The following is a 230,686-nucleotide window of genomic DNA, read 5'->3' on the forward strand; positions in this document are numbered from 1 at the left end:
GGCTGACGCAGGCCTGGTGCACCGCGACGAGGGAGGTGGAGCAGGCCGTCGAGAGCGTCATGCTGGGGCCGGTCAGGCCGAGCCGGTGGGAGACCTGGGTGGCCGCGTAGTCCTTGTCGTTGAAGAGGGAGATCTGCCGGGCGAACGAGGCGAGCAGATCCGCCCGGGGCATCAGGTGGTGCATGGCGTAGCCGCTGCGGCCCACACCCATGAACACACCGACCGCCGACCGCTCCCCGCCGAGGCGGTGGCCGGAGTCCTCGATCGCCTCGACGGCCGTCTGCAGCAGGAGCCGCTGCTGCGGATCCATCAATTCGGCCTCGCGGTCGGTGAAACCGAAATAGCCCGGGTCGAACAGGTCGATCCGGTCGAGGATTCCGCCGGCCTTCACCAGATCGGAATTCCCGATGACCGCCGGATCTCCGTGCACGGCGAGCACGTCGTCATCGTCGAGGCGGGAGATCGATTCGGTACCGGCCACCAGATTCCGCCAGAATTCGGCGTAGTTGTCGGCACCCGGCACGCGCAGAGCGAGCCCAACGACGGCGATGTGTTCCATGCTCATCGACGACATCCGTTCACGTAGGAAGATGACAAGCACCCTAATGACGGCGACTGGAGTGCCCGTGAAGTCCGGCTGCCCGGTAATGCAGGGGCGGTGATCCGTCGAAAGACGGACGCCCCGGCGCTTCGTGGCACAGCGTCAGGGCGTCCGTGGGCGCGCCGGTCTCCCGGCCCGGGTCAGGGGTGCTCCGGGCCGCCGCGCAGGGAGAGCGGCCGCATGTCCGTCCAGTGTTCGTCGACCCACCGCAGGCACTCCTCCTGGGAGCCGGACGGCCCCGCGTCCCGCCAGCCCTCCGGGGCGGCCCGATCGGCGAACCAGATCGAGTACTGCTCCTCGTGGTTGACGACGACTCGGTACCGGGTGCCGCTCTCGTCCTCAGTCATGGTCCGTTCCTCCTCGGGTGTACATGTCCGCCAGCGATTGGCGGTTGTCCCAGTCCGGGTCGAAGGCCGACCGGAAGGCGTCCTCGTCCCAGGGCTCGCCGGCGAGCTCGGTCAGCCGGTGGACCAAGGTGCGGCAGAAGATCTCGTAGGTCCGCTCGTCCGCGGGGACCTCCGCCGTCCAGTCGCGCCGGCCGAAGACCTTGCCGAGCAGGGCCTCGTCCTGGTCGAAGGAGCGCGAGTCCAGGAACATCCCCTGGTTCCGGGCGTGGAAGCCATCCTGACGGTCGAGCAGCCCGACGAACTCCTCGGTGAGCCGGTCGGCGGACTCCAGCAGCCGGGCCAGCTTGCCCGCCAGCACCTGCTCGTCGCACTCGCAGTCCGTGCCGTGGGTGCGGCTGAAGTGGAGCAGGATCCGGTGGTCCTCCAGCGCGTCCGGCACGATCCGGTTGTAGTAGACCCGCTGCCGCAGGGCGAACCAGGCCGACCAGGCGTCGAAGGAGCCCCGGGAGAGGTAGTGGCCGGGGGAGTTGAGCAGCTTCTTGAACCGGCTGCGCATCCGGATGTGGAAGTGGTGCACCATGCCCGGCAGCTCGTGGGTGCGGCCGGCGCGGTCGGACTTGATGAACTCGCCGATCAGCTTGTTGTTCTCGGTGAACATCCAGGAGGAGGCGGCGAACATCGGGTCGAGCACGGTGCCGGCGCTCCCGGTCAGGAACCAGCGCTGCACCGAGAACTGCTCCTGGGCGAACCGCGAGAAGCTCCGCCGCGTCCCGAACGCCTCCGGACGCGGCTGCGGCCCGAGCACCTGGGCGATCGCCCGGTGCCCGCGGAGGAAGTCGAGCAACTCCTCGGCGGAGGCCACCGGAGGGCTGACGTGCCGCCGGTCGAAGGTGACGCCGATGCTGTACTGCGATTCGGTCAGCGGGATCAGCCAGATCCAGTAGCCCCGGTACATGAAGTACGCCGTCGAGGCACCGCGGCCCCAGTGCGGGACCCGGCCGCGCCACGGCTTGCTGCCGAGCTCGTCGAGCGACAGGCAGCCGTCGAAGCGGGCCCAGGCGGCGCCGATCGGGTTGCGGTCGTCCTCGGGCGCCAGCTCCAGCATGCGGGCGATCGGCGACTCCTCGCCGGCCGCGTCCACCAGCCACCTGCACCGGATGGTGCCGCCGGTGGTCCGCACCCGGTGGCCGCGCTCCCCGTCGAGCGAGATCGCGTCGTCCGGCACCTCGGTGCCCAGCAGGACGCGCACGCCCCGCCCGCGGTTCAGCTCGCACAGAGCCCGCTCGACCGCCGGCCGGTCGATCAGGTACGTCGGGATCGGGTGTGGAGTCCGCCCGCCGATCTCGGACATCCGGTCGATCGGCAGGTCCCGGTCGGGCGAGTCGAAGAAGTAGCGCAGGCCGGAGCTCACCAGGTGGTGTTTGCGCAGGTACGGGCCGAGCCGCAGCACGCGGTTCGCGTAGTTGGAGAACTCCTCCCCGGAGGGTTCGTCCATGCCCGGCCGGAACTCGGTGGCCCGGTCCACCACCACCACGTCCAGGTCGGGCTGCTCCAGGCTGAGTTGGCGGGCCAGCGAGCCACCGGCGATCCCTGCCCCGATGATCAGGACATCGCAGTCGAGGTCGGCCTCATCGCCCATCGGGCGTCCCGTCCAGTCCGAGCTCGGCCGCCAGTACCCGGGCGACGGTCTCGGCGTTGCGGGGGCCGAACACCGTGCCGTAGTCGCCGGGGAGCACCCGGGTGTCCAGCCCGCCCAGGGCCAGCTCGGTCCAGGCCAGGTCGGGACGGGCCGGGTCGATCCCCTCCCGGCGCTCCTGCGCGAGGAAGTAGAGGATCCTTCCCTGGTACGGGGCCGGCCGGTAGGCGTGCAGGGCCCGCACGTTGGTCCGGTACACCTTGAGGATCTCGTGCGCGTACGCGTCGTTCACCGCGGTCAGCCCCTCGGCCGACATCCGTTCGGCGAGCAGCGCCTCGGCCTCCGCCCCGGTCAGCGCGCCGTGCCGGTCCGGCGGCATCTGCCCCGGGCCGGGGGTGTCGAACAGCGCGAGCAGCCGGACGGCCTCGCCCTCGGCGCGCAGCCGCTGGGCCATCTCCAGGGCCACCAGACCACCGAAGGCCGCTCCGCCGAGCGCGTAGGGGCCCGCCGGCTGGACACCGCGCAGCTCCGCCAGGTAGCGCTCGGCGAGCTCCTCGACGGTGCCCAGCGGCTCGGCGCCGTCCCGCAGACCGGCGGCCTGGAAGCCGAGGACCGGCTGTGCCGCGGGCAGGCACCGGCTCAGCTCCCGGTAGAAGTACACGCTGCCGCCGACCGGGTGCAGCAGGAAGAGCGGCGGCCGGCCGGCCGCGCCCTCGCGGAGGGTGACCAGAGAGGCCCCGCGCTCCGCCCCGGCCCCGGCCCCGGCCGTCTCGACGAAGGCGGCCACGCCCGCCGCCGTGGGGGCGTCGAGCATGATCTGGTGCGGGAGGTCGACGCCGAGCTCCTCGGACACCCGGGCCGCCACCTGGAGGGCCATCAGGGAGTCGCCGCCCAGGTCGAAGAAGTCGTCCTCGACCCCGATCGGGCTGATCCCCAGCACCTCCTCCAGCACCCCCACCACCGACCGCTCGGCCGGCGTCCTCGGTACCACGTAGTCCGTGCTCACCGATTCCGGTCGGTCGTACATCGACGTCACAGCCGACTCCCTCACTGGTTGCCCGATTTTCGACCGCCAGGCTACGGATGCCGACTGAAATGCCCGTGAAATCTCGCTACCCCGAATGAAGTACGGCTTCGGGCCGTGGAGTCGGGGGAGACGGCGTCAGTCCGCCGTCAGCTCGCGGGCGAACTGGGCGGTGAACAGCCGGGCGTAGGGGCCGTCCGCGCCGATGAGTTCGCGGTGGTGCCCCTGTTCGACGATCCGGCCCTCCGCCATCACCAGGATGGTGTCGGCCTCGCGGATGGTGGAGAGCCGGTGCGCGATCACGAAGCTGGTGCGGCCCTCCCGCAGCGAGGTCAGGCCCCGCTGGACGAGCATCTCGGTGCGGGTGTCCACCGAGCTGGTGGCCTCGTCCAGGATGAGCAGGGCGGGGCGGAGCAGGAAGGCGCGGGCGATCGTCACCAGCTGCCGCTCGCCCGCGCTGAGGTTCGCGCCCTCCTCGTCCAGCACGGTGTCGTAGCCGTCGGGAAGGGTGCGGATGAACCGGTCCGCGTGGGTGGCCCGGGCGGCGGCGACGATCTCCGCGCGGGAGGCTCCGGGCATGCCGTAGGCGATGTTGTCGGCGATCGTCCCGGCGGACAGCCAGGTGTCCTGGAGCACCATCCCGATGCCGGAGCGCAACTCCTCCCGGCTCATCCGGCGGATGTCGGTGCCGTCCAGGGTGATGGTGCCGGCCGTGGTCTCGTGAAACCGCATCAGGAGGTTGACGAGGGTGGTCTTCCCGGCTCCGGTGGGGCCGACCACGGCGACGGTCCGGCCGGGTTCGACGGTCAGCGAGAGGTCCTCGATCACCGGCCGGCCCGGCTCGTAGCCGAACGAGACCCGTTCGAACGCGACCCGGCCGGCGATCCGGTCGGGCCGCTCGGGGGAGAGCGGATCCGGGCTCTGCTCCTCGGCGTCCAGCAACTCGAAGACCCGCTCGGCGGAGACCACCCCGGACTGGACGATGTTGGTCAGTGAGGCCATCTGGTTGATCAGGTTGTTGAAGGTGAGCGTGTAGCCGAGGAACGCCTGCAGCGCACCGATCGTCAGGGCGCCGGAGGACAGCTCCAGGCCGCCGAGGACGGCGACCAGCACGAAGTTGAGGTAGCCGAGGAAATCGACGGCCGGCCCGATGGATCCGGACAGGAACTGGGCGCGGTGGCCGGCCCGGTAGACGGCTTCGTTGCGCTCGGCGAACGCCTCGGCCGCCGACCGCGAATCCCCGTGGCTCTTCACCAGCTCGTGGCCGCTGTACGTCTCCTCGACGAAGGCGTTGAGCTCGCCGACGGCCTCCCCCTGGCGGACGGCCTGCGGCCGGGCCCGCCGGGCGAAGGACTTGGTGAGCAGGGCCGCCAGCGGGATCGTGCCCAGCGAGCAGAGCGTGAGCAGCGGCGACAGCCACAGCATGATCGCCAGGGCGCCGATCGCGAGCAGCAGGGAGTTGATCAGCCGGGTGAGGATCTGCCAGAGGGTGAGCGCGATGTTGTCGACGTCCGTGGTGACCCGGGAGAGCACCTCCCCCCGGGGTCGGCCGTCGAGGTAACTCAGCGGTAGCCGGGTGAGTTTGGTCTGGCAGGCCGACCGGAGCCGGTGGGCCGTGCGCTGCGAGGCGCGCTGGGCGAGCCGTCCGCGGGCGAGGCCGCAGAGCGAGGCAGCCAGCACCACACCGGTGGCGGCCAGCAGCATCGGGCCGATCCGGCCGGTGTCGGCCCCGGTCCGGCCGGGGGCGCCCGTCACGATCAGGTCGGTGACGTGGCCGAGCAGCCGGGGAAGGGTCACCGCCAGCGCGGCGCTCGCACCCGCGGCCAGCAGGGCGAGGGCGACCAGCCGGCGGTCCGGCCCCATCGTGCCCAGCAGCCGTGGTGCGGAGCGGCGGAAGGCCCGCGGCCCGCCCTCGCCGGGGCCGTTCACCACCCGGGCGGCGGTGTTGGCGGTGCTCACGCGGCCTCCTCCTCTACGAGTTGGGAGGAGACGATCTCCTGGTAGGTGGGGTTGTCGCGGAGCAGTTCGGCGTGGGTGCCGGCGCCGACCACCTGCCCCTCGTCGAGGACGAGGATCCGGTCCGCGTCGCGGATGGTGGACACCCGCTGGGCGACGATGACCACCGTCGCGTCTGCGGTCTCGGCGGCCAGGGCCTCCCGCACCGCCGCGTCGGTGGCCTGGTCCAGGGCCGAGAAGCAGTCGTCGAACAGGTAGACGTCCGGCCGGGCGGCCAGCGCGCGGGCGATGGCCAGCCGTTGCCGTTGGCCGCCGGAGAGGTTCCGGCCGCCCCGGGTGATCGGGTGGTCCAGGCCGCCGGGGAGTGCCTCGACGAACTCGCGGGCCTGCGCGATCTCCAGCGCCCGCCAGAGCCGGTCCTCGTCGGCCTCCGGGGCGCCGTGGCGGAGGTTGGCGCCGACCGTCCCCGAGAAGAGGTGGGGCTGCTGGGGTACGAGGCGCACGGCCCGGGTCAGCAGGGCCGGGTCCAGCTCGCGCACGTCCACCCCGCCGACCCGGGCGCTGCCGGAGTCGGCGTCGAACAGTCGGGGCACCAGCCGGAGCAGGGTCGACTTGCCGCTGCCGGTGGACCCGATGACGGCGGTGGTCTCGCCCGGGCGGGCGACCAGGTCGGCGCCGCGCAGCACGGGCAACTCGGCCCCCGGGTAGCGGAAGACCACCTCCCGGAGCTCCAGCAGCCCTCTCGACTCGAAGGCGCGGACCGGGTGCCGGGGCGGCCGGACGCTGGGCTCGGCGGCCAGCACCTCCTGGATGCGCTCGGCGCAGGTCCGCGCGCGGGGGGCGATCTGGAAGGCCGTGGTTGCCAGCAGCACGGCCTGCAGGATCTGCACCAGGTAGTTGAGCAGTGCCACCATCGAGCCGACCTGCATCGAGCCGGCCTGCACCCGGTGGCCGCCGAACCAGAGCACCGCGATGTTCGAGCACTCGATGATCAGCAGCACGCTCGGGTTCATGAACGCCTGGACCCGGCCGAGTCGGTACCCGACCTCCCGCAGCTCCGTGGTGGCCGCGCCGAACCGCTCGCCCTCCCGCCGGTCCTGGACGAACGCCCGGACCACCCGGACGCCGGCGATCTGCTCGCGCAGGGTGCGGTTGACCCGGTCGACCAGCTGCTGCTGGGAGGCGGAGAGCGGCGCCATCGCGCGCAGGATCAGGACGAAGGCGAGGACGAGGGTGGCCAGGCCGGCCAGGAGGAGCAGGGACATCGGGACGTCCTGGCGGAACGCCATCAGCACACCGCCGAGGCCCACGATCGGTGCCGTCACCATCATCGCGAGGGTCATCAGCACCAGCGACTGGACCTGCTGCACGTCGTTGGTGGTCCGGGTGAGCAGCGAGGACGTGCCGAAGCGCCCGACCTCCCGGAGCGACAGCTCCTGCACCCGGTGGAAGACGGCGGCCCGCAGGTCGCGCCCGAGCGCGGCGGCGGTCCGCGCGGCGAGGCGGAAGGCCGAGACCGCGCTCAGGACCTGGACGAGCGTGGCGGCCAGCATCACCGCGCCGACGCGCAGGACGTAGCCACCGTCACCCTTGGCCACGCCGCTGTCGACGATGTCGGCGTTGAGCGCCGGCAGCGTGAGCGCGGCGAAGGACTGGACGAGTTGGAGCGCGACGACCACCGCGACCCAGCCGCGGTAGGGGCGCAGGTAGGTGCTCAGGAGCCGACCCGGCACGACACCGTTCCTCTCATGGACATGCTCAACGAAGATGGTGCGTCCGCCACGCTAGCCCGAACGCCCTCCGGGAAGACGGCCGGGGGCGACCGCTCCAGTCCCGCTGCACCGCAGTGCAGCGGAATTCCACCGGGAATTCACTCGGGTACGACCGGTGCCGGAGCCGAAGGGCCGTGCTCAGCAGCGCTTCACTGGCCCGCAGCGGAATCTCACGGGTGCTTCAGCGGGCGTCGCTAGCCTGACCGGCAATGGCTGTCTTGAGGAGGGGTCAGGCCGTGTCGGAGCAGAATGTCGAACCCGTGGTGCACGATCTGGGGGGCCTGCTCCGGTGGCGTGCGGAGCACGACCCGGACGGTGTCACCTATGCCTTCCTCGACGGCTTCGCCGATCGAAAGAACTGGCACGAACGACGGCTGACCAATCGTGAACTCGAATTCCGGGCCCGGGCCCTCGCCGCGCGGATCCAGCGCCACGCGGGCCCTGGCGACCGGGTGCTGGTGCTGAACCAGCCGGGGCCGGACTACTTGGTCGGGATCTTCGGCAGCCTGCTGGCGGGCGCGGTCGTGGTGCCGGCCTACCCGCCGGAGGCCACCAGGCTCAACCGCGGCCTGGACCGGGTGCGGGCGATCGTCGCCGACGCGGCGCCGCGCTGCGTCCTGGTCGACGAACCGGCCGGGGTGTCGGGCAGCGCGCTGCGGGACGCCGCCCCGGGGGTGGAGTGGATCGTCTCGGCCACGGTCTCCCCCGAGTGGGCCGACTCCTGGACGGCGCCGCAGGCCGACGCCGGGGGCCTGGCCGCGCTGCAGTACACCTCGGGCTCGACCGGGCAGCCGAAGGGTGTGATGCTCTCGCACCGGAACCTGCTGGAGAACCTGCGGGCCGGGCGGGACGCCTACGGCATCGCCGGGCGGATGAACGGCGTGTTCTGGATCCCGCCCTACCACGACATGGGCCTCATCGGCGGAATCCTGATGGCGCTCTACTGCGGTGGCCGGGCCCACCTGATGGCGCCGTTCGCCTTCCTCCGCGACCCGCTGCGCTGGGTGCACGCGATGTCCCGCCACCGGGGGTACGTCAGCGCGGCGCCGAACTTCGGCTACGAGATGGCCGCCCGGGCCGCCGAGGCCGATCCGGAGGCGGTGCGCGGCCTGGACCTGAGCCACTGGCGGGTGGCGATCTCGGGTGCCGAGCCGGTGCACGCCGAGACGCTGGAGCGGTTCGCCCGGGCCTTCGCCCCGGCGGGCTTTCGCCGGGACGCCTTCCACCCCTCCTACGGGCTGGCGGAGAACACCCTGGTGGTGACCGCCCAGCCGGGCGGGGCGAGCCTGGCCCGGCTGGATCCGGCGGAGTTGGAGCGCCACCGGGTGCGCGAGGTGGCGGCGGGCAGTGCGGCCCGGACGGTCGTGGGCTGCGGTCCGAGCGCCGACCCCGGTCAGCGCGTCGAGGTCGTCGACCCGGCGCGGCGAACGCCCGTGCCGGCGGGCACCGTGGGCGAGATCTGGGTCGGCGGGCCCAGCGTGGCGCAGGGGTACTGGGGCAAGGAGCCGGAGACCGAGGCCGTCTTCCGGGCCCGGCTCGCCACGGGCGAGGGGCCGTTCCTGCGGACCGGTGACCTCGGATTCCTCGGGCCGGACGGCCTGTTCGTCACCGGTCGGATCAAGGACCTCATCGTGTTGCACGGGCGCAACCACTACCCGCACGACCTGGAGCGGACGGCGGAGGAGGCGCACCCCGCCGTCCGCAGCGGACGGTGCGTGGCCTTCCCGGTCGGCGGCGACCGCGGCGAGGAGCTGGTGCTGGCCCTGGAGGCGGCCGGGCGCCCTGCCCCGGAGCGGCAGCGGGAGATCGCCGCAGCGGTGCGGGAACGCGTGGGCGAGCAGCACGCGGTGGCCGTCCGGGAGGTCGTCCTGGTGCCGCGCGGCGGCATCCGGCGCACCTCCAGCGGGAAGCTGCAGCGCTCCGCCGTGCGCGCCGCCTACCTGTCCGGCGAGTACCCGCCCGAGGACCGGGCCCGGGCCGGCTACGAGGCGCCGCGCGACGAGGTCGAGCAGGCGGTGGCGGACGCCTGGAGCCGGGTGCTGGAGGTCGAGCGGGTGGGCCTGCGCGACCGGTTCTTCGAGCTCGGCGGCGACTCCTTGAAGGCCGCCCGGCTGCTGGCTGACCTCGACGGGAGGCTCGGGTACCGGCTGACGCTGGCCGACCTGGCGACCGTCCACACCGTGGCGGAGTGCGCCGCCCTGCTGCGCTCCGCCGCGCGCGCACCACGGCACGGGGGCGCGGACATCCAGGTGGACCTGGGCTGATGGCTGAGTACGGGGAGATGAGAGCGGCGATGGCCGAGGACGTCCGCAGGTTCGTGAGCGAGGCGCAGGAGCGGGGGATCCGGCTCTTCCTGGAGGACGGTCGGCTGCAGTGCCGGGGGCCGCAGGAGCTGCTGACCCCGGAGCTGCTCGCCCGGGTGCGGGAGCACCGGGAGGAGATCGTGGCGCAGCTGCTCCGGCCCGGCGGCCCGGAGCAGGCCGAGCTGCTCACCGCGGGCCAGCGCAGCCTGCTCCTGCACCAGCGGCTGACCCCGGACAGCGTGGCCTACAACCTGGCCCTGCTCTTCCGCGCCGAGGAGGCGCTGGACGCCGCGCGGCTGGACGCCGCCCTGCGCTCGGTGCTGGACCGTCACGCGATCCTGCGCACCGGCTACCACTGGCACGAGGGCGAGCCGAGGCCGCAGCTGCGCGAGGTGCCCGCCTCGGTGCTCCGGGTGGAGACCGCGGTGCCCGAGCGCGTGGCGGAGGTCGCCGAGGGGTTCGCCGACCTCCCGTTCGACCTGGCACGGGACCTGCCGCTGCGGGCAGCACTCCTGCGGACCGGCCCGGCGGACGAGCACCCGGTCGTGGTGCTGGTGCTGCACCACGTCGCGGCGGACCTGCGCTCCGTGGACGTGATCACCGAGGAGTGGCTCGCGGCCTACCGGGCCGACGCCCCGACGGCGCCGGGCGGCCCGGCGGCGGAGGAGTTCGCGCGGCAGGTACGGAGCGAGCAGCGGTGGCTGTCCGGCCCGGCGGCGGCCCGGAACCTGGAGTTCTGGCGCGGCGAGCTCGCCGACCTCCCCGAGGCCCGGCTGCCGTTCGACCGCCCGCGTCCGGCCCGGCAGACCTTCGCCGGCGGGCGCCTGACGCTGGCGCTGGAGCCCGCCCTCGGCGCCGCCCTCGGGCGGATCGCCAGGGCGGCCGACGCCACCCCGAACATGCTGTTCCTGTCCGCCCTCCAGGTGCTGCTGCACCGGCACACCGGAGCCGAGGACGTCGTGGTCGGCACGCCGGCCGCCAAGCGGTCGGAGCCCGGCACGCAGGACACCGTCGGCTTCTTCGCCGACCCGGTCGTGGTGCGCACCAGGCTCGGCGACGACCCGGGCTTCACCGCGCTGCTCGGACGGACCAGGCACACCCTGCTGACGGCGCTCGACCACCCGTACCCGTTCCCGCTGCTGGTCGAGCACCTCAACCCGGAGCGGGACCAGCGTCGTTCACCGTTCTTCCAGGTGATGTACGTCTGGCAGCAGGCGACGGCCGATCGCCCCGCGCTGCCGATCGAGCCGCTGGCCGGCTCCGGGCAGCGCGGCGCCCCCTACGACCTGGTGCTGGCGGTGCAGGAGACCGGGGGGCGCTACGTCTGCACCTGGACCTACAACCTCGACCTGTTCGAGCCGGCGACCGTGGCGCGGCTGGCCGAGGGCTTCCTGAGCCTGCTGGAGGCCGTCGCCGCCGATCCGGCCCGGCCGGTCTCGGCGCTGCCGGTGCTGTCGCCCGCCGCCGAACTGGCCCTGCGGGCGGAGGCGGCCGGCCCGGCCGTGGAGCCGACCGGGGTGTCCTGGCCCCACCAGTTCGCCGCTCAGGTGAGCCGGACCCCGGACGCGGTTGCGCTGGTCTGCGGCGAGCAGTCGCTGACCTACCGCGAGCTGGGCCGCCGGGTCGGGCTGCTGGCCGCCGCGCTGCGGGCGCGGGGCGTCGGCGCCGAGGTGCGCGTCGGCCTGTGCGCCGAGCGCTCGGTCGACCTGGTGGCGGCCGTGCTGGCCGTGGCCGAGGCCGGTGGGGCCTACGTGCCGTTGGACCCGGAGTACCCGGCCGAGCGCCTCGGCTACATGGCCGAGGACAGCGGGATGGCCCTGTGCCTGGTGGACCGGACCGGGGCGCGGGCCGTCCCCGGGTATTCGGGGGAGACCGTCACCCTGGAGGCGCTCGCCCGCGAGGGGGCCGCACGCGAGGCGGCCGCGCCGGAGGCCGTCCCGGCCGACGCGCTCGCCTACCTGCTCTACACCTCCGGGTCCACCGGCCGTCCGAAGGGGGTCATGGTCACCCGGCGCAACCTCGCCAACCTCTTCGCCGGGCTGGACCGCTCGGTGGGCGAGCGGACGGCCGGGCCGCAGCCGACCTGGCTCGCCGTGACGAGCGTCTGCTTCGACATCTCCGTCGTCGAACTGCTCTGGACCCTGTGCCGCGGCTACCGCGTGGTCGTGGAGACGGACCGCTTCTCCGCCCCCGCGCCGCAGGCCCCCTCGCGGCCGGTCGATCTCAGCCTGTTCTACTTCGCCGCGGACTCCGGCGAGCGCCGCGGGCGTGACGTCTACCGGATGCTGCTCGAAGGGGCGCGGTTCGCCGACGCCAACGGGCTGCGCGCGGTGTGGCTCCCCGAGCGGCACTTCCACGCCTTCGGCGGTGCCTTTCCCAACCCGGCCGTGCTGGCAAGCGCCGTCGCGGCGGTGACCGAGCGCGTCGCGCTGCGTGCGGGCAGCGTCGTGCTGCCCCTGCAGGACCCGCTGCGGGTCGCCGAGGAGTGGGCGGCCGTGGACAACCTCTCCGACGGGCGGGTCGGGCTCTCCTTCGCCTCCGGATGGCAGCCGGACGACTTCGTGCTGGCCCCGGACCGGTTCGCCGACCGCAGGGAGCGGATGTGGGCGGACGTCGAGACCGTGCGGAGCCTGTGGCGCGGGGCGACCGTGCGCCGGGTGAACGGGCTCGGCGCCGAGGTGGAGGTCGCCACGCTGCCCCGACCGGTCCAGGCCGAGCTGCCGGTCTGGGCCACCGCCGCCGGGAGCGAGGAGACCTTCCGTCAGGCGGGCGCGGCCGGGGCCAACCTGCTCACCCACCTGCTGGGGCAGAACGTGGCGGAGCTGGCCCGCAAGATCGAGGTCTACCGCGCGGCCCGCGCCGGGGCGGGGCACGACGAGGGCGTGGTGACGCTGATGCTGCACACCTTCGTCCACCCGGACCCGGAGGTGGCCCGGGAGGCGGTGCGGGAGCCCTTCAAGGACTACCTGCGCAGCTCGATCGACCTGATGCGGGGCCTGGCCAAGGGGCTGGGGCTCGACCCGGTGCGCCACCGGGAGCTGCTCGTCGAGCATGCGTACGAGCGCTTCGCGGGCAGCAGCGCGCTGTTCGGCACGCCGGAGCACTGCGCGGCCCTGGTCGGCGAGCTCTCCGGCGTGGGCGTGGACGAGATCGCCTGCCTGGTCGACTTCGGCGTGGACGACGACCTCGCGCTCTCGGCGCTGCCGCACCTGGTGGACCTCAAGCGGCTGCTCGAACCCGCTGGATCACCGGGCGTGGCGGCCTCCCTGGCCCGGCACGGGGTGACCCACCTCCAGTGCACCCCGGCCTACGCCCGGGTGCTGCTGGAGGGGGGCGCCGAGGGCCTGGGGCCGCTGCGCACGGTGCTGGTGGGCGGTGACGCCGTACCGCCGGACCTGGTGGAGGGGCTCCGCCGGGCCGGTGCCGAGCGGCTCTTCAACATGTACGGACCGACCGAGACCACCGTGTGGTCGGCGGTGCAGCCACTGGAGGTGGACGAGGCGGGGCGGGTCACCGTCGGTGGCCCCCTGGCCAACACCACCCTGCACGTGCTCGACCGCCGACTGCGGCCGGTGCCGCCCGGCGTGGCCGGCGAGCTCTTCATCGGCGGCGCGGGGGTGGCCCGCGGCTACTGGGGCCGGCCCGGGCTGACCGCCGAGCGGTTCCTGCCCGATCCCTTCTCGGACCTGGCGGGCGCCCGCATGTACCGCACCGGCGACCTGGTGCGGCCGCTCGGTGCCGGGCGGCTGGAGTTCCTCGGCCGGCTCGACCACCAGGTCAAGGTGCGCGGGTTCCGCATCGAGACGGGGGAGGTCGAGGCGGTGCTCGGCGCGCACCCGGGGGTGGCCGAGTGCGCCGTGGTCGCCCGGCAGACCCGGGACGGCGACGCTCTGCTGGTCGCCTTCCTCGTCCCCGGGCCCGGTGCCGGCTGGGACGAGCCCGGCCTGCGGACGTACGCCCGTGGCGCGCTGCCCGCTCACATGGTGCCCTCGCGGTTCGTCGAACTCCGCGGCCTGCCGCTGACCCTGAACGGCAAGACCGACCGCAAGGCCCTGGTGCGGCTCGCGGCCGAGGCGCCCACGGCGGCACCGGCCGAGTACGTGGCGCCGCGCAACCAGGTCGAGAGCTCGCTGCAGCTGATCTGGGCCGAACTGCTGGAACGCGACTCGGTGGGCGTGAACGAGAACTTCTTCGAGGTCGGCGGCCACTCCGTGCTCGCCGCCAGGTTGCACGCCCGCATCGGCGGCGCCGGTCTCGGCCCGATCGAACTCGTCGACATCTTCACCTACCCGACCATCGCCGCGCTGGCCGCCCGCCTGGGCTCGGACGGCAGCGCCGCCGGCCCCGAGCGCGAGCGGGCCGACGACCGGGCGAGCAAGCAGCGGGCCGCCGTCCGGCGGCAGCAGCGCAGGAGGCACAACCCGTGAGCGAGCACGACACCGAGGATCTTCAGCACATCGCGATCATCGGCATGACCGGCCGGTTCCCGGGCGCCGAGGACCCGGACCGCCTCTGGCGCAACATCGCGGACGGGGTCGAGTCCGTCACCCGGCCCACGGACGAGGAGCTGCTCGCCCTCGGCGTCTCGGAGGAGGAGCTCCGTGACCCCCGGTACGTCCGGGCGGCCTCGGTGCTCGACGGCCTGGACCGGTTCGACGCCGGCCTGTTCGGGCTGACGCCGATGGAGGCGGCCGTGCTCGACCCGCAGCACCGCATGCTGCTGGAGGGCACCCAGGCCCTGTTCGACAACGCCGGGTACGACCCGGAGCACCTGGACGCCACCACCGGGGTCTACGTCGGGGTCGGCTTCCCCTCCTACCTGGTCCGCAATCTGCTCGGCCACCCGGAGCTCGTCGAGCAGGTCGGGCTGCAGCGGATCTTCTTCGCCACCGACAAGGGCTTCGCCCCGACCCGGATCTCGCACAAGTTCGACCTCACCGGCCCGAGCGTCGGGGTCGACACGGCCTGCTCCACGTCTCTGGTCGCCGTGCACCAGGCGTGCCGGGCCCTGCTGGGCTACGAGTGCGACCTCGCCGTCGCCGGCGGCGCCGGCGCGGTGCTGCCCAACGGCGCCGGCTACCGGTACGAGGAGGGCGGCATCCACTCCCCGGACGGGCACTGCCGGGCCTTCGACGCGACCGCCGCCGGGACGCGGTTCGGCAGCGGGGTCGGCCTGGTGCTGCTCAAGCGGCTCTCCGAGGCGCTCGCCGACGGCGACCAGGTGCTCGCGGTCATCCGCGGCTCGGCGGTGAACAACGACGGCGCGGCGAAGGCCGGCTTCACCGCACCGAGCGCGGCCGGCCAGGCCGCCGTGATCGCCGAGGCGCTCGCCTTCGCCGAGGTCGCCCCGGACACCGTCGGCTACGTGGAGGCGCACGGCACCGGCACGGTGCTGGGCGATCCGATCGAACTCGCCGGTCTCGACCGGGCGTTCCGGGAGCAGACGGACCGTCGCCAGTACTGCGCCATCGGCTCGCTGAAGACCAACGTCGGCCACCTCGACGTGGCCGCGGGGGTGGCCGGGCTGATCAAGACGGTGCAGGCGCTGCGGCACCGCGAGCTCCCGCCGAGCCTCAACTTCGTGCGGCCCAACCCGGCGGTGGACTTCGCCCGCAGCCCGTTCTACGTGAACACCGAGCTGCGCCCCTGGCCCGCGCCCGAGGGGGCACCGCGGCGGGCCGGGGTCAGTTCGTTCGGCATCGGCGGGACGAACGCCCATGTGGTGGTGGAGGAGGCTCCCGAGCGAGCCGCCTCGGGGCCGTCCCGCCAGGAGCAGCTCGTCGTCCTGTCGGCGCGCTCGCCGGAGGGGCTGGACCGACTGGCCGCCGAGCTGGCCCAGGCGCTCCGGACGGACTCGCAGGCACCGCTGCCCGATCTCGCGTTCACGCTCAGCAGCGGCCGCCGGGCCCACCCGCACCGCCGCGCCTTCGTCTGTCGGGACCGGGCCGGCGCGATCGGGGCGCTGACCGGGCACGGCCCCTCGGCCCCGCTGTCCGGGCTCGCGGCGGACGCCCCCGGCGTCGCGTTCCTGATACCCGGTCAAGGAGCCCAGCAGCTGCGGATGCTGGCCGACCTCTTCGCCGGCGAGCCGGTCTTCCGCGAGGTGGTCGACCGGTGCGCCGAGCTCGCGGCCGGCCCGCTCGGGGTGGACCTGCGCCGGGTGATCTGGCCGTCGGCCGCCGAGGAGGAGCAGGCCCGGGAACGGCTGGACCGGACCTGGCTCACCCAGCCGGCCCTGTTCACCGTCTCGCTGGCCGTCGCCCGACTGTGGCAGGCGTGGGGCGTCCGCCCCTCGGTGCTGCTCGGGCACAGCCTCGGCGAGTACGTGGCGGCGACGCTGGCCGGCGTCTTCCGGCTGGAGGACGCGCTGGAGCTGGTCATCGAGCGCGCCAGGCTGATGGACGAGGTCCCCGGCGGGGCCATGCTGGCCGTCCCGTTGGACGAGCAGACACTGGCACCGCTGCTGGGCGAGTGCTCGCTGGCCGCGGTGAACGGCCCGCAGCAGTGCGTGGCCGCCGGCCCGCACCCGGCGGTCGCGGAGTTGGAACACCGGCTCTCGGCCCTGGGCGTCGAGCACCGCCGGCTGCGCACCTCGCACGCCTTCCACTCCGCCATGCTGGACGGGGTGGTGCAGCGCTTCGAGCAGTGCGTGGCCCGCTACCAGCTGGCCGAGCCGCAGCTGCCGGTGGTGTCCTGCCTGACCGGCCGGGTGCTCACGGCGGCGGAGATCCGCACACCGGCGTACTGGGCGCGGCAGCTCCGTGGCACCGTCCGCTTCGCCGAGGCCGTCCGCACGGCCGGCGAGTACGGGGCGGAGGTCTTCCTGGAGGTGGGCCCGGGGCGGACGCTCACCTCGATGATCCGTCGTAGCGGCGTGCCGACCGACCGGGCGATCGCCTCCGGGCGGGGCCGGCGCGAGGAGGGCACGGACCTCGGCGCCCTGCTCGCGGCCCTGGGCGCGTTGCACTGCGCCGGCGTGCCGGTGGACTGGGCGGGCTTCTGGGCCGGCCAGCGGCGCCACCGGGTGCCACTGCCCGGCTACCCGTTCGAGCGGGAGCGGCACTGGATCGACCCCGTCACCGTGCCCGCCACCGCCCCGGCGTCGCAGGACGGAGCCGGGCCGGTCGACGGCCGCCTCCGCCGCTGGGCCGCCACGCCGCTCGGGGAGCCCGCGGCTGCCCCGGGGCGGCCCGGCAGCTGGCTGGTCGTGGCCGGCGAGGAGCTCGGACCGGAGCTGGCCGACCGGCTGGCGAAGGAGGGCGCGAGCCTGGTCCGGGTGCGTCCCGGCACGGCCTTCGCCGAGCGGGACGGCGGCTACCTGCTCGACCCGGCGCGCCCCGAGGACGTGGCGGCGCTGCTGAGCGCCCTGCGGGCCCGGGGTCCGCTGCCGGAGCACATCGTGCTCGAATGCGGGCGCGGCCCGGCCTCGGCCGACGGGGCCGAGGTCTTCGACGGCCTGCGGCAGGCGGGCGTGTGGGTCGAGGAACTGCTCGCCCGCGCGGAGGGCGCGCAGCTCCGGCTGGCGCTCGTCGGGGACGGCCTGCTGGGGGTGGTCGAGGGTGACGAGCCGTCACCGGATCGGGCGACCCTGGCCGGTTTCGCCCGCGCGCTGGCGGCCGACCGCCCCGAACTGCGGGTGGTCTGCTGCGATGTGGACGGCGGGCCGGGGCCGGCCGCCGACGGGATCGTCCGGGAGCTCCTCGACGGCGCGCGCCGGCCGCTGGTCGCGTTCCGTGCGGGGGTGCGGTACACCGAGTCCCACGAGGAGCTGCCGGCCCCGAGCGGCGACCTCGGCCGGACCTACCTGCTCACCGAGGCGGGAGCCGAAGCCGCGCGGGTGCTCGCCCGGCAGCTGGCCGGGCAGCCCGGGGCCAGGCTCGCGCTGATGGACCGGCGGCCGCTGCCGCCGGAGGCCGGGTGGCCGGCCTGGCTGGACGGCACCACCGGGCCGGAGCTCGCGCTGGCCGCGGTGTCCGGGAGTGCGAGTGCCTTCGACCCGGGGCGCGAGGCGGCCGGGACAGCCGCGGTCGAACGGGAGCTCGCTGCCGCCGCCGGGGCCGGCTGGGACCGGGACGAGGCCGGCGAAGTCCTGAACCGGCTCTGCGGCAGCCATGTCTACCGGACCCTGCGGGACGCCGGCGTCGACCTGCGGGCCGGCGTGGTGCACCGGCGCACCGAGATCGCCGAACGCATGCGCCTGCGGCCGGCGTTCCGGAGGTTCCTCGATTTCTTCCTGCGCGTGCTGGATGAGGACGGGGTCGTCCGGTGCGCCGACGACCGGGTCGAGGTCCTGCGCGGGCCCGAGCAGGTCGAGCTGGTCGACTCGGCCTGGGCCACCACGCGACTGCCCGGCTTCGAACCGACGCTCTCCTTCCTCGACCACTGCGTGCGCCACTTCCCGGCCGCGCTCGGCGGCGAGACCGACCCGGTCGGGGTGCTCTTCCCGAACGGTGACCCGACGCGGCTGGAGCACGCCTTCCGCGCGCTGCTCGACGCCAGCAACTACCGCGTCTACGCCGAGCTGCTCGGGCAGGTGCTGGCCAAGCTCGCCGACTCGGTCGAGGGACGGCCCCTGCGCGTGCTCGAAGTCGGTGGCGGCAACGGGCAGTTGACCCGGATCGTCGGCCGGGCGCTGCACGGGCGCGAGGTCGAGTACTGCTTCACCGACCTCGGCGGCTCCTTCGTACGCCGGGCCCGGCGGTGGGCGGCGGGCTGCGGGTTCGCCCAGCTGGACTGCCAGGTCTTCGACATCACCGAGAGTCCGTCCGGGCAGGGCTTGGACCCGCACTCCTACGACGCCGTGATCGGCTTCGACGTGGTGCACGCGACGCCGCGGATCGCGCACACCGTCGAGAACCTGCGCGGGCTGCTCGCTCCGGACGGGCTGCTCTGCCTGGTCGAGGCCGTGGTCTCACTGCGCTGGGTCGAGCTGCTCTGGGGCCTCGCCGAAGGCTGGTGGCTGTTCGAGGACGAGGAGGTCCGCACCGGCTCGCCGCTGGTGCCGCTGGACACCTGGGACCGGGTGCTGCGGGAGCAGCCCTTCGCCGACGTGCTGTCCTTTCCCCGGGAGGACACGGCCCGGGGCCGCACCGACTACGGGCTGGTCCTGGCTCGACAGCAGCCGGTCGTCGACTCCCCGGAGCGAGCCGCGCACCTGGCCCGGCGCGCGGACGCGGTGCTGCGCGGCACCCGTGAGCGGATCGCGGAGCTTCGGGAGCTGGCGGCCCTGGGCGCGCAGGTGTGGCCGGTCCAGGCCGATCCGGCCTCGGCCGATCAGGTCGCCCGGGCCCTGGGCGGCGCCGTTGCCCGGTTCGGCCGGGTGGACGTCCTCGTCCACGGGCCGGACCTGCCGAGCGACGAGGACGCGACCGACTGGACGGCGGCCGACCTGCCGGCCCTGGCCGCGCCGCACCTCGCGGCGGCCCGGACGCTGCGGCAGGCCGCCGCGGCGGCCGGCGTCGGCAGGCTCGCCCTGCTCTCGCCCACGACCGATCTGACCGGCCGTCCGGGCGCCCTTCGGGCCGCGCTCGCCGGTGCCGTCTTCGACGCCGCCGCCGGCGGGGTGACCGTCTCGGTCCGCTGGAGCGCGGACGGCGACCCGGCCGCGCCGGCGGCGGCCCTGCACCGGCCGGGGCCGCGGATCCTGGCCGGGGCGGTGTCGGACCCCGGCGAGGCGGCGGCCTCGGGGCGGCCGACCCCGGGCGGAGCCGAGGCGGACGTCCAGGCCGAGGTCCTGGCCATCTTCCGGCAGCTGTTCGGCACCGAGGCGGTGGCGCCGGACGACGACTTCTACCGCCTCGGCGGCGACTCGCTGCTCGCCACCCAGGTGATCGCGCGGATCCGCCGGCGGTTCTCCGTCGAGCTGGCCGTCAAGGCGCTCTTCGACGCGCCGACGGTCGCCGGGCTGGCCCGGAAGGTGGTGGAGGCCAGGCAGGCGGAGGCGCACCCGGACGTCCCGCTGCTGCGGGTGCCGCGGCACGACCTGATGCCGCTCTCCTTCGGCCAGCAGTCCCTCTGGCTGGCGGAGCAGTTCCACGGCCCCAGCGCCACCTACAACATCCCCGGGGCGGTCCGCCTGGTCGGACGGCTGGCGCCGGAGCAGCTCCGGCGGGCGCTGCACGAGGTCATCCGGCGGCACGAAGTGCTCCGCACCACGGTCCACGCCGTGGACGGCGTACCGGTGCAGCGGGTGCACGAGGAGTTCGCGGTCGAGCTCCCGGTGCGCGAGGTCACAGAGGAGGAGATCGACGGGCTCGCCCAGGAGCACGCCCGCAGCGTGTTCGACCTGGAGCGGGGCCCGCTGATCCGGGTCGCCCTGCTCAGGGTGGGGGCGGAGGACCACGTCCTGCTCGTCAACATCCACCACGTCGTCTCCGACGGCTGGTCGCTGGGCGTGCTGGTCGAGGAGCTGGTGACGTTGTACTCCGCGTTCGTACGCGGCGCCCCGTCACCGCTGCCGCAGCTCGACCACCAGTACGCCGACTTCGCCGACTGGCAGCGGCGCTGGCTCGACGGGGCGGTCTTCGACGAGCAACTGGCCTACTGGCGGCGGAAGCTGGCCGGTGCACCGAAGCTGCTCGCGCTGCCGACGGACCGGCCGAGGCCGCAGACCCAGCGGATCCGCAACGCGGTGCACCGGTTCGTGCTCCCGGTGGAGCTGGGGGCCGAGCTCGGCGAGCTGGGCCGCACCGAGGGCGCCACTCTGTTCATGGTGCTGCTCACCGGGTTCAAGGTGCTGCTCGGACGGCTCGCCCGGACGGCCGACGTCTCGGTCGGGACCACCACGGCCAACCGGACCCGCGCCGTGTTCGAGCAGATGATCGGGATGTTCGTCAACAATCTGGTGCTCCGTACGGACCTCGACGGCGACCCCACGTTCCGGGAACTCCTGGCGCGGGTGCGGACGACCTCGGTGGACGCCTACGCGCACCAGGACCTCCCCTTCCTGACCCTCGTCGACGAGCTCCGGCAGGAGCGCAGCCCGGCCCACACGCCGCTGTTCCAGGTGCTGTTCCTGCTGCAGAAGCTCAACATCACCCTCGCCCTGCCCGGGCTCACCGCGCGGACCGTCGAAGTCGACGCGCTGCACACCAAGTTCGACCTGACCCTGTTCATGGAGGAGCAGGAGCAGGGCATCGTCGGCACCTTCATCTACAACGCGGAACTCTTCGACGCGACCACGATCGACCGGATGGCCACCGACCTGGCGCAGCTGCTGCACCAGGCCGCCGGGGCGCCGGACACCAGGATCGGCGAGCTGCGCGTGAAGAGCGACAGCGAGAGCGGAGCACGAGAGATGACCGAGCAGGACTCCCAGGCCACCAGGCTGCGGTCGCTCCGCAACGCCCGGCGCCGGTCGGTGGACATCGGCCGGATCAGCCCGGTCCGGACCGGCTTCCTGCCCGGGCTGCCGCAGGCGCCGCTGGTGCTGGAGCCGGCCGTGCCCGAGGTCGACCTCGCGGGCTGGCTGCGGATCAACCGCGAGGAGGTCGACGCGCAGCTGCACCGGCACGGGGCCGTGCTGCTCCGGGGTTTCCACCCGGGTTCGGTGGACCGGTTCGAGGAGGTGGCCTCGGCGGTCTGTCCGACGCTGTTCCGCGAGTACGGCGACCTCCCCCGCGAGGGCGGGTCGAACCGGATCTACAAGTCCACGCCGTACCCGGAAGACCGGTCGATCCTGTTCCACAACGAGAGCTCGCACCTGCACACCTGGCCGATGCGGCAGTTCTTCTCCTGCATCGTGGCGGCCCGGGCGGGCGGCGAGACGCCGATCGTGGACTGCCGGCGGGTGCTGAGCAGCCTGCGCCCGGAGCTGGCCGAGGAGTTCGCCCGGCGCAAGCTGCGCTACGTCCGCAACTTCATCGACGCGGTGGACGTGAGCTGGTCCAGGTTCTACGGCACGGAGGACCGCGCCGAGGTGGAGCGCAAGTGCGCCGAGGCGGGCGAGAGCTTCCGCTGGCTGCCCGACGGCACGCTGCGCACCTGGCGCGTCGCGGACGCCGTGCTGACGCACCCCCGCACCGGGGAGGCGGTCTTCTTCAACCAGCTCGCACTGCACCACCCCTCCTGCCTCGACCCCGACACCAGGCAGTCGCTGGAGGCCCTCTACGGCGAGGCCGGCCTGCCCCGGAACGTCCGCTGGGGAGACGGCGAGGCGATCCCCGACGAGGTGGTCGCGGAGGTCCGGGAGGTGATGGACCGTGAGGCGCTGGTCTTCGCCTGGCAGGAGGGCGACGTGCTCGTCACCGACAACATGCTGGTGGCCCACGCCCGCCGCCCCTTCGCCGGGCCGCGGAAGGTCGTGGTGGCGCTCGGCGACATGATGCGCGGCCCCCGGTCGGCCGCGGCCGACCACTGATCCGGACCCGGGCGGCAATCACCCCCATGGCTGACAATGGAGAGTCACACACGATGTACGACGCCGAGCTCGACACCACGGCGGAGGCCGGATTCCGCCTGTCCCCGCCGCAGCTGCTGGCTTGGCCGCACGCCGCCGGTCGGCGGGTGCAGGCCCGGATCCTCGTCGAGGGAGCGGTGGCGCCCGAGCGGCTGGAGCAGGCGCTGCGTCAGGTGGCGGAGCGTCACGAGTCGCTCCGCGCCCGCCTAGTCGAGGTGCCCGGGCTGTCCGTGCCGCTGCAGTCGGTGGCACCGGCCGCAGCCCTGGCCTGGCACCGGGAGCACCTGCCGGTCGAGGCGGCGGCGGCCCGGGCCGCGGTCGAGGCCGCCGCTGCGGCGGACCTGGCCGAGCCCTGGCCAGGAGCCGTGCGGGCGCGGCTGCTGCTCGGCGCGGACGGATCGGACGGGGCGGTGCTGCTGGTGACGGCGGACGGGCTGTTCGCCGACCGCAGGTCGCTGCTGGTGGTCCTGGCGGAGCTGGCCGCGATCCTCGGTGGCACCGGCCTGCCGGAGGAGCCGCTGCAGTACCTGGACGCGGCGGAGTGGCTCGGCGAGCAGCTCGCCACGGACGAGGCGCGGGCGCGGATGGACGCCTGGCTGGCCCGCGAGCTGGCCGTCGCCGGCGGGGTGGAGCCGGCCTCGGAGCCGGGCCCGGCGGGCGAGCCGGTGCTGGTGTCGGCGGAGCCGGAGCCGGCTCTGGTGGCGGCCCTGGACCGGACGGCCGCCGAGCTCGGGGCCGGGCCGGCCGCGGTGCTGCTCGGCGCCTGGCAGCTCCTGCTCGGCAGGTTGACCGGGCAGGAGGAGGTCGTCACCGCCGTCCGGGCCGACACTCGCGGCCTGGCCGAACTGGACGAGGTGGTCGGCCTGTTCGAGACGGGGGTGCCCGTGCTCGGCACCCTGTCCGGCGCCCTGCCGTTCGCCTCGCTGGTCCGCGACCTCGACCGGGCCCTCGCCGCCGTCCCGGCCGCCCAGTTCGCCTTCGACGGCGCGCGGGCCGCCGAGCCGCTCCCGTTCGGCTTCGCCTGCACCGAGCTGCCCGCCGGTCTGCCGGCCGGCGCCGGGCGGCTGACCGTGACGGACCTGTGCACCGGGCACGGCGGCTCGGCGCTGCACCTCGGTGTGGCGCGGCCGGCCGGCGGCCGGCTCCTGCTCTCGCTGGCCCGGGACGAGCAGCGGGTCTCCCACCGGCACGCACGGGTGCTGGCGGACCAGTACCTCTCGGTGCTGCGCGCGGTGGTCGCGCGGCCGCACGCCCGGCTCGGCGACCTCGGCCTGGCGCAGGACCCGGCGGTCGCCGGCTTCCCCGTGCTCCCGGCCGGCGCGCTCTCCCCGGCCGCCGGCCCCGCGCTGGCCCATCTGCGGTTCGAGCAGCGGGCGGCCGAGCGGCCCGAGGCGCTCGCCGTGGTCTGCGGAGAGCAGGAGCTGACCTACCGTGAGGCGGAGGCCCGGGCCAACCGGCTGGCGGCCGCGCTGCGGGCGCGCGGTGTCGGCCCGGACGCACCGGTCGCCCTGGTGCTGGAGCGCTCCGTCGACTACGTGGTCGGGCTGCTCGGCGTGCTCAAGGCCGGCGGAGCCTTCGTGCCGCTCGATCCCGGCCTGCCGGCCGCGCGGGCGCGCGCCGTGCTCGACGAGCTCCGGCCTGCGGTGCTGCTCACCCACCGCGGCCTGCTCGACCCCGAGGTGGCGGGGGCGGTGCCCGTGCTCGACCTGGACACGGCCCGGCTGGAGGACTGGCCCGACACTCCGGTCGAGTCGGCGGCCCGCCCCGAGCACACCGCCTACGTGATCTTCACCTCCGGCTCCACCGGCCGGCCCAAGGGCGTGGCCGTGCCGCACCGGGCGGTCTGCGCCTACCTGGACGGCGTGCTGCCCGTCCTGGACCTGCCCGAGGACGAGCTGCTGGGCACCCTGGCGACCCCGGCGGCCGACCTGGGCCACACCGCCGTCTTCGGCGCGCTGTGCACCGGACGCTCGCTGTTCCTCGCCGTGCCCGAGGAGGTGCTCGACGGCGCGGGCCTGGCCGCACGGTTCCGTGACCGGCCGCTCGGCCTGCTGAAGATCGTGCCCTCGCACCTGGCCGCGCTGCTCGACGCGCCCGGAGCGGAGGCGCTGCTGCCGTCCCGGTGCCTCGTGCTGGGCGGCGAGCCGCTCCCGACCGCGCTGCTTGAGCGGATCCGGGCGCTGCGCCCCGGGCTGCGCGTGGTCAACCACTACGGCCCGACGGAGGCCGCCGTCGGCGCGCTGGCCCACGAGGTGGCGGGGCCGGAGCGGGGCCCGGCCCCGATCGGCCGGCCGCTGGCCGGCTACCGCGCCTACCTGCTCGACGCCGGGCTCCGGCCCGTGCTCCGGGGGGCGGTCGGGGAGCTGTACCTCGCCGGGCCCGGTCTGGCCCGCGGCTACCAGGGCCGCCCCGGGGCCACCGCCGAGCGCTTCCTGCCCGATCCGTTCGCTGCGGAGCCCGGTGCCCGGATGTACCGCACCGGGGACCTCGTCCGGCTGCGCCCCGACGGCGCCGCGGTCTTCCTCGGCCGCACCGACCACCAGGTGAAGATCCGGGGACACCGGGTCGAGCTGGGCGAGATCGAGGCCGAGCTGCGCCGCGACGCCGACGTCGCGGACGCCGTGGTGGTGGCGGAGGCGGACGGCGCGCGCCTGACGGCCTTCGTGGTGGCGCGGCGCGGCCGCTCGGTGGACACCGAGGAGCTCCGGCAGGGGCTGCGGCTGCGGCTGCCGGAGTACCTGGTGCCCACCGCGATCGCCGCCCTGCCCGCCCTGCCGCTGAGCCCGAACGGGAAGGTGGACCGCCGGGCGCTGCCCACCGTCGACCAGGCCGCCTCCCGGACCGCGCGCTACGCCGCCCCCACGACGGAGACCGAGACCCTCCTGGCGGGCCTGTGGGCGGAGGTCCTCGGCTGCGAGCGGGTCGGCCGCGAGGACTCCTTCTTCCAGGAGCTGGGCGGCAATTCGCTCGACGCCACCCGCGTGGTGGCCCGCATCCGCGCGGCGACCGGCGTCGGCCTGCACGTCAGCGCCCTGTTCGAGGCCCCCACGGTGGCGCGCCTGGCGGCACTGGTCGACGGGTCGGCGGTGGACACCGGCGCCGGGGCGATCGTCCCGGTCGAGCGGACCGGCCCGATGCCGCTCTCCTACGCCCAGCGCCGGCTCTGGGTCCTCTCCGAGGTGGACGGGGTGCGGACGGCCTACCACATCCCGGCGGCCGTCCGGATCCGGGGCGAACTGGACGTCGACCTCCTGGTCGAGGCCCTACGCGAGGTGGTGCACCGGCACGAGGCGCTGCGTACGAACGTCGTCCTGGTCGACGGGACGCCCCGTCAGGTGGTCCGCGAACCCGGCGGGTTCGCCGTCCCCGTCCGGGAGACCGCCGAGGGGGAGGTGCCCGAGCGGGCCCGCGTCTTCGCGGCCCGGCCCTTCGACCTGGCACGGGACGAGCTGTTCCGGGCCGAGCTGCTGCGGGTCGGGCCCCGGGAGCACGTGCTGCTGCTCTGCCTCCACCACATCGTCTCCGACGGGTGGTCGACCGCGCTGCTGTGGCGCGAGGTGGTGACCCGATACGGCGACCGCCGCGCCGGACGCGTCCCGGCCCCGGCCCCGCTGCCGGTCCAGTACGCCGACTACGCGGTCTGGCAGAACGCCTGGCTGGACGAGGGCGGCACCGCCCCGCAACTGGATTACTGGACGGAGCAGTTGCGGGATCTGCCCGCCGCACTGGAGCTGCCGACCGACCGTCCGCGGCCCAAGGTCCAGGGCTACCACGGGGCTTCGGTCCCGATCGAGATCGGGGCCGAGACCCTCGCCGGGCTGCGCGCGCTCTCCCACGAGCGGCAGGCCAGCGTGTTCATGGTGCTGCTGGCCGCATTCAACGTGCTGCTGGCCCGGCACAGCGGCCAGCAGGACATCGCCGTGGGCACGCCGGTGGCGAACCGCACCCGGGCCGAGGTGGAGCACCTGATCGGCTGCTTCTTCAACACGCTGGTGATCCGGACCGACCTCTCCGGCGACCCGGAGTTCACCGAGCTGCTCGACCGGGTCCGCGCGGCGGTGCTGGCCGGCCAGGCGCACCAGGACCTGCCCTTCGAGCGGCTGGTGGAGGCGCTGAACCCGCCCCGGGACCCCGGCCGCTCCCCGCTCTTCCAGACCCTCTTCGTCTACCAGCCGGCCCCGGACGAGGGCCTGACGATGGACGGCCTCCGCCTTGACTCCCTGCCGATCGGTGGTGAGGTCGCCAAGTACGACCTCACCCTCGACCTGACCGAGCACGCGCACGGGGTGTCCGGGCGGATCGAGTACCGGACCGACCTGTTCGAGGCGGAGACCGTGCAGCGGCTCGGCCGGCAGTTCCTGGAGCTGCTCGGCTCCGTCCTGCGGACTCCGCGGGCGCGCACGGGCGAGCTGACCCTGCTGCCGGCGGCCGAGCGCGACCTGCTGCTGCACGGCTGGAACTCCGGGTACCTCGACCGGCCGGACGCCCCCTGGGCGGCCGACGCCTTCGAGGAGCGGGTGCGGCGCCACCCGGAGGCCACCGCGCTCGTCCACGGCGAGCGCCGCCTGAGCTACCGGGAGCTCGACCGGGCCGCGAACCGGCTGGCCCACGCCCTGCGGTCGGCCGGAGTCGCCGGCAACGGGCTGGTGGGCCTCTGGCTGGACCGCTCGGTGGAAACGGTCGTCGCCGTGCTCGCCGTGCTCAAGGCCGGCGCCGCCTACCTCCCGCTCGACCCCGACGCCCCGACGGCGCGCAACCGGGAGTTGATCGCGGACGCGCGCCTCGGCTTCGTGATCACGACCGGGGAGCGCTCGGCGGACCTGCCCTCCGAGGTGGTCGCCGTCGACCCCGTCCAGGAGACCGGCGAGGACTCCGCCCCGGCGCGCCGGAGCGATCCCGAGGACCTCGCCTACGTCATCCACACCTCGGGCTCGACCGGCCGCCCCAAGGGCGTCATGATCGGGCAGCGGAACCTGGCCGGCTTCTTCGCGGCCATGGACGAGCAGCTCGGCGGCGACCGGCCCGGCACCTGGCTGGCCGTCACCCGGTACACCTTCGACATCTCGGTGCTGGAACTGCTCTGGACCCTGACCCGGGGTTTCGAGGTCGTCCTCGCCGACGACGAGCTGGTGCTCAGCGAGGGGCGGCGCGGACCGCGGCCCCGGACGCCGGACTTCAGCCTGTTCTACTTCGCGAGCGACGCCGGGGACCGCGAGGCGGACAAGTACCGCCTGCTGCTGGAGGGCGCGAAGTGGGCCGACCGGCAGGGCTTCGCCGCCGTCTGGACCCCGGAGCGTCACTTCGGCACCTTCGGCGGCCTGTACCCGAACCCGGTGGTCACCTCGGCCGCCCTCGCCACCGCGACCAGCCGGATCGGCCTGCGCACCGGCAGCCTCGTCCTCCCGCTGCACGATCCGATCCGGGTGGCCGAGGACTGGGCGGTGGTCGACAACATCTCGGGCGGCCGGGTCGGGCTCTCGGTCGCCTCCGGGTGGCAGCCGCACGACTTCGCCCTCGCGCCGGGCAAGTTCGCGGACCGCAAGGAGGTCATGTTCCGCGACCTCGAGGTGGTCCGCCGACTGTGGCGCGGCGAGTCGGTGCGCACGGTCTCCGGCACCGGCGAGGAGATCGAGGTCCGCACCCTGCCGCGCCCGGTCCAGCCGGAGCTGCCCGTCTGGGTCACCGCGGCCGGCAACCCCGAGACCTTCCGCCGGGCGGGCGCCGTCGGCGCCAACCTCCTGACCCATCTGCTGGGCCAGTCGGTGGAGGACCTCGCGGAGTCCGTCCGGGTCTACCGCACCGCGCGGGCGGAGGCCGGGCACCCCGGCCCCGGCCACGTCACGCTGATGCTGCACACCTTCGTCTCCGGCGACGAGGAGGCCGTCCGCCGCACCGTGCGCGAGCCGTTCAAGAACTACCTGCGCCAGTCGGTGGACCTGGTCCGCCCGATCGCCCGGGACCGGGGTCTGGAGCTGGAGGACTTCGACGAGGGCGACCTCGACGCGCTCCTCGACCACGCCTTCCAGCGCTACTACGAGACCAGCGGGCTGTTCGGCACCCCCGAGGGCTGCGTGGCGATGGTGGACCGCCTGAGCGAGGTCGGTGTCGACGAGATCGCCTGCCTGGTGGACTTCGGCGTCCCCGCCGACGAGGTGCTCGCGGCGCTGCCCCAGCTGGCGGAGCTGCGCCGGCTGGCCGACTCGGCGCCCGACCGGGCGCCGCGGGACATCGCGGGGATGATCGAGCGGCACGGTGTCACCCACCTGCAGTGCACCCCCTCGCTGGCCGCCGTGCTGATCGCCGACGAGCAGGTGCGGGCCGCACTGGGCTCCCTCGACCGGATGCTGGTCGGCGGTGAGGCCCTGACGCCCGCCCTGGCCGAGCAGTTGGCGCAGGCGGTCGGCGGGCGCCTGCTGAACGTCTACGGGCCGACCGAGGCGACGATCTGGTCCACCGCCCATCCCGTGCACGAGGGCAGCCACTCGATCGGCCGTCCGCTCTCCAACACCAGGGCCTACGTCCTGGACGAGCGGGGGGCGCCGGTGCCGATCGGCGTGCCTGGCGAGCTCCACCTCGGCGGCACCGGTGTCGCGGCGGGCTACCTGCACCAGCCGGAGCTCACCGCGGAGCGCTTCCTCGCGGACCCCTTCGCCGCCGACCCGGCCGCCCGGATGTACCGCACCGGCGACCTGGTCCGCTACCGGTCGAACGGCGAGATCGAGTACCTCGGGCGCCGGGACGGGCAGGTGAAGATCCACGGCTTCCGGGTGGAGCCGGGGGAGATCGAGGCGGCGCTGGCCGCCGCACCGGGCGTCCGGCACGCGGCGGTGGTCGCGGCGGAGGACGGCCGGGGCGGACAACGGCTCATCGGCTACCTGGTCCTCGCCGGGCCGCTGGACGAGGAGGAGCTCCGCCGGCACCTGGAGGCCCGCCTGCCGCGCCACCTGGTCCCCGCCCAGTTCGTCGCCCTGGCGGCGATGCCGCTGCTGCCGAGCGGCAAGACCGATCGGCGGGCCCTGCCGGAGCCGCCGCCACTCCGGCGGCGCACGCCGTCGGCCACGGCGCCCGCGACGGCGACCGAGCGGAGCCTGGCCGGGATCTGGCGCGACCTGCTGCGCTGCGGGGAGATCGGGGTCGAGGACAACTTCTTCGACCTCGGTGGCGACTCGATCGTCGCCATCCAGATGGTCTCGCGCGCCCGGCAGGCGGGCATCGTGCTGACCGCACGGGACCTGTTCCAGCACCAGACGCTGGGCGAACTCGCCGCCGTGGCCCGGCAGGACGGCCGGATCACGGCCGAACAGGGCGTGCTGGTGGGCGAATCCGGGCTCGCCCCGATCCAGCACTGGTTCTTCGAGCAGCGGCTGGCCGACCAGCACCACTACAACCAGGCCGTGCTGGCGGACGTCCTGGCCGGCCCACTCGACCTGGCGCTGCTGGCCCGCGCGCGGGACGCTGTCCTGCGCCACCACGACGCCCTGCGCAACACCTTCCACCCCGACCCGACCGGGTGGATCCAGCGGACCGGCGCGCCGGAGCCGGTCACGGAGCCGATCGAGCACGTCGAGCTGGGCGCCCTGCCGCCGGCGGACTGGCCGGCCGAACTCGAAGCCGTCCAGAACCGCGCGCACCGCGCCCTGGACCTCGACCGCGGGCCGCTGCTGCGGATGGTCTCCGTCGGCTACGGCGGGCACCGGCCCGATCAGCTCTTCACCGTGATCCACCACACCGTGGTGGACGGCGTCTCCTGGCGGATCCTGCTGGAGGACCTGCAGCACGCCTACCGCCTGCTGCGGGACGGCCACCGGGTCGAGCTGCCCGCCAAGACCACCTCCTACCGGGAGTGGATCGCCAGGCTGGCGCAGGAGGCCGCCTCCGATCGGACGCTCGCCGAACTCGACTACTGGACAGAGCAGGTCGAGGGCCCGCACCCGGCCCACGCCCTGCCGCGCGACCGCGACGGCGGCAACACCGAGGCCGCCGCGCGCACCACCACCGCGGAGTTCACCACGGAGGAGACCGAGGCACTCCTGCACGAGGTGCCCCGCGCCCACCACGCCGACCTCCACGTCCTGCTGCTCTGCGCCCTGGCGGAGGCCTGTGCGCAGTGGACCGGTTCGAGTTCGCTGCTGCTGGACCTGGAGGGGCACGGGCGTGAGGAGCTCTTCGAGGACGTCGACCTCTCCCGCTCGGTGGGCTGGTTCACCGCCCTGTACCCGCTGCGCATCGACCTGCCGACCGACCCCGCGGAGCGGCCGGCCGCCGTCCGGGAGCAGGTGCGCCGCATCCCCCGCCGGGGGATCGGGCACGGTCTGCTGCGCCACCTGCACCCCGACGCCTCGGTCAGGTCCCGGCTCGCCGCCGGACACCGGCCCGAGATCGTCTTCAACTACCTGGGGCAGGCGGACGCCTCGCACCGCGACGGCGCCCTGCTCGCGTTGGCCACCGGCTCCGTGGGCGCGCCGCACGCGCCCGCCCAGACCCGGCGGCACCTGCTCAACGTCAACGGACTCGTCGCGGGCGGCCGCCTGCGGGTGGATTTCACCTTCAGCGAGGCCGTGCACGATCCGGCGACGATCCGCGACCTGGCCGACCGCTTCGGTGACCTGCTGCGCCGACGGGTGGCGGACTGCCGGGCGGGCCTGATCCGGCTCGCCCCGTCCGACTTCCCCGACGTGGAGCTGACCCAGGAGTCCCTGGACGACCTGCTCGGTGAGATCCGGGACCAGGAAGGAGAACCGGCGTGAGCCGACCTGACGACATCGAGGCGATCTACCCGCTCTCGCCGATGCAGCACGCCATGCTGCTCCGTTCGCAACTCGCCCCCGGCAGCGGGGTCTACCTGCTGCAGTTGTCCTTCGAGCTCGGTGGGGCCTTCGACGCGGACGCCTTCCGCCGGGCCTGGGAGCAGGTCACCGCGCGGCACGCCGCTCACCGGACCTGCTTCCTGCGGCTGGACCAGGAGCAGCCCTTGCAGGTGGTGCGCCGCACCGTGAGCCTGCCCTGGCGGGAGGAGGACTGGTCCGAGCTGCCCGCCGAGGAGCAGGAGGCCCGGTTCGCCGCCCTGCTGGAGCAGGACCGCGCCGAGGACTTCGTGCCCGCCCGGGCACCGCTGATGCGGTGCGTGCTGGTGCGCACCGCGCCGGACCGCCACCGCTTTCTGTGGACCCGGCACCACGCGATCTCCGACGGGTGGTCGATGCCGACCGTGCTGTCCGAGGTGGTGCGGTGCTACCGGGCGATCGGGGAGGGCCGCCCGCCGCAACTCGGCCCGGTGACCCAGTACCGCGACTACATCGCCTGGCTGCGGGCCCAGGACCAGGCCGGCACCGAGGAGTACTGGCGGCGCTCCCTCGCCGGGGTGGCCGGGCCGACCCTGCTGGGCGTCGGCCGGCCGCAGGCCGGCGGCACACCCGGCCGGGGCGCCGTCGGGAAGCGGCGGGTGCTGCTGAGCCGGGCGGACACCGACGCCCTGCTGGCAGCCGTCCGCCGGGAGCGGATCACGCTGAGCACCTACGTGCAGGCGGCCTGGGCGCTGCTGCTGCACGCCTACAGCGGCGAGCGGGAGGTCATGCTCGGCATGGTCTCCTCCGGCCGCCCGCCGGCGTTGGCCGGGATGGAGTCGGCCGTCGGCTGCTTCCTGAACACCCTGCCGGTCCGGGTCCGGGTGGACGAGGGGGCGCCGGTCACCGACTGGCTGCGGGCCCTGCAGAGCGCGCAGGTGGCGCGCGAGGAGCACGGTCACGTCCCGCTCGCGCAGATCCGCCGCTGGGCGGGGCTGCCGGGCGACCAGCCGCTGATGGAATCCCTGGTGGTCTTCGAGAACTTTCCGGGCGGCGAGGCCCTCGCCGCCCAGGGCGGGCCGCTCCGGGTGGAGAACGTCCGGATGGCGGAGCAGACCAGCTTCCCGCTCACGCTCACGGTCGCCCCCGGTGACCAGCTCTCGCTCCAACTCGGCTACGACCAGGACCGGTTCGAGGATCACGTGGTCGAGCGGGTGCTCGGGCACTACGAGGCCCTGCTCCGCTCGCTGGCCGCCCCGCCGGCCCGGGTCGGCGACCTGAACGCGGTCGGCCCCGCCGAGCTGGCCGCCCTGCTGGCCGAGTCCACAGGCCCGCAGATCGAGCCGCCGAGCGCGGGAGCGGGCGGTGTGCACCGCCTGTTCGAGGCGCAGGCGGCGGCGACCCCGGGGGCGACGGCCCTGGTCGTGGACGAGGAGCGGCGTTCGTACGCCGAGCTCGACGCCCGGGCGAACCGGATCGCGGCGCGGCTGCACCGGGCCGGCGTGCTGCCCGGGGCCTTCGTCGGGGTCTGCCTGGAGCGTACGGCCGACCTGCCCGCCGCCCTGCTGGCGGTGTGGAAGGCCGGGGCCGCCTACCTGCCCCTGGATCCGACCTACCCCGCCGCCCGGATCCGGCACGTCCTCGAGGACGCGGCGCCGGCCGTGGTCCTGGCCCAGGACTCGACCGGCGGGGTGCTGGCGGGCGCGGCTTGCCCCGTGCTGTCGCTCGACGCGCCCGAGGAGGAGCCCGCCGCGGACGGGTTCGCACCGGTGGACGCCGAGGCCGACGCGGTCGCCCTGACGATCTACACCTCGGGCTCGACCGGGACTCCCAAGGGCGTGCTGATCACCCACCGCAACGTCCGCGCCCTGCTGGCCTGGGCATCGGGCACCTACTCGGCCGAGGAGCTCTCGGGGACGCTGGCCTCGACCTCGGTCTGCTTCGACCTCTCCGTCTTCGAGCTCTTCCTGCCGCTCACCACCGGCGCCACCGTGATCCTGGCCCGGAACGCGCTGCTCCTGCCCTCGCTGCCGGCCCGCGAGGAGGTGACGCTGATCAACACCGTGCCCTCGGCGCTGGACACGCTGCTGCGGCTCGGCGCCCTGCCACCGCGCGTCGCGGTGGTCAATCTCGCGGGTGAACCGCTGCCCGGGGAACTCGTGGACCGGGCCTACCGGCAGCCGGGGCTGCGCAAGGTGTACAACCTGTACGGACCCTCGGAGGACACCGTCTACTCCACCTTCGCGCTGGTCCCGGCGGGCGGCGGCAAGCCCCTGATCGGCCGGCCGGTGGCCAATGCGCAGGCGTATGTCCTCGACCCTCGGCTGCGACCGGTGCCGACCGGTGTCGCAGGTGAGCTGTACCTCGGTGGTGACGGCGTCTCACGCGGCTACCACGACCGTCCGGCGCTCACCGCGAGCCGTTACCTGCCGGACCCGTTCGGCGGCCGCCCCGGCGCCCGGCTCTACCGCACGGGGGACCTCGTCCGCCGGCTCGCCGACGGTCGGCTGGAGTACCTCGGTCGGACCGACCACCAGGTGAAGCTGCGAGGCTTCCGGATCGAGCTGGGCGAGATCGAGGCCACCCTGCGGGCCCTCGGGGAGGTGCGCGAGGCCGTGGCGGCGGTGCACACCGACCCGCACGGCGGCAAGCGCCTGGTGGCGTACGTGGTGGCCGAGCCCGGGCAGCCGCTCGATCAGCCCGGCCTGACGCGTGCGCTGCGGGCCGTGCTGCCCGAGCACATGGTGCCCTCGGCCTTCGTCGGCATCGACGCGATCCCGCTCACGCCGAACGGGAAGGTCGACCGGGGGGCGCTGCGGCCCCCCGAGACCCTGGGGGCCAGGCGTCCGTACCGGGAGCCCGCGAGCGAGACCGAGCGGGCCGTCGCCGCCGTCTGGACGGCTGTGCTCGGGGTGTCGAGGCCCGGGGCGGACGACGCCTTCTTCGACCTCGGCGGCGACTCCCTGCTGCTGGCCCGCGTGTTCGGCGAACTGAAGGCCCGCTTCCCCGACGGCCTCCTGATGACCGACCTGTTCCGTTTCCCGACCATCGCCGAGCTCGCCCGCCACCTCGACGGCGGCGGCCGGCCCGGCTTCACCGACGTGCAGAGCCGGCTGGAGCGCCGCAGGGCGGCCCGGCAGGCGGCGCCGCCGGCTCGGGGCGGTGGCAGCGGGCGCTGAACCGTCCATTTCGGGGTGATATCGGAAGGCCGGTGGCGCCCGTTCGGTAAAGCCGGAGTAATCGGTGCCGAAAATCTCGGTCTCGTCCGTGGTGCAGAATGGCACCGATTGCTCCGGCAGAATTGCCATATTCGATTGTATTTCGTCCGGCGCGGTCCGTGTGCTGAATTCGTGATGAATCGCAGCTGTGCGGGTGTGAAGTCAGGCTGCCGAGGAGTGAACCCGGGCGGAAGGCCGACTGGAGGACATGTCAAGACATGATGCCAAGCATGGCTGCGGTGGCCATCAGCCCAGGTGAATGGCGATGCCTTCCCGGCCCAGCTCTTGACGAACGAGGTGGCCGGAGGGTGTGGCGCCGACCACGGGTGGCGCCGGTATGAGCAGACTGAATTGCACTTGACATGGATGGATCGGCCGGGTTGGATCGAGTTGACGGCAGGCAGTTCGAGTCCTGTCGATCAGATCGCGGCGCTGGGGGGAAGTGCGATGGTGGCGACGAACAATCACAGATTCTCGTGTTGCTTTCCGCTGCTGATCGATCTACGTTGTCCCTGGCGGATCTGACGCAGCTTCAAATGCTGTCCGCCATTGCTCCGGTGTATATCAGGCCCCCGGGAGCATCGCTTTTCTTTGACGTGCCGTAGGCATCATCCGGCGTGCCGTCCGCCGCCGAGAGTCGCCGACGAGTTCCCAGACTTCCACCACCGAGCCTTGGTGCCCGGCGCCCTCGAGGCGTCGCGCCGTGCCCTGTGGTGGGACATCCGGTCCCTGCGAGTCGCGGAGGGAGGTGTACAGCATGGAGAAGATCGACTTCGAGAACGTCGAGATCGCCGGCCTCGAGGACGAGGCGCTCGCCGACGTCGTCGGCGGCCACGCGGTGGTCGTCCCGGCCAACCTCAGCGCCTGAGTGGGCTGTTGAGGATAGACCGGGTCCCTGCGAGTCGCGGAGGGAGGTGTACAACATGATCGACTTCGAGAACATCGAGATCGCCGACCTCGAGGACGAGGCGCTCGCCGACGTCGTCGGCGGCCACGCGGTGGTCGTCCCGGCCAACCTCAGCGCCTGAGTGGGCCGTTGAGGACGGGGCGTGTCCCTGCGAGTCGCGGAGGGAGGTGTACAGCATGGAGAAGATCGACTTCGAGAACGTCGAGATCGCCGGCCTCGAGGACGAGGTGCTCGCCGACGTCGTCGGCGGCCACGCGGTGGTCGTCCCGGCCTGTGTGAGCTGCTGAACCCCTCAGTGGTGTTTCGAGGATGAGCTCCATCCCCACGAGTCGAGCAGGGAGGTGTACAACATGACCGAGTTCGAGAACATCGAGATCGCCGGCCTCGAGGACGAGGCGCTCGCCGACGTCGTCGGCGGCCACGCCCTGGCGGTGCAGCCCGCCATGAGCGTGGCTCCGTAAGGTGCGCTGACGGGACTCCTGGCATGGATCAGATGCCAGGAGTCCCCGTTCATGATAAGCCCGGGGGCGGGCTGGATCCGCTCGCCCCGCACCCCGCTCCAGCCCCGAGCCCGATGGAAACATCCCAGGTGAGCACGATGGACACGGTCGACGAAAGCAGTCACTCGAACCCCCGGCCGGGCACGGCGAGCAGGTTCCGGCAGCAGGCGCTCACGGCGCGCGGGGCGGTGCGCGAATACGGTCAGCAGGTGGCCGCCGGTCGCCTCGCCCGGCTCCCCTTCCGGCCGGCGGGGCACGGTGCGGAGGGCTCCCGCCGGGGCGGGCGGACTCCGTTGCGCCGCCCCCGGATCCCCGTCCGACTGCAGGCGCAGATCAGCGACTGCGGTGCCGCCTCGCTCTCCATGGTGCTGGCCCACCACGGTGTGGACGTCCCCGTGCAGGAGCTCCGGCAGGCGACCGACACCGGGCGGGACGGAGTGTCGGCGCGTCAGATCCTGCAGACCGCCCGCGGATACGGCTTCAACGCGCGCGGAGTCCGGGTCGGGCTGGGCGCGCTCCGCGACCTGCCCGCCGCCACGATCCTCTTCTGGGACTTCGCGCACTTCGTGGTGCTCGAAGGGGTGCGCGGCGACTTCGTCTACCTCGTGGATCCCGCGCTGGGGCGTCGCCGGCTGAGCCTGGAGGCGGCCGGGGAGTCGTTCACCGGGGTGGCCCTGCTGATCACGCCGGCCCTGGAGACGCGGCAGAACTGGAGCAGTCGGCGGGCCATGCGCCGGAGTGTCGGCTCCTGGCGCTACCTCTGGCACTTCTTCCCCGCCGGCTACCGCTGGCTCCCGTTCGTCCTCTGCTCCCTGCTGCTCATGCTCTTCAACCTGGGGATGCCGCTCGCCACCCGCGAGGTGGTGGACCGGGCGGCCCCGGGGCACCAGGTCGGGGTCGGCGCCCTCTGGTTGGCGATTCCGGTGCTCGCCGCCGCCTACTTCGGGCTGCAGCTGCTGCGGTCGCTGTCCTTCCTCGCCGTCCAGGCGGCGGTGGACGAGAACATCACCCTGGGCATCCTCGACCGGCTGTTCGCGCTGCCCTACGACTTCTTCGCCACCCGCAGCCCCGGCGACCTGCTGCAGCGGGTGCGGATCAGCTCGGCGATCCGTCAGGTCTTCTCGGTCTCCGCCTTCGCCGCGGTCTTTGACGGCATCCTCATCCTGGTCTACATGACGCTGCTGGTCCTGGTGGACACCACCCTGGCCCTGGTGGTGGTCGCGGTCGCGCTGCTGCAGGTGTCGCTCCTGGTGGCCACCTGGCGCAAGCAGGAGTACGCGAGCTCCGACGCACTGGAGGCCCGCTCCCGGGCCGAGTCCGAGCTGGTCGAGCTGCTGGACGGCATGGCGACGATCAAGTCGGCGGGGGTGGAGGGCGCCGTCGGCCACCGCTGGAGCCACTCCCTGGCCGAGGAGCTCAACGCCCGGCTCCGCAGCCGGCGCCTGCTCGCGCTGTCCTCGACGCTGAGCACGGCCCTGCAACTGGTGGCGCCACTGATCATCCTGGCGGTGGGGATGCAGCGGCTCTCCACGGGCGCGCTCACCCTGGGCGAGGTGCTGGGCTTCAGCGTGCTCGCCATGGGTCTGCTCGTCCCGCTGGCCAACTGCGTCCAGGTGGGCTTCCAAGTGGCCGGGATCGGAGCCGAGTTGAGCAAGCTGAGCGACATCATGGAGACGGCGCAGGAGAAGCGCGCCGGCGCCGTCGAGACGGGCACCGTGCACGGAGCCCTGGAGGTCCGGGACGTCTCCTTCGCCTACCAGGCGGGCCAGGGCGACGTGGTGAGCCGGGTCTCGTTCCGGGTGCCCGAAGGTAGTTTCACCACCATCCTCGGCGCGTCCGGATCCGGTAAGTCCTCCTGTGCACTCCTCCTCGCGGGGCTCCACCAGCCCACCGGCGGCGCCGTGCTGGTGGACGGCCGTGACCTCGCCGCCCTGGACACCCGCGACTTCCGGCAGTCCATCTCCTTCGTGAACCAGGACTCCCGACTCTTCTCCGGGGCGATCCGGGAGAACATCGGCTGGGGCGGCTCGGAGGTGACCGAGGCCGAGATCGTCGAAGCGGCGCGGCTGGCGGGGATCCACGAGGACATCGCCCGGATGCCGATGGGGTACGACACCCTGCTGGGCCCGGGCGGCGCCGGCGTGTCCGGCGGGCAGCGGCAACGGATCATCCTGGCCCGGGCATTGGTGCGCAAGCCGCGGATGCTGATCCTCGACGAGGCGACCAGCGCGCTCGACCCCGTCCTGGAAGCGCAGATCTTCGAGCGGCTCCGCACCTTGCCGATGACCCTCGTGGTGGTGGCCCACCGACTCACGGCCATCGAGTCGGCTGACCAGGTGGTCGTCCTGGAGGCAGGACGGCTCGTCCAGCTCGGGCCCCCGCGCGAACTCTCCGCCCAGGACGGCCCCTATCGGGCTCTGGCGAGCTGACCCGGCCCACCACCCGACGCACCCACAGACCAGCACCGTCACACCTCCGCAGCCTCCGGCAGCGGATCTCCACCGTGAAAGTGAGCGCCGTGTTCCCCTCTCCGCATGCGACCGCCAAGTCGTTCCGCTTCGAGTTGCTCGGCCCGATCCGTGCGTGGAGCGGCGGCCGCGAGGTCGATCTCGGCTCGGCCAGGCAGCGGGCGGTCCTGGCCCGGCTGCTGCTGGCGACCGGTCAGCCACACGCGATCTCCGACATCATCGAGGCGGTCTGGGGCGAGGAGCTGCCCGGCAATCCGCGGAACCTCGTGCACAAGTACGTGGGGGGTCTGCGCCGTGCCCTGGACCCAGAGGTCGGCGACGCCAGGGCCAGCGAACTGCTGCCGCTGATCGACAACGGCTACTCCCTGCTCGTCGACCGCGACCAGGTCGACCTCAACGTCTTCACCCAGACCGTCGCCGAGGGCGTGGCCCTGGTGGACATCGACCTGCCCACGGCACGCGAGCGTCTGGACACGGCGCTCGGCCTCTGGGGCGGTGAGGCGTTCGCCCCGCTCTCCACCGAGTTCTTCGACACCCAGCGCAGCCGCCTGATGGAGCGTCGGCTGTCGGCGCTGGAGGACCGGATCGGCATTGACATCGCACTCGGCCTGCACGCCCAGGCGACGGCGGAGCTGGTCAGCTTGCTGGTGGAGAACCCGCTGCGCGAGCACCTGGCGGCACTCCTGATGATCGCGTTCTACCGCTCCGGCCGTCAGGCCGACGCCCTCCGGGTGTTCCAGGACTGCCGCCGGAAGCTGAGCCACGAGCTTGCCATCGAGCCGGCCCAGGAGCTGCAGAGCATCCAGCTCCAGATCCTGGCGGGCGAGCCGATCCGGACGATCGCCCTGTCCTGCGGCCGCGCGGTGACCCCCGGCGTCCAGAACGGCCGGGGGCGCCGGCCCGCGAGCACGGACACCCCGAAGGGGACCACCCAGCCCGCGGTGACCGCACTGGAGCACTGTCACCTCAAGCCCGACCTGGGCGACTTCACCGCTCGGGACCGCGAGCTCACGCAGATCTGCACGATCCTCGCCGAACCGGCGGACGTCCCGCCCATCGTGGTGATCACCGGGAGCGCCGGCGCGGGCAAGAGCGCCCTGGCGGTGCACGTGGCGAACCTCGTACGGAGCCGATTCCCCGACGGCCAGTTCCATATCGACCTCCGGGGCATGTCGGCCCGGCCCGTGACACCGAGCCAGGCCCAGCACCGACTCCTGCGGATGCTCGGCATGGAGGAGGTCGACGACCTCCTGAGCGGTGACGAACTGAGCGAGGTGTACCGGTCGGGGCTCGGCAGCCGGACGCTCACCATCTTCGACGACGTCGCCGACGAGCGCCAGGTCCGTCCGCTGCTCGGGGCGGGCGCCACCCTGATCACCAGCCGCCGACGGCTCACCGGCCTGGAGGGGGCCCGGATGGTGGAGTTGGACGCGATGGCCGAAGACGACGCGCTGCGCATGCTGGGCGGGATCATCGGCCCCGAAAGGCTGTCCACCGACCCCGCGCAGGCCGTCCGGATCGGACGGCTCACCGGTGCGTTGCCGCTCGCGCTGCGCATCGCGGGCGCGCGCCTGCTGGCCCGGCCGCACTGGTCGTTGGGGCAATTCGCGGACCGGTTGGCCGACGACGGCCGTCGGCTGCGGGAGCTCGCGCACAACGACCTCGACATCCGGGTGAGCCTCGCTGCGACCTTCCACCGGCTGAGCCCCGACAGCGTGCGGGCGTTCCTCTTGCTGGGCCTGCACGGCGAGCAGTGCTTCTCGATGCGGCAGGCGTCCGCCCTCCTCGGCATCTCGGAAATCGACGCCGCCGACCTGGTCGAGGAGCTCGTGGACCTCCGGCTGGTCGATGCCCGTCGCACCGAGGGCAGCGGCGAGATCCGCTACCACCTGCCGGACCTCGTGCGTGACTTCGCCCGGGTCGAGGCGCAGGACCTCGACGCCGCGCCGTCCGGCAGCCCCCTCCAGCGGAGTTCCGTCGGGATCATCGACCTGCACCGTCACAGTGGCGCCGCAGCCTAGACGGCGTCACCAGGTGAGCCGCACGCCGCCCAGGTCGGCCGCGAAGGAGTCGAAGATGCGCCGTGCGGCCGGATCCGCCGCGAAGCGGGAGCCGAGCGCCAGCGTCACCCGGAGTGACTCGGTGCTGCCGAGGACCTTCAGCTCCGCTCCGCGCGAGCTGTACCGGGTGTCCGCCGGATAGCCGTTGGGGCGGGCGACGATGCCCCGGACGGATTTCTCGCCGGGATTCTGGTCGTTGTTGAAATAGCCCGTGGACAGCATCCAGCCACGAACCCCGTCCCGCTCCCTGAACGATTCGCTGACGGCCGAAGCCGTGGCATGGTCGACCTGGCGGTGCGCCGCGACTGACATCACCTCGTTGCGCACCTGCCGGATCATTTCGGCGATCCCGTCGGTGCGGCGCAAGGAGACCGGAAGGGAGACCGTGAACATTCCCGAGGTGTCGGATTCGCCGAACGTCCTGGCATCGACGGGCAGCCAGACATGGAGGTGATCCTCCGCGGTCTCGGCGAAAACCGCGTTCGCGAGCGCCGCAATGGCCACCTGGACCTCGGTGGCCCGGAAAGACTTCGCGTACGCGCGCAATTCGGACCGCTCGGCCCCCGTCACGGTGGCATGCGCTGCGGTGTACGAGGGCTGGTCATCACCAGGGAGCTCGGCCGGCCGGGGTGCGAACTGCCGGGGTGCGAACTGCCGGGCTTCGGAGATGCGCTGGTCCCAGAAGGCCCCGGACGCCTCGTGTGGACCGGCCGTGCCCCGCTCCGCCGCCTCGACGAAGCTTGCGGCCGGCGCCATGGTTTCGGCGCCCGGGCCGGTCGGCCCGTACTCGAAGGCGTGCCAGAGATCGCGGAGCACCAGCGCCGTCCCCCTGCCGTCCAGGGCGACGTGCGAGAACGACGCGAGGAAGGCGTGCAGACCAGGGGAGTGGCGCAGCAGGCGAAACCTGAAGGGATATCCGGCGGAGAGATCCCAGGGCTCGGCCAGGTCGCTCCGGTGCACCAGCTTCGCGTACCGGGTGAACTGCTCCTCCGAGCTGCTGCGCACCTGCTGGCAGCGGATCAGTGCAGCCCTGCCGGGCGCGGGGCGGGCCCACTGGACGGGGGGTCGGCCGTCCTCCTCCGACAGGCCGATCCGGAGGCAGTCGTGCCGCGCGACCGTGCTGTCGAGCGCCTCGATGAAGCGCTCGACATCGAGCTCCCCGTCGATCCGATAGGTGACCGAGAGGGAGGTGGAAACCTCCGGCGCCGATCGCGACCGGGCGTGGTGCGAAGCCTGCCCTGGAGTCAGCGGATATCTCTTCGCAGAGCCACCGGAGGATGTTTGCATGCCCTGCCTTCCGAAATCGAATCCTGAGTCATGATGAAACAGAATGCGCGCGACACGTGTCAAGGGATCACGACGGGCCGTTGGAAAAGGAACTCCGACTTCAGAATGGGGAGGTGTGAATTCATCGGGAATTCAGTTCGATCGGAAGGGTGATGTGCGGGGATCCGCCGATGGTGACACCGAGGGTGAGTGCGGCCCGGCGGGGGGATTGGTGCAGGTGGTGGGGTGGGTGGAAGGCTGGGGCGGGTGGACCAGACGATCACTGCCGCGCTGCGGCGCGGGGAAGAGCACCGGCGACGGTTCGAGGAGCGCTTCGCGGCGTACTTCGATGGGTTGACGGCGGCCGGGGAGCCGGACGGGGTGGCGTACGGGCGGTTCCCCGGGCGGGCCGTCGAGTTGCTGCGGGACATGGCGCTGCGCGGCGGGAAGCGGCTGCGGGTGGCGGTGCTGTGGGAGGCGGCCGGGCTGGTGGCCGGGGCGGAGGTGGTGGGGCTGGACGAGGCCGCGATCAGCATCGAGCTGCTGCAGGTGCACGGGCTGGTCCATGACGATCTGATCGACGGGTCGGCCCTGCGGCGCGGCGCGCCCTCCGTGCCGCAGGCGTACCGGGAGGAGTGGCCCGGGCGGCCCGGGCTGGCGGCTGGACTGGCCGTGCTGGCCGGGGACTTGGCGGCCTTCCTCTCGGTGCGGGTGCTGGTCGACTCCGGTCTGCCGGCCGACCTGGCGATGGCGATGGCGGCCGAGCAGACCGGGGCCGGGAGCGCGGGGGTGGTCGGGCAGTTCCTCGATCTGGAGCGGGATCTCGGGCCACTGCCCTCGGTCGAATTCCTTGATGCTGTCACCGAGTTCAAGTCCACTCGGTACTCGATCCTGGCTCCGCTGCGGCTCGGCCTGCTCGCCGCCGGGGTGGACCCGGCGGCGTACGGGGACGAACTGGGCAGCTATGCAAGCGCGTTGGGCATCGCCAACATGCTCCGGGACGACTGGCTCGACCTGTTCGGCGACCAGGCGGTGGCCGGCAAGTCGCTGGGCTCGGATCTGCGGGCCGGGCGCCGCAGCTACGTCCTCCGGGCCCTGCTGACGGCCGAGTTGGACGAGGACGAGCGGCGGGTGGTGACGGCCGCGCTGGGGGATCCCGAGGCCGGGGAGGAGGCGCTGGAGCGGGTGCGGGGCATCGCGCGGCGGCACGGGGTGGACCGCGCGGTGCAGGGGGAGGCCGAGCGGTACGCGGCCCGGGCGGCCGAGGTGGCCGCCGGCTGGGGGACGCGCTGGCGGGCCGAGGCCGTGGCCTTCTTCGCGTACCTGCCGGTCTGGACGGTGGCCCGCGACCACTGAGGCGGATAGGGCGGGGGCGGAGTCGGGAAGAGAGAGGGGAGGGGAGGGGAGGGGCGGGGGCGGGACCGGCGCAGGCCGGTGAGGTGCGGAGTCGATCGGCGGATTCCGGTCAGGCGGACGGGAGGTGGTCGGCGACGAGCTCGGCGAACTCCTCGGGGGAGAGGATCCGGATGCCCAGCGACTCGGCCTTGGCCCGCTTGGAGCCGGCCTTCTCGCCGGCCACCAGGAGGGTGGTGCGCTGGGAGACCGAGGAGGAGGACTTGCCGCCGGCCCGCTCCACGAGTTCGTTCACCTCGGTGCGGGAGAGGGCGGCGAGGGGGCCGGTCATCGAGCCGGTGACCACCACCGTCTCGCCGGTGAGCGGGCCGGCGAGCGGACCTGCGCCGACGGTCTCCCCGTCGCCCTCGGCCGCCACCGCTGCGGTGCGCTGCGGCTCGGCCACCTGGGTGCCGACGCCCTGGGCCGCCAGGCGGTCCAACAGCGGTGCCAGGGAGAGGAGTTCGGCGGAGATCAGGCGGGCCTTCTCGGGGCCGATGCCGTCGACCTCGGCGAGGGTGTCGGCGTCGGCGGCGCGGATGGCGGCCAGCGAACCGAAGTGGGCGGCGATCCGGCGGGACATCGTCCGGCCGGTGCCCCGGACGCCGAGGGCGCAGAACACCCGGTGCAGGGCCGCACCCCGGGCGGTCTCGATCGCGGCGAGCAGGTTGTCGGCGCTCACCTCGCCCATCCGGTCCAGGGTGAGCAGTTGCTCCTTGGTGAGGGTGAAGAGGTCGGCGAGATCGCTCACCAGGCCGCTCTCCACCAGCTGGACGGCGCGGGTGCCGCCAAGGCCCTCGATGTCGAGCTGGTCGCGGCCGGCCGCGTACCGCACCGAGGCCACGGCCTGGCAGGCCCGCCCCCGCACGCAGCGCCAGCGCTGCTCGGAGCTGTCGATCGCGTCCTCGCAGCGCGGGCAGGCCTCGGGGAAGACGATCTCGGTCTCGGCGCCGGTGCGCTGGTCGGCCAGCGGGGCCTCGACCCGGGGGATCACGTCGCCCGCGCGGTAGACGAAGACCTGGTCGCCGAGCATCAGGCCGCGCCGGGTGATGTCGGCCGGGTTGTGCAGGGTCGCGTAGGTGACGGTGACGCCGTCGATCACCACCGGCTCCAGCACGGCGCGCGGGGCGATGATGCCGGTGCGGCCCACGTTCCACTCCACCGCGAGCAGCCGGGTCACCTTGTGCTCGGCGGCGAGCTTGCGGGCCACCGCCCAGCGGGGCGCGCGCGAGCCGGAGCCGGCCGCCTGCTGGTCGGCTCCGGCGTCGGCCTTGACCACCACGCCGTCGATCCCGAACGGCAGGGCGCTGCGCAGCGCGGTGATCGCCGCGATCCGCTGCCCGACCTGCGCGAGGTCGGCGCAGCGCAGCGGGGCCGCCGGGGTGCCGGCGGCGGTGTGCGCGCCGAGCGCGGCCAGAGCTTCGAGCAGGGCGCTGTGGTCGAGGTGGTCGAGGCCGACGGCGCCGTAGGCGAAGAAGGTCAGCTCGATCCGGTACGGGCGGTCCTTGGCGCGCAGGGTGCCGGCCGCGCCGCTGCGCGGGTGGGCGAAGGGGGTGGCGCCGTGCTCGGTGCGGATCCGGTTGGCCTCGTCGAACTGGGCGGTGGTGAGCAGGACTTCGCCGCGCAGCTCGAGGTCGAGCGGCTCGGCGAGGGTGGCGGGCAGGCCGAGCACCGCCTCGGCGGCGTGCGTGATGTCCTCGCCGGCCAGGCCGTCGCCCCTGGTCAGCAGCTGCACCAACTGCCCGCCCTGGTAGCGGGCGGCGACGGCCAGGCCGTCCAGCTTGGGCTCCACGCACCAGGCGGCCACCGGCCGGCCGAGCCGGCGCTCCAGACCGGCCGCCCACTCGGCCAGCTCCTCGTCGGAGAACACGTTGTCCAGCGAGAGCATCGGCACCGAGTGCGGCACGTCGCCCTGGACGGAGCCGCCGGCCACCTTGCCGCTCGGTGACTCGGGCAGCACCTCGTCGGGGTGCTCCTGCTCGTACGCGAGAATGGCACGCAGCAGCGCGTCGTACTCGTCGTCGCCCAGGGGCGTGCTGCCATCGGTGTAGTACGCGGTGGCGGCCCGCACCGCGGAGCTGACCGCGGCGGCGTAGGCGGCGGGGGAGGGCAGGGGCGTGGTGTCCGTCGTCATGGCACCCATCCTCCCGAGCGGCACCGACAATCGGACGAAGGCAGTCCGCAGCAGGCAGTGGAAGGCGAGAGGCAGCAGGATGATCTTCATCGTGGTGAAGTTCCAGGTCAAGGCCGAGCACGTCGAGGAGTGGCCCGAGCGGGTGGCCGCGTTCACCGAGGCGACCCGGGCGGAGGCCGGGAACCTGTGGTTCGAGTGGTCGCGCAGCCTGGAGGAGCAGGACACCTACGTGCTGGTCGAGGCCTTCCGGGACGGCGCCGGGGAAGCGCACGTCAACTCCGACCACTTCCGGGCCGGGCTGGCGGCGATGCAGCCGCTGCTGCGCCGCACCCCCGAGATCGTGAGCACCACGATCGAGGGAGCGACGGGGTGGAGCGCGATGGGCGAGCTCGTCGTCGACTGACGGGCGGTGGCGGACCGGCCGCCGGGGGTCAGCTGGCGTGCGGGATGATCAGCGGCCAGGGCGGGCCGGCATCGCGGCCGGCGGCGGCGCGCAGCGGGTTGAGGGTGTGCCGGCGCTGGTCGCGCGGGGTGCTGGCCGAGTCGGCCCGGACGGCCTTGCGGAACCAGCTGGCTGAAGTACGCGAGCTGGTGCGGGAGTTGGGCAGGACGAGCCCCAACAGGTGGTCGATGGCGGTGTCGGAGAGCGGTTCCAGCGTGATGGTGGTGGCGTGCCGCCGCCCGCCGCCCCAGCCGGGCCGGCGGCCGAGCAGCTCCGGGCCGGCCGCCGCGACCACCAACAGCGGGATCGGACCGGAGAGTTCGGCGAAGTTGTCGGCGAGGTCGAGCAGGGCGTCCTCGGCGTTGTGCAGGTCGTCGATCACGATGACCAGCGGTTCGGCGATGGCGATCTCGGTGATCAGTCGGCACCAGCCTTCGGAGGCGGTCGGGGCGCCTTCGGCCGGCTCGGCGTCCTGGGCGTCATAAGCGTTTTCGGCGGCCGCGGGGTCGAGCAGTCGGAGGAGGCAGGGCAGCAGCCAGGCGGATTCGGCCGGGCAGACCAGTCGGTCGAGCGCCTCGGCGAGCTTGGTCCGGGCCGCGTCCGGCGAGTCGGCCGGGGTGATCCCGCAGTACGCCTTGAGCGTCTCGGCCTGCGTGGCCGCGACGCTGCCGTCGCCGGTGGCCGGAGCGCGGCTGACCAGTACCCGGACCGGCGTGGACCGGTCGGCGACCAGCCGCTCGAACTCGGCCAGGAAGGTGGTCTTGCCGATCCCCCGGTCGCCCAGGACGGTCACCAGGTGCGGCATCGAGCGGAGCCTGGTGCGGTCCAGAACGCCGCGCAGCAGCTCGAGTTCGAGCTCGCGCTCGACGGTGGGCAGGCCCTCCTGCGGACGCGCCCCGCGCCGGGGGCCGTGGATCGGCCAACCGGCGCCCTCCGCGTCCTCGAAGGCCGGACCGTCCCCGTAGGCGACCAGGGCGGAGGTCGCCCGGTAGGTGGCGTCGCAGGCCAGCAGCTCGCCCTCCTCGGCCAGGTCGAGCAGCTGCTGACAGCGGTCGAGCAGGCTGCCGGTGATCGAGACGGGCACCGTCGGGTCCTCCCGGTGGTAGCGCAGCAGGGCGTCCCCGGTGGCCACGGCCGCGTGGAACTCCGGCTGCTGCCCGGCCGGGGCGGAGTGGGCCAGCAGCCCGGCGGCGGCCCGGAAGCCGTCCCGGATCGCCATCGCGGCGAACACCGCGTCCTCGGCGTGGCCCTCGCCCTGGCGGCCCTTGAAGAGCGCGAGCGAGACCGAGCCGATCGAGGCCGCGACCACCCCGCCGAAGTGCCGGATGTGCTCCTGGATCATCCCGGACATCTCGTCGAGCAGCTCGTCGATGTCCGAGGGCGCGTCCTGGTGCAGCTCGACGTCCAGGATTGTGCGCATGATCAGCACGCTGACCTGCTCCCGCTCCGCCGTCGCCGGCCGCGGCCCGGCCCCGCTCGGGGCGGATGGCGACGGTGCGCCGGAGGGCGATAGCGGGAGCGAGGGCGCAGCGGCGGAGGAAGGAGCGGCGGAGGGCGTCGGGGCCGGGGTGACGGGGCGCGGGGGCGCGGCCTCGGTGGTCGGGGCCGCCGGTCGAGCGGGCCGGCGGAGCTCGACCGGGGCCGGGGCGGGCTCGGCGGCCTCCAGGTTGAGCGCCGGGTCGTGGTTGAGGATGGCCTGCTGGAGCGCCTGCAGCTCCCGGCTCGGCTCCAGGCCGAGCTCCTCCACCAGGGCCGTGCGCAGCCGGCTGTAGGCGTTCAGCGCGTCGGCCTGGCGCCCGCAGCGGTACAGCGCGAGCACCAGCTGCCCGTACGAGCGCTCGCGCAGCGTCGCGGTGGTGGCCGTGGCCTCCAGCTCGGGAAGGATCTCGTGGTGCCGTCCGCAGGCCAGCTCGGCCTCGAAGCAGTCCTCCACGGCGTCGAGCCGGGCGTTCTGGATGGTCGTCAGCTCCGGCCAGCAGACGCCGGTCTCGACCAGGTCGGCCAGCGCGGTGCCGCGCCAGAGCGCGAGGGCGTCCCGGAGTAACCGGGCCGCCTGTGCCGGGTCTCCGGCCGTCAACTTCGCCCGGCCCTCCTCCACCCGGCGCTGGTACCGGTGGAGGTCGATCGCCTCCGGGTCGACCTGGAGCCGGTAGCCGGGAGCCTGGGTCAGCAGGGCCGCCCGGCCGGATCCGGCCGGTTCGGGCGCCTGCCGGGACGGCTCGGACGGTGCGGCCGAGAGCAGCTGGCGCAGGCCCCAGACCGCGTTCTGCAGGATCTTGCGGGCGGAGGCCGGGGCGTCGTCGACCGGCCAGAGGGCGTTGAGCAACTGGCTGGTGGGCACCACGCGGTTGGGCTGGAGCAGCAGGAAGCCGAGGGTGGCCCGCTGCTTGACCCCGCCCAGCGCGACGGGGCCGGAGGTTTCCAGAATCTCCAGCGGACCCAGAACACGGAACTGCACTGATTCCCCCTAAGTCGAATTTCCCGGGGTATGACGAGCGGGTGGCGCGACCAGTGGCTTCCGGCCAGTTGATTCGTCTACCCCCTCTGCACGATGCCACCCGACAGACCCCAAGGTAAGTACTGACTTTTTGGTAACCACCTGGGAGATCCCTGGGTGCGGCTTCTGAGCGGTGTCGATGGCCTGATCTCGTCCTCGACGGGCAGGATTCCGCCAATGACCGTACGGCCGGATTCCGATTGGGGGGAGGTGGGTGCCGAAGCGCGGGAACGGAAAAGGCAGCCAGGCCCGGGGCGGCGGGGGTCCGCTCCGGGCCTGGCTGCTGTTCGGGGGGTGGGTCAGCGTGTCACTCGGCGCCCTTCGGGTGGCGGATGCCCTGGGCCTTGCTGGCCTTGACCAGCTTGGCCAGGCCGACCTGGTCGAGGGCCACGGTGGAGACGGCGTTGCCGTACTGGCCCGCGTCCACCTGCTGGGCCGCCCCGGCGATGCCGGGCAGCGCGACGTGGGTGATCCAGGCTTCGGCGAAGGGAAGCAGTGCCGCCGCCGGGATCTTCTCCGAGCCGACCAGGGCGAAGCCGTGCAGGGCGTCGTAGTCGAGCAGGCAGGCCACCGCCACCGGGCTCGCCGCCGCCGCCTCGGCCACGCCCGCCGCCTCCACCGCGCCCTGTGCGACGAGCGCGTACGCCTTGCCGGCGGAGCGGTTCCAGACGGTGGTCGGGTGGCCGGCCGCGACGAATGCGGCCGCCAGGGCGGTGCCCATCAGGCCGAGGCCGAGGACGGTTACGGGAGTGCGGTGTTCATCCGCCATGACAGTAATTCCTGGGGTAGACATTGCATTCGGCATATCGGCGAGTTCGGGTCGAAACTAGTGGCCGTCCGGAGTCGCGGCAAGTACTTACCTACAAGTCCGTGCCACGTCGGCCGGCGGGGATCCACGAGTCCACCGCCGGGTAACCGTCGGCTAACCACCGGGAGGAGGCCGGCAGATTACCGCTTCGTGACCGGGGCCGGGAATGATTCCGAGCGGGACTTTCGCGCATCGAGAGAACGGGAGCACCACCACCATGACCGACGCCTACGACTTCGCCATTCCGGACGACCCCGACCTGCAGAACGAGCTGTTCATCCGGGTCTTCAACGAGGGTGACGGGGCCGCCTTCGACTCGATGTACGCGCCCGACGCGATCTCCAACATGTCCGGGGTGGCGCTCACCGGGGCGGAGCGGACCGCCTTCTTCAAGGAATTCCTGGCCACCGGGCCGAAGATCCGCTCGCGGGTCAAGCAGACCTACACCACGGGCGACACCTCGCTGCTCATCGTGGACTACACCCTGGACATCCCGGGCCCCGAGGGGGTCCACACCGTGCAGGGCACCTGCACCGACGTGCTGTTCCGGGACGCGAACGGCAAGTGGACGATGGCCGTGGACCGGCCGGTCCCGACGGCCTGACGGGTCGTCGGCGGCGGCGCCGGCTCCGGGTGATCTCGCCCGGGGCCGGCGCCGCCGCATTTCCCTGTCCGGCCGCCGGTGAATCCCCGTCATTTCGGCGGTCTTTCCGGTGGGGGGAACGGGCGATTACCGCGCCGTGACCCGGCATTTGAGGGGTGGTGTGCCGGGCGCCTTAGGGTCTGCCTTGACTGCGTTCTCCGGGGAGGGTGAATGGAACCTGTGGCCGAGTACGTGAGGGTGGGGAAATCCGCGCGCGAGGTCGCCGAGCGGTCGGGCGGCGGCGATCCGGTGGAACTCCGACGGGTGGCGACCAACGCCGAGATGCTGCTGGCGATCTTCTCGCGGACCTCCGTGATCCGCCGGGCCGGAAGGAGCACCGAAGCATGAGCACGATCGGCGCCGATCTGGGGTCCGGTGAGGTGCGCAGCCTTCCGGACGCGCTGCGGCTGCGCAGCAGACTGCAGCCCGAGCAGACCGCCTACGTCTTCCTGCGCAACGGCGAGGAGCCGGCGGCGAGCCTGACCTACGGTCAGCTGGACCTGGCCGCCCGGGTACGGGCGGGCTACCTGGTGGCGGCCGGGCTCGCCGGGGGCAGTGTGGTGCTGCTCTACCCGTCCGGGCTGGAGTTCGTCCGGAGCCTGCTGGGCTGCATGTACGCGGGCGTGGCCGGTGCCCCGGTGCAGGTGCCGCGCCGCCGACAGGGGCTGGCCCGGCTGCGCCGGGTGGCGGACGACGCCGGGACCACCACGGTGCTGACCACCACGGCCGTCAAGCGCGAGCTGGAGGAGAACTTCGCCGACGCGCCCGAGCTCGCGGGGCTGACCCTGGTGGACACCACGCTGCTGCCGGTCACCCTGGCGCACGGGTGGTGCTACGTCAGCCCGCCGGCCGAGGGGGTGGCGCTGCTCCAGTACACCTCCGGCTCCACCGGGGACCCGAAGGGCGTGGTGATCACGCACGCCAACTTCGCCGCCAACGCCGCCGAGACGGACGAGCTCTGGCCCTGCGGCGAGGACGCCCGGGTGGTCTCCTGGCTGCCGCTCTTCCACGACATGGGCCTGCTGTTCGGCGTGGTGCTGCCGCTCTGGGCCGGGGTGCCGTCCTACCTGATGGAGCCGGAGGCGTTCATCCGCCGCCCGGCCCGCTGGCTGGAGGCCGTCTCCCGGTTCCGGGGCACCCACGCGGCGGCGCCCAGCTTCGCCTACGAGCTGTGCGTCCGGGCCGCCCGGGAGGGCGGGGTCGGCGCCGAGCTGGACCTGAGCAGCTGGCGGGTGGCGGCGAACGGTGCCGAGCCGGTGCGCCGGCAGACCGTCCAGGCCTTCGCCGAGGCCTTCGCGCCGCTGGGTTTCGCGGCCCGCGCGATGTGCCCGGGGTACGGGCTGGCGGAGAACACCCTCAAGGTCACCGGCAGCCCGCAGACCCGCGAGCCCGGGGTGCTCTGGCTGGCCGCCGAGGGCCTGCGCGAGGGGCGGGCCGAGCCCGTGGGCGAGACCGCGCCCGGCGCGGTGCCGCTGGTCAGCAGCGGGGTGACGGTGCCCGGCACGGTGGTGCGGATCGTCGATCCGGAGAGCCGCGTGGCCCGGCCGGACGGCCGGGTGGGCGAGATCTGGGTGGACGGCCCGTGCGTGGGCGCCGGCTACCGGGGCCGTCCCGAGGAGAGCGAGCTGACCTTCCGGGCCCGGATCGCGGGCGAGGAGACCGGGCGGTACCTGCGCACCGGTGACCTGGGCCTGTTGCACGAGGGCGAGCTGTACGTCACCGGTCGGCTCAAGGACGTGATCATCCGCCAGGGCCGCAACTACTACCCGCAGGATGTGGAGCTCTCGGCCGAGGGCGCGGTGCCGGGCCTGCACCCCAACTGCGCGGCGGCCTTCTCGGTCGAAGCGGACGGAGCTGACGGAACGGACGGAGCTGGCGGGCGGGAGCGGCTGGTGGTGCTGGTCGAGGCGGACGGCCGGGTGCTGAAGCAGCCGGGTCTGCGTGAGCTGCGCAAGCGGGTGCGGGACGCGATCTGGGAGAACCAGCGGCTGGAGGCCGACGAGATCGTGGTGCTCCGGCGCGGGGCGCTCTCCCGCACCTCCAGCGGCAAGGTGCAGCGGCGGCTCTGCCGGTCCCGTTACACCGGCGGGGAGTTGGCGCAGGCGATCGTCTCCGGTGGGGAGGAGTGATGGCGGCCGCACCGGCCCCGGCCGCCTTACGCGCCGCGCCGGCCGGCCCGGCGGGCTCCCGGATCCTCGGTGTCGGCGCCTACCGGCCGGCCCGGATCGTCGGCAACGAGGAGATCTGCACCCGGATCGACTCCGACGACGCCTGGATCCGCCAGCGTTCGGGCATCGCCACCCGGCACTTCGCCGGGCCGGGCGAGACGGTGGTCACCATGGCGGTGGAGGCCGGGCTCAAGGCGCTGGCCCAGGCGGGGGTGGCCCCCGCCCAGGTCGACCTGGTGCTGCTCGCCTCGATGTCCCACCTCGGCCGCGCCTCGGCGGCGGCCCCGGAGGTGGCCCACCTGCTGGGCGCCGGCCGGGCGGCGGCCACCGACCTGAGCGCCGCCTGCGCGGGGTTCTGCTATGCGCTGGGGGTGGCCGACTCGATGATCCGGGCCGGCGCGGCCCGGCACGTGGTGGTGGTCGGGGCCGAGAGGATGACCGACATCGTCGACCCCTACGACCGGGACACCGCCTTCATCTTCGGTGACGGCGCCGGTGCGGTGGTGCTCGGCCCCGCCGCGGTACCGGGCGTCGGGCCGGTGGTCTGGGGCACCGAGGGCGACCGGCATGGGCTGATCGCCCGCGACCGGTCCTGGCCGGAGGCCCGGGAGCGCCCCGACCCCTGGCCCACCCTGCGGATGGACGGCCCCCAGGTGTTCCGCTGGGCCATCGCCAAGGTGCCCGAGATCGGCGGCGCGGCGCTGGCCGCCGCCGGAGTCACCGCGGCCGATCTGGCCGCGTTCGTGCCGCACCAGGCCAACCTGAGGATCGTGGACACCTCGGCCCGCAGGCTCGGCCTGCCCGGGCACACCGCGGTGGCCCGCGACATCGTCCGCTCCGGCAACACCTCGGCCGCCTCCGTCCCGCTGGCCCTGGACGACCTGCTGGCCCGGGGTGAACTCCTTAGCGGCGGCCTGGCGTTGCTGGTGGGCTTCGGCGCCGGGCTGGCCTACGCCGCCCAGGTGGTGGCGCTGCCATGACCGTAACGAGCACAGCCAAGGGAGACACCATGCCTGGACACGGAGCCGGCACCACGGCCGAGCGGATCGCGGAGCTGACCCGTCGGCGGGCCGAATCCCGCGCGCCGGTGGACGAGGGAGCCGTCCGACGCCAGCACGAGAAGGGCAAGTTGACCGCTCGCGAGCGGATCGACGCGCTGCTCGACCCGGGCTCCTTCGTCGAGTTCGACGCGCTGGCCAGGCACCGCTGCCACAACCTCGGGATGGAGCGCCAACGGCCGCTCGGGGACGGCGTGGTGACCGGCTACGGCACCGTAGACGGCCGCCAGGTCTGCCTGTTCGCCCAGGACTTCACCGTCTTCGGCGGCAGTCTGGGCGAGGTGTACGGCGAGAAGATCATCAAGGTGATGGACTTCGCCACCCGCACCGGTACCCCGATCATCGGCATCAACGACTCCGGCGGCGCCCGGATCCAGGAGGGCGTGGTCTCGCTCGCCCTCTACGCCGAGCTGGTCAAGCGGCACGTGGAGGCCTCCGGGGTCGTCCCGCAGATCTCGCTGATGACCGGCCCGTGCGCCGGCGGGGCGGTCTACGCCCCCGCGATCACCGACTTCGTGGTGATGGTGGACGGCATCTCGCACATGTTCGTCACCGGCCCGGACGTGCTGCGCACCGTGACCGGCCAGGAGGTGGACCGCGAGGAGCTGGGCGGCGCGCTCAGCCACAACACCGTCTCCGGCAACGCGCACTACCTGGCCGCCGACGAGAAGGACGCCTTCGAGTACGTCCGCCTCCTGCTGGGCTACCTGCCCGCCAACAACATGGAGGACCCGCCGGTCTACCGCAGCGAGGCACCGGCCGGGCTGACCGAGAGCGACCTCGCCCTGGACACCCTCATCCCGGACGACCGCAACCGCCCGTACGACATGCTGCGGGTGCTGCACAGCGTGCTCGACGACGGCGAACTGCTCGAAGTGCAGCCGATGTTCGCGCGCAACATGATCTGCGGGTTCGGCCGGGTGGACGGGCGCAGCGTCGGCGTGGTGGCCAACCAGCCGATGCACCTGGCCGGGGTGATCGACATCGACGCGAGCGAGAAGGCGGCCCGGTTCATCCGGATGTGCGACGCCTTCCACGTGCCGGTGCTGACCTTCGTGGACGTGCCGGGCTTCATGCCCGGCCTCGACCAGGAGCAGGGCGGCATCATTCGGCGCGGCGCGAAGATGATCTACGCCTACGCGGAGGCCACCGTGCCGATGGTCACCGTGATCACCCGCAAGGCGTACGGTGGCGGCTACGGCGTGATGGGCTCCAAGCACCTGGGGATCGACGTCAACCTCGCCTGGCCGACGGCCGAGATCGCCGTGATGGGCGGCGACAGCGCGGTCAGCGTCCTGCACCGCAAGGCCCTGCGGGAGGCCGAGGACCCGGAGGCGGAGCGGGAGCGGCTGCGCACCGAGTACGAGCGGGCGCTCTGCAACCCCTACCTGGCGGCCGAGCGCGGCTACGTGGACGCGGTGATCCTGCCGCAGGAGACCCGCGCCCAGGTGGCCGGTGCGCTGCGGCTGCTCCGGGACAAGCGCAAGACCCGGCTGCCCCGCAAGCACGGGAACATCCCGCTGTGACGGCGCCGGGGGAGGGGGAGGTGGGTCTGCGAGTCACCCGCGGGTGCCCGACGGATGCCGAACTCGCGGCCGTGGTCGTCGCGTTGGCCGTGGTCGCGGGTGGTCAGGGCGCGGCCGGCCGAGGTGCGGCGGCCGGGGGCGGCGGAGTGCCGCGCTCGGACCGGAGCGAGCGGCTGCGGCGGGCGCCGGAGCTGCGCGGCCCGGGGGCCTGGCGCGCGAGCGGCTGGCGCTGAGCGTACGACGGTGCCCGGCCTGCCCCCTCGGGGACGGGCCGGGCACCGTCGTGTCGGTCAGGCGGGTTGGAGTGCGGTGCGGATCACCTTGGCGAGCTGCTCCACCGCGCCGTCGAGGTAGAAGTGGCCACCGCCGAACACCTCCAACTCGGCTGGAGCCGAGGTGAGTTCGAGCCAGCCGGCGGCGGCCTCGACCGGCACCACCGGGTCGGCGTCGCCGACCAGGGCGGTGAGCGGGCAGGGCAGCGGCGGCTGCGGCGTCCAGCGGTAGCCGCTGAGGGCCAGGTAGTCGGCACGCAGCACGGGCAGCACCAGGGCGAGCAGCTCCGGGTCATCGAACACGGCACCGCTGGTGCCGCCCAACAGGCGGATCCGGTCCAGCAGTTCGGTGTCGCCGCGGACCAGGTCGGCCGGGCCCGGACCGAGCGAGGGCGCGCTCCGGCCGGAGACGAAGAGCCGCACCGGGCCGGCCGCGGGGGCCTTCGCCGGTGGGGCCGTGAGCAGGCGGGCCGTCTCGTAGGCGACCAGCGCGCCCATGCTGTGGCCGAACAGGGCGTACGGCCGGGCGGGGGCGCGGCGCAGTTCGGCCGCGACCGCCTCGGCCATCCCGGTGAGGAGGGTGGCGGGCGGTTCGAGACGGCGGTCCTGGCGGCCCGGGTACTGGACGGCCAGCAGCTCGACCTCGGGGGCGAGCGCGCGGGCCAGCGGGACGAACGCGCTGGCCGCGCCGCCGGCATGCGGGAAGCAGATCAACCGGGGCACGTCCGGCAGTGGCGCGGCCAGCCTGCGGAGCCAGCCCCGGCCGTCGGCGGGTGGGGTGGTCATCGCGGCCCCTCAGCCCTGGAACAGCCGGTGCTCGTCCTGCCGGGCGAGCACCGCGCACAGGTCGCGCAGCGCCGTCTCCAACTGGTCGATCTCGGCCTGGGAGAGGTGGACGGAGGGCTCGAAGCGCAGCGTGTTCACGGCGCTCGCGGTCGGGAAGGTGCGGATCCGGTGCGCCCGCAGCAGGAAGCCGGAGAGCACGTAGCCGAAGACGCCGGACTGCGCGGCCTCCCGGATCCCGGCAGCGGTGGCGGCGGACTGGTCGCGGAACTCCAGCCCGATCATCAGGCCCCGCCCCCGGACGTCCGTGACCACCTCGGGGAACTCCCGGCGGAGCGCCTCGAACAGGGCCAGCAGCCGCTCGCCGCTGCGCTCCGCCAGCCGGTACGCGGCGCCGCCGTCGGCCTCCAGGAGCTCCAGCACCCGGAGCGCCAGCGCCGAGGAGAAGGTGTCCTTGGCGAAGGTCGAGCTGTGCAGCAGCTCGAACTCCTTGCGGTACCGGCCGGCCCGGATCAGGGTGGCGGAGGTCTTGGCGATGCCGCCGCCGAGGCCCTTGGCCAGGGTGATGTAGTCGGCTCGCAGGCCGAGGTGCGAGGCGGCGAAGAAGGCGCCGGTGCGGCCGAGGCCGCTCTGGATCTCGTCCACCACGATCGGGCAGTCGATCTCCGCGCAGACCTGCTCGATCTCTCGGGCGAACTCCTCGCTCACCGGCCGGATCCCGCCCTCGCCCTGGATCACCTCCAGCACGAAGGCGCAGAACAGCGGGAACTCGTGCTCGACCACCCGCACCGTGCCGTCCGCCACCGCCAGGCTCCGCGCGCTGACCCGCTCGGCCTCGACGATCTTGGCGAGTGCGCCGGGCTCGTTCAGCGGCACGAACCTGGCCGGGGCGGCCATCGCCGCGAAGGGTGTCCGGAAGGCGGCGTTGTAGGTCAGCTGGACGCTGGCCACCAGCTTGCCGTGGAAGGAGCCCTCCGGGGTCAGGAAGAGCGGCGCTCGGCCCGCCAACTCGGCGTTGTGCGCTGTCACTTCGGCGAGCAGCCGGTCGAACTCGGCCGGGTCGCCGGCCTGTCCGGCCGCCACCGCCGCGCGGGCCCGTTCGGTCTCGGCCTCGACAGTCTGGAACAGGGCCTGGACCCGGAGCACCCGGTCGAGCTCGGCGTGCTTGACCGCCACCTCCACCGACTCCGCGCCGCTGTTCGCGAAGACGGTGAAGTACGGCTCCGCCCCGGGGAATTCGCGCTGCAGGATGGTGTTCAGCGCGGCGCCCACCCGGCTCGCGTAGGGGTGCAGCGAGGCCTGGGCCAGGATCGGGGTGCCGTCCGCCAGCAACTGCTGCGCGGTGGCCACCAGCTCGGGGTGGTTGTGGCCGAGCACCAGCGCGCCGTAGCCGCCGGCGTAGTCGACCACCGGGATCTCCCGGCCGTCCCGGTCCCGGTACCAGAGGGTGTTGCCCTCGGCGCGGACGTACTCGACGTCGATCCCGAGCTGGGTCAGGAAACCGAGCATGTGCGGCTCCACCAGGTCGAGTTCGGGTGCGTCGGCTGCGGTCATGTCGGCCCTCCGGTGCTTGGTGGTGACGGTCGGGCCCGACCATATGCGCGGCCCGCCCCCCTCGCGGTCACGGGCCGGTAAGCGGGCGCCGCGTCCCTCGGGGCGGATCTCCGGTTACCTGGGGGTGACCACGGGTGACAGCTGCCCCGGTAGCGTCGCAGGTCATTGACCATGAATCAGTCTGATGGAGCGTCACATTTACTCCCGGAAGGATGACATGTCCGACATCAGTCGCTCCTCCCGGCTGGTCGACCTCGACCAGCCGACGGCCGCCGCCTCGCTGCGCGAGGTGATGGCGCGGTTCGCCACCGGGGTGGTCGTGCTCACGGTCGGCGGGGAGTCCGTCCACGGCATGACCGCCACCGCGTTCAGCTCGGTCTCCTTGGAGCCGCCGATGGTGCTCTGCTGCGTGGCCCACAGTGCGGTGATGCACCAGGCGGTCCGGTCCGCCGGGCACTTCGCGGTCTCCCTGCTCGGTGTCGACCAGGAGCCGCAGGCCCGGTACTTCGCCGACAAGCAACGCACCCTGGGCCCGGCCCAGTTCGCCACCGTCCGCACCACCGCCGGCGCCCGCACCGGCGCGCCGCTGCTGGACGGCGCGCTCGGCTGGCTGGAGTGCGAGCTGGTCGACTCGCACCTGGCCGGTGACCACACGATCTTCGTCGGCAGCGTGCTCGACTCCCGGCGCGGCCCCGCCCGGGAGGCCCTCCTCCACTACGAGGGCACCTTCCGGCCCGGAGCCCGGGAGGCGTCGGTGTAGCCGCCGGGCTCCCGAGACACGACCGCCGCCGGTCGGCCCGCTGCCACGGGCCGACCGGCGGCGGTCGTTCGGTACGGGCTCAGAGCAGGACCGGCAGCTCGCGGTGGCCGTTGGAGATGAAGGACTCCAGCCGGTCGAGCCGCTCGGCGGGGTGGGCGAGCCGGAGCCCGGGGAAGCGGTCGAACAGGGCCGAGACGGCGACGGTGGCCTCCAGCCGGGCCAGCGGCGCGCCGAGGCAGAAGTGCACGCCGTGACCGAAGGCCAGGTGGTCGCGGCGGGTGGCGCGGGTGAGGTCGAAGCGGTCGGCGCTCTCCCCGTGCACCTGAGGGTCGCGACCGGCGCCGCCGAAGGAGACCAGGATCGGGTCGCCCTTCGCGATCGTCACGTCATCCAGTGCGATGTCCTCGACGGCGAAGCGCAGCGGCATGCTGGCGACCGGCGACTCGTACCGAAGGCTCTCCTCCACCGCGTCCTCCCAGGTCGCGGCGGAGCTCCGGATCAGCCCGAGCTGCTCGGGGTGGGCGAGCAGGGCGGTGACGGTGTGGTCGATCAGGTTGACCGTGGTCTCGTGCCCGGCCGAGTACATCAGGAACACGGTGTCGATCAGCTCGCGCTCGGTCAGCCCGGAGCCGTCCTCGTCCCGGACCGCGACCAGATCGCTGGTCAGGTCCTCGCCGGGCCGCGCCCGCTTGCTCGCGATGAACTCGGCCGCGAAGGTGTACAGCGCGATCCCGTTGGCCTGCGCCTCCTCCTCCGAGAGCGAGGTCTGGAAGATCGCGTGCATCATCCGGAGCAGCTCCGGGCGGGACTCCTCGGGGATCCCGAGCAGCTCCGAGATCACCTGCACGGGCAGCGGGTAGGCGAATTCCGCTCGCAGGTCCACGGGGCCGTCGGCCGCGGTGCCGGCCAGCCGGTCCAGCAGCTCGCCGACGATCGCCTCGATCCTGGGCCGCAGCGCGGCCGTCCGGCGGGCGGTGAAGGCCCGGGCCACCAGCTTGCGCAGCCGGCTGTGCTCGGCTCCGTACGCCGTGATCATGTTCCGGTCCTGGACCCAGATGGCCAACGACCAGGACTTGGCCAGCTCGCCCTCGCCGTTCTCCCAGGCCGGCCAGTGCCGGTAGGAGTCCCGGGAGACCCGGTCGTCCGTCAGCAGCCGTTTGATCAGCTCCTGGTCGGTGACCGACCAGGCCCGTACCCCGCCGGGCAGCTCGACCAGGGTGGCCGGCCCCCTGGCGCGGAGCCGGGCGGCCTCCCCGTGGACGTCGCGCCCGGCCGGGTCGAGGACGTACGGGCAGGTTTCTTGCCTCATCGGGTGTCTCCCCTGGTGGGATCGGGAACTTATCGACCGACCATAGGAGGGCTTCGTCACTGGGTGTTCACGGGCCGGTCTTTCCACTCCACTGACCTCGGGGTAAGTACGAACCTCATGGTGCGTACTTGATCCACTCGGAAAGCTGGGGAATCCTGACGGCACAGCAGGAGAGTCCTTTGCATGAGGGCATGTCGCGCCTTCGGGCGGCCAGAGGGGATTTCATGAGCAAGTACGCGGGCAAGAAGGCCGTAATCATCGGTGGGACGATCGGAATGGGCCTCGCCACGGCCCAGGCCCTGGTGGACGGCGGCGCCGAGGTGCTGCTCACCGGTCGGAACGAGAAGAACCTGGACGCGGCACGGAACGAGCTCGGTCCGTCCGCGCACGTGGTGCGTTCCGACACCGCCGACCTGGGCGACATCGAGGCCCTCGGCGGCGTGGTCGAGGAGAAGTTCGGCGACTTCGACTTCCTCTTCGTCAACGCCGGCTACGCCCAGCTCGGCCCGTTCGGCCAGGTCACCGAGGAGTTCTTCGACCAGACCTTCAACGTCAACACCAAGGGCGCGTTCTTCACCGCGCAGCGGCTCGCCCCGCTGCTCAAGGACGGCGGCTCGATCGTCTTCACCACCTCGATCGCCAACGACTCGGGCAACCCGGGCATGGGCGTCTACTCGGCCTCCAAGGCCGCCGTCCGCTCGCTGACCAAGGTGATCGCGGCCGAGCTGCTGCCGCGGAACATCCGGGTCAACGCGGTGAGCCCGGGCTTCATCCACACCCCGACCGCCGGCATCACCGGTGCCTCGGCCGAGATGCTCGCCGCCTTCGAGGCGATCGGCGACCAGCTGACCCCGATGCGCCGGCACGGCTCCTCCGAGGAGGTCGCCCAGGCGGTGCTGTTCCTGGCCTTCGACGCCACCTTCACCACCGGTGAGGAGCTGAACGTGGACGGCGGCCTCGGCCAGCGGATCACCCGGCCGCAGCCGCCGCAGCAGTAGTCGCGGCCGTGTGACCGAACGCGGTGCTGCCCCCGGACTCCGTCGTCCGGGGGCAGCACCGCGTTCGGCCGCCGTTCCGTCCGAGTGGTGCGCTCCCATTCCCCGCCCATTCCCCGGTCATCGGCCGGTCATCGGTGTCGGACATTCCGCCGGATTCGCTGATGACCGGTGCGTGACTGACTCCTGGGCCGGTTCGGCGGAGCTTCCGGTACGTTGTGCCGAAAGTTCCGCGAACCGATGAATCGAGAGGGCGGACCATGACCTCGCAAACCGAATTCGAGAGCCTGCTGGATTCCGTCAGGGAAATCGTTCCGACGCTCCGCAAGAATGGCCTCGAAGCGGAGGAGCAGCGCTGGATACCGGACGAGAACATTGCTCTCCTGGAGAAGGCCGGCGTCCTGCGGATGGCCACCCCGCGCCGCTTCGGCGGGCTCGACCTGCCGGTCGCGCAGCAGGCGGCGGTGCTGGCCGAACTCGCCCGGGGCTGCGCCTCGACGAGCTGGGTGGCGAGCGTCTGGGTGTCGAGCGCCTGGATGGCGACCCTCTACCCGGAGCAGCTCCAGCAGGAGATCTTCACCTCGCCCTCGATCCGGATCTCCGGCGGCTTCACCCCGAGCGGGGTGCTCACCCCGGTCGAGGGCGGGTACGTGCTCAACGGCAGCTGGAAGTTCAACTCCGGCTGCCGGGGCGCGGACTGGAACATCGCCACCGCCGTGGTGGAGCGGCCGGACGGCGGCTACGACGAGGCCGTCGCGATGGTGCCGATGTCGGACTTCTCGATCGAGGACGACTGGCACACCTCCTCGGTGGCCGCCACCGGCAGCTGCACCTCCTCGGCGGCGGACGTGTTCGTGCCCGCCCACCGGGTGGTGATCTCGGCTGAGATGCTGGCCGAGCCGCCGGAGGGGTACGTCCCGCCGGCACCGACCGGCCGCGAGTACGGGCTCTTCAGCTACATCATCGCCCAGGGCGCGGCGTCCCTGGTGGGCATCGCGCGCGGCGCCCACGACCTCTTCCTGGAGCGGCTGCCCGGCCGCGGCATCACGTACACCTCCTGGACCGACCAGGCGCAGCACCCGCTGACCCAGATCCAGGTGGCCACCGCGGCGAGCAAGATCGCGGCGGCGGAGGCACTGCTCGCCGGCCTCTACCGGACGATCCAGGAACGTGCCGACGCCGGTGAGCAGTTGACGCTGGAGGAGCGCGCCACCGTGCGCGGCCACGCGGCCTACGCGGTGGAGCTGGCCAAGGAGGCGACCACGGCCCTCTACGAGGCCAGCGGCGCCACGGCCATCCAGCGGGCGGTGCCGATCCAGCGCTTCCACCGCGACCTCCAGGGGCTGGCGCTGCACGGCATGATCCTGCTCCAGCCGAGCCTGGAGGTGTACGGGCGGGTGCTGCTCGGCCTCGACCCCGACACCCCGCTGCTCTGACCGCAGGCCGGCCCGGACCGGCGCCCGAACGGCCTCGTAGGCCCCCGTGGCCGCCCGTAGCCCTTGACCCCCGTAGCCATCGATCCCGTAGTCCCGGCATACCCCCGGTGCCGTGGCACCAGCCCTAAGGAAGAGAAGAGTGAACGAGAACAGAGTTCCGGTCGTCCCGGGAGCCCGGCGCGCGCTGTCGCGCCGCAACCTGCTCAAGGCGACCGGCCTCGCCTCGCTGGTCAGCACGGCCGGCGTGGGGGTGGCGAGCGCGGACACCACCGGCACGGACTCCACGTCCAGCTGGTACGACGCGATCGTGGTCGGCGCCGGCTTCGCGGGCGTCACCGCCGCACGGGCCCTGCGGAAGCAGGGGCTGCGGGTGGTGGTGCTGGAGGCACGCGGCCGGATAGGTGGCCGGACCTGGACCGACACCTTCCTCGGTCAGCAGATCGAGTACGGCGGGCAGTGGGTCGGCTCCGCCCAGTCGCTGGTGATGGCCGAGCTCCAGCGCTACAACCTGGGCACGGTCTCCGGGAGCATGCCGGACCGGATGCTGCTGCCGGGCCCGGGCGGGCCGGCCCAGGTCGGGATCGCCGACGCCGACGCCAAGATGAGCCAGCTCATGGAGCAGCTCTTCGCGGGGGCCAAGGACTACCTGCCCCGCCCGTCCGACCCGCTGTACCGCCGGGACCTGCTGACCCCGATCGACAAGCTCTCCCTCCGGGACCGGCTGAATCAGCTCAACCTCTCGGCCCAGGACGAGAGTTGGCTCAGCGGTCTGACCGCCGGCCAGTCCGGTGGATCGAGTGCGATCGGCGGCCTGGCCGCGCTGGCGCACTGGTGGGCGCTCGCGGGCTGGAGCAACGACGGGTGGGAGGCGGCCACCGCCTACCGCCCCGGCACCGGCATGGGCGGCCTGATCACGGCCATGCTCAACGACGCGGCCGTCGACCTGCGGCTCAACTCGCCGGTCGCCGCGATCGACGACAACGGCTCGCGAGTCCAGGTCACCACCAAGTCCGGCCGCCGCTACTCGGCGCCGGTCGCGGTGGTGGCGGTGCCCGTCAACCTCTGGCAGACCATCCGGTTCACCCCGGGCCTGCCCGCCGCCCACACCGCGGCGACCACCCAGGGCGTCGGCGTACCCAACGCCAGGAAGCTCTGGCTGTACGTCTCCGGGGTCACCGACCGGGTGGTGGCCCGGGGCGCGGAGGGGGACGTGATCACGACCCTGATCTCCCAGGGGCAGGTGGCGGGCGGCCAGCTCATGGTGGCCTTCAACGGCCTGCCGGCCCTGGACCTCACCAGCTCGACGGCGATAGAGAGCGCCGTGCGCCACTACCTGCCCTCGGCCCGGCTGCTCGACTACCGGGCGCAGGACTGGGGCAACGACCCCTACTCCCTGGGGGGTTGGGCGCTCGGCAAGCCGGGGCAGCTCACCTCGCTCTACCCGGCTATCCAGCAGCCCCAGGGCCGGCTCTCGTTCGCCACCGGTGACATCGCCAGTGGGTGGAACGGTTTCGTGGACGGTGCGATCGAGTCCGGCCTGACGGCCGCGGACCAGGCGATGCAGAGCTGGTCCCGGGTGGGTGCGGTGCGCCTGTCCTGAACCGACGGGACGGCCCTGGGCGGGGTGGCGCCACCCCGCTCAGGGCCGTCCCGTCGAACCGAAAGACCGTGGCTCTCGGGAGTCACGGCCTTTTGACGATCCGTCAGACGGTTTGTCAGGCGGCTTCGGTGCCGAAGGGGTTGTCGATGGCGAACCGCCACTTGCCGTCCTCGCCCCGGCGCAGCACGTCCAGGCCGGTGCCCTGGAGGTGCTCCGGGCCCTCCGGGGTGGTCACGTCGATCTGCCAATCGACCACCAGGAGCGCGGTGTTGCCGGTCACGTGCTTCTCACGCAGCTCGGCGGTCATGGTCGGCCGCATCGAGAGGAACTCCGCGAGGGCCTCCTTGCGGGCCTGGCCGGTGAGCGGCTGGCCCGGCTGCCAGACCGAGATGGCGTCCTCGGTGTACATCCGGTTCACGGCCTCCACGTCACCGGAGTTGAAGGCCTGGACGTAGAGCCTGCCGTGCTCCTCGGCATCGCCGGCGAGCTCGAAGTTCTCAGCGGTGTTGGTCATGTCGGAATTGCTCCCACTCTCTTCGCGGTCGAACCGGGACGTGCAGCGAAGCTATCCGGGGTCGCCTCACTCGGCGCTCATCCCGGGGGCACGGCACGCCCACCGACCAGCCCCTACCGGTGGGTTACCCGGACGTTACCGGGCGCTGGGACGGCCCGGCGAGACTGCAGAACGTGCAGTCCCGAATGTCGAGGAAGGGGAATCCGGACGTGATGGCGAATGCAGGACGGCCCGTGTCGGCGATGGCGGACGAGGGGCCGAGCGGATCGCACATCGCCGTGGTCGGAGTCTCCTGCCGGCTGCCGATGGCCCCGGATCCGGCCGCGTTCTGGCGGTTGCTGCGCACCGGCACCAGCGCGATCACCGAGGCACCCGTCGGCCGGTTCCGCCCGGGCGGCGAGGCGGCGGCCGGGCGGCGCCGGGGCGGGTACCTGGCCGGGGTCGACGAGTTCGACCCGGCCTTCTTCGGGATCTCGCCGCGCGAGGCCACCGCGATGGACCCGCAGCAGCGCCTGGTGCTCGAACTCGCCTGGGAGGCCCTGGAGAACGCCGCTATCCGGCCGTCCGAGCTCGCCGGGAGCCGCACCGGGGTGTTCGTCGGCAGCCACCGGGACGACTACGCCGCCCTGGTCTACCGGCACGGCGAGCACGCCGTCACCCAGCACACCATGGCGGGGGTCAGCCGGGGCGTGATCGCCAACCGGGTCTCCTACCACCTCGGGCTGCACGGGCCGAGCCTGACCGTCGACACCGCCCAGTCCTCCTCGCTGGTCGCCGTCCACCTGGCCTGCGAGAGCCTGCGCAGCGGAGAGTCCACGCTGGCGTTCGCCGCCGGGGTCAACCTCAACCTGCTGACCGAGAGCGCGCTCGCCGAGGAGCGCTTCGGCGGGCTCTCCCCGGACGGCCGCAGCTACACCTTCGACGCCCGGGCCAACGGCTTCGTCCGGGGCGAGGGCGGCGCCGTGGTGCTCCTCAAGCCGCTGGAGCGGGCCCTCGCCGACGGCGACCGCGTGCACGGCGTGATCCTCGCCAGCGCCGTCAACAACGACGGCGCCACCCCCGGCCTCACCGTGCCCGACCAGGCCGCCCAGGAGGAGCTGCTCCGCCGGGTCTACCGGCAGGCCGGGGTGCCGGCCGCGGCGGTCCAGTACGTGGAGCTGCACGGCACCGGGACGCCGGTCGGCGACCCGATCGAGGCCGCAGCGCTGGGCGCCGTGCTCGGGGCCGGGCGCCGGCCCGATCAGCCGCTGCTGGTCGGCTCGGCCAAGACCAACGTGGGCCACCTGGAGGGCGGCGCCGGCCTGGTCGGCCTGGTCAAGACCTTGCTCGGCCTGACGCACCGCCAGCTGCCCCCCAGCCTCAACTTCGAGACCCCCAACCCGAGGATCCCGCTGGCCGAGCTCGGCCTCGCGGTGCAGCGCGAGCTGACCGACTGGCCGCGCCCGGCGGAGCGGCTGCTCGCCGGGGTGAGCTCCTTCGGTATGGGCGGCACCAACTGCCACCTGGTGCTGGCCGAGGCACCCGAGACCGCCGCCGGACGCCACGGCTCCGGGCCCGCCGCCGTACGCCTGGGCGCCGCGCCCGGTGCCGTGGGGGCCGGCCCCGTGCCCGGTGCCTTGGCGTCCGGCCCCGTGCCCGCGCTGCTGCCGTTGGTGCTCTCCGGCCGTAACCCGGCGGCGCTGCGCGAGCAGGCCGCTCGGCTGCACGCCGCGCTCGGCGCCGAGGAAGCCCCCGAACTGCTCGACGCCGCCTGGACCTTGGCCTCCACCCGGGCCACCTTCGAGCATCGGGCGGTCCTCCCGGTGTCCCCGGCCGGGGGGCGGGCTCCGCTGCTCGACCGGCTGCGCGCGTTGGCCGAGGGACGGACCGCCCCGGGGCTGGTCACCGGCGTGGCCGAGCCCGGCCGGCTCGCCGTGGTCTTCACCGGTCAGGGCAGCCAGCGGACCGGCATGGCGCAGGAGTTGCGCCGCGACTTCCCGGTCTTCCGGGCCGCCTTCGACGAACTCTGCGGCCACCTCGACCCGTTGCTGCCCCGGCCGCTCCGCGAGGTGATCGAGACCGGCGCGGGCCTGGACCGCACCGAGTACGCCCAGCCCGCGCTGTTCGCGGTGGAGGTGGCGCTGTACCGGCTGGTCGGCTCGCTGGGGGTGTGCCCCGACTTCCTGGCCGGCCACTCGATCGGCGAGATCGCCGCCGCGCACGTGGCGGGCACCCTCTCGGCCGCCGACGCGGCCATGCTGGTGGCGGCGCGGGGCCGGCTGATGCAGGCGCTCCCGGCCGGCGGCGCGATGGTCGCCGTCGAGGCGACCGAGCAGGAGGTCCGCCCGCTGCTGGCCGGTCACGAGCACCGGCTGTCGATCGCCGCCGTCAACGGCCCGTCGGCCCTGGTGATCGCGGGCGAGGAGGCGGCCGTCACCGAGCTCGCCGCCGCCCTCGCCGCCCGTGGCCGCCGCACCAAGCGGCTGACCGTCAGCCACGCCTTCCACTCGCCGTTGATGGAGCCGATGCTGGCCGAGTTCCGCTCGGTGCTGGCCGGCCTGACCTTCCACCCGCCGCAGCTCCCCGTGGTCTCGACCGTCACCGGCGCCCCGGTGGCGGCCGCCCGGTGGTGCTCGCCCGAGTACTGGGTCGAGCAGGTCCGCCGCCCGGTCCGCTTCCTGGACGCCGTGCGGGCCCTGGAGGAGGCGGGTGTCCGGACCATCCTCGAACTCGGTCCGGACGGCACCTGCTCGGCGATGGCGGCGGAGTCGGTCCGCCGCCCGGCGGGGCTGGCGGCCGTCCCGGTGCTGCGGCGCGACCGGCCGGAGGCGCGGTCGCTGCACGCGGCGCTGGCGCAGGTCTTCGTCCGGGGCGGCGCGGTCGACTGGGCTGCGGCCTTCGACGGCGCCTGTGCGCGGCGGGTGGCCCTGCCCACGTACCCGTTCCAGCGGCAGCGGTACTGGGTGGCGGGCGAGCCGGCCGAAGCGGTGGCGGTGCCGGAACCGGCGGGGGGCGCGGCGGGCGGTGTCGAAGCGGCTGTGGCTGCGGCGGCTGCGGCTGCGGCGGCCGGACCGAAGGCCGAGGAGGTCGCCGGTCTGGTGGCGGGGGTGCTCGGCCTCGGCTCCGCCGCCGAGCTCGAACTCCGTCTGCCCTTCCGTGACTTGGGCTTCGACTCGCTCATGCTGGTCGAGTTGCGGGAGGTGCTGGCCACGGCCGTCGGGCGCGTGCTGCCCACCGGGCTGCTCTTCGATCACCCGACGCCCGCCGCGCTGATCGAGTACGTCCGGAGTCTGTCGGCCGGGGTCGAGGAGAGCACTCCGGCCGCCGGGCCGGCGGTGGCGGAGGAGGAGCCGATCGCGATCGTCGGGATGGCCTGCCGGTACCCGGGCGAGGTCGAAACGCCCGAGCAGCTCTGGCAGTTGGTGGCCGACGGGGTGGATGCGATCGGCGCCTTCCCGGCCGACCGGGGTTGGCCCGAGGACCTGTACGACCCGGATCCGGACCGGGCGGGTCGCACCACGGCCCGGGCCGGCGGGTTCCTGGCCGGAGCCGACCGGTTCGACGCCGAGTTCTTCGGGATCTCCCCGCGCGAGGCCCTCGCCATGGACCCGCAGCAGCGGCTGCTGCTGGAGAGCGCCTGGGAGGCCGTGGAGCGGGCCGGGATCGACCCCGAGTCGCTGCGCGGCAGCCGCACCGGCGTGTTCGTCGGCGCGACCTCGCTGGACTACGGGCCACGGATGCACGAGGCGACCGAGCAGGTGGGCGGGCACCTGCTCACCGGGACCGCCCCCAGCGTGATGTCCGGCCGGATCGCCTACCAGCTCGGCCTGGCCGGCCCGGCCCTGACCGTCGACACCGCCTGCTCCTCCTCGCTGGTCGCGCTGCACCTGGCGGTCCGATCGCTGCGCAGCGGCGAATCCGACCTGGCGCTGGCGGGCGGGGCGAGCGTGATGTCCACCCCCGGCATGTTCGTGGAGTTCTCCCGCCAGCGCGGGCTGGCGGCGGACGGCCGCAGCAAGTCCTTCGCCGAGGCCGCCGACGGCACCTCCTGGGCCGAGGGCGTCGGTCTGCTGCTGGTCGAGCGGCTCTCGGACGCGCGGCGCAACGGCCACCGGGTGCTCGGGCTGGTCCGGGGCACCGCGATCAACCAGGACGGCGCCTCCAATGGGCTCACCGCACCCAGCGGCCTCGCCCAGCAGCGCGTGATCCGGGCCGCGCTGGCCGACGCCCGGCTGCGCCCGGCCGAGATCGACGCCGTCGAGTCGCACGGCACCGGCACCCGGCTCGGCGACCCGATCGAGGCCGAGGCCGTGCTGGCCACCTACGGCCAGGGCCGCGAGGGCGGCGCACCGGTGCTGCTCGGCTCGCTCAAGTCGAACCTCGGCCACACCCAGGCCGCCGCCGGGGTCGGTGGCGTGATCAAGATGGTGCTCGCCATGCGGCACGGGGTGTTGCCCAAGAGTCTGCACATCGACCGCCCGACCCCGTACGTGGACTGGACCGCCGGCGCCGCCGAACTGCTCACCGAGGCCAGGCCCTGGCCCGAGACCGGCCGCCGCCGGCGCGCCGCCGTCTCCTCCTTCGGCATCAGCGGCACCAACGCGCACGTGGTGCTGGAGCAGGCCCCGGACCTTCCGGCCGTGCCCGAGCCCCAGCCCGTCGAGCCGGCGGGTCCCGTCCCCTGGGTGCTCTCGGCCCGCGACGAGGTGGGGCTGCGCGCCCAGGCCGCCCGGCTGCGCGAGCTGGTCGCCGGGCCGGCCGCGCCCCGGTCGGCCGAGCTCGGGCTGGCGCTGGCCACCACCCGGACGGCCTTCGGCCACCGGGCCGCCGTCACCGGCCGCTCCACCGCGGACCTGCTGGCCGGGCTCGAGGCCCTGGCCGGCGGCGGCGAGGCCCCCAACCTCCTGCGCGGCACCGCCGGCCGGGCCGGCGCCACCGCCTTCCTGTTCACCGGCCAGGGCGCCCAACGGCCAGGCATGGGGCGGCTGCTCCACGCGCGGTACCCGGTGTTCGCCGAGGCCCTGGACGCGGTGCTGGCCGCGGTCGATCCTCGGCTCGACCGCCCCCTGGGCGAGCTGCTGTTCGCCGCAGAGGGTACGGCCGAGGCCGACCTGCTGCACCGCACCGAGTACGCCCAACCCGCCCTGTTCGCAGTCGAGGTGGCGCTGTACCGGCTGCTGGACTCCTTCGGTCTGCACGCCGACCTGCTGGCCGGCCACTCGATCGGCGAGCTCGCCGCCGCGCACCTGGCCGGTCTCTGGTCGCTGCCCGACGCCGCCGCACTGGTCGCCGCCCGGGGCCGGCTGATGCAGTCCGCCCGCGCCGACGGGGTGATGATCGCGATCGAGGCCGAGGAGGCCGAGATCACCGCCGCGCTCGCCGAGCACCGGGGCACGGTCGCCCTCGCGGCGGTCAACGGCCCACGGTCCGTGGTCGTCTCGGGCGACGCCGAGGCCGCCGCCGCCGTCGCGGCCCGCTGGGCGGCCCGAGGCCGCCGCACCAGGCAGCTGACGGTCAGTCATGCCTTCCATTCGCCGCACCTGGACGGCATCCTCGACGAGTTCCGGCAGGTGGCGGAGTCGGTCGACTACGGCACGCCCACCCTGCCGCTGGTCTCCACCCGTACCGGCGAGCTCGCCGACCCCGCCCAGCTGCGCACCGCCGAGTACTGGGTGCGCCAACTGCGGGAGCCGGTCCGCTTCCTGGCCGCCGTCCGGTCGTTGGAGGCGCGGGGCGCGACCCTGTTCCTGGAGGTCGGCCCGGACGCCGTGCTCAGCCCGCTGGCCGACGCCTGCTTCACCGGCTCCGCCACCGCCGTACCGCTGCTGCGGGCCGGCCGTCCCGAGCCCGAGACCCTGGCCGCCGGGCTGGCCCGCGCCTTCACGGCGGGGGCGCCCGCCACCGTGGCCGCCGGCTTCTTCCCGGCCGCCACCCCCGCCGAGCTGCCCACCTACCCCTTCCAGCGCCGCCGTTACTGGCTCACGCCCGCCCCCATCGCCGACGCGCGCAGCCTCGGCCTCGACCAGGCGGACCACCCGCTGCTCGGCAGCGCCGTCGCACTCGCCGACCGGGACGACCTGGTGCTCACCAGTCGCCTCTCCCTGTCCTCGGGCGCGCACGGCTGGCTCGGCGACCACCGGATCGACGGCACCGCCCTGGTGCCGGGCACCGCCTTCCTGGAGCTGGCCCTCGCGGCCGGGCAGCGTGCCGGAGCCACCGCCGTCACCGAACTCACCCTGGAAGCACCGCTGTTGCTCTCCGAGCAGCAGGCCGTCCGGCTCCAGGTTGCGGTCGGCGCCACAGCTGCCGACGGCCGACGGCCGTTCTCCGTGCACGCCCGCCCGGAGGGCGGCGCGCAGGCGCCGCTGCCCTGGGTCAGGCACGCCTCGGGTCAGCTGGCCCCGGCGGTGCCCGGGCCGGTCACGGACCTGCGGGAGTGGCCGCCGGTCGGCGCCGTCGCCGATCAACTGGACGACGTGTACGGCCGGTTGGCCGAGGCCGGCTATGAGTACGGGCCCGCGTTCCAGGGCCTGCGGGGGGTGTGGCGGCGCGGCGAGGAGCTCTTCGTCGAGGTCCGGCTGCCCGAGAGCCCGTCGGCCGAGGGCCGGGCAGCGGGGGCCGAGGCCTACGCGCTCCACCCGGCGCTGCTCGATGCGGTGCTGCACCCGCTGGTGCTGGCCGGTGCCGATCCGGCTGACGCCGGTCGCATCCTGCTGCCGTTCGAGTGGAGCGGTGTCATGGTGGGCGCGATGGGTGCCACCGTGCTGCGGGCCCGGATCGTGCCGACCGGCACCGATGCCTTCACGCTGGCCCTGGCCGACGGCACCGGTGCGGCGGTGGCCGCCGTCGAGTCGCTGACGCTCCGGCGGGCGGCCAGGGCGAGCTTGGCCGCCACCCCGGTGACCGATGCGCTGTTCGCGCTGGAGTGGCCGGTGCTCGCCGTGCCCCAGGTGGCCGTGCCGCGCTGGGTGGAGGTCGAGGGCGAGGAGCTGCCGGGCGGCGGGGCGGAGCCCGAGCTGGCCTTGGTGCGCTTCGGGGCCGCCTCGGCCGAGGGCGTGGAGCCGTGGCAGGCCGCGCACGCCTCGGCGCAGCGGGCGCTTCTGGTGCTCCAGCGGTGGCTGGCCGAGGAGCGGCCCGCCGGGGCGCGGCTGGTGTTCGTCACCGAGCGGGCGGTGGCGGTGGAGCAGGGGGATCCGGTGACCGGTCTGGCCGCTGCGCCGGTCTGGGGCCTGGCTCGCTCCGCACAGTCCGAGCATCCGGACCGGGTGGTGCTGCTAGACCTGGACGAGGCGGGCACCGAGCCGGCGGCGCTGGCTGCCGCCGTGGCCGGCGCCGCCGCCCTCGGCGAGTCGCAGCTCGCGCTCCGGAACGGGCAGCTGCACGTCCCGAGGCTCGCCCGCCCCACCGTGGGGCCGACGGCCGTTCGCGCATCCGCTACGGCCGCCGGCCCGGGCGCGGTCACCGCTGCCGCGCCGGCGGTGCCGCTCACCCCGGCCGACCTGGCCACCCCGGTCACCACCCCGGTCACCACGGCCGACCCGGCCGACCCGGCCACCCCGGGGGCCGTCGGCCCGGTCGGCTGGGATCCGGACGGTACGGTCCTGATCACCGGCGGTACCGGGGGCCTCGGCGCGTTGCTGGCCCGGCACCTGGTCGGTCGGCACGGTGTCCGGCGGTTGCTGCTCAGCAGTCGGCGTGGGCCGGCGGCCGAGGGTGCGGCGGCGCTGGCCGCCGAGCTCGAAGCGGCGGGGGCGCGGGTGACCGTGGTGGCCGCCGATGCCGCCGACCGGGGCGAGCTGGCCGCCGTGCTGGCCGCGATCCCGGCCGCCCACCCGTTGACCGCGGTGGTGCACACCGCCGGGGTGCTCGCGGATGCGACCGTCGCCACGCTGACCCCGGAGAGCCTGACGGCCGTGCTGCGCCCCAAGGTGGACGCGGCCCGGCATCTGCACGAGCTGACGCAGTATCAGGAACTGGCCGCCTTCGTCCTGTTCTCCTCCGTCTCCGGCCTCACCGGCACCGCCGGCCAGGCCAACTATGCGGCGGCCAACACCTACCTCGACGCGCTCGCCGCCCACCGGGCGGCGGCCGGGCTGCCCGCCACCGCGCTGGCCTGGGGCCTGTGGGAGGGGACCCACGGGATGGGCGGCCGGCTGGCCGAGGGTGACCTCGCCCGGTGGGCCAGGGCCGGGGTGACGGCGCTGACGCCCGAGCAGGGGTTGGCGCTGTTCGACGCCGCACTGGCGGGCGGGGCACCACTGGCGGTGCCGGTCGCGCTCGACCTGGCACGGCACCGGGGTGGGCCGGAGCAGCCGCCCGTCCTGCTGCGCGGCCTTGTCCGGCGGCCCCGACCCCGGGCCGCCCTCGGGGCGGCCGAGCCGGCCGGTGGCGCCACCTGGGCCCAGCGGCTTGCCGCGCTCGGGCCGGAGGAGCGGGCCGCCACCGTCCTCGATCTGGTCCGCGCGGAGGTGGCGGGTGCGCTCGGGCACGCCGAGGCTGGTCTCATCGAGGCCGAACGGGCCTTCAAGGACCTCGGGTTCGACTCGCTGGCCGGCGTGGACCTGCGCAACCGGCTGAACCGTGTCACCGGCCTCCGCCTGCCGGCCACCGCCGTCTTCGACCACCCCTCCCCGGCCGCGCTGGCCGCGCACCTGCTCGGGCAGGTGGTGGCGGGCCCGAGGCCCACCGCCAAGGTCACCGCTCCGTCCGAGGAGCCGATCGCGATCGTCGGGATGGCCTGCCGCTACCCGGGCGGGGTCAACTCGCCCGAGGACCTGTGGCGGTTGGTCGAAACCGGCACCGACGCGGTCACCGGCTTCCCGGAGAACCGCGGCTGGGACCTGGAGGCGCTCTACCACCCGGACCCGGACCACCGTGGCACCTCCTACGTTCGCGCGGGCGGCTTCCTGCACGAGGCCGACCGGTTCGACGCCGAGTTCTTCGGCATCTCGCCCCGGGAGGCCACGGCCACCGACCCGCAGCAGCGGCTGCTGCTGGAGACGGCCTGGGAGACCTTCGAGAGCGCCGGTCTCGACCCGGACGGGCTCCGGGGCAGCGACACCGGTGTCTTCGTCGGTGCCATGTACGACGACTACGCCTCCCGACTGCCCAGCTCCCCGGGCGAGTTCGAGGGATTCCTGCTGGCAGGCAACCTCTCCAGCGTGCTCTCCGGGCGGCTCTCCTACACCTACGGCCTGGAGGGCCCGGCGGTCACCGTGGACACGGCCTGCTCCTCCTCGCTGGTGGCGCTGCACCTGGCGGCGCAAGCCCTCCGACAGGGCGAGTGCGATCTGGCACTGGCCGGCGGGGTGACGGTGATGTCGGGCCCCACGACGTTCGTCGAGTTCTCCCGGCAGCGTGGTCTGTCGGCGGACGGTCGGTGCAAGTCGTTCTCCGCGTCGGCGGACGGGACGGGGTGGAGTGAGGGGGTCGGTCTGCTGCTGGTGGAGCGGCTCTCCGACGCGCGGCGGAACGGTCATCGGGTGCTGGCGGTGGTGCGGGGGACGGCCGTGAATCAGGACGGTGCGTCGAACGGGTTGACCGCGCCGAACGGACCGGCGCAGGAGCGGGTGATCCGACAGGCGTTGGCGAGTTCCGGGCTGTCGGCGGCGGAGGTGGACGTGGTGGAGGCGCACGGGACGGGGACGCGGCTGGGTGACCCGATCGAGGCCCAGGCGTTGATCGCGACCTACGGGCAGGATCGGTCGGCCGAACGGCCGCTCTGGCTTGGGTCGTTGAAGTCGAACATCGGGCACAGCCAGGCGGCGGCCGGGGTCGGCGGGGTGATCAAGATGGTGCAGGCGATGCGGCACGGGGTGCTACCGCGCACCTTGCACGCGGAGGAGCCGTCGCCGCACGTGGACTGGGAGTCGGGCGCGGTGGCGTTGCTGACGGAGCAGCGGGCGTGGCCGGAGACCGGCGCACCGCGCCGGGCCGGCGTCTCCTCCTTCGGCATCAGTGGCACCAACGCCCACGTGATCGTCGAGCAGGCCGAGCCCACGGCGGCGGTCGAGCACCCGGCGCCTGCTCCGGCGCTGCCGCTCTGGGTGCTCTCGGCGAAGTCGCCGCAGGCACTGCGCCGCCAGGCCGAGCGGTTGCACCGCCACCTCACCGGACACCCTGATCTCACGGTGGCGGACATCGGCCACACCCTCGCCACCACCCGCTCCACCCTGCCCCACCGGGCGGCCGTGGTCGGCACCGGACGGGATGAGCTGCTTGCCTCGCTCGGTCGGTTGGCTGCGGGGCAGGATGACCCCGGCGTGCTGTTCGGCGGCGGTCCGAAGCGAGGTCGGACGGCCTTCCTGTTCACCGGCCAGGGCAGTCAGCGGCTCGGCATGGGGCGTGAACTCCACGACCGTGTAACGGTGTTCGCCGCCGCGCTGGACGCCGTCTGCGAGCTGCTCGACCCCGAGCTGGAGCGGCCGCTCAAGGCGGTGCTCTTCGCCGAGCCGGACACCGCCGACTCGGCGCTGCTCGACCAGACCGCGTACACCCAGGTCGCGCTGTTCGCCGTCGAGGTCGCGCTCTACCGCACGCTCGAACACCACGGTCTGGCCGCCGACTTCCTGCTCGGCCACTCGGTCGGCGAGCTGACCGCGGCGCACCTCGCCGGTGTGCTGGACCTGGCCGACGCCTGCACCCTGGTGGCCGGCCGGGCCCGGCTCATGCAGGCCGCGAAGGAGGGCGGCGCGATGGCGGCGCTCGAGGCCGCCGAGGAGGAGGTCCGCACGGTGCTCGCCGGGTACGGGCCGGACGCGGTGGCCGTCGCCGCCGTCAACGGGCCGCGCTCGACGGTGATCTCCGGTGACGGAGCAGCCGTGGACGCGATCGCCGCCGAGTTCCGTGCCCGGGGCCGCCGTGCCAAGCGGCTGCCGGTCAGCCACGCCTTCCACTCGCCCCACATGGACGAGGTGCTGGAGGAGTTCCGCGCCCTCGCGGCCGGGTGCACCTTCCACGATCCGCAGCTCCCGGTGGTCTCCAACCTCACCGGTGAGCTCGCCACCGCCGCCCAGCTCCGCTCGCCGGACTACTGGGCCGCTCACATCCGCGCCGCCGTCCGCTTCGCCGACGGTGTCAGCCAGTTGGAAGCCCAGGGCGTCACCGAGTACCTGGAGCTGGGCCCCGACGGAGTGCTGACCGCGATGGCCCTGGACACCCTGGCCGAGGAGCCCGGCACCCTCCGGCCCGCGCTGCGAGCCGGTCGATCCGAACTGCTCACCTTGGCGGCCGCCCTGGCCCACCTGCACCTCCGCGGTGCCGAGCTCGACTGGTCCGCGCTCTACCCCGGCGCCCGCCGGGTGGACCTCCCGACCTACGCCTTCGCCCCCCAGCGCCACTGGCTGGAGGCTCCGGACAGCGTCGGCGACGCCGCCGGCTTCGGTCTCGCCGAGACCGACCACCCGCTGCTCGGCGGCATGGTGCAGCTGGCCGGCCGCGAGGACGAGTACCTGTTCACCGGACGCCTCTCCGGCCGCAACTGGCTTGGTGAGCACGTGGTGTTGGGGTCGGTGGTGGTGCCGGGTTCGGTGTTCGTGGAGTTGTTGTCGGGTGTGGGTGAGCGGGTTGGTTGTGGGGTGGTGGAGGAGTTGGTGTTGGGCGCGCCTTTGGTGTTGGGGGTGCGTGGTGGGGTGTCGGTGCAGGTGGTGGTGGGTGCGGTGGGTGTGGGTGGTTCGCGTGGGGTGGAGGTCTTTGCGCGGTCTGAGGGTGGTGGGGCGTGGGTGTTGCATGCCTCGGGTGTGGTGGGTGTGGGTGGGTCGGTCGGTTCGGTCGATGTGGGTGGTGTGGGGGTGTGGCCGCCGGTGGGGGCGGTGGAGGTTGATCTGGGTGGTGTGTACGGGCGGTTGGCGGAGGGTGGGTACGGGTATGGTCCGGCGTTTCGTGGGTTGAGTCGGGTGTGGCGGGGTTCTGGTGAGGTGTTCGCGGAGGTGGTGTTGCCGGAGGGGGTGCGGGGTGAGGCGGGGCGGTATGTGCTGCATCCCGCACTGCTGGACGCCGCACTGCACACCCTCCTCCCGGGTGTGGTGGAGGAGGGCGGCCAGCCCTGGCTCCCGTTTACCTGGTCCGGCGTCCGCGTGCACGCGGCCGGCGCCTCCGCCCTGCGGGTCCGGCTGACGCCGGCCCTCTCGACCGACTCCGGGACGCTCACCGTCTCCCTCGTCGCCGCAGACGCCACCGGCGCCCCGGTGGCCACCGTCGACTCCCTGTTGCTGCGCCCCCGCTCGGCGGAGGCCCTGCGGGCCGCAGGCGCGGCCGCCGCGCCGGACGGTCTGTTCCGGGTGGACTGGGACCCGCTGGAGGTGCAGACCGCGACTCGGGACGGGTGGGTGGTGCTCGGTGCGGGGGCTTCGGTGGCCGAGCTGGGTGGGCTGTTGGTGGGTGGTGTGGTGCCTTCGGTGGTGGTGGTGCCGTTGGTGTCGGGTGGTGTGGTCGGTGAAGTGACCTCGGGCGTGCTGGAGTTGGTGCAGGGCTGGTTGGCTGAGGCGCGGTGGGAGGGTTCGCGTCTGGTGCTGGTCGGTGACGGTGCCGATCTGGGGTTGGCGGCCGTGTGGGGTCTGGTGCGGTCGGCGCAGACGGAGCACCCGGGTCGGTTCGTCCTGGTGGACGCCGACGAGAGTTCCGACTACGAGGCGCTGCTGGCCGGGGTGCTGGCCTCGGGTGTCTCGGAGGCCGCGATCCGTTCCGGCGGGGTCTCGGTGCCTCGGTGGGTGCGGGCTGAGGTCGATTCGGTTGCCGGGGGCCCTGGTTGGGGTTCGGGGTGGGTGTTGGTGACGGGTGCTTCGGGTGTGTTGGGTGGGGTGTTGGCGCGGCATCTGGTGGTGGGGCATGGGGTGCGGCGGTTGTTGTTGGTGAGTCGTCGGGGTGGGGGTGCGCCGGGGGCGGCTGAGTTGGGTGCGGAGTTGGCGGGGTTGGGGGCGGAGGTGGTGTGGGCGGCGTGTGATGTGGCTGATCGTGAGGCGTTGCGGTCGGTGTTGGCGGAGTATGCGGTGTCGGCGGTGGTGCATTCGGCGGGTGTGGTGGATGACGGTCTGGTGTCGACGCTGACCGGTGAGCGGTTGGCGGCGGTGTTGCGGCCGAAGGCGGTGGCGGCGTGGAACCTGCATGAGCTGACGCGCGGGTCGGAGTTGTCGGCGTTCGTGTTGTATTCGTCGGTGGCGGGTCTGTTGGGGACGGGTGGGCAGGCCAACTATGCGGCGGGGAACGCGTACTTGGATGCGTTGGCGCGGCATCGTCGGGCGTTGGGTCTGCCGGGGGTCTCGCTGGCTTGGGGCCTCTGGGCGGAGGGAAGCACCATCTCTGGCCACCTGGCGGAGACGGATCTCCGGCGGCTGGCCCGGCTCGGGCTGCGCCCGCTGAGCACCGGGGACGCGCTCGCCCTGTTCGATGCCGCGCTGACCACGGACGAGCCGGTGCTCGCGCTGACCCGGTTGGACGCGGGGGCGCTGCGCGAGCAGGGGGTCGAGGTGCCGCCGATGCTCCGTGCCCTGGTGCCGGCCGCCCGCCGCCGGGCCGAGACGGCGCCGGCGACCGAAGGGCCGACACTGGCCGACGAGTTGGTGCACCTCGACCGGATCGGCCAGGAGCGGCTGCTGACCGACCTGATCCGCACCCAGGTGGCCGGTGTGCTCGGCCATGCCGACCGTGACGCGGTGGTGGCCGAGCGGGCCTTCCAGGAGATGGGATTCGACTCGCTGACCGCCGTCGAACTCCGCAACCGGATCAACGCGGCGACCGGCCTGCGCCTGCCCCCCACCGCCGTCTTCGACCACCCCTCCCCGGTGGCACTCGCGGCGCACCTGCGCACCCGGTTGGTCCCCGAGGAGACCTCCGCCGTCGCACCTGCGCAGGCCGGTGGCCGACGGTCGGAGCCGACCCCCGCGCTCGACAGCGCCGATCTCGACTCCGCGAGCGATGAGGAGCTCTTCGCGCTCCTGGACGACCTCGACTGACCCTGACTCGATTTGCCCGACCGTCGACTCACCGACGGCACAGGACTCGTACGTTCCCTTTCTTCACCTCGACCGGAGCTGAGATCACGTGGCTGACGAAGCGCAACTTCGCGAATACCTCAAGCGCGCCATCACCGACGCTCGCGAGGCGCGCAGGCGCCTACGCGAGGTGGAGGACCGCGAGCACGAGCCGATCGCGATCGTCGGCATGGCCTGCCGGTACCCGGGCGGGGTGCGTTCGCCGGAGGACCTGTGGCGGCTGGTCGAGACCGGGACGGACGCGGTCGGCGGCTTCCCGGAGAACCGGGGTTGGGATCTGGAGGGTCTTTACGACCCGGATCCGGATCGGGTCGGGCACAGTTACACCCACTCGGGCGGGTTCCTGCACGAGGCCGACGGCTTCGATGCGGAGTTCTTCGGGATGTCTCCGCGCGAGGCGCTGGCCGCCGATCCGCAGCAGCGGCTGCTGCTGGAGACGGCCTGGGAGACCTTCGAGAGCGCCGGCCTCGACCCGGACGCGCTCCGGGGCAGTCGGACCGGCGTCTACACCGGCCTCATGTACGGCGAGTACGGATCCCGGCCCGGCCTCCCCTCGGACGGGTTCGAGGGCTACCTGTTCAGCGGCAGCGCGGGCAGCATCGCGGCCGGCCGGCTCTCCTACACCTACGGGTTGGAGGGCCCGGCCGTCTCGGTGGACACGGCCTGCTCCTCCTCGCTGGTGGCGCTGCACCTGGCGGCGCAGGCACTTCGGCGCGGTGAGTGCGATCTGGCACTGGCCGGTGGTGTGACGGTGATGTCCACGCCGGTCGCCTTCCTCGAGTTCTCCCGGCTCCGTGGGCTGTCGGCGGACGGTCGGTGCAAGTCGTTCTCCGCGTCGGCGGACGGGACGGGGTGGAGTGAGGGGGTCGGTCTGCTGCTGGTGGAGCGGCTCTCCGACGCGCGGCGGAACGGTCATCGGGTGCTGGCGGTGGTGCGGGGGACGGCGGTCAACCAGGACGGTGCGTCGAACGGGTTGACCGCGCCGAACGGGCCCTCGCAGGAGCGGGTGATTCGCGCGGCGCTGGCCGCCGCCGAGCTCACCACGGCCGAGGTGGACGTGGTGGAGGCGCATGGCACCGGCACCCGGCTGGGTGATCCGATCGAGGCCCAGGCGCTGCTGGCCACCTACGGTCAGGACCGTCCGGCCGAACGGCCGCTCTGGCTCGGGTCGTTGAAGTCGAATATCGGGCACAGTCAGGCGGCGGCCGGGGTCGGCGGGGTGATCAAGATGGTGCAGGCGATGCGGCACGGTGTGCTGCCGCGCACCTTGCACGCGGAGGAGCCGTCGCCGCACGTGGACTGGGAGTCGGGCGCAGTGGCGTTGCTGACGGAGCAGCGGGCGTGGCCGGAGACCGGCGCACCGCGCCGGGCCGGGGTGTCCTCCTTCGGGTTCGGCGGGACGAACGCACACGTCATCGTTGAGCAAGCACCGCCGACGGAAGCCGAGTTGGAGGCAGGTAACGCACCCTCGGTGGTGCCGTGGGTGGTGTCGGGGCGTTCGGCGGAGGCGGTGGCCGCGCAGGCGCGGGCGCTGCTGCCGGTGGCGGAGGGCGCCTCGGTGCTGGACATGGGCTTCTCGCTGGCGACGGGCCGGGCGGCGATGGAGCACCGTGCGGTGCTGGTGGGGGAGGATCGCGAGCAACTGCTCTGCAGGTTGCGGGAGGTGGCCGACGGCGGGCCCGCGACGCCCACGGCCGGCGGTGGGCTGGGTTTCCTGTTCACGGGACAGGGGGCGCAGCGGGTCGGCATGGGCTTGGAGTTGTGCGGTGAGTTCCCGGTGTTCGCGGCGGCCTTCGATGCCGTGTGCGCCGAGCTGGACGGTCAGTTGGCGCGCCCGTTGCGGGAGGTGATCGCTTCGGGGGAGGGGCTGGAGCAGACCGGGTACGCTCAACCCGCCCTGTTCGCGGTGGAGGTGGCGCTCTTCCGGCTGGTGGAGTCCTGGGGGGTGCGGCCGGACTACCTGCTGGGCCATTCCATCGGCGAGGTGGCCGCCGCGCATGTCGCCGGCGTGCTGTCGCTGGCGGATGCCGCTGTGCTGGTCGGTGCGCGGGCCCGGTTGATGCAGGCGCTCCCCGCTGGTGGGGTGATGGTGGCGGTGCAGGCTTCGGAGGATGAGGTGCTGCCGGCGCTGATCGCGGGAGTTTCGGTGGCGGCGGTGAACGGTCCGCAGGCGGTGGTGCTCTCGGGTGACCGGGATGCCGTCATGCAGGTCGCGGAGCAGTTCGCGACGAAGGGCCGACGCACCAAGGAGCTGGCGGTCAGTCATGCCTTCCATTCGGTGCACATGGACGGGATGCTGGCCGAATTCGGCCGGGCCATCGCGGGGTTGGAGTTCGGGCGGCCCCGGATCCCGATCGTCTCGACCCTGACGGGCCGCCTGGCGGACCCCGACCAGCTCCGGTCCGCCGACTACTGGGTGCGCCAAGTCCGGTTGCCCGTCAGGTTCTTCGACGCCGTTCGAACGCTCTCCGATCAAGGCGTGAGGACGTTCCTGGAGCTCGGCCCCGACGCGGTGGCTGCGGGCATGGCGGCCGTTGCCGTCGAGGACTCGGCCGACACCCTGTCCACGCCTGCGCTGCGGGTTGGCCACCCGGAGGTGGCGACCCTCGTCGGCGCGGTGGCCCGGCTGCACGCGCGGGGCGTACCGGTGGACTGGGCGGCGTACTTCGCCGGCACCGGGGCCCGGCGGATCGAGCTGCCCACCTATGCCTTCCAGCACCGCAGCTTCTGGCTCACGCCGACCGCCGAGGCCGGGGACATGATGGCCTTCGGGCTGACACCGACCGGGCACCCGCTGCTCGGTGCGGTTGTGGAGCCGGCCGGTGACACCGGGCTGCTGTTCAGTACCAGGCTGTCGACTCGCACGCATCCGTGGCTTGGTGAGCATGTGGTGTTGGGGTCGGTGGTGGTGCCGGGTTCGGTGTTCGTGGAGTTGTTGTCGGGTGTGGGTGAGTGGGTTGGTTGTGGGGTGGTGGAGGAGTTGGTGTTGGGCGCGCCTTTGGTGTTGGGGGTGCGTGGTGGGGTGTCGGTGCAGGTGGTGGTGGGTGCGGTGGGTGTGGGTGGTTCGCGTGGGGTGGAGGTTTTTGCGCGGTCTGAGGGTGGTGGGGCGTGGGTGTTGCATGCCTCGGGTGTGGTGGGTGTGGGTGGGTCGGTCGGTTCGGTCGATGTGGGTGGTGTGGGGGTGTGGCCGCCGGTGGGGGCGGTGGAGGTTGATCTGGGTGGTGTGTACGGGCGGTTGGCGGAGGGTGGGTACGGGTATGGTCCGGCGTTTCGTGGGTTGAGTCGGGTGTGGCGGGGTTCTGGTGAGGTGTTCGCGGAGGTGGTGTTGCCGGAGGGGGTGCGGGGTGAGGCGGGGCGGTATGTGCTGCATCCCGCACTGCTGGACGCCGCGCTGCACGCCTTGCTCCCCGGTGTAGCGGACGAGGTCGGGCAGACCGGGTTCCCGTTCGCCTGGTCCGGGGTCCGCGTCGCGGCGACGGGCGCCTCGACCCTGCGGGTCAAGCTCCGCTCGCTGGGGGCCGACACGGTGTCGCTCGCGGCATTCGACGGTTCGGGCGCGCCGGTCGTCGAGGTGGATTCGCTCCTGTTGCGGCCGCTGTCGGCGGAGGCGCTCCGCGCGGCCGACCGAGGGGCCGTGGACGGGCTGTTCGGTATCCACTGGATCGACCAGCCCGCACCCGACAGTGGGCCGGAGGCGGCCAGTTGGGTGGTGCTCGGTGCGGGGGCTTCGGTGGCCGAGCTGGGTGGGCTGTTGGTGGGTGGTGTGGTGCCTTCGGTGGTGGTGGTGCCGTTGGTGTCGGGTGGTGTGGTCGGTGAAGTGACTCTGAACGTCCTGGAGTTGGTGCAGGGCTGGTTGGCTGAGGCGCGGTGGGAGGGTTCGCGTCTGGTGCTGGTCGGTGATGGCGCGGATCTGGGGTTGGCGGCCGTGTGGGGTCTGGTGCGTTCGGCGCAGACGGAGCACCCGGGCCGGTTCGTCCTGGTGGACGCCGGCGGGGCTGATGGTTACGAGGCTTTGCTGGGTGCGGTGTTGGCCTCCGGTGAGTCGGAGGTGAGGGTGCGCGATGGTGTGGTCTCGGTGCCTCGGTTGGTGCGGGCTGAGGTCGATTCCGTTGCCGGGGGCCCTGGTTGGGGTTCGGGGTGGGTGTTGGTGACGGGTGCTTCGGGTGTGTTGGGTGGGGTGTTGGCGCGGCATCTGGTGGTGGGGCATGGGGTGCGGCGGTTGTTGTTGGTGAGTCGTCGGGGTGGGGGTGCGCCGGGGGCGGCTGAGTTGGGTGCGGAGTTGGCGGGGTTGGGGGCGGAGGTGGTGTGGGCGGCGTGTGATGTGGCTGATCGTGAGGCGTTGCGGTCGGTGTTGGCGGAGTATGCGGTGTCGGCGGTGGTGCATACGGCGGGTGTGGTGGATGACGGGCTGGTGTCGGCGCTGACCGGTGAGCGGTTGGCGGCGGTGTTGCGGCCGAAGGCGGTGGCGGCGTGGAACCTGCATGAGCTGACGCGTGGGTCGGAGTTGTCGGCGTTCGTGTTGTATTCGTCGGTGGCGGGTCTGTTGGGGACGGGTGGGCAGGCCAACTATGCGGCGGGGAACGCGCACTTGGATGCGTTGGCGCGGCATCGTCGGGCGTTGGGTCTGCCGGGGGTCTCGCTGGCTTGGGGCCTCTGGGAGGAGACCAGTGCGCTGAGCGGCGGGCTCGCCGAGATCGACCGTAAGCGGATGACCCGGTTGGGGCTGCGTCCGCTGAGCACCGGGGACGCGCTCGCGCTCTTCGATGCCGCGCTGAGCACGGACGAGCCGGTGCTCGCGCTGACGGGGGTGGACACGGCGGCGCTGCGTGCGCCGGGAGCCGAAGTGCCGCCGATGCTCCGGGGGTTGGTGCCTGCCGCCCGGCGGCGGGTGGTCGACCACGGGGCCGCCTCCGGGCTGGCCGAGCAGCTGGCGGCGCTCTCGCCGGCCGGCCGGAAGCAGGCGCTGCTCGACCTCGTCCGTGGCGAGGTCGCCGCTGTCCTCGGGCATGCCGACCGGAGCGCGGTGGTGGCCGAGCGGGCCTTCCAGGAGATGGGCTTCGACTCGCTCACCGCCGTCGAACTCCGCAACCGGATCAACGCGGCCACCGGTCTCAAGCTGCCCGCCACGCTCACCTTCGACCATCCCTCCCCGGCCGCCCTGGTGGCTCACTTGGAGGCTGCTCTCACCTCGACACCGGTGAGTGGCCACCGGATCGAGGCTCGCGGCGTGGCCGACGAGCCGATCGCGATCGTCGGCATGGCCTGCCGGTACCCGGGTGGGGTGCGTTCGCCGGAGGACCTGTGGCGGCTGGTCGAGACCGGCACCGACGCCGTCGGCGGCTTCCCCGACAACCGCGGGTGGGATCTGGAAGGGCTCTACGATCCGGACCCCGAACGGGTCGGGCACAGCTACACCCGCTCGGGCGGGTTCCTGCACGAGGCCGACGGCTTCGACGCGGAGTTCTTCGGGATGTCCCCGCGCGAGGCACTGGCCACCGATCCGCAGCAGCGGCTGCTGCTGGAGACCGCCTGGGAGGCGGTGGAGAGCGCCGGCCTCGACCCGACCGGGCTGCGGGGCAGTCGGACCGGGGTGTACGCCGGCGTGATGTACCACGACTACGGCTCCTCGGCGCAGCATGTCCCGGACGAGCTGGAGGGCTACCTGGCCGGGGGCAACGCCGGCAGTGTCGCCTCCGGTCGGGTCTCCTACACGCTCGGCTTGGAGGGCCCGGCGGTCACGGTGGACACGGCGTGTTCCTCCTCGCTGGTGGCGCTGCACCTGGCGGCGCAGGCCCTCCGGCAGGGTGAGTGCGATCTGGCGCTGGCCGGCGGGGTGACCGTGATGTCCTCGCCGCAGGCGTTCGTGGAGTTCTCCCGTCAGCGTGGCCTCTCGGCGGACGGCCGGTGCCGATCGTTCTCGGCGCAGGCCGACGGGACGGGGTGGAGTGAGGGGGTCGGTCTGCTGCTGGTGGAGCGGCTCTCGGACGCGCAGCGACTCGGTCACCGGGTGCTGGCGGTGGTGCGGGGGACGGCGGTCAACCAGGACGGTGCGTCGAACGGCCTGACCGCGCCGAACGGGCCCTCGCAGGAGCGGGTGATCCGTGCGGCGCTGGCCGCCGCCGAGCTCACCACGGCCGAGGTGGACGTGGTGGAGGCGCATGGCACCGGCACCCGGCTGGGTGATCCGATCGAGGCCCAGGCGCTGCTGGCCACCTACGGTCAGGACCGCCCGGCCGAACGGCCGCTCTGGCTCGGGTCGTTGAAGTCGAACATCGGGCACAGCCAGGCGGCGGCCGGGGTCGGCGGGGTGATCAAGATGGTGCAGGCGATGCGGCACGGTGTGCTGCCGCGCACCTTGCACGCGGAGGAGCCGTCGCCGCACGTGGACTGGAACGCCGGGGCGGTGTCCCTGCTCACCGAGGCGCGCGAGTGGCCGGCGGGCGACGGCCCTCGGCGGGCAGGCGTCTCCTCCTTCGGCATCAGCGGCACCAATGCGCATGTGATCGTCGAGCAAGCACCCTCGGCTGAGGCCGAGTTGGTGTCAGGGAGGGCGCCGTCGGTGGTGCCGTGGGTGGTGTCGGGGCGTTCGGCGGAGGCGGTGGCCGCGCAGGCGCGGGCGCTGCTGCCGGTGGCCGAGGGTGCGGCAGACTTGGACGTGGGCTTCTCGCTGGCGACGGGCCGGGCGGCGCTGGAGCACCGTGCGGTGCTGGTCGGCGGTGATCGGGCCGAGCTGCTGGAGCGGTTGCGGGAGGCGGCCGGCGGCGGGTCGGTGACGGCCGCGGCCCCGGGGGCGCTCGGCTTCCTGTTCACCGGCCAGGGGGCGCAGCGGGTCGGCATGGGCCTGGAGTTGTGCGCGGAGTTCCCGGTGTTCGCGGCGGCCCTCGATGCCGTGTGCGCCGAGCTGGACGGGCAGTTGGCGCGCCCGTTGCGGGAGGTTATCACCTCGGGGGAGGGGCTGGATCTGACCGGCTTCGCTCAACCCGCCCTGTTCGCGGTGGAGGTGGCGCTCTTCCGGCTGCTGGAGTCCTGGGGGGTGCGGCCGGACTACCTGCTGGGACATTCCATCGGTGAGGTGGCCGCCGCGCATGTCGCCGGCGTGCTGTCGCTGGCGGATGCCGCTGTGCTGGTCGGTGCGCGGGCCCGGTTGATGCAGGCGCTGCCCACCGGTGGGGCGATGGTGGCCGTGCAGGCCTCGGAAGAGGAGGTGCTGCCGGCGCTGATCGCGGGAGTCTCGGTGGCGGCGGTGAACGGTCCGCAGGCGGTCGTGCTCTCGGGTGACCGGGATGCCGTCATGCAGGTCGCCGAGCGCTTCGAGGGTCGACGCACCAAGGAGTTGACGGTCAGTCATGCTTTCCACTCCGCGCACATGGACGGGATGCTCGCCGAATTCGGCCGGGCCATCGCGGGGTTGGAGTTCCGGCGTCCGTGGATCCCGATCGTCTCGACCCTGACGGGTCGCCTGGCGGACCCCGACCAGCTCCGGTCCGCCGACTACTGGGTGCGCCAAGTGCGGCTGCCCGTAAGGTTCGCCGACGCCGTGCAGACCCTGTCCGAGCAGGGGGTGACGGTGCTGCTGGAGCTCGGCCCCGACGCGGTGCTCGCCGGGTTGGCGCAGGAGGTGCTGGACGGATCGGACACGGCGGCCGTGGCCCTGCTCCGCCGGGACCGGGCGGAGGTGGTGACGGCCGTCGGTGCGGTGGCCCAACTGCACGCGCGGGGCGTACCGGTGGACTGGGCGGCGTACTTCGCCGGCACCGGAGCTCGGCGGATCGAGCTGCCCACCTACGCCTTCCAGCGGCGGCGGTACTGGCTGGCCTCGACCGGGGGCGGCGGGGCGGGTGCCGACGCCGCCGAGCTGGGGCTGCGGCCGACCGGGCATCCGCTGCTGGGGGCCGGGGTGGTGGTCGCGGGGCTGGACGAGGTCCTGTTCACCAGCCGGCTCTCGGCGACGCGGCACCCCTGGCTGGCGGACCGGGCCGTGCTCGGAGCGGTGGTGGTGCCGGTCTCGGCACTGGTCGAGCTCGCGCTGCGGGCCGGGGCGGAGGTCGGCAGTACGACGCTGGAGGAGCTGAGCCTGCGGGCGCCGCTCGTCCTGCCGGAGACCGGCGGGGTGCAGCTCCAGCTCAAGGTCGGCGCGACGGATCCGGCCGGCCGGCGGCGCCTCCTCCTGCACTCCCGTCCGGACGAGCACGCCGCGTGGACTCTGCACGCGGAGGGGTGGCTGAGCGACGGCGCGGCGATCGGCGGCGAGGCGGCGGCCGGGGCGGCGACCCCGCTCGTCCTGCCGGAGGAGTACCAGGTGGACGGCGCGCGGTACGGCCTGCACCCGGAGCTGTGGGAGGCTGCGCTGTCGGGCCTGGTCACGCCGGGGCCGGCGGCCGGTGCCACCTCGGTGCCGGCGGAGTGGCGTGGCGTCCGCCTGTACGTCCCCGGGGGCACGGCCACCGAAGCGCGGTCGGTCCGGGTCGGCCCCTCGGCAGTCGCCGTGCAACTCCTCGACGAGAGCGGCCGGGTGATCGCCGAGGTGGAGTCGGTCGAGTACCGGGAGCTGGCCGACAGCGTGTTCCTGCCGGGGCCCGAGCCGCTGCTGCGGGTCGACTGGACGCCGACCCTGCTCCCGCCGCCCGCCACCCCGATCGGCTGGGGTCGGCTGGCCGGTGCTCCCGCGCAGCTCGGGGAGGAGTACGCCGACCTCGCGGCGGTGGCTGCCGCGGTGGCGGGCGGTCGGCGGGTGGACGCGGTGCTGGTGGCGCCCGAGCGCTGCCCGGGCGACGTGCTCGGGACGGCGCACCGGGCGACTGCGGCGGCCCTGGCGCTGGTGCAGCAGTGGCTGGCGGAGGAGCGGCTGGCCGGGACGCGGCTGGTGCTGGTCACGGAGGGGGCGGTGGCCGTCGGCGTCGAGGAGTCGGTGGATCCCGGCCTGGCCGCCCTCTGGGGGCTGCTGCGGTCGGCGCAGTCGGAGGCGCCTGGGCGGATCCTGCTGGTCGATGCGGCGGACGCGGCCGGGCTCGACCCGGCGGTGCTCTCGGCCGTGGTGGCCTCGGGCGAGGAGCAGGTGGCGTTCCGGGCCGGTGCGGTGCACCTGCCCCGGCTGGAGCGGTTGGCGGGCGGCCCGGGCGAGCGGCTGGCGGGTCTCGCCGAGGGCACCGTGCTGATCACCGGCGGCACCGGGATGCTCGGCGCGCTGTTCGCCCGGCACCTGGTCACCCGGCACGGTGCCCGGCACCTGCTGCTGGCCGGCCGTCGGGGTGAAGAGGCCCCCGGAGCAGCGGAGTTGGCCGCCGAGCTGGCCGGGCTCGGCGCGGTGAGCGTCACGTTCGCCCGGTGCGAGGTGGCGAGCCGGGCCGCGCTCGCGGAGCTGCTGGCCGGGATCCCGGCCGAGCGCCCGCTGGCCGCGGTGGTGCATGCGGCCGGCAGCCTGGACAACGCGCTGGTCGCCGGGCTCTCGCCCGACCGGCTGGCGGCCGTGCTGCGGACCAAGGCCGATGCGGCCTGGCACCTGCACGAGCTGACCCAGGGTCTTGACCTTGCCGCCTTCGTGCTGTTCTCCTCGGCAGCCGGGGTGCTCGGCAGCCCGGGGCAGGCCAACTACGCGGCGGCGAACGCCTTCCTGGACGGGCTCGCCCAGCACCGCCGGGCCCTCGGCCTGCCGGCCACCTCGCTCGGCTGGGGCCTCTGGGCCGCAGCGGCCTCCGGGCCGGCCGGCGGCGGCCTCCGAGCGGGCCTGAACGCGGGGCTCGGCGCGGCCGACCGGCTGCGGGTGGCCCGGGAGGGGTTCGGCGAGGTCACGCCCGAGCGGGGTACGGCCTGGTTCGACGCCGCCCTCGGGCTGGAGAGTGCGGCGGTGCTGGCCGTGCCGCTCGATGCGACGGCGCTCGCCGAGCGGACGGGCGAGGAGCTCAGCCCGCTGCTGCGCGGCCTGGTGGCGGGCCGCGCGCGGCGGACGGCCGGTGCGGCCCCGGCCGAGTCGTTGGCCGCCCGGCTGGCCGGGCTCGGCGAGGCGGAGCGGGCCGAGGCCGTGCTGGCCGTGGTCCGTGGGGTGGTGGCCACCGTGCTCGGGCACGCCGGGGCCGGTGCGGTCGGGGCCGACCGCTCGTTCCAGGAGCTCGGGTTCGACTCGCTGACCGGTGTGGACCTGCGCAACCGGCTCAATGCGGCCACCGGCATCCGGCTGCCCGCCACCGTGGTCTTCGACCACCCGAGCCCGGCCGCGCTGACCGAGCACCTGCTGCGGCTGCTGGCCGAGCAGGCCGGCAGGGCCGAGCGGCAGCCGGTGCTCGCCGAACTGGACGACCTGGAGGCCGCGTTGGCCACTGCCGCGCCGGCGGCGGTGGACCGGTCGGCCGTGCTCGCCCGGCTGCGGACCATCCTGTCGCGGCTCACCGAGTCGGGCTCGGCCGAGGATCCGGCGGCCACCGGCCCCGACTTCGCGAGCCGGCTCGAAGGAGCAACGGCGGACGACATCTTCGCCCTGATCGACACCGAGTTCGGTCACTCCGCGGGCTGACCGCCCCGATCAACCGCCCCGCCCTGTCGGACTGCCCTGTCGGACTGCCCGGTCGGACGGGCCCTGGAAGAAGCGGAACCACCATGTCGAGCGGAACCCCCATGTCGAACGAAGAGAAGCTGGTCGAGTACCTGAAGCGGGTGACCGCCGACCTCCAGCGGGCCCGCAGCCGGGTCGCGGATCTGGAGGCCGGGCGGGAGGAGCCGGTGGCGATCGTCGGGATGGCCTGCCGCTACCCGGGCGCCGCCTCGGCGGCGGAGCTCTGGGAGCTGGTGCTGGCCGAGGGCGACGCGATCACCGACTTCCCGACCGACCGGGGCTGGGACCTGGCCGGGCTGTACGACCCGGACCCGGCCAAGCCCGGCAAGACCTACATCAAGCAGGGCGGGTTCCTGGCCGGGGCCGGCGAGTTCGACGCCGCCTTCTTCGGCATCTCGCCGCGCGAGGCGCTGGCCATGGACCCGCAGCAGCGGGTGCTGCTCGAGACGGCCTGGGAGGCGCTGGAACAGGCCGGGATCGACCCGGCCGCGCTCAAGGGCACCGACACCGGGGTCTTCGCCGGGCTGGTCGAGCAGAGCTACCTCGATCTGGACAGCCCGCCGGAGTTCGAGGGCTACCAGATGACCAGCAAGCTCAGCAGCATGGCGAGCGGCCGGATCTCGTACACCCTCGGCCTGGAGGGCCCGTCGGTCTCGGTGGACACGGCCTGCTCCTCCTCGCTGGTCGCCCTGCACCTGGCCGTCCAGTCGCTGCGCTCGGGCGAGTCCTCGCTGGCGCTGGCCGGGGCCAGTTACGTCTCGGCCCACCCCGGCGGCTACCTGGACGGCGCCCGGCAGCGGGCACTCGCCCCGGACGGCCGGTGCAAGCCCTTCGCGGCGGCGGCGGACGGCATCGGCTGGTCCGAGGGGGTCGGCGTGCTGGTGGTGGAGAAGCTGGCCGACGCGCGGCGCAACGGCCACCGGGTGCTGGCGCTGGTGCGGGGGACGGCGGTCAACCAGGACGGTGCCTCGAACGGCCTGACCGCGCCGAACGGGCCCTCGCAGGAGCGGGTGATCCGCGCGGCGCTGGCCGCCGCCAAGCTCACCACGGCCGATGTGGACGTGGTGGAGGCGCACGGCACCGGCACCCGGCTGGGTGACCCGATCGAGGCCCAGGCGCTGCTGGCCACCTACGGCCAGGGGCGGCCTGCGGGCCGGCCGGTCTGGGTGGGCTCGGTGAAGTCGAACATCGGCCACGCGCAGGCGGCGGCCGGGGTCGGCGGGGTGATCAAGATGATCCAGGCGATGCACCACGGGGTGCTGCCCCGGATGATCAACCTGGACGAGCCCAGCCCGCTGGTCGACTGGTCGGCCGGTGACCTCCGGCTGCTGACCGAGGCCCGTCCCTGGCCCGAGACCGGCGCCCCGCGCCGGGCGGCGGTCTCCGCCTTCGGCGCCAGCGGCACCAACGCCCACGTCATCCTGGAGCAGCCGCCTGCGGAGGAGCTCGAAGAGGCGGTGCCGGGAGGGGAGTTGCTGCCGTTCCTGCTCTCCGGCCGGACGGAGCCGGCGCTCCGGGCCCAGGCCGGGCGGCTCGCGGCCTTCCTCGACCGCACCCCCGGCGCCCGCCCGGCCGATCTGGCGCTGTCGCTCGCCACGACCCGGACGGCGCTGGAGCACCGGGCCGTGCTGACCGCCCGGGACACGGCGGGCCTGCGCGAGCTGCTGGCCGGGCTGGCCGAGGGCGCGCCCGAGGCCGGGGTGGTGCAGGGCCGGGCCGGGGAGGTGGGCCGCACGGTCTTCGTCTTCCCCGGGCAGGGCAGCCAGTGGCCCGCGATGGCCGAACGGCTGCTGGACGAGTCACCGGTGTTCGCGGCGTGGATCGCCGAGTGCGAGCGGGCGTTGAGCCCCTACCTGGACTGGTCGCCGACCGAGGTGCTGCGGCGGCGCGAGGGCGCGCCCTCGATCGAGCGGCTCGACGTCGTCCAGCCGGTGCTGTTCGCCGTGATGGTCGCGCTCGCCGAGCTCTGGCGCGCCCACGGAGTGGAGCCGGCCGCCGTGGTCGGCCACTCGCAGGGCGAGGTGGCCGCCGCCTGCGTGGCCGGCGCGCTCTCGCTGGAGGACGCCGCCCGGGTGGTCACCCAGCGCAGCCGGCTGGCCCTCTCGCTCCAGGGCACGGGCGGGATGGGCGCGGTCGCGCTGCCCCGGGCCGAGGTCGAGCGGCGGCTGGAGCGGTGGGGCGGCGAGCTCTCCGTCGCCGTGGTCAACGGCCCGAGCTCGGTGCTGGTCGCGGGTGACCGCGAGCTGCTCGGGGAGTTCCTCGAGGAGTGCAAGGCGGACGGCGCCCGGATCCGCCGTTTCGACACCGACTTCGCCTCGCACTCCCCCCAAGTGGAGCCCGTCCGGGACGAGCTGCTCGCGGCGCTGGCCCCGATCCGTCCGCAGGCTGGGGCCGTCCCCTTCTTCTCCACCGTCACCTGCGACTGGGTGGCCGGGGACGCGCTCGACCCGGCGTACTGGTACTCCAACCTGCGCCGGCCGGTCGAGTTCGAGCAGGCGATCCGCGCGCTGGCCGAGCAGGGCCACCGGGTCTTCGTGGAGATCAGCCCGCACCCGGTGCTCTCCTCGGCGCTCCAGGAGATCGCCGAGGAGGCCGTGGTCACCGGCACCCTGCGGCGGGAGGAGGGCGGCCTCGACCGCTTCCTCGCCTCGCTCGGCGAGCTGCACGTCCGGGGGGTGGCGATCGACTGGGCCGCGCCTTTCGCCGGGCTGGATGCCCGGCGGACCGAACTGCCCACCTACGCCTTCCAGCACGAGCGGTACTGGTTCGCGCCCGGCTCGGCCACCGTGGACGCCGCCGGGCTCGGCCTCGACCCGACCGGGCACCCGCTGCTCGGTGCCGCCGTACCGCTGGCCGGGTCCGAGGAGCTGCTCTTCACCACCCGGCTCGCCGCCCACACCCACCCCTGGCTGGGGGCTGCCGCCGAGGTCCCGTCCGCGGTACTGGTGGAGCTGGCGCTGCGGGCGGGTGACGAGTGCGGCAGCACCGTCCTGGACGCCCTGACCGTGCACCGCCCGCTGCGCCTGCGGCCGGCCGGCGGCCTGCAGCTCCAGCTCAAGGCCGGTGCCCCGGCCCCGGACGGCCGCCGCGCACTCACCGTCCACGCCCGCCCCGACCAGGGCGAGGGCAGCTGGACCGAACACGCCCGGGGCACCCTCGCGGTCCGCGGCCCCGGCGCCCCCTTCGAGCTGACCGACTGGCCACCCACGGGGGCCGAACCGGTCGAGCCGGCCGACCCCGGGCCCGGGGTGACCGCGTTGTGGCGCCGGGGCGAGGAGCTGTACGCCGAGCTGGAGCTGCCCGAGCAACTCCGGGCGGAGGCAGCCGGGTTCGGGCTGCACCCGGTGCTGCTGGACGCGGCCCTGCGCGCCGTGCAGGCGGCCGCCCCCGTCGACGGTACGCTCCACGCGGGCACGCCCGTCGGGGGTTCGCTCGACGCGGGCTCGCCCATCGACGGTTCGCTCCATTCGGGCTCGCCTGTCGGCAGCTCCCGCTCAGGCGGCTCGGCGCTCGGCGCCGCCCTGGCCTGGGGCCGGACCCGGCTGTACGCCACCGGGGCCACCGCGTTGCGCGCCCGCAGCACCACCGCCCCGGACGGGAGCCGCACGCTCCACCTGGCCGACCGGAGCGGTCGGCCGGTGGCCGCCGTCGACGGACTGCGGCTCCGCACGGGCGGACCCGCGGCGCCGGCCGCCCGCGACGACGTCTTCCAGACCGCCTGGGAGCCGATCGCGCTGGACGCCCCGATCGAGCAGCCCCGGCTGGCCGAGCTCACCTCGGCGGCCGAGCTGGCCTCGCTCGCGGCGGCAGTCCGCGGCGGCGAGCGGCTCGACGCCGTGGTGGTCCGCTACCAGACCGACCCGGGTGCGGAGGTGGTCGAGTCCGCGCACCGAGGCGCCCGGCGCCTCCTGGCGATCCTCCAAGCCTGGCTCGCCGGGGAGGAGTTGGCCGACACCGAGTTGCTTGTCGCCACCCGGGGCGCCGTCGGCGAGAACGTCAACGACCCGGCCGCTGCCACCGTCTGGGGGCTGCTGCGCTCGGCGCAGTCCGAGCAGCCCGGGCGGGTGGTCCTGGTCGACCTCGACCCGGTGGGGGCGGGGCCCGATCAGGAGCGCGCCGCGCTCGCTTCGGTGGTGGGAGCCGGGGAGCCGCAGGTCGTGCTGCGCGGCGGCGGGGCCTTCCGGCCCCGGCTGCGGCGGGCTCCGGCGGTCGGGGCCGGAAGGCCGTCCGGGGAGTGGCGGACGGACGGGACGGTGCTGATCACCGGTGGTACCGGTACGCTCGGCGGGCTGTTCGCCCGGCACCTGGTGGTCGAGCACGGGGTGCGGCATCTGCTGCTCACCAGCCGCCGGGGCGAACGGGCGCCCGGTGCGGCCGAGTTGACGGCCGAACTGGCCGAGTTGGGCGCCGAGGTGACGGTGGCGGCCTGCGACACCGCCGACCGGACGGCGCTGGCCGCGCTGCTCGAGGGCATCCCGGCCGACCGGCCGCTGACCGGGGTGGTGCACGCGGCCGGTGTCTCCGACGACGGGCTGATCGACCGCCTGACGCCGGAGCGGCTGAGCGCGGTGCTGCGCCCCAAGGTGGACGCCGCCTGGCACCTGCACGAGCTGACCCGGCACCTCGACCTCTCCGCCTTCGTGCTGTTCTCCTCACTGGCCGGGGTGATCGGTGGCGCCGGGCAGTCCAACTACGCCGCGGCCAACACCTTCCTGGACGCGCTGGCCGAGCACCGGGCCGGTCTCGGGCTGCCCGCCACCTCGGTCTCCTGGGGTCTGTGGGCACAGACCGGCAGCATGGGCGAGCACCTCGACCAGGCCGACCTGGACCGCATCGCCCGGGCCGGGTACCCGCCGATCGCCTCCGCGCAGGGCCCGGCGATGCTCGACCTGGCCCTCGGCCTGGACCGGGCGCACGCGGTGGCCGCCCCGCTGGACCTCGCGGCGCTGCGCGAGCAGCCCCGCCCGGCCCCGGCGGTACTGGCCGGCCTGGTCCGGCGGCCGGCCAGGCCGACGGCCCGGAACGAGGCGGGCGGCCCGGCCGTCGCCGTGGACCTGGCCGGGCTGACCGAGGCCGAGCAGCACCAGCGGCTGGTCGCGCTGCTGCGGGCCGAGGCGGGCGCGGTGCTCGGCCACCCCGCGCCGGACACCCTGGATCCGGACCAGCCGTTCGGCGAGCTCGGCTTCGATTCGCTGACGGCCGTCGAACTCCGCAACCGGATCGCCCAGTTGACCGGTCTGCGGCTGCCCACCACGCTGGTCTTCGACCACCCCACGCTGAACGGCCTGGCCGAGCACCTGCGGCCCGAACTGGTGGGCTCCGCACCGGTGGTGGAGCAGGGAGCGCCGCTGCCGGACTTCCGGGCCGAGCTCCGGCTGGCCGAGGACATCCGGCCAGCCGCCGAGGTGCTGCGCACCGTCGAGGACCCGGCCGAGGTGCTGCTCACCGGGGCCACCGGCTTCCTCGGGGCCTTCCTGCTCCGTGACCTGCTGCGCACCACCCGGGCCCGGGTGCACTGCCTGGTGCGCGGTGCGGACCGGGCCGAGGCGACGGCCCGGCTCCGGGCGAGCCTGGCCTGGTACCGGCTGGCCGAGGAGGTGGACTTCGGCCGGGTGGAGGTGCTGGTCGGCGACCTCGGCCTGCCCGGACTGGGCCTGGACCCGGCGGAGTTCGACGCGCTCGCCCGGAGCGTGGACGCGGTCTACCACCCGGGGGCGACGGTCAACTGGGTGCAGCCGTACGCGATGCTCAAGCCCGCCAACGTGCTCGGCACCGAGGAGATCCTGCGGCTGGCGGCCCGGCACCGCACGGTGCCGGTGCACCACGTCTCCACCCTCGGCGTCTTCGTCGGCCGGGAGAGCGCCGGCGCCCCGCTTCGGGTGGGCGACCCGACCGGCCCGGGCGAGACGCTGCCGACGGGGTACACCCAGAGCAAGTGGGTGGCCGAGGAGCTCATCGGCCTCGCGCGCGAGCGCGGCCTGCCGGTCTCGGTCTACCGGGTCGACCTGATCGCGGGCGATCAGCGCCACGGCGCCTGCCAGACCAGGGACTTCGTCTGGCTCAGCCTCAAGGGCCTGCTCCAGGCCCGGGCCGTCCCGGCCGGCCTGGCGGTCGACTTCCACCTGACGCCGGTGGACTACGCCAGCGCCGCGATCCTGACCGTCTCCCGCAATCCGGAGGCCGCCGGCGGCACCTTCCACGTCTGCAACAACAGCGGGCTGGGCTTCACCGCGATGGCGGACCGGCTGCGGGCCTTCGGCTACCGGCTGGACGAGCTGGACTGGGACACCTGGCGCGAGCGGGTCCTCGCCGACCCGGAAAACGCGATGGTCCCGCTGTTCGACGCCTTCGAGTACATGGCGGCGAGCCCGGAGACCTTCTACCCGGCGATCGACGACACCGAGACCAGGAAGGCACTGGTCGGCAGCGGGGTCGAGTGCCCGGAGGCGGGGGTCGAACTCTTCGACCGGCACGTCCGGTTCTTCACCGAGGCGGGGTACTTCCCGCCGGCCGGGCCGTCGGAGGGCTGAGCCGAACGGGGGAGGGGCGGCCGCCCCTCCCCCGTCCGCGTCAGGAGGCGTCGGAGGCCTGCACGGGCAGCCGCCCCCGGCCCCAGGCACCGAGCGGACGGAGCGCCAGCTCCAGTGCCAGGCCGTCCTCGGTCAGCGAGTACTCCACCCGCAGCGGAGCCTCGTCGTACGTCTCGCGCAGCACGATCCCGTCCGCCTCCAGCTCGCGCAGCTGCTGGATCAGCACCTTCTCGCTGACGCCGGGGACCTGCCGCCGGAGGTCGCCGAACCGCCGGGCCTGGTCGCGCAGCGCCCAGAGGACCAGCACCTTCCACTTGCCGCTGATGACTTCCATCGCGGAGTCCAGACCACAGTGTGTCGGTCTCGCCCGAACGCTCACAGCTCCACCCCTGCCATCTCGCCGGTCCGGGAAACCGACCGGCCCAGTTACGGTGCGTGCTCCAGCCTAGCCCAGCCCGTTCGTCGACGAGCGATGTTGCGAAAGTGCCCGCCTCACTGCGGCGGAAGACTCGTTCGTGGGAGGACCACCGAGGTGACGACCAGTCCGGCCCCGGCCAGCCAGCGGCCGGGCAGCACGGTGAGCCCCGTCCCGTCCACCTCCGGGCCCGGGACGAGCAGGCGGGCCTCGAAGGTGCCGCGCACCCGGTCCACCGTGATCAGCGCCTGGTCGAACTCCAGCCGACGGTGCGTCAGCGGGTACCAGGCCTTGTAGACCGCCTCCTTGGCGCTGAACAGCAGCCGGTCCCAGGCCACGCCGGGGTACGGGCCGCTCAGCCGGCGGATCCACTCCCGCTCGGCGGGCAGCGAGACCGCCTCGAGTACCCCGTCCTTCAGGGCGCCGTTCGGCTCGGCGTCGATGCCGATCGCGAGCAGGTCCTCGGCCCGGCCGACCGCTGCGGCGCGGTACCCCGCGCAGTGGGTCAGGCTGCCCACCAGCCCGACCGGCCACCGGGGTTCGCCGTGCTCGCCGGTGAGCACCGGCCCGGCCGCCACCCCCAGCTGCGCCATCGCCCGCCGGGCGCAGGCCCGCGTCGTCGCGTACTCGGCCTGCCGCGCGGCCACCGACCGGGCGATCCGGGCGCGTTCGGCGGGGTGCAGGTCCTGGACCGGGCTGTCCGCGGTGCTGCTCGCCGCGGCCACCAGCGCGGGGTCGACGATCCGTTCGATCATGCGCTGCCGGGCCCGGCGTCGGGTAAGCCGTTCGTGGTCACTCCGACACCCTACCGAAGCGCCCGGCGCCCGACGCCGGTCCTCGGCCGACCGGCTCGGCCTTCAGCCTCGGTGGACCGACTCCGGCCGCCGGAGGCCGTCGGCGAGCAGGCGGTGGCGTTCGATCTCGGTCAGGCCGCCCCATACCCCGTACGGCTCGCGAGTGGTGAGGGCGTAGCGCCGGCACTCGACCCGGACGGTGCAGTGCCCGCAGACCGCCTTCGCCGCCGTCTCGCGCTGTTCGAGCCAGGCGGCCCGGTCGGCGGTCCGGCCGCAGGCCCCGTGCAGCTGCTGACGGGCGGGGAAGTCGTCGACCTCGGTCGGGTGAGGGGCGTGTGGGGTGTGTGCCACGGGTGGTCCTCCGCGTCTGGGTAGCCGGCCTGGACCTCGTCTGTCCCGGTTCGTCCGCCCCAAACGGCTCAGTCGGCGCCTCGTCCGGTCGGCAGCTGCGCCGGGCCGCCGCGCTCGCGGTACCGGCCGGCCGGTGATCTGCTGGTGGGCGGGTGCGGCCGTGCGACAGAGGGACGGAGGAGCGGCGATGGGGACGAGGTCGGAAGAAGAGCCTGGCAAGGGGTTCGACGCGTTCACCGATCTGCTCGACTACCCGGTGTACGTGGTGACGGCCGCCGCCGCCGGGGCTCGGGCGGGGTGTCTGGTCGGCTTCGCGAGTCAGTGTTCGATCTCGCCGCCGCGCTTCATGGTCTGGCTCTCCACGGCCAACCGGACGTACCGGGTCGCCCGGGACGCGGACCACCTGGCGGTCCACCTGCTGCCGCCCGACCACGGCCTGGCGGAGCTGTTCGGCGGCCGCACGGGCGAGGAGGTCGACAAGTTCGCGGCGGTCGACTGGGACGCCGGACCCGCCGGTGCGGTGCTGCTCCGGGCCGCGCCGGCCTGGTTCGTCGGTCGGGTGGTGGGGCGGTCGGACGGCGGAGACCACGTCGGTTTCCGGCTCGCGCCGGTGGCGGCGGGGCGTGGGCCGCGGGCCCGGCCGATGTCCTTCCGGGAGGTCCGGGACATCCGGGCCGGCCATCCGGCCTGACCGCGGGCGCCGGTGTCGGCCCCGGCCTGACCGTGGGCGCCGGTCTCAGCTCACGCCCCGGGGGCGGAACTGGATGCTGATCCGGGGGCCGGTGGGGCGGGTGGTCTTGGGGACGGCGTGGTCCCAGGTGCGTTGGCAGGAGCCGCCCATCACGAGCAGGTCGCCGTGGCCCAGGGGGTGGCGGACGGGCGGGTGGCCGCCGGTGCGCGGGCGGAGCAGCAGGGGGCGGGGTGCGCCGACCGAGAGGATGGCGACCATGGTGTCCCGCTGGTTGCCCCGGCCGTGCCGGTCGCCGTGCCAGGCCACGCTGTCCCGGCCGTCGCGGTAGTAGCAGAGGCCGGCGGTGGCGAAGGGCTCGCCGAGCTCCTCGGCGTAGTGCGCGCTGAGCGCGTCCCGGGCCCGGTCGAGCACCAGGTCCGGCAGTTCGGCGCCCTCGCGGTAGTGGGCGAGCAGGCGGGGCACGTCCACCACCCGGTCGTACATCTCCCGCCGCTCGGCCCGCCAGGGCACCTCCTGCAGCAGCCGTTCGAACACCGCGTCGGCCCCGTGCAGCCAGCCGGGCCGCAGGTCGATCCAGGCGCCCTCGCCCAGCACCGTGCGCCGCACCGCCGCCAGCGGCCCGAGCCCGATCTCCTCGGCCGACCCGAACAGGGAGCCTTGCAGCTGGTAGTCCATGGCTCCACCATAGGCCTTGTTCGAATACTAGTTCGAGTCGAATCCCGTCCGGGCATGGCGGAGCCCTCCGGCCGGGGGAGGGCGCGGAGGGCTCCGGGGGAGGGGTGGATCAGGAGATGACGGTCCAGCTCTGGCCGGCGGCCGAGGAGCCGGCCGGGTTGGTCATGCCGGTGGAGCCCGCGCCGGGGCCGGAGACGTCCAGGGTGAGGCCGTTGCCGACGTTGGTGATGGTGAGGGCGCCGGTGGAGGTCTGGGCGACCTTCCACTTCTGCCAGGGGTTGTTGGCGGAGGGGTTGAGCAGGTAGGCCGTGCCGACGCCGCCGCCGGCGGCGAGCACGGTGTGGCTCTGGGCCGAGGTGTAGCAGTTGGAGCTGATCGTCACGGTGCCGTCGGAGTTCGAGCCGAACAGCCACTGCTGGGCGGCGTTGCCGGACTGGTAGGCGTTGATGTCGGAGTTGCCGCCGACGTTGGCGTAGCAGCCGCCCTGGATCTCCAGTGCCTGGCCGCCGGTGCCGCCCGCGCTGATCGCGTGGTACTTGCCGTCGCCGACGATGCTCGGCTGGGCGGGGCCGGTGTTGCCGCCGATGCCGCCGCCCGAGGTGGCGCCGGCGCCGGTGATCCGGAGCAGGGTGGTGCCGTGGGCCGGTATCCAGCTGCCGCCGACGGTGCCGGAGACCGTGCCGGTGGAGCCGGTCCAGACGTCCCGGTAGGAGTACGAGGAGCCGGTCAGGCCGAGCTGGGCGAAGGTCGCGCTGGGCATGGCCCAGTTGTTGGGGTCCTGGTTGACCAGGGCGACGGCGAGGTCACCGTTGGCCAGGGTGCGCTTGAGGATCACCGGGGCGGTCTGCGAGGCCGGGTAGTTCGGCATGGTGCCGACCAGGGTGGCCGGCTTGGCCAGCGAGTCCTGGTCGATGGCGATCACGTCGGGGTTCTTCATGATGGCCAGCGCCGAGGAGGTGATCCCGGTCGACCAGGTGTAGCCGTTCGCGCTGTGCTGGGCGTCGGCGTTGGCCCGCAGGTCGGCGCCGGAGATCAGCGGGGCGGCCATCATCGACAGGATCGACAGCTCGGTGCGCGACTCGTCGTCGGTGAACGGCTTGTTGCCCGGGTAGGTGTCGGTGACGCCCCAGACGCCGTTGATGTCCTGCCAGCCGGCGAACATCATGTCCAGGTCGTTCCAGCTGCCCGGGTGCACGTTGCCCGGGTACTTGAGCGCGGTCTGCAGCTGCCCGTTGTAGAGCACGCCGTCCAGCTGGCTGTTGCGGTCGCCGCCGATCCGGCACAGGTTGGCGACCTGCCCGCACCACACCCCGGTGGGGGAGTAGCCCGGGGCCTGGTGCGCCGGGGTCGGCCCCGCCGCGAGGATCGCCGGGTCGGTGCGGGCCGGGTCGTTGGCGTTCAGCAGGTACGGGATGCCGGTGTGGGCCGGCTGCGCCGACAGGCTGAGCGTCACCTTCGGCTTGCCCTGCGCGTTGGTGGCCGCGTCCAGCGCCCGCTGGAAGGCCTGGGTGCGGGCGTAGATGGACTGGGTGAGCTCCTTGCCCTGCCCCTGCGGGTAGTACGCGTAGCCGTCCGGCCCGTAGATGGTCGGCCCGTACGGACAGTCGTCGTACTTCACGAAGTCGATGCCCCAGTTCACGAAGTCCGTGGCGTCGGTGGCTTCGTGGCCGAGGCTCCCGGGGTGCCCCTGGCAGGTGGTGTACGTGTCGGTGGCGTACAGACCGAACTTCATGCCCTTGCTGTGGGCGTACCAGGCCAGGTACTGGATCCCGTTCAGCGTCTGCCCGTTGACCACCTGGCTCGGGAAGTTGCGCGGGTCCGGGGTGAGGTGGCCGCTGGTGGTGTCGTTGCCGTTGCCGTCCGTGCCGGAGACCGGGTTGCCGTTGTTGTCGTACAGCTGCATCGCGCCGTCGGAGGTCTTGGCGAAGTCCGCGGTCTGGCCGTCGCGGTGGCGGTTCGACCAGCCGTCGTCGATGGTCACGGTGTTGTAGCCGGCCTGCACCAGGCCGTTGGCCGACATGAAGTCGATGGTCTGCTTGACCTGCTGCTGGTTCACCTGGGTGCCCAGGCTGTTCCAGGAGTTCCAACCCATCGGCGGGGTCAGCGCATTGCCGTTGCCGAGGGCAACGGCGGGGGCGGCCGTGCCGAGGCTGAGCGCCCCGAGGCCGGAGGCGGCGAGCGCCAGGGTGGCGAGGGCGCCGGTGAGGCGTCTGCGGACAGGGATGTGCATGGCGGCTCCAACGTGGGGGCCTGGTGGGGCACGCTGCGGCTCGTGCGGCACCAGGGTGGTGGGGGGTGGTGCCATACGATATTGCACACATCAGAAGTGAACAAGAGTGAACAGAAGCGATCGTCAGGTGATCCCCGGGTGACGCCGCTCCGGCAGACGCGTGAACCCCGCCCATGAACGCGAAAAGCCGGGTGCACCACTCCTGCGGGAGCGGCACACCCGGCGTTCGGCAGCTCGGTCAGGCGAGCCTGCGCGTGGCCTCCTCGATGGCCCACTTCATCAGATCGGCGCTCACCGTCTCATCGATCAGCCGGATGAAGAGCTCGTCCGACCCCTCGTGGCGAAATACCTCGAGGATCTCGACGATCGCGCCCTGGTCGTTCCTGGTGCGGAACTCGACAATGAGCTCGTCGGAGTCGATCGGCGAGAAGTTTGAAACCTGAACCTCATGTCCGAAGTGTCGTACGGCAGTCACTGAGCAGCTCCTAGTCGAGGAATCCCATGAATATGACCTTTCCATCGGTGACCCAGTACCGGATCCCCCGGCCGTCGGTGCTTCGGATGTCGAGCAGGTTGCTCTTGTACTTTCGGGAGTAGTAGTGCTCGACGGTGTCGACGTTGTCGAGGATGGCATCCTGCACCTGCCGTCCCAGGGCGTTCCACGCCGTCGGATTGCGCTTCCCCTCGGGAACCGGCCACCGGCCCTCGACATAGGATTCGCGGCCCGGCCCGGAGTGCTTCTCAAGAGCACGTCCAGCCCGCTCGTACTCCTTCCGCTTGTCCTTCGGGTCGATAGTGGTACCGGACTCCCGCGCCTCCGAGACGAGGTCGTCGTACTTGTCGCAGTTGTGTACCAGGACCGGCGTGGCTCCGGCCAGCACATAGTAGGTGTGGAGCTGGGCGACCGTCAGGTTGAAGGCGGTCTGCGGCGTGGTCTGATAGCGCTGCACGGTGGTCACCGTGGCAAGGCTGCCGTCCGGCTGGCGGAGGGTGTCACCGGGGTTGAGATCGGTGGCGTCCGTCCAGCGGTTGGTGGTGACGTCCCAGTACGGGTGGTGGGCCGTCGAGGTGACGGTCGTCCCGTGGGCCGGATCACCGGCCGGGGTGACGGTCAGTTCGGTGAAGGTGGTGTCGTCGTGGCCGACGATGGTGGCCTGCACCGGCTCGGCCTTGGTGGTGCCGGTCTGCGGGTCGGTGGCGAGGACGACGTCACCGATGTTCAGGGCGTTGATGGCCTTGAAGGTGCCGTCCGCGAGCTGGACCAGGGTGCCGGCGGGGAAGCTGTTGCAGGTTTCGCCGCTTGAATTGGAGCTTGGTTCCTCCGCGTGCGAGGGTTCCGAGTTCGGGGTGTCCGATTTCGTTTCCGGTGTCGGGCCCTCTTCAGCCTTGGTAGCTGCGGCCTCCGCTTCCGCTGCCTCCTTCTCGGTCTTGCGGGCCTCGACCAGGCCCTTCTCCGCTTCGACGGCGATCTTTTCGGCGTCGTGGATGGCGGTGTAGGCCTTGTCGGCTTCCTTCCAGAGCTTGACGGCCTTGATGCCGACCTTGACGGCCTTGAAGACCTTGCCCCACGGGACGAAGTTGAGGGCTGTGTTGATGCAGCCCATCACGTCGCCCTTGGTGAAGCAGTCGCGGGCGTCGTTGAACCCGATCAGGTCGCCGACGACGTCGATGACCTTCTTGATCAGTTCTTCGCGGGCCTGCTTGGCCTTGGCGAGGGCCTCCTCGGCGGCCTGCTGCTGGCGCAGGGCCGCTGCTGCAGCGGCTGCTGCAGCAGCCTTGTTGTCGCTCGCGGCGGAGGTGCCGGTCGAGCTGGAGGAGCCGTCGCTGCCGCTCGGGGCGGTGGTCCCGCCGGTGACGACCGGGTCGTGCGGGCCGCGGCAGTAGCCGTCGTCGGTGACGATGCAGGTGCCGGACGGGTCGGAGTGGTCGATCGGGTTGTTGTTGGCGTACGCGTAGCCGTTCCACTGCTGCGGGTCGCCGGCGATGAACAGCGGGTCGGTGGCCAGGAAACGGCCGGAGGACGGGTCGTACTCGCGGGCGCCGAGGTTGGTCAGGCCGGTGGAGTCGTCCTGGGTGCCGCCGACGAAGCCCTTGTCGCCGACCCAGGTGCCCGCCGCGGGCTGGGTGCCGCGGGGGTTGCCGAACGGGTCGGTGGGCCGGCGGGTCTGGGCCAGGGTGGCGGCGTCGAACTGGATGCCGTTGGTGCCGTGGGGGTCCGAGGCCTGGTAGGCCAGGGTCGACGGGGCGGTACCAGCCGTGGTGGTGACGGTGGTGCGGGCGATGGTGAGGCCGCCCGGTGCGCTGTAGTAGCGGTTGTCGGTCATCGCACCGGAGCTGGTGTCGAGGGTGACCTCGTCCGCGCCCAGGTTGAGGGTGACCTTGCCGGGGTCGCGGCGGAGCAGCTGGTTGCCGTCCGCGTCGTAGACGTACGAAGTGCCGACCTGTGCCCCGGTGTTCTGGACGGTGGCGGTCTTGCCCTGGCCGTCCCAGGTCAGGTTCTTGGTGCCGGTCGGGTTGGTGAGGCTGGTGGTGTTGCCGGCCGCGTCGTAGGTGAAGGTGGACTGGGTGGTGGTGCCGCCGGTGATCACCGAGGAGGTGAGCAGGGCGTGCGGGCCACCGGTGCCGCCACCGGTCTTCGGGTCGGTGGACTTGGTGTTGGCCGTGGTGCCGAAGGTCTGGTTGACCGTCCGGTCCTTGGAGGTGACGCCGGTCGGGTCGTGCTGGACGAGCTGGGTGCGGTTGCCGGTCTTGTCGTAGGCGTAGGACTGCCAGTACGGGGACGGGCCGCCGATCCGGCTGCTCGCCGTGGCCGTGGTCGGCTCGACCGGGTTGGTGCAGGCGCCGATGCCCGAGACCGAGGGAGCGGGCTGCGTGGTCGCGCCGCCCTGGTCGGTCCAGGCGGCGGTGAGCCGGCCCAGGTAGTCGTAGGTGAAGCACTGCTGGTCGGCGGTGGCGCCGTCCTGCACGTCGCGCACCGAGGTCATCGACCCGGCCTGGTTGAACGTGTAGGTGGTGGCGTCCACGCTCGCGGTCGCGGCGGTCTGCTTGTCCAGGGTGGACTGCACGACGCGCCCGGTGCCCGGGTCGTAGACCTGGGTGGAGACGACCTGGGTGCCGTAGGGGCCGATCGTGGTACGGGTCGGCTTGCCGAAGGCGTCGTACTGGATGTCGGAGATGAGGTGCGACTGCCCACTGGTGGTCAGCAGGTTGCCGTCCACGTCGTAGGACTTGGTGACCCGCTCACCCGGCACGGCGCCGGTGGTCCCGATGGTGGTGCGCAGCGGCAGCCCGAGGACGGCCGAGTAGGTCTGCGTGGTGGTGTAGGTGCCGGCCAGGCCGTTCTCGACGGACGGGATGGTGACGGAGGCACCGGTCGGGCGGTAGCCGTTGTCGTAGCCGGTGACGGCGGTGGTGTACGCGGAGCCCTTGGAGTAGCTGGTCGAGGAGGTCGGCTTGCCCTTGGCCAGGGTGTCGTACGTCCAGGAGGCGTTCAGCTTGGAGCTGTCCGTGTTCGAGGTGCCGTCGTACTGCCCGGTCTTGCGGCCCAGCAGGTCGTAGCTGAAGCTGGTCGACACGCCGCGGCCATCGGTCGCGGTGACCAGGCGTCCGTTGCTGTCGTACGTGCGGTAGGACGTCCCGGCGTCCGGGTCGGTGCTGGAGGTCTGCTCGCCCAGCAGGTCGTAGCTGTAGGTCCAGGTGTTGCCGCTGGAGTCCTTGCGCCAGCTCGGCGCACCCGCGGGGGTGTAGCCGAACGTGGTCTCGTCGTATGGGCCGGTGGGCGTGTTCGACTTGTACTGCCGCAGTGCCGTGGTGGCGCCGGTGGCGTCGGTGATGGTGCTGGTGGCGTACCCGCCGGCCGGCGGGGTGACGTCGGTGCGGTCGGCGCCGACGTAGGTGGTGGTGGTCCGCCACTGCTCCTGACCGTAGGAGATCGTCTTGGCGGCCGTCACCCGGCCCATGCCGTCGAACTCGTTCCAGGTCTGCGCGGGCACCTTGGCGTCCTGCGGCGCGTAGACCGTGCCGACCGGGCCGGAGTCGCTGTTGTAGTAGGCCGAGCTGGCCTTGATCTGCCAGCCGTGCGAGTCGAAGTTGGCGTCGGTGATCAGGCGCCCGATGGTGCCGTAGACCGGCACCGACTGGGTCTGCCGCACCCGGCCCAGACCGTCGTAGATCTGGATGCTGGTGGTGTAGGACCCGTTCTCGCGGATCGCGTGGCTGGTCACCGTCGAGGGGGAGGCGGTGCCGTTCAGCGCGTACTCGAAGGTGCGGTTCGCGGTCTGGGTGGCACTGTCGCGGCCCGGCAGCCAGACCGAGGTCAGGCGGCCGAGGGCGTCGTAGGCCTCGTCGGTGAGGTAGCCGTTCTCGTCCACCGCGCGGGTGGGCACGGCGCGGCCCGGGTCCAGCGTGGTGGTGGTCTTCCAGCCCAGCGGGTTGATGACGTCCACCTGGCGGGGCAGCTCACCCGTGGTCGGGGTGTAGACCGTGTTGGTCGTGGTGCCCTGCTGGTGGGTGGTCTGGTCGGTGTTGTTGGGGTTGGTGGTGGAGAGCTGACGTCCGTAGACGTCGAAGGTGGCCTTGGCGGTGGACCGGTAGACCGGGTTGCCGCTGCCGTCGTAGCTCGCCAGCACCCGGGTCTCGGTCTGCTCGGCCAACTGGCCGATGGTGCCGACCTGCTGGCCGTCGTAGACGGTCTGCATGTCCTGCAGGGTGTTCGCCGCGGTCGGCGTCTGGCCGCAGGCGCCGGAGAGGGTGAGCACCCGGGAGGGGTACTCGCTCAGCTGGGCGTTGGCCCCCGAGGCGTAGGTGGTGCTGGAGCAGACCTCCTGCTCCGGGTGGGCCAGGTCGCCCTTGACGTCCGAGGTGAGCACCCGGCCGGCGTGCGCCGAGTCGTAGGTGGCGTCGCGCTCGGTGGTCCGCCAGGTGCCGTCGGAGAGCAGCGAACGGTCCTTCACCTGGGCGGTGTTGACGGACTTCGCGGTCACCTTGGGCAAGGTGGTGGGGTTCTGGGTGTGGGTGGCGGTCACCGGACCGACCCACGGGGTGGAGAGCTCGCCGCCGACCACGGTGCCGCCGGCGGCGGTGTAGCTCTGGGTCTCCCGGACGAAGCCCGCGTACTCGGGCGCGTCGGTGATCGAGCCGCCCCAGCTGTCGGGGACGGAGACCGAGCGGGTGGAGCCGCTCGCGAGCACGTCGCCGTCCATGCCGCGCAGGAAGGTGGAGACGGCCTGCGTCTTGGCGCCGTCGCCGCCGTTGCCGGTGGTGGTGGTGACGGTCTGGTAGCCGCGGAACTGGTCCCAGGTACGGGACTTGTCGTCGGCGAACTCCGAGTCGTTGCGGTGCCAGGCGGCGCCGCCGCCGTACGCGTAGTCGGTCACCTTGGCCACGGCGCCGGTGGTGCTGTCCTGCTCGGTGACCTCCTGGACCAGGATCTTCTGGAACCAGTCGTTGACCGGCGTGGTGGAGCCGGGGGTGGCCCAGATGACCGGCATGCAGGCCATCGTGTTGGAGTCGGCCGAGGCCGGCATGGTGTTCTTCAGCCGCGAGCACTCGACCGGCTTGTAGGTCACGTTGATCTTGCCACCGGTCTCGGTGGTGATCTGCTGCATGCGCGGGCGGTTGAACTGCGGCGCGGCCGGCACCAGGCCGTCGACCCGGTTGGCGATCTCCCACGGGGTGAAGGAGACGGCCGGCAGGCTGATCGGCGTCTTGCCGTTGGAGCCGGTGCGCTGGATCGAGGAGAGCCAGAGGGTCGGCTGGGTGCCGTCGCCCGGGTCCGGGAAGGTCTGGGTCAGCGCGTAGCTGTCCACCGGCCGGTACGCGCCGGAGACCAGCACGTTGGTGGCGATCGTGGTCAGCCGCTTGGTGGTCCAGAAGGTCGGCCCGTAGACCGAGCAGCTGCCCGAGGAGGCGCAGTTCTGGTCCAGCGGGGAGTCCGGCCAGTACTGCTGGTTGGCCGTGGTGCGCTGGGACGGGTCGCAGGTGATGCTGCCCGAGGGCAGGCAGCGCTCGGCGGTGGTGAAGCTGACCTGGACGGCCGGCTTCGCGGCGCCCTTGGCGGCGATCTGGTCGGCGAGCCGCTGGCCGTAGCCGATCTGGGTCGGGTACGAGGCGCGGGTGTACCCGGTGAGGGTGCCGGTGCCGTTGTTCTGGCCGCCGCCGCGCGAGTAGTAGTTGCCCTCCTGCGCGTACGTGTAGGTGATCAGGTTGCCGTGCAGGTCGACGACGTAGTCCAGGTTCCACTGCCAGGCCATCTGGCACCAGGAGGCCTGGCCGGTCGAGGAGCTGTAGCAGGGGTCGCCGCTGTTGGGCGAGTACACCGGCACGGTGTTCACCGAGTTGGCGGCCGGGTCGGTGCCGTCGCCGCCGGGGAGGTGGTTGGCGCCGAAGTAGTAGACGGTGCCGTCGGTGGTGGTGACCTTGAAGCCCTCACCGTGCCAGGCGCCGTTGTTGAGGCCGGTCAGCGGCTCGACCAGGGTGCCGTCCTCGCCCTGGAGGTGCAGCGAGCCGTTGCTGTCATCGCGCACCAGCTGGCCCGAGTGGCCGGCCAGGTTGAGCGAGAGGGACTGGCCCGCCCAGCACTCGTCACCGGAGTTGGTGATGCCGTCGCTGATGCAGGGCTTGTAGTTCCGCGAGACCGAGCCGGTCTGGTAGTCCCAGCCCTCGCCGATCCAGGAGGACTGCGAGTTGGTGGAGGCCGTCCGGCCGTCCACCGAGGAGGAGTCGTAGCCGAGCGAGAGGCTCGGGGCCGCGCCGCCCAGCGAGGTGGGGGCGTCCAGCGTGTAGCTGTAGGTGAAGTTGCCGGCGTTCGAGCCGGCGCTCCAGGCCGCCGAGGGGGAGATCGGCGAGGCCGCGAAGCTGCCGCTGCTGCCGGAGGGCGCGGCCGTGGCGGCCAGCACCATCGCGGGGGCCGCGGCCGAACCGGCCGGGGAGGCCATCGACTTGACGGTGCCGCCGGTCTGCTGGGTCGGCAGGGTGACCTCGGCCTTGACCTGGCCGGTCCGTGCGTCCACGGAGGAGGCGACCGGGGTCTGCTTCTGGCAGGCGGCCAGCTGAGGCGTGGTCAGCGCACAGGCCGGCAGCTCGACCAGGCGGGCCCGGTCGGCCCAACCGGCGTTGCCGGTCAGTGCCTTCATGTCCAGGGTGACCTGCACCGGGCCGGTCGCGGCGGTGGTGGCATCGGCGCTGCCGAGGGTGAGCACCGGGCCCGGGGCGCCGGCCGCCTTGGCCTTGGCCTGGTCCACCAGCTCGACCTTGACTGAGGGGGCGGGGGCCTCGGCGGTGGCTGCCGCCGACTTGGCAACGGCCGGGTGGCCGTCCGAGGCGTCCGCCAGCCAGACCGGGAGCTGCCCGGCCTGCACCTGGGCGGAGCCGGCGGAGGACGGGGAGGCCCCGCCGGTCATCGCCCGGGCGGCCAGCTGCTCGGCGGAGGTCTTCGGGAGGGAGATCGTGGCCGAACCAGCCTGTGGCAGAGCGGCCTTGGCGGGCTGCCAGTTCTTCGGCACCGGGCCGGTCGGGCCCTTGGTGCCGGGCTTGGGCGCGTTCGCGCCGGGCACCGACTGGGTCTTGGGCAGCGGGGTCTTCGGCGGGACCCACACCTTGGGGTGCGGCTGGTGGGCCGCGAAGGCCTCGGCCGAAGGGGCGGTCAGCAGCGAGACGGTGACGGCCAGTACGGCGGCCGCGCTGGTCAGTCTGCGCCCGTCTCCGGGCTTGGGCCACAGTGGTATTTGCCTACGCAAACCACTCATCTGGGGAGCTCCTGGATCATTTTCGGACATAAAAAATGACGCCGTGTCAAATATGACAGGGCGTCACAGACCCACGCATTGGTGTCGGGCCACCACAGACCCTAGGGGGCGTGGATCACAAGATCCATGCCGGAGTGGGGATTTGGTGAGCTCTTTACTAAAAAAGATCGTGAGAAATCGGTACAAGTGTGACCAATGGCCTCGGCTCGCTTGACCCGCCATCAAACCGGCATGCATGGTTCCGGATCGAATGCCCGTCTGACCTGACAGGCCGTGCGAGAGGGAACCCCCGCGCTGATGGACAGCACCAGGTCATCGAGAGTCGGCCGAGGGCCAACTCCGGTGAACAGCAGGAGAACGCGTCGTCATCTCGTGTTCACAGTCACCACCGCGCTCGGCCTCGGCCTGCTCGGCGCTCCGGCCGCGCTGGCCGCCACCGCCGTGCCGGGGCCCGCGCCGACGGTCAACGCGGGCGAGCAGTCCGCGCAGACGGGGATAGCCAAGGCGGTCTACGCGGCCAAGGCGAAGGCCAAGGCCACCGGGAAGCCGGTGACGATCGACGAGCTGACCACCGAGTCCACCGAGACCTCGGCCAACCCGGACGGCTCGCTGACCAGCACCAGCCACGCCCAGGCCGTGCGCGCCAAGCGCGGCTCGGGGTGGGCGGACCTGGACGCCACCCTGCACGCGAACGCCGACGGCACCGTCACCCCCGCCGTCACCGGCGCGGGCCTGAGCCTCTCCGGCGGCGGCACCGGCCCGCTGGCCACCGTGACCACCGCCGACGGCAAGAAGCTCTCCGTCGGCGCCCCCTTCGCGCTGCCCAAGCCCACGCTGGACGGTGCGACCGCGACCTATGCCTCGGTGCTGCCGGACGTGGACCTGCGGGTCACCGCGCTGCCGAACGGCGGCTGGCGCGACGTGATCGTGGTCAACACCGCGGCGGCTGCGGCCAACCCCAAGCTGGCCAAGCTGCACTTCCCGATCGAGACCACGGGCCTGGGCGTCGCCACCGACAAGGCGGGCAACGTCACGCTCAAGGACAGCGCCGGCACCGTGCGGATGCACGCGCCGACCGCCTTCCAGTGGGACTCCGCCCTCCCGGCCCCGGCCGCCCCCGGCTACCACCCGCAGGCCAAGCTCCGCTCGGCCTTCGCCGCGCCGAACGCCGTGGACACCCCGCCGGTCGGCAGCTCCACCGCCGCCGAGCCCGGCGACGCCGCCACCGTCGGCACCATGACCACCACGGCCACCGCCACCGGCATGGACCTGACCCCGGACCAGACCAAGCTCGGCAAGGGCACCGGCCCCTGGTACCTGGACCCCACGGTCAGCGTGGACGGCACCACCCAGGTCACCGCCCAGGTCCAGGAGAACCACCCGGACACGGCGAACGTCAACACCCTCTCCAGCCTGGGCATCGGCTACTGCGGGTACTCGGACTGCACCGGCTACGGTCGCTACCGCTCGTACTTCCAGCTCGCGATCCCCTCCGTGCTGACCACCCGGAACTCCTCGCACCCGAACCCGACGGTCTACAACGCCTTCCTGAACGCCAACGTCAACAGCGCGGCCAGCACGGGCACCAACACCCCGATCGGCCTGTACTGGACCGGCCCGATCGGCAGCGGCACCACCTGGAACAACCAGCCCTGCGGCACCGGCAGCACCATGCAGGGCTGCAGCCAGGTCGGCAACACGTACTGGATCACCAACACCGGTGGGATCAGCTACGACGTCTCGGCCCAGATGGCCCAGGCCGTCAACGGCCAGTGGGGCAACTGGACCGTCGCGCTCGAAGCCACCGACGAGTACGAGAAGCTGTACCGCCACCACGTGGACAGCAACCCGAAGATCACCGTCAACTACGACATCGCGCCGACCATCTGGTACCCGCGCACCAGCCCCTCGCCCGGCTTCGCGAGCGACGGCTCGACCAACGACTGCCCCGGCCAGAGCAACCCGGGCTGGCTCGCCAGCAATCAGACGATCAAGATGACCTCGGCCATCTGGTCGCCGATCGGTGCCAACGTGGCGACCTGGTACCACCTCTGGGACACCGACTCCTCCGGCACCTACAACACCAACCCCAACACGGGCTACATCTCCACCTATGGTGACGAGCCCATGCAGGTGGACGCCACCGGCTTCCAGGACGGCCACACCTACCAGTGGGAGTCCCAGGCAGGTGACAGCTGGCTCGCCTCCGCGGTCACCGGCCGCTGCTACTTCCGGGTGGACAAGACCCCGCCGACGGTGAGCGTCAGCTCCACCCAGTTCCCGCCGATCGGCACCCTGGGTGTCACCAGCACCTCGAAGGTCAACGACACCGGCACCTTCACCATCGGCGGCAGCGACCCGGTCCCGGCCGGCGGCAGCGCCTCCGGCCTGGCCTGCTTCCGCTGGAGCGACAACCCCACCCCGGTCACCGGCTGGAAGTGCAACGCCGGTGGCGACGGCGTCCACGGCGCGGTCATCCCGGCGGGCACGCCGTCCTTCACCTACAAGCCGACCCTCTGGGGCACCAACGTCCTGTACGTGCAGAGCCAGGACAACGCAGGCAACTACAGCCAGCCGCTCGCCTACAGCTTCTACGCCCCGTGGAACCCGGCCGTGCAGCCGGTGCCCGGCAACCTCAACGGTGACGGTCGCCCCGACCTGCTCTTCCCGGACAGCTCCGGCAACCTGCGCATGATCACGATCGGCAAGGACCCGGTCAACGCGCAGGCGGCCCCGCTGGGCCTGCTGACCACCGAACCGGGCCCCGCGCTCACCTGGAACGACGTACAGACCACCCACCGCGGCGCGCTGCGCAGCATGGGCGTCGACGACGTGTTCGCCCGCCCCACCAAGACCAGCACGCAGAAGGGGCACCTGTACGTCTACCAGAACAACGGCTCGGGCGTCCTGACCACCCCGACCGCCCCCCTCGACCGGGCCACCACCTGGGCCGACCCGGTGACCGGTGCGCAGATCCCCGCGCCCGCCGACTACTACAAGGCCGACTGGTCGCAGGCGACCCAGCTGCTGGCCTTCGGCGCGATGAGGGCACCGCTCAACAAGGGCAACGAGAGCGACAGCACGGTGACGGACACCTCGCTGCTCACGGTCGAGAACGGCCACCTCTGGCTGCACCGCGCCTACGCCGACAGCAACCTCGACGCGGACGCCGTCGAGGTCTCCAGCCTCGCCGGCTGGGACGGCTACGACCTGGCCGCCCCCGGTTCGGCGAGCGGCTACGCCCAGCCGACCCTCTGGGCCCGCAACCAGAGCACCGGTGCGATCACCAGCTACGCGGTCAAGACCAAGACCGGCAGCGGCCAGACCCCGACCATGCTGGACCTGTCCGGCCTGGCCGACCCGACCAAGGGCACCACGCTCACCGGAGTGGCTCCCGGCAGCACCACCGCCGCGCCGTTCGTCGTGAAGCCCTCGGACTACCCGACGGTCGGCTCCACCGGTGACATCAACGGCGACGGCCTGCCGGACCTGTGGGCGATCAACGCCAACGGTCACCTGGTCTACTGGGCCGGTATCGCGAGCACCACCACCGCCGGCGCCGTGGTCTCCTTCAACTCGACCCCGGTGGACCTGGGTGACCCGCGTGGCGCGGTGGCCCGGATCCCGCTGGCCGCCAACGCCGCCGACTCGGCCGGCAAGTACGCGGGCACCGTCAACGGCAACGTCTCCTTCGCCGCCAACGGCACGGTGGCCGGCGCCACCCCGTCGGTCGCCAACTTCAACGCCGGTGCCGCCACCGGTGGCTGGATCGGCAACAACCTCCAGATCGACACCCGGAAGTCCTTCACGGTCTCGTTCTGGACCCGTCCGGCCGACCTGAGCAACGACGGGGTCGTGCTCGGCCAGGACGGCACCACCACCAGCAACTTCATGATCTGGCCCAGCCACGCGGGCAACGGCGTCAACTGGCGCTTCGCGATGGCCACGGCGGACGGCCCCAACTGGCCGTACGACGCGACCGACAACCGCAACGCCCAGGACCAGGTGGAGGTCAACACCTGGGTCAAGCTGACCGCCAGCTACGACGCCACGAGCGGGCAGATGGCGCTCTTCGTCAACGACGTGCTCGCCGCGACCGGCATGCACAAGACCACTGTCGCCCCCAGCCCGGGCAAGAACCTGGTCGTCGGCCGTTGGCTCAACAACGGCGGGCAGTCGAACTGGTACCACGGCAGCGTAAGCAGCATCGTGGTGAACGACTTCCCGACCAGCCCCTGGCAGGCCGGGGTGACCACCCCGATCGTCTCCGGGGTCAACGGCGCCAAGTGCATCGACGACCAGAGCGGTCTCACCGCCAACGTCAACCCGATCGAGGTCTACGACTGCAACGCCTCCCCGGCGCAGCAGTGGAGCATGGACCCGCGGAACAACTCGCTGCACGTGATGGGCGGCTGCCTGGACGACACCAACGGTGCGACGGCCAGTGGCTCGCTGGTCAACTACTACTCCTGCAACGGCACTCCGGCGCAGCAGTGGCTCCGGCAGGCCGACGGGAGCATCTACCTCCCGTTCGCCGACAAGTGCCTCGACGACCCGAACGCCAATGTCACCAACCTGACCAGGCTGCAGCTCTACACCTGCAACGGCTCTCCGGCGCAGCAGTGGACGGTCACCCCGCGGACCAACTGACCGCGGGGTGACGTGAACAGGCCCGCCCCGCCCGGCATCCAGCCGGGCGGGGCGGGCCTTCTGACGTGCTCTGACCGGGCCACGGTGGGGGTGACCGGGCGGGGTCAGAGGGCCGGCGGGGCCGGCGGTCAGAACCCGGGGTGGTAGGTGTTGGTCGTCCAGAGCACGTCGCCGTTGCCGTAGTCGCGGTAGACGACCAGGTTGCCGTCGGTCTGGACCGCCAGGACGTCACCGGCGTAGTAGCGGTTGCCGTCGACCTGGTTCAGGGCCCAGAGGACCTGGTTCTGGTTGCCGTAGGCCACCAGGTTGCCGTCGGCCTGCATGCAGAACCGGGTGGCCTGGCCCCAGGTGTTGGGGAACTGGTACGCCGGGGAGCCCTGCCACTTGGCCACGATGTTGCCGTCGTTCTGGAAGGCGAGCTGGTTGTACCCGGCCTGCAGGTAGTGGTTGGGGGTCAGGCAGACGCCCGGGTTGAGGAACACGCTGTTCGGCTCCGCCGCGGCGTGCCCCGTCCCGGCCGCTCCCAGTGCGAGGGTCAGGCCGGCCAGGACGCCGAACACGGTCTTCTTGAGCTTGTTCACGGAGTCTCTTCCTTCTGCTGGGCGGGGCGCGACCGGTGTGGTCCGCGCTGACGCCGACACTTCCGGACCACCGTCTACGGGAGATAAATGTCGCGTCACTCCGCGAATCCGGGAATTCCGGGTGGATCGCCGACGATCGGGCGAGAGCTCCGCGCGCCTACGGCGCCGGACGGTGGTCGGTGTGGTAACAAGCCCTGCGCAAGGAATTCCAGGCGGGGGCGCCGCGTGTCCGGGGGGAAGTCGACAGGGTGGATGAGCTGCGTTTCTGTGTGCTGGGGCGGATGCTGGCTTCGCGCGGCGCGGTGCCGCTGTCGCTGGGCAGCCCGCAGCAGCGGGCCATTCTGACGGTGCTGCTGCTGACCCCCGGACACACGGTGGGGACACCGAATCTGATCGATGCTCTGTGGGCCGAGGATCCGCCGAGCAATGCCAGGGCCACCGTGCGCACCTATGTGTGGCGGCTGCGCCGGAGTCTGGCGGGGGCTTCCGCGGAAGCCGGGGCCGGGCCGGTCGGCGGGCCTGGGCGGCTCGACTCGGTGCCGGGGGGCTACCACCTGGCCGTCACGCCCGACAGCGTCGACGCCCTGCGGGCCGAGCGGCTGGTGGCCGACGCGGGCCGGGCCTCGGCGAGTGGCGAGCCGGTACGGGCCCGGCGACTGCTCGGCGAGGCGTTGGCGCTCTGGCAGGGGGAGCCGCTGGTCGGCATCCCGGGGCCGTACGCGGCCCGGCAGCGGAGCCGGCTCGAGGACCTGCGCCTGACGGTGCTCGAGGCCCGGCTGGCGCTCGACATCGAGCTGGGCCGGGCCGGGCTCTGCGTCTCCGAGCTGACCGCGCTGATCCAGGAGCACCCGTTCCGCGAGCGGCTCCACGAGCTGCAGATGCGCGCGCTCTTCCGGGCAGGCCGGCAGAGCGAGGCCCTGGAGGTCTTCCAGGAGGCCAGGCGCCTGCTGGTCGGAGAGCTGGGCGTGGAGCCCGGCCCCGATCTCACCGCTCTGCACGGCCGGATCCTGGAGGGCGACCCGGCGCTCACCGCCGGTGCGACCACTGCCGGGGTAGCCCTCCTCGCGTCCGACCGACCGGAGCGAGCGAGCGGGGGTGCGCCGCCGGGCCCGGACGCCGACCGTGCGCAGGAGTGGCCGACCCCGGCCCTCCGCCCTGCCCAACTCCCGCCGGACGACCAGGACTTCACCGGACGGGAGGAGCCGGTCAGGGTGCTCTGCGCGGCCCTGGTCGGGGAGGTGAGCGGCCGGGACACCATCCGCATCGGTGCGGTGGCCGGCATGGGCGGGGTCGGCAAGACCGCTCTGGCGGTGCACGTCGCCCATCTGGTCAAGGAGGCGTTCCCGGCCGGACAGCTGTACGCGGACCTGCGCGGTGGTGGCGACCGGTCGGAGCCGGAGGCGGTGCTCGGCTCCTTCCTGGCGGCCCTCGGCGTCCCGGCGGCCGACCTGCCTGACGGACTGGCCGCCAAGTCGGCCCTGTTCCGGTCCCGTACGGACGGCCGGCGGCTCCTGGTCGTCCTGGACAACGCCGCGGACATCGCGCAGGTCCGCCCGCTGCTGCCCGGCGCGGCCGGCTGCGCCGTCCTGGTCACCAGCCGGGCCTGGCTGGCCGAGCTGGCCGGCGCCCGCCAGGTGGGGCTGAGCGTGTTCGCTCCCGCGGAGGCGCAGGACCTGCTGGCCCGGATGATCGGCGCCGAGCGAGTGGCCGAGGAGTCCACCGCCCTGGAGCTCGTCAGGGCGTGCGGTTATCTCCCGCTGGCGGTGCGGATCGTCGCGGCCCGCCTGGCGGCCCGGCCCGGCTGGACGCTGCGGGCGATGCTCGACCGCTTGGGCGACGAGCGGCGCCGGATCGACGAGCTGAAGGTGGGGGACCTGGCGGTCCAGGCGACCTTCGAGCTCGGCTACCACCAGCTGACGCCGACTCAGGCGAGGGCGTTCCGATTGGTGGCCTCGGTGGACTGCCCGGATCTGGGCGTCACCGCCGCCGCCGTCCTGTTCGGCACGGACGAACCCCGCGCCGACGAGCTGCTGGAGTCGCTCGCGGACGTGGCGATGCTGGATTCGCCGGTGGCCGGCCGGTACCGGCCCCATGATCTGCTCCGGGCCTTCGCCCGCCGCAAGTCCGAAGCCGGGCACGCTGCGGAGGTGTCCGCCGGACGGGCCCGACTGCTCGACTTCCTGCTGGCCACGGCGTGCGCGGCCTTCGAACGGGCGGTGCCGGGAGATCCGATCCGGGGTTCACTCGACCTCAGGGCCCACGGGCTCTCCTTCCCCGACGCGGAGACCGCGCGAGCCTGGGTGGCGGCGGAGACGGAGACGGTCCTCGGCCTGGTCACGCAGACGGCGGGGGCCGCCACCGCCGCGGCGCGGGCAGCGGGGCAGGCCGACCGCGCGACGGACGGGCGGCACCCGGACGGGCAGCACCCGGACGGGGAGCACCCGGACGTGCGGCACCCGGACGGGGAGCTGCGGACGGCGGTCGACCTGCTGCTCGCCCTGAGTCCGTTCAACCGGGGTGCCTGGCAGGGGCAGTGGTCGGCCGCCGGCGCCCTGCTGCGGGCTGCCGAACAGCAGGCCGATCCGTGGGCCGAGGGGCGTGCCCGCTTCCTTCAGGGCAACGCCGCACTGGCCGCCGCCCGGCTCGACGAGGCCGAACGGCTGGTGCGGCAGGCGGCGGAGGTCTGCCTCCGGACCGGCGACACCGTGATCCTGCGGCAGGCGATGAACGACCTGGGGATGCTGGCGCAGTACCGGGGGCACCACGAGGAGGCGATCCGCTGCTACGAGGAGGCGGTCCGGCTGGCCCGCGCCCTCGGGCACGAGTCGGGCGAGAGCTCGACGGTGCTCAATGCCGCCGTGGCGCGGGTGCGGGCCGGGCAGCCCGCCGAGGCCGTCCGGGCCTGCCTGACGGAGCTGGCGAAGCCTCGCCTGCGGGCGCCGGGTGCGGGGCGGGCGCAGGCGCTCTACGTGCTCGGGTTCAGCCTGCACGCATGCGGGCGCTTTGCGGAGGCGGTCGACCGGCTGGGCGAGGCGCTCCGGCTCTGGACCGAGCTGGACCAGACCGGTTGGGCGGCGGCGACGCGCTACCGGCTGGCGGATTCGCTGCGCGCGCTGGGGCGGGCCGACGAGGCGCTCCCGCTCGCGACCGAGGCCGTCCACGCCTGTCAGGCGGCGGGCAGTGAGCGGGAGTCGGGCCAGGCGCTGATGGTGCTGGCCCGGGTCCGGTGGGCACTCGGCCGCCGTACCGAGGCCCTGGGCTGCCTGGAGCGCGCGCACCAGCTCTTCGCCCGTCTGGGGCTGCCCGAAGCGCGGGCGGTGGCCGCCCAGTTGGCCGCCGGAGCGCCGGACCTCGGAGCCAACTGAGGCCGGCCCGGGGCGCCCCGGGCCGGCCACCCGCCGGTCAGATCCGGCGCTTGTGCTGCGTGGGGTCGGCGGCGGAGCCGGTCGTCGAGCTGTTCCACTCGGTGGAGTGGTCGGGGAAGCCGACGGCCCAGGCCGCGGCCCCCGCGAGCCCGGCTCCGGAGAGCAGGGTGGTGGTCAGGAGCAGCCTGGTGAGCAGCTTCCTGAGGCGTGCGGACCGGTGAGCGGCGGTCGAGGTCATGGGATCTCCCTTTGCTGTGCTCGTACTTGTCGCAGGACCCCGGCGAGCCCCGATCAACGGGTCGGAGCATCGCAGTCGGCCGTAAACGTCCTGTCAACGGAGGGCCGCCTCGCGTTCAGGCCGCGTTCGGGAGCAACTACCGGCAGGCCTTGCCGAGTCGGGCGATGGCCTGGGCGGGGACGGGGCAGTCCACGTTGGCGTAGCCGAGCGCCAGGGCCGGTGGGCGGGTGGGGTCGGCGAAGAGGTGGGGGCGGCCGCCGCGGAGCAGCACGGCGCGGGCCCGGGCGGCCCGGACCAGGGCATCCTCGTCAACGGTGGAGGGGAGTTCGACGTAGGTCTGGAGGCCGACCTCGCCGCCGCCGAGCGGGCGGGGACCGGGCAGATGGCGCGCGGTCTCGCGGCGAACCATGGCGCGGCGGCGGGCGAACTCGGCCCGCAGCCTGCGGTGCACCCGGTGCTGCACACCGTGCTGGCCGTGCCCTTGCTCGGTGTCGCCGCCTTCGCCCTGCTTCACCTCCGGAGCGCCCGCGCGAAATGATGGTTCGTCATTTCCGTTGCAACGAAGGAGAGTCGATGGCCGCCAAGTTCCTGCTGCCCGAGGACCGCATCCCCACCACCTGGTACAACGTGCTCGCCGACCTGCCGAAGCCGCTGGCGCCTATGCTGCACCCCGGCACCCGGGAGCCGATCACCCCGGCCGACCTGGAGCCGCTCTTCCCGGCCGAGTTGATCGCCCAGGAGTTCGCCACCCGGGCCGAGGTGGACATCCCGGGCGCGGTGATCGACGTCTACCGGCAGTGGCGGCCCAGCCCGCTGGTCCGGGCCCGGCGGCTGGAGCGGGCGCTGGACACCCCGGCGCGGATCTACTTCAAGTACGAGGGGGTCAGCCCGTCCGGCAGCCACAAGCCCAACACGGCCATCCCGCAGGCCTATTACAACCAGCAGGCCGGGGTCCGCAAGCTCACCACCGAGACCGGGGCCGGCCAGTGGGGCAGCTCGCTGGCGCTCGCCTGCTCGTACTTCGGGCTGGAGTGCGAGGTCTACATGGTCAAGGTGAGCTACCAGCAGAAGCCCTATCGCCGGGCCCTGATGGAGACCTTCGGCGCCACCGTGCACGCCAGTCCCAGCGAGCTCACCGAATCCGGCCGGGCCGCGCTGGCCGCCGACCCGCTCTCCACCGGCAGCCTCGGCCTGGCCATCTCGGAGGCGGTGGAGGCCGCCGTCCGCAGTGAGGGCGGGGCCAAGTACGCGCTCGGCTCGGTGCTCAACCACGTGCTGATGCACCAGACCGTGATCGGCCAGGAGGCCCTGCTCCAGATGGAGTTGGCCGAGGACTACCCGGACATCCTGATCGGCGCGGCCGGCGGCGGCTCCAACCTGGCCGGCCTGGCCCTGCCCTTCCTGCGCGACCAGCTGCGCGGCGGCCGCTCGGTGCGCACCATCGCCGTCGAGCCCGCCTCCTGCCCCTCGCTCACCGAGGGCCGCTACGAGTACGACTTCGGCGACACGGCGGGCCTGACCCCGCTGGCCAAGATGCACACCCTCGGCCACGACTTCGTGCCGCCGAGCATCCACGCGGGCGGCCTGCGCTACCACGGCATGGCGCCGGTCATCAGCGAGCTCAAGGACCTCGACCTGCTGGAGGCCCGGGCCGTGCCGCAGACCGCCTGCTTCGAGGCGGGCGTCACCTTCGCCCGCAACGAGGGCATCGTGCCCGCCCCCGAGTCCACCCACGCCGTCCGGGTGGCCATCGACGAGGCGCTGGCCTGCAAGGAGAGCGGCGAGTCCAGGAGCATCCTGTTCTCCCTCTCCGGCCACGGGCACTTCGACATGCAGGCCTACCTCGACCACTTCGCTGGCAAGCTCCAGGACTGACCGGCCGGCGGGAGGCACCAGGGGAGTCATCACGTGCACCACGTGTAAGAGCACCACCGATCGCCGACGGCGAGCCGACCGTGGTCTACCTGGTCGACAAGGTGGTGCCGACCGCATGAGCACGGACTCCGTCCTCGCCCCCGATCCCGTCCTCGACCGCGCGGGCCTGCCGCACCAGGGCGGAGATCCGGGCCTGCGGCGCGGGCGAGCCCTCGGCCGGGCCGTAGCCGAGTGAGGTGGCGTCCGCCTCGGGCGCCCACGCACCACCCGAGCACCCCGCTGGACTTCCGGCACGGCACCCCGGCCTTGGCCGATGGCTCCCAGTGCTGTCAGAGTGCGTCCCCGCCGTCGGTGGCCCGAGGCGGCCGGGGCGCCGAGCGGTGCCCGGGCTCGCGGGGGGAGTCCGGCGAGCGCTTCGCCGGCGCGCTCGGCCACTCGGGTGCCGGAGCCGTGCCGGGCCGTCGACACCCCGTTGGCGCGGAGCAGTTCATACGCCCGCAGCACCACCGTCCGGGACACCCCCAGCTGCCGGGCCGGCTGCCGCGAGGCCGGCACCGCCTCGCCGGGCCGCAGCCGCCCGGACCGCACCAGTGCGCCGATCCCGTCGCTGACCTGCCGCTGCGGCGGCACCGCACCCTGCCGGTCCAGCATGATCAACAGCTCCGGCGATCCCATGGCGCTCCCTCCAGCACTCGCTCCGGCGCCGCCGGCGGACGCGGGCGGGGCACCCTTGTGCCGCTCAGCCGGCCTGCCCCTAAGTCGAGTTGGGGGGGGTGCGGGTCCGAGGCCCCTGTGATCCGCTGGCGGAAGGCCGTCCGCCCTCGAAGAGTTCACCCCTGCCCTGCTGGGCCCGCCACCCCCCCGGACTCGGCAGCGGAGTGAGGCCCGGCCGGGCTGCGGGATTCGTCAGCCCAGACTGATCAGTTGTGGCTGACGGTGCTGTGGTAGACCTGGCGCATGAGCGATTCGATGAGGACGAGCACCGTCAGGCTGGCCGGGTACGCGGGGGACGAGGTGGAGGCGTATCTGGCGCGGCCGGAGGGTGGCGGGGGGAGCCGGGGCGGGGTGGTGGTGATCCATCACATGCCCGGGTACGACCGGGCGACCAAGGAGATGGTGCGGCGGTTCGCGGAGCTGGGGTACGACGCGATCTGTCCGAATCTGCACTTCCGGGAGGCACCCGGGGCTGCGCCGGACGATGCGGCGGCGGTGGCCCGGGCGAATGGGGGGACGCCGGACGAGCAGCTGGTGGGGGACGTGGCCGGGGCGGCGGCGTACCTGCGGGGGCTCGGCGGGTCGAACGGCCGGGTCGGGGTGATCGGGCACTGTTCGGGCGGGCGGCAGGCGGTGCTGGTGGGGTGCCGGCTGGAGGTGGAGGCGGTGGTGGACTGCTACGGGGCGTTCGTGACCGGGACGCCGCCGGAGGGGTTCCCGTTGAAGGTGACCAACCTGGTGGCGGAGCTGCCCGAGTTGGGGGCGCCGCTGCTGGGGCTGTTCGGGGCGGAGGACAGCTTCCCCACGCCCGGGCAGGTCGAGGAGCTGGCCGGGATCCTGACCGAGCACGGCAAGGCGCACGAGTTCCACAGCTACCCGGGCGCGGGCCACGCGTTCTTCGCGGTGGACCGACCCTCGTACCAGGTGGCGGCCGCGAACGACGGGTGGGAGCGCATCGCCGCGTTCTTCGGCACCCACCTGGCGGGCTGAGCCGTGTGCACCTACCTGACGGTCAAGGACCGGATCGACGGCAGCGCGAAGGGCCCCGGCGGGGCCTGGTTCCACGTGAGCGACGTGACGGTGTACTTCGACCACCCCGTGCACGCGATGGCCGAGCACACGCTCAACATCGACCTCACCGACCCCTCGAAGGGCCCGGGCGCCCGGGTGGCGCTGGAGCTGACGGCGGAGTCGGCCCGGGCGCTGGTGGCGGCGATCCAGGAGGCGCTGGCCGCCGTGCCGCCGGAGCTGGCCGGCTGAGCCGGCCCTGCGGGGTGCCGGAGGAATGTGCCGGGTGAATGTGCGGCCGGGAGCGGGCGCCCTCCGCGCGCTCCCGCACGCCGCTTACCGGCCGGGGTGAGCTGCCCCGATCCTTGGCTGCGGGCCGGGCCCGGTCGTCCACGTACCGTCGTGGACGGCCGGCCCGGCACGCACCAACGAGAGGACAGCACCCCCTTGGACATCGGAACCCGGCTGCCGCGCGGCCTCGCCGCGCTGAGCGCCACCCTCCTCGCCGTCGCCCTCATCCCGCTGACGGCTCCGCAGGCCGCCGCGGCCTCGCCGATCTGCCTGAGCGGCAACCTCCAGTTCGACTACCAGTCGGCCGAGGACGGCACCGCCAAGCCGACGAAGACCAAGCCGGTCCGCAACGCGAACATCGCGCTGTGGGGCGCCGAGAAGTCCACCGACACCGTGCACCAGCTCACCGCCGACTACCAGTACACGGCGGTGGCCGACGGCGGGTTCAACCTCTGCTACACCCCGACCACCACCACCTCCATGAGCAGCCTCAAGGTGCGCTTCACGGCCGAGAGCACCAAGCTCTGGCGGGTCAGCGACGCCGGCGGCACCACGTACACGCTGGACTCGCCGACCCAGAGCAACGTCTCGTCCAGCCTCGCGCTCGGGGTGATCAAGCCCCCGGCGGCCACCGCCCGGGCCTGGCACGCCTTCGACACCGTCAACCTGCTCTGGTGGGCCCGGAACAACGCGGCCAGCATCTGCTGGTCCTCGCACGAGACGAACGGCAACGCCTGCACCGAGCTGACCGTCCGCTGGACCAACACCTCCACCGACGGGCCGTCCTACGACCTGGCCAACACGGTGCACCTGTCGGCCGCCGACCCGGACTCCGAGCACACCGTGCTGCACGAATCCGGCCACTTCTTCATGCACCGGCTCTACAACGGCTGGTGGCCCACGGTCACCAACTGCAGCCCGCACTACGTGAACCAGGTCAGCTCGGCGAGCTGCGCCTGGACGGAGGGCTTCGCCGACTCCACCGCCGCGTACCTGCTGGGCGACTACCGCTACGTCTGGTCGGACGGCAGCAGCTACCCGTTCACCTACACCACCGGCTGGCAGACCGGCGACCAGACCCAGGGCAACGTGGACGGCTCGCTGCTCGACCTGTGGGCGCACGTGGACGGCAACTGGAACGGCACCGTCAGCGCGATGACCTCGCACACCGAATCCGGCTTCGCGGGGTACTTCAGGACCGACCGGCCGGCCGCCGGCCTGTCCACCACCGGGTCGGCGCTGAGCTACCTGGCGGCGCACACCATCAACTACGGGCCCACGGTGGTCGGTGACAACCAGTACCACGCGCTGACCGACGGCGGCGGGCTCGCGCTGGAGCACGCCGGCCAGTGCGCGGCCACCGCCAACGTGCTCGCGGACCTGGGCGCCTTCGACGCCACCCACGCCTCGGAGAAGTGGAAGTTCGACGCCAACGCCGACGGCACCGTGCGGATCTACGACAGCTGTCCGACCCCGCTGACCCTGACCGCGCCGGCCGCCGCCGGGGCCCAGGTCTCGCTCAAGCCCTTCGACTCCACCAGTGCCGCCCAGAAGTGGCAGGTGACCCAGAACGGCAGCGGCACCCTGACCGTCACCAACCCGGCCACCGGCTACGTGCTGGACGCGGCCTCGATCAGCGCGGGGGCCGCCGTGACGGTCAACGCCTCCGGCGCGGCCAACAGCCAGAGTTGGGCCGCCTTCGCCTGATCCTGCTGATGGAGCAGGGGGAGCCGGGACCGAAGCGGTCCCGGCTCCTTCGCGCTCGAGGTCAGCGGGCGGCGGTCTCCGCGAGGGCGGGGATCTCGGCGGCGCTGGCCAGGATGTAGGTGTGCGGGTGGGTGGCGAGGTAGGACTCGTCCACCTTGCCGGTGAGCACGCCGACCACCACGCCGGCGCCCGCGTTGGTGCCCGCCTGGAGGTCCACGGCGGTGTCGCCGGCCGCCAGCACGGAGCGCACGTCGAGCACGCCGGTCTTCTCCATCGCGCGGTGGATCAGGTACGGGGCCGGGCGGCCGCGGCCCACCTCGTCGGAGGTGACCACGGCGTCCAGGTTGCCGCCCTCGCCGGTGGACCAGCCGATCGCGGCGAGCAGCGGCCCGGCCACGTCCTCGCTGAAGCCGGTGGTCAGCGCGACCTTGATGCCCCGGGCGCGCAGCTCGGCCAGCGCCTGCTCCACGCCGGGCAGCGGCTGCGGCGGGGTGGCCGCGTAGGCCTCGCGCAGGTACGCGGCGAAGGCGGCGTAGCTCTCCTCGACCAGCTCCGGGGTGGGGGTGCCGCCGCCGAGGCGGACCAAGGCGTCGATGGCCTCGCGCTTGTCGGTGCCCATCCAGGTCTGGAGGTCCTCGTCGGCCACAGCCAGGCCGGTGCGCTCCACGGCGGCGCGCAGCGCCCGGTAGACCGCGCCGGCCTCGTCGATGGTGGTGCCGGCCATGTCCAGTACGGCGAGCTCGATCATGCGTCAGTCCTCTTCGGTGCGGTAGCGGCCGACGACGGTGCGGCCTTCGATGGTGTTCTCGATCGTGAAGGTGGCCATGGCCGGGAGGTAGCGGTCGTCGCCGTACTCCAGCGGCTCGCCTTGCTGGGAGGAGGTGAGCCGGCGGACCCGGAGCAGCGGCTCGCCCGGGGCGATGCCCAGCAGCCGGGCGTCGGCCGGGTCGGCGGCGATGGCGTCGATGGTGTGGCGGGCGTGGTGCAGGCCCACGCCCCGGCGGAGCAGCTCGGCGTAGACCGAGCCGGCGTCCGGGTCGAAGTCGAACAGGTACGCCCCGACCCCGGCCAGGAAGCTGGACCGCTCGACCATCGCGGGCACCCCGTCGAGCAGCCGCAGCCGGACCAGCTCGACCACGAACTCGCCCTCGGTCAGGCCGAGTCGGGCGGCCGACTCGGGCGAGGCGCGGCGGCGGGCCACCTCGAGGGTGCGCTGCCCGGGCACCCGGCCGATGCTCTCGGCCCACTGGGTGAAGGAGAGGAAGGTGGCGAAGGGCTGGGAGGGCGCGGTGCGCCGCGCCACCGGCGGCTTGCCCTGGCCGCCGACCAGGCTGCCCTCGCGGCGCAGCGTGGCCAGTGCCTGGCGGACCGGGCCCCGGGAGACGCCGAACTCGGCGCAGAGCTGGGACTCGCTGGGCACCGGCTGCCCCTCCGGCCACTCCCCGGCGTTGATCCGGCGGAGGAACTCGGCGCTGAGCCGCTGGTGCAGCGGACCGTCCGTACTTGTCTTCACAGGTCGACTATGACACCACGGCGGCGGAATACTCAAGGCGCGCCGGAGCAGTCGATCAGCAGGTGAAGCGGGAGCGAACAGTCGGAGGCTTGTCCATACAAGTATTGACAGTGAGTGCGCTGCGCCGCGAGTCTGATCCCATGAGCACCGGATCTTCTGACCTGATCATCGTGGGGGCCGGCATTGTCGGTCTCGCCCATGCGTTCGAGGCGCTGGCCAACGGCCTGTCCGTCACCGTCGTCGAGCGCGACCGGCGGCCGGTGGGCGCCTCCGTCCGCAACTTCGGCCACTGCTGCATCGGTGCCCAGCAGGGCGAACTGCTCGACATCGCCCAGCTCTCCCGGGCCGGCTGGCTGCGGGCCGGTGCCGCCGCCGGGATCTGGGCGAAGGAGGCCGGCGCGCTGGTGGTGGCCCGGTCCGAGACCGAGGCCGCCGTGCTGGAGGAGCTGCGCGCCGAGCGCGGCGCGGACGTGGTGCAGCTGCGCAACGCCGCCGAGACCGCCGAGGCACTCGGCCGCACCGAGCCCGGTGACCTGGTCGGTGGTGCCTTCCTCCCGGCCGACCTGCGGGTGAATCCGCGTGAGGCCGCCCCGGCGCTGGCCCGCTGGATCGCCGAGCAGCCCGGCGCCCGCATCCTCTGGGGCACCGCCGTCACCGGTGTGGAGCCCGGCACCGTGCACACCACCCGCGGCCCGGTGCACGGCGACCAGGTGCTGGTCTGCGTCGGCCACGACCTCGACTACCTCTTCCCCGAGGCCGCCGAGGAGCACGGCATCCAGCGTTGCCGCCTCAACATGGCCCGGGTCGAGGCCCCGGCCGCCTTCCGCACCGACTCCGCCGTGCTCACGGCCACCTCGATGCTGCGCTACGACGCCTTCACCGCCCAGCCCTCGGCAGCCCGGCTGCGCGCGGAAGTGAGCGCTCACAGCCCCGAGCTGCTGGAGATCGGCGCCAACGTGATGTTCACCGGCCTCCCGGACGGCACCCTGCTGGTCGGCGACTCGCACCACTACGAGGACACCACCCCGCCGTTCCTCGACGAGCGGGTCTCCGAGCTGCTGCTCGACGCGGTGGCCGGTGTGCTCGGCGTCGAGCGCCTCCGGGTGCTGGAGCGCTGGCAGGGCGTCTACGCCAACAGCAGCCGCGGCCCGCTCCTGGTCCGCGACCTCGCCCCGGGCGTCCGCGCCCTCTCGGTCACCTCGGGCGTCGGCATGACCCTCTCCTTCGGCCTGGCCGCCCGCACCTTCGCCGGCACCCTGAAGGCCACCGCCTGACCGGTGCGGTCCGGCTGGTCCGGGCCGGGCCGGCGGGGTGCTCTACGATCACCGGGTGGACGAACGGGGCGTCAGGGACGCCGTGAACCAGGCGGCGGCCGGGGTCGGCGGGCCCGGCCTCGGGGCCGGCCTGCCCGGGGCTGGGGCGGAGCGGCCGTGGAGCCGGCAGCGGCTGCGCAGCAACAACGAGTGGCTGCTGCTGGCCCGGCTGCGCTCGCACGGGCCGCTCTCCCGGGCCCAACTCGCCCGTGACACCGGGCTGTCGAAGCCCACGGTGTCGGCGGCGCTGGCCGCGCTGGAGGAGGCCGGGCTGGTCCGCGAGGCCGGGCGGTTCGTGCCGGAGCGCGGGCGGACGGCCGTGCTGTACGAGCCCGACCCGGCGGCCGGGTACGTGCTCGGGGTGGACATCGGGCGGGCCTGGCTGCGGGTCGCGGTGGCCGACCTGTCCGGACAGGTGGTGGCCCGGCAGGACGCGCCGAACCGGGGCCGGACGGCGAACGCCGTGGCCGACGCGGTGGTGGCGGCGGCCCGCGCGGCCATCGCGGCGGCCGGCCTGACGCCGGACCGGATCGTGCACGCGGTGGTCGGCAGCCCCGGGGTCTGGGACGAGCGCCGGCGCAGCGTCCGCTTCGCGGACCACCTGCCCGGCTGGGGGCGGCGCGGCCTGGTCGACCGGATCGCGGCCGGCCTGGAGACCACCGTGACGGTGGCCAACGACGCCAACCTGGCCGCCGTGGGCGAGTACGCCTTCGGTGCCGGGGCGGGCAGCGAGCTCTTCGTCTACGCGCTGGTGGGCACCGGCTTCGGGGTCGGCGTGGTGCAGGACGGCGACGTGCTGGTGGGCGCGCACGGCGCGGCCGGCGAGGTCGGCCTGCTGCCGGTGCCGCCGATCGCGCCCGAGCCGCTCGGCGGGCCGGCCCGCACGCTGGAGGAACTGGTCTCCGGCGACGCGGTGGTGCGGATCGCCCATGCCCTGGGCCTGGCCCCCGCGCTGACGGCCAAGGAGGTCTTCGACCTGGCCCGGGCCGGGGATCCGGTGGCGGTCCGGGTGGTCGCCGAGGTGGCCGAACGGCTCGGCTACGCCCTGGCGGTGGTCTGCGCGGTGCTCGACCCGGACCTGCTGGTGCTCGGCGGCGGCCTCGGCGCCAGCGCCGATCTGCTGCTCGCCCCGGTGGAGCAGGCGCTGCACCGGCTCTGCCCGCTGAAGCCCGCGCTGGCCGCCAGCCGGCTGGGCGAGGACGTGGTGCTGCTCGGCGCGCTGGCCACCGCGCTGGAGACGGCCCGGCCCGAGGTCTTCGAGCGGCGCACCGGCTGAGCGGCGCACCGGCTGAGCGGGGCACGGGCCGATCGGCGAACGGGGTGGCGCGGGTGAGCGGCGCCCGGGGCGAGCCGGTTTGCTGGGAACCGGAGCGTCGTAACTGATGGATTGCAGAGAGTTCATTCGAATCATGTCCACGCGCGTTGACTGGACCATGACCGGCGCCTACCTTCAGGCGGGACAGTGATCGAACCGGCGGGGGAGCCTGAGTTGGTGACGGAAGCGGAGGCGTCGGAAGGCGTGCCGGCTCGGTTCACCGTCCTGGGCCTGCTGGCGATAGCCGACCGCAGCGAGACCGCCGTGCTCCAACCCTCCAAGCCCGCCACGCTGTTAGCCGCCCTGCTGGTGCGGCCCAATGCGGTGGTCTCGGTGGAGGCGCTGCAGCGGGCGATCTGGGGCGAGGCGATCCCCGCCACGGCCAAGGCCGCCCTGCACTCCTGCGTGCTGCGGCTGCGCCGGCTGTTCGCCAAGTACGGCATCGCCGGCCACACCATCGAGGCGCTGCCCGGCGGGTACCGGATGGCCGCCGATGCCGCCACCCTCGACCTGCTGGAGTACCGGGAGTTGGTGGACCGGGCCGACCGGGCCGTCGAACCGGTGGAGGAACTCCGGCTGCTGCGCCAGGCGTTGGCGCTCTGGGCGCAGCCCGTGCTCGGCAACGTGCACTCCGACGCGCTGCACCGCGAGGAGGTGCCGCGGCTCTGCGAGGAGTGGTTGCGGACGGCCGAGCGGATCTACGACATCGAGCTCGCCCTCGGGCGCTGTCGCGAAGTCCTCGCCGAACTCTGGTCGGTGGCCCGCTCCCACCCCGTCCACGAGCGCTTCTGGGAGCAACTGATCGAGGCCCTGTACCGGACCGGCCGCCGCGCGGACGCGCTCGCCGAGTACCGCGGGGTCCGCGATCACCTGCTGACCGAACTCGGGGTGGACCCCGGGCCGGGCCTGCAGCGCCTCGAACTCGCCGTCCTGCGCGGCGATCAACTGCCGGAGCGGGCCCCCGGCCCCCGGCGCACTACGCCGCCACCTGCTGCTGCCGGGCCGGTTGTCACAGCCGCCACCACCACCGGATCCGCCACCGCCGAAGGGGTGTTGGCGGGTCTGGTGCAGGCCGGGCTGCTCGAGGAGGGGCCGCACGGGCAGTACCGGGTGCACGAGCTGCTCCAGACCTTCACCCGGGCCGCAGCGGGCAGTTGGGCCCGCGAACCCGCCGGGCTCGCCCCGGAGGAGAGCCCACCGAACCCCAGCTCCACCCCGTCCCCGCGGCACTCCGCCGCTCCGTCGCGTACCACCGAGGTGTGAGGGAAATGGCCCGCTACGAGGAGATCGCCGACAGTCGGCCGCGGATCAGGCGCGACGTGCTCTACACCCGGACGCCCACCGGGGTGCTGTTCCACAACGCCCACGGCGGCTTCAGCCTGACCACCAAGGGCGCGTACCGCTTCGCCTCGCTGCTGGTGCCGCACCTGAACGGCCGGCACTCGGTGGCCGAGCTCTGCGCGGGCATGGGCGAGCCGCAACGCGCCATGGTCGCCGGGCTGGTCCAGGCGCTCTACGGGCGCGGGTTCGCCCGGGACGCCGGGCCGGAGGCCGGTACGGCGGTGGAGCTCGCCCCCGAGGTCGCCGCCCGGTTCGCGGCCCAGGTGGAGTACATCGACCACTACACCGACGGCGCCGCCGAGCGGTTCGCCCGGTACCGGGCGACCCGGGTGGCCGTGCTCGGCGAGGGCGAACTGGCCCGCTGGGCCGTGCTGAGCCTGATCCGCAACGGCTGCGCGGCCGTGGGCGTGACCCCGGGCCTGGTGGACGGGGACGAGCGGATCGCGGCCGAGCTGGCGGCGCTGGCCGGGGCGGGCTGCCCGGCCGAGCTGACCGAGCTCAGCGGCTTGGGCGCCGACTGGTCTGCACTCGCCGACCATGAGCTGGTGTTGGTGGCCGGCGGCCCGACGGCGGCCCGACGTACGGTGGGCCTGCTGGAGGCGGGCGTGCCGGCCGGCACGCGGCTCGTCCCGGCCTGGACGGTCGGCGGCCGGGCCGTGGTCGGCCCGCTCACCGAGCCCGGCCGGCCCGGCTGCCTGACCTGCGCCGCGCTGCGCCTCGGCGCCAACGGCGAGCCGGCCGAGGCGGCCGAACTCTGGGCCGGGCTGGCCCCGTTGGCGCCGCTCGGCGGCGAGGCGGCGCAGCCCGCCGGCCCGCTCGCCGCGATGCTGGGCAACCTGCTCGGTTACGAGGTCTTCCGCCTCACCACCGGGGCGCTGCCCGCCGAGACCGACGGCCAGCTGATCGTGCAGGACCTGGACTCGCTGGACGTGGTCTGCGAACCGCTGCTGCCGCACCCGCGCTGCCCGCGCTGCGCCGCCGTGGGGGACACCGCGACCGAGCTGCCCGATCTGGCCACCGCGCCCGCCACCGCCCGGCTGCCCGAGGACGGCGCGGCCGAGGAGGCCGCGGCCAAGGCCGCGCTGGCCGAACTCGAGGGCCGGGCCGTGCTGGTGCGGGCCAACGCCGGGGTGTTCGCCGGCTACGCCGACGACGACTGGCAGCAGACCCCGCTGAAGGCCGGCACCGTCACCCTCGGCCTGCGGGCCGGCCTGCGCCGCGAGATCACCGCCTTCGACGTGCACCACGTGGCCGGGGCCCGGCTGCGCGCCCTCCAGCGCGCCGCCGAGGTCTACGCCGAGCATGTGGTGCCGCCGGCGATCGCGGCCAAGGACCCGAGCCTGCGCCGGTACGCCGCAACCGAGTTGAGCACCTCGGCGGGCCTGGCGGCCGACCCGGCGGCCAGCTGGTCGCCCGCCGTCTCCCTGCTCAGCGGCGAACGGGTGCTGGTGCCCACCGCCGCGCTGCGCCCGTTCTCCGCGCACAACGCCGCCGCCGCCTTCGAGCGCACCACGGCCGGCACCGGCGCGGGCGGCACCGAGGCCGAGGCCGTCACCCGGGCGCTCGGCAGCGCCCTCGGCTACGACGCCCTGCAGGCGGCCCTGCGCGGCCGGGCCCCGGTGGAGTCCGTCCCCCTCGAGCTGTTCGCGGCCGATGCCGAACTCACCTTCTTGGCCCGGTCGGCGGCCAACCTGGGCCTCGCCCCGGAGCTGCTCCGCCTGGGCGGCCCTATGGCGCCGCTGCCGGTGGTGCTGGCCCGGACCGCCGATGCGGGCACCCCCCGCTGGACCCTGGGCAGCGGGCTCGACCTGGCCGCCGCCGCGCTGGCAGCGCTGCGCGAGCTGCTCGGGCAGGTGCAGCTCGGCCGGGACGAGGCCTTCCGCGCCCGGGGCGCGGCGCTGGACCTGGGCGACCCGCTGCTCGACGGCTTCGACGCCGGGGTGCTGACGGCCACCGGCCCGGTGACCTCAGCTGGCCCGGTGGCCTCGCCCGGTCCGGAGGCCGGAGCGGCGGCTGGAGCGGCGGCTGGGACGGCCGGGGAAGCCGGGCCGGACTGGCCGGCGGTGCTGGAGCGGTTGCGCGACGCCGGCCGGGACGTGCTGGTGAGCCGGGTCGGCGCGAGCGACCTGGCGGCCGGACGGCTCGAGGTGGTCAAGGTGCTGCTGACGGACGGGACTTCAGGTGCCAGCTGAGGCCATCGCCGAGCCCTGGGCGGCCATGGCCGAGGCCCTGGCCGCCCGGCTGGCGGAGAGCGGGGCCGAGCTGACGGTGCTCGGCGCCCGGGACGAACTCGCCGTCGGGCTCGCCGAGGGCACGTCCGCCGCTGACGGCTCCGCCCCACCGGCTGTGAGCGTTCCCGACGGTGCCGGCTCCGCAGCCGGTGACGCGGTGCCGGTGTACCTGTACGGGCACCAGGCGATCGTCGGTCCGGCCGCCTCGGCGGCCTGCCCGCGCTGCCTGGTGCGGCGTTGGCAGGCCGTGCGGTCCGGCCCGCTGCGGGAGGCGCTCGAACTCGGCGACGAGACCAAGGCGGTGGGCGAGCCGCCGTGGGCGGTGCCGTTCCTGGCCGACGGGCTCGCGGCGCTGATCGCGGCCCGTCGTCAGCGCGGTCTGGACCGCCCGGCCGCCGGCGTCCGGCCGGTCGCGCAGCTGCTCGACCTGGAGACGCTGCGGGTCAGCGGCTTCCCGGTGCTGCCCGACGCCGAGTGCCCCCGGTGCGACCAGCGGGTGCCGGACACCGCCGAGGGCGCCCGGATCGAGCTGGCTGCCCGCCCCAAGCGGGCCCCGGCGGACTTCCGGCTGCGCGGGATCGAGGCGTACGCGCTGCCGCTGGCCGCCTTCGTCAACCCGGTCTCCGGGATGCTCGGCCCCTCCGTGGTGCCCGACCTGGTCTCGGCCTCCACCTCCTCCACGGTCGGCTGCTTCACGCTGCGCAGCGGCGACTACCTGCGCGAGACCTTCTGGGGCGGGCACACCGCCTCGTACGGCACCAGCACGGCCGTCGGCCTGCTGGAGGGCCTGGAGCGGCTGGCCGGGATGCGGGCGCGCGGCAAGCGCACCGGCGTGGTGGCCAGCCTGGCGGAGCTCGGCCCCTCCACCGAGCCGGGCGGGCAGGCGCTGGACCCGCGCACCTGCGGGCTGTACGCGCCGGAGTTCCACCGCGACCAGCCGGGGGTGCGGCCGTTCGCGCCGGACCGGCCGATCCCCTGGGTCTGGGGCTGGTCGCTGCGCGACGAACGCCCGATCCTCGTGCCCGAGATCCTCACCTACTACCACGCCCCCGGCGGGCTGGAGAACCGGTTCGTGCAGGAGAGCTCCAACGGCTGCGCCTCCGGCGGCAGTCTGGAGGAGGCGATCTACTTCGGGCTGATGGAGGCCGTCGAGCGGGACGCCTTCCTGCTGGCCTGGTACGGGCGGCTCGCGCTGCCCGAGCTGGACGGCCGGAGCAGCACCCGGCCCGAAACCCGGGCGCTGATCGACCGGTTGGCGATGTACGGGTACCGCGCACGGTTCTTCGACACCCGGATCAGCTTCCCCGTCCCGGTGGTCACCGCGGTGGCCGAGCGGATCGACGGCGGGCTCGGCCGGATGTGCTTCGGTGCCGGGGCGAGCCTCGACCCGGAGGCCGCGCTCTGGGCCGGGCTCTGCGAGATCGCCACCGACGCGGTGAACCTGCGGCGGCGTACGGTCCGTGAGGAGCACCGACTCCGGGCGATGGCCGAGGACTTCGACCAGGTGCAGGTGCTGCACGACCACCCGCTGCTCTACGGGCTGCCCGAGATGGCCCGGCACGCGGACTTCCTGCTGCGCGCCGCGCCGAGCGGGCCGCCGGAGCCGCTGAGCCGGCTGGCCGAGGGCTCGATCGCGCCCGCCACCGACCTGCGCGAGGACCTGCGGGCCTGCGTCGGGGCGCTCGGCGCGGCCGGCTTCGACGTGGTGGTGGTCGACCAGACCATGCCCGAGCAGCGGGAGTTCGGCCTGCACACCGCCTGCGTGCTGGTGCCCGGCCTACTGCCGATCGACTTCGGCCACCGGCGTCAGCGGGCCCTCACCATGCCGAGACTGCGCACCGCTCCGCGCGAAGCCGGGCTCCGCGACCGGGACTTGCTCCCGGCCGAGTTCAATCCGGCCCCGCACCCCTTCCCTTGATCCGCCTCCCCCCGACCTGCCGATCTGCCGACCGACCTTCGACCTAGGAGCGACCATGGGGTACGCCCACGAGTACGCCGCCGCGGTGATGCGGCGGGCCCGCGTCCCGATGGAGCCCGCCGACTTCGTGCCCGACTGGGCCGACCGGCCCCGCAAGGGCAAGTACTTCCCCGGTGCGCCGCACCTCCCGCTGCCGGACGGCGGCTCGGCCGAGGCCGGGCTCGACCGGGGACTGTACGGCCCGCCCGGGGAGGGCGGCTTCACCCTGTCGCTGCTCGGCGGCATGCTGCGCGACTCCTACGGCCTGACCGGCCGCCGGCTGGCCGTGCAGGCCAACTCCGACCTCGGCTCGCTGCCGCTCTACCCGCACGCCAACTGGTCACGCGGCACCGCCTCCGGAGGCGGCCTCTACCCGGTCGGCATCCACTGGGTGAGCGGCCCGAGCGGCCCGCTCACCCCGGGCGTCCACTACTACGCCACCGAACACCACGCGCTGCGGCGGCTGTTGGCCGGTGACGTGACGGGCGAGCTGCGGGCGGCGCTCGGCGGGCTCGGTGACGGGACGGACCAATTCCTGGTGCTGACCGTCAAGTTCTGGCAGAACGCCTTCAAGTACAACAGCTTCGCCTACCACGTGGTGACCATGGACACCGGCGCCCTGCTGGAGACCTGGCGGATCTGGGCCCGGGCGCACGGGCTGCACCTGGACGGCGCGCTCTGGTTCGACGAGGAGCGGATCGGGCGGCTGCTCGGCCTGGACGCGGCGGAGGAGGGCGTGTTCGCGGTCGTCCCGCTGCACTGGGAGGGCGGTGCGGCCGAGTCGGCGCCGGCGGGTGAGACCCAGGTCCGGGTGACCGACCGGGAGCGGTCGCGGACGGTGATCGAGTTCGAGACCGTGCGGCGGATCCACGCCGCGACCCTGGTGGGCGCGGCCGAGCGGCCTTCGGCCGGGGCGCTGGCCGGGGTGTTCGAGGCCGGCCCGGGGGCAGGCGGCGAGCGGATCGAGCTGCCCGAGCCGCCGGTGCCCGCGCTCGGCGTGCGGGCGGCCCTGCGGGCCCGGCGCAGCAGCTTCGGCCGGTTCACCGCGCTGCCCGCGATGAGCGCCGAGCAGCTCTCCGCCGCGCTGGCGGCGGCCGCCTCGGCGGCCGTGCCGCAGACGGACGGTCTCGGTGGCCGGGCGCCCGAGCTGACCCGGCTCTACGTGTTCGTCAACCAGGTGGCGGGGGTGCCGGCCGGGGCCTACGCCTACGAACCGGCCACCCGCACGCTGCGGTTGGTGGTGGCGGGCCTGCACGGCGAGTTCCTCCAGGACAACTACTTCCTGGCCAACTACGACCTGGAGCAGGCCGGCGCCGTGATCGCGGTGACCGCGCCCACCCCGGCGGTGGTCGACGCCGTCGGCGACCGGGGCCTGCGGCTGGTCAACTCCGTGGTCGGCGCGACGGCGCAGGCGCTCTACACGGCGGCGCCCGCCGTCGGCCTGGGCTGCGGGGTGGCCCTCGGCTTCGACTGCCTCTCCTACGCCGAGCAACTCGGCCTGCCGGAGGGCGAGATCCCCCTGTTGATCATGATGGTGGGGCAGGAGCAGCGCAGCCCCGCCGACTTCGACCACTCGATCGCCTGAACCGGTGGAGGAAGAACCGTTGACCACCACGGAGCCTGCCCGCGAAGGGCGCGCGGCGGACGAGCGGCTTTCCCGCGAGCCGGAGTTGGCGCCGCGCTTCATGCTGCGGGTCGGCGCACTGCCGGTGGAGACCGTGCACGCGCTCCGCTCACCCGAGGCCTTCGCCTGGGCCGAGCGGCTCACCGCCGAGGAGGACCGGCTGGCCGAGCTCGGGGCCCGGCTGAGTGAGCCGCTCGCGCTGCTGGTCAAGGCCGCGGTGGATCCGGCGCTCCGCCGCCGGGTGCTCCACCTGCGGCGCGAGGTGTTCAATCACCGGCTGCCCGCCCGCCCGGCCGAGATCCTCGCGTCGGTGGCCGGACTCGACCCGGAGACCGGCGAGTTACTGATGGCCTGGCTCTCCGCCCAGCGCCGCCTCGGCGACCTGCGGTCGGCGGGGGAGGAGCTGTTGGCGAGTGAACTGGCCCGTACCAGAGCCGAGTTGCACCGGCTGGCGGGCGCGGACGAACTGCGCCTCGGCCTGCTGCTGGCCTCGCCGACCCTGGAGGGCCGGCTGGACCACCTCGGCGATCCGGGGAAGGCGGCGGACAAGCGGACCCGGAAGATGGAGCGGTCGCTCCTCGCGTACCTGTACCGGACGGCCTGCAAGACCAGCCCGTTCAGCACCTTCACCCCGGTCGCCCCGGGGAGGTTCGAGCCGGACGGCGAACGGGAGGCCGTCGGGGCCGGCCCGGCGGCCGGGGAGCTGTGGCTCGGCGAGGCGCGGCGGAGCCACCCCCGGTTGAACGTGGTGGTGTTGGCGCGGCTGGCGGAGCTGGTGGCGGCCGATCCGGAGCGGCTGCGGGACCTGCCGGTGGCGCTGGCCTCGGGGTGGGAGCTGACCGAGGACCGGATCCGGTACGTGCGGCGGTCGGTGACGGCCGGGGACGACCGGGCGGCGGTGAGCTTCGACGCGGCCCGGGACCGGCTGTTCTACCTGCGGCTCAGCGGGCTGCTCGAGCAGGTGCTGCGGCTCTACCGCGAGCGCCCGCTGATCCGGCACGGCGAGCTCGCGGAGCGGCTGCGGGAGGCCGACGCGGGGCCGGCGGCCGCGGCCGACGCCGAGCGGTACCTGGCGGCACTGCTGGAGGTCGGCATGCTGCAACTGCCGCTGCTGGCCACCGATGTGCACGCGGTGGACCCGCTGCGCGGCTTCCGGGACGCGCTGCGCTCGCTGGACCGCCCGTGGGCCGCGGCGGTGGCCGACCGGCTGGCCGGGCCGATCGCCGCGATCGACGCCTACCCGGGTGCGGGCCTGGCCGGACGGCGGGCCCTGCTGGTCGATCTGAAGCGCGAACTGACCGAGATACAGGTGGCATTGGGCGAGGATTCAGCCTCCCTGCCGCAGACCCTGCTCTACGAGGACGTCACCGCCGAGCAGGTGAGCGCCGAAGCGGGCGAGTGGCTGGAGCTGGCGGCCGGGCCGCTGCGCGCACTCACCCCGGTGCTGCCGGTCTTCGACCTCGGGCTGGCCCAACGCCTCACCCTGAAGGGCTTCTTCCTCGCCCGGTACGGCCGGGGCGGCCGCTGCGACGACCTGCTCCAGCTGGTGCACGACTTCCACGAGGACATCTTCAACCAGTACCTCCAGTTCACCGCCCTGAAGCCGGCCGAGGCGGCCGACGGCGGCTACCCGCCGGAGGAGAACTGGCTGCACCTGCCGGGCATCACCGCCCTGGACCGGGCCCGGGCCGCGCTGGCCGGCCGGATGCGCGAGCGATGGGAGCAGCTGCCGGCCGGTGCGGCCGAGCTGCGACTGGAGCAGGCCGACCTGGCCGCCGTCACCGCCGAACTCGGCGGCCGTGCGGACGTGTTCGCGCCGCACAGCCACTTCGTCCAGCTGGCCCGCCAGGCCGGCGACCCGGTGGCGGTGCTCAACCACTCCTACGGCGGCCTGGCCTTCCCGTTCACCCGCTTCACCCACTGCTTCGACGGCGCGGAGGTCGACGCGGAAGCGGGCGCGGAGATCGGCGCGGAAGCGGGCGCGGAGGGCGGCGCGGAAGCGGGCGCGGGGGGTGGCGTGGAGCGAGGTTCGGAGGGCGGCGGGCTGCCCGCCGAGCTGCGCGAGGCGCTGCGGGCGGCGCAGCCGGCGGGGGCGGTCTTCGCGGAGGTCACCGCCGGGGCGGCCACCACCAACCTCAACCTCCACGTCCGGCTCACCGACTACGAGCTGGTCTGCCCGGGCGAGACCAGCACCGCGCCCGAGCGGGCCCGGATCCACCTGGACGACCTGTACGTGGTGCACGACGCGGCGGCCGACCGCCTGGTGCTCCGCTCGCGGCGGTTGAAGGCGGAGGTGGTGCCGCTCTACCTCGGCTACCTGGTGCCGATGGTGCTGCCCGAGATCCCGCGCAGCCTGCTGCTCTTCTCGCCGACCTCGCGGGTCACCCCGGAGCTCTGGCGCGGCGTGCCGGCCGCCCCCGCCGACGGCGGGGTCAGCCACCGGCCGAGGGTGCGGCTCGGCAGCCTGGTGCTGCACCGCCGCAGCTGGACGGCCGAGCCGGCGGCGCTGCCCCGACCGGCGGCCGGGGAGGGCGAGTCCCAGCGGTTCCTGCGCTGGCAGCGCTGGCGCCGCCGGCACGGCCTGCCCGCCCAGGTCTTCGTCCGCCTGCAGCTGGACGGCCCGGCGGGCCCGGCCAAGCCGCAGTACCTGGACTTCGCCAGCCCGCTCTCGCTGGCCGCCCTGGAAGGGCTGATCCCGGCCGGCGGTGCGGCCCGGCTGGTGCTGGAGGAGATGCTGCCGGGCGAGGACGCGCTGCACGTCCGGTCCGAACGGGGACGCCACGTAGCCGAGTTGGCCCTCGAGATGATCCCGTATGCGCGAGCTGCCGGCGTCGCGCCCGTACCGCCGCAAGGAGTGCCCCACCGTGACTGACCAGCCGACCACCCCCGGCATACCCGACGCGACCGGGAGCGAGCCCGTCGGCGACTGGCTGGCCCTGCACGTCTTCTACGCCGCCAGCCCGCGCCCGCTGCTGCTCCAGTGCGTGCGCCCGCTGGTGGCGGAGCTGACCGAGGAGGGCCTGCTCGCCGGGTGGTTCTTCATCAACTACTGGCTGGAGGGCCCGCACCTGCGGCTGCGGCTGCGCCCGTCCTCGGCCGGGGCCGCCGCCGAGGTGCGCCGGCGGGCCGAGGGGAGAATCGCCGAATTCCTGCGCCGCCGCCCGGCGTTGTACGAGGTGAAGGACAGCTTCTTCGCCGAGCTGTACGACACGCTCTTCGAGCTGGAGTACAAGGAGGAGGAGCGCGAGCGGCTGCTCGGCCCGGACGGCAGGATGCGGCTGCGGGAGAACAACACCTTCAGCGTCGAGCCCTACGAGCCCGAGTACGGCAAGTACGGCGGCCCGGCCGGGGTGGCGCTGGCCGAGTGGCACTTCCAGCGCTCCAGCGAGCTGGTGGTCGAGGCCACCCGCACCATGAACCTGCACCTGCGCACGGTGGTGCTCGGCCTGGCGGCCCAGCTGATGATGACCGTCTCGGCCTGCTTCCTGGCCGACGAGCAGGAGCTGCTCACCTTCCTCGACCGCTACCACGCCTTCTGGAACCGGGCGTTCGAGGGCACCGAGTACACCGCGCAGCGCGGCTACGACCGCGCCTACGCGAGCGCCGGGGCCAGCCTGCCGGAGCGGTTCCGGGTGATCCGGGCCGCCGTCGCTGAGGGGGCCGCCGAGCGGCTGCCCGAGCTGCTGCGCGGGTGGGCCGAGCACTGCCTGGAGCTGCGCGCGCGGGTGCTGGAGCTGGCCGGGCGGGGCGAGCTGGTGTTCCGCTCCTGGGACGGCGAGCGCGACCTGCCGGTCACCGACCCGGCCCAGGCGCTGCCGATGCTGCTCTCCCCGTACGCCCACATGACCAACAACCGGCTCTCGGTCACCGTGCGGGACGAGGCCTTCCTCTCCTACATCCTGGCCCGGGCCCTGCGCGAGCCCGTCGAGGCTCCGGAGGCCACCGGGTGAGCGGCCACCAACTCCTGGAGCTGCGGCCGCAGATCAGACCCGAGCTGCGGATCAGCCGCCCGCTGCGGCGCGGCTCCGCCGTGGTGCACCTGGTCCGCGACCCGCGGGCCGACCGGGTGCTGGAGATCGGCGTCAAGGAGCGGTTCCTGATCGGCCGGCTGGACGGCACCCGCTCGCTCGCCGAGGTCGGCGAGGAGTACGCCCGGGAGTTCCGGGCCCGCCTCGGCGAGCCGCAGTGGCAGCAGCTGCTCCGGCTGCTCTACGGCCGCGGCCTGCTCACCGACGCGCCGCCACCGGCCGCCGGGCCGCCCGAGCCGAAGAAGGAGCCCCCTTCGGGCGTGCTGGCCGGCCGGGTCACCATGGTCTCCGACCCGCCCGCGCTGCTCGCCCGGCTGCACGGGCTGACCGGCTTCGCCCGCACCCGCTGGTTCCTGGCCCTGCTCACCGCCCTGCTGCTGGCCGAACTCCTCGGCATCGCCCTGCGGTTGGGCACCCTGGTGACGGAGACCGGGCGGCTGCTGCACCAGCCGGTGGCGCTGCTCGCGGTGGGCTGCCTGCTCTGGGTGAGCCTCGCGCTGCACGAGCTGGCGCACGGGCTGGTCGGGCACCGGTACGGCGGGCGGGTCACCGGGATCGGGCTGCGCTGGCGGCTGCCGATGTCGTACCTGTACTGCGAGGTCGAGGACGTGCAGTTCTTCGCCCGGCGGCGCGAGCAGGTGGCCACCGCGCTGGCCGGGGCGGTGGCCAACCTGGTCTTCCTGCTGCCGTTCTACCCGGCCTGGGCCCTGCTGCCCGAGCGGGCCCAGGCCCGGCCGTTCCTGGCCGGCCTGCTGCTGCTCGGCGTGGTCACGGCCTTCGCCAACCTGGTGCCGCTGCCCCCGCTGGACGGCTACAAGGTGCTCGGCTACGCCGCCGCGAGCCTGCGCCCGGCCACCGAGAGCCGCCGGTTCGCCGGTCTGCTGCTGCGCCGCGACCGCGCCGCACTGCGGGCCTACCCGCGCGGGCTGCGGTGGCTGTACGGCGGGTACGCGCTCGGCTGCGCGCTGCTGGCCGCCGCCGTGCTGGCGGCGGCCGGGCCGGTCTGCCGGGCGCTGCTGCCGAGCCGGTTCGGCGCGGCGGCCTGGTACGCGCCGCCGGCGCTGGTCGCCGCCGCGCTGGCGCTCTGGGCCCTGGGGCAGGCCGCCCGGGCCCGGCGCAGACGGGTGGCGGAGCGGCGCGCGGCGCAGGACTGATCGCGGCGACCCGCCGGAGGGGCACGAGGCACGGATGTCCGAACACGGAGAGAAGAGCGGAATGAGTACAGCTGAGAGCCCGGCGGTGGTGCTGGACGGGGTGGGCAAGCGGTACGGGCCGGTGCAGGCCCTGGACGGGGTGTCGCTGACCGTCGAACGCGGCGAGTTCTTCGGCATCCTGGGGCCCAACGGCGCGGGCAAGACCACCCTGGTGGAGATCGTCGAGGGCCTGCGCGAGCCGGACACCGGCAGCGTCACCGTGCTCGGCGAGCGCCCCTGGCCGCGCAACACCGGGCTGCTGCGGCGCCTGGGCATCCAGACCCAGAGCTCGGCCTTCTTCACCCGGCTCACCGCGCTGGAGCACCTGGAGACCGTGGCCGCGCTCTACCGGCTGGCGCCGGGGGCGGCGCAGCGGGCGCTCGACCTGGTCGACCTGGCCGCCAAGGCCGGCTCCCGGGTGGACGACCTCTCCGGCGGCCAGCGCCAACGCCTGGCGCTGGCAACGGCGTTGATCCATGAGCCGGAGCTGATCTTCCTGGACGAGCCGACCGCCGCCCTCGACCCGGCGGCCCGCCGCTCACTCTGGGAGCTGCTCCGCTCGCTCAACGCGGACGGCCGCACCGTCGTGCACACCACCCACCACCTGGACGAGGCGCAGGCGCTCTGCGACCGGGTGGCGATCATCGCCCAGGGCAGGGTGCTCGCCGTGGACACCCCGAGCAACCTGATCCGCTCGCTGGCCGCCCCGACCCGCCTCCTCGTCCCGGCCCACCGGGTCACCGTCGAGCAGGCCCGGGCGCTGGCCGGGGTGGAGGGCGCCGCGATCGAGTCGGGAGAGCTGGTGATCACCACCCAGCGGGCGAGCCAAGTCCTCGTCGAGCTGGGGGAGTTGGTCGGCCTGGAGGAAGTCCAGACCCGCACCCCCTCGCTGGAGGACGCCTACCTGGCCCTCACCGGATCGGAGCCCCGCCCGTGAACGCCTACACCGCCGTCGCCCGGGCCGGCTACCTCGCCTACCTGCGCGACAAGACCTCGATGATCTTCACCTTCGCCTTCCCGCTGGTCTTCCTGGCCGTGTTCGGCCTGATCTTCCACGGGCAGCGCGTCAACGGCGGCGCGGCGTACATCAGTTACATCGCCCCCGGGGTGCTCTCCTGGGGCATCGGCAACGCCGCCGTGTTCGGCGTGGCCTTCACCCTGATGCACTGGCGCCGCGACGACCTGCTCCGGCTGATCTGGCGCACCCCGACCCCGCTGACCGCCGTGCTCGGCGCCCGCTGGGTGGTCGCGCTGGCCACGGCGGCGGTGCAGGCCGTGCTGTTCACGGCCGTGGCCGTGCTCGCCTTCGGCCTGGAGATCGGCGGGTCCTGGGCGTACGCGCTGCCGGTGCTGCTCTTCGGCAGCACCGCCTTCGCCGCGATCGGCCTGGTGGTCGGCGCGCTGGCCAACACCCCCGAGGCGGTGGCCGCGCTGGCCAACTGCGTGATGGTGCCGATGGCCTTCCTCTCCGGCGCCTTCTACCCGATCGACCTGATGCCGGGCTGGCTCCAGTCGCTCTCCCGGGTGCTGCCGCTGCGCTACTTCGACGAGGGCATCACCAAGGCCTTCGGCGACGGCGGCACCCTGGCCGGGTTCGCCCTGGACTGCGGGGCGCTGGCCGGCTTCGCCCTGCTCTTCGCCGCCCTCGCCGCCAAGACCTTCCGCTGGAGCAACCGGACATGAGCCTCGCCACCGCCGTGCCGACCCTCGTCTCGGCCGGAGACCAGTTGCAGCGCCGCCTGGCCGAACGGGCCGCCGCCGAGGGCCTTCCCGCACCCGGGGTGGCCGTGCTCGGCGCGGCCGACCTGCTGCGGCCCACGGATCCGGCCGTCGCCCGCAGCCGGGCCACCGTCCACCTGAGCGCCCAGTCGGTGCTGGTCGGCCCCTGGGGCGGCGAGGCGGCAGGCGGCCCCTGCGGCACCTGCCTGGCCATGCGGTGGCAGCGGCTGCGCAGCCGCACCGAGCGGGAGGCGCTGGAGACCGGCCTGGAGGCGGTGCCGGTCGGCCCCGCCTGGCCGCTGCTGCCGGCTTGGGTGGTCGACGCGGTCTGGGAGCTGCACCGCCTGGCCGCCGGGGCGAGCGCGACGGGCGGCGGCCCGGCCCGGGTGTCCCGGCTGGACCTGGAGACGCTGCGGGTGCAGACCGTACCGCTGCTCGCGGAGCCGCTCTGCCCCTCCTGCGCGGCGGAGCCGGTGTCCCCGGAGACCTTCGAGCTGCGGCCCCGGGAGAAGGCGGCCCCCGGCGCGTACCGGCTGCGCCCGGCCGCCTCCTACGGGCTGCCCGCCGAGGCGCTGGCCAATCCGGTCTGCGGGGTGCTCGGGGCCGGCACCTGGGCGGACGTGACCTCGCCGACCACGGCGCCGGTGGCCGGGAGCGTGTTCATGCGCGGGTACGCCGGGCTGACCGACGTCACCTGGAGCGGGCAGGCCAACTCCTTCCGGGCCAGCCGCGACCTCGCCTTCCTGGAGGGCCTGGAGCGGTACGCCGGCACCCACCGCCGCTCCACCGCACCGCTGTTGGTGGAGTCCTACACCCGCCTCGGCGACCGGGCGCTGGACCCGCGGGAGTGCGGGCTGTACGCACCGCAGACCTACCGGGACGACCCGATGCTCGACCCCTTCGACCCGGACCGCCCGATCCCCTGGGTGCCGGGCTGGTCGCTGCGCGACGAGCGGCCGGTGCTGGTGCCGGCCCGGCTGAGCCACTACAGCGCGGGCACGGCGGCCGACAACTTCGTCTTCGAGTGCTCCAACGGCTGCGCGATCGGCAGCTGCCTGGAGGAGGCGATCCTCTTCGGCCTGCTCGAACTGATCGAGCGGGACTCCTTCCTGCTCGGCTGGTACGGCAACCTGCCGCTGCCCGAGCTGGCACTGGCGGCCTGCGAGAGCCGGGGGCTGCGGGCGATGCTGGACCGGGCGGAGCTGCGCGGCTACGAGGTGCGCGCCTTCGACAACCGGGTGGACCTGGCGGTGCCGGTGGTCACGGCGCTGGCCGTCCGCCGGGACGGCGGGCCCGGCACGCTGGCCTTCGCGGCGGCGGCCGGCTTCGACCCGGAGGAGACGGTGGAGGCGGCGGTGGCCGAGATCCTCACCTACCTGCCGCACCTGCCCGGCCAGGTGGCCGAGCGGCCGGCCGAACTCGCCGCGATGGCCGCGGACTTCGACCTGGTGCGCCGACTGCCGGACCATGCCGCGCTGTTCGGCCTGCCGGAGATGGCCCGGCACGCCCGCAGCTACCTGGAGCCGGTCGGTGCGCCCCGCCCGCCGGCCGAGCTGTACGCCGACTGGGAGCGGGCCCGGCCGCGCTCGCTCGACTTGCTCGACGACCTGCGCTACTGCCGCGACCGGCTGGTGGCGGCCGGGCACGACGTGATCGTGGTCGACCAGACCACCCCCGAGCAGCGCCGGGCCGGTCTGCGCACGGTCTGCACCGTCGTCCCCGGCCTGCTGCCGATCGACTTCGGCTGGACTCGCCAGCGCGCCCTGCTGCTGCCCCGCCTGCGCACCGCCCCGCGCCGGGCCGGGCTGCGCGCCACCGACCTCACCGAGGCCGAACTCCGGCGCGTGCCGCACCCGTTCCCGTGAACATGCCGGTCGGCCCCCCGCCCGAGTGGGGCGGAGGGCCGACGGGTGCGCACCGTGCCTGGATCAGGCGGTGCAGCTGGTGGTGCTGGTGGTGCTGGAACAGGTGCTGGTGCTCGAGCAGCTCGTGGAGGAGCCCAGCATGACCTCGCTGGTGTCCGAGTAGTCGCTGATCTCGAAGGTCTCCGACTCGAGGTTCAGGATCTCCTCGGCGAGCGAGGCAAGGGTGTTGTCCATCGGAAGCTCCTTGGGGCGCAGGGCGCGCACCGGCCTCCCCGGCCCGTGCGCCTGACACCGAGGAGCAGCTGTCGCATCAACTCCCCAGCGGGACACCAGTTCTATCGTGCGCCACTGGCCGGGGCCGGTGCACTCCGCTGACACCTCACTGACGACCTGACACCGTCGGGCCCCAACCCCACCCCGGAGCCGTCTTGGAGACCACCGTCCCGAGTGCCGAGGCACTCAAACGGGCCGCCGCCCGCTACCTGGACCTGCACGCCCACCCCGAGCTCTCCGGCGCCGAGCGCCGCACCGCCGCCCGCTTCGCCGAGGCCCTGGCCGAGGCCGGGTACGAGGTGACCACCGGCCTCGGCGGCCACGGCGTGGCCGCCGTGCTGCGCAACGGCCCCGGGCCGGTGGTCGCGCTCCGCGCCGAGCTGGACGCGCTGCCGGTGGCCGAACGCACCGGGCTGCCCTACGCGAGCACCGCCACGGCCGAACTCCCCGACGGGCGGCGGGTGCCGGTGGCGCACGCCTGCGGCCACGACGTGCACCTGGCCTGCGCGGCCGAGGTGGCGGCGGCGCTCGCCGAGCGGCGGGCCGAGTGGAGCGGCACGGTGCTGGTGCTCGGCCAGCCCGCCGAGGAGACCCTGGCCGGCGCCCGGGCGATGCTGGCCGAGGGCCTCTACCGGCGGGTCGGGGCGCCCTCGGTGGTGCTGGCCCAGCACACCGTGCCGCTGCCGGCCGGGATGCTGGCCCACGTGCGCGGCCCGGTGACGGCGGGCAGCCGGACGCTGCGGGTGGTGGTGCACGGGCGCGGCGGCCACGCGGGGGCGCCGCAGCTGGCCGTCAGCCCGCTGCCGGGGGCGGCGGCGATCGTGCTGCGGCTGGGCGAGGCCGCCCGGCCGGGGGCCGTGCTGACGGTCGCCTCCCTGCTCGCCGGGGACGGCACCGGCAACGTCATCCCGGACCGGGCGAGCCTCACGGTGACCGTACGGGCCTTCGAGGAGGGCGAGTTGACCCGGGCGGTGGCCGAACTCCGGGTGGTGGCCGAGGCGGAGGCGGCGGCCACCGGCTGCACCGCCACCGTCGAGCAGCTCTCCGCCTCGGTGGTGAATCGGCCGGACCCGGGGCTGGCCGAGACCGTCCGGGCCGCCCACCTGGCCCTGTTCGGGCCCCAACGCGTGGCCGAGTGGCCGCCGTTGACGGCCACCGAGGACTTCCCGCTGTTCGGCCCGGCGGGGGAGGAGCTGCACGGCGTCCCGGGGATCCGCACCGCGTACTGGCTGCTCGGCATGGTCGGCCCCGAGCAGTGGGCGGCCACCCCGGGCGCCGGCCCGGCCGAGAAGCTGGCCGCCCTCCCGGCCAACCACTCGCCCGAGTTCCGCCCCCACCTCGGCCTGACCCTGCGCACCGGGATCGCCGCGCTGTACACGGCGGCGCTTTCGTGTCTGAACGGTGACTGAATTCGCCTGAGCGGATCTTCCCGTCCGGGTAGCGGTGCGCGGGAATTCCCTCGGTAAAAAGCAGGTCAGGAAATGCGCCGAAGAGAATGCGGCCCAGCCCGCACGGCCACGAAACACCTGGTCAGAGCGCACAGATGGTCCATAAACAGAATCTCAATCGACTGCCGACTTCCGTTGACCGCCCCGAGGGCTGCTGCTAATTTCGCCGGAACGCCGGGCCGGCCCGCCCGTCGGGGTCTCCGCTAAAAGCGGATCCACGACGACCTCCCCCACCAACCGAGAGGTTGCACACGATGACGCACGGCATTTTCTCCTGGCGGCGCACCGGCGCACCGGCGCGCTGGCCCTGAGCGCGGCCGCCCTGCTGGCCGCCGGCACCGCCCTCGCCGCGGGCCCGGCCTCGGCCGAGGCCGGCACCACCGGCTCGCACGCGTTCACCAACCGGGGGCACGGCTACATGCCGGAGCTGGCCGACGCGAAGGCGGCCCAGAAGGGCGCCAAGCACACCTCGGGCACCCTCAGCTACGGCGGCGGCATCGGCGGCGTGGGCGTCACCAGCGGCCAGCCCAAGGTCTACGTGGTCTTCTACGGCAGCCAGTGGGGCACCCAGGGCACCGACGCCGCCGGCAACCTGACCTTCAGCAACGACCCGTACAGCGGCGCCCCCGTCGCCCAGAACCTGTTCAAGGGCATCGGCACCGGCGGCGAGCAGTGGTCCGGCACGATGACCCAGTAATGCGACGGCGCCGGCGTCGCCAAGGGTGCGACCAGCTGCCCGGCCGGCGCCGCGCACATCCCGTACCCGACCGGCGGCGTGCTCTCCGGCGTCTGGTACGACAACGCCACCGCCTCGCCCGCCCAGGCCACCGGCCACCAGCTGGGCGTCGAAGCCCTCAACGCGGCCCACCACTTCGGCAACCTGACCGCCGCCGCGAACCGTGACGCCTACTACGTCATCCTCTCGCCGCAGGGCACCAACCCGGACAACTACAAGAGCACCACCACCGGCTTCTGCGCCTGGCACGACTACAACGGCGACACCACCCTGAACGGCGGTGCCATCACCTCGGACGTGGGCAACTTCGCCTTCTCCAACCAGCCGTACAACATGGACGCGGGCGCCAACTGCGGTGTCGACTTCATCAACACCGGCACCAGCGGCAACCTCGACGGCTGGACGATGACCCTCGGCCACGAGTACTCCGAGAACATCACCGACCAGTTCCCGGCGGGCGGTTGGACCAACCCGACCAACGGCCAGGAGAACGCCGACGAGTGCGCCTGGCTGAAGACCGGCACCGGCGCGGCGGGCAACGTGACCATGGGCAACGGCAGCTACACCCTCCAGGGCAGCTGGTCCAACGACACCAACGGCTGCGCCCTGACCCACCCGACGGTCGGCTGACCCGGCAGCACCACCACTGAGCAGGGGCGGGCCTTCGGGATGGGGGCCCGCCCCGGCGCGTGAGCCGGCCGATCCCGGGCAGACGGGCGGGTGTGAACCCGATCGAACGGGCGCTGCGCGGGCTGGACCGCCGCCAACAGCGCCGGAAGCCGACGGCCGTGGTCTTCGCGGTCGTGAAGAAGTACGGCGACGACCGGGGCGGCCTGCTCGCCGCCCTGGTCACCTACTACGGATTCGTCTCGCTGATCCCGCTGCTGCTCCTGCTCAGCACCGTGCTCGGCTTCGTGCTGCACGGCCACCCGGCGGCCCAGCAGTCGGTGCTCGACTCCGCGCTGGCCGACTTCCCGATCATCGGCGACCAACTGCACCAGAACGTGCACTCGCTCCGGGGCAGCGGTCTGGCCCTGGTGATCGGCGCGGTCGGGCTGCTGTACGGCGTGCTGAGCGTGGCCCAGGTGCTCCAGCACACGATGGCCGAGGTCTGGCACGTCCCCGGCGTCCGGCGGCCCGGCTACTGGTCCCGGCTGGGCCGCAGCCTGCTGCTCTTCGCGGTGCTCGGCACCGGCCTGGTGCTCGCCACCGCCGCCGCCACCCTGGTCGGCGCCGCCCTCGGCGGGCCGGCCGCCCGGATCGGCGGCCTGCTGCTCTCGGCGCTGCTGAACACCGCCCTCTGCCTGGCCTGCTTCCGGGTGCTCACCCCGGCCCAGATCCCCACCCGCTCCCTCTGGCCCGGCTGCGCGCTGGCCGGGCCGCTCTACACCGCGCTCCAGGCCTTCGGCGCCGTCCTGGTCACCCACCAACTCCGCCACGCCACCCAGGTCTACGGCTTCTTCGCCACCGTGATCGGCCTGCTCTCCTGGCTCTACCTGGCCGCCCAGATCGCCGTCTACGCCGCCGAGGTCGACACCGTCCTGGCCGGCCGCCTCTGGCCGCGCAGCCTGCTCCAGCCCCCGCTCACCACGGCCGACGAGGCCGTGCTGAGCGCCGTCGCCCGCCAGGAGGAGCGCCGCCCGGAACAGCACGTCGAGGTCACCTGGACGAAGGAGGCCGAGGAGCACCCGGACGGATAGCGGCGGCCGGGCCGGGTAGCCGCCGGAGTGGACCTCGGGCGTGCTGGACCGCAGGCGCCGGGGAGGAGGCGGTGATGAACGGGCTGTACCGGAACCGGACACGAGCCGGTCAGCAACTCGCGGGTGAGGGTCGGAAGGTGTTGGGTCGGCGGCCCGAGCCGGCGGCGGTGGTGGTGGCCCTGCCACGTGGCGGGGTGCCGGTGGCCCATGCGGTGGCCGAGGCCTTCGACGCCCCGCTGGACGTGCTGGTCACCCGGACCATCGCCCTCCCCGACCGCCCCGAGGTCGGGATCGGCGTGATCGCCGGCGAGGACCCGCCGCTCTTCGAACCGCAGGCCTTGGAACAGCTGGACCTGACCCCCGACCAGCTCGCGCCCACCGTGGCGCGCGAGCGAGCCGAACTGCACCGCCGGGAGGAGCTCTACCGCTCCGGCCGCCCGGCGCCCGAACTGACCGGCCGAACCGTGATCCTGGTGGACGACGGCGTGATCACCGGCCTGACCGTCCGGGCCGCCCTCCGGCTGCTGCGGGCCGCCGATCCCGGGCGGCTGGTGCTGGCTGTCCCGGTGGGCGAGCCCCGGACGGTGGCCGAACTGGACCGCGAGGTGGACCTGCTGGTCTGCCCGCGCCGCCCGGCCGGCCTGCGCGCGGTCGGCCTCTGGTACGAGGACTTCACCCCGGTCACCGACCGCGAGGTGATCGACTCCCTGGCCCGCCGCGCGGCCTGACCTACCCTTCCTCGCTCTCCTCGCTGGCGACGGCGATGCACTCCACGTCGATCTGGTCGGCCAGGTCGGTCAGTACGGCGACCAGCGCCAGCAGCGTCTCCTGGTCCAATCCGCTGTCGCCGTCCTGCGCCGCCTCCGACCAGTCCGCCGCCAAGCGGCGGAGCAGCACGGTGACCTGGTCGGCCGGCACCAGCAGGTGGTCGTCGGTGGTCGAGATCAGCGGGACGGACCACTTGGTCATGACGCACCTCCGGAGGCATCGCGAGCGGTCCGGGCGGTCCGGCGGGCGAAGGCTCCGCCGTCGACCCCGTCTGCCCGGGGCCCGGCGGCTGCCCGAGGAACCCGGTACCCAAACCCGCCCGGCGACGGATCATCCCGCCGTTCGGGGGCATACGCCCGGCATGGGACGACCTACGGCAGACCGACACCTGACCCTCGTGCACTCCGCCCCACCCGGCGGCCCGCCACCCGACCCGGTGCCGCCCAACCCGACCCCGGCCCCCGGCCCCGGTCCCGGCCCGCAGCCCGGGCCCACCCCCGGCCCGATACCTCCGCCGGGCGGCCCCGACCCGACCCCGCCCGGCCCGCCACCCCTGGAGCCGGATCCACCCCCGCCCGGCCCACGCCCCGATCCGCTCCCGCACCCCGGTCCGCTGCCCGGCCCCGGCCCCCGACCCGCCCCCGTCACCCGGCAGGACCTGCCGCCGGGGGCGTAGCACCTCCCGCCGGTCACGCCCCCAGCCGGAGGCGGACCGCCAGGTGCGGCCCCTGCTGCTCGTGGCCGGTCCGGCGGGTCGCGCCGAGACCGGCCAGGGCCCGGGCCATCGCCTCGGCGTCGGCCGGGGTGCCGAGCAGCTCCACGGTGAGCCCGCCGCCCGGCAGCAGGAGCGGCGGGAGGCGGGCCGGGCCGCTGGTCCGGTCGAACACCTCGGACCAACCGGATGCTGCGGGAGCGCTGGTGGGCGGGTCCTCCCACGGGTTGGCGCGGCGGGTGCGGCCCCGGCCGGCGTGGGTGGGGAAGGCACGTTCGAGCGCGTCGAGCACGGCCTCGGCACTCTGCGGCGGCCCGTCCGAGAGCCGGACCAGCACATGGCCGGCGGCGAGCGGCAGATCCACGGCGGATCACCTCCGTCCAGGAAGGATCACCGGGGGTCACCCGGCGCGGAGCGCCGCCACCTGCTCCGGCGCCAGACTGACCCGGACCAGGGCGGCGGCCAGCCGGGCGTGGTCCTCCGGCGGCACCAGGCGGCCGAGCCCGCGCGGGGTGTGCGGCAGGCCCAGCCGCTCGGCCGCCGCGCAGGCCCGGTCGTCGAAGTACGGGCGCAGCTGCGGCCAGACCGCCTGCGCCTCCCGGCAGAAGATGGCGGCGCCGACCGGCCCGATCCTCGGCACCTCCTGGAGCAGCTCGCCGAGCCGGGCCGAACTCTCCCCGGCCGCCTCGCGCAGCCGCCGCAGGTCGCCGTGCCAGCGGTCGAGCACCAACTCCGCGCCCTCGCCCAGGGCGGTGGCGGTGCCCTCGTCGTACCGGACGTAGTGGGCCCGGCCGAGCGCGTCCACCCGGGCCTGCCAGCCGGAGCGGGCCATCGCCCGGGGCGTGCGGTACCCGGCCCGGAACAGTTCGCGGGCCGCAGCCGTGGCCAGGTCGGCGTCGATCGGCACCGAGCAGAGCACGGTCAGCACCAGCAGCCGGTAGAGCGGTGCGGGCTTGTCCCGCAGGGTGATGCCGGCCTGCTCGGCGTAGGTGCGGCCGTGTTCGGCGAGCAGCCGGGCGGTGACCGTCTCCACGGTCACCGCCCCGACCCCCGGTGGCCCGTCCGCCGCAGGGCTCGGTGCTCGGGGCGGCGGCCCTGGCCGGCGGCGAGGCGGCGGCGGATCACCAGCAGGTCGAGCAGGGCGATCACCGCAGCGCCCGTGCACAGGGCGGCGAAGACCAGGTAGGTGGCCCGGTTGGGGGCGGGGCCGCTGCCGGTGCGGGCGGCGAGCACGGTGAAGGCGGCCGTGCCGAAGACGAAGAGGACCACGAAGATCCGGGAGAGCACCCGGCGCAGCTCCAGGTCGGTGCGGGCGTTCACCGGCTCGGTGCCGCGCCGCACCGACGGCTGGGGGCGCCACTGCGGGGTGGTCCGGCCCGGACCCTGCGGGGTGTGAGGGAAGTCGTGGCGTTCACCGGCCTGGTGCGCCGGGTGGATTCTGTGGGCTGCCATCGCTGCTCCCCGAGAGTTCGTGCGGTCTGCTGGGGCTTCCTCGGCTACCCCCGCCCGGCGGGCTCACACGCGCCGGTGAAGCTGACCGGGCCGCTGCCGCCGCCCGGCGGTGGTGCCGGTGGTCCTGCAGGCGGGACGCGCCCAAGGGATGGTCACATGTGGTGATGTGGCATATGCGGAAGGTAGTCTCCGGGTGACGGACTCGCACCCTGGGGGCTGGCTCGATGGCAGACGATCGCGGCGGCACGCCCTCGCCGCTCGGGTCGGCCGCCCGGCTGTTCGACGCTCTGGGGCTGGTCTACGAGCGGGCGTACGGGCAGTTGCCCGGGCAACTGGAAGCGCTGGATTGGCTGTTGCACCGACTGCCGGCTCGGGCCAGGGTGTTGGACATCGGCTCCGGCACCGGGCGGCCTGTCGCCGAACGGCTGGCCGCGGCCGGCCACCTGGTCACCGGCTGCGATGTCTCGCCCACCATGGTCCGGCTGGCCCGGGCCCAAGTACCGCTGGCCCGATTCGAGTTGGCGGACGTACGGGAGCTGCCGGACACCCCGGGGGCGTGGGATGCGATCACCGCCTTCTTCCCGCTGTTCCAACTCCCGCGCACCGAGATGGAGCTGACCCTCACCCGGGTCGCCGACTGGCTGGCGCCCGGCGGATCCTTCGTGCTGGCCACCGTCCCGTTCGACGGCGAGGGCCTCGAACTGACCTGGCTGGGGCAGCGGGTGCGTTGCAGCGGCTACCCCGCCGAGATCCACCCCAAGCTGATCGAGGCCGCCGGGCTGGACGTGGTGCACGCGCGGTGCGGCGTCTTCCGGCCGGACTTCCCCGGCGCGGGGGAGGAGGAGCACCTCTTCGTCCACGCCGTCAAACCGCAGTAGGGCCTGGCCGGCAGGCGGTCGAGCCGGCTCCCGGGCGCGGTGTCGGCCGGCTCCCCCGGGAGGCCGCCCGCCGCTCAGGCCGGCCGGGCGTGCGGGAGGGCACGGACGCGGGCGAAGGCGAGCGGGCTCAGGGCCGCGACGGCGTACAGCAGCGAGGCGGCGGTGGCCACCTGACCGCCACCGAACGCCGCCGACAGCGGGCCGATGCTCAACTGGCCGACGGGGATGGCCAGGTAGGAGAAGAGGTCGTCGTAGGCGGCGACCCGGGAGAGCGCCTCGCCGGGCACGTGCTCCTGCAGCGAGGTCTCCCAGGCGATGCCGGTCAGCGCCGAACCGCAGCCGCCCGCGAACGCGGCGGCCAGCACGGCGGGCAGCGGGAGCCCGAGCCCGAGGGTCAGCATCGGCAGCGCGCCCAGCACGCTCGCCGCCTGCCCGAGCCGCAGCAGGTGCTTCACCGCGAACCGGTACGCCAGCGTGCTCATCGCCAGCATGCCCAAGCCCCGGACGCTCAGCACCAGCCCCCAGCCGGTGGTCGAGCTGAGCGCCCTGGTCAGCTGCGGGCCGAGGATCTGCCAGCTGCCGGTCTGCACCAGGTTCATCACGAAGAAGGCCGCCGTCACCGGCAGCACCCAGCCCGGCCGGACGAACTCGCGCCAACCCTGCCGGAGTTGGGTCGGCAACCGGGCTTCGGTGCGCTCCGCCCGGCCGGTGATCGGCAGCCGGGCCAGGAAGAGCGCGGCGAGCAGGAAGCTCGCGGCGTCGGCGGCGATCGCCACCCCGCTGCCGGTGGTGGCGACCAGCAGCCCGGCCAGGCTCGGGCCGAAGATCTTGGTGCCGTTGGCCAGCGAGCCGAGCAGCGCGTTCGCCTGGCGAAGTCGACTCCGGTCGACCAGCTGCGGCACCACGCCACGCAGCGCCGGGTTGGTGAACGCCGACAGGATGCCGTTCAGCAACTCCAGTGTGGCGGCCGAGAGCAGGGTGTAGTGGTGGGTCAACAGCAGGGCGGCGAAGGCGCCTTGGGTCAGGGCCGAGCCCAGGTGGGCGAGCAGCAGCACGGTGCGGCGGGGGAAGCGGTCGGCGGCCACGCCGCCCAGCAGCAGGAAGGCCAGCAGCGGCATCGTCCGGGCCGCGAGCACGATCCCGAGGTCGGAGCGGCCGGGCGCGGCGTCCAGCACGGCGAAGGCGACGGCGACCGGGGCCATCGAGCTGCCGAGCAGCGAGACCAGACGGCCGGCGAAGAACAGGCGGAAGGCAGGGCTGCGCAGCGGCGCGGGAGGTGGAGTGGGCACCGGGGCAGCCTGATCGGTCCGGGCTGCCCGGCGCTATCGTTTCGGCACCAGGCGAAACCAAGGGAGAGAGGGAGGCACGGGTGACACTGCTGCGGCTCACCCCCACGGCGCTCGCGCGCTCGCGCTTCGCGCTCTCCCCGCTCGCCGAGGCGCTGGCCTCGACCATCCTGCTCAGCCGCGCCTGCGTCGATCCATGGATTGCCCCCTGGCACGACCGCCACCACGCCGAGTTCACCGCAATGCTCGCCGCCGACCCGTTCGCCCGGGGTCTGGTCGCCCTGGCGGGCTCGACCAAGTGGCTGCCCACCTTCCTCACCGTCCCGCCCGCCGGCGGCATGCGCACGGCCCTCGCCGACGAGCTGGCCGCCGTCGCGCTCGCCCCGGACGAGCAGGTCCGGGCCGACCTGGAGCGTTCGGTCGCCCACAGCTGGCTGAGCCACGACCTCGACTGGCTGACCGGTGACGCCTGGGCGCCCCGCGCGGCCGCGCTGCTCGGCGAGGTCTGGCGCCGGCACATCGCGGCGGACTGGCCGCGCCGCCGGGCCCTGCTCGAACGGGACGTCACCTATCGTGCGGGCCTGCTCGCCGCGTACGGCTGGCCGAAGGCCCTGGAGCGCATGAACAAGGGCAGCGCGTGGGAAGGCGCGGACGCGATCCGCTTCTCGAAGAAGCCGGGCCCCGACTACGTGGTGGGGGAGGAGGGCATGCTGTTCGTCCCGGTCAGCGCCTCCAGCGGCACCTGGCTGTGCGAGCGGCAGCCCGGCCGGTACGCGCTGGTGTACCCGGCCCGGGGCTCGGGCGCCGATCCGGCCGCAACCCCGGTGCAGCGACCGCCGGGCGCACTGGACCGGCTGATCGGGCGCGGCCGGGCGGCCGTCCTGCGCGAACTGGCCCGCCCGGCCACCAGCAGCGAACTGGCCGCCCAGCTCGGGGTGTCGCTCGGCACGGTCGGCGGCCACTTGGCCGTGCTGCGGGACGCCGACCTGATCGCCGGCACCCGGGTGGGCCGCCGCGTGGTCTACCGCCGCACGGAGTCGGGAGACCGGTTGGCGGGCCGCTAGCTCTCCGACGAGCACCGTCGGACGGGCCCCGGCCGCCTCGGTCGGGTCAGGCGGCGGGCTGGTCGTGGGTGGAGCAGTGGATGCCGCCGCCGCCCGAGGCGATGGTGTCGATCTGGAGCGGGACGATCTCGCGGCCGTGGAAGGCCTCCCGGAACACGTCCTGGGCGTGGTCGTCGGCCCGCGGGTCGCCGAAGTGCGGGAGGTAGACGCCCTTGTTGCCGACGTAGAAGTTCATGTACGAGGAGACGAAGGCGTCGCCGCGGCCGGTGATCTTGTCCGGGTCGGGCTGCTGCAGCTCGATCACCTTGAGCTTCTTACCGGTCGCGTCGGTGGCGTCGGCGAGCACCGAGCGGGCCTGGTCGGCCGAGCGGGACCAGACGTCGGCCGGGCCGCCGGGGAAGGCGCGGTCGAGCAGCACCACGCCGGGGGAGACGAACCGGGCCAGGCAGTCCACGTGGGCATCGGTGATGTCCTTGCCCCGGACGCCGGCCAGCCAGATCACCTTGGTGACGCCGAACAGCTGCTTGAGCTCGGCCTCGATCTGGTCCCGGCTCTTGCCGGGGTTGCGGTTGTCGTTGACGATCGAGCTCTCGGTGATCATCAGGGTGCCCTGGCCGTCGGTCTCGAAGGAGCCGCCCTCGGCGGTGATCCCGGTCTCGATCCGGTCGGTCCCGTACCGCGAGAGCACCGTCCGGGCCACCCGGGCGTCGTCGGCGTGCTGCTGCTTGTTGCCCCAGCCGCTGAAGTTGAAGTCGACGCCCTTGACCTTGCCACCCTCGGAGACGAACACCGGCAGGGTGTCGCGGGCCCAGAGGTCGTCCACCGCGACGGTCAGCAGCTCCACGTCCGACCCGCAGGCGTCCCGGGCCGAATCCTCCTGGCCGGGCCGCACCAGCAGCACGATCGGCTCGCGCTCGCCGATCGCCCTGGCGATGCCGGCGATGTCCTTGCGGACGGCCCCGAGCTGCTCGCCCCAGACGTTCTCGGAGGCGGGCCAGGCCATGAAGGTGCGCTCGTGCTTCTCCCACTCGGCGCCCAGCTTCCGCCCGCCGGGGGCGGCCGGTGCGGCGGATCCGCCCTGGGGGCCGGAGTCGGTGGAGCTCGGGTTCGTGGCCGGGTCGTCCTGGTCGTCGCCGCCGGTGCAGGCGGTCGCGCCGAGCGCGAGGAGGCCGGCGCCGGCGAGGGAGCGCAGCACGGTGCGGCGGGCGAGGGAGGTGAGGGGCACGGTGGTCTCCGGTGGTGCAGAGGGTGGGATCGGCCGACCGGACGGGCTGAGCCGAACGGTCCGCGCCGACCGGCGGGCCGATCTGCACTCTCGCATTGACTGAAAAGTCAGTCAAGTCTGTCGGAAGCGTGCAGAACGGGAACCGGTCGGGGGCTGCGGCGTCGGGGCGGCGGGCGTGTCGCGACGCCCCGCGGCGGGTCGGTTCTCGCGGCGGGCTCAGCCGTCCCTGCGGTACTGGTCGACGGAGACCCGGGCTGCGCCCTCCTGCTCGGGGGTGGCGAGCACTCGGACCAGCGCGAGGCTGCGGCCGTCGGCGGAGCGGAGGCAGAAGGAGGTGTTCGCGCCGGCCGAGCCGAACGGCAGGCGGGTGGTGGTCTCGTGGCGGGCCAGGCCGTCCAGGCAGGCGAGGAGGGTGAGGTCGGCGTCCCGGGCGAGGTGGGTGTCGGCGCCGTCCGGGGCGAGGAACTCGCTGTCGCTGCGGCCGAGGTACCAGGTGGCGGTGTCCACCGGAGCGGTCCGCCCGGCGGCGAGGTCGAACTCGGTGGCGTTGTCCGGGGCGGCGAGCTCGACGCCCTGGTAGACGGGCTGGTAGGCGGGGGTGGGGGCGGCGCTCGGCGAGGCGGAGGCGCTGGGGGTGGGGGTGGGAGTGGGAATTGGTGCGGCCTCGACCTCCGGCGGTCCGTCGAGCAGCAGGACCATCGCGGCGGCGCCGACCAGCAGGGCGACGGAGGCGGTGAGGGCGGTGCGGCCGAGGGCGCGTCTGCGGCGGCCGCGGTCGGGTCCGTCGGTGGCAGCGGCGGGGCTGGGCCGGTGTGGGGTGGTGACGGTGGTGGCCGCCCAGCCGTGGTGGGCGGGCTGGGTGGGTGCGTGGCTCCAGTCGGCGCTGGCGACGGTGGGGCCCGAACCCGAATGCCAACCCGAACCCGAACCCGAATGCGAACCCGATGCCGAGTGCGAACCCGAACCCGGCTCCGGCTCCGGTTCCGGTAGGGCCGTGTGGTGGGTCAGGACGGTGGCCAGGGCCTGGGGGAGCCAGTCCTCCGTGAAGCGGAGGTGGCCGCCGACGGCCGGGTGGTGGCGGGCGGCAGTGATGACCTCGGCGGGGGTGGGGCGGTGGGCCGGGTCCTTGGCGAGGCAGGCCAGGAGGAGGGCGCGCAGGCCGGGCGGCACCCGGCTGAGGTCGGGCTCCTCGTGGACGGTCCGGTAGAGCGTGGCCGGGCCGTCGCCGTCGCCGAAGGGCGGGGTGCCGCCGGCCACGTGGACGGCGAGGGCGCCGAGGGCGTGGACGTCGGTGGCGGGGGTCGCGGGCCGGCCGACGGCCTGTTCGGGGGCCATGTACGCGGGGGAGCCGATCTGCAGGCCGGTGCCGGTGAGCGCGCCGGAGTCGGCCGCCCGGGCGATGCCGAAGTCGATCACCCGGGGGCCGTCCGAGGCGATCAGCACGTTGCCCGGCTTGAGGTCGCGGTGCACCACGCCGGCCGCGTGGATCACCTGGAGCGCCTCGGCGATGCCCGCCATCAGCAGCAGCACGGTGCGTTCGGGCAGCGGCCCGAAGCGCCGCACCACCTCGTGCAGCGAGGGCCCGGGCACGTAGGCGGTGGCCAGCCAGGGGGTGGCCTCGGTGGCGCCCGCGTCGACCACCTGGGCGGTGTACAGGCCGTGGATCAGCCGGGCGCTGGCCACCTCCTGGGCGAACCGGGCCCGGAACGCCGGGTCCTCCGCCAGCTCCGGCCGCACCACCTTGAGGGCGACCGGCCGTCCGCCGGGGGTGTGGGAGAGGTAGACCCTGCCCATGCCGCCGGCGCCGAGCCGGGCGGCCAGGCGGTAGCCGCCGACCTCGCGCGGGTCATCCGGGCCGAGCTCCTGGAAGACCGGCGGCAGGGGGAAGGGGGAACGGCCAGCGGACATGCTGCGGCTTCTTTCGGTGGTGCGGGCGGTGCGGGGTGCGGCGGCTAGGACTGCTTCCGGTACGCGAGAGGGCACAGGGCCAGGACGGCTGGGTGAAAGTTCGGTCAGGCGGGGCCGGGGCGGGCGCTGACCGGTTCGGGGGTGGCGTCGGAGGGGGCGTCGGGGGCGGGCGGGCGGCAGTGGGTCAGTTCGGCCTCGATCGCTCCGCGCAGCAGGGTGCGGGCGTGGGCGACCGGGAGCGAGCCGCTGTGCCAGCGGGTGCTCAGGCCCTCGACCAGGGCGGTGAGGCGTTCGGCTGCGGCGGCGTGGGCCGGGGCGGTGCCGGTGGGGTTGGCGCGGCCGAGGAGTTCGGCGATGTCGTGGACCCAGGTGTGGGTGTTGCGGGCCAGCTCCTCGCGCAGCTCGGGCTCGAAGACGGCGGTGGCCCGCAACTCGCCCCAGGCGGTGCTGTTCTCGCGCACCTCGGTGGTGTCCTGGAGCTCGAGCAGCAGCACCTGCTCCAGGTCGGCGCGCGGGTCGCCGCCCCGGCCGGCCGCCTGGGCGGCTTCGGCCGTGTAGCGGTCGGCGCGGTCGCTGATGTACTCCAGCGTCTCGCGCAGGATGCCCGCCCGGTCGGTGAAGTGGTAGTAGATGAGCGAGGTGGAGACGCCGGCTTCGGTGGCCAGTTCGCCCACCCGCAGCCCGCGTACGCCGCGCCGGGCGATCACCCGGGTGGCGGCTCTGAGTATCCCTGTCCGACGGTCTGGCATGGTCGCCCACTCTACCTCGCTGCCGGGGTGTTCCGCCCCGAATCCTGATCATAATTTCAGGAACCCCCTCGCCTGGACCCCAGTAGGGGCCCAGGAGCCTGGTCAAATGCACCGAGAACCCCCGAGGGGTTGACTGAAAATTCAGTACGGTGAAGGATGCGGGGCCATGAACACCCCCGCCCCCATCCCCGCCCCCTCCCGCCGCAGCCTGCTGAAGTTCGGTGCCGCCGCCGTCCCGCTGGCCGCCCTCGGCTCCGTCCTCGCCGCTTCGCAGACCGCCGCCGCCCTCACCCAGGCCGCGGCCGCCGGCACCGGCCCCAATGCCTCCGCCGTCCCGGCGCTGCGGATGCCGGCCGAGAGCGACCGCCACGACCGGACCTTCATGGCCTGGCCCGCGCTCTCCTCGATCTGGAGCACCCAACTGCCCGCCGTCCGCCGCGACATCGCCCGGGTCGCGTACGAGATCTCCCGGTACGAGCCGGTGGTCGTGGTCGCCCGCTCGGGCCAGGCCGCCGACGCCCGGTACCAGTGCGGGCCCGGCGCGTACTACGGCATCACGGTGATCGAGATCGCCAACGACGACCTGTGGATCCGCGACTTCGGCCCGACCTTCGTGGTCGGCCCGGGTGCCATCGCGGGTGTCGACACCAACTTCAACGGCTGGGGCAAGACCGGCACTTCGTACTACCAGCGGTTCACCGAGGACGCCGCCGTGGCGGCCACCCTGCTCTACGACTACGGCATCGACCGGATCCAGGCGCCGTTCGTCGGCGAGGGCGGCGCGCTGGAGACGGACGGGCAGGGCACCCTGCTGGCCACCGTCAGCTCGCTGGTCAACCCGAACCGCAACCCGGGCAAGTCGCAGGCCCAGGTGGAGCAGGCGCTGTGCAGCTCGCTCGGCATGGACAAGGTGATCTGGCTGGCCGGGCTGGCCGGTCAGGACATCACCGACGACCACATCGACTGCCTGGCCCGCTTCACCTCGCCCGGCCGGGTGCTGCTCGACAAGCCGGGCCCGGGCACCGACCAGCTCTGGATCGACGTCTACCAGCAGGCCAAGCAGGTGCTCGCCACCGCCACCGACGCCCGCGGACGCTCGCTCACCGTGGTCGAACTGCCCGGCCCGGACCGCACGTTGATCCGCGGCAAGGGCAAGGACTTCCTCTCCAGCTACACCAACTTCTACGTGGCCAACGGCGCCGTCTTCGTGCCGCAGTTCGGCGACACCACCGCCGACGGCACGGCCTACGCGATCCTCCAGGCCGAATTCCCGGGCCGCGACATCGTCCAGCTGAACATCGACAACATCGCCTCGGGCGGCGGTGGCATCCACTGCTCCACCCAGTCGCAGCCGGCCGTCCCGCCGGCCCTCTGAACCACCAGACAACGCAGCTACCAGCAAGGGGATTTGCCATGACGTACCGCATGCCGGCCGAGTGGACCGAGCACGAGGGCTGCCTGATGGCCTGGCCGGTGCGCCCGGACCTGTGGGGCGACACGCTCGACGAGGTGCAGCACGAGTACGCCGCAGTGGCCCGCGCGATCGGTGAGTTCGAGCCGGTCACCATGGTGGCCCCGCCCGGACACGGCGACCGGGCCCGGGAGTTGTGCGGCGAGGCCACCACGGTCATCGAGCTGGCCCAGGACGACTCCTGGTTCCGCGACAGCGCGCCGATCTTCGTGCTCGACGAGCAGGGCCGCCGGGCCGGGGTCGACTTCCGGTTCAACTCCTGGGGCCGCAAGCACCACCCGTGGGACTCCGACGACCGGATCAGCGGCTTGCTGCTCGCGCACCTGCGCGTCCCGGCGATCCGCTCCGAGATGATCCTGGAGGGCGGCGCGATCACGGTGGACGGCGAGGGCACCCTGATCACCACCGAGCAGTGCCTGCTGCACCCCAACCGCAACCCGGGGATGAGCCGCGAGGAGATCGAGGCCGAGCTCAAGGAGCGGCTGGGCGTCAGCAAGGTGATCTGGCTGCCGTACGGCGGCGCGCTGGACACCGAGACCGACGGGCACGTGGACGGGGTCTGCGCCTTCGCCGCCCCCGGCAAGGTCGTGGTGCAGCTGCCGGCCGACCCGGAGCACCCCGACTACGCCCGGATGCGGGCCAACCGGGCCGTGCTCGCGGCCTCCACCGACGCGCAGGGCCGCCCGTTCGAGATCGTCGACGTGCCGCAGGCCGCCTTCGTCGAGGTGGACGGCAAGGAGACCGAGGTGGGCTACCTCAACTTCTACCTGGCCAACGGCGGCGTCGTGGTGCCGGTGGCCGACCACCCCGAGGACGCCGGTGCGCTGGCCGTGCTCGCCGAGGCCTTCCCCGACCGCAAGGTGGTCGGCGTGAAGTCGCGGGTGATCGCCTACGGCGGCGGCGGCATCCACTGCATCACCCAGCAGCTCCCCGCCGCCCGGGACTGACCTCACGACCGCACATCCTGCGAACGGAGAACCCCCCTCATGACTCCCACCGCGCCCGCGAGACGCAGCCACCCGCTCCGGCGGCACGCCGTGCTCGCCACCGCGCTGCTCTGCGCCACCGCCCTGGTCGCCGCCTGCTCCGGACCGCCGAAGTCGGCCGACCAGGGGGGTGTCAAGCTCTCCGCCACCACCCCGCCCGCCGCCGGTGAGATCGACTCCTTCACCTGGGCGACCTACGCCGAACCCCCCACCCTGGACTACATCCAGGCCTTCGACTACCCGCAGAACACCATCCTCTCCAACGTGTGCGAGAGCCTGATGCGCTGGACGCCCCAGCTCACCCTGGCTCCCGGCCTGGCGGAGAAGGCGAGCAGCCCGGACCCGACCACCTGGGTCTACGACCTGCGCCCGAACGTGCACTTCCACGACGGCTCGGTGCTCACCGCCGAGGACGTGGTGTTCAGCCTCGGCCGGCAGACCAACCCGGACAACGCCGCCGCCTGGGCGCAGTCCTTCCAGAACGTGGACACCATCACCGGGACCGGCCCGCTCCAGGTGACCGTCAAGCTCAAGAAGCCCGACTCGCAGTTCCCGCAGTACATGGCCACCGCGGCGGGCGTGATCGCCTCCAAGGCGGGGGTCACGGCGGCCGGCAAGGACTACGGGACGAGCGGCAGCCTGGACTGCACCGGCCCCTTCAAGCTGGGCGGTTGGGCCAAGGGGCAGTCGATCGAGCTGGACCGGTTCGACGGGTACTGGGGCACCAAGGCCAAGGCGGGCAAGGCGGTCTTCCGCTTCCTCACCGACCCGGCCGCGCGGACCAACGCGATGCTCAGCGGCGAGGTGGACGGTGGCTACCTCATCCCGACCGAGAGCTACGACCGGCTGAAGAGCGGCGGCCCCGGCACGCTGTACTTCGGCGAGGGCCTGAGCACAGTCAACCTCAACGTCACCTCGATGAAGGGCCCGCTGGCCGACCTGCGGGTGCGCAAGGCGCTCTCGCTCGCGCTGGACCGCACCGGCTTCGTCCGCACCGGCCTGGCCGGGGCCGGCACCGTCACCGGCTCGCTCACCACCAAGGCCGCCTGGGCCGGCGCCCCGGCCGAGGCGCAGCAGGCCGCCTTCGCCCACCTCACGCCCACCGCCCAGGACCTGGCGCAGGCCAAGTCGCTGGTCAAGGAGGCCGGGGCCGAGGGCAAGGTGATCACGGTGGCCACCAGCACGATCGGCCAGGACGTCTCGCTGCTGGCCACGGCCGTGCAGGCCGCCGGCGCGAGCATCGGGCTGAACGTGCAGCTGAAGACGGTCGCGCCGAACGCCTTCACCGCGCTCTTCACCGACCCCAAGGCCCGCGAGGGCCTGGACATGTTCCCCGAGACCTACTACGACTCGATCACCGACCCGCTCGACCTGCTGGGCAACTTCAAGACCGGCGCGTACCAGAACTTCGCCGGCTACAGCGACAGGTCCTACGACGCGCTGGTCGACCAGGCCACCGCCGAGCAGGACCCGGCCAAGCGGGCCGCGATCGAGGCCAAGCTCCAGCAGACCGCCTCCGAGCAGCTGCTCTGGATCCCGGTGGCCGAGTGGCCCACCGCGCTCTTCCTCAACAAGCGGATCACCGGCGCGCCGACCACCATCTCCTACCTCTACTACCCGTGGGCGGCCGACGTCGGGGCGGCCAAGTGAACTTCCTGAGATTCGCCGCCCGGCGGCTGGTCGAGATGGCCGCCACCCTGCTCGGCGCCTCCTTCGTGGTCTTCGGCGCGATGTACCTGGCGCCGGGCAACCCGGCGAGTTTCCTCCTGTCGGGCCGCTCGGCCTCCCCGGCGGCCCTCCAGGCGATCAACGAGCAGTACCACCTGGACGACCCGTTCTTCGAACGGTACTTCCGCTGGCTCGGCCAGGTGCTGCACGGCGACTTCGGCCGGTCCATCACCTACCGCACCGACGTCTCCAAGCTGCTCGCCGACCGGCTGCCCGCGACCCTGACCCTGGTGGCCATGTCGCTGGTGGTGGTCGTGGTGGTTGGCCTGGTGCTCGGCTGGATCGGTGCGGTGCGCGGCGGCGCCACCGACTCCACCATCCTGATCGGCACCACGCTGGCCGTCGGCACCCCCTCCTTCGTGGCGGCGGTGCTGCTCCAGGGCCTGTTCGCCGTCAAGCTCGGCTGGTTCCCCAGCAGCGGCACCGGCGACGGGTTCGGCGACCTGCTCCGGCACCTCACCCTGCCCTCGATCGCGCTCGCGCTCTACCTGATCGGCATGCTCGCCCGGGTCACCCGGGCGGCGATGCTGGAGCAACTGGAGGGCGAACATGTGGCGGTGGCCCGCAGCCGCGGCGTGCCGGAGCGGGACGTGATCCGCCGGCACGTGTTCCGCAACTCGCTGGGCACGGTGCTCACCACCGGGGGCCTGATCGTCTCCACCCTGCTGGTCTGCACCATCCTGGTCGAATCCGCCTTCTCCATCGGCGGCATCGGCCAGCTGCTCGAACTCTCCACCACCACCAAGGACTTCCCCACCGTCCAGGCCATCTCCCTGATCATCGTCGCCCTGTTCATGACCGTGAACCTCCTCGTCGACCTGCTCCACCCGCTGGTCGACCCCCGGGTCACGCTCGGCTCCAGGAGGTCCGGCCCATGAGCGCCGTCCTCACCCGCCGGCCCGGCCTCGGCCGCCTCCGGGCCACCCGCGCATCTCTCCAACTCGCCTGCCTGGTCTTCGTCGCGCTGGTCGTGGCGGCCGCCCTGCTCGCCCCCTGGCTGGCCCCGGCCGACCCGAACGCCGTCGAGCTCTCCAACGCGATGGCCGGCCCCTCGGCCGACCACCTGCTCGGCGTGGACGCGGCCGGCCGGGACACCCTCTCCCGGCTGCTGCTCGGCGCCCGCACCTCGCTGCTCGGCCCGCTCGGCGTGGTCGTCTTCTCCACCGTCGGCGGGGTCGCGGTCGGCCTCGCGGCCGGCTGGCGCGGCGGCTGGCTCGACTCGGTGCTCTCCCGCTCCACCGAGCTGGTCTTCGCCTTCCCCGGCATGCTGCTCGCCATCCTGATCGTCTCGGTCTACGGGGAGGGCCTGCTCGCCCCGGTGATCGCGCTCGCGGTGGCCTACCTGCCGTACGTCTCCCGGCTCACCCGCTCGCTGGTGCTCGCCGAGCGCGAGCGCCCGTACGTGAGCGCGTACCGGGTGCAGGGCCACTCGGCGGTGCAGATCTGCCTGCGCCACGTGCTGCCCAACATCGCCGGGATCGTGCTCGCCCAGTCCACCATCAACTTCGGCTACGCCCTGATGGACCTGGCCGGCCTCTCCTTCCTCGGCCTCGGCGTGCCCGCCCTCACCCCCGACTGGGGCCGGATGGTCTTCGACGGCCAGACGGCGATCCAGCACGGCTACCCGCTCTCCGCGGTGCTGCCCTGCGTGCTGATCGTGCTCACCGTGGTCGCCTTCAACGTGGTCGGCGAGCGCTGGGCCGACCGGGTCACCCGGAGGTCCCTGTGAACGCGGCACCGACCAACGCGCTCGACATCCAGGGGCTGCGGCTCCGCCTCCCCGGCACCGCACGGCCGGTGCTCGACGGGGTGGACCTCACCGTCGCCCCCGGCGAGACCGTCGCGCTGGTCGGCGAATCCGGCTCCGGCAAGACGCTCACCTCGCGCAGCGCGCTCGGCCTGCTGCCGCCCGGCGGCGCCACCGAGGGCCGGGTGCTGGTGGACGGCGAGGACGTGCTGACCATGACCCCCGACCGGCTCCGCGCCCTGCGGGCCGGCCGGGCCGCGATGGTCTTCCAGGACCCGCGCGCCGCCGTCAACCCGCTCCGGCGGGTCGGCGACTTCCTCACCGAGGGAGTCCGGCTGACCGGCCTGCTCGGCCGGGACGAGGCGGCGGCCCGGGCGGTCGAACTGCTCGAAGCCGTGGGCCTGGGGCCCGAGTTGCTGCGCCGCTACCCCGGCCAGCTCTCTGGCGGCATGCTCCAGCGGGTGATGATCGCCGCCGCCCTGATGGGCGACCCGGTGCTGCTGCTGGCCGACGAGCCGACCACCGCGCTGGACGTCACCAGCCAGGCCGAGGTGGTCGCCCTGCTCGGCCGGCTGCGCGAGCGCTTCGGCACCGGCCTGCTCTTCGTCACCCACGACCTGGGCCTGGCCGCCGCGATCAGCGACCGGGTGCACGTGATGTACGCGGGCCGGATCGTGGAGAGCGGCCCCGCCGCCGCCCTCTTCGAGGACCCGCGCCACCCGTACACCGCCGCCCTGCTCGCGGCCACTCCGCACCTGGACGCGGCGCCCGGCCGCCTGGCCGCCATCGAGGGCCAACCACCGGATCTGCGGCAGGAGTTGACCGGCTGTTCGTTCGCCGCCCGGTGCGCCCTGGCCACCGACCTCTGCCGCGAACGGACCCCGGAGACCAGGCCCGCCCTGGAGCGGCCCGAACAGCTGGCCGCCTGCCACCACAGCGACCGGCTGCCCCTACTGGAAGGGAGCGGCACCGATGCTTGAACCCACCTCCACCGGCGAGGCGTTGAGCGTCTCCGGCCTCTGCCGCAGCTTCGGTGAGCTGCGCGCCGTCGACGAGGTCTCCTTCCGGGTGGCCGCCGGCGGCTCGCTCGGCATCGTCGGCGAATCCGGCTCCGGCAAGACCACCACCGCGCGGATCATCGTCGGCCTGGAGCAGGCCGACTCCGGCGAGGTCACCGTCCGGGGCCGCCGCCGGGCGGGCCGGGCCCGGGGCCGGGCCGAACGGCTGGCCCGGGCCCGCGAGGTGCAGATGGTCTTCCAGGACCCCTACCTCTCGCTCGACCCGCGCACCAGCGTGGCCGGCGTGCTCCGCGAGACGCTGAAGCTGCACTTCCCCGGCGCCGACCACGAGGCCCGGGTCAGCGAGCTGCTCGACCAGGTCGGTCTGGGCGCCCGCGCGGCCGAGGCGCTGCCCCGGCAGCTCTCCGGCGGCCAGCGCCAACGCGTGGCCATCGCCCGGGCCTTGGCGGTCGAGCCGGCCGTCATGGTGCTGGATGAGGCGGTGGCCGCGCTGGACGTCTCGGTGCAGGCGCAGGTGCTCAACCTGCTGGCCGACATCCGTGAGCAGACCGGCATCGGCTACCTCTTCATCACCCACGACCTCGGCGTGGTGCGCTGCGTCACCGAGGAGGTGGTGGTGATGCGGCACGGCCGGATCGTCGAGGCCGGCCCCACCGGGCAGGTCCTGGGCGACCCGCAACACCCCTACACCAGGCTCCTGTTGGAGTCGGTGCCGCGCCCCGGCTGGGATCCGGGCCGGATCGCGGCGGCCCGGCGGGCGCTGTAGCGGGCAGGTTTCACCCCGATGGCGGACAGCTCTCGGGGCGGTGTGCGGCTCCTCCTTCAGTAGCCTGCGGAGCCGTACGCCGACACCGACCGGAACGAGGCTCCATGGCGCACCCCGGGCCGTCCCGCCGCTCGCTCCTGCACTCCGGGGCCGCACTCGCCGCGCTGGCCCTGACCGGCGGCTGCTCCTCCTCCGGCGGCGGCGACGAGCCCGCGCCCTCGGACAGCGGGTCTCCCTCGGGCGGCCCGAGCGGGAGCGCTTCGGCCAGTGGCTCGGCCGGTGCCTCGGCCAGTACTTCGGCCGGTGCCTCGGCGGCCGGGCGGGCGATGCCCGCCGAGGCGGGCTCGCACACCCGCACCTTCATGGCCTGGCCGGCCCTGGAGGAGGTCTGGGGCGACCAACTGCCGGGCGTCCGGCAGGACATCGCCGGGCTGGCCCAGGCCATCGCGGCCTTCGAGCCGGTGGTCCTGCTGGCCCGCCCGGACCAGGCCGAGCAGGCCCGGCAGGCCGTCGGCTCCTCGGTGGAGGTGCTGGAGCTGGCCGTGGACGACCTGTGGGCCCGGGACACCGGGCCCACCTTCGTCACCGGGCCGCAGGGCCTGACCGGGATCGACTTCAACTTCAACGGCTGGGGCAACAAGCAGGCCCACGCCGCCGACAGCCAGGTGGCCCGGCTGCTCCTGGAGCACTACAACGTCCCGCGCGTCCAGGCCCCCGTCACGGGCGAGGGTGGCGCGATCGAGGTGGACGGCGAGGGCACCCTGCTGGCCACCGAGAGCTCCTGGGTGAACGAGAACCGCAACCCCGGCAAGACCCGGGACCAGATCGAGGCGAGCCTCAAGGACCTGCTCGGCGTCCGCAAGGTGCTCTGGATCAAGGGCGTGGCCGGCCAGGACATCACCGACTGCCACATCGACGCGCTCGCCCGGTTCGCCTCCCCGGGCACCGTGGTGCTGCACCGGCCCGCCTCGGACGCCCCGACGGACGTCTGGACCACCGCCTCGGACCAGGCCCGCGCCGTGCTGAGCGGCGCCAGCGACGCCAACGGCCGCCCGCTCAGGGTGGTCGAGCTGCCCGAGCCGGACATCAACGCCATCCCCGGTGCGGGCAAGGAGTTTCTCGCCACCTACCTCAACTACTACGTGTGCAACGGCGGGGTGATCGTGCCGAAGTTCGGCGACCAGGCCGCGGACGACCGCGCGGTCTCGATCATCGGCGGCCTGCACCCCGGCCGGAAGGTCAGCCAGGTGTCCATCAACCACATCGCCTCCGGGGGCGGCGGCATCCACTGCGCGACCCAGCAGCAGCCGGCCGCGACCGGCGGCACCACCGTATGACCGCCACCACGACCGCCACCAAGTGGCACCGCAGCCGGTTCGTGGTCGGGCTGGTGCTGCTCGCCGTGCTCTGCTCCGCCGGCATCGCGCTCTACCTCAACGAGCGCGACACCCGGCAGCAGGCCCACGAGCTCGCGCTGCCGACCAGCGGCGACTGGGTCGAACTCGACGTCACCGCCCAGGAGATCGACCCCGGCACGGGGGCGATGAGCCTCTACGTGGTGCCGGTGCCGCACGGCGGCCTGGCCAAGGACGCCGAGCTCGGCTCCTTCACCCGCCAGGTGGACATCGTGGTCCGCTCCACCGCCCGCACCGACCTGCGGGCCACCCCGGGCGAGGCCGCCACCCCGAAGCCGGTCTCGGCCAACCTGTACGACGGCACCGAGACCGACTACCCCTTCGACCGGTACCGCTTCGCGCTCTCCTTCACCGCCTCGGACGCCGCCGGGTCGGTGCCGGTGGGCCTGGTCTTCGCCGACTCCGACCCGTTCTTCTTCGTCCGGCCGACCGGTGACCAACTAGGTTCGGGGGAGGTGCTGTTGAGTGGCCGGATCAGCCGGGCCCGGAGCACCTTCATCCTCTCCTGGTTCATGATCGTGGCGATGTGGGCGCTCGCCCTGGCCGTGCTGGCCGGGGCCGAGGTGCTGCGCCGGAGCCGGCAGGGCATGGTCTGGCCCTCGCTCGGCTGGATGGCCGCCACCCTCTTCGCGCTGATCGGCATGCGCAACGCGGCCCCCGGCTCACCGCCGATCGGCTCCCTGATGGACTACGTCTCCTTCTTCTGGGCCGAGGGCATCATCGCGGCCAGCCTGGTCTTCACGGTGGTCTCCGGCAGCCGGGTCGAGCACCGCAGACGGATCGAGGCCGAGAGCTGACGCCCCGCCGATCCTATTCCTGACGCTCCGTCAATCACTGTGCGGTGGCGGCCAGTGAGTCGAGCAGGGTGCGCAGCACCAGGGCCGAGTCCACCGCCCCGTCCAGCGAGCCGATCGCGGCCAGCCCGTCCACCGCGGCCGCGAAGGCCTCGCCGAGCACCGCCGGGTCGGCCGCGCTGCCGCGCTCCTCGACCAGGGTGCGGAAGAGCTGCACGAAGCAGCTGCGCCAGCGCCCGTACTCCGCGTCCAGGCTGACCCGCACCCGGTCGTCGTTGAGCGCCAGCCAGTGCAGCGCGGCGTGCAGCCGGGCCAGGTCCGGGCTCTCCGGCCGGGTGAGCAGGTCCAGTACGCGGCCGGCCCGTTCGGCGAAGCCGCCGGGGCCGGTGACGGCCTCCTCCAGCGGGGCGATCCACTCGGGCCGGATGTCGGCCACCACCGCGACGATCAGGTCGGTGCGGTCGGCGAAGTGGTAGTGGCACATCCCGTGCGAGACCCCGCAGGCCGCGGCCACGTTGCGGGTGGTGAACCGTCCGGCGCCGTCGCCCGCGAGCAGCGTGCGGGCCGCCGCGATCAGCCGGGCCCGGGTCTGCTCGCCTTTCGCGGACGCACGCGTCCGGCCACCGGTCGTACCTGTCGCCTCTGTCGCCATGGCCGTCACTGTAGCCACCTGCCGGACCCGATCCTGGCCGGGCGCTGTGAAAGCTATTGACCGAGCGCTTGGTCAGTTTTACGGTTCTGCTCAACTGCTCTACGGGCAGCGGAGTTTGACCTTCCCCCACAGCTTGCATGGAGGCACCCCATGGACGAGTACGCCCGGTTCGGCAGACGCGGCTTCCTGGCCGCCGCCGGTCTCACCGCGGCCGGCGCCGCCCTCACCGGCGTCGCCGGCACGGCCTTCGGCGCCACCGCCGCGCGCCGCGCGGTCGGCGCCCCGGCGGTGGCCGGCGCCTTCCAGGTGCCGGTGGACACCGTGCCGCACACCCGCACCTGGATGGCCTGGCCGGACAGCTCCGGCATCTGGGGCGGCAAGCTGAGCGGTGTGCAGTCCAACATCGCGCTGATCGCCAAGACCATCGCCAAGTACGAGCCGGTCACCATGCTGGCGAACTCGGCCAGCGTCTCCAAGGCCAGGTCGATGTGCGGCTCGGCCGTCACGGTGATCGGCAGCATCCCGGTGGACGACTGCTGGATGCGCGACACCGGCCCGGTCTTCCGCACCGACGGCGCGGGCGGCCTGGACACCGTCGGCCTCAACTTCAACGGCTGGGGCAACCACCAGACCCACGCCAAGGACGCGCTGGTGGCGCAGCGAATAGCCTCCTACCTCGGCCTGCCGTTCACCGCCGCCGGGCTGGTCGGCGAGGGCGGCGCGATCGAGACCGACGGCGCCGGCACGCTGATGGCCACCAGGAGCAGCATCATCAACTCCGACCGCAACCCCGGCATGACCCAGGCCCAGCTGGAGTCCGCGATGTGCGCGGCGTACGGCGCGTCCAAGGTGATCTGGTTCACCGGCATCGCCGGCCAGGACATCACCGACGACCACGTGGACGCCACCTCGCGCTTCCTGGGCCCCGGCACCGCCGCCGTCCAGATGCCGCTCTCCGGCGACACCGACGTCTGGTCGAACGACGAGCGCCAGCAGTACCAGGCCCTCTCGGCCGCCACCAGCGCCCAGGGCACCCGGTACGCGATCACCCAGATCCAGGGCCCCAACTACAACCTGATCCGCTCCACCAGCCCCGATTTCGTCGGCTCCTACGCCAACTACTACGTCTGCAACGGCGCCGTCATCTCGGCCCAGTTCGGCGACACCCGGGCCGACGCCGCCGCCAAGACCACGCTGGCCAGGCTCTTCCCGGGCCGCACCATCGAGCAGCTCAACATCGACAACCTCGGCGCGGGCGGCGGCGGCATCCACTGCGTCACCCAGCAGCAGCCGGCCGTCTGACCCCGGTGCACGGCTGAGGGGCCGGTCGTGGGCCCGGTCCGCCCGGCGATAGCATCGTGATCATGGCGGATTGGGAACTGCGACCGGCCTCGCCGGCGCACGTGGAGCTGCTGGCGGAGCTCCGGGCCGAGACCCTGCGGGCCGACCTGGAGCGGCTCGGGGTCTACGACGAGCACCAGGTGCGGCAGCGGCTGCGCGACAAGTACGAGCCCGAGCACACCTGGCTGATCGAGGTGGCCGGGGAGTTCGCCGGCAGCGTGGCCCTGCGGCCGGCCGAGGACGCGCACTGGCTGGAGCACTTCTACCTCGCCGCCGCCCACCAGGGCCGGGGCATCGGCGGCGCGGTGCTGGCCCGGCTGCTGGAGGACTGCGACCGGGCTGGCCACCGGGTCAAGTTGCAGATGCTCCAGGGAAGTTCGGCCATCACGCTGTACCAGCGGGCCGGCTTCACGGTGGAGCACGAGAGCTGGTCGGACGTCTTCATGGTCCGCGAAGCCGCCTGAGGGGCCTCGCTAGGGCACCGGCTCGTGCATGGTCGAGCAGTGGATGCCGCCGCCCCCGGTCATCAGCCGGTCCACGTCCAGCTGGACCACCTCGCGGCCGGGGAAGGCCGCGGCCAGCGCCTCCCGGGCGGCCTCGTCCTTGCGCCGGTCGCCGAACTGGGTGGTGATCACGCCGCCGTTCACCACGTGGAAGTTCAGGTAGGAGTCGACGAACTTCGAGCTGCGGGAGCGCACCTCGTCCGGGCCGTGCACCGGGATGACCTGGAGCCGGCGGCCCCGGGCGTCGGTCGCGGCGGAGAGCAGTTCGAACTGCTCGCGGGCGTCCCGGGCCCAGGCGTCGTTGCGGTCGGCCGGCGGCAGCTGCACCATCACCACTCCGGGGCGGACGAACCGTGAGGTGACGTCCACGTGGTCGTCGGTGATGTCCTGCCCCTTGAGCCCGGGCAGCCAGATCATGGTGTCGGCGCCGTAGGCCTCCAGCACCTCCGCCTCGATCTCCTCGCGGCTCATGCCGCGGTTCCGGTTCTTGTTGACCAGGCTGCTCTCGGTGGCCATCACCGTGCCGTCGCCGTCGGTCTCGATCGCGCCGCCCTCGCCGACGAACTCCGCGTAGGAGTACCGCAGCCCCCGGCGCTCGGCCACCCGCTCGGCCACCAGCGCGTCGTCGTGGTGGACCTGCTTGTTGCCCCAGCCGTTGAAGTTGAGCACCACCGCGTCCAGCCCGCCGTGACCGTCCCGGCGGAAGACCGGCGCGATGTCGCGCATCCAGAGGTCGTCGGTGGGGATGTCGGAGATCACCTCCACCGTCGGCCCGCAGCGGGCCCGGGCCTTGTCGGCCGTCCACTCGTCCGGGGCGCAGAGCACCACGGGCTCGAACTCGGCGATCGTCCGGGCGATCAGCGCGATGTCCTCCTGGACGCCACCCAGGCGCAGGCCCCAGATGCCCCGGCGGGAGGGCCAGGACATCCAGGTGCGGGCGTGCGGCACCTCGTCGGCGGGCACCCAGGGGTAGGCTTCGGTAGGGTTAACTGAAAAATCAGTCAGTCTCGTGCGCATGCGGCCACCGTACCTCGCGAACGGTCGCGGTGCACGGGCCCGGAGCCGGACCTTGGCAAGGGGGCGGGCTCGGTCGCGGGCGCGCGGGCCCGGCTCGGTCAGCACCCGAGCCGGGCCACCTCCGCCTCGATGGCCTCGGCCATCAGGGTGCGGGCGTGGGCCAGCGGCAGGCTGCCGCTGAGCCAGCGGGTGCTCAGGCCCTCCAGCAGGGCGGTCAGCCGCTCGGCGGCGCCGGCCAGCGCCACGGCCGAGGACATCGGCTGCACCGCCCCGAGCAGCTCGGCGATCTCCTGCACCCAGACCCGGGTGGCCCGGGCCAGGTCCTCGCGCAGCGTGTCGTCGAAGACCGCGCTCGCCCGGAGCTCGCCCCAGGCCGTGCTGTTCTCCCGCACCTCGTCGGTGTCCTGGAGCTCGAGCAGCAGCGTCTGGTCCAGCTCCTCGCGCGGGGTCGGCGGCGGCGCGTCGGCCGCCCGCTCGGTGGTGTACCGCTCCGCGCGGTCGTTGATGAACTCCAGGGTCTGCTTCAGAATCCCGGTGCGGTCCTTGAAGTGGTAGTAGATCAGCGCGGTCGACACGCCCGCCTCGGCCGCGAGCTCCTCCACCCGCAGCCCACGCACCCCACGCCGCGCGATCACCCGCGCCGCTGCTTCCATGATCGACGTTTTACGACTGGCCACGATCCACCACCTTACCGGCCCTGACCGCAGAGTCAGCGGGCTCGGTGGCGCCCGGCTCCGCTGAGTTCCGGCAATCCCCTCCCGGCCGGCCGTTCCGGCGGGCATCGTGGGGGCATGACCAAGAGCGAGTACCAACCCGCCCCGACGGGCGCCTGCTGGTGTGGTTGCGGCGCGGCGTTGGGAGCCGGGTCCTTCTTCGCCCAGGGTCACGACAAGGTGGCGGAAGCCGCCTTGCTCGCCGCCCTCGGGGCTCCGGTCAGCATCAGGAACCACCGGAAGAAGGCCGGCCACTGACGACCTCCCGCACGCCACGGCTCACCGTGCACGAGGTCGTCAGTCCAGCTCCGCCAGCCGGTGGTGGTCCGTCTTGCCATTGTGGTTGAGCGGTAGTTGTGGCAGCCAGGTCAGCCGGCTGGGCAGCATGTACGGCGGCAGGACCGCGCGGAGCATGCCGAGCAGCTCGTCAGCCGAGTGACGCGCTCCCGTGTGGAAGGCGTGCAGTGCGGCTGCGGAGACCTGGACCACCGCGACGTCCGAGACACCGGGGACACGGCGCAGTGCCGTCTCGATCTCGGCGAGCTCGACGCGGTAGCCACGGATCTTGACCTGGCGGTCGATCCGGCCGACGTGGACGAGTTCGCCTCCCTCCAGCCGGACCCGGTCTCCCGTGCGGTACCAGTGGTCGGCAGTGAGCCGTGTACTGCCGTCGTACGGCTCCGGTGCACGTTCAGGGCCCTCGGCCGACGAGCCGCGGAGGAACCGCCCGAGGTCCGCGGACGGATCGGTGTACCCGGCGAAGCGCTGCGGGCCCCGGACGCACAGTTCGCCGTCGGTGCCCGGTCGGCCCGCCGGGTCCAGGAGCAGCCAGTCGAGGGCGGGGTGCACCCGGCCGATCGGGAGGGTGCCGTTGCCGGTGGCGGGCCAGTGGGCCGGATCGGACGGCAGGTCGTACCCGGCGCAGAACACGGTGAGCTCGGTCGGGCCGTAGAGGTTGGCGATCCGGGAGTTCGGTGCGGCGGCCGCCCAGCTCAGCGCCTGCGCCGCGGTGAGCGGTTCGCCGCCGAAACCGCTCCACCGCAGGCTCGGCATGGCCCCCGGGACGAGGAGTCGCAGCTGCACGGCGCGCGAGATCGCGGAGGGCACCGAGAAGAGGTGGGTGAGGCGCTTGGTCCGGACGAAGTGCGTCGGCAGCATCGACTCCCGGCCGACCGGCAGCACCGCCGTCGCGCCGCTGCACACGGCGCCGAACAGGCTGATCACGGACGGGTCGAAGACGAGGTCGGTGGTGAAGGCCACCCGAGCCCCCACGGCCAGGCCGTAGTGCGGGAGGAGGTGGGCGAGGAAGGCCACCGCGTTCCGGTGCAGGATCGGCACCCCCTTGGGCGCGCCGGTCGATCCGGAGGTGAACAGCACGTACGCCTCCGCCTCCGGGTCGGCCGAGGACGGGGACGGGGGTGGGGGAGGCGGTGGCGCCGCCCCCGGGGCCGGGGTGCGGAGGACGGTGATCCCGGCCTCCGGGTACCGGTGGAGTGCTTCCTCCTCGACGGCACCGGCGGCCAGTACCGTGGTCACCCCCGCCAGCCGACAGACCGCGAGGTGCCGCTCGACCGGGAAGCCCGGGTCGAGCGGCACCACTGCGGCCCCCGCCCGGAGGATCCCGAGGTAGCCCAGGCAGGCCTCGAGCGTGCGGGAGCCGAGCAGCCCGATCCGCCCGCCTGCGGCGGCGGGCAGGAGCCGCTGCACGGCGCCGACCTCGGCCAGGAGCTCGCGGTACGGCACGGAGCGCTTGCCGTGTTCGAAGGCTACGGCGTCCGGGTGCCGGCGGGCCGCCTGCTCGTACAGAGTGACCAAGGTGTCCGAAGTGGCCACGCCGGTCAGCTCCGGCCGGCAGAGGCCGCGGCCCGGCGCGTGGAGCACTCCGCCACGACCGTGCCGAAGCGGCCGTCGAGGAAGACCGCCTCCAGCGGGAATTCGATCCCGAGTGCGGCCTCGACGCGTTCCATGAGATCGACGACGCCGAGCGAGTCGCCGCCGGCCGTGAAGAAGTTGTCCTCCTCCGAGGTGGGCTCGGCCTTCAGGACGGCGGTCCAGGCCGCGCGGACGGATTCCCGGGTCTCGGGGTCGTTCATGGTGGTACTCCCAGCGCAAGGGTCGGCGGATCTCAGCGGGTCAGCTGAGTGGCGGTCAGGATGGTCTGCCCGGTCTCGGTGGCGAAGGAGAACCGGAGGGTGTCGAGCGCCCGCGCGATGGTGTCGAGCATCGCGGCGTGGTCCGGCGCGTGTCCGCAGAGCAGGTCGAGGGTCTGGGTCATCACACCGCCGGGCAGTGAGGTGCCCGGACGGACGTGCGGGATGTAGGCGGTGATGCCGGGCTGCCGCAGCACCTCGTCGACGCCCTCGACCGAGCTCAGGACCGAGGGGAAGCGGGGTGCGGGATTGGTGTACTGGAAGTACACCCGCTCCGGCCCGGCGCCCCGGGGGTCCGGACGCTCGCCGAGGGCGATCGCACCCGAGAGCCCGACCAGGTCGAGGCCGGCCGCCCGGACGGCGAGTTCCTGGACCAGACCGCCCAGTCGGCCGTTGACCTCGATGATGCGCGGGCCGGCCGGGGTGAGCTTGATCTCGGTGTGGGTGATCCCGGTCGTGACCCCGAGGGCGCGGAGGGCGCCCGTCGCCAGCCGCTCGACGCCCTCGCGCTCCGGGCCCGGCAACTGGCTGGGCCAGAACTGCGCGGTCTCGCGGAACGGCGGAGCCAGCGGCAGCTTGCCGGTGACGGCCAGATGGTGGACCCGGCCGTCGACCACCGCGCTCTCCACCGAGACGTAGTCGCCGAACGGGGCCGTGTCCGCGCCGGCCAGGTAGCTCTCGAGGACGAACTCCTCCGCCACCGCCCCGGCCAGGGCCCGCCGGAGCAGCCGGCTGCCGGTCTCGGGGTCGGTGATCAGGTGGGTCTCCCGACTGCCGCTGCCGGTACGGGGTTTGAGGACGGCCGGCAGACCCACCGGAGCAAGCAGCGCCGCACGCAGCGCCTGGACGGTAGGGACCGGGCAGGACGGGACGGTGTCGACCCCGGCCCGGGCGAGACGTTCGCGCTGGGCCAGCTTGTCCGTCAACAGCCGCACCGTCGCCGGTGTGTGGGAGACCAGCCCGGCGCCTTCGGCGAACAGCGCCGTCCGGGCCAACTGCTGCTCACTGAAGGTGACGATCCCGTCCAGCCCCACCGCTCGGACGGTGGCGACGTCCTGGGCGTGGTCACCGGTGAGCAGTACGGTCTCGCCCCCGCGCCGGATCAGCGGGAGCAGCCGACGGTTGTGCTCTCCCGGCGGCAGGAGGAAGACCGGCGCGGCCAGCCGGGCCACGCCCGGCTGGATCTCGCCGAAGGAGGCCGCACCCTCGTCGTAGACGACACCGAGCCGCTTCACGGCTGCCCCACGGGCGGGGTGGCCAGGCGGCGGAGGTGCTCGGCGAACCGCTCCGTCAGATCCTCCACCAGCGCGGGAGGCACCGCATCGGTCCGGTAGGTGGTGGCGATCCACAGGGCGTCCCGGTCGTACTCCACGTCGATGTCGAGCGGTCGCCGCGCGGTCGGCGCCGTACCGGCGGGCTCGGCGACCGGCTCGTCGATCCGCTCGACCACGACCCCGTCGAGGTCCGGGCCCGGGCCGGCCGCCTCGGCCGGCTCCAGGCCGAACTTGACGGGGAAGAGGTCCTCGGCCCGGTGCTCCGCCAACAGTCCCTCCCACTGCCGGCGCGGGGACAACCGCCAGTCGGCCAACTGCCGTTCGAGCTCGCGGACCAGCGCCGGGCCGGGCGGCACGGTCAGCCGGGCACCGAGGAAGACGCTGGTGGAGAAGTACCCCATGGCCCGCAGCGACCGGCTGTCGGTCCGGCCGCTGAACGAGGTCCCGACGATCACCTCCGGGTCACCGAGCACCTCGGAGAGCGCACCGAGCAGGGCGGCGAGCCCGATCAGGTACGGAGTGACCGAGAGCCGGGCTGCGGCGGTCGTCAGCAGCCGGGCCGGCTCGCCGCCGAACCTCTTGCGGTGGACCCCGGCCGGGCCGCGCGGAGTCGAGGCCGCGCGGCTCAGCGCCCGGACGGCCCGGTAGTCGCGCCCGAAGAGCTCCGCCCGATCGGGGTGCCCGCGGTCGGGCCCGGTGGTGGGCGGCCAGTACTGCGGTGGCGCAGCGGAGGCCGCCAGACCGGCGAGGTCGCGGTAGCCGTGGGCGAGTTCACGGTAGAGGAGACGGAAGCCCCAGCGGTCGACGACCAGGTGATGGCCGGCCACCACGAGCACGGACTCGGTGGGCGAGACCCGGCCGAGCCAGACTCGCAGCAGCGGCCCCCGGTCGAGCTCCATCGGCCTGGTGGCCCGATCGAGACCGGCCCGGGCGGCGGCTGCCACGGACGGGAAGCCGGCCTCCTGCTCGAAAGTCTCCGCCTCGAAGGCTTCCGCCTCGGAGGCCTCCGTCGGGAGTCCGGACCGGTCGAAGACCAGTGCGCAGTGGTCGCCCTCCTGGGGGAAGACGGACCGCAGCACCTGGTGCCGGGAGAGCACCAGGCCGAGGGCGGCCCGCAGCCGGGCCGGGTCGACCGGCCCGGTCAGCCGGAAGGCCTCGGACAGGAGGTAGTAGGTGTCGCGGCGGCCGCCGATGAAGGCGAGCATGGTCCGCTGCTGTTCGGTCAAGGGGTGGCGGGTGAGGGTACTGGTACCCCCCGGCGCAGGTGTGGTCATCATCCGATTCCGTCGTCCACGGGGACGGCCCGCGGCAAGGAACGGGTACGTCACCGGCCCGGAGAACACCGGGTGGGAGGAGAGAACTGACCGAGGAGTGGACGGTCCGACGCGTCCACGGCCGACCAGTGCCGGTCGGCGCCCCCGGGGCGAGGCTGTCGGCGGACCTGCCCGGACCGCGCCTCGTGCGGCCCAAAGGTAGCGGCCGTTCCGCTTCCGCCGCAAGGACATTGACCGTTCCGTCGGTCTTTTCGCAATTCTCCCCGTTGGCATGAACGGAGCCGTGGTCTAAGGTGACCGGCAATCAGCCCGTGACAATTCCGGGCACAACTCCCCCCACCCCGACCCGTCAAGGGCGACTTCTCCGCCCGGGAGGCGAGCCGAATTGCTCACCCCTGTTGTCCGTCATTTCCTGGGACCGGCCGGTCCGGCCCGCCGGCTGCTGTCGGCGGCATTGCTCGAAGCCGCTGGAACCGGCTGCCTACTGACCGTGAGCGTGGTCTATTTTCACGGCTCTGTCGGTATTCCCGCCGGTGCGGTCGGAATGGCCCTTTTCGTCTCCGGGGCGGTCGCCCTGGCGGCGGGGGTGCCGACCGGGATGCTCGCCGACCGGTTCGGACCGCGCCGGGTGCTGGTGGGAGCGCTGCTCGCCCAGGCCGCCGCCATGGCCGCGCTGGTCCTGGCCACCTCGGCGTGCACCCTGGCGGCGGGCCTCTCGGCGGCGGCGATCGCCGAGCGGGCGGCCTACGCGGCGCGAGGGGCGCTCATGGCCGAGGCGTTCCGGGCCGACCGGGTGGCCTCCCGCGCCCGGATGCGCGCCGTCGGCAATCTGGGCATGGTGGCCGGCGGGGCGGTCGGGGGACTGGCCCTGCACGCCGGGTCGGCCACCGCGCTGCGGGCGGCGATCCTGCTGAACGCCGTGGGCTTCGCGGCCTCGGCCGTGCTGGCCCGGAAGCTGCCCGCCCTCGCCCCGAAGGGCGGCGGCCCGGCCGGGGAGCGGGCCCCGGCCCCGGTGCTGAAGGACCGCCGGTTCCTCGCGCTGACCGCCGTCAACGCGGCGGTCTGCCTGCACTACGGGCTCTTCGAGGTGGCCATGCCGCTCTGGGTGGTCGAACACACCGCGGCGCCTCGCTGGCTGGTGAGCGTGCTGGTGATGGCCAACACGGGCCTGGTGGTGGTCCTCCAGGTCAGGCTCAGCAGGGGCAGCGACGACGCGCCGGGCGGAGCCCGGTCGATCCGCCGGGCCGGTCTGCTGCTGCTGGTCGCCTGCGTCGGGTTCGGCTGGGCCGGACGGCTGCCGGGCTGGGCGGCCGTCCTCGCGATGCTGACCGCCGGCACGGTCTACACGGTCGCCGAGATGCTCCAGGCCGCAGGCTCCTGGGGGGTGTCGTACGCACTGTCCCCCGAAGACCAGCACGGCGAGTACCAAGGGGCATTCGGTACCGGCGCCGCGGCGGGCACGGCCCTCGCGCCGGTCTTCGCCACGGAGCTGGTGCTCCGCGGGGAGGGGCTGGGGTGGATCGCCGCCGGCGCGCTCCTGTACGCGCTCTGCCTGGCCCTGACCCCGCTCACCCGCACGGGTCGGTCGGAGCCCGCCCGGGTGCCCGCCTGAGCGCCCCCGACGAGGGAGCCGCGCCGCGCCGCGCTCACCGGCCCGGTACGACCGCCCACACCGGACGGAGCTCGGCGCCCCGGCGCCGCTTCGGCTCGCCCGAGCCGAGGCCGAGCCGAAGGGTGGTGCAGCCCCGGTGCTGGGCGAACCGCAACGGCGCGTAGACCAGGGTCTCGCTGTACACCAGGTGACGCAGCCCGGACTCCTCGGTCAACCCGATCTCCCCGGTTTCCGCGGTGCGTCCGTGGCAGGCGGCGAACGACACCGCGAGCAGCCGGCCCCCCTGGTCACGGACGGCGAAGGAGGCCCAGCCGTCCGCCGCCTGCCGCACCCAGGCGCGCAGCCTCATGGCGATCAGGCGCGGGTGATCGGGCGTCCCGTGCCGGGCGCGCAGCGCCGCGATCAGCTCGACCGCCTCGGGCAGCAGCGATTCGAGGTCCGCAGCGCCGCCCTCGACCGCGCGCAGCCCGAGCCGGTCCAGCTCGGCCCAGTCCTTCCGGACCGTCCGGCGGTGCTGGGCGGGGAGGTGCCCGAGGTAGCCGTCGTCCCCGTCAGCAGGCACCGGCAGCACGGCCTCCTCGGCGATCCGGCTGACCGTGCCGGCGCCGGCGGCCGAGTGGTACGCCGCCAGCAGCTCGTCCGGTACGTAGAGGCCGAAGGCGCGCAGCCCCTGGCCGGCCGCCCAGTCGAAGGCCCGCTCCGCGAGGGCTGCCCGCACCCGCCCGGCCTCCTCCGGCACGAGGCCGGCCCGCACCACCGGGCCCGCGATCAGATCGTGGTAGCCGCCGACGTACAGCCAGGTGGCGGGGTCGGCGGGCCACTCCGCCGTGAGGTCCGGCAGCAGTGCGCGCGGATCCATCGCCGGGTCCGGCACCGAGCCGGTGATGGGCCGATAGAGGGGGAGCACGCCGAGCACCGCGCCGCCGGACCGGGCCACCGCCCAGTGGACCTGCCAGCGCCGGTCGAGCGCCGCGGCGCGGACGGCGGGCGGGAGCAGGGCGAGGCCGGCAGCCGTCCAGCCGGGGCCGCCCTCGGGCAGCAGCGCCGGGTCGGGGCGCACCACTTCGGTGTCGATCGGCCGACCGCCGGAGGGTTCGTCGCCGAGGACCTGGATAACGGGTCTTGACATCGTCTTCCCGGGGCTGTGGTGGGCCTCCCCCACCGCGGGTGGGGCGGGGCCGGACGAGTGAGGCCGTCAGGCTAGCCAGTGCCTGACCAGCGATGCAATGTGAGATTGCAATTGCACAAGCTCGCGGTGTGTTGCTAGGGTGAGCTCCCGTTGGAGCAGGATTCGCTCGCCGTACACCTTTCCGACACGCCGCCCCCGTCCGACACCGGCCCGTTCAGCCGGTCCGGGGTGCAGTGCGAACTCTCTCTTTTCCGCGCCCGTGAAACGCCTGAACGTGATCGGAGCGCTTTCCGGACGCTGTCTTCGACTTCCACGAGAAAGGTGTCGTCATGCCCAGAATCGCCATCACGGGAGGGGCCGGATTCGTCGGAACCAATCTGGCTCTCCTGGCTCGGCAGCGCGGTCATGAAGTGATTCTCGTGGACACGGCGGACCGCCTGGGTCGGCTGCGCCACAGCGGGCTCCTGGATTCGGCCGCCTGCGAATTCCTCGACCTCGCCGACCCGGGCGCGGCCTTCGCCGCCGAGGCCGACGTCTTCGTCCACCTCGCGGCGCTCCCGCACGTCGACTACTCGCTCTTCCACCCGGAGACGGCGGTCCGCAACAACACCGCCGCCCTGCTCTCCGTGCTCTCGGCCGCCCGCGCCACCGGCACGCCGGTGCTGTTCACCTCCTCCATCGAGGTGTACGGCGGCAACGACGGGCCGCTCTTCCGCGAGGAGGACGCGCCCCTGCCGCTGTCCCCCTACGCGGCCTCGAAGATCGGCGCTGAGCACATCGTCGACTCCTATCGGATCAACTACGGGCTCCGGGCCACCACGGTCCGCCTGACCAACCTGTACGGCCCCTGGCAGGCTCCGGACCGGATCATCCCCCGCATCGTCCTCCAGGCCCTGCTCGACACCCCCTCCGAGGCGGTGACCGGCCGGCTCCGCGACTTCCTGTACGTCGAGGACGCGGCCGAGGCGCTGCTCCTGCTCGCCACCGGCGAGCACACCGGCGAGACCTTCAACCTGGCCGCCGGCCAGGCCGTGGCCCTGGAGGAGGTGGCCGCCGCCGTGATCACCGCCGCCGGCAGCGGACGGTTCACCACCGTCGACTCCCCGCCCCGGGACGGTCGCGGCCCCTCGCTGGTCGCCACCTCCGACCGCCTCAACCTGGCCACCGGATGGCGGCCCACCGTGCCGTTGGCCGAGGGCATCCGGCGCACCGCGGACTGGTACCGGGACAACCGCGCCTGGTGGTCCCGGTTCGAACCGCTGGTCACCACCGACCGCCGCACGGCGGACTTCCTCGCCGACCACGTGCTGCCGCTCACCCTGCAGGTCCCGGCATGACCCCGGGCGCCCTCAGCGAGCGCGTCGTGGCACAGGAGTCCGCCCACCTGGGCCACGGGCTCTCCACCGCGGCGACCCTGCCGGCCGCCCTGGTCAGCGGCAAGGGGGTGGTGGTCCACGACCTCGACGGGCGCCGCTACCTGGACCTGTTCGGCGGCGCGGGCCGCTGCCTGCTCGGCCACGGGGACGAGGCGTTCACCCGGGCCCTGGCCGACCAGGCCCGGAGCCTGGTGGTGTCCCGGCACGCCCACCCGGTACGTGCCCGGTACGCGGCCGAGTTGGTGTCCCTGGCACCCTCCGGGCTCGACCACCTCTCCCTGGTGTCCACCGGCAGCGAGGCCGTCGACTGCGCCGTCCGGATCGCCCGGGCCGCCACCGGACGGGACACCGTGCTGGTCTTCGAGGGCGCCTTCCACGGGCGCACCACCGGAGTCGCGGACTTCACCGACCCCCGGTGGCACCCCGGTCCACGAGGCCACCACCCGGTGGTCCGCTGTCCGTACCCGACCGAGCAGGACGACCCGGCGGCCCGGCGGCTCGCGGCGGAGGCCGTCCGGTCCGCGCTGGCGGGGCGGACCGTGGCAGCCGTACTGATCGAACCGGTGCAGGGCAGCGGCGGCAACCGGGCCTGCCCGCCGGCCTTCCTCCGGACACTGGCCGAACTCTGCGCCGCGACCGGGTCGCTGCTCCTGCTCGACGAGGTGGTCACGGGCTTCGGGCGCACCGGAGCGGTGTTCGCGGCTACGGCCGCCGGGGTGCGGCCCGATCTGCTGATCCTGGGCAAGGGCATGGCCAACGGCGTGCCGATCGGCGCAGTCCTCACCTCCTCCGCCCTCGCGGCCACTCCGCCGCTCGGGCTCCCCGGCGGGATGTCCAGCACCTTCGGCGGCAATCCGCTGGCCGTCGCAGCCGCCGCGGTGACCCTCGACCTGCTGCTCGGGCGGGAGTTGGCGGAGCAGGCCGCGGTGGTGGGCACGCAGTGGCGGCGGCTGCTCTCCGAGGCGCTCGCCGGCCATCCCGCCGTCGCATCCGTCCACGGCACCGGCCTGCAGATCGGGGTCCGGCTGCGGCACGCGGCCGACGAGCGGGCCTTTCTGGAGGCCGGTCTCGTGGTCGGGACCAGCGGCGACACCGTCCGCCTCAACCCCCCGCTGGTGCTCAGCCACGCGCAGGCCGACGAGGCGACCGAGCGGATCGTCCGCGTCCTGGGCCGCGCCACCACGCGGGGCGCGGCGGCATGACGACCCTGCAGATCATCGGCGCCAGCAGCGCCGTCCCCGATCCGGGCAGCGCCACCTCGTGCTACCTGGTGCGCGGGCAGGGCATCACCGTCCTGCTCGAATGCGGCCACGGTGCCGTCGGTGCGCTCCGCAAGTACGCCGACCCGGCCGAGCTCGACGCCGTGCTCGTCTCGCACCTGCACCCCGACCACTGCCTCGATCTGGTGGCCCTGCGCAACCATCTCGTCGTCCATGGCCTGCCTAAGCTCCCGCTCCTCCTCCCCGTGAACGGACCCGCCGTCCTGCGCGCGCTCGGCGAGGCCCTGGGGCTGGGCGCCGGCTACTTCGACCCGGCCTTCGACGTCCGGACCTACACCGCCGGCCTGCCCTTCGCCCTCGGCGACCTCACCGTGGACGCCGTCCGCACCCGCCACAACACGCTCGCCAACGCGCTCCGGCTCACCGACGGCGCCGGCCGCCGGCTGGTGTTCAGCAGCGACACCGGCTGGTTCCCCGAACTGGCCGAACTGGCCACCGGGGCCGACCTCCTGCTGATCGAGGTGACCGACCCGGTCACCCCCGACCACGGGCCCCGCTGGCACCTGTGCCCCCGGGACGCGGCCCGGGTCATCGCCGCGGCCCGGCCGGGCCGGGCCCTGCTCACCCACTACGTGGCCGGGGCGGGCGACCGGATCCTCGCCGACACCGCCGCCGGCTGCCCGGGCACACCCGTGCGGCTTGCCATCGAAGGAGAGACCCATCATGTCGGTGCCTGAGCGAGCGCGGGCCGGTGCCGGTGCCCGGCTCGGGGTGGACGTGGGCGGCACCAGTGTCCGCGCTGCCCTGGTCGACCCGACCGGGGTGCTGGTGAGCCCGCTGGTCGACGCACCCAGATCGCCGGATCTGATCAGTCAACTCTCCTCTATTTACCATGATTTGACTGATAGTCAGAGTGTGGTGGTCGCCGGTGCGGGGCTGGCCGTGCCCGGCTCGGTCGACCCCGCCACCGGCCGGATCGGGTCCGTGCCCACGGCGCCGGCCCTCCAGGGGCTCGACCCGGCGGACATCCGGCTCGGCCCCGGCCTCCCGATCCGGGTCTGCAACGACGCCAACGCGGCGACGATCGGTGAATGGACCCACGGCGCAGCCGTAGGCGCCCGCCATGTCGTCGGTCTCTTCGCCGGCACCGGGGTCGGCTGCGGGGTCGTCATCGACGGGGTGCTGCTCACGGGCAGCCGGGGCCTGGCGGCCGAGGCCGGGCACCTCGTGGTCGACCCCGACGGACCGCCCTGCCCCTGCGGTGGGCAGGGGTGCCTCGAACAGTTCGCCTCGGGCACCGCGGTGGCCCGCTGGTACGGCGAGGCCACCGGCCGGTCCGTCCCGGGCGCGGCCGAGGTGGCCCGCGCGGCCCGCGGCGGCGATCCGACAGCCCGGCAGGCGTTCGAGCGGGCCGCGCGGCTGCTGGGCGTCGCCGCGGCCGGCCTGGCCAACCTCTTCAACCCCGAGGTGATCGTGCTCGGCGGCGGGATGGCCGCCGCCTGGGACCTGCTGGAAGCGGACCTCACCCGAGCCGTCGCCCGACACACCATGCCGCTCACCGCACGCGGCCTGCGCCTCGCACCCGGCCGGCTCGGGCGCGCCGCCGGGGTCGTGGGTGCCGCCGCCTCGGCTCCGGCCGACTGACCCGTCACCTCACCTCACCCACACCGGACCACCGTCGACCGGGCTCCGGACCACACCCCAGGGAGACCCATGCAGCATTCACCCGAACGCATCGCCCGGGCCCGGGCGCTCGATGCCGTGATCGAGGAGGTGGTGGCCCCCGCCGCCGCCGAAGTCGACCGAGCCGGTTCCTTTCCGGCCGAAGGCATCAAGGCACTCGGCGAGGCCGGCTTCCTGGCACTGTCCGTCCCCCGCGCGGACGGCGGCGCGGGAGCGGGAGCCGAGGAGTTCAGCGAGGTGGTGACCAGGCTGGCCGAGGCCTGCGCCTCCACCGCCATGGTCTACGTGATGCACGTGACGGCCCTCAGCTCGTTCCTGGCCATCCCGGAGGCGGAGCGCCGGCGGGAGCTGCTGCGCGAGATCGTGGCCGACCGCCTGCTGGTGACCGAGGCGATCAGCGAGCCCGGCTCCGGCTCGCAGTGGTGGTCGGTGGCCAGCACCGCCGAGCGGACCGACCGTGGGTACCGGATCACCGCCGACAAGAGCTTCGCCACCTCGGCCGGGCACGCCGACCTCTACGTGGTCTCCACCCGGGCACCGGGCGCGGACAGCGACCGGGACCACGCGGTCTTCGCCGTCCGGGCCGACCAGGGCGAGATCACCACCGGCAGCTGGCACGGGCTCGGACTCGCCGGGAACAGCAGTACCTGGATCCGGTTCCGCGCCGAGGTCGCGGAGTCGGCGCTGCTCTACTCCGGCGGCGAGGGCGGTGGCCTCCGGCAGTACAACGAGGCCAACCAGCCCGTCTACCACCTCGGGGTCACCTCCGCCTACCTCGGGATCGCCGCCGCCGCCTACCAGGCCGCCGTCGGCCGGATCCGCTCCCGTCGGTACACCGGTGACCCCGCGGGCTTCGGCGCCAAGCTGAGCGATTACCCGATCGCCCGCCGACACGTCGGTGAAATGGCGATCCGGCTGGCCGCCGTCCGGCCGATGACCGCCGACCTGGCCCGGCGGATCGACCAGGGCCAGGAGCTGGCGGAGCTCGCCGTACCGATGACCGCCTGCAAGGTCGCGGCGGCCGAGGCCGCCTCGGCCGTCGCGCGGGAGGCCATGCTGGCCAGCGGCGGGATCGCCTACTCCCGCGGCCCGTTGGCCATCGAGCGACACCTGCGCGATGCGCTCGCGGCCTCGCTCATGGGCCCCAACGACGACTTCTGCAAGGAGTTGATCGGCCGCCTGGAGATCGACGGGGCCTCCTACCATGACCTCTGACCGGCTCCGGACCGCCCAGGCGGTCGCCCGCGAAGCGGCCCGGACGGCCCTGCCGTTCCACCGGGACCGCGGCCTGGCCGGCTGGGCCAAGGAGGACGGCTCCGTGGTCACCCGGGCCGATCTCGCCACCGAGGAGCGCATCCGCGAGGTGCTCGCCGAACTCGCCCCCGGCGAAGCCGTCCTGGGCGAGGAGTACGGCCTCGACGGCCGGCCCGACGGCGGCCGCTGGATCGTCGATCCGATCGACGGCACCGAGAACTTCCGGCGGGGCTCACCGTTCTGGGGCACCCTGCTGGCCTGGTGCGAGGGCACCGGGCCGAGCGTCGCCGTCGTGAGTGCGCCCTCGCTCGGACGCACCTGGTGGGCCGAGCTCGGCCGCGGGGCGCACACCGACGGCGGCCGCAGGCTGGCCGTCTCCGAGGTGGGCGAACTCCGGGACGCCTCCTTCGCGTTCGGCGGCGTGCACGAGTACCCGGTGGCGCCGCTCCGCGAGCTGGCCGCCTTCGCCTCGACCTGCCGGACAGCCTGGGGGATCGGGAACTTCCTCGGCCACGTGCAGGTGGCCGAGGGGATCACGGACGGGGCGCTCTCCTACGGTGCCAGCCCCTGGGACCTCGCCGCCCCCGCGCTGATCGTCGCGGAGGCCGGCGGCACATGGAGCGACCTGGACGGGGAGCCGACCCTCGACCGCGGGTCGCTGCTCACGTCCAACGGCAGGCTCCACCGGACCCTGCGCACCGGTGTCCACCGCGCCCTCCACCCGGAGCCCGCCGACCGCACGACCGAGGAGCCCCAGCCGTGACCACGACACCACCCGCCTCGCCCGAAGCGCTCGGCGAGACCTACCGCAGCCTCTGGCGGGTCGGCGAGCGGGCGCTCCGGGAGGCGACCCACCAGCCGGACGGGATCCCCGAGCACGGGAGCCCCCGCTGGGGTCTGAGCCTGGTCATCCGGGTGACCGGCGCACCGCGCGAGGCGCTCGCAGCCGAGCTGGCCGTGCTCGCCGAGCACTGTGCGGGGCCGCACCTGGTGTACCGACCGGAGGACCTCCACCTCACCGTGCGCAGCGTCGAGGGGTTCGCCGACGAGGTCGCCGAGGAGCACGTCGACCACTACGCACGGCAGGCCCGCCGCGCCGTCCGGGGGCTCGGCCCGCTCGCCGTCACCCTGCGCGGCATCGGCGGCTCGCCCGGCGGGCTCTTCGCCTGCGGGTACGCGACCCCCGCCCTCCAGCAGCTGCGCCACCGCCTGCACGCCGACACCCCGCCCGGCGGGTACCTGGGCGTACCCGGCGGGGACGCCCGGCGCATCCGGGACACCGCCCACGCCTCGCTCGTGGTCTACCGGCCCCCGGTCCGTCCCGAGGCGGCCTTGGCCGACCACGTGTCCGCCGAGGCCGACACGGAGTACGGCACCCTCGCCGTCACCGCTCTCTCCCTCGTCCGCTACCGCCCGACCGCCACCCGGGTGGCCATGGAAGAACTCGCCCGGATCGGACTGGAGTACTGATGCCGTACCAGCAGAATCCCTCCTCGGCCCGGCCCGTCAAGGGCCTCATCCTCGGGGCCGGTCTCGGCACCCGGCTCGCCCCGCTCACCGACCACCTGCCCAAGCCGCTCTTCCCCGTGCTCAACCGGCCGGTCATCGTCCACGTCGTCGAACGCCTCCGGGCCGCCGGGATCACCGACATCGCGATCAACACCTTCCACCTGGCAGAGGAGTTGGAGGCCGCGCTCGGCGACGGCAGCGCCCTCGGCGTGTCCATCACCTGGTACCGCGAGCCCGTCCTGCTGGGGACCGGCGGGATCCTGCCGTTCTGCGCCGACTTCTGGCCGGACGCCACCCTGCTGGTGACCACCAACGACATGCTCTCCACCCTCGACCTGGACGCGATGCTCGCCTTCCACCGCAGCGTCGGGGCCCGGGCGACCGTCGCCACCTTCGAGCACTCCTGGCCGTTGGAGGAGTGGGGCGGCGACGTCGCGGTGCTCGCCCCCGGGAGCACCCGGGTCGCCGAGTACCAGCCCAAGCCCGGCCTGCAGGCCCGCGGCCGGCACGGTGCCACCGGCACCTGGATCTTCGAGCCGCCGGTGCTGGACCACCTCCCTGCGCGTCGGTCCTTCGACCTCAACGAGGACCTCCTGCCGCTGCTCGCCACCACCGGCGGTCTCCACGCCTACGCCGACACCTACGAGTTCGAGGACTTCGGCCAGGCCGAGGGCTACGTGCGGGGCACCGGCGAAGCCCTGGCCGGCCGACTGGGCATCAGGCCCGCCGAACCCGAGGTCTCACCCGGCATCCACCTCCACCCCACCGCCCGGGTGCACCCGACCGCCCGGCTCGACGGCCGGGTCGCCGTCGGCGCCTTCGCCGTCCTGGAGGCCGACTGCCGGATCCACGGCCCGGCCGTGATCGGCCAGGGGGCCACCGTCGGCGCGGCCGCGACCGTCCGGGAGTCGGTGCTGCTCCCCGGGGTCACCGTCCCCGCCGGGATGACGGTGGCCGGAGCGCTGCTCGGCAACGCCCTGACCACCCCGGCCGCCATCCGACGGCACTGCCTGAGCGAGCTGTCCGGACCGGTGAGGGGTGCGGGCCGCGAGGAGCAGGCGGGCGTCAGCCGACGGTGACGGTGAACGGGCCGGCCAGGACGGAGTAGCCGTCGTTGGCGAGGTAGTAGGCGTCGTAGCGGCCGGGGCCGCTCAGCTTGCCGGTGGCGAAGGTGGCGGCTCCGCTCTGGTTGGGGGTGTAGGACCAGGCGAGGGCGGACTGGGCGCCGGGGGTGACGCCGACCGGGTAGAGGCCGATCCAGTTCTTGGTGCTCACCTGGGAGGTGTTCGGGAGGGCGTAGCGGAGGGTGAAGTTGCCGCCGTTGGTGACGCCGTTGAGGGTGCCGGTCAGCGTCGGGGTGCTCGAACTCGCGTGTACGAAGGCCGCGTTGAGCGGGGTGGCGTAGGTGTCGTTGGCGGTCAGGCCGGGCAGGCCGAGGGCCTGCTCGATGGTGCGGCCGATGCTGTAGTGGTCGTAGTGGGTCGGGCTGCTGGTGCCGGCCGGGACGGTGCCCTGGGAGCCGACGGCGATGGTGGCGACGTGGTTGTAGCCCTCGTTCTCGCTCTCGTCCCAGGTCAGCAGGATCAGCGAACGCTGCTGCGTCCAGGCCGGGGAGGCCATGATCGGGGCCAGGGTCTGCTTCAGCCAGCCGTCCTGCACCTGCAGGCTGGTCGCGCTGCCGTTGCCCGAGCCCTCGCCGTCGTAGTAGTCGTCGGCGGCGATCCAGGAGAAGTTCGGCGTGGTGGCCGCCGACCGGAGGTCGGTGGTCAGCTGGGTGGTGTCGAAGAGGTGCGCCGCGCAGCGGGCCGGATTGCCGCTGATGTCGGTGTAGTTGATGAACGGCGCGTCGTCCGGCATGTACTTGGCGTCGTACTGGGTGGTGGTGTTGCAGGGCGTGCCCATGCCCTGCTCGTACGCCTTCCAGCTCTTGCCGGCGCCCTCGATGGTGTCGCCCAGGTTGCGCTGCGGCGAGTTGATGTTGGGCCAGTAGGTGGCGCCCTTGGTGTAGGTGTCGCCGCCCGCGATCGCCAGGTAGTTCTCGTCGCTCGGGTGGTAGACGCCGTGCGCGTCGGTGAGGGTGGCGCCCTGGGTCATCAGGCTGTGGATGAACGGGGTGTCACCCGGGTCGTTCATGATCTGGTTGTAGTCGGTGTTCTCCATCATGACGGTGAACACGTGGTCGTAGCCAGGCACTTGGGAGACCGGCGGGGCCACCGGGGCGGGCGCGGCGACCGGGGTGGAGAGGGAGAGCGAGAGGTTGTCCAGGTAGCCGGTCTCGCTGCCGGTGGAGAGGAACTGCACCTCCACCTGGATCGAGCGGGTGCCGGCCGGGACGGCGCCGGTGGCCGAGCGGGAGAGGAACTTGGTGCCCAGGCCGCGGTCGGTGGCGGAGACGGTGGGCAGCTTGGCGGCGGCCCCGACCGGGCGCCCGCCGGCGTCCTTGAAGTGCAGGCTGACCGCGGCGTAGCCGCCGTAGGTGGTCCAACCACCCAGCCAGCCGGCCAGGTTGTACGTCACGCCGCCACCGTCGATGGCGCTCTGGGCGGAGGAGACGTCGACCGTCTGGGTCATCGCGCCGTCGCCGAAGTTGCCGGGGGCGAAGAAGCCCTTGCCGGGGGTGTTGCCGTCGCCGGGCAGCCCGAAGGAGCCGACCGAGGAGCACATCACGTTGATCCCGCCGGCCTCGACCGTCCAGCCCGGCACGGTGCCGGCCGCACTCCAGTCGCCGGTGCAGTAACCGCCGCTCTCGGCATCGCCGTTGACGATCAGGTTGCCGCTGCCGGTGACCGACTGGGCGGGGGCGGCGACCACCAGGGTGCCGAGCAGGGGGAGGGCGGCGAGCAGCCCGAGAGAGCCACGACGCAGTCGCATGGGGGAAACCTCGTCCCGTTGGTGAGGGTGGATGTCACGGCCTTTCGCCATGGACGGGACATAGAGATATCGGCCCGTACTGTCCGGCGGAAGAACGCCGACCGAACTTGGCTGGACAAGTTCGGTCGGCGATGTGTGCGAGAGGTGTGGACGTCCCTCATCCGGGCTGGTCAGCCGGTGCCGTCCGGCAGTTGGTGGGCGGGAGGCCGGCAGGTGGACCGGCCGACGGGTCGGGGGCCGGCCGGTTGACGGGGTGTCGTGGCCGGCCGGGTGATCCTGGCAGTGTGTCCGTTGCCCCGGGTGGGCGGGGCGGCTAGCGTGCCCGGACCGGATCGGCACGACGTTCAGGAAGCAGGTCGGAAGTGGCCACGTCCAGCACCGTCAACGGCGGGGTCTCCCACTGGTACTCCGAGCTCGGGCCCGCCGAGCCGCGGCCGGCCCTGGACGGGTCGGTCGAGGTGGACGTGGCCGTGGTCGGGGGCGGGTACACCGGGCTCTGGACGGCGTACTACCTCAAGCAGGCCGACCCGGGCCTGCGGGTGGCGGTGCTGGAGCGGGAGTTCTGCGGGTACGGCGCCTCCGGCCGCAACGGCGGCTGGCTCTACAACGGGTTCGCCGGGCGCGGGGTGTTCGCGCGGCGGTACGGCAAGGAGCGGGCCGTCGCGATGCAGCGCGCGATGACCGCCTCGGTGGACGAGGTGCTGCGGGTCTGCGCGGCGGAGGGCATCGAGGCCGACCAGGTCAAGGGCGGCGTGCTGGAGGTGGCCCGCACCCCCGCGCAGGTCGAGCGGCTGGACGCGTTCGTGGCGGCGGAGCACGCGTACGGCGAGACCGAGGTGCAGCGGCTCGGCGCGGCCGAGGCGGCCGAGCGGCTGGCCGTCGCCGGGGCGCTGGGCGCGAGCTGGACGCCGCACGGGGCCCGGCTGCAGCCGGTCAAGCTGGTGCGCGGGCTCGCGGCGGCGGCCGAGCGGCTCGGGGTGGAGATCTTCGAGCGCACGGCCGTGACCGGCATCCACCCGGCCTCGGGCGGGGCGAGGGCCCGGGCGGTGACGGCGCGCGGGGTGGTCTCGGCGCGGTACGTGCTGCGCTGCACCGAGGGCTTCACCGCCGAGCTGCCGGGCGAGAAGCGCACCTGGCTGCCGATGAACTCCTCGATGATCGTCACGGCCCCGCTGCCCGCCGCCTTCTGGGACGAGATCGGCTGGGCCGGCCGGGAGACGCTCGGCGACTTCGCGCACGCCTACATGTACGCCCAGCGCACCGCCGACGACCGGATCGCCCTCGGCGGCCGGGGCGTCCCGTACCGCTACGGCTCCCGGACCGACCTGGACGGCTCGACCGCCCCGCGCACCGTGGCCCAGCTCACCGAGATCCTGCACCGCTTCTTCCCGGCGGCCCGCGGCGCGGCGGTGGAGCACGCCTGGTCGGGGGTGCTGGGCGTGCCGCGCGACTGGTGCAGCACCGTGGTGCTCGACCCGCGCTCCGGCCTCGGCTGGGCCGGCGGCTACGTCGGCAGCGGCGTCACCACCACCAACCTGGCCGCCCGCACGCTCCGTGACCTCGTGCTCGGCACCCCCACCGAGCTCACCACCCTCCCCTGGGTCGGCCACCGCGTCCGCCACTGGGAGCCCGAGCCGCTGCGCTGGCTCGGCGTGCACGGCCTCTACGCCGCCTACCACTACGCCGACCGCCAGGAATCCGGCACCCGCCCGCACACCTCCCCGGTCGCCCGCCTCGCCGACCTCGTCTCGGGGCGGCACTGACCGGGGCTGATGGCCGATCGGGCAGGCGGGGTGCCCGAAAGGGCAGTGCCGCGTGCCCGGAGGGTCGGGTGTGACGGGAGGGACACGGGGGAAACCAGGGGAAGTCGGACACGTCTGTTGTTCCTGTGTATTTGCTGCACAGAATGGGGCCCGTTGAGTCTGTCGGCGGTCCCGACCGGAGGGGAATTCGGGGGCGGGTCGGTGACGGAGTGACGTGATCGGGAAAGCCCGCCGCACCCCTGGGGGACGAATTGTCCGACGATGTCCGGTTCTTGGTGCTGGGACAGATGTGCGCCTACCGGGGCGACCTGCCGTTGGCCGTGGGTTCGCCGCAGCAGCAGGCGATGCTGGCGGTGCTGCTGCTGCGCTCCGGCCGGGCTGCCTCGATCCAGGAGCTGGTGGACGCGGTCTGGGGGGAGGAGCCGCCGGATTCGGCGGCCGCCGCGGTGCGGACCTACGCCTGGCGGTGGCGGCGGGAGCTGGCCGAGACCAAGACCGAGCCGCAGACGCTGCTCTCGGCCGGGGACGGCTACCGCCTCGCGCTGCCCGCCGCGAACGTGGACGCGCTGCGCGCCGAGCAGCTGGCCGGCGAGGCGGCCCGGATCCGGGCGGTCGAGGGGCCCGCCGCGGCCCGCCGGGCCGTCGGCCTGGCGCTCGACCTGTGGCGCGGCGAGCCGCTGGCCGGCATCCCCGGCCCGTACGCCGAGCAGCAGCGACGCCGGCTGGACGAGCTGCGTCTGGCCCTGCTGGAGGAGAGCTTCGACCTCGACCTCCAGCTCGGCCGGGAGCAGCTGGCCATCCCCGAGCTGGGCGCGTTGATCGCCGCCCACCCGCTGCGCGAGAGCACCCACGGCCTGTACATGCGCGCGCTCTACGCGGCCGGCCGCCAGGCCGACGCGCTGGCCGTCTACCACCGGCTGCGCCACCGCCTGACCGAGGAGCTGGGCGTCGAGCCCGGCCCCGAACTGCGCGGGCTGCACCAGCGGATCCTGGTCACCGACGAGTCGCTGACCCCCTCCCGGGCCCGGGCCGAGCTGGCCGCGCCCGCCCGCGCCGGGCAGGCCTCCCCGGTGGAGCCGCGCGGCGGCCCGGCCCCGGACTCCGCCGCGCTCGCCGAGCCGGAGGCCGCCGCCGACCCGCTCGGCCCGCCGGTGCCGGCCCAGCTGCCGGGCACCACCGCCGATTTCACCGGCCGCGAGGCCGTGCTCTGCCGACTGGTCGAGACCCTGACCAGCACCGACTCCGAGCTGCCGATGGTGGCCGCGGTGGCCGGAATGGGCGGGGTCGGCAAGACCGCCCTGGCCCTGCGCGCCGCCCACCGAGTTCGGCACGGCTTCCCCGGCGGGCAGCTCTACGCCGACCTGCGGGGCAGTGAGCACCAGCCCGCCGACCCCGGCATGGTGCTGGCCAGCTTCCTGGCCGCGCTCGGGGTGGGGGAGAGCGCGCTGCCCGAACACCTGGAGGACCGCTCCCGGCTGTTCCGCTCGCTGGTGGACGGCCGCCGGATGCTGGTGGTGCTCGACAACGCCCGGGACGCCGCGCACATCCGCCCGCTGCTGCCCGGCTCGGCCTGCTGCGCGGTGCTGGTCACCAGCCGGGCCCGGCTGCTCGACCTGCCGGTCTCCAGCCAGGTCGACCTGCCGGTCTTCGAGGCCACGGAGGCGCTGGCGCTGCTGGCCCGGATCGCCGGGCCCGAGCGGGTGGACGCCGATCCGGCCGCCGCGCTGGCCCTGGTGCGCAACTGCGGGCTGCTGCCGCTGGCGGTGCGGATCGTGGCGGCCCGGCTGGCCTCCCGGCCGTCCTGGACGGTCGCCTCGCTCACCGCGCGACTGGCCGACGAGCGGCGCCGGTTCGCCGAGTTGCGCGCCGGTGAACTGGACGTGTCGGTGGTTTTCCAGCTCGGCTACCGGCAGTTGACGGATGATCAGGCGCGAGCCTTCCGCCGGGTGGCGGCCGTCTGCGGCCCGGACATCGGGCTGGCCTCGGCCGCCGCCGCCGTGGGCGGCGACGAGCAGACCGTCGAGGACCTGCTGGAGTCACTGGTGGACGCGGCCCTGCTCGAGGCGCCGGCCTTCGGCCGGTACGCCTTCCACGACCTGGTCCGCGCGTTCGTCCGGCAGCAGGCCGACGCCGTGGAGCGGGCCGAGGCCCTGCACCGCCTGCTGGACTTCCTGCTGGCTACCGCCACCGCCGCCTTCGAGCAGGTGGTGCCGGGTGACCCGGTGGGCGGCACGCTCGGTCCGGCCCGCTCGGCCGGGCTGCGCTTCACTGAGGCCCGCTCGGCCCGGGCCTGGGTGGCGGCCGAATCGCCCGGGGTCTTCCACGCGGTGCTGACCGAGGCCTGGGAGGCCCAGGGCCGCCCGGCCGAGGCCGAGGCGCTGCACGGCGAGAACCTGAGCCTGGCCGCCGACCTCCTGATCGCGGTCAGCGCCTTCGGCTCGGACCTCCAGCGCGAGCAACTGGCCCGGGCCGCCCTGGCGGTGGCCGAGGCCGCACAGGCCCGCGGCGACCGGCGCTCGGCCGGGCGGGCCCGCTTCCTCTGCGGAAACCTCGCGGTGCAGAACACCCACCTGGACGAGGCCGAGGAGCACACCCAGGCGGCGGTGGCCTACTGCCGCCAGGCAGGCGACCGGGTGATCCTCGGGCAGAGCCTCAACGACCTGGGGCTGATCGCGCAGTTCCAGCACCGCTACGACGCGGCGGTGCGCCACTACGACGAGGCGATCGCGCTCGCCCGCGAGTTGGGGCAGCGCTCCGGCGAGCTGGTCACCACCGTCAACGCCGCGCTGGCCCGGGTGCGCAGCGGCCGGGCCGAGGACGCCGTCCGCGACTGCGAGCGGGCGCTGCCCGCGCTGCGCGTGGTGGCGGACCACCACGGGGTCGCGTACGCGCTCTACGTGCGGGCCCTGGCCAGGCACGAACTCGCCCGCTACGACGAGGCGGTGGGCGATTTCACCGAGTGCCTCAGCCTCTGCCGGACGATGGAGCTGAACGGCCGGGAGGCCCAGGCCCGCTACCGGCTGGCGGACACCCTGCGGGTGATGGGCCACCCGGCCGAGGCGGTGGCGCAGGCCCAGCGCGCGCTGGCCCGCTGCGCGGAGGCCCGGGCCGAGCGCGACCAGGGGCACGCCCTGGTGGTGCTCGGCCGGGCCCTGCACGATCTGGGGCAGCGGACGGAGGCGCTGGACCGGCTGGCGGAGGCCGGGGAGATCTTCCTGCGGCTCGGGCTGCCCGACGTCGGCCAGGTGGCCGACCTGCTGGAGCAGCTCAGCCGCTGACGGTCACTCACTTCAGGGTCGGCGGCGGGGTGTAGCTGGAGCCGGTGTTGTTCCAGTCCTGCACCACGGAGCCCGCGACGGGCTGGGCGCTCGGCGCGGTGAGCTCGGCTGCGGCGGCGGCCACGCCACCGATGCCCACGATCGCCAGCAGGAGGGCCGCCGGGATGGTCTTGAGCTTCGCTGCGCGCTGCATGGTGACTGCCTTTCGTTCGGTGCGGGGATCAACTGGTCAGGACTGTGTCACCTCGCGATCTATGGCCGATCTACGCTCTGGTGGGGTCCGGTATACGTCCGGTACTCGCGGCCCGGGCGGGTACGGATCCGGTACGGGCGGGTACGCATCCGGTACGGGCGGGTGCGGAGCCGGTACGGGGCGGGCTCAGGAGGTCGGTGTGACCCGGTCGCCCGCCGGTGTGACCCGGTCGCTCGTCAGCGTGACGCGCTCGCCGGCCACGCTGAAGTGCAGCGAGAGCAGCGCGACCGGCAGCCGGAGCAGGCCCAGCAGCCCGCGCACCTTGTGCTGCCGGGAGGCGTGGTAGTCGGGGAGCACGTTGAGGTGGGCCACCGGCGGCCCGGCCAGGGCCTGGTCGACCAGCAGCCGCACCCCGCTGTCGGGGGCCTCCGGGTCGGTGACGGCGGTGAACCTCGCGTAGTAGGCGTGCAGCCGCTGCAGGGTCTCCTCGGCGGGCCCGGGCACGTCCAGGATGGCGGCGGCGGCCCGGTGCACGTCCCCGTCCGGGCCGAACCGGAGCCGGAAGTGGGTGTCGAACAGGTCCGGGGCGGTCCGGTAGACCAGCAGCGCGGCCTCCAGCAGCACGCCGCCGGTGATCCGGGCCCCGGCCGCGTCCTCCAGCAGCTCGCAGTCGCTGCCGTCGGGCAGCCGCAGGAAGAGGCCGCCGGCCCGCCGGTGCAGGCCGCCGGGCGGGTGCAGGGCCAGCAGCCGGGCGTGCAGCACGGCGGCGATCGCCCGCAGCACCGGGCTGGACTGCGGGACCGGCGGGCGCGGCGGTTCGGGCAGGTGGCGGCGTAGGTAGCCGAGGTAGGCCGAGGGTGGCTGGCGCACCAGCACCTGGTCGTCGTCCATCAGCGGGGTGAGCAGTGGCGGGCGCGGCTGTTCGGCGGCCAGCCGCCGCTGCACGGCGGCGCCGATCGCCACCCCGGCCGCCTGGTCGGCGTCCGGCTCGCGGTCGAGGTGGCCCCGACCGCACTCCAGGCTGTGCACCACCGGGCCGGGGTGGCCGGCCAACAGCTCGGCGGCCTGTGCGGCCAGGCGGTTCAGCGACTCCATGGGATCCTCCCGTGCTCCCGTGGACGGGCGGCGTTCCCCCCGTCCGCTCGAAGGCCAGAGGATGACGCGCATCGGTCAGTGATCGCTCTACGCTCGATCTTCGCGCAGCTCACCGGCACAGCCCAGCGAGGACGGTGCTCAGGTGGCACTCAACGGTGGCTTGGGTGATGGCCGACCGGATGGCGATCTGACTGATGCTCAGCGCCTCGGCCACCTTGAGCAGGTAGCCCCTGATGTCCGCCGAGATCAGCCGCCGGAGCAGCTGCGGGCCGTCGTCCATGCTGAGCACGATGATCTGCGAGCGCGGTGAGCGCGCGCAACTGCCGTACGGCCAGCGACACGTGCCGGCCCCGGCGGCGGCGGAAATTCGGTGGCTCCGCCCGGGGCGGGCCAGGCACAATCCGGCCGTAGTCGGGGTACGGAGGAGCCTGCTTGGACGTGTTCGCCTGTGCCGGGTGCGGTGTGGAGTTGTCGGCGCCGGTCGCCCGGGTGGCGTTGCCGGTGCACACCTACCACGGGGGTTGGGAGGAGCTGCATCCGCCGCTGATGGAGCCGGGTACCTACGCCGTGGAGCCGCTGCCGACCGGGCCGCCCTGGCGGGTCTGGGCGGAGGTCGGGGCGGAGGAGGCGGCACGGCAGGGGGTGTACGCGCCGGAGTACTCGGTGTCCTTCGGGGCCCGGGGCCAGATCGTCATCGCGCCGGGGGACTCCCGGGCCATGCGGCTGATTCCGGAGAAGTGCGGCGGCTACTGCATGGGGGTGGACGGCCGGGACGGGCCCAACCTGGCCTGCGTGGGATGTGGCCGGGCCGTGGCGACCCGGGTCGACGACTGCGGGTCCTGGCAGACGGTGTGGTTGGAGCCGGCAGCGGTGGTCCGCCGGGATTCCGGGCGGTCGGCCGTGGTGCCGGACTGGGCGGACTTGGCGAAGCCCGAGCACCGGGTGCCGCCCGTGGAGCTCGACGGGTCGTGGAGCCGCCGCTGGGAGGCGGCGGTCGCCGTCATGGCGGCCCACCTGGTGGCGGCCACCGACGGTCACCCGGTGGTGCTTCCGGTCGGGCCCGTGGCCGACCTGTTCGGGCACGCCGTCGCACGGTGCCTCCCGCCCGGACCGGACGCCCGCTCGGTGGGGCTGGCCGGCCCGGGGCTCGGCGTCCCGCAGGCCCGGCCGGACGTGCTGCTGGTGCCGCGTCACCCGCTCACCGGCGAGCCGTGGCGCCCGACCGGGGACGAGAGGGCCGTGGTGGCTCCGTTGGACAGTGGAGTCTGGGCGTACTTCGCCGGCCCGGGCGAGACCTCGCCGATCCCTGCCACCGGCGGGCTGCCGGCGGGCGTGCTGCGCGACGACTACCCGGTGCGGTCACGCCCCTGGTATCCCCTTGAGCCCCACCACAACGCCTTCCGGCACACCATGGTCCGCCTCCCGGCCATCCGCAGCCCCCGGCTGCGCCGGTACTTCGACTGACACTTCCCGCTTCGCGGCCAGGCACCGTCCTCGACAGGCAAGAGGGGGAGGGTCGTTCGTCGCGGTGGCGAAAATCGGTGGCTCCGCCGGGGCGGGGCGGGCACAATCCGCGGGAGATCGGGGTGTCGAGGAGCCTGTGCAGCGTCGCAGGTTGCGGAGAGTGCCCGGGTGGGGCTCGTCAAGTCGGGCTCCGGGGGCCGGTCTTGGCCTTCGTGGTCGGTTCGTGCGCCGGCGTGCTGACGCCTCGTCCATCGAACGGAGACCCCACTCATGGCGGAGACGAACTCGGCCGCTCCCGGCCCGATCGAGGTGCTGGCCCGCTACCGGCAGGCCATGCTCGACAAGTCCGCGGACGACCTGGCCGAGTTGTACGCGGTCGACGCCGTCCACGAATTCCCGTTCCTCTTCCCCGGCATGCCCGCGAGCTACCTGGGGCGCGAGGAGGTCCGGGCGGGCTACCGGGCGGCTTGGGGCGCGAGCCCGGCGCAGGTGCGGGAGATCCGCGAGGTCGCGCTCCACCGGAGCACCGATCCGGAGGTGATCACCGTGGAGCAGACCGTCTGCGGGGTGGTGACCACGACCGGGCGGCCGTTCAGCCTCCCGGGGCCGTTGGTGATCCGGGTCCGTGGCGGCCTGATCCGGCACGTCCGCGACTACCTGGACGGGCTCGGCGTGGCCCGGGCGATGGACAGGCTGTCCGCCGTCGCCGCCGCTCTGAACTGACGTTCAGGTGGTTCCCAGGAAGTCGTGTGGGCCCTAGCATTCCTGCGCGCGGACGAGCCATGTGCGGTGGCCGCCGTCGCCGAACCGACCGGCTCCCTCACTTCCGGAAGGACACCCTCACCATGTCTGCACGACAGACGGACACGGACAGCCGCCGTACCGTGATCAGGACGCTCCTCGGCGGCAGCGCGCTCGCCGCGGTGGCGGGCTCCGCCGCCCTCGGGGTCGGCGCCGCCGAGGCCCAGGCGGCGCCGGCCGGGACCACGGTGGACCCGTTCGAGACCGCCCGGTTCACGCCGAACGGCCGGACCCGGGAGTACTGGATCCAGGCCGATTCCTTCCTGCACAACACCGTGCCCAACGGCGTGGACGGCATGATGGGCACCGCCTACGCCCCGGACCAGACCAGCTTCTGGGCGGTCGGGTTCCGGGCCTACACGCCCGGCTGGGGCGAGCCGTTGGCGGCGGACCTCGGCGTGCGGGGCATCGGTGCGAACAGCGGCATACCCGGCCCGGTCATCCGGGCGGTGGTCGGCGACACCGTCAAGGTGCACTTCCGCAACAACGACGAGCACTACAAGTGGCCGCACAGCATGCACCCGCACGGCGTCCGCTACGACCCGGACAACGACGGCGGCTACCTCGCCGACGCCCCCCAACGCCCCGGCACCGCAGTCGGGTTCGGCGAGACCTACACCTACACCTGGACCTGCCAACCGAGTTCGGTCGGCACCTGGCCGTACCACGACCACTCGGTGCCGCAGACCATCCCCGGCCCGAGCGCCCGGACGGCGGGGAGCCTGGCCGCGGGCAGCATGCCGACGGCCGGCATGCCGGCGGGCGGCATGGCGATGGGCGGCGGAGGTGTGATGGAGATCGGCGCCGAGCTGGGCCTGTTCGGCATCATCGCCGTCACCGACGAGCTCACCCCCGCCGTGGACCGGGAGTTCGTGCTCTTCTTCCACGACGTGTACCAGGCGGACGTGCCCTCCGTCGCCCAGGACCTCGACCTGTTCAACGGCGGCGCCTTCCTCGACAACACCCCCACCTTCACCGCCAAGGTCGGCGAGCGGGTGCGCTGGCGGATCGCCGCCCTCGGCAAGGAGTTCCACGTCTTCCACCTGCACGGCCACCGCTGGCGTAGCGACCAGGGTTACCAGGGCTGGGTGGATTCCCAACTCATCGGGCCCTCCACCACCTTGACCGTGGAGTACACCGAGGACAACCCCGGCGACTGGATCTACCACTGCCACGTCACCGACCACATGATGGGCGGCATGGTGGGCCGCTACCGCGTCACCCGCTGACGGTACTCAGCCAGCGTAGGCCGAGTGGACCTCGGCGCCGGGGCAGCAGGCGGAGTCCTCGTCGGGGAGCACCGTGTGGCAGCCGCCGCACAGCAGGACGGTGTCGGGCTCCTCCGGGCCGATGGTGGAGACATCGTTGGCCCGGACCACCAACTGCCAGGTGTCCCAGGGCTCTTCGCCCTGGGCGTCGATCACGCCGTCGAGCAGGTGGTCGAAGCCGAAGCCCTCGAACCCGGGGTGGCCCTGGGTCCGGGCGCCGGGCTTCAGGAAGTGCTCGACCAGGTAGGCCATCCACTCGGCCGCGGCGTAGAACTTCTCGTGCCCGTTCCACTCGATCGCGGTGCCGTCGGCCGTCGGCTCCCACTTGCACCACAATCCGGGCTGCCCGGCCGGCGGCTTGTTGTGCTCGCGGATGTCGGCATCGCGGCCCTGGCCCGCGTACCCGCTGCCGTCGACGAAGTACGGGCCGTTGGCCCGGTCCATCCGCCGGGTGCCGGCGAACTTCCGCAGGTAGGCGATCTCTTGCGGGTTGAGCGGCGGCTCGACGGCTATCCGGCCGGTGAATTCGGTGGTGTACCCCATGCGGGGAGCGTAGCGGCGCCGTCCGACAGCCCGGGGCGGCCCGGGTCAGGCGTGGGCGGTGGCGGACTTGGCGCAGCCGCCGGGACGCCCGGAGGGTCGGGTTCTGGCTGGTCATCGGGGTGGCTCCAGGGGGTGGTGGGCGATTCGGTGACGACCCTAGGGGCAGCCGTGACCGATTTGCGTTGCCGCCGCATTGCGCCATCTGATGATCCGTCAGAATGGCCACCGGCCTGCGGGGTGGGGTGTGGACGCAGTACTGCCACCTGACCTGGGAGGTTCGACCGATCGATCATGTTGAAAACTGTTGACTCTTGATGTCAGCTCGTGGTCGGATGAGTTTGTTCTTGTTGATGCCGCGCGGGGTGGTGCGGCAGGCCAGGAGGGACCGACGATGGAGCTCCTCACCCGCTTCGCCCAACGCTTCGGCGCGGAGCCGGAGGGTGTCTGGGCGGCACCCGGCCGGGTCAATCTGATCGGCGAACACACCGACTACAACGAGGGCTTCGCCCTCCCGTTCGCGATCGACCGGCACACCCGGGCCGCCGCGAGGCGGCGCACCGACGACACCGTCCGGGTGGCCTCCTCGGCCGCCGGCTTCGCCCCGGTGGAGATCGCCCTGGACGAGGCCGACCCGGAGAAGATCGAGGGCTGGGCCGCCTACCCGCTGGGCGTGCTGCTGGTGCTGCGCGGCCTCGGCCACCGGGTGCCCGGCCTGGACATCATGGTCGAGTCCGAGGTGCCGGTCGGTGCCGGCCTCTCCTCCAGTGCCGCCCTCTGCTGCTCGGTGGCCCTCGCCGTCAACGAGCTGGCCGGCCTCGGGCTCAGCCCGCAGGCGCTGGTCGAGATCACCCGCCAGGCCGAGAACCAGGTGGCCGGGGCGCCCACCGGCCCGCTCGACCAGTCCGCCTCGCTGCTCGGCGTGCGTGACGCGGCCGTGCTGCTCGACTGCCGCACGCTGGCCGCCGAGCCCCTCCCGCTCGGCCTGGACGCGGCCGGCCTCACCATCCTGGTGCTCGACACCCGCGCCGAGCACGCCCACTGCGACGGCGGCTACGCCGCCCGCCGGGCCGGCTGCGAGCAGGCCGCCCGGACTCTCGGCGTGCCCGCCCTGCGCGACCTGACCGAGGACGAACTGACCGGCCGGGCCCGCCACTTGCTCGACCCGCGGAGCTACCGGCTGGTCCGCCACGTGGTCACCGAGAACGCCCGCGTGCTGGAGACCGCCGCCCTGCTGGAGAGCAGCGGGCCCGGCGCGATCGGCCCGCTGCTGACCGCCTCGCACGCCTCCCTCCGCGACGACTTCCAGGTCTCCTGCGCCGAGCTGGACGCCGCCGTCGAGGCCGCGCTGGGCGCAGGTGCCCTCGGGGCCCGGATGACCGGCGGCGGCTTCGGCGGCTCCGCGATCGCCCTGGTCCCAGTCCCGGCCGCCGAGGCGGTCGCGGAGGCCGTCACGGCCCGGTTCGCCGTCGAGGGTTTCGCGGAGCCGTCCGTGTTCGCCGTCCGCGCGGACGAGGCGGCGCACCGCCTGCTCTGACCGACGGCCGGCCCGCCTTGTCCGAGTGATCACCGGCTCTCCGAACCACCGGCCGGGCCGCCCGGCCGGCTGCCCTGACCGGGGGCCCTGATCGACTGGCCCACCCGGCCACCGTTCGGGCCCGCCGCCCGGCCGGTCCCACCGCACTCCCGCACCACCCGCGCTCGCCGTCGCCCGGTCCCACCCCCGACCGGCCCACCGGCACGTACCGGTCCCACCGACGACCGGTGCGCCGCCCCGCCGCCTGATGCGGCCCTCGAGCTCCCCCGGAAGTCGGCAGGGTGACCGACTTCCGGGGGCCCACCGGTGCCCGGCCGCCACCACGCCCGGGCCCGAGGTCATCACCGTCAACGTCACCGCCATCGCGGCCGAGCCCAGGGCCGCCGCGACCGTCACCCCGCGTACGTCCACGCTCAGTCCGGGCGCCCAGTGCCCTTCACGAGGAGATCCGTGCCGCACTCTCCCACCGCTACCGGCACCGGCGACCTGCCGGGCGCCGGTCTCGTTCCGCTGCTCACCACCCTGCTGGCCGACCTGCTCGGCACCGAGATCGAGCCCGACCAGGACTTCTTCGCGGCCGGCGGCGACTCCCTGACGGCCATTCAACTCTGTTCTGCTGCAGGGGCTCAGGGCCTGGAGCTACGGCTGGCCGACGTGCTCGTCGCGCCCACCGTCCAGCAGTGGGCCGACCTGCTCGCCGACCGCGCGGCCGGCGATGCCCCGGCCGCGGCATCGGGTACGGCCGAGTCGGCCCGGGTGCCGCTCACGCCCACCCTGCACGACTTCCTGGAGGAGTTCGGCAGCACCCGCCACCACCGCAACCTGGTCGGCGTCTTCCGGCCCCTCCCGGCGGTGGGCGAACTCGAGCTCCCGGCAATCGACCTCGCTGCGCTGGAGCGTGCGCTCGCCCGGCTGGTGGCCCGGCGGGATTCGTTCCGGCTGCGGATCCGGCCGGACGGGGCAGGCTGGCGGCAGGAGTCGGTTGCGGCCGGTGCGGCCGTGGTGCCGGTGGAGCGGTACCGGTACGAGGGGGAGCCGGCCGACGGACCCGCCTACGTCGAGGAGTTGGCCTCGGCGGCGCAGCGGCGGCTGGACCTCGGGGACGGGCCGACCGGGCGGGTGCTGGCGGTGGAGTCGCCCGGCTTCACTCGGCTGGTGCTGATCCTGCATCACCTGGTCGCCGACGGGCTCTCCTGGCCCTTGCTGGTGGGGGAGTTGGGCGAGTACTACGAGCAGGAGCGGGCGGGCCTCCCGGTCGAGCTCCCGGCGGCGGGCAGTTTCGCCGACTGGGCGGCGGCTGCCGTGGGCCGAGCCGGGCGGCCCGAGGCCCGGGCGGAGCAGCAGTGGTGGGTCGACCAGCCCTGGGAGCAGGCCGCCCCGCTGCCGCTGGACCACCCCGAGCTGCGCGGTAGCAGCACCGCCGCGGCCGAGGTCTTCGAGTGGACCGAGCTCGACCCCGCCCGCACCGCCGCCCTGGCCGAGGCCGTCCGCCGTCGACCCGAACTCACCCTGCCCGACGTGCTGTTGGCCGCACTCGCGGCGGCCTGCGACTGGGCTGAGGGTCGGCCGGTGCTGCTCAAGACGGTGGGCCATGGCCGTCCCGCCTGGCCGGGCACGGCACCGGAGGCCACCACCGGCTGGTTCTCCACCCACTGCCCGCTGCTGCTGCCCACCGGCGGTGCCGACTCGGCCGAGCGCCTGGCGGCGGCCGTGGCCGCCCGCACCGCCGTGGGGGAGGGCGGCACCGGCTTCGGCCTGGCCCGCTACCTCGGCCCGCCCGAGGTGCGGGCGGAGCTGGCCGCCCGGGTGAGCTGGGACGCCGCGATCGACTTCAACTACCTGGGCACGCTGCGTGCTTCGGCCGCCGGGCCGTTCGAGGAGCTGGACGAGCCGGCCGGCCGGATCTTCGACCCGGCCCACCTGGTGCCCTGCCCCATCCGACTCACCTCCTACCTGGCCGAAGGCTCCCTGGTCACCCGGTGGATGACCTCCGGCCCGCTCTGGGAGCGGTCCACCGTGCACCGCATGCAGCGCCGCTACCTCGCCGCACTCGAGGACCTGGCCGCCCTGCTCGGCGCGGAGACCGCGCACCCCGCCGCCGTCGCCGACCAGGCCGACGGCGCCGACCACGCCGACCACGACGAACGGACCACGTCATGACCGACGAGTACGCCCTGCGCCTCCGAGTCCGCCTGCACTCGGGCCAGGAAAGGGAGTTCGGCCCGTTCGCGCTCGGCGAGCCCGCCGAGCAGACGGTGGCCGGCACCACGCTGCGCCTCGGCGCCGAGGCGCCGTACCGCTCCGTGATCACCCCGGCCCCCGGCGAGCGGCTGGCCGCCGTCGAGTACCGGCTGCGCGGCCCGCTGGCCAACTTCGAGGAGGTGATCGGGCCCGACAGCGGCCGCTGGTTCATGAACTCGGCCCACCCGACCGCCTTCTGGCGGTTCGCCAAGACCGCCGCCTCCCGGATCGAGGACGTCAAGACCCCGCTCTACCTGTTCACCGGCCGCGACCGTTCGGTGCGGCTGGCGCTGGGCATCGTCGGCGGCCTGGTCGAGACCGACTTCGCGCTGATCGAGCCGGTCTCCAACCGCGCGCTCAACGTGCACACCCGGGTGGTCGAGGTGTCGATCACCCGCGGCACCGCCGACTATCCGCTGGAGCTGCCCGGCGACGGCAGCCTGGCCGAGGCGGTCTACCTGGCCGGCGGCCAGGGCCGGGCCTGGAGCGAGGTGCTGCGCGAGTTCTCCGCCCACACCCGGGCCACCCACGGCACCGCCGACCGCTACGAGCCGGGCTCCACCGAGCCGTTCTGGTGCAGTTGGACGGACTGGTCCAGTGAAGACATCGACGAGCGGATGGTGCTGGAGAACGTCGGGATCGGCCTGGAACTCGGCATCCGCAACTTCATCGTGGACGACGGCTGGTTCGGCCCCGGCCTGGACACCGCGTACGAGCGCCCGCTCAACATCGGTGACTGGCAGCCGGATCCGGCGAAGTTCCCCGACCTGCGCGGCCTGGTCGAGAAGGTCGGCGCGCTCGGCGGCCGGCTGGTGATCTGGTGCGCCCCGCACGCCGTCGGCCCGGCGGCCGAGGTGTACGAGCAGCGCAGGCCGTACCTGATCGCCGACGCGGCGGGCGAACCCGTCATCTGCGACACGCAGTTCTACTCGCTCTGCTTCCAGAACGCCGAAGCCCGGGCCGTGATGGCCGGGATCTGCGAGGCACTGGCCGCCGACTGGGGCTTCCACGGCGCCAAGTACGACCTCTTCAACTGGATCCCGCCGGTGCCCTGCGCCAGCCCGCACCACACCCACGACACCGGCTCGGCGATCGAGGGCCTGCGGCTCTTCCTGGCCGCGGCGGACGAGCGGGTGCGCCGCCACCGTCCGCACTACGTAGTGGAGTTGAAGCAGAACTACGGCACCGCTCTGCTCAGCCCGTACGGCACCTGCATGCGCGCGGGGGACGCGCCGTTCGACCCGGACACCAACTTCCTGCGCACCCTGCACGTCCAGGCGTACACCCCGTACGCGCTCAACGACTACCAGGCGTTCACCCCGGTGGACGAGCCCGCCGACGTGGCCGTCGCGGTGGTCAAGATGCTGGCGGCCGGCATCCCCGCCTACGGCTGCGACTTCGCCGTGCTGCCCGCCGAGAGCCGGGCCGTGGTCCGTGAACTCCACCGCCTGTACGAGGAGTTCGCCGAGGAGTTCCGCACCCACCGGCTGCCCGACGACCCCGAGCACGCCGCACTGCGGGCCCGCTCGGCCGGGCGGGACATGGTGCTGCTGGTGCGCCCCGGCGGCGCCGTGCGGATCGACCGGCCCAGCCAGCTGCTGAACGGGCGGTACCTGACCCAGGTGGCGGTGGAACTCGCCGAGGGCGGCGCCACGGTGAGCAGCTACGGGGTCGCGGGCGAGCTGCTCGGGGTCTCCCGGGTGCCCGGCGGCCGCCTGCTGCTGGACGTGCCGATCGGCGGCCGGCTGGCCGTCGCACCGGCCGACTCGTCGGCGGTGGGCGCCTGATGGGCACTCCGCACCAGCTGCTCGCCCGCGCGGGCCAGGCCGTCGAGGCGAGGGCCCGCGAGGTCGCGTACGGCCGCGAGCTCTGTCTGAGCGCCGCGCGGGCCCTGCTCGACGAGGTGGACGCCGTGCCCGGCGCCGTGCCTGAGGCCGGTTTGGCCGAGGTCACCCGGGTGGTGGCCATCGCGGGCTCCTCGCGCGGCGGCACCAGCCTGCTGCACCAACTGCTCACCGACCGCCCGGACACCCTCTCCATCGCGGGCGAGCACACTGCGATCTACAAGCTCAACCGCCTCGACCGGCGGCGCAGCGACGGCTCCGACGGCCTCGACCCGGAGGCGGAGTTCGACCACGCCCGGATCTCCCGCGACTTCGTGGCCCGGCTCGGCGTCGGCGCCCGCCACCAGGAATCCCAACTCGCCGGCTACCCGCTCCAGATGGCCCGTCGGCTGGCCGTCCAGTGGCCGCTGCTGCGGCTCGGCCTGGACCAGGTCCGCGAGGCCGTCGCCACCGCCGTCAGCCGGTGCGGCACCGCGGCCTCCGCCGAGGCGCTGCTGCGGCACACCGTCCACCTGCTCGGCGCCGACAGCCCCGGCCTGGAGATCGACCGCTACGACCTCCCACAGCGCCACCGTCCCGGCACCGGCCTGCTCACCCCGCCCAACCCCTACTACTGCGTCGAGGAACCGCCGTTCGTGGTGCCGACCGCCCGGCGCCTGCCCACCCCGGCGGAGGTGGCCGGGCTGCCACTGGTGATCAAGTCCTCGGTGGACGCCTACCGGCTGCCGATGCTGCGCCGGCTGTTCCCCAACGCCGAGATCCGCCTGGTGCACCTGACCCGCAACCCGGCGGCCAGCATCAACGGCCTGGTGGACGGCTGGCTCGACCAGGGATTCTTCTCCTACGACGTGAGCGACCGGGCCCGGCTGGACATCGCGGGCTACTCCGACCGGGGCGAACAGACCCGCCGCTGGTGGAACTTCGACATCTTCCCGCAGTGGCAGCAGTACACCTCGGCCCCGCTCGCCGAGGTCTGCGCCCAGCAGTGGCGCGCGGCCCACTGCGGCATCCTGGCCGACGCCGCCTCCGCCACCGACCGGGTGCTCACCCTCCGCTTCGAGGACGTGGCCGACCCGGCCACCCGCGCCGCCACCATGGCCCGCCTGCACGAGTTCGCCGGCCTCCCCGACCGCCCGCTCGCCGAACTCCCGGTCACCATGGCCACCGCCCAGCCCCGCCGCGGCCGTTGGCGGGACCGCGCCGCCGAGGTGCTGCCCGCCGCGATGGCCCCCGACGTACTCGACGTGGCCCGCCGGCTCGGCTACCCGAAGGACGGTGCCCAGTGGCAGTGAACCCCGCCGGTACCCCGAGCGGCTCCGTGCCGCCCCAGGCCCGGCCGTCCATCGGCCTGGCCGCCACCGATCTGCCCGCCACCGGGCTGCCCGCCCAGGCGCCCGCCGCCTACCACGGCCCCAATTGGCGCGAGCGGACCGGCTCCCAGGCCGAGGACCTCGCCGAGGGCTGGCCCTGGGCCCCCTACGCGGTGCACGCCGACCACCACCGGCTGACGGACGTGGTGCTGCACTGCCCGGACCCCGCACTCCTCACCGCCGCCCCGCCGGACCGGCTCCAGCACCTCACCACCCTCGACCACGGCGCGCTCGCCGCCGACATCGACCGCCTCCAGGCCGGCTACGAGCACCTGGGCATCACCGTGCACCGGCTGCCGCAGCGCCGCACTGCGCTCGGTGGCGCTGCCGCGCCCGGCCGCCTCGGCGGGGCCAACGCGATGTACGCCCGGGACCTGTTCTGGATGGGCCCCGAGGGCGCCGTGCTGAGCCGGATGGCCAGCGGGGTGCGGGCGGGGGAGGAGCGGCAGGCCGCCGAGCTGCTCACCGGGCTCGGCGTGCCGATCGCCCGGACGGTCGGCGGCACCGGCCTGTTCGAGGGCGCCGACGCGCTCTGGCTGCGCCCCGGCCTGGTCGCGATCGGTGTGGGCCGCCGCACCAACACCGAGGGTGCGCTCCAGATCGCCGAGGAGGCCCGGCAGTTGGGCGCCGACCGGCTGCTGCTGCGGGTGCCGGAGGGCGTGCAGCACCTGCTCGGCGTGGTCCAGGTGGTCGGCGAGGGCCTGCTCGCCGTCCGCACCGGACGGCTCGACCCCACCGACACGGCCGCGCTGCGCTGGCTCGGCTTCCACCTGATCGAGGTGCCCGAGTGGCCGGAGGTGGTCGAGGGCTGCGCGATGAACCTGGTGGTGGTCGCCGACCGGGTGGTGGTGCTGCCCGACGGCTCCGCCCGGACCAGGGCGCTGCTCGCCCGCTACGGCGTCGAGTGCGCCGCCGTGCTGCCGGTGCCCGAACTGCTCAAGGGCGCGGGCGGCATCGGCTGCGCCACCGGCATCCTCGCCCGGGCGGCCCGATGAACGCCCCACGGCCGGACTCCCCGGCCAGCGAGGCTCGACCGGACCGTCCCGTGAACGCAGACCGGCCGGATGCCCCGGCCGGTGACCGCCGGCCGGTGGCCGTGCTGCTGGGCGAGCGCGGCTCACTCTCGGCTGCCGAGATCGCCACCGCCGCCGACCCCGAGCTGCCGGTGCTCTTCCTGACCGACGCCGCCGCCGAGGGCGGTGACAGTGCGCTGCTGCGCCAGATCGCCGAGGCCCTGGCCCCCACGGTCCGGGTCGACTTCGCCGACCTCGACGCCTGCACCGAGGCGGTCCGCGCCTTCGGGGCCCGTACCGTGGCCACCTTCGTCGACCGGCTCTGCCCGCTGGCCGCCGCCCTGCGCGGCCGGCTCGGCCAGGGACAGCCGGCCGACGCGGGCTGGGGCCACAAGGACGCTCAGCGCCGCACGCTGACCGAGGCCGGGGTCTCCCGGCTGCGCTCGGCCACCGTGCCGGACGCCGCCGGCCTGCGGGCGACCGCCGCCGACTGGGGGCTGCCGCTGGTGGTCAAGCCGGTCAACGGCGTGGCCAGCGCCGACACTTGGCTGCTGAACACCCCCGCCGAGCTGGATACCCTGCTGCACGATCCGGCCGCGCTGACCGGTGCCGCGATGTTCGTCGAGGAGTACCTGGCCGGCGCCCCGGGCCCGTACCCGCACCTGGCCGACTACGTCTCGGTCGAGGTGTTCCGCAACCCGCACGCGGCCGGCTCCGGCCAGCTGGCCTTCGTCACCGACCGCCCGCCGCTCGCCCAACCCTGCCGGGAGACCGGCCTGTTCGCGCCCAGCGCGCTGGCCCCCGCCGCCCTGGACGCCGTCACGGCCTGCGCCGTGGCCGCCCTGGACGCGCTCGGCGCCCGCCACGGCGTCTTCCACGTGGAGGCCAAGCCCGGCCGCACCCGGCCCGACGTGATCGAGGTGAACGGCCGGCTCGGCGGCTTCGTCGCCCGAGCGGTCCGCTACGGCACCGGCCTCGACCTGGGGCGGCTGGCCCTGGAGACCGCCGCCGGACACCCCGCCGCCCTGCCGGAACGGCTCGACTGGCAGCGCTGCGTGGCCTCGCTCCTCTTCCAGCCGCCGCCGGCCGCCCACACCATCACCCGGGCCCCTGGTCGACGCGAACTCGCGCGGCTGCCGGGCGTGCTGGCCGTGGACCAGCTCTCGGTGGCGGGCACCGAGGTGGCCTGGCGGCGCGGTACCAGCGGCGCCGCCGCCACCCTCTGGCTGGCCGCCGACGACCACGCCGAGCTCGGCCGGCGCTTCACCGAGGCGGCCACCTTCCTCGGTACGGCCTTCGAGTTCCGCGACCGGCACGGCCGCCTGGTGGCCGACCCCGACTGGCTCGACGCCCTCACCGCAGAGCCCCGGCCGACTGGCCGCCACCCCCACCCCGAGAGGACCCAGCCCCATGACTCCTGACCAGGTGGCCGCCGCCATGGCCGAACTGCTCGAACTCGACGAGGTCGCCCTGGACGACAACTTCTTCGAGATCGGCGGCAACTCCTTCACCGCCCTGGAGCTGGCCACCCTCCTCGAACAGCGCCACGGCATCCGCCCGGCCTTCGCCGACGTGGTCCGCACCGCCACCCCCCAGGCCCTCGCCGATCTCCTCCAGGCCGGTCCCACGGCATGACCACCTTCGCACAGGACGTCCTGGCCCGGGCCGAGGCCACCCCGTCGGCCCCAGCCCTCCGGGAGGCCGGCACCCCCGGCGGGGGAGGGGCACAGCCGGCCGGTCCGGGGCCCGCCGAGCCGGGCCCCGCTGCCCGCGCTACCGCCCGTGGCCCTGGCCCGGCCTCCGGAGGCCCGGCCTCCGGTGGCCCGGCCTCCGGTGGTGCCACCTCGGGGGGCGGCCCGCAAGCCGGTGCTGCCGACGGCTCCGCCCTGCCCGCTCCCTCCCTCCCCGCCTCCGCACCCTTCCCCGTCGCCTCCGTTCCCTCCCTCCCCGCCTCCGTTCCCCGCGTTGTCGGTTACGCCGAGCTGGTCGATCGGGCCACCGAGCTGGCGGGGGAGCTGCGGGCGGCCACACCGGTCGGGTCGCTGGTCGCGCTGGAGGTGTCCGGGGGCCTTGCCGGGGCGACGGCGCTGCTCGCCGGGGCGCTGGCCGAGCGGGCGCTCCTGGTGCTCGACCAGACCCAGCCGCCGGCCCGGCGGGCGCTGGTGACCGAGGACGCCCGCCCCTGTGCGCTGCTCGCCGAGGTCACGCCCGGCCGGCTCGGCCTGAGCCCGCTGCCGGAGGCGTCGGAGCCCCGCCTCGGCCTGGAGCGGGTTGCGTACGTGATGTACACCTCCGGGTCCACCGGCCGCCCCAAGGGGGTGGCCGTCTCGCACCGGGCTCTGCGCGACCGCCTCCGCGCGCTGGCCCGGGTGCCCGGCCTGCGGGCCGGGGAGACCATGCTCGCGATGACCTCGCCGTCCTTCGACATCTCGCTCGCCGAGCTGCTGCTGCCGCTCACCGTCGGCGCGACCGTGCTCGTGGCGCCGCCCGCCACCCGGACCGACCCCACCCTGCTGGCCGGCCTGCTCGCCGACCACCCGGTGGACGTGCTCCAGGCCACCCCGAGCTTCTGGCGCCTGGCCCTCGCGGCCGGCTGGCCGGGTGCGCCGGAGGCCCGCCTCTGGTGCGGCGGCGAGGCCCTGACCGGCTCGCTCGCGGCGGCCCTGCAACCCCACTGCGCCGAACTCTGGAACCTCTACGGTCCCACTGAGGCCACCATCTGGGCCCTCGCCGCCCGGATCGGGCCCGACCGGCCGGTCACCCTCGGCCACCCGCTGCCCGGCGCCGCCGTCGCCCTCGACCCGCCCGGCGAGGGCGAGTTGCTGCTGCATGGCGAGGCGATCGCCGAGGGCTACCTTGACCGACCCGAACTGACTGAGCGTCAGTTCATTACCTGGCCCACCCCGGACGGCCCGCGCCGGGCCTACCGCACCGGCGACCGCGCCCGAGAACTCCCCGACGGTACCTACGAGTTCCTCGGCCGGATCGACGACCAGGTCAAGATCCGGGGCCACCGGATTGAGCTCGGCGAGGTCGAAGCCGTCCTGGAGGCCCACCCCCGGGTGCACCAGGCCGTCGCCCTGCTCCACCATCCCGAGGACCCGGCCCGGACCCACCTCGAACTCCTCTACACCCAGGCCGAGGCCACCCCGGAAGCCCCGGACGCTCCGGACGCCCCGGCCGCCCGCGAGCTGCGCGCCTGGGCCACCGGCCGCCTCCCGGCCGCCGCCGTGCCCCGCCGCTACACCCGGACCGAGGCCTTCCCCCGCACTCCGGCCGGCAAGATCGACCGCGCCCTGCTCCGGGCCGCCGCCCCGACGGCCACCGGGGAGGCCCGGTGAACGCGCACCCGGCCCTCGCGTTGCTCCGCCTGCCCGGTTACCGGGCCTACCTGTTCGGGGCCACGGTCTCGGCCTTCGGCACCCGGATGGCGCAGGTCGCCCTGCCGCTCGCGCTGCTCGCCGACCACCACGGCGCGGCCGACCTCGGTCTGGTGATGGGCGCGGCGGTGGTGCCGAAGGCGCTGCTGCTGCTGATCGGCGGGGTCGCGGGCGACCGGCTCAACCGGCGCCGGCTGCTGGTCTCCACCGATCTGCTGATGGGGCTGGCCCAGGCGCTCACCGCGCTGGTGCTGGCCACCGGCGCCGGTGGGATCTGGCCGGTGGTCGGGCTGCAGCTGCTCTACGGCTGTGCCTCGGCCTTCTCCGGGCCCGCGCTGGCCGGGCTGATGCCCGAACTGGTCGCTCCGGCCCGGCTTCAGGAGGCCAACGCGCTGCTGCGCACGGCCGTGAGCACCGCCCAGATCATCGGCCCGGCCGCCGTCGGTCTCGCCGCCCTGCTGACCGGCCCCGCGCTGGCCCTGGCAGCCGACGCGGTGAGCTTCGGCCTCTCGGCGCTGGCCTTCACCCGGATGCCCGCCCTGCCCCGGGTGGCCGAAGCCGTGGCCGGCGGCGGCCGACCGGCCCGGATCTGGCCGGAGCTGCGGGCCGGCTGGTCGGCGTTCACCGCCACCAGCTGGATCTGGATCATGGTGGGCAGCTTCGCCGTCTACCAGGCGACGGTGCTGCCCGCGCTCTGGGTGATCGGCCCGCCGAGCGTGGGCCGCACGCTCGGCGCCGCCGCCTGGGCCACCGTGCTCACCGCCCGCAGCCTCGGCTCGCTGCTCGCGGGGCTCACCCTGCTGCGCTGGCGGCCGACCCGGCCGATCGTGGCCGTCTGCTTCCTGGTGCTGCTCGACGTGCCGATGCTGATCGCGCTCACCGGCCGGCTCGGCCTGGTCGGCCTGGCGATCACCGGCGCGCTCTCCGCGCTCGGCGTGAGCGTGGCCGACACGCTCTGGGAGTCCACCCTCCAGCGCGAGGTCGCCCCCGACCTGATCTCCCGGATCAGCTCCTACGACCTGATGGGCTCGGTGCTGCTCGCCCCCGCCGGGTTCGCCCTGATCGCGGGGGCCGTCGGCGCAGTCGGCGAGGGCACCACCCTGCTCGCCGTGCTGGTGCTGCACGTGGTGATCCACCTGGTCCTGCCCTGCCTCGGCGCGATCCGCCGGATCCGCCAGGCCCCCGCCGGGGCCGAGCCTGCCCGCGCAGCTACCGATGCCCCGCCGCACCCCGAGACCCCCGAGGTGGTCAGATGACCCAGACCCCGCCCGCCGCCACCACCCTGCCCTGGCTGGTGCCGCTCAACGTGGCGGAGGGCGCCCGCCGCCACCTGGTCTGCCTCGGCCAGGCCGGCACCGGCACCGCGCCGTTCACCTCGTGGAGCGCCGTGCTCGGCGCGGAGACCGGCGTCTGGGCCGCCCGGCTGCCCGGCCGCGAATCCCGGCTCCTCGAGGAGGCCACCGCCGACCAGTCGGTCCTGGTCGAGGCGCTGCACGCGGCCGTCGAGGCGCTCCCCGCCGGGGAGGTGCACCTGTACGGGCACTGCGGCGGCGCACTGCTCGCCTTCGAACTCGCCCACCGGCTGGGCCCCCGGCTCGCCTCGCTCACCGTGCAGCGCCAGAGCACCCCGCTGCGCCCGACCCCCCGCCACCCGGTGCCGCTACCGCAGTGGACCACCGCCCAACTGACCGACTACCTGCGGGCCTTGGGCGGCACGCCGGAGGCCGTGCTGGCCTCCGCCGAGGCGATGGCGGTGATGACGCCCGCGCTGCGGGCCGACCTCCGGTACGCCGACGAGTACGAGTGCCGCCCCGACCGGGCCCCGCTCGCCGCGCCGGTGCTGAGCATCGCCGACCGCGCGGACACCAAGGTGCCGCCCGCCCAGGCCGCCGAGTGGGCCGCCACCACCACCGGACCGTTCCGCCTGCTGGTCCCCGAGCAGCAGCCCGGCACCGAACTTTCCGCACGGATACCGGAGTTGCTCCGCCCCTACCTCGCCGGAGGCTGCTGAGGTGGCGGTCGACCTGGTATCCGAGCTGGCGGCGGTGGACGCCGAGGAGTTCGACGCGCTGGACGCGACGGCGGGAGCCGTCGCCAGCTACCACCGGCTGGCCCAGCACGAACGGGACGCCCGCTGGCGGGTCCGCTACGCCCGGGTGACCGACGGGCCCCGGCTGCTCGCCATGCTGCCCACCTACGCCTGCCGGGGCGACCGGTGGGCCGATCCCTCCTACGACCCCGCCCGCTGGCCGGAGTCCACGGCCGCCGACACCGGCCCTGGTGGGTACCTGCTGGTCGGCGGCAGCGCCGATCTCCGCTCGGGCTTCCACGTCGGACCCGAACTGCGCAGCCGGATCGGCCCGTTGCTCACGGCCGTGGCCGGCGCGGCGGCGGCGGAGGGGCGCGGGCTGCTCTTCCCGTACGCCTACGGGCCGACCCGGGAGGTGCTCGACGCGGCGACCGGTGGCCGGATCTCCTGGGCGCCGGTCGGGGCGGAGGCGGTGTTCGCACAGGCGCTGGGCGGCGAGGCGGAGTTGAGCTCGCGGGTGCGGCGGGTGCTGCGCCGGGACCGGAACCTGATCGCCGAGCAGGAGGTCGAGGCGGCGGCCTGGCCCTGGGGCGAGGTGGCGGGGGAGGCGGCCGAGGTGATCGCCGTGCACAACACCCGCAAGGGGCTGCCGGACCACCCGGAGTTCGTCCGGATGCGGTACGCGCAGTGGGCCGACTGCCCCTCGGTGGAGCTGGTGGTCTTCACCGCCCGCACCGAGGGGGTGCGGGCGGTGGCGACCGGGCTGGTCTGGCGCGACGAACTCGCGGTCCACGAGATCGCGTTGACCGGCGAGGACGGCCCGGTCCGGCTGGCGGCCTACGTGAGCGTGCTCTACCACCAGCCGGCCCGGTACGGCGCCGAGCGCGGACTGCGCCTGCTGCGCGGCGGGTTGGCGGCGACGGCGCCCAAGGCCATGCGGGGTGCGGAGTTCCGCGAACTGCACGGCGGGGTCCTGGACGCCGCCGCCACCCGCGAGTTGCTCACCCGTCCATGAGTCGGGGGTTCACCGCACGGTGAAGCCGGTGCCCGTGGTGGCGTCCCCGGCCAGCAGCGTGTAGCTGCCGGGGGCGACCTGCGGGTGTCCGGCGCCGGTGATGTCGCCCTGGGTGTGTGCGAGCAGCGAGACCGGGACGTTCAGGTTCGCCGTGCCGGAGGCCCCGGCCGCCAGGTGCACCCGGGTGAAGCCGACCAGCCACTTGGGCGGGGTCAGCACCTTGCTCACGGCCTGCGAGACGTAGACCGGGACCACCAGATCGCCATCCCTGGCACCGGAGTTGGTCACCGGTACGGTCACCTGCAGGGTGGTGTCGGAGCGCACGGTGGCGCGATCCAGGCCCGGGGCGCCGGTCTGCCAGCCGGTGTAGGAGAGGCCGGCGCCGAAGGCGAACAGCGGGCTGTAGCCGGAGTCGGTGCCGCCGTTGGTGCCGGGCAGCTGGGTGTAGAACTCGGGCTCGTTGCCGATCGCCTTCGGCCAGGAGACGGGCAGCCGGCCCGAGGGCTCGGCCTTGCCGTAGAGCAGGTCGGCCACGGCGTCCCCGCCCTCGGTGCCGGGCAGCCAGGCCATCAGCAGGCCGGCGGTGTTCGCGGCGCTGCCGAGCACCAGCGGGCGGTCGGCGATCACCACCACGACCACGGGCTTGCCGGTGGCCTGCAGGGCGGCCACCTGGGCCTGCTGCTCGGCGGAGAGCGAGGGGTTGGGCTGGTCGTTCGGGCCCTCGGCGCCGGGGGTGTTGCCGACCACCACCACGGCCGCGTCGGCCTCCTTGAGCGCGGCGGCCGCCGCAGTCGGGTCCGGCTGGTAGTCGACCGTGGTGCCCGCCGGGGCGCCGGCCTTCAGCCCGGCCAGCACGGTGACCCCGGGCACGGTGGTGCCGTTCGGCACGCCCTGCCAGCCGATGCTCCAACCGCCCAGCTGGTTGGGCAGGTTGTCGGCGCTCGGGCCGGTGACCACCAGCCTGTGGGTGGCGGCGGTGAACGGCAGCACGGCGTGCTCGTTGCGCAGCAGCACCGCCGATTCGGTCGCGGCCTTGCGGGCCAGGCCCAGGTCGGCGCCGTTCACCACCGCGTCGGCCCGGCCGGCGTCCACGTACGGGTGCTCGAACAGGCCCATCCGGAACTTGAGCGTGAGCACCCGGGAGACGGCCTGGTCGATCCGCTGCCGGGAGAGCAGGCCGCGCTGCACGGCGGTGAGTGCGGCGGCGGAGAAGCCGGGCGCGTCGGTGGGCTCCATCGCCATGTCCACCCCGGCGTTTACCGCCTCGGCCACCGCCTCGGGGTAGTCGGCGGCCACGTGGTAGGCGGTCTGCAGGCTGCGGACGTCGCTCCAGTCGCTGACCACCACGCCGTCGAAGTGGTACCGGCCGCGCAGCACGTCGGTGAGCAGCTCGTGCGAGGCCGTCACCGGCACGCCGTTGACGGCGCCGGAGTCGGCCATCACGCTGAGCGCTCCGGCGGCGATCGCCTGCTGGTAGGCGGGCAGGATCGTGTCCTGGAGGTAGCGCGGCGAGTAGTCGGCCGGCACCCGGTCGTGGCCGTTGAGCGGCTGCGAGTACCCGGCGAAGTGCTTGACGGTGGCGGCCACTTGGGTACCACTGCTGCCGTCCTGGAGACCGCGCACCGCGCTCGCGGCCATCGTGCCGGTGAGCAGCGGGTCCTCGGAGAAGGCCTCGTAGTAGCGGCCCCAGCGCTGGTCGCGGGCGACCTCGGCCACCGGGCCGAAGGCCCAGGTGGTGCCGGTGGCGGCCACGGCCCGCTGGGTGGACTGCTCGACGGCCGTCTCCAGGGCCGGGTCCCAGGTGGCGCCCATGCCGATCTGCTGCGGGAACATGGTCGCGCCCAGCACGTTGTTGTGCCCGTGCACGGCGTCGATGCCGTACAGGATCGGGATGTGCAGCCGGGAGTAGGTGATCGCGTAGTTCTGCACCTGGTTGGTCAACTCGGCCCAGTCCTTGGGTGAGTTGACCTGGGGCGGCATGCCGCCGCCGGAGAGGATCGAGCCGGCCGCGTTGTCGACCAGCACGCTGTGCAGGCAGTCCTGGTTGAGCGCGCCGCCGCTCCAGTTGCAGGTGCCCTGGAGGGTGACCAGGGCCAGTTGGTCGAGTTGGCCGATCTTCTCCTTGAGGGTCATCCGGCGGAGCAGGTCGGCGACCCGATCGGGGATCGGAGCCCGGGAGTTGAGGTAGGTCGCGGTGTCGGCGGCCGGGGCTGGGGCGGCGCCCAGGCCGGTCAGGGCGGTGCCGAGCAGGGCCAGGCCGGCCAACCCGGTGAGGGGGCGGCGCAGGCGGGGCGGGGCAAGGTGCATGGGACCGTCCGTTCAGAGATGGACATGACCACAAGAACTAGTGGGTGAGTTAACTCGGTGCCGACCCATGGGTCAATGAATTGAACGGAAAAGTGGTCTAGTCCGGAGCCTTGACGCCTGTTTTGTACAGGAGTTGAATCCCCGGCAGTCGACTCAGGGAGATGTACATGTTCAGACGGTTCCTCCCCCTCGTCCTGTTCGCCGCCTTCGCCCTGGTGCTCGCCCCGGTCCGGGCCCAGGCCGTCACCGTCCCCTCGGCGCCCGCCGGGTGGACCACCGTGTTCAGCGACGACTTCGCCGGCCCGGCCGGCAGTGCGCCGAACTCCTCCCGCTGGGTCTACGACACCGGCCCGGGCAGCAACTTCGGCACCGGTGAGATCGAGACCATGACCAACTCGACCGCCAATACCCACCTCGACGGCAATGGCCACCTCAACATCACCGCCCTGGGCAGCGGCGGCAGTTGGACCTCCGGCCGGATCCACACCCCGAGCGCGCTGGTCGGCGCCCCGGCCGGCGGGAAGCTCCAGGTGACCGCCTCGATCCAGCAGCCGAATCCGGCCAACGGGCTCGGGTACTGGCCCGCGTTCTGGATGCTGGGCCCCGGCCAGTGGCCGGAGAACGGTGAGATCGACATCATGGAGGACGTCAACGCACTCTCCCAGGTGGCTGGCACCATCCACTGCGGCACCTACCCCGGCGGGGTCTGCAACGAGGGCAACGGCATCGGCAGCGGGTTGCGCGCCTGCGGCGGCTGCCAGAGCGGGTACCACACCTACTCGATGATCCTCGACCGCACCAACACCTCGGCCGAGACGATCACTTGGTACCTGGACGGCGCGGCCTACTTCTCGGTCAACGAATCCCAGGTGGGCGCCGCGACCTGGCAGCAGGCCTTCGACCACAACCTGACCATCATCTTCGACCTGGCCATGGGCGGCGGCTTCCCGAACGGCGTCTGCGGCTGCAACACCCCGACCGCCGCGACGAGTTCGGGTGGCACGATGAGCGTGGGCTACGTGGCCGCGTACACCACCAACGGCGGCGGCTCCAACCCGGGCGGCGGCGGTGCGGTGGTCGGCTACGGCGGGCTCTGCCTGGACGACCGCAGCGCCAACACCGCCGACTACAACCCCGTCCAGGTGTACACCTGCAACGGCACCCCGGCCCAGCAGTGGACCTTCGTCCAGGCCGGCACCACCCTGCACGTGCTCGGCAAGTGCCTGGACATCAACGGCGGCGGCACGGCCAACGGCACCGCCGTGGACCTCTACACCTGCAACAACACCGCGGCCCAGGTCTGGATACCGCGCTCCGACGGCTCGCTCTACAACCCGCAGGCCAACAAGTGCCTGGACGACACGGGTTGGTCCACCACGCCCGGCACCCAGGTGGAGATCTGGGACTGCACCGGCGGCGCCAACCAGCAGTGGAAGCTCCCGTGATCACCCGCCGGTCCTTCGTGCTCGGCGCCGCGCTGGCCGGTGCGGCGGTGACCGGGCCCGCCGTGGTCAGTGGCACCCCCGCCCGCGCGGCCACCGCCGGGCTGCCACTGACCCTGGTCAACGCCTCGACCAGCGCCACCGTCTACGCCTACGTGACCGGTGCGGACAGCACCGGCTGGCCCGGATTCGTGGGCCCCGACGGGGTGTTCAACCGCCTGCCGAACCCGTCGGCCACCGTCACCCCGGTGGCCGACCACTCGATCGCACTCGGGGCCAACGGCTCCGCCACGGTGCGGCTGAACGACTGGGTGATCGGCGGCCGGGTCTGGTTCTCGGCCGGCCGCAAGCTCCAGTTCTTCGCCAACCCCGGCAGCCCGCCCGGCCTGGTGCAGCCCGCGCTCACCCCGGGCGACCCCAACTGGGCCACCGACTGGACCTTCTGCGAGTTCACCTACAACAGCGCCAACCTCTACGCCAACATCAGCTACGTCGACATGGTGGCCAAGCCCGTCGCCATGAAGACCACCGGCAGCGCGGGCGCGCAGTCGGTCAGCCCGCTGCCCGCCGGGGCGCTCGCCACCCTGGCGGCCGGGCTGCGGGCCCAGCACCAGAGCGACGGCGCACCCTGGGACCAACTGGTCTGCACGGACAGCACCGGAGCGGTACTGCGGGTGCTCTCGCCCACCCACTCGCCCACCGACTTCGGCGGGTACTGGAACTCCTACCTGGCCCAGGTCTGGTCCCGCTACCAGGGGCAGGATCTGACCGTCGACACCCAGAGCGGCTACGGCGCGCTCACCGGCCGGGTCTCGGGCGGGGTGCTCACCTTCGCCGGCCTGGACACCCACGGCGTGCCGTTCACCCAGCCGAGCGCCGCCGACATCTTCGGCTGCGCGAGCGGGCCGCTGTACAACTCCGGCGGGGACGCCCGCGGCGCCGTCGCGGCCCGGCTGGCGGCGGCGCTCAACCGCAGCACGCTGCTGGCGAGCGGCGGCGGCGCGCAGCCCGGCGGGGTGCCCGTCGCGCAGTACTACCAGAACCCGACCACCAACCACTACGCCCGCCTGGTGCACCAAGTGGCCAGCGTGGGCTACGCGTTCCCGTACGACGACGTGGGCCCCAGCGGCGCCGCCCCGGTGGACGGCCACCTCCAGGACGCCGCCCCCACCTCCTGGACGGTGACCTTCGGCGGTGGCTCCGGCGGTACGGGCGGTGGCGGCACCAGTGCCCGATCCACCATCCAGGCGGCCTCGTTCACCGCGCAGAGCGGCACGGCGACCGAGACCTGCACCGACACCGGCGGCGGCCTGGACGTGGGCTGGATCAGCGCGGGCGACTGGCTGCGGTACGCCGCCGTGGACTTCGGCGCCGGCTCGCCGGGCCAGTTCCAGGCCCGGCTGGCCTCCGGTGCTCCGGCCGGGGTCAGCGGGGCGGTCGAGGTCCGGCTGGACTCTGTCACCGGCCCGAAGATCGCCGAGGTCGACCTGGCCAACACCGGTGGCTGGCAGGCCTGGCGGACCATCCCGGCCAACGTCACGGCCTCCGCCACCGGCGTGCACGACCTCTACCTGGTCTTCGCGGGCAGCAGCACCGACTTCGTGAACGTGCACTGGTTCACCTTCCAGTAGGCCGTCGGGGTCACCGCCCTGGCGGTGACCCCTCCCCGCCCTTTTCGGACAACCGCCAATTCGGCGCTGGACGTTGACGGATTGAGATGGGCATGGCAGGTTCGAGCGGCCCGTGTGTGCACACCAGGTCGCACACTCGGCAATCCCCCACAAGGAGAGCCATGTTCAAGGGATTGGCCGCCCTCCTCGGCACGGCCACACTCGCGGCGGGTCTGCTGACCGCCGCCCCCGCCCAAGCGGTCCAAGCAAGCGATCTGACCTCCACCATCGCCCTGGACGACTGCTCGGCCTCGCTGGTGCGCTTCCCCGCCTCGGTCTCCACCGACCGCGCGATGATGCTCACCAACGGACACTGCCTGCCCACCATGCCAAGCGCGGGCCAAGTGATCCAGAACGTCAGCGCCAGCCGCAGCGGCACCCTGCTCAGCTCCTCCGGTGCCTCGCTGGGCACCGTGCAGGCCGACAAGGTGCTCTACGCGACGATGACCGGCACCGACGTCACCCTCTACGAGCTGACCGACACCTTCGCCTCGATCAGCAGCAAGTACGGTGCCACCGCGCTGACCCTCAGCAGCACCCACCCGGTCGACGGCTCCTCGATGTACATACCGTCGAGCTACTGGCAGCAGGTGTGGAACTGCTCGGTCAACGGCTTCGTCCCCACCCTCCGTGAGGACCAGTGGACTTGGCACGACTCGATCCGCTACAACTCCGGCTGCAACACCACGCACGGCACCTCGGGCTCGCCGATCGTGGACGCCGCCAGCGGGCAGATCGTCGGGATCAACAACACCGGCAACGACAACGGCCAGATGTGCACCCTCAACAACCCGTGCGAGGTGGCGGCCGACGGCACCACCACGGTCACCAAGGGCCAGAGCTACGGTGAGGAGACCTACTGGTTCACCACCTGCCTGGACGCCAACCGCGCGATCAACCTCAACATCAGCGGCTGCCTGCTCACCAAGCCGGCCGGGAGCGGCACCGTCTCGGTCACCAACCCGGGCAACCAGACCACCGCGCTCAACGGCGCCGCCAACCTCCAGTTGAGCGCCTCCGGCGGCACCGCCCCGCTGACCTTCTCCGCCACCGGCCTGCCCACCGGGCTCGCCATCAGCAGCAGCGGCAAGATCACCGGCACCGCCACCGCCACCGGCAGCTACAACGTGACCGCCACCGCGACCGACGCCGCCGGCAAGACCGGCTCGACCTCCTTCACCTGGACGGTCACCGGCGGCTCCACCGGCTGCACCCCGGCCCAGCTGCTCGGCAACGCCGGCTTCGAGACCGGCACCGCCGCCCCGTGGACCACCACCTCCGGCGTGGTCGACAACAGCTCCTCCCAGGCCGCCCACAGCGGCTCCTGGAAGGCCTGGATGAACGGTTACGGCTCGGCCCACACCGACACCGTCTCGCAGACCGTCACCATCCCGGCCGGCTGCAAGGCCAGCTTCAGCTTCTGGCTGCACATCGACACCGCCGAGACCGGCACCACCGCATACGACAAGCTCACCGTCTCGGTCAACGGCACCACGCTGAAGACCTACTCCAACGTGGACGCGGCCACCGGCTACACCCAGCGCACCTTCGACCTCTCGGCCTACGCCGGCCAGAGCGTCACCATCAAGTTCAACGGCGTGGAGGACTCCTCCCTCCAGACCAGCTTCGTGATCGACGACACCGCGCTCCAGACGAGCTGAAGCCCGGTGCACCGGCCGCCCCTTCGTCCCTGTCCTTCCCGGGGCGGCCGGTGACCCTCAGCCGAACGGCGCGGCCAGCCGCCAGGCCGTCGGCAGCAGGGCGTCCAGGGCCGCCAAGGCGGCCCGCAGCCTGGTCGGCCGGTCGCCGTGCAGCTCGAGCCACGGCGTGCCGGTGGTGGCGAGCAGCTCGCGGAACCGGTCGGTCATCCAGGGCCTGAGGTGCTCGCCGTCCCGCAGGCCGTCGTCGGCGAACGGCACGCCCTCGTGGCTGGTGAGCAAGTACAGCGTCCGGTCCGGGAGTCGGTTCGCCAGCTCGCGGACCGGCGCCGTGCTGAACCCCCGGTAGCGCTCCTGCCAGACGGTGGTGGCCAGGGTGTCGGTGTCACAGACCAGCACCGGCCCGCCGAGCCGCGCGGCGCGCTCCTCGGCCTCGTTCTGCCGGCGGCCGACCAGCTCGAAGTCGGCGTCCGTCCACTCCAGGTCGAACACCGTCGGCTCCGGCTGCCTGCCCTCGGCCCGACCCTTGGCCACCGCCAGCTTGGCGGCCGTCAACTCCCGCCCGTACTCCGGCACCCAGCGGGTCAGCCCGTACGCTCCGCCACGCTCCCGCAGTGCGGCGGCCAGCTCGGCCGCGAGCGTGGTGGTGCCGGTGGACTCGGCCCCGACCACCACCACCCGCCGGGCGAACCACCCCCGTACGGGCGGCTCCAACTCCGCCCAGTGCGCGGCCGGATCGGCCCGCACGGCGGTACCGGAGACCGGGAAGGTCCCGCGCCCGGGATCCAGCAGCACGGGCGTCGCACCGAACCGCCGGGCCAGCTCCGTCCCGTACGGCTCCGAGGCGAACACCGCGTCCACCGCCGGCCCGGCGGGCGCCGCCGCCGCGACCCCCTCGCGCATCAACGCGACGTGCCCGTCCCAGACTTCGGCGCTCTCGTAGTCCACCGGCAGGTCGTCCACCACCCCGGCCACCGCGACCTGCGGCTCGTCCGCCCAGTACTCGCGCAGCCAGCTCACCCGCGCGGCCAGCGGAATCGACTCGTGCGAGGCGGCCATCGCCACCACCGTGACCCGCTCGCAGGCGTCGGCCGCGGCCCGGATCAGGAAGTGGTGCCCGGCGTGCGGCGGGTAGAACTTGCCGATCACCAGCCCGTGCGCGAACCGCCCGCTCATGCCGCCACCACCGCACGGGAGTTGCCCGCCATCGCGCGGTACCAGGAGCGCAGCCCCACCCCGCACATCGCCAGGAACAGCACGTACACCACGGCCGTCAGCACCAGGCTCTTCGCGGCGTAGAGCGGGATGTACACCAGATCGGCGGCGATCCAGAAGTACCAGTTCTCCACCTGCTTGGCGTTGAGCAGCCACTGTGCGGCCAACGAGAGCGCGGTGGTCAGCGCGTCCCAGAACGGCGCACTGTCCCCGGCTCGGCCCAACACCACCGTCAGCACAGCGGTGGCCGGCACCACCAACCCGGTCACCACCACCAGCCCCGCCGGCGTCGCCCGCCCCATTGCCCGCTCGGCCCGCCCCGCACCGCCCCGCAGCCACCGGTACCACCCGTGCGCGGCCAGCAGCAGGAAGACCACCTGCAGCGCGGCACCGGCGTACAGCCGCGCCCCCCAGAACAGCACCAGGAAGAACAGGTTGTTCGCGATCCCCACCGGAAAGTTCCACGCACTGGCCCGCACGCAGAGCCAGACGCACACCGCCCCGGTGGCGAACCCGAGCAACTCGGCGGCGGTGACGGCGTCCTGGCCGAGCAGGAACAGCTGGTGATCGAGCGGCGCCAGCAGCCCGCTCAACGTATCGGCGACGGCCATGAGGACCCCCAGTAGGAAATAACGTCAGCCTGACGATAAGGGGTCGCCGCCCCACTGCGCAACGGGATGACCGAAGCTGTCCCCGGGCACCTGACCAGGGGGAAGGTAGAGCCATGACGGCCATCGACGACACGACGCACGCCCAACTGGTCCGGCGGGCGTTCCCGCCGTCCCTCGGCGCGGCCCTCGACCCCCTGCTGGGGCTCGGCTCACTGGCCATCCACCCGCCGAGCGGATCGGTGACCGTCCGCGTCGACGGCATCGAGCTCACCCTTCCGCAGCGGACACATGCCCTCGAACCACCGACGGACCTGCTCGCCCGGCTCGCCCCGACCGAACGCCTGGTGGTGGCCTGCTGGTACAGCCGCCACGGCGACGGCCACCTGCGCCAGTGGCACCTCCGCGAGTTGCTCGCCTCGGCCGAGCCGTGGGTGGTGCCGTACGTGGTGGAGCTGGCCGGCGACTACGTCCTGGAGATCCTGCTCGACCTGCGGACCGGCCTGGCAGGCCTCCCCGAGTCGGGCGACCCCCGCCGGGCGGTGTACGGCCGCTGGCTCGCCGAGAACCCGGCGCACTGCGCCACCGTCGAGCGGCGGGTGGTCAGTTACTGGTCCTGCTACCACCGCCACCGGGCCCGCGAGTTCGCGGACCACCCGGGTGCGGCAGTGCTGGAACTCCTCCGCGCCGCCGCCGAGGCCGAGACCGGCCGCCGCCGGCCGAGTCAGGCCCCACGGGCCCGGCGAGGGCGCAGGCCGGGGGTGGGGTGAGGGCCTGGCGATGGGAGAGTCGGATGCGGCGGCGGGCGGTACCGTCCAGGCCGAGGCAACGCTCCGCCAACATCCGTTAAGCTAAACGGAGTTGAGCGATTCAAATACCGGTTGCCCGGTCAACTTCCTTGCCCGAACGGGCAGATGAAGTGCGCCGTCGGCCTCTTCCGGCTCAACTGGCAGCGGCGAAACCGCACATCGTCCCACTTGGGAGGCCGTCAGTCGCCGAAACCGACCGCCCCGTCAATGTCAGGTATGATCTGCGTCACTTGACGGTGAATTTCTCCTGGGCTTCACTTTTCGAGGCGGTGGAGAGTGGATCGGGTGGGAATTATCCGAGTCGGAATCACCATTCGCAGCGCCGTCGCAGGAATCATCGGGTCACTCCAAACGGAGGTACTGCCGTGAAGCTCGTGCATTTCGTCAAGAAGGTCATGCCGGAGAAGAGCCTGAAGGCGTACGCGTGGTACGGCTGGATCTGATCGGGTAGTCGGGCACCTCGCAATTCCAGGCCCGTGCCGGGTGGAGCTGGTACGACCCGGCACGGGCCGCTCACCCTTGGGAGTCCACCGATGTCCCTGTCCAGCACCGGCCGGAGTGCGCGGAGCACCCGGGCCACCCTCTTCGCGCCCCGGCTCGGCGAGTTGCTCCACCGTCACCGCGGGGCGGACCTGTTCCGTCTGGAGCCCGACACGGTCGGCGTCGCCGGCGTCGAGCTGATGGACACCCTGCTCAGCGCCAGGCCGGCCAACGCCGAGGAGCGGCCGACCTTCAAGCCGGTCCAGGGCCGGCTCGTCACCCGGACCGATGCGGCGGGGCTCATGCAGGCGGTCTCCGCCGACGTCCGGGCCGCGTTGAAGAAGCCCCTGGGCTCCGCGGTGGACCTCTCCGGCAGGTGGCCGCACGTGCCGCACGTCTATCTCCGCGATCTCGTCTTCGGCGAGGAGAGCCTGCGATTCCGCATTCTCGTCGACCGCCGGTTGGAACTCACGCCGAAATTGACCTGGGCGGCCGTCGCCGCGGGCACGGCCATGCTCGGAAAGCCCGGCACGGAGGTGCCGCTCTCCAATCTGGCGGCCCGCGTGCTGGATGCGAAAACCTATGACGACCGGCGCTATGCGATGTATCTCTACCGTCGGGTGGCGGCGCCCGTCTGCTTCACCGTGGCCGCTCTGGTCACGAACGCGCTCTGGCTCGGGGCGCCGTTCGACGACGGAGAGTCGAACCGCGACATCCTGCTGGAGGCGCTGCGGCTGCTGCCGCCCTCCTGGAACATCCTGCGGCAGGCCTCGCCGGAGTTCACCGCCGTGGACAGCCGGATCGGGCCGCAGGACGACATCCTGATCCTGCCGCTGCTCAGCCACCGCGACCCCCGGCTCTGGGAGGACCCGAACACCTTCCGCCCCGAGCGCTGGGTGGGCCTCGACCCCGACACCCAGCCCGGCTACCTGCCGTTCGGCCACGCCGACGAGCGGTGCTGGGGGCGGCACATGGTGATGCCGCTGGCCGAGCGCCTGCTCGACCTGGTCCGCCGCGACGGCCTGGTGGTGAGCCCCGGACAGGCCGCCGGTCGGGTCGAACTCGACGGTCTGCTGGAGGTGTCCGGGGTGCGGGTCGTCCGGAGCTGAGCGGCCCTGGGCGGCCTCGGACCGATCGTTCGGCCGACGGGGGACGGCGAGCTGCCTGGCGTGCGAGGTCCAGAACCGGACGGGCGAGGGGGCCGCCGATGGCGACGATGTGCGAGGTAGCCGAGCGGGCCGGGGTGACAAGCAGACCGTCTCCAACGTGGTCACCGGCCGGGTCACCGTCCGGCCCGCCACGGCGGCCCGAGTCCGGGCGGCGATCGAGGAGTTGGGCTACACGCCCAACCTGGTGGCCCGTTCGCTCGCCACCGGCAGCACCCGGACCTTCGGGCTGTTCGTGCCGACCGTGGCCGGGGCGTTCTACGCGGAGCTGATCGAGGAGAGGGCGGCGCCGAGAAGGGCAGCGCAGAGGCCGAGGTGCACATGGTGCTCGCTCCCGAACCCACCCCGGCCGGGGGCCGCGCCGCCGCGGCCACCGTCCTGGCCGAACGGCCGGACACCACAGCCCTGTTCGCCACCCACGACGTGCTCGCCATCGGCGCCCTGGAGGCCGCCCGGCCGGCCGGGCCGTCCCCGCAGACCTCGCGCTGATCGGCCACGACGACACCCCCGAGGCCGGCGCGGCCGGCCTGACCACCGTGGCGCTCCCCAGCCGACGGATGGCCCGCGAGGCCGTCGAACTTCTCCTCCGCGCGGTCACCGACGGCCGGCCCCCGACCGACTCGCTCCTCCTGCTCCGCCCCGAGCTGGTCCACCGGAGCACCACCGGAGCCGGTCCCGAGGTGGCCTGACGCCCGGTCGGGGCGTCAGGGCTCGCGGTTCAGTTCGGCGAGGTTGGCCGTGTAGACGTCCATGCCGATGAGGTCTCCGCGGCGGCGGCACTCGGCGAGGGCCAGTCCGGTCCAATGCCGGGCTCCGGCGAGGTCGCCGGTGCGGAAGTGGTTTTCGGCGAGCAGGCCGTAGAGCTTGGCGAGCCGGCGTCGAGCGGGGGCCTCGGGCGGAGCGCTCTCCAGCCGGGCCAGCAGGGGGAGGAGCAGCCGGGTGCTCTCGGCGGTCCAGGAGCGGTCGCTGAGCCGTTGGGCCTCGGCCAAGGTGGCTCGACAGGAGGCCAGTTCGGCCCAGCCGGGGCTGCCGCGGCGGAGTTCGCGAGCGGTGATCAGGTCGTCGAGGTCGTTGACGGTCCGCTCGGAGTCCGGGGCCAGCCGGTGCGCTTCGCGAGCGTGCCGGAGCGCGGTGTCGAGGTCGTCCCGCAGGGCGGCCGACCGGACCAGCCGGGAGTGCACCGTGGCGGCGAACCGGGGGTCCATGGTCATCTCGGCGAGCAGCGACCGCAGCACGGCCTCCGAGCCGGCCGGGTCGCCGTCCTCGGCGAGCACGTCGGCCCGGTGGAGCAGCTCCCACGGCGACTCGGTGGTGTCGGCGCCGGCCATCCGGCGGGCCGCCCGGGTGTACCCGTTCGTCTCGAGCTCCCGCGCGATCCGCCGCAGGACCAGCCCGTGGCGCTGCAGCACCGCCTCGTCCTGACGGGCGAGTTCGACCAGTGGCCGGGGGAGGCGGAGCCACTCCGCGCAGCGGGCGTCGAGCAACTCGCCGTGCTCCCGGCAGAGTGCCCGGAACCGCTGGGCATCGCCCGCCCGCTCGGCGGTGTCGAGGGCGCGCAGGACTCGCCCGAGTTCCCCGTCGACATGGTCTCCCACCCGTGGCGCGTTCACCGGACCGTGGCTCCCCACTGGATCAGGTGACGGTACAGGTGGCGGTGCAGGAGCCCGGCCGGGTGCTCGTGGGGTTCGAGCTCGCCGCCGAGCACCGCGCTGTGCGGAGCTTTGGGCGCCACGTCGCCGGTGAGCTGGGCGAGGTTGTGCTGGTCCTCGTCCAAGGCGAGGGTGAGCGAAGGGAGCCGGGCCTGGTAGGCCAGCCGGGAGAGCGCCTGGCCCACCTCGTGGGTGACCAGACCGGCCTTGCCGAGCACCAGCCAGACTTCCGCCCGGACGGCCCGGGCCCGCAGCCGTCCGTACGGGAGGTGGCCGACGGGTACAGCGTCGACGGCCGTCCAACTGACCGAGACCACGGTGAGGCCCAGTGCGCGCTCCAGCTCGGCGTAGTGTTCGCTCACCCAGGCGGTGACGAGGGCAGCCTCGCCCTCGCACTCGGCCACCACCGCCAGGTGGCAGCTCGGTGCGGAGCGGCCCCGGGCGGCTCCGGCCGGGGTGGGCGGCTGCCAGTACGGGGGTGCGGTCGCGCCGGGCCGGCGCGGGCGTCGCAGGTCGAGGGCGCCCGTCCAGTCGACCGAACCGAGGACCCGGACCGGTCGACGGCCGTCGAGCGGCACGGTGGGCCGGTACTCCGGCCAGGGGAAGAACAGGTCGCCGCTCTCGGGGTGGACAGGCAGCGGCACCACCCCGGTGACCAGGGCGTTCGGGCTCATCCGTCCCAACGGTAGGGCGACCGGCAGCAGGCTGTCGTAGATGTGGTCGAGGTCCCCAGGGTCGGTCATGCCGAGGCCGAGTCGGCGGAGGCACTCGGCCCGGCTCTGGCGGCCGAACACCTCGGTGTCCAGCAGGGCGCGCCAGATGACGAGTCGGCGGTCGAGCAGCACGGACTGCAGCGACTCCTCGTCGGTGGTCGGTCCCCACCTCGCGGTCAGGTGGGTGGGCAGGACATCGGGTCGTCCGCGCATGGTGGTGAGCAGTGCCGTGCTGCCCTCCAGGGCGCACCAGGCGCGGCCCAGGTAGTCGCTGGCATCGTCGAGCAGGACGAGGGTGCGGCCGGCAGTCTGGAGCAGCGGCAGGGCCTGCAGGGTGCGTTCGAAGAGCGCCTGCTCCGGGGGCGTGCGCGGTGCCTGTGGAATGCAGCTGTAGTCGTACCAGAGCCTGATCAGCCCCAGGAGCGGCCGGAGCGCGGGGAGTCGGTCGAGCAGGGCGCGCAGCCGGGTCAGGCCGTGGTCCTGCGTGGCGGCGGTGGCTGCGTTCTCGACCGTGCCGATGCCGATGGCCGCCACCTCCGCGGCCAGGGCGGCCAGTTGCGGATCGTCCAGGTGCTCCCGCAGGACGCCGACGATCAGGCACTCGGCGAGCTCCGAACCGGCTACTCCCACCGGCATGGAACGCAGGGCGTGCGCCACCCGGCGCGGGGCGTGGAGACTGCGCCGGTGGGCGACCAGGACGGCCTCGCAGAGCGCGGCCACCAGGTGCCAGGCCAGGAGCCGGGCCTGCTCGCCCTCCGGGTCGGGGGCGTCGGCGGTCTGCCAGCGGTGCGAGACGAAGACGTGGTGACAGCCGGGCTGCAGACCCCGGACGAGCAACGGTGCAGCCTCGCGCATGACCGGGAAGCAGGCGGTGGCGATCAGGGCGTCGAGCGGGAGCCAGGAGGAGAAGTCCAGGCCCGGAGCCAGGGCCTCGACCGGTTGGAGCGTGATGTCCTCCGGTGTGGCGAGGTCGGCCAGGGTGCGGGCGGGCGCGCCGAGCGGGAAGCGGCCGAGCAGTTCCCCGTCCGTCGTGGAGCGGACGAACACCAGCCCCTGGCCGAAGCCGAACTCAGCGGACCCGTCCGGCACCACCAGTCGTCGGTGCGCCAAATAGTCGTGCTGGGAGCCGAGTTCGGCGAGGTCGGCGGGCAGGGTGACCCGCTTGAGCCGCCGCTCGGTGACCGCAAGACCGGCCAGCGTCTCGACCGCCAGCCCTGCCTCACCCGGGCAGGCGGCGTGGTAGCGGTAGGCGAGTTCGTCGTACCCGGGAGCGCCGGGCTCGCCGTCCGGGCTCCGGTCGGGGCCACCGCGCGCGTACGCGAGGGCCTTGACCGGGATCTCCTGGGCCAGCTCGGCGTACAGCAGCCTCGGGTGCCGCCGGAGCTGGTCCGGCGTCAGGCTCAACAGCTCCCTTAGCTCCGGGTCAGCCTCGCCGGCCGGTGGTGGCCCGCCGGGAGCCTCCGGTCGTTCGGGCCTGTCCTCCTCGCGGCGCTTGCGGAACCACGGCACGCGCCTCACCTCCCCGGTGCGGACCATACTCCCTGTCACCGCGTCACGACAGGTGGTCCTCGGGCCGGCCGGCGGGATGCCGCGTTCACTCGTACGGCTGCATCTGCGTCAAGGCTGTGTCAAGGCGGCGGCCTCGGGCGTACACCGAGCGTCAAGGAGTGGCGAGGCGGGGGTCGGGTGGGGGTGGACTGGAGCTGCGGGCGGCAGCTGCCGAGAGCCCGTACCGTCTCCGGAAGGACGTGACTCGTCATGACCGACTACCTGGTGGTCTCCACCGATCCCGAAGAACGCGGCGTGCGCTCCGCGGTGGAGCAGGCCGCGCTGCGCCGGCTGCTGCGGGGCACGGCCTTCGACCGCGAGCCCGTGCCGCCGGCCCGGGAGGAGGACCCAGGTAGCGGGCCCGCGCCGCACTGCCGGCACGCGCAGTACTACCTGGACTGAGCCGTGACCGCCGGTGCGACTCCCGCCCCGCTCTGGAGGATCCCGTGAACCCCACCCTTGCCACCGTCCCTGACACCGAGCGGGCCGGACGGGCCGGTGCGGCCGAGGTCTGCCGCTACGTGCCGGTCCGTACCGTCGGCGCCGCCCAAGTACTCCGGCTGTTCCGCCAACGGGACGGCAGCCGCTGCGCCGTGGAGTTCAGCTCCCCGGCCGCGCTGCACGCGCTGCTCGGGCCGGACCAGGAGGTGGCGGAGCTGACCGAGCGGGCGCTGCGCCAGCTGACCGCGCCGCTCGGGGTGCACCGACTGCTTCTCGACCCGGGTCTGGTCGCGCCCGCCACCCACCCGGGTGCGGAGGTGGCCGCCCTCGGTGCCTGAGCCGGTGGAGAGCAGGGCTTGACTCTCTGGTGGCGCGAGACGGCAGAGTGCCGGTGTGGACAGGACGAATCTGCTGCCGATCGGGCAGTTCGCGCAGGCCAGCGGGCTGCCGATCACGGCGCTGCGGCACTACGACACCAGCGGGGTGCTCACCCCGGCGCTGGTCGATCCGGGCACCGGCTACCGCTACTACCGGCGGGACCAGCTGCGGGCGGCGCAACTCGTGCGCTCGCTCCGGCAGTTGGACATCCCGATCGAGGAGGTGCGGGAGCTGCTCGGGCGGCGGGCGGCCGGGGAGTCCATCGCGGCGGTGCTGCTGAGCCGGCTGGCGGCGGCCGAGCGGCGGCTCGCCGCTCAACGCGCCCTGGTCCACCACCTGTTGCACCGTGACGACGAGGGAGACGAGATGGGTCACCGCATCGAACTGCACCACCGCCGGCCGGTGTTCGCCCTGGCCTGCCGGGCCACCGTGGACCAGAGCGGGCTGGACGCCGCCGCCCGGGCGAGCCACCAGGCGATGTACACCTTCGCCGGACAGGGGCCGCTGACCTTCGCCGGTCCGGCCTTCTCCCGGCTGCACGGGCCGGTCACCGAGGAGCACGCCTCACTGGTGGAGTTCTGCCTGCCGATCGCGGCCACGGCCGCCAAGCCCGGTGAACTGCCCGAGGGCATCGAGCTGTTGGAGCTTCCGGCCGCCACCTACGTGAGCACCGTGGTGGAGGGGGAGGCCGCCGCCTTCCCGACCATCCTCGGCGCCTACGACGCGGTGGCCGCCTGGATCAGTGAGCACTCCTTCGGCTTCGCCGGGCCGGTGGAGGAGATCTACCTCCACTGGGGCGGCGAGCCCGGCCACCCGGACAACCGGTTGGAGATCGCCTGGCCGGTGACGGGCGCCGAGGCCGACTGACCGACTGATGCCGACTGATCCCGGCTGATGCCGACTGACCGACCGGGTGGGTGGGCCTCAGACCAGCTGCTTCTCGAACGGCAGCAGGCCGATGGTCAGCGGGTCGGCGGCCACGTCGAAGAGCGCGGTGTACCCGGTGGCCAGGTAGAGCTGCTTGGCCTCGGGCTGGCGCGGGCCGGTGGTGAGGTGCACCCGGCGGTAGCCGGCCTCGCCGGCGGCCCGCTCCAGCTCGGCCAGGGTGCGGCGGGCCAGGCCCCGGCGCCGGTGGGCGGAGTGCGTCCACATCCGCTTGAACTCGGCCGTCTCGGCGTCGTACCGGCGGAAGGCGCCGCCCGCCACCGGTGCGCCGTCCTCCAGCAGGAGCAGCAGCAGCCCGTCCGGCGGCCGGAACTCCTCCTCCGCGTACTGCGTCATCTCGGCCCGGCCCCGCTCGCCGTACCGCGCCGCGTACTCCTCGGTGAGCTCCCGCAGCAGCGGCTCGACCAGCGGGTCGTCCAAGTGCACCGCCCTGACCTCGAAGTGCACGGGCGCGTCCCGGTCGGTGGCGGTCGTCTCCTGCATGCGGTTCAGCTTACGAGGGCCGGGCGGGGGCTCGGCAGCCGCGGGGGCAGCGCCAGGGTGAAGCCGTGCAGGGCGTCGAGCAGCCGCAGTTCGGCCTCGGGGCGCAGACCCGCCAGGGTGGACCGGCCGGTGGCCGGGTCGGCGGGGCCGCGCTCCACGTCCTGGTCGAGCAGGAAGCAGCCGGTGACCACGTGCCGCGCGCCGAGCGCGGTGAGCACCGGCCGCAGCGCGTAGTCCAGCGCGAGCAGGTGGGCGATGGTGCCGCCGGTGCCCACCGGGAGGACGGTCTTGCCGGCCAGGCCGTTCTGCGGCACCGCGTCCAGGAAGCACTTGAGCAGGCCGGTGTACGCGGCCTGGTAGATCGGGGTGGCCACGATCAGGCCGTCGGCGGCGGCCACCGCGTCGAGGGCGGCGCGGATCCCGGGGTGGTCGGTGCGGCCGGTCAGCAGCTCGGCGGCGGGCAGGTCGCGGACGGCCAGCTGCGCGGTCGGCACCCCGTCGGCGGCGAGCAGGTCGGCCAGGTGGGCAGCGGCCAGTGCGGTGCGGGAGTCGGCGGCGGGGCTGCCGTGCAGGACGAGGACGGAACTCATGGGGGAGGCTCCAGGGGGAAGCGAGACGAGCGAGCGGGGCCCGGCGAGCGGTCGGAAGCGGGGGCCCGGGTGGAGCGGCGGGAGCGGTGGGGCTCCGGGGTGCGGGGTCAGCGGCGGGCGCGACAACGGGCGCTCGCGTGCCGTCCCAGATCGACGTGCAGGCGGGCCACCAGAACACGGGCTCGACTCATCCCGGCAGCATGCAGCACGCCTGCCGACCCCGTCAACGCCGGTTCCAACCAGTGGAACCCATGCTGACCTGCGGATACGCCAGGCGGGTGGCAAACCCCTGGCCCCGCCGGGCCGCTGCTGCGAGGATGCCCGGCAATGATTCCTCAGCCGCCGACCCCGCCGCAGCACCCCCATCTCCCCACCGACTTCGACCACCGCGCCGCCGCCCGCGACTCGCTCCACGGCCTGGCCGTCGGCGACGCCTTCGGCGCCCAGCA

The 230,686-nt window shown here is 73.7% G+C and carries 151 protein-coding genes and 4 pseudogenes (2 of these 155 only partly in view); 98 read left to right on the forward strand and 57 right to left on the reverse strand.

Annotated features, from left to right (window positions below; genetic code table 11):
• The 6 genes from CFP65_RS28915 to CFP65_RS28940 all read right to left on the reverse strand — a co-directional run.
• Positions 1 to 565, reverse strand: the start of a protein-coding gene (locus CFP65_RS28915) for a type I polyketide synthase (RefSeq protein ID WP_158702402.1). It extends 6,245 nt beyond the left edge of the window; only the first 565 of its 6,810 coding nucleotides appear in the window; the start codon lies at positions 563 to 565; its stop codon lies beyond the left edge, outside the window.
• 176 nt (positions 566 to 741) lie between these two features.
• Entirely contained in the window at positions 742 to 948 is a 207-nt protein-coding gene (locus CFP65_RS28920) for an MbtH family NRPS accessory protein (protein WP_104818941.1), read from the reverse strand.
• The gene (locus CFP65_RS28925; protein ID WP_104818942.1) at positions 941 to 2,587 is read right to left on the reverse strand and encodes an NAD(P)/FAD-dependent oxidoreductase; all 1,647 of its coding nucleotides are present in this window, start codon (positions 2,585 to 2,587) and stop codon (positions 941 to 943) included. The genes CFP65_RS28920 and CFP65_RS28925 overlap by 8 nt, the downstream gene beginning before the upstream one ends.
• Positions 2,577 to 3,590 carry a thioesterase domain-containing protein gene (locus tag CFP65_RS28930; RefSeq protein ID WP_158702403.1) on the reverse strand — a complete coding sequence of 338 codons (1,014 nt, stop codon included), beginning with the start codon at positions 3,588 to 3,590 and terminating at the stop codon, positions 2,577 to 2,579. The genes CFP65_RS28925 and CFP65_RS28930 overlap by 11 nt, the downstream gene beginning before the upstream one ends.
• Before the next feature lie 156 nt (positions 3,591 to 3,746).
• Positions 3,747 to 5,567, reverse strand: a complete 1,821-nt coding sequence (locus tag CFP65_RS28935; protein WP_254552622.1) for an ABC transporter ATP-binding protein — start codon at positions 5,565 to 5,567, stop codon at positions 3,747 to 3,749.
• Complete coding sequence (locus CFP65_RS28940) at positions 5,564 to 7,297, reverse strand: ABC transporter ATP-binding protein (RefSeq protein ID WP_104818944.1); 1,734 nt, start codon at positions 7,295 to 7,297, stop codon at positions 5,564 to 5,566. The genes CFP65_RS28935 and CFP65_RS28940 overlap by 4 nt, the downstream gene beginning before the upstream one ends.
• Positions 7,298 to 7,572: 275 nt before the next feature.
• Here CFP65_RS28940 and CFP65_RS28945 point away from each other — a divergent pair, with 275 nt between their 5' ends.
• The 7 genes from CFP65_RS28945 to CFP65_RS28975 all read left to right on the forward strand — a co-directional run bounded on the left by CFP65_RS28945 (position 7,573) and on the right by CFP65_RS28975 (position 39,933).
• Positions 7,573 to 9,600: an AMP-binding protein gene (locus tag CFP65_RS28945; RefSeq protein WP_254552623.1), complete on the forward strand. Its 2,028-nt coding sequence runs from the start codon at positions 7,573 to 7,575 to the stop codon at positions 9,598 to 9,600.
• Positions 9,600 to 14,066 carry a MupA/Atu3671 family FMN-dependent luciferase-like monooxygenase gene (locus CFP65_RS28950; protein WP_254552624.1) on the forward strand — a complete coding sequence of 1,489 codons (4,467 nt, stop codon included), beginning with the start codon at positions 9,600 to 9,602 and terminating at the stop codon, positions 14,064 to 14,066. Before CFP65_RS28945 ends, CFP65_RS28950 begins: the two co-directional genes overlap by 1 nt.
• Positions 14,063 to 21,997: a type I polyketide synthase gene (locus tag CFP65_RS28955; protein ID WP_104818947.1), complete on the forward strand. Its 7,935-nt coding sequence runs from the start codon at positions 14,063 to 14,065 to the stop codon at positions 21,995 to 21,997. Before CFP65_RS28950 ends, CFP65_RS28955 begins: the two co-directional genes overlap by 4 nt.
• Before the next feature lie 53 nt (positions 21,998 to 22,050).
• Positions 22,051 to 30,783 (forward strand): non-ribosomal peptide synthetase, encoded by an 8,733-nt coding sequence (locus tag CFP65_RS28960; protein ID WP_104818948.1) that lies wholly within the window; start codon positions 22,051 to 22,053, stop codon positions 30,781 to 30,783.
• The gene (locus CFP65_RS28965) at positions 30,780 to 33,998 is read left to right on the forward strand and encodes a non-ribosomal peptide synthetase (protein ID WP_104818949.1); all 3,219 of its coding nucleotides are present in this window, start codon (positions 30,780 to 30,782) and stop codon (positions 33,996 to 33,998) included. The genes CFP65_RS28960 and CFP65_RS28965 overlap by 4 nt, the downstream gene beginning before the upstream one ends.
• Positions 33,999 to 35,542: 1,544 nt before the next feature.
• On the forward strand, positions 35,543 to 37,873 hold the full coding sequence (locus CFP65_RS28970) for a peptidase domain-containing ABC transporter (RefSeq protein WP_158702404.1): 2,331 nt from the start codon (positions 35,543 to 35,545) through the stop codon (positions 37,871 to 37,873).
• 89 nt (positions 37,874 to 37,962) lie between these two features.
• A complete protein-coding gene (locus tag CFP65_RS28975) occupies positions 37,963 to 39,933 on the forward strand; it encodes an AfsR/SARP family transcriptional regulator (protein WP_158702405.1) in 1,971 nt (656 codons plus the stop codon).
• Between the two features lie 6 nt (positions 39,934 to 39,939).
• On the opposite strand, the gene CFP65_RS28980 is transcribed toward CFP65_RS28975, so the two are convergent.
• Positions 39,940 to 41,259, reverse strand: coding sequence for a condensation domain-containing protein (locus tag CFP65_RS28980; RefSeq protein WP_104818952.1), 1,320 nt, complete (start codon positions 41,257 to 41,259; stop codon positions 39,940 to 39,942).
• 246 nt (positions 41,260 to 41,505) lie between these two features.
• Here CFP65_RS28980 and CFP65_RS28985 point away from each other — a divergent pair, with 246 nt between their 5' ends.
• Positions 41,506 to 42,594 carry a polyprenyl synthetase family protein gene (locus CFP65_RS28985; protein WP_254552625.1) on the forward strand — a complete coding sequence of 363 codons (1,089 nt, stop codon included), beginning with the start codon at positions 41,506 to 41,508 and terminating at the stop codon, positions 42,592 to 42,594.
• Positions 42,595 to 42,703: 109 nt separating this feature from the next.
• On the opposite strand, the gene ligA is transcribed toward CFP65_RS28985, so the two are convergent.
• A complete protein-coding gene (ligA, locus tag CFP65_RS28990; protein ID WP_371682552.1) occupies positions 42,704 to 44,773 on the reverse strand; it encodes an NAD-dependent DNA ligase LigA in 2,070 nt (689 codons plus the stop codon).
• 70 nt (positions 44,774 to 44,843) lie between these two features.
• Between ligA and CFP65_RS28995 the strand changes: the two genes are divergently transcribed.
• Positions 44,844 to 45,167 carry a putative quinol monooxygenase gene (locus CFP65_RS28995; RefSeq protein ID WP_104818953.1) on the forward strand — a complete coding sequence of 108 codons (324 nt, stop codon included), beginning with the start codon at positions 44,844 to 44,846 and terminating at the stop codon, positions 45,165 to 45,167.
• A 28-nt stretch (positions 45,168 to 45,195) separates the two neighbouring features.
• Here CFP65_RS28995 and CFP65_RS29000 read toward each other — a convergent pair whose 3' ends face one another.
• The 3 genes and pseudogenes from CFP65_RS29000 to CFP65_RS41305 all read right to left on the reverse strand — a co-directional run.
• Complete coding sequence (locus tag CFP65_RS29000) at positions 45,196 to 47,664, reverse strand: BTAD domain-containing putative transcriptional regulator (protein ID WP_104818954.1); 2,469 nt, start codon at positions 47,662 to 47,664, stop codon at positions 45,196 to 45,198.
• 346 nt (positions 47,665 to 48,010) lie between these two features.
• Positions 48,011 to 48,265 (reverse strand): hypothetical protein, encoded by a 255-nt coding sequence (locus CFP65_RS42620; RefSeq protein WP_371682553.1) that lies wholly within the window; start codon positions 48,263 to 48,265, stop codon positions 48,011 to 48,013.
• Positions 48,242 to 48,496, reverse strand: a pseudogene (locus tag CFP65_RS41305) (NAD(P)-binding domain-containing protein); the annotation flags it as partial. The gene CFP65_RS42620 and the pseudogene CFP65_RS41305, both read right to left, overlap by 24 nt.
• 232 nt (positions 48,497 to 48,728) lie before the next feature.
• Here CFP65_RS41305 and CFP65_RS29010 point away from each other — a divergent pair.
• The 6 genes from CFP65_RS29010 to CFP65_RS29030 all read left to right on the forward strand — a co-directional run bounded on the left by CFP65_RS29010 (position 48,729) and on the right by CFP65_RS29030 (position 54,139).
• Positions 48,729 to 49,115 carry a nuclear transport factor 2 family protein gene (locus CFP65_RS29010; RefSeq protein ID WP_104818956.1) on the forward strand — a complete coding sequence of 129 codons (387 nt, stop codon included), beginning with the start codon at positions 48,729 to 48,731 and terminating at the stop codon, positions 49,113 to 49,115.
• A 210-nt stretch (positions 49,116 to 49,325) separates the two neighbouring features.
• Positions 49,326 to 49,502: a hypothetical protein gene (locus CFP65_RS39275; protein WP_217368195.1), complete on the forward strand. Its 177-nt coding sequence runs from the start codon at positions 49,326 to 49,328 to the stop codon at positions 49,500 to 49,502.
• Entirely contained in the window at positions 49,499 to 51,283 is a 1,785-nt protein-coding gene (locus tag CFP65_RS29015) for a fatty acyl-AMP ligase (RefSeq protein ID WP_104818957.1), read from the forward strand. Before CFP65_RS39275 ends, CFP65_RS29015 begins: the two co-directional genes overlap by 4 nt.
• A complete protein-coding gene (locus CFP65_RS29020; protein WP_104818958.1) occupies positions 51,283 to 52,302 on the forward strand; it encodes a beta-ketoacyl-ACP synthase III in 1,020 nt (339 codons plus the stop codon). Before CFP65_RS29015 ends, CFP65_RS29020 begins: the two co-directional genes overlap by 1 nt.
• Positions 52,303 to 52,331: 29 nt before the next feature.
• Positions 52,332 to 53,906: an acyl-CoA carboxylase subunit beta gene (locus CFP65_RS29025; RefSeq protein WP_104818959.1), complete on the forward strand. Its 1,575-nt coding sequence runs from the start codon at positions 52,332 to 52,334 to the stop codon at positions 53,904 to 53,906.
• 20 nt (positions 53,907 to 53,926) lie between these two features.
• Positions 53,927 to 54,139 carry an acyl-CoA carboxylase epsilon subunit gene (locus tag CFP65_RS29030; RefSeq protein ID WP_158702408.1) on the forward strand — a complete coding sequence of 71 codons (213 nt, stop codon included), beginning with the start codon at positions 53,927 to 53,929 and terminating at the stop codon, positions 54,137 to 54,139.
• Positions 54,140 to 54,196: 57 nt separating this feature from the next.
• On the opposite strand, the gene CFP65_RS29035 is transcribed toward CFP65_RS29030, so the two are convergent.
• The gene (locus CFP65_RS29035; RefSeq protein WP_104818961.1) at positions 54,197 to 54,964 is read right to left on the reverse strand and encodes a thioesterase II family protein; all 768 of its coding nucleotides are present in this window, start codon (positions 54,962 to 54,964) and stop codon (positions 54,197 to 54,199) included.
• 9 nt (positions 54,965 to 54,973) lie between these two features.
• Positions 54,974 to 56,515, reverse strand: coding sequence for an aspartate aminotransferase family protein (locus CFP65_RS29040; protein ID WP_104818962.1), 1,542 nt, complete (start codon positions 56,513 to 56,515; stop codon positions 54,974 to 54,976).
• Positions 56,516 to 56,732: 217 nt separating this feature from the next.
• Between CFP65_RS29040 and CFP65_RS29045 the strand changes: the two genes are divergently transcribed.
• A complete protein-coding gene (locus tag CFP65_RS29045) occupies positions 56,733 to 57,275 on the forward strand; it encodes a flavin reductase family protein (RefSeq protein ID WP_104818963.1) in 543 nt (180 codons plus the stop codon).
• Between the two features lie 79 nt (positions 57,276 to 57,354).
• Here CFP65_RS29045 and CFP65_RS29050 read toward each other — a convergent pair whose 3' ends face one another.
• On the reverse strand, positions 57,355 to 58,584 hold the full coding sequence (locus CFP65_RS29050) for a cytochrome P450 (protein WP_104818964.1): 1,230 nt from the start codon (positions 58,582 to 58,584) through the stop codon (positions 57,355 to 57,357).
• A gap of 224 nt (positions 58,585 to 58,808) precedes the next feature.
• Between CFP65_RS29050 and CFP65_RS29055 the strand changes: the two genes are divergently transcribed.
• From CFP65_RS29055 to CFP65_RS29065, 3 genes are all read left to right on the forward strand, one after another.
• Positions 58,809 to 59,582, forward strand: coding sequence for an SDR family oxidoreductase (locus tag CFP65_RS29055; RefSeq protein ID WP_104818965.1), 774 nt, complete (start codon positions 58,809 to 58,811; stop codon positions 59,580 to 59,582).
• A 257-nt stretch (positions 59,583 to 59,839) separates the two neighbouring features.
• The gene (locus tag CFP65_RS29060; protein WP_104818966.1) at positions 59,840 to 61,015 is read left to right on the forward strand and encodes an acyl-CoA dehydrogenase family protein; all 1,176 of its coding nucleotides are present in this window, start codon (positions 59,840 to 59,842) and stop codon (positions 61,013 to 61,015) included.
• Positions 61,016 to 61,154: 139 nt separating this feature from the next.
• Entirely contained in the window at positions 61,155 to 62,615 is a 1,461-nt protein-coding gene (locus CFP65_RS29065; protein WP_254552626.1) for an FAD-dependent oxidoreductase, read from the forward strand.
• 115 nt (positions 62,616 to 62,730) lie between these two features.
• On the opposite strand, the gene CFP65_RS29070 is transcribed toward CFP65_RS29065, so the two are convergent.
• Complete coding sequence (locus CFP65_RS29070) at positions 62,731 to 63,129, reverse strand: SgcJ/EcaC family oxidoreductase (protein ID WP_104818967.1); 399 nt, start codon at positions 63,127 to 63,129, stop codon at positions 62,731 to 62,733.
• 242 nt (positions 63,130 to 63,371) lie between these two features.
• Here CFP65_RS29070 and CFP65_RS29075 point away from each other — a divergent pair, with 242 nt between their 5' ends.
• The 4 genes and pseudogenes from CFP65_RS29075 to CFP65_RS42625 all read left to right on the forward strand — a co-directional run.
• The gene (locus tag CFP65_RS29075) at positions 63,372 to 77,057 is read left to right on the forward strand and encodes a type I polyketide synthase (RefSeq protein ID WP_104821202.1); all 13,686 of its coding nucleotides are present in this window, start codon (positions 63,372 to 63,374) and stop codon (positions 77,055 to 77,057) included.
• 88 nt (positions 77,058 to 77,145) lie between these two features.
• Positions 77,146 to 87,603, forward strand: a complete 10,458-nt coding sequence (locus CFP65_RS29080; protein WP_104818968.1) for a type I polyketide synthase — start codon at positions 77,146 to 77,148, stop codon at positions 87,601 to 87,603.
• A 140-nt stretch (positions 87,604 to 87,743) separates the two neighbouring features.
• Positions 87,744 to 92,993: pseudogene (locus tag CFP65_RS29085) on the forward strand (type I polyketide synthase); the annotation flags it as partial.
• A 144-nt stretch (positions 92,994 to 93,137) separates the two neighbouring features.
• Positions 93,138 to 94,172: pseudogene (locus CFP65_RS42625) on the forward strand (thioester reductase domain-containing protein); the annotation flags it as partial.
• A gap of 40 nt (positions 94,173 to 94,212) precedes the next feature.
• On the opposite strand, the gene CFP65_RS29090 reads toward CFP65_RS42625, so the two are convergent.
• The 3 genes from CFP65_RS29090 to CFP65_RS29100 all read right to left on the reverse strand — a co-directional run bounded on the left by CFP65_RS29090 (position 94,213) and on the right by CFP65_RS29100 (position 95,732).
• On the reverse strand, positions 94,213 to 94,506 hold the full coding sequence (locus CFP65_RS29090) for a helix-turn-helix domain-containing protein (protein WP_104818970.1): 294 nt from the start codon (positions 94,504 to 94,506) through the stop codon (positions 94,213 to 94,215).
• Between the two features lie 158 nt (positions 94,507 to 94,664).
• Entirely contained in the window at positions 94,665 to 95,342 is a 678-nt protein-coding gene (locus CFP65_RS29095) for a 4'-phosphopantetheinyl transferase (RefSeq protein ID WP_104818971.1), read from the reverse strand.
• A gap of 102 nt (positions 95,343 to 95,444) precedes the next feature.
• Complete coding sequence (locus CFP65_RS29100; protein ID WP_104818972.1) at positions 95,445 to 95,732, reverse strand: WhiB family transcriptional regulator; 288 nt, start codon at positions 95,730 to 95,732, stop codon at positions 95,445 to 95,447.
• Positions 95,733 to 95,919: 187 nt separating this feature from the next.
• Here CFP65_RS29100 and CFP65_RS29105 point away from each other — a divergent pair, with 187 nt between their 5' ends.
• Positions 95,920 to 96,423 (forward strand): flavin reductase family protein, encoded by a 504-nt coding sequence (locus tag CFP65_RS29105; protein WP_104818973.1) that lies wholly within the window; start codon positions 95,920 to 95,922, stop codon positions 96,421 to 96,423.
• A gap of 45 nt (positions 96,424 to 96,468) precedes the next feature.
• On the opposite strand, the gene CFP65_RS29110 is transcribed toward CFP65_RS29105, so the two are convergent.
• From CFP65_RS29110 to CFP65_RS29125, 4 genes are all read right to left on the reverse strand, one after another.
• The gene (locus CFP65_RS29110; RefSeq protein ID WP_104818974.1) at positions 96,469 to 97,098 is read right to left on the reverse strand and encodes an alpha-ketoglutarate-dependent dioxygenase AlkB; all 630 of its coding nucleotides are present in this window, start codon (positions 97,096 to 97,098) and stop codon (positions 96,469 to 96,471) included.
• A gap of 109 nt (positions 97,099 to 97,207) precedes the next feature.
• Positions 97,208 to 99,328 (reverse strand): alpha-galactosidase, encoded by a 2,121-nt coding sequence (locus CFP65_RS29115; RefSeq protein WP_158702409.1) that lies wholly within the window; start codon positions 99,326 to 99,328, stop codon positions 97,208 to 97,210.
• A gap of 238 nt (positions 99,329 to 99,566) precedes the next feature.
• Positions 99,567 to 99,803 carry a hypothetical protein gene (locus CFP65_RS29120; protein WP_104818976.1) on the reverse strand — a complete coding sequence of 79 codons (237 nt, stop codon included), beginning with the start codon at positions 99,801 to 99,803 and terminating at the stop codon, positions 99,567 to 99,569.
• Positions 99,804 to 99,813: 10 nt separating this feature from the next.
• A complete protein-coding gene (locus tag CFP65_RS29125) occupies positions 99,814 to 107,073 on the reverse strand; it encodes an RHS repeat-associated core domain-containing protein (protein ID WP_254553292.1) in 7,260 nt (2,419 codons plus the stop codon).
• A gap of 372 nt (positions 107,074 to 107,445) precedes the next feature.
• Between CFP65_RS29125 and CFP65_RS29130 the strand changes: the two genes are divergently transcribed.
• Entirely contained in the window at positions 107,446 to 111,723 is a 4,278-nt protein-coding gene (locus CFP65_RS29130) for a ricin-type beta-trefoil lectin domain protein (protein ID WP_104818977.1), read from the forward strand.
• A 128-nt stretch (positions 111,724 to 111,851) separates the two neighbouring features.
• Here CFP65_RS29130 and CFP65_RS29135 read toward each other — a convergent pair whose 3' ends face one another.
• Positions 111,852 to 112,304 (reverse strand): hypothetical protein, encoded by a 453-nt coding sequence (locus CFP65_RS29135; RefSeq protein ID WP_104818978.1) that lies wholly within the window; start codon positions 112,302 to 112,304, stop codon positions 111,852 to 111,854.
• A 248-nt stretch (positions 112,305 to 112,552) separates the two neighbouring features.
• Here CFP65_RS29135 and CFP65_RS29140 point away from each other — a divergent pair, with 248 nt between their 5' ends.
• The gene (locus CFP65_RS29140; RefSeq protein WP_254552627.1) at positions 112,553 to 115,669 is read left to right on the forward strand and encodes a BTAD domain-containing putative transcriptional regulator; all 3,117 of its coding nucleotides are present in this window, start codon (positions 112,553 to 112,555) and stop codon (positions 115,667 to 115,669) included.
• Between the two features lie 37 nt (positions 115,670 to 115,706).
• Here CFP65_RS29140 and CFP65_RS29145 read toward each other — a convergent pair whose 3' ends face one another.
• Both CFP65_RS29145 and CFP65_RS29150 read right to left on the reverse strand, forming a co-directional pair.
• Entirely contained in the window at positions 115,707 to 115,907 is a 201-nt protein-coding gene (locus CFP65_RS29145; RefSeq protein WP_104818980.1) for a hypothetical protein, read from the reverse strand.
• A 136-nt stretch (positions 115,908 to 116,043) separates the two neighbouring features.
• On the reverse strand, positions 116,044 to 116,421 hold the full coding sequence (locus CFP65_RS29150) for a hypothetical protein (RefSeq protein ID WP_104818981.1): 378 nt from the start codon (positions 116,419 to 116,421) through the stop codon (positions 116,044 to 116,046).
• A 59-nt stretch (positions 116,422 to 116,480) separates the two neighbouring features.
• On the opposite strand from CFP65_RS29150, the gene CFP65_RS29155 reads away from it, so the two are divergent.
• Entirely contained in the window at positions 116,481 to 117,782 is a 1,302-nt protein-coding gene (locus CFP65_RS29155; RefSeq protein WP_104818982.1) for a TrpB-like pyridoxal phosphate-dependent enzyme, read from the forward strand.
• 444 nt (positions 117,783 to 118,226) lie between these two features.
• On the opposite strand, the pseudogene CFP65_RS29160 reads toward CFP65_RS29155, so the two are convergent.
• Positions 118,227 to 118,457 (reverse strand): annotated as a pseudogene (locus tag CFP65_RS29160) (GntR family transcriptional regulator); the annotation flags it as partial.
• 282 nt (positions 118,458 to 118,739) lie between these two features.
• Between CFP65_RS29160 and CFP65_RS29165 the strand changes: the two are divergent.
• The 3 genes from CFP65_RS29165 to CFP65_RS39280 all read left to right on the forward strand — a co-directional run bounded on the left by CFP65_RS29165 (position 118,740) and on the right by CFP65_RS39280 (position 121,502).
• Positions 118,740 to 119,486 (forward strand): dienelactone hydrolase family protein, encoded by a 747-nt coding sequence (locus CFP65_RS29165; RefSeq protein ID WP_104818983.1) that lies wholly within the window; start codon positions 118,740 to 118,742, stop codon positions 119,484 to 119,486.
• 3 nt (positions 119,487 to 119,489) lie between these two features.
• The gene (locus tag CFP65_RS29170; protein WP_104818984.1) at positions 119,490 to 119,756 is read left to right on the forward strand and encodes a DUF6295 family protein; all 267 of its coding nucleotides are present in this window, start codon (positions 119,490 to 119,492) and stop codon (positions 119,754 to 119,756) included.
• A 195-nt stretch (positions 119,757 to 119,951) separates the two neighbouring features.
• Positions 119,952 to 121,502, forward strand: coding sequence for an RICIN domain-containing protein (locus CFP65_RS39280; protein ID WP_158702410.1), 1,551 nt, complete (start codon positions 119,952 to 119,954; stop codon positions 121,500 to 121,502).
• Positions 121,503 to 121,563: 61 nt separating this feature from the next.
• On the opposite strand, the gene CFP65_RS29180 is transcribed toward CFP65_RS39280, so the two are convergent.
• Together CFP65_RS29180 and CFP65_RS29185 are read right to left on the reverse strand one after the other, a co-directional pair.
• Positions 121,564 to 122,250 (reverse strand): phosphonatase-like hydrolase, encoded by a 687-nt coding sequence (locus CFP65_RS29180; RefSeq protein WP_104818985.1) that lies wholly within the window; start codon positions 122,248 to 122,250, stop codon positions 121,564 to 121,566.
• Positions 122,251 to 122,253: 3 nt separating this feature from the next.
• Positions 122,254 to 123,015: a GntR family transcriptional regulator gene (locus tag CFP65_RS29185; RefSeq protein WP_104818986.1), complete on the reverse strand. Its 762-nt coding sequence runs from the start codon at positions 123,013 to 123,015 to the stop codon at positions 122,254 to 122,256.
• 140 nt (positions 123,016 to 123,155) lie between these two features.
• Between CFP65_RS29185 and CFP65_RS29190 the strand changes: the two genes are divergently transcribed.
• The 12 genes from CFP65_RS29190 to CFP65_RS29245 all read left to right on the forward strand — a co-directional run bounded on the left by CFP65_RS29190 (position 123,156) and on the right by CFP65_RS29245 (position 141,601).
• On the forward strand, positions 123,156 to 124,289 hold the full coding sequence (locus CFP65_RS29190; RefSeq protein WP_104818987.1) for a TIGR03364 family FAD-dependent oxidoreductase: 1,134 nt from the start codon (positions 123,156 to 123,158) through the stop codon (positions 124,287 to 124,289).
• 130 nt (positions 124,290 to 124,419) lie between these two features.
• Positions 124,420 to 125,604: an ROK family protein gene (locus CFP65_RS29195; RefSeq protein ID WP_104821204.1), complete on the forward strand. Its 1,185-nt coding sequence runs from the start codon at positions 124,420 to 124,422 to the stop codon at positions 125,602 to 125,604.
• 216 nt (positions 125,605 to 125,820) lie between these two features.
• Complete coding sequence (locus tag CFP65_RS29200; RefSeq protein ID WP_371682554.1) at positions 125,821 to 126,906, forward strand: BTAD domain-containing putative transcriptional regulator; 1,086 nt, start codon at positions 125,821 to 125,823, stop codon at positions 126,904 to 126,906.
• 5 nt (positions 126,907 to 126,911) lie between these two features.
• Positions 126,912 to 129,176, forward strand: a complete 2,265-nt coding sequence (locus CFP65_RS29205; RefSeq protein WP_104818989.1) for a TOMM precursor leader peptide-binding protein — start codon at positions 126,912 to 126,914, stop codon at positions 129,174 to 129,176.
• Between the two features lie 25 nt (positions 129,177 to 129,201).
• The gene (locus CFP65_RS29210; protein WP_104821205.1) at positions 129,202 to 131,133 is read left to right on the forward strand and encodes a TOMM precursor leader peptide-binding protein; all 1,932 of its coding nucleotides are present in this window, start codon (positions 129,202 to 129,204) and stop codon (positions 131,131 to 131,133) included.
• Positions 131,134 to 131,188: 55 nt separating this feature from the next.
• Positions 131,189 to 132,757 carry a nitroreductase family protein gene (locus tag CFP65_RS29215; RefSeq protein ID WP_104818990.1) on the forward strand — a complete coding sequence of 523 codons (1,569 nt, stop codon included), beginning with the start codon at positions 131,189 to 131,191 and terminating at the stop codon, positions 132,755 to 132,757.
• Positions 132,758 to 132,776: 19 nt separating this feature from the next.
• Entirely contained in the window at positions 132,777 to 135,668 is a 2,892-nt protein-coding gene (locus tag CFP65_RS29220; RefSeq protein WP_371682475.1) for a lantibiotic dehydratase, read from the forward strand.
• Entirely contained in the window at positions 135,661 to 136,746 is a 1,086-nt protein-coding gene (locus CFP65_RS29225; protein WP_371682476.1) for a lantibiotic dehydratase C-terminal domain-containing protein, read from the forward strand. The genes CFP65_RS29220 and CFP65_RS29225 overlap by 8 nt, the downstream gene beginning before the upstream one ends.
• Positions 136,743 to 137,978 carry a metalloprotease gene (locus CFP65_RS29230; RefSeq protein ID WP_104818991.1) on the forward strand — a complete coding sequence of 412 codons (1,236 nt, stop codon included), beginning with the start codon at positions 136,743 to 136,745 and terminating at the stop codon, positions 137,976 to 137,978. The genes CFP65_RS29225 and CFP65_RS29230 overlap by 4 nt, the downstream gene beginning before the upstream one ends.
• A gap of 61 nt (positions 137,979 to 138,039) precedes the next feature.
• Complete coding sequence (locus tag CFP65_RS29235; RefSeq protein WP_104818992.1) at positions 138,040 to 138,954, forward strand: ABC transporter ATP-binding protein; 915 nt, start codon at positions 138,040 to 138,042, stop codon at positions 138,952 to 138,954.
• Positions 138,951 to 139,700: an ABC transporter permease gene (locus tag CFP65_RS29240; RefSeq protein ID WP_104818993.1), complete on the forward strand. Its 750-nt coding sequence runs from the start codon at positions 138,951 to 138,953 to the stop codon at positions 139,698 to 139,700. The genes CFP65_RS29235 and CFP65_RS29240 overlap by 4 nt, the downstream gene beginning before the upstream one ends.
• A complete protein-coding gene (locus CFP65_RS29245; RefSeq protein ID WP_104818994.1) occupies positions 139,697 to 141,601 on the forward strand; it encodes a TOMM precursor leader peptide-binding protein in 1,905 nt (634 codons plus the stop codon). Before CFP65_RS29240 ends, CFP65_RS29245 begins: the two co-directional genes overlap by 4 nt.
• 63 nt (positions 141,602 to 141,664) lie before the next feature.
• On the opposite strand, the gene CFP65_RS29250 is transcribed toward CFP65_RS29245, so the two are convergent.
• A complete protein-coding gene (locus CFP65_RS29250) occupies positions 141,665 to 141,835 on the reverse strand; it encodes a thiazolylpeptide-type bacteriocin (RefSeq protein WP_104818995.1) in 171 nt (56 codons plus the stop codon).
• A 194-nt stretch (positions 141,836 to 142,029) separates the two neighbouring features.
• On the opposite strand from CFP65_RS29250, the gene CFP65_RS29255 reads away from it, so the two are divergent.
• From CFP65_RS29255 to CFP65_RS29275, 5 genes are all read left to right on the forward strand, one after another.
• On the forward strand, positions 142,030 to 143,283 hold the full coding sequence (locus CFP65_RS29255) for an amidohydrolase (protein ID WP_104818996.1): 1,254 nt from the start codon (positions 142,030 to 142,032) through the stop codon (positions 143,281 to 143,283).
• A gap of 457 nt (positions 143,284 to 143,740) precedes the next feature.
• Entirely contained in the window at positions 143,741 to 144,019 is a 279-nt protein-coding gene (locus tag CFP65_RS29260; protein ID WP_104818997.1) for a hypothetical protein, read from the forward strand.
• A 78-nt stretch (positions 144,020 to 144,097) separates the two neighbouring features.
• Positions 144,098 to 144,688, forward strand: a complete 591-nt coding sequence (locus CFP65_RS29265; RefSeq protein ID WP_104818998.1) for a hypothetical protein — start codon at positions 144,098 to 144,100, stop codon at positions 144,686 to 144,688.
• Between the two features lie 92 nt (positions 144,689 to 144,780).
• Complete coding sequence (locus tag CFP65_RS29270) at positions 144,781 to 145,758, forward strand: YihY/virulence factor BrkB family protein (RefSeq protein ID WP_158702411.1); 978 nt, start codon at positions 144,781 to 144,783, stop codon at positions 145,756 to 145,758.
• A 74-nt stretch (positions 145,759 to 145,832) separates the two neighbouring features.
• Complete coding sequence (locus tag CFP65_RS29275) at positions 145,833 to 146,486, forward strand: phosphoribosyltransferase (RefSeq protein WP_104819000.1); 654 nt, start codon at positions 145,833 to 145,835, stop codon at positions 146,484 to 146,486.
• A gap of 1 nt (position 146,487) precedes the next feature.
• Here CFP65_RS29275 and CFP65_RS29280 read toward each other — a convergent pair whose 3' ends face one another.
• From CFP65_RS29280 to CFP65_RS40035, 4 genes are all read right to left on the reverse strand, one after another.
• Positions 146,488 to 146,727, reverse strand: coding sequence for a DUF6213 family protein (locus CFP65_RS29280; RefSeq protein WP_104819001.1), 240 nt, complete (start codon positions 146,725 to 146,727; stop codon positions 146,488 to 146,490).
• A 488-nt stretch (positions 146,728 to 147,215) separates the two neighbouring features.
• Positions 147,216 to 147,602, reverse strand: a complete 387-nt coding sequence (locus CFP65_RS29290) for a hypothetical protein (RefSeq protein WP_104819002.1) — start codon at positions 147,600 to 147,602, stop codon at positions 147,216 to 147,218.
• A 36-nt stretch (positions 147,603 to 147,638) separates the two neighbouring features.
• Complete coding sequence (locus tag CFP65_RS29295; protein ID WP_104819003.1) at positions 147,639 to 148,277, reverse strand: endonuclease; 639 nt, start codon at positions 148,275 to 148,277, stop codon at positions 147,639 to 147,641.
• Positions 148,274 to 148,690 (reverse strand): hypothetical protein, encoded by a 417-nt coding sequence (locus CFP65_RS40035; RefSeq protein ID WP_174805580.1) that lies wholly within the window; start codon positions 148,688 to 148,690, stop codon positions 148,274 to 148,276. The genes CFP65_RS29295 and CFP65_RS40035 overlap by 4 nt, the downstream gene beginning before the upstream one ends.
• Before the next feature lie 224 nt (positions 148,691 to 148,914).
• Here CFP65_RS40035 and CFP65_RS29305 point away from each other — a divergent pair, with 224 nt between their 5' ends.
• Positions 148,915 to 149,568 carry a bifunctional 2-polyprenyl-6-hydroxyphenol methylase/3-demethylubiquinol 3-O-methyltransferase UbiG gene (locus CFP65_RS29305; protein WP_104819004.1) on the forward strand — a complete coding sequence of 218 codons (654 nt, stop codon included), beginning with the start codon at positions 148,915 to 148,917 and terminating at the stop codon, positions 149,566 to 149,568.
• A gap of 74 nt (positions 149,569 to 149,642) precedes the next feature.
• Here the strand turns inward: CFP65_RS29305 and CFP65_RS29310 are convergent, their stop codons facing one another.
• Positions 149,643 to 150,857, reverse strand: coding sequence for an MFS transporter (locus CFP65_RS29310; protein ID WP_104819005.1), 1,215 nt, complete (start codon positions 150,855 to 150,857; stop codon positions 149,643 to 149,645).
• 80 nt (positions 150,858 to 150,937) lie between these two features.
• Here CFP65_RS29310 and CFP65_RS29315 point away from each other — a divergent pair, with 80 nt between their 5' ends.
• Positions 150,938 to 151,918, forward strand: a complete 981-nt coding sequence (locus CFP65_RS29315; protein WP_168219638.1) for a winged helix-turn-helix domain-containing protein — start codon at positions 150,938 to 150,940, stop codon at positions 151,916 to 151,918.
• A gap of 46 nt (positions 151,919 to 151,964) precedes the next feature.
• On the opposite strand, the gene CFP65_RS29320 is transcribed toward CFP65_RS29315, so the two are convergent.
• From CFP65_RS29320 to CFP65_RS29330, 3 genes are all read right to left on the reverse strand, one after another.
• Entirely contained in the window at positions 151,965 to 153,143 is a 1,179-nt protein-coding gene (locus CFP65_RS29320; RefSeq protein ID WP_254552629.1) for an agmatine/peptidylarginine deiminase, read from the reverse strand.
• 216 nt (positions 153,144 to 153,359) lie between these two features.
• The gene (locus CFP65_RS40275) at positions 153,360 to 155,051 is read right to left on the reverse strand and encodes a serine/threonine-protein kinase (protein WP_217368196.1); all 1,692 of its coding nucleotides are present in this window, start codon (positions 155,049 to 155,051) and stop codon (positions 153,360 to 153,362) included.
• Positions 155,052 to 155,155: 104 nt separating this feature from the next.
• Positions 155,156 to 155,800 carry a TetR/AcrR family transcriptional regulator gene (locus CFP65_RS29330; protein WP_104819007.1) on the reverse strand — a complete coding sequence of 215 codons (645 nt, stop codon included), beginning with the start codon at positions 155,798 to 155,800 and terminating at the stop codon, positions 155,156 to 155,158.
• A 166-nt stretch (positions 155,801 to 155,966) separates the two neighbouring features.
• Here CFP65_RS29330 and CFP65_RS29335 point away from each other — a divergent pair, with 166 nt between their 5' ends.
• From CFP65_RS29335 to CFP65_RS29375, 9 genes are all read left to right on the forward strand, one after another.
• Positions 155,967 to 157,175: an agmatine deiminase family protein gene (locus CFP65_RS29335; RefSeq protein ID WP_104819008.1), complete on the forward strand. Its 1,209-nt coding sequence runs from the start codon at positions 155,967 to 155,969 to the stop codon at positions 157,173 to 157,175.
• Between the two features lie 38 nt (positions 157,176 to 157,213).
• Complete coding sequence (locus CFP65_RS29340) at positions 157,214 to 158,218, forward strand: agmatine/peptidylarginine deiminase (RefSeq protein WP_217368197.1); 1,005 nt, start codon at positions 157,214 to 157,216, stop codon at positions 158,216 to 158,218.
• 39 nt (positions 158,219 to 158,257) lie between these two features.
• Positions 158,258 to 159,907 (forward strand): ABC transporter substrate-binding protein, encoded by a 1,650-nt coding sequence (locus tag CFP65_RS29345; protein WP_104819009.1) that lies wholly within the window; start codon positions 158,258 to 158,260, stop codon positions 159,905 to 159,907.
• Complete coding sequence (locus CFP65_RS29350; RefSeq protein ID WP_104819010.1) at positions 159,904 to 160,863, forward strand: ABC transporter permease; 960 nt, start codon at positions 159,904 to 159,906, stop codon at positions 160,861 to 160,863. Before CFP65_RS29345 ends, CFP65_RS29350 begins: the two co-directional genes overlap by 4 nt.
• A complete protein-coding gene (locus CFP65_RS29355; protein WP_104819011.1) occupies positions 160,860 to 161,714 on the forward strand; it encodes an ABC transporter permease in 855 nt (284 codons plus the stop codon). Before CFP65_RS29350 ends, CFP65_RS29355 begins: the two co-directional genes overlap by 4 nt.
• Positions 161,711 to 162,712, forward strand: a complete 1,002-nt coding sequence (locus tag CFP65_RS29360; protein WP_254552630.1) for an ABC transporter ATP-binding protein — start codon at positions 161,711 to 161,713, stop codon at positions 162,710 to 162,712. The genes CFP65_RS29355 and CFP65_RS29360 overlap by 4 nt, the downstream gene beginning before the upstream one ends.
• Complete coding sequence (locus CFP65_RS29365) at positions 162,705 to 163,517, forward strand: ABC transporter ATP-binding protein (RefSeq protein ID WP_104819013.1); 813 nt, start codon at positions 162,705 to 162,707, stop codon at positions 163,515 to 163,517. Before CFP65_RS29360 ends, CFP65_RS29365 begins: the two co-directional genes overlap by 8 nt.
• 104 nt (positions 163,518 to 163,621) lie before the next feature.
• A complete protein-coding gene (locus CFP65_RS29370) occupies positions 163,622 to 164,854 on the forward strand; it encodes an agmatine deiminase family protein (RefSeq protein ID WP_104819014.1) in 1,233 nt (410 codons plus the stop codon).
• Entirely contained in the window at positions 164,851 to 165,729 is an 879-nt protein-coding gene (locus CFP65_RS29375) for a DUF4436 family protein (protein WP_104819015.1), read from the forward strand. The genes CFP65_RS29370 and CFP65_RS29375 overlap by 4 nt, the downstream gene beginning before the upstream one ends.
• A gap of 34 nt (positions 165,730 to 165,763) precedes the next feature.
• Here the strand turns inward: CFP65_RS29375 and CFP65_RS29380 are convergent, their stop codons facing one another.
• Complete coding sequence (locus tag CFP65_RS29380) at positions 165,764 to 166,378, reverse strand: TetR/AcrR family transcriptional regulator (protein WP_104819016.1); 615 nt, start codon at positions 166,376 to 166,378, stop codon at positions 165,764 to 165,766.
• A gap of 150 nt (positions 166,379 to 166,528) precedes the next feature.
• On the opposite strand from CFP65_RS29380, the gene CFP65_RS29385 reads away from it, so the two are divergent.
• Entirely contained in the window at positions 166,529 to 167,680 is a 1,152-nt protein-coding gene (locus tag CFP65_RS29385) for an agmatine/peptidylarginine deiminase (protein ID WP_104819017.1), read from the forward strand.
• Between the two features lie 62 nt (positions 167,681 to 167,742).
• Positions 167,743 to 168,183 carry a GNAT family N-acetyltransferase gene (locus tag CFP65_RS29390; RefSeq protein WP_104821210.1) on the forward strand — a complete coding sequence of 147 codons (441 nt, stop codon included), beginning with the start codon at positions 167,743 to 167,745 and terminating at the stop codon, positions 168,181 to 168,183.
• Positions 168,184 to 168,192: 9 nt separating this feature from the next.
• Here the strand turns inward: CFP65_RS29390 and CFP65_RS29395 are convergent, their stop codons facing one another.
• Positions 168,193 to 169,185 carry an agmatine/peptidylarginine deiminase gene (locus CFP65_RS29395; RefSeq protein ID WP_254552631.1) on the reverse strand — a complete coding sequence of 331 codons (993 nt, stop codon included), beginning with the start codon at positions 169,183 to 169,185 and terminating at the stop codon, positions 168,193 to 168,195.
• 152 nt (positions 169,186 to 169,337) lie between these two features.
• Positions 169,338 to 169,892, reverse strand: coding sequence for a TetR/AcrR family transcriptional regulator (locus tag CFP65_RS29400; RefSeq protein WP_371682477.1), 555 nt, complete (start codon positions 169,890 to 169,892; stop codon positions 169,338 to 169,340).
• Between the two features lie 138 nt (positions 169,893 to 170,030).
• Here CFP65_RS29400 and CFP65_RS39285 point away from each other — a divergent pair, with 138 nt between their 5' ends.
• Entirely contained in the window at positions 170,031 to 170,210 is a 180-nt protein-coding gene (locus CFP65_RS39285; protein WP_158702412.1) for a hypothetical protein, read from the forward strand.
• Positions 170,211 to 170,249: 39 nt separating this feature from the next.
• Here the strand turns inward: CFP65_RS39285 and CFP65_RS29405 are convergent, their stop codons facing one another.
• From CFP65_RS29405 to CFP65_RS29420, 4 genes are read right to left on the reverse strand one after another with little or no spacing between them, the layout of a single operon-like run.
• Positions 170,250 to 171,785, reverse strand: coding sequence for an AMP-binding protein (locus tag CFP65_RS29405; protein WP_104821211.1), 1,536 nt, complete (start codon positions 171,783 to 171,785; stop codon positions 170,250 to 170,252).
• A 5-nt stretch (positions 171,786 to 171,790) separates the two neighbouring features.
• The gene (locus CFP65_RS29410) at positions 171,791 to 172,045 is read right to left on the reverse strand and encodes an acyl carrier protein (protein WP_104819020.1); all 255 of its coding nucleotides are present in this window, start codon (positions 172,043 to 172,045) and stop codon (positions 171,791 to 171,793) included.
• A gap of 32 nt (positions 172,046 to 172,077) precedes the next feature.
• Complete coding sequence (locus CFP65_RS29415; protein ID WP_217368198.1) at positions 172,078 to 173,337, reverse strand: hypothetical protein; 1,260 nt, start codon at positions 173,335 to 173,337, stop codon at positions 172,078 to 172,080.
• Positions 173,334 to 174,602 (reverse strand): condensation domain-containing protein, encoded by a 1,269-nt coding sequence (locus CFP65_RS29420; RefSeq protein ID WP_158702413.1) that lies wholly within the window; start codon positions 174,600 to 174,602, stop codon positions 173,334 to 173,336. Before CFP65_RS29420 ends, CFP65_RS29415 begins: the two co-directional genes overlap by 4 nt.
• A 502-nt stretch (positions 174,603 to 175,104) precedes the next feature.
• Between CFP65_RS29420 and CFP65_RS29425 the strand changes: the two genes are divergently transcribed.
• Positions 175,105 to 176,262 carry an MFS transporter gene (locus tag CFP65_RS29425; protein WP_158702414.1) on the forward strand — a complete coding sequence of 386 codons (1,158 nt, stop codon included), beginning with the start codon at positions 175,105 to 175,107 and terminating at the stop codon, positions 176,260 to 176,262.
• Between the two features lie 34 nt (positions 176,263 to 176,296).
• On the opposite strand, the gene CFP65_RS29430 is transcribed toward CFP65_RS29425, so the two are convergent.
• A complete protein-coding gene (locus CFP65_RS29430) occupies positions 176,297 to 177,391 on the reverse strand; it encodes a GNAT family N-acetyltransferase (RefSeq protein WP_104819023.1) in 1,095 nt (364 codons plus the stop codon).
• A 329-nt stretch (positions 177,392 to 177,720) separates the two neighbouring features.
• Between CFP65_RS29430 and CFP65_RS29435 the strand changes: the two genes are divergently transcribed.
• The 8 genes from CFP65_RS29435 (at position 177,721) to CFP65_RS29470 (ending at position 185,512) form a co-directional block, all read left to right on the forward strand.
• Positions 177,721 to 178,728: an NAD-dependent epimerase/dehydratase family protein gene (locus CFP65_RS29435; RefSeq protein ID WP_104819024.1), complete on the forward strand. Its 1,008-nt coding sequence runs from the start codon at positions 177,721 to 177,723 to the stop codon at positions 178,726 to 178,728.
• A complete protein-coding gene (locus CFP65_RS29440) occupies positions 178,725 to 179,969 on the forward strand; it encodes an aspartate aminotransferase family protein (protein ID WP_158702415.1) in 1,245 nt (414 codons plus the stop codon). The genes CFP65_RS29435 and CFP65_RS29440 overlap by 4 nt, the downstream gene beginning before the upstream one ends.
• Positions 179,966 to 180,724 (forward strand): MBL fold metallo-hydrolase, encoded by a 759-nt coding sequence (locus tag CFP65_RS29445; protein ID WP_104819026.1) that lies wholly within the window; start codon positions 179,966 to 179,968, stop codon positions 180,722 to 180,724. Before CFP65_RS29440 ends, CFP65_RS29445 begins: the two co-directional genes overlap by 4 nt.
• Positions 180,711 to 181,631 carry an ROK family protein gene (locus CFP65_RS29450; protein ID WP_104819027.1) on the forward strand — a complete coding sequence of 307 codons (921 nt, stop codon included), beginning with the start codon at positions 180,711 to 180,713 and terminating at the stop codon, positions 181,629 to 181,631. Before CFP65_RS29445 ends, CFP65_RS29450 begins: the two co-directional genes overlap by 14 nt.
• A 69-nt stretch (positions 181,632 to 181,700) precedes the next feature.
• Positions 181,701 to 182,885: an acyl-CoA dehydrogenase family protein gene (locus tag CFP65_RS29455; RefSeq protein WP_104819028.1), complete on the forward strand. Its 1,185-nt coding sequence runs from the start codon at positions 181,701 to 181,703 to the stop codon at positions 182,883 to 182,885.
• A complete protein-coding gene (locus tag CFP65_RS29460; RefSeq protein WP_104819029.1) occupies positions 182,875 to 183,687 on the forward strand; it encodes an inositol monophosphatase in 813 nt (270 codons plus the stop codon). The genes CFP65_RS29455 and CFP65_RS29460 overlap by 11 nt, the downstream gene beginning before the upstream one ends.
• On the forward strand, positions 183,684 to 184,394 hold the full coding sequence (locus tag CFP65_RS29465) for a 2'-5' RNA ligase family protein (RefSeq protein ID WP_104819030.1): 711 nt from the start codon (positions 183,684 to 183,686) through the stop codon (positions 184,392 to 184,394). The genes CFP65_RS29460 and CFP65_RS29465 overlap by 4 nt, the downstream gene beginning before the upstream one ends.
• Positions 184,394 to 185,512 (forward strand): NDP-sugar synthase, encoded by a 1,119-nt coding sequence (locus CFP65_RS29470; RefSeq protein ID WP_104819031.1) that lies wholly within the window; start codon positions 184,394 to 184,396, stop codon positions 185,510 to 185,512. The genes CFP65_RS29465 and CFP65_RS29470 overlap by 1 nt, the downstream gene beginning before the upstream one ends.
• Here CFP65_RS29470 and CFP65_RS29475 read toward each other — a convergent pair.
• Positions 185,499 to 187,304 (reverse strand): alkaline phosphatase family protein, encoded by a 1,806-nt coding sequence (locus CFP65_RS29475; RefSeq protein ID WP_104819032.1) that lies wholly within the window; start codon positions 187,302 to 187,304, stop codon positions 185,499 to 185,501. The two genes, CFP65_RS29470 and CFP65_RS29475, sit on opposite strands and share 14 nt — an antisense overlap.
• Positions 187,305 to 187,666: 362 nt before the next feature.
• On the opposite strand from CFP65_RS29475, the gene CFP65_RS29480 reads away from it, so the two are divergent.
• Both CFP65_RS29480 and CFP65_RS29485 read left to right on the forward strand, forming a co-directional pair.
• Positions 187,667 to 189,067: an FAD-binding oxidoreductase gene (locus CFP65_RS29480; protein WP_104819033.1), complete on the forward strand. Its 1,401-nt coding sequence runs from the start codon at positions 187,667 to 187,669 to the stop codon at positions 189,065 to 189,067.
• Positions 189,068 to 189,342: 275 nt separating this feature from the next.
• Complete coding sequence (locus CFP65_RS29485) at positions 189,343 to 192,345, forward strand: BTAD domain-containing putative transcriptional regulator (protein ID WP_305778264.1); 3,003 nt, start codon at positions 189,343 to 189,345, stop codon at positions 192,343 to 192,345.
• Positions 192,346 to 192,352: 7 nt separating this feature from the next.
• Here CFP65_RS29485 and CFP65_RS29490 read toward each other — a convergent pair whose 3' ends face one another.
• The 3 genes from CFP65_RS29490 to CFP65_RS29500 all read right to left on the reverse strand — a co-directional run bounded on the left by CFP65_RS29490 (position 192,353) and on the right by CFP65_RS29500 (position 193,913).
• On the reverse strand, positions 192,353 to 192,538 hold the full coding sequence (locus CFP65_RS29490; protein ID WP_104819035.1) for a hypothetical protein: 186 nt from the start codon (positions 192,536 to 192,538) through the stop codon (positions 192,353 to 192,355).
• Between the two features lie 186 nt (positions 192,539 to 192,724).
• Entirely contained in the window at positions 192,725 to 193,633 is a 909-nt protein-coding gene (locus tag CFP65_RS29495; protein ID WP_104819036.1) for a hypothetical protein, read from the reverse strand.
• A gap of 109 nt (positions 193,634 to 193,742) precedes the next feature.
• The gene (locus CFP65_RS29500) at positions 193,743 to 193,913 is read right to left on the reverse strand and encodes a hypothetical protein (protein ID WP_158702416.1); all 171 of its coding nucleotides are present in this window, start codon (positions 193,911 to 193,913) and stop codon (positions 193,743 to 193,745) included.
• A gap of 152 nt (positions 193,914 to 194,065) precedes the next feature.
• Here CFP65_RS29500 and CFP65_RS29505 point away from each other — a divergent pair, with 152 nt between their 5' ends.
• From CFP65_RS29505 to CFP65_RS29515, 3 genes are all read left to right on the forward strand, one after another.
• On the forward strand, positions 194,066 to 195,097 hold the full coding sequence (locus CFP65_RS29505) for a hypothetical protein (RefSeq protein WP_104819038.1): 1,032 nt from the start codon (positions 194,066 to 194,068) through the stop codon (positions 195,095 to 195,097).
• A gap of 270 nt (positions 195,098 to 195,367) precedes the next feature.
• Positions 195,368 to 195,820: a nuclear transport factor 2 family protein gene (locus tag CFP65_RS29510; protein WP_104819039.1), complete on the forward strand. Its 453-nt coding sequence runs from the start codon at positions 195,368 to 195,370 to the stop codon at positions 195,818 to 195,820.
• A 122-nt stretch (positions 195,821 to 195,942) separates the two neighbouring features.
• Entirely contained in the window at positions 195,943 to 197,127 is a 1,185-nt protein-coding gene (locus CFP65_RS29515) for a multicopper oxidase domain-containing protein (RefSeq protein ID WP_158702417.1), read from the forward strand.
• Between the two features lie 6 nt (positions 197,128 to 197,133).
• Here CFP65_RS29515 and CFP65_RS29520 read toward each other — a convergent pair whose 3' ends face one another.
• On the reverse strand, positions 197,134 to 197,709 hold the full coding sequence (locus CFP65_RS29520; protein WP_217368199.1) for a hypothetical protein: 576 nt from the start codon (positions 197,707 to 197,709) through the stop codon (positions 197,134 to 197,136).
• Between the two features lie 391 nt (positions 197,710 to 198,100).
• Between CFP65_RS29520 and galK the strand changes: the two genes are divergently transcribed.
• From galK to CFP65_RS29575, 11 genes are all read left to right on the forward strand, one after another.
• Entirely contained in the window at positions 198,101 to 199,243 is a 1,143-nt protein-coding gene (gene galK / locus CFP65_RS29525) for a galactokinase (protein ID WP_104819041.1), read from the forward strand.
• 450 nt (positions 199,244 to 199,693) lie between these two features.
• On the forward strand, positions 199,694 to 201,403 hold the full coding sequence (locus CFP65_RS29530) for a condensation domain-containing protein (protein ID WP_158702418.1): 1,710 nt from the start codon (positions 199,694 to 199,696) through the stop codon (positions 201,401 to 201,403).
• The gene (locus CFP65_RS29535) at positions 201,400 to 203,271 is read left to right on the forward strand and encodes an alpha-galactosidase (RefSeq protein WP_104819043.1); all 1,872 of its coding nucleotides are present in this window, start codon (positions 201,400 to 201,402) and stop codon (positions 203,269 to 203,271) included. Before CFP65_RS29530 ends, CFP65_RS29535 begins: the two co-directional genes overlap by 4 nt.
• Complete coding sequence (locus CFP65_RS29540) at positions 203,271 to 204,620, forward strand: sulfotransferase (RefSeq protein WP_104819044.1); 1,350 nt, start codon at positions 203,271 to 203,273, stop codon at positions 204,618 to 204,620. Before CFP65_RS29535 ends, CFP65_RS29540 begins: the two co-directional genes overlap by 1 nt.
• On the forward strand, positions 204,611 to 205,693 hold the full coding sequence (locus CFP65_RS29545) for a dimethylarginine dimethylaminohydrolase family protein (RefSeq protein ID WP_158702419.1): 1,083 nt from the start codon (positions 204,611 to 204,613) through the stop codon (positions 205,691 to 205,693). Before CFP65_RS29540 ends, CFP65_RS29545 begins: the two co-directional genes overlap by 10 nt.
• 50 nt (positions 205,694 to 205,743) lie before the next feature.
• On the forward strand, positions 205,744 to 207,132 hold the full coding sequence (locus CFP65_RS29550; protein WP_104819046.1) for an acetyl-CoA carboxylase biotin carboxylase subunit family protein: 1,389 nt from the start codon (positions 205,744 to 205,746) through the stop codon (positions 207,130 to 207,132).
• Positions 207,122 to 207,346: a phosphopantetheine-binding protein gene (locus CFP65_RS29555; protein ID WP_104819047.1), complete on the forward strand. Its 225-nt coding sequence runs from the start codon at positions 207,122 to 207,124 to the stop codon at positions 207,344 to 207,346. The genes CFP65_RS29550 and CFP65_RS29555 overlap by 11 nt, the downstream gene beginning before the upstream one ends.
• The gene (locus tag CFP65_RS29560; RefSeq protein ID WP_104819048.1) at positions 207,343 to 209,052 is read left to right on the forward strand and encodes an AMP-binding protein; all 1,710 of its coding nucleotides are present in this window, start codon (positions 207,343 to 207,345) and stop codon (positions 209,050 to 209,052) included. Before CFP65_RS29555 ends, CFP65_RS29560 begins: the two co-directional genes overlap by 4 nt.
• The gene (locus CFP65_RS29565) at positions 209,049 to 210,347 is read left to right on the forward strand and encodes an MFS transporter (RefSeq protein ID WP_158702420.1); all 1,299 of its coding nucleotides are present in this window, start codon (positions 209,049 to 209,051) and stop codon (positions 210,345 to 210,347) included. Before CFP65_RS29560 ends, CFP65_RS29565 begins: the two co-directional genes overlap by 4 nt.
• Positions 210,344 to 211,102 carry a thioesterase II family protein gene (locus CFP65_RS29570; RefSeq protein WP_104819050.1) on the forward strand — a complete coding sequence of 253 codons (759 nt, stop codon included), beginning with the start codon at positions 210,344 to 210,346 and terminating at the stop codon, positions 211,100 to 211,102. Before CFP65_RS29565 ends, CFP65_RS29570 begins: the two co-directional genes overlap by 4 nt.
• Before the next feature lies 1 nt (position 211,103).
• Positions 211,104 to 212,135 (forward strand): hypothetical protein, encoded by a 1,032-nt coding sequence (locus CFP65_RS29575; protein WP_104819051.1) that lies wholly within the window; start codon positions 211,104 to 211,106, stop codon positions 212,133 to 212,135.
• Between the two features lie 9 nt (positions 212,136 to 212,144).
• Here the strand turns inward: CFP65_RS29575 and CFP65_RS29580 are convergent, their stop codons facing one another.
• Complete coding sequence (locus tag CFP65_RS29580; RefSeq protein ID WP_104819052.1) at positions 212,145 to 214,442, reverse strand: beta-glucosidase; 2,298 nt, start codon at positions 214,440 to 214,442, stop codon at positions 212,145 to 212,147.
• A gap of 167 nt (positions 214,443 to 214,609) precedes the next feature.
• Between CFP65_RS29580 and CFP65_RS29585 the strand changes: the two genes are divergently transcribed.
• From CFP65_RS29585 to CFP65_RS42630, 3 genes are all read left to right on the forward strand, one after another.
• Entirely contained in the window at positions 214,610 to 215,887 is a 1,278-nt protein-coding gene (locus CFP65_RS29585) for a ricin-type beta-trefoil lectin domain protein (protein ID WP_254552632.1), read from the forward strand.
• Positions 215,884 to 217,515, forward strand: coding sequence for a beta-1,3-glucanase family protein (locus tag CFP65_RS29590; RefSeq protein WP_104819054.1), 1,632 nt, complete (start codon positions 215,884 to 215,886; stop codon positions 217,513 to 217,515). Before CFP65_RS29585 ends, CFP65_RS29590 begins: the two co-directional genes overlap by 4 nt.
• Positions 217,516 to 217,676: 161 nt before the next feature.
• The gene (locus CFP65_RS42630; protein WP_104819055.1) at positions 217,677 to 219,215 is read left to right on the forward strand and encodes a putative Ig domain-containing protein; all 1,539 of its coding nucleotides are present in this window, start codon (positions 217,677 to 217,679) and stop codon (positions 219,213 to 219,215) included.
• Between the two features lie 57 nt (positions 219,216 to 219,272).
• Here the strand turns inward: CFP65_RS42630 and CFP65_RS29600 are convergent, their stop codons facing one another.
• Together CFP65_RS29600 and pnuC are read right to left on the reverse strand one after the other, a co-directional pair.
• Positions 219,273 to 220,388 carry an AAA family ATPase gene (locus CFP65_RS29600; protein ID WP_104819056.1) on the reverse strand — a complete coding sequence of 372 codons (1,116 nt, stop codon included), beginning with the start codon at positions 220,386 to 220,388 and terminating at the stop codon, positions 219,273 to 219,275.
• A complete protein-coding gene (gene pnuC / locus CFP65_RS29605; RefSeq protein ID WP_104819057.1) occupies positions 220,385 to 221,038 on the reverse strand; it encodes a nicotinamide riboside transporter PnuC in 654 nt (217 codons plus the stop codon). The genes CFP65_RS29600 and pnuC overlap by 4 nt, the downstream gene beginning before the upstream one ends.
• A gap of 113 nt (positions 221,039 to 221,151) precedes the next feature.
• Here pnuC and CFP65_RS29610 point away from each other — a divergent pair, with 113 nt between their 5' ends.
• The 5 genes from CFP65_RS29610 (at position 221,152) to CFP65_RS41335 (ending at position 224,179) form a co-directional block, all read left to right on the forward strand.
• Positions 221,152 to 221,805 carry a hypothetical protein gene (locus tag CFP65_RS29610; RefSeq protein WP_104819058.1) on the forward strand — a complete coding sequence of 218 codons (654 nt, stop codon included), beginning with the start codon at positions 221,152 to 221,154 and terminating at the stop codon, positions 221,803 to 221,805.
• A gap of 413 nt (positions 221,806 to 222,218) precedes the next feature.
• Positions 222,219 to 222,287 carry a tryptorubin family RiPP precursor gene (locus CFP65_RS42635; protein ID WP_371682555.1) on the forward strand — a complete coding sequence of 23 codons (69 nt, stop codon included), beginning with the start codon at positions 222,219 to 222,221 and terminating at the stop codon, positions 222,285 to 222,287.
• A 90-nt stretch (positions 222,288 to 222,377) separates the two neighbouring features.
• The gene (locus tag CFP65_RS29615) at positions 222,378 to 223,433 is read left to right on the forward strand and encodes a cytochrome P450 (protein WP_104819059.1); all 1,056 of its coding nucleotides are present in this window, start codon (positions 222,378 to 222,380) and stop codon (positions 223,431 to 223,433) included.
• 381 nt (positions 223,434 to 223,814) lie between these two features.
• Entirely contained in the window at positions 223,815 to 223,979 is a 165-nt protein-coding gene (locus tag CFP65_RS41330) for a hypothetical protein (protein ID WP_254553295.1), read from the forward strand.
• A complete protein-coding gene (locus CFP65_RS41335; RefSeq protein ID WP_254553145.1) occupies positions 223,979 to 224,179 on the forward strand; it encodes a substrate-binding domain-containing protein in 201 nt (66 codons plus the stop codon). The genes CFP65_RS41330 and CFP65_RS41335 overlap by 1 nt, the downstream gene beginning before the upstream one ends.
• Before the next feature lie 15 nt (positions 224,180 to 224,194).
• Here CFP65_RS41335 and CFP65_RS29625 read toward each other — a convergent pair whose 3' ends face one another.
• Both CFP65_RS29625 and CFP65_RS29630 read right to left on the reverse strand, forming a co-directional pair.
• Complete coding sequence (locus CFP65_RS29625; protein WP_104819060.1) at positions 224,195 to 225,100, reverse strand: hypothetical protein; 906 nt, start codon at positions 225,098 to 225,100, stop codon at positions 224,195 to 224,197.
• Positions 225,097 to 227,256 (reverse strand): hypothetical protein, encoded by a 2,160-nt coding sequence (locus CFP65_RS29630; protein WP_104819061.1) that lies wholly within the window; start codon positions 227,254 to 227,256, stop codon positions 225,097 to 225,099. Before CFP65_RS29630 ends, CFP65_RS29625 begins: the two co-directional genes overlap by 4 nt.
• A gap of 354 nt (positions 227,257 to 227,610) precedes the next feature.
• On the opposite strand from CFP65_RS29630, the gene CFP65_RS29635 reads away from it, so the two are divergent.
• From CFP65_RS29635 to CFP65_RS29645, 3 genes are read left to right on the forward strand one after another with little or no spacing between them, the layout of a single operon-like run.
• Positions 227,611 to 227,802 carry a hypothetical protein gene (locus CFP65_RS29635; protein ID WP_104819062.1) on the forward strand — a complete coding sequence of 64 codons (192 nt, stop codon included), beginning with the start codon at positions 227,611 to 227,613 and terminating at the stop codon, positions 227,800 to 227,802.
• A 44-nt stretch (positions 227,803 to 227,846) separates the two neighbouring features.
• A complete protein-coding gene (locus CFP65_RS29640; RefSeq protein WP_104819063.1) occupies positions 227,847 to 228,179 on the forward strand; it encodes an SAV_915 family protein in 333 nt (110 codons plus the stop codon).
• Between the two features lie 55 nt (positions 228,180 to 228,234).
• Positions 228,235 to 229,086, forward strand: coding sequence for a MerR family transcriptional regulator (locus CFP65_RS29645; protein ID WP_104819064.1), 852 nt, complete (start codon positions 228,235 to 228,237; stop codon positions 229,084 to 229,086).
• A gap of 57 nt (positions 229,087 to 229,143) precedes the next feature.
• Here the strand turns inward: CFP65_RS29645 and CFP65_RS29650 are convergent, their stop codons facing one another.
• Both CFP65_RS29650 and ssuE read right to left on the reverse strand, forming a co-directional pair.
• Complete coding sequence (locus tag CFP65_RS29650) at positions 229,144 to 229,647, reverse strand: GNAT family N-acetyltransferase (protein ID WP_104819065.1); 504 nt, start codon at positions 229,645 to 229,647, stop codon at positions 229,144 to 229,146.
• 5 nt (positions 229,648 to 229,652) lie between these two features.
• The gene (gene ssuE / locus CFP65_RS29655; RefSeq protein ID WP_104819066.1) at positions 229,653 to 230,237 is read right to left on the reverse strand and encodes an NADPH-dependent FMN reductase; all 585 of its coding nucleotides are present in this window, start codon (positions 230,235 to 230,237) and stop codon (positions 229,653 to 229,655) included.
• Between the two features lie 327 nt (positions 230,238 to 230,564).
• Here ssuE and CFP65_RS29660 point away from each other — a divergent pair, with 327 nt between their 5' ends.
• Positions 230,565 to 230,686, forward strand: partial view of an ADP-ribosylglycohydrolase family protein gene (locus tag CFP65_RS29660; RefSeq protein WP_104819067.1) — the start only. The gene runs 1,171 nt beyond the window's last position; only the first 122 of its 1,293 coding nucleotides appear in the window; the start codon lies at positions 230,565 to 230,567; the stop codon falls past the right edge of the window.

The organism is Kitasatospora sp. MMS16-BH015 (genome assembly GCF_002943525.1).
Lineage (GTDB): Bacteria > Actinomycetota > Actinomycetes > Streptomycetales > Streptomycetaceae > Kitasatospora.

Bases quoted from the DNA above. Each gene is read 5' to 3' on its own strand.
- CFP65_RS28920 (WP_104818941.1), bottom strand. From the start codon at position 948: ATGACTGAGGACGAGAGCGGCACCCGGTACCGAGTCGTCGTCAACCAC.
- CFP65_RS28925 (WP_104818942.1), bottom strand. From the start codon at position 2,587: ATGGGCGATGAGGCCGACCTCGACTGCGATGTCCTGATCATCGGGGCA.
- CFP65_RS28950 (WP_254552624.1), top strand. From the start codon at position 9,600: ATGGCTGAGTACGGGGAGATGAGAGCGGCGATGGCCGAGGACGTCCGC.
- CFP65_RS28960 (WP_104818948.1), top strand. From the start codon at position 22,051: ATGTACGACGCCGAGCTCGACACCACGGCGGAGGCCGGATTCCGCCTG.
- CFP65_RS28970 (WP_158702404.1), top strand. From the start codon at position 35,543: ATGGACACGGTCGACGAAAGCAGTCACTCGAACCCCCGGCCGGGCACG.
- CFP65_RS28980 (WP_104818952.1), bottom strand. From the start codon at position 41,259: ATGCAAACATCCTCCGGTGGCTCTGCGAAGAGATATCCGCTGACTCCA.
- ligA (WP_371682552.1), bottom strand. From the start codon at position 44,773: ATGGGTGCCATGACGACGGACACCACGCCCCTGCCCTCCCCCGCCGCC.
- CFP65_RS28995 (WP_104818953.1), top strand. From the start codon at position 44,844: ATGATCTTCATCGTGGTGAAGTTCCAGGTCAAGGCCGAGCACGTCGAG.
- CFP65_RS29010 (WP_104818956.1), top strand. From the start codon at position 48,729: ATGACCGACGCCTACGACTTCGCCATTCCGGACGACCCCGACCTGCAG.
- CFP65_RS39275 (WP_217368195.1), top strand. From the start codon at position 49,326: ATGGAACCTGTGGCCGAGTACGTGAGGGTGGGGAAATCCGCGCGCGAG.
- CFP65_RS29015 (WP_104818957.1), top strand. From the start codon at position 49,499: ATGAGCACGATCGGCGCCGATCTGGGGTCCGGTGAGGTGCGCAGCCTT.
- CFP65_RS29020 (WP_104818958.1), top strand. From the start codon at position 51,283: ATGGCGGCCGCACCGGCCCCGGCCGCCTTACGCGCCGCGCCGGCCGGC.
- CFP65_RS29025 (WP_104818959.1), top strand. From the start codon at position 52,332: ATGCCTGGACACGGAGCCGGCACCACGGCCGAGCGGATCGCGGAGCTG.
- CFP65_RS29035 (WP_104818961.1), bottom strand. From the start codon at position 54,964: ATGACCACCCCACCCGCCGACGGCCGGGGCTGGCTCCGCAGGCTGGCC.
- CFP65_RS29040 (WP_104818962.1), bottom strand. From the start codon at position 56,515: ATGACCGCAGCCGACGCACCCGAACTCGACCTGGTGGAGCCGCACATG.
- CFP65_RS29045 (WP_104818963.1), top strand. From the start codon at position 56,733: ATGTCCGACATCAGTCGCTCCTCCCGGCTGGTCGACCTCGACCAGCCG.
- CFP65_RS29050 (WP_104818964.1), bottom strand. From the start codon at position 58,584: ATGAGGCAAGAAACCTGCCCGTACGTCCTCGACCCGGCCGGGCGCGAC.
- CFP65_RS29055 (WP_104818965.1), top strand. From the start codon at position 58,809: ATGAGCAAGTACGCGGGCAAGAAGGCCGTAATCATCGGTGGGACGATC.
- CFP65_RS29060 (WP_104818966.1), top strand. From the start codon at position 59,840: ATGACCTCGCAAACCGAATTCGAGAGCCTGCTGGATTCCGTCAGGGAA.
- CFP65_RS29070 (WP_104818967.1), bottom strand. From the start codon at position 63,129: ATGACCAACACCGCTGAGAACTTCGAGCTCGCCGGCGATGCCGAGGAG.
- CFP65_RS29075 (WP_104821202.1), top strand. From the start codon at position 63,372: ATGGCGGACGAGGGGCCGAGCGGATCGCACATCGCCGTGGTCGGAGTC.
- CFP65_RS29090 (WP_104818970.1), bottom strand. From the start codon at position 94,506: ATGGAAGTCATCAGCGGCAAGTGGAAGGTGCTGGTCCTCTGGGCGCTG.
- CFP65_RS29095 (WP_104818971.1), bottom strand. From the start codon at position 95,342: ATGATCGAACGGATCGTCGACCCCGCGCTGGTGGCCGCGGCGAGCAGC.
- CFP65_RS29105 (WP_104818973.1), top strand. From the start codon at position 95,920: ATGGGGACGAGGTCGGAAGAAGAGCCTGGCAAGGGGTTCGACGCGTTC.
- CFP65_RS29110 (WP_104818974.1), bottom strand. From the start codon at position 97,098: ATGGACTACCAGCTGCAAGGCTCCCTGTTCGGGTCGGCCGAGGAGATC.
- CFP65_RS29115 (WP_158702409.1), bottom strand. From the start codon at position 99,328: ATGCACATCCCTGTCCGCAGACGCCTCACCGGCGCCCTCGCCACCCTG.
- CFP65_RS29125 (WP_254553292.1), bottom strand. From the start codon at position 107,073: ATGAGTGGTTTGCGTAGGCAAATACCACTGTGGCCCAAGCCCGGAGAC.
- CFP65_RS29145 (WP_104818980.1), bottom strand. From the start codon at position 115,907: ATGACCTCGACCGCCGCTCACCGGTCCGCACGCCTCAGGAAGCTGCTC.
- CFP65_RS29155 (WP_104818982.1), top strand. From the start codon at position 116,481: ATGGCCGCCAAGTTCCTGCTGCCCGAGGACCGCATCCCCACCACCTGG.
- CFP65_RS29165 (WP_104818983.1), top strand. From the start codon at position 118,740: ATGAGCGATTCGATGAGGACGAGCACCGTCAGGCTGGCCGGGTACGCG.
- CFP65_RS29180 (WP_104818985.1), bottom strand. From the start codon at position 122,250: ATGATCGAGCTCGCCGTACTGGACATGGCCGGCACCACCATCGACGAG.
- CFP65_RS29190 (WP_104818987.1), top strand. From the start codon at position 123,156: ATGAGCACCGGATCTTCTGACCTGATCATCGTGGGGGCCGGCATTGTC.
- CFP65_RS29205 (WP_104818989.1), top strand. From the start codon at position 126,912: ATGGCCCGCTACGAGGAGATCGCCGACAGTCGGCCGCGGATCAGGCGC.
- CFP65_RS29210 (WP_104821205.1), top strand. From the start codon at position 129,202: ATGGCCGAGGCCCTGGCCGCCCGGCTGGCGGAGAGCGGGGCCGAGCTG.
- CFP65_RS29215 (WP_104818990.1), top strand. From the start codon at position 131,189: ATGGGGTACGCCCACGAGTACGCCGCCGCGGTGATGCGGCGGGCCCGC.
- CFP65_RS29235 (WP_104818992.1), top strand. From the start codon at position 138,040: ATGAGTACAGCTGAGAGCCCGGCGGTGGTGCTGGACGGGGTGGGCAAG.
- CFP65_RS29245 (WP_104818994.1), top strand. From the start codon at position 139,697: ATGAGCCTCGCCACCGCCGTGCCGACCCTCGTCTCGGCCGGAGACCAG.
- CFP65_RS29250 (WP_104818995.1), bottom strand. From the start codon at position 141,835: ATGGACAACACCCTTGCCTCGCTCGCCGAGGAGATCCTGAACCTCGAG.
- CFP65_RS29260 (WP_104818997.1), top strand. From the start codon at position 143,741: ATGCCGGAGCTGGCCGACGCGAAGGCGGCCCAGAAGGGCGCCAAGCAC.
- CFP65_RS29275 (WP_104819000.1), top strand. From the start codon at position 145,833: ATGAACGGGCTGTACCGGAACCGGACACGAGCCGGTCAGCAACTCGCG.
- CFP65_RS29280 (WP_104819001.1), bottom strand. From the start codon at position 146,727: ATGACCAAGTGGTCCGTCCCGCTGATCTCGACCACCGACGACCACCTG.
- CFP65_RS40035 (WP_174805580.1), bottom strand. From the start codon at position 148,690: ATGGCAGCCCACAGAATCCACCCGGCGCACCAGGCCGGTGAACGCCAC.
- CFP65_RS29305 (WP_104819004.1), top strand. From the start codon at position 148,915: ATGGCAGACGATCGCGGCGGCACGCCCTCGCCGCTCGGGTCGGCCGCC.
- CFP65_RS40275 (WP_217368196.1), bottom strand. From the start codon at position 155,051: ATGTCCGCTGGCCGTTCCCCCTTCCCCCTGCCGCCGGTCTTCCAGGAG.
- CFP65_RS29330 (WP_104819007.1), bottom strand. From the start codon at position 155,800: ATGCCAGACCGTCGGACAGGGATACTCAGAGCCGCCACCCGGGTGATC.
- CFP65_RS29335 (WP_104819008.1), top strand. From the start codon at position 155,967: ATGAACACCCCCGCCCCCATCCCCGCCCCCTCCCGCCGCAGCCTGCTG.
- CFP65_RS29340 (WP_217368197.1), top strand. From the start codon at position 157,214: ATGACGTACCGCATGCCGGCCGAGTGGACCGAGCACGAGGGCTGCCTG.
- CFP65_RS29345 (WP_104819009.1), top strand. From the start codon at position 158,258: ATGACTCCCACCGCGCCCGCGAGACGCAGCCACCCGCTCCGGCGGCAC.
- CFP65_RS29355 (WP_104819011.1), top strand. From the start codon at position 160,860: ATGAGCGCCGTCCTCACCCGCCGGCCCGGCCTCGGCCGCCTCCGGGCC.
- CFP65_RS29365 (WP_104819013.1), top strand. From the start codon at position 162,705: ATGCTTGAACCCACCTCCACCGGCGAGGCGTTGAGCGTCTCCGGCCTC.
- CFP65_RS29370 (WP_104819014.1), top strand. From the start codon at position 163,622: ATGGCGCACCCCGGGCCGTCCCGCCGCTCGCTCCTGCACTCCGGGGCC.
- CFP65_RS29375 (WP_104819015.1), top strand. From the start codon at position 164,851: ATGACCGCCACCACGACCGCCACCAAGTGGCACCGCAGCCGGTTCGTG.
- CFP65_RS29380 (WP_104819016.1), bottom strand. From the start codon at position 166,378: ATGGCGACAGAGGCGACAGGTACGACCGGTGGCCGGACGCGTGCGTCC.
- CFP65_RS29385 (WP_104819017.1), top strand. From the start codon at position 166,529: ATGGACGAGTACGCCCGGTTCGGCAGACGCGGCTTCCTGGCCGCCGCC.
- CFP65_RS29390 (WP_104821210.1), top strand. From the start codon at position 167,743: ATGGCGGATTGGGAACTGCGACCGGCCTCGCCGGCGCACGTGGAGCTG.
- CFP65_RS29400 (WP_371682477.1), bottom strand. From the start codon at position 169,892: ATGGAAGCAGCGGCGCGGGTGATCGCGCGGCGTGGGGTGCGTGGGCTG.
- CFP65_RS39285 (WP_158702412.1), top strand. From the start codon at position 170,031: ATGACCAAGAGCGAGTACCAACCCGCCCCGACGGGCGCCTGCTGGTGT.
- CFP65_RS29410 (WP_104819020.1), bottom strand. From the start codon at position 172,045: ATGAACGACCCCGAGACCCGGGAATCCGTCCGCGCGGCCTGGACCGCC.
- CFP65_RS29430 (WP_104819023.1), bottom strand. From the start codon at position 177,391: ATGTCAAGACCCGTTATCCAGGTCCTCGGCGACGAACCCTCCGGCGGT.
- CFP65_RS29435 (WP_104819024.1), top strand. From the start codon at position 177,721: ATGCCCAGAATCGCCATCACGGGAGGGGCCGGATTCGTCGGAACCAAT.
- CFP65_RS29440 (WP_158702415.1), top strand. From the start codon at position 178,725: ATGACCCCGGGCGCCCTCAGCGAGCGCGTCGTGGCACAGGAGTCCGCC.
- CFP65_RS29445 (WP_104819026.1), top strand. From the start codon at position 179,966: ATGACGACCCTGCAGATCATCGGCGCCAGCAGCGCCGTCCCCGATCCG.
- CFP65_RS29450 (WP_104819027.1), top strand. From the start codon at position 180,711: ATGTCGGTGCCTGAGCGAGCGCGGGCCGGTGCCGGTGCCCGGCTCGGG.
- CFP65_RS29455 (WP_104819028.1), top strand. From the start codon at position 181,701: ATGCAGCATTCACCCGAACGCATCGCCCGGGCCCGGGCGCTCGATGCC.
- CFP65_RS29460 (WP_104819029.1), top strand. From the start codon at position 182,875: ATGACCTCTGACCGGCTCCGGACCGCCCAGGCGGTCGCCCGCGAAGCG.
- CFP65_RS29470 (WP_104819031.1), top strand. From the start codon at position 184,394: ATGCCGTACCAGCAGAATCCCTCCTCGGCCCGGCCCGTCAAGGGCCTC.
- CFP65_RS29475 (WP_104819032.1), bottom strand. From the start codon at position 187,304: ATGCGACTGCGTCGTGGCTCTCTCGGGCTGCTCGCCGCCCTCCCCCTG.
- CFP65_RS29490 (WP_104819035.1), bottom strand. From the start codon at position 192,538: ATGCAGCGCGCAGCGAAGCTCAAGACCATCCCGGCGGCCCTCCTGCTG.
- CFP65_RS29495 (WP_104819036.1), bottom strand. From the start codon at position 193,633: ATGGAGTCGCTGAACCGCCTGGCCGCACAGGCCGCCGAGCTGTTGGCC.
- CFP65_RS29500 (WP_158702416.1), bottom strand. From the start codon at position 193,913: ATGGACGACGGCCCGCAGCTGCTCCGGCGGCTGATCTCGGCGGACATC.
- CFP65_RS29510 (WP_104819039.1), top strand. From the start codon at position 195,368: ATGGCGGAGACGAACTCGGCCGCTCCCGGCCCGATCGAGGTGCTGGCC.
- CFP65_RS29515 (WP_158702417.1), top strand. From the start codon at position 195,943: ATGTCTGCACGACAGACGGACACGGACAGCCGCCGTACCGTGATCAGG.
- CFP65_RS29520 (WP_217368199.1), bottom strand. From the start codon at position 197,709: ATGGGGTACACCACCGAATTCACCGGCCGGATAGCCGTCGAGCCGCCG.
- galK (WP_104819041.1), top strand. From the start codon at position 198,101: ATGGAGCTCCTCACCCGCTTCGCCCAACGCTTCGGCGCGGAGCCGGAG.
- CFP65_RS29535 (WP_104819043.1), top strand. From the start codon at position 201,400: ATGACCGACGAGTACGCCCTGCGCCTCCGAGTCCGCCTGCACTCGGGC.
- CFP65_RS29540 (WP_104819044.1), top strand. From the start codon at position 203,271: ATGGGCACTCCGCACCAGCTGCTCGCCCGCGCGGGCCAGGCCGTCGAG.
- CFP65_RS29555 (WP_104819047.1), top strand. From the start codon at position 207,122: ATGACTCCTGACCAGGTGGCCGCCGCCATGGCCGAACTGCTCGAACTC.
- CFP65_RS29560 (WP_104819048.1), top strand. From the start codon at position 207,343: ATGACCACCTTCGCACAGGACGTCCTGGCCCGGGCCGAGGCCACCCCG.
- CFP65_RS29570 (WP_104819050.1), top strand. From the start codon at position 210,344: ATGACCCAGACCCCGCCCGCCGCCACCACCCTGCCCTGGCTGGTGCCG.
- CFP65_RS29580 (WP_104819052.1), bottom strand. From the start codon at position 214,442: ATGCACCTTGCCCCGCCCCGCCTGCGCCGCCCCCTCACCGGGTTGGCC.
- CFP65_RS29585 (WP_254552632.1), top strand. From the start codon at position 214,610: ATGTTCAGACGGTTCCTCCCCCTCGTCCTGTTCGCCGCCTTCGCCCTG.
- CFP65_RS42630 (WP_104819055.1), top strand. From the start codon at position 217,677: ATGTTCAAGGGATTGGCCGCCCTCCTCGGCACGGCCACACTCGCGGCG.
- CFP65_RS29600 (WP_104819056.1), bottom strand. From the start codon at position 220,388: ATGAGCGGGCGGTTCGCGCACGGGCTGGTGATCGGCAAGTTCTACCCG.
- pnuC (WP_104819057.1), bottom strand. From the start codon at position 221,038: ATGGCCGTCGCCGATACGTTGAGCGGGCTGCTGGCGCCGCTCGATCAC.
- CFP65_RS29610 (WP_104819058.1), top strand. From the start codon at position 221,152: ATGACGGCCATCGACGACACGACGCACGCCCAACTGGTCCGGCGGGCG.
- CFP65_RS29615 (WP_104819059.1), top strand. From the start codon at position 222,378: ATGTCCCTGTCCAGCACCGGCCGGAGTGCGCGGAGCACCCGGGCCACC.
- CFP65_RS29635 (WP_104819062.1), top strand. From the start codon at position 227,611: ATGACCGACTACCTGGTGGTCTCCACCGATCCCGAAGAACGCGGCGTG.
- CFP65_RS29650 (WP_104819065.1), bottom strand. From the start codon at position 229,647: ATGCAGGAGACGACCGCCACCGACCGGGACGCGCCCGTGCACTTCGAG.
- ssuE (WP_104819066.1), bottom strand. From the start codon at position 230,237: ATGAGTTCCGTCCTCGTCCTGCACGGCAGCCCCGCCGCCGACTCCCGC.